Annotated in this window: 144 protein-coding genes and 3 pseudogenes (1 of these 147 only partly in view); 21 read left to right on the top strand and 126 right to left on the bottom strand. The window is 56.8% G+C overall.

Annotation, left to right across the window (positions count from 1 at the left end):
- Nucleotides 1–122: 122 nt before the first annotated feature.
- Both IDH41_RS01515 and IDH41_RS01510 read right to left on the bottom strand, forming a co-directional pair.
- On the bottom strand, nucleotides 123–383 hold the full coding sequence (locus tag IDH41_RS01515; RefSeq protein ID WP_190857617.1) for a hypothetical protein: 261 nt from the start codon (nucleotides 381–383) through the stop codon (nucleotides 123–125).
- A gap of 173 nt (nucleotides 384–556) precedes the next feature.
- Nucleotides 557–1,348: a phytanoyl-CoA dioxygenase family protein gene (locus IDH41_RS01510; RefSeq protein WP_190857615.1), complete on the bottom strand. Its 792-nt coding sequence runs from the start codon at nucleotides 1,346–1,348 to the stop codon at nucleotides 557–559.
- 125 nt (nucleotides 1,349–1,473) lie between these two features.
- Between IDH41_RS01510 and IDH41_RS01505 the strand changes: the two genes are divergently transcribed.
- A complete protein-coding gene (locus IDH41_RS01505; RefSeq protein ID WP_190857614.1) occupies nucleotides 1,474–2,349 on the top strand; it encodes a helix-turn-helix domain-containing protein in 876 nt (291 codons plus the stop codon).
- A gap of 65 nt (nucleotides 2,350–2,414) precedes the next feature.
- Here IDH41_RS01505 and IDH41_RS01500 read toward each other — a convergent pair whose 3' ends face one another.
- From IDH41_RS01500 to IDH41_RS01470, 7 genes are all read right to left on the bottom strand, one after another.
- Nucleotides 2,415–4,601, bottom strand: a complete 2,187-nt coding sequence (locus tag IDH41_RS01500; RefSeq protein WP_190857612.1) for a hypothetical protein — start codon at nucleotides 4,599–4,601, stop codon at nucleotides 2,415–2,417.
- 16 nt (nucleotides 4,602–4,617) lie between these two features.
- Entirely contained in the window at nucleotides 4,618–6,306 is a 1,689-nt protein-coding gene (locus IDH41_RS01495; protein ID WP_190857610.1) for an extracellular solute-binding protein, read from the bottom strand.
- Nucleotides 6,307–6,361: 55 nt separating this feature from the next.
- A complete protein-coding gene (locus tag IDH41_RS01490; RefSeq protein WP_317890665.1) occupies nucleotides 6,362–7,258 on the bottom strand; it encodes a carbohydrate ABC transporter permease in 897 nt (298 codons plus the stop codon).
- A 13-nt stretch (nucleotides 7,259–7,271) separates the two neighbouring features.
- Nucleotides 7,272–8,183 (bottom strand): ABC transporter permease, encoded by a 912-nt coding sequence (locus IDH41_RS01485; RefSeq protein WP_317890664.1) that lies wholly within the window; start codon nucleotides 8,181–8,183, stop codon nucleotides 7,272–7,274.
- A 172-nt stretch (nucleotides 8,184–8,355) separates the two neighbouring features.
- A complete protein-coding gene (locus IDH41_RS01480) occupies nucleotides 8,356–11,418 on the bottom strand; it encodes an alpha-mannosidase (protein WP_190857607.1) in 3,063 nt (1,020 codons plus the stop codon).
- Between the two features lie 125 nt (nucleotides 11,419–11,543).
- Nucleotides 11,544–12,704, bottom strand: a complete 1,161-nt coding sequence (locus IDH41_RS01475; protein ID WP_190857605.1) for a GntR family transcriptional regulator — start codon at nucleotides 12,702–12,704, stop codon at nucleotides 11,544–11,546.
- Between the two features lie 878 nt (nucleotides 12,705–13,582).
- A complete protein-coding gene (locus IDH41_RS01470) occupies nucleotides 13,583–15,832 on the bottom strand; it encodes an FAD-dependent oxidoreductase (RefSeq protein ID WP_190857603.1) in 2,250 nt (749 codons plus the stop codon).
- Nucleotides 15,833–15,996: 164 nt separating this feature from the next.
- On the opposite strand from IDH41_RS01470, the gene IDH41_RS01465 reads away from it, so the two are divergent.
- Nucleotides 15,997–16,800, top strand: a complete 804-nt coding sequence (locus IDH41_RS01465) for a helix-turn-helix domain-containing protein (RefSeq protein ID WP_190857601.1) — start codon at nucleotides 15,997–15,999, stop codon at nucleotides 16,798–16,800.
- 631 nt (nucleotides 16,801–17,431) lie between these two features.
- Here IDH41_RS01465 and IDH41_RS01460 read toward each other — a convergent pair.
- The 3 genes and pseudogenes from IDH41_RS01460 to IDH41_RS01450 all read right to left on the bottom strand — a co-directional run.
- Nucleotides 17,432–18,268 (bottom strand): annotated as a pseudogene (locus tag IDH41_RS01460) (formylglycine-generating enzyme family protein); the annotation flags it as partial.
- 185 nt (nucleotides 18,269–18,453) lie between these two features.
- Complete coding sequence (locus IDH41_RS01455; protein WP_190857597.1) at nucleotides 18,454–18,993, bottom strand: chromate transporter; 540 nt, start codon at nucleotides 18,991–18,993, stop codon at nucleotides 18,454–18,456.
- 13 nt (nucleotides 18,994–19,006) lie between these two features.
- Entirely contained in the window at nucleotides 19,007–19,624 is a 618-nt protein-coding gene (locus tag IDH41_RS01450; RefSeq protein ID WP_190857595.1) for a chromate transporter, read from the bottom strand.
- Nucleotides 19,625–19,973: 349 nt separating this feature from the next.
- Here IDH41_RS01450 and IDH41_RS01445 point away from each other — a divergent pair, with 349 nt between their 5' ends.
- Nucleotides 19,974–21,176, top strand: coding sequence for an ROK family protein (locus tag IDH41_RS01445; RefSeq protein ID WP_223829348.1), 1,203 nt, complete (start codon nucleotides 19,974–19,976; stop codon nucleotides 21,174–21,176).
- 250 nt (nucleotides 21,177–21,426) lie between these two features.
- Here the strand turns inward: IDH41_RS01445 and IDH41_RS01440 are convergent, their stop codons facing one another.
- The 14 genes from IDH41_RS01440 to IDH41_RS01375 all read right to left on the bottom strand — a co-directional run bounded on the left by IDH41_RS01440 (nucleotide 21,427) and on the right by IDH41_RS01375 (nucleotide 44,798).
- Nucleotides 21,427–21,747, bottom strand: coding sequence for a cupin domain-containing protein (locus IDH41_RS01440; RefSeq protein ID WP_190857593.1), 321 nt, complete (start codon nucleotides 21,745–21,747; stop codon nucleotides 21,427–21,429).
- 23 nt (nucleotides 21,748–21,770) lie between these two features.
- Nucleotides 21,771–23,705 (bottom strand): heparinase II/III family protein, encoded by a 1,935-nt coding sequence (locus tag IDH41_RS01435; RefSeq protein WP_190857591.1) that lies wholly within the window; start codon nucleotides 23,703–23,705, stop codon nucleotides 21,771–21,773.
- 96 nt (nucleotides 23,706–23,801) lie between these two features.
- Nucleotides 23,802–25,223 (bottom strand): ABC transporter substrate-binding protein, encoded by a 1,422-nt coding sequence (locus IDH41_RS01430; RefSeq protein WP_190857590.1) that lies wholly within the window; start codon nucleotides 25,221–25,223, stop codon nucleotides 23,802–23,804.
- A gap of 144 nt (nucleotides 25,224–25,367) precedes the next feature.
- Nucleotides 25,368–26,990 (bottom strand): response regulator transcription factor, encoded by a 1,623-nt coding sequence (locus tag IDH41_RS01425; RefSeq protein ID WP_190857588.1) that lies wholly within the window; start codon nucleotides 26,988–26,990, stop codon nucleotides 25,368–25,370.
- Nucleotides 26,991–26,997: 7 nt separating this feature from the next.
- The gene (locus tag IDH41_RS01420) at nucleotides 26,998–28,755 is read right to left on the bottom strand and encodes a sensor histidine kinase (protein ID WP_190857586.1); all 1,758 of its coding nucleotides are present in this window, start codon (nucleotides 28,753–28,755) and stop codon (nucleotides 26,998–27,000) included.
- A gap of 28 nt (nucleotides 28,756–28,783) precedes the next feature.
- Nucleotides 28,784–29,620: a carbohydrate ABC transporter permease gene (locus IDH41_RS01415; RefSeq protein WP_190857584.1), complete on the bottom strand. Its 837-nt coding sequence runs from the start codon at nucleotides 29,618–29,620 to the stop codon at nucleotides 28,784–28,786.
- 15 nt (nucleotides 29,621–29,635) lie between these two features.
- Nucleotides 29,636–30,526 carry a carbohydrate ABC transporter permease gene (locus IDH41_RS01410; protein WP_190857581.1) on the bottom strand — a complete coding sequence of 297 codons (891 nt, stop codon included), beginning with the start codon at nucleotides 30,524–30,526 and terminating at the stop codon, nucleotides 29,636–29,638.
- Nucleotides 30,527–30,681: 155 nt separating this feature from the next.
- Nucleotides 30,682–34,683, bottom strand: coding sequence for a DUF5722 domain-containing protein (locus tag IDH41_RS01405; protein ID WP_190857579.1), 4,002 nt, complete (start codon nucleotides 34,681–34,683; stop codon nucleotides 30,682–30,684).
- Nucleotides 34,684–34,705: 22 nt separating this feature from the next.
- Nucleotides 34,706–35,581 (bottom strand): carbohydrate ABC transporter permease, encoded by an 876-nt coding sequence (locus IDH41_RS01400; protein WP_223829347.1) that lies wholly within the window; start codon nucleotides 35,579–35,581, stop codon nucleotides 34,706–34,708.
- Nucleotides 35,582–35,595: 14 nt separating this feature from the next.
- Entirely contained in the window at nucleotides 35,596–37,518 is a 1,923-nt protein-coding gene (locus IDH41_RS01395) for an ABC transporter permease subunit (protein WP_190857577.1), read from the bottom strand.
- Between the two features lie 69 nt (nucleotides 37,519–37,587).
- Entirely contained in the window at nucleotides 37,588–39,249 is a 1,662-nt protein-coding gene (locus tag IDH41_RS01390) for an ABC transporter substrate-binding protein (protein ID WP_190857575.1), read from the bottom strand.
- Nucleotides 39,250–39,373: 124 nt separating this feature from the next.
- Nucleotides 39,374–41,764, bottom strand: a complete 2,391-nt coding sequence (locus IDH41_RS01385) for an alpha-L-rhamnosidase-related protein (protein ID WP_190857573.1) — start codon at nucleotides 41,762–41,764, stop codon at nucleotides 39,374–39,376.
- Between the two features lie 91 nt (nucleotides 41,765–41,855).
- Nucleotides 41,856–43,550: a hypothetical protein gene (locus IDH41_RS01380; RefSeq protein ID WP_190857570.1), complete on the bottom strand. Its 1,695-nt coding sequence runs from the start codon at nucleotides 43,548–43,550 to the stop codon at nucleotides 41,856–41,858.
- A gap of 141 nt (nucleotides 43,551–43,691) precedes the next feature.
- A complete protein-coding gene (locus IDH41_RS01375) occupies nucleotides 43,692–44,798 on the bottom strand; it encodes a GntR family transcriptional regulator (protein WP_190857568.1) in 1,107 nt (368 codons plus the stop codon).
- Between the two features lie 144 nt (nucleotides 44,799–44,942).
- Between IDH41_RS01375 and IDH41_RS01370 the strand changes: the two genes are divergently transcribed.
- Complete coding sequence (locus IDH41_RS01370) at nucleotides 44,943–45,860, top strand: AraC family transcriptional regulator (protein ID WP_190857567.1); 918 nt, start codon at nucleotides 44,943–44,945, stop codon at nucleotides 45,858–45,860.
- Here IDH41_RS01370 and IDH41_RS01365 read toward each other — a convergent pair.
- The 6 genes from IDH41_RS01365 to IDH41_RS01340 all read right to left on the bottom strand — a co-directional run bounded on the left by IDH41_RS01365 (nucleotide 45,817) and on the right by IDH41_RS01340 (nucleotide 57,085).
- Complete coding sequence (locus IDH41_RS01365; protein WP_190857565.1) at nucleotides 45,817–46,722, bottom strand: DUF4380 domain-containing protein; 906 nt, start codon at nucleotides 46,720–46,722, stop codon at nucleotides 45,817–45,819. The genes IDH41_RS01370 and IDH41_RS01365 overlap by 44 nt on opposite strands.
- Before the next feature lie 88 nt (nucleotides 46,723–46,810).
- Entirely contained in the window at nucleotides 46,811–49,909 is a 3,099-nt protein-coding gene (locus IDH41_RS01360) for a discoidin domain-containing protein (RefSeq protein ID WP_190857563.1), read from the bottom strand.
- A gap of 12 nt (nucleotides 49,910–49,921) precedes the next feature.
- Nucleotides 49,922–52,033, bottom strand: coding sequence for an alpha-galactosidase (locus IDH41_RS01355; protein WP_190857561.1), 2,112 nt, complete (start codon nucleotides 52,031–52,033; stop codon nucleotides 49,922–49,924).
- Nucleotides 52,034–52,057: 24 nt separating this feature from the next.
- Nucleotides 52,058–53,704, bottom strand: a complete 1,647-nt coding sequence (locus IDH41_RS01350) for an ABC transporter substrate-binding protein (protein WP_190857559.1) — start codon at nucleotides 53,702–53,704, stop codon at nucleotides 52,058–52,060.
- A gap of 158 nt (nucleotides 53,705–53,862) precedes the next feature.
- The gene (locus tag IDH41_RS01345) at nucleotides 53,863–55,593 is read right to left on the bottom strand and encodes a cache domain-containing sensor histidine kinase (protein WP_190857557.1); all 1,731 of its coding nucleotides are present in this window, start codon (nucleotides 55,591–55,593) and stop codon (nucleotides 53,863–53,865) included.
- Nucleotides 55,568–57,085 carry a response regulator gene (locus tag IDH41_RS01340; RefSeq protein WP_190857556.1) on the bottom strand — a complete coding sequence of 506 codons (1,518 nt, stop codon included), beginning with the start codon at nucleotides 57,083–57,085 and terminating at the stop codon, nucleotides 55,568–55,570. Before IDH41_RS01340 ends, IDH41_RS01345 begins: the two co-directional genes overlap by 26 nt.
- 188 nt (nucleotides 57,086–57,273) lie before the next feature.
- Between IDH41_RS01340 and IDH41_RS01335 the strand changes: the two genes are divergently transcribed.
- From IDH41_RS01335 to IDH41_RS01325, 3 genes are all read left to right on the top strand, one after another.
- Nucleotides 57,274–58,242, top strand: a complete 969-nt coding sequence (locus IDH41_RS01335; protein WP_190857554.1) for an ABC transporter permease — start codon at nucleotides 57,274–57,276, stop codon at nucleotides 58,240–58,242.
- A 26-nt stretch (nucleotides 58,243–58,268) separates the two neighbouring features.
- Nucleotides 58,269–59,162: a carbohydrate ABC transporter permease gene (locus IDH41_RS01330; protein ID WP_190857552.1), complete on the top strand. Its 894-nt coding sequence runs from the start codon at nucleotides 58,269–58,271 to the stop codon at nucleotides 59,160–59,162.
- Between the two features lie 177 nt (nucleotides 59,163–59,339).
- Nucleotides 59,340–60,227 carry an AraC family transcriptional regulator gene (locus IDH41_RS01325; protein ID WP_190857550.1) on the top strand — a complete coding sequence of 296 codons (888 nt, stop codon included), beginning with the start codon at nucleotides 59,340–59,342 and terminating at the stop codon, nucleotides 60,225–60,227.
- 347 nt (nucleotides 60,228–60,574) lie between these two features.
- On the opposite strand, the gene IDH41_RS01320 is transcribed toward IDH41_RS01325, so the two are convergent.
- Genes IDH41_RS01320 through IDH41_RS01290 form a run of 7 tightly spaced genes read right to left on the bottom strand, consistent with a single transcriptional unit; the run spans nucleotide 60,575 to nucleotide 69,197 of the window.
- A complete protein-coding gene (locus IDH41_RS01320; RefSeq protein ID WP_190857548.1) occupies nucleotides 60,575–61,096 on the bottom strand; it encodes a DinB family protein in 522 nt (173 codons plus the stop codon).
- Nucleotides 61,097–61,151: 55 nt separating this feature from the next.
- Nucleotides 61,152–62,492, bottom strand: coding sequence for a sulfatase-like hydrolase/transferase (locus IDH41_RS01315; RefSeq protein ID WP_190857547.1), 1,341 nt, complete (start codon nucleotides 62,490–62,492; stop codon nucleotides 61,152–61,154).
- Between the two features lie 26 nt (nucleotides 62,493–62,518).
- Complete coding sequence (locus tag IDH41_RS01310; protein WP_190857545.1) at nucleotides 62,519–63,949, bottom strand: sulfatase family protein; 1,431 nt, start codon at nucleotides 63,947–63,949, stop codon at nucleotides 62,519–62,521.
- A gap of 17 nt (nucleotides 63,950–63,966) precedes the next feature.
- On the bottom strand, nucleotides 63,967–64,860 hold the full coding sequence (locus IDH41_RS01305; RefSeq protein WP_190857543.1) for a carbohydrate ABC transporter permease: 894 nt from the start codon (nucleotides 64,858–64,860) through the stop codon (nucleotides 63,967–63,969).
- Nucleotides 64,861–64,891: 31 nt separating this feature from the next.
- The gene (locus IDH41_RS01300; RefSeq protein ID WP_190857541.1) at nucleotides 64,892–65,809 is read right to left on the bottom strand and encodes an ABC transporter permease; all 918 of its coding nucleotides are present in this window, start codon (nucleotides 65,807–65,809) and stop codon (nucleotides 64,892–64,894) included.
- A gap of 9 nt (nucleotides 65,810–65,818) precedes the next feature.
- Entirely contained in the window at nucleotides 65,819–67,399 is a 1,581-nt protein-coding gene (locus tag IDH41_RS01295) for a type 2 periplasmic-binding domain-containing protein (protein ID WP_190857540.1), read from the bottom strand.
- Between the two features lie 55 nt (nucleotides 67,400–67,454).
- Nucleotides 67,455–69,197: a DUF4185 domain-containing protein gene (locus tag IDH41_RS01290; protein WP_190857538.1), complete on the bottom strand. Its 1,743-nt coding sequence runs from the start codon at nucleotides 69,195–69,197 to the stop codon at nucleotides 67,455–67,457.
- A gap of 362 nt (nucleotides 69,198–69,559) precedes the next feature.
- Here IDH41_RS01290 and IDH41_RS01285 point away from each other — a divergent pair, with 362 nt between their 5' ends.
- Nucleotides 69,560–70,609 carry a LacI family DNA-binding transcriptional regulator gene (locus IDH41_RS01285; RefSeq protein ID WP_190857536.1) on the top strand — a complete coding sequence of 350 codons (1,050 nt, stop codon included), beginning with the start codon at nucleotides 69,560–69,562 and terminating at the stop codon, nucleotides 70,607–70,609.
- A gap of 2 nt (nucleotides 70,610–70,611) precedes the next feature.
- Here the strand turns inward: IDH41_RS01285 and IDH41_RS01280 are convergent, their stop codons facing one another.
- Nucleotides 70,612–71,124 carry a CBO0543 family protein gene (locus IDH41_RS01280; protein WP_190857534.1) on the bottom strand — a complete coding sequence of 171 codons (513 nt, stop codon included), beginning with the start codon at nucleotides 71,122–71,124 and terminating at the stop codon, nucleotides 70,612–70,614.
- Nucleotides 71,125–71,236: 112 nt separating this feature from the next.
- Nucleotides 71,237–71,524, bottom strand: coding sequence for a ChbG/HpnK family deacetylase (locus IDH41_RS01275; RefSeq protein ID WP_190857532.1), 288 nt, complete (start codon nucleotides 71,522–71,524; stop codon nucleotides 71,237–71,239).
- Nucleotides 71,525–72,065: 541 nt separating this feature from the next.
- Between IDH41_RS01275 and IDH41_RS01270 the strand changes: the two genes are divergently transcribed.
- Both IDH41_RS01270 and IDH41_RS01265 read left to right on the top strand, forming a co-directional pair.
- On the top strand, nucleotides 72,066–72,893 hold the full coding sequence (locus IDH41_RS01270) for a class I SAM-dependent methyltransferase (protein ID WP_190857530.1): 828 nt from the start codon (nucleotides 72,066–72,068) through the stop codon (nucleotides 72,891–72,893).
- Nucleotides 72,880–73,743, top strand: coding sequence for a serine/threonine protein kinase (locus tag IDH41_RS01265; protein WP_190857529.1), 864 nt, complete (start codon nucleotides 72,880–72,882; stop codon nucleotides 73,741–73,743). The genes IDH41_RS01270 and IDH41_RS01265 overlap by 14 nt, the downstream gene beginning before the upstream one ends.
- 163 nt (nucleotides 73,744–73,906) lie before the next feature.
- On the opposite strand, the gene IDH41_RS01260 is transcribed toward IDH41_RS01265, so the two are convergent.
- The 6 genes from IDH41_RS01260 to IDH41_RS01240 all read right to left on the bottom strand — a co-directional run bounded on the left by IDH41_RS01260 (nucleotide 73,907) and on the right by IDH41_RS01240 (nucleotide 76,522).
- A complete protein-coding gene (locus IDH41_RS01260; protein ID WP_190857527.1) occupies nucleotides 73,907–74,386 on the bottom strand; it encodes a hypothetical protein in 480 nt (159 codons plus the stop codon).
- Nucleotides 74,387–74,493: 107 nt separating this feature from the next.
- On the bottom strand, nucleotides 74,494–75,009 hold the full coding sequence (locus tag IDH41_RS01255; RefSeq protein ID WP_190857526.1) for a hypothetical protein: 516 nt from the start codon (nucleotides 75,007–75,009) through the stop codon (nucleotides 74,494–74,496).
- A 6-nt stretch (nucleotides 75,010–75,015) separates the two neighbouring features.
- Nucleotides 75,016–75,426, bottom strand: a complete 411-nt coding sequence (locus IDH41_RS01250; protein ID WP_190857524.1) for a MerR family transcriptional regulator — start codon at nucleotides 75,424–75,426, stop codon at nucleotides 75,016–75,018.
- Between the two features lie 158 nt (nucleotides 75,427–75,584).
- Complete coding sequence (locus tag IDH41_RS31710; RefSeq protein WP_263364551.1) at nucleotides 75,585–75,716, bottom strand: hypothetical protein; 132 nt, start codon at nucleotides 75,714–75,716, stop codon at nucleotides 75,585–75,587.
- On the bottom strand, nucleotides 75,716–76,195 hold the full coding sequence (locus IDH41_RS01245; protein ID WP_190857522.1) for an alpha/beta fold hydrolase: 480 nt from the start codon (nucleotides 76,193–76,195) through the stop codon (nucleotides 75,716–75,718). The genes IDH41_RS31710 and IDH41_RS01245 overlap by 1 nt, the downstream gene beginning before the upstream one ends.
- Before the next feature lie 147 nt (nucleotides 76,196–76,342).
- Complete coding sequence (locus IDH41_RS01240) at nucleotides 76,343–76,522, bottom strand: hypothetical protein (RefSeq protein ID WP_190857520.1); 180 nt, start codon at nucleotides 76,520–76,522, stop codon at nucleotides 76,343–76,345.
- A gap of 267 nt (nucleotides 76,523–76,789) precedes the next feature.
- Between IDH41_RS01240 and IDH41_RS01235 the strand changes: the two genes are divergently transcribed.
- Together IDH41_RS01235 and IDH41_RS01230 are read left to right on the top strand one after the other, a co-directional pair.
- Nucleotides 76,790–78,424: an SWIM zinc finger family protein gene (locus IDH41_RS01235; protein ID WP_190857518.1), complete on the top strand. Its 1,635-nt coding sequence runs from the start codon at nucleotides 76,790–76,792 to the stop codon at nucleotides 78,422–78,424.
- On the top strand, nucleotides 78,421–81,366 hold the full coding sequence (locus tag IDH41_RS01230) for a DEAD/DEAH box helicase (protein WP_190857516.1): 2,946 nt from the start codon (nucleotides 78,421–78,423) through the stop codon (nucleotides 81,364–81,366). The genes IDH41_RS01235 and IDH41_RS01230 overlap by 4 nt, the downstream gene beginning before the upstream one ends.
- A gap of 51 nt (nucleotides 81,367–81,417) precedes the next feature.
- Here IDH41_RS01230 and IDH41_RS01225 read toward each other — a convergent pair whose 3' ends face one another.
- Complete coding sequence (locus tag IDH41_RS01225) at nucleotides 81,418–82,239, bottom strand: AraC family transcriptional regulator (protein WP_190857514.1); 822 nt, start codon at nucleotides 82,237–82,239, stop codon at nucleotides 81,418–81,420.
- Between the two features lie 173 nt (nucleotides 82,240–82,412).
- On the opposite strand from IDH41_RS01225, the gene IDH41_RS01220 reads away from it, so the two are divergent.
- The gene (locus tag IDH41_RS01220; protein ID WP_190857512.1) at nucleotides 82,413–83,846 is read left to right on the top strand and encodes a sulfatase family protein; all 1,434 of its coding nucleotides are present in this window, start codon (nucleotides 82,413–82,415) and stop codon (nucleotides 83,844–83,846) included.
- A 126-nt stretch (nucleotides 83,847–83,972) separates the two neighbouring features.
- On the opposite strand, the gene IDH41_RS01215 is transcribed toward IDH41_RS01220, so the two are convergent.
- The 20 genes from IDH41_RS01215 to IDH41_RS01120 all read right to left on the bottom strand — a co-directional run bounded on the left by IDH41_RS01215 (nucleotide 83,973) and on the right by IDH41_RS01120 (nucleotide 111,252).
- Nucleotides 83,973–84,659, bottom strand: coding sequence for a response regulator transcription factor (locus tag IDH41_RS01215; RefSeq protein WP_190857510.1), 687 nt, complete (start codon nucleotides 84,657–84,659; stop codon nucleotides 83,973–83,975).
- The gene (locus IDH41_RS01210) at nucleotides 84,656–86,131 is read right to left on the bottom strand and encodes a sensor histidine kinase (RefSeq protein WP_190857508.1); all 1,476 of its coding nucleotides are present in this window, start codon (nucleotides 86,129–86,131) and stop codon (nucleotides 84,656–84,658) included. Before IDH41_RS01210 ends, IDH41_RS01215 begins: the two co-directional genes overlap by 4 nt.
- A gap of 21 nt (nucleotides 86,132–86,152) precedes the next feature.
- A complete protein-coding gene (locus IDH41_RS01205) occupies nucleotides 86,153–86,902 on the bottom strand; it encodes an ABC transporter permease (RefSeq protein ID WP_190857506.1) in 750 nt (249 codons plus the stop codon).
- Complete coding sequence (locus IDH41_RS01200; RefSeq protein ID WP_190857504.1) at nucleotides 86,895–87,638, bottom strand: ABC transporter ATP-binding protein; 744 nt, start codon at nucleotides 87,636–87,638, stop codon at nucleotides 86,895–86,897. Before IDH41_RS01200 ends, IDH41_RS01205 begins: the two co-directional genes overlap by 8 nt.
- A 66-nt stretch (nucleotides 87,639–87,704) precedes the next feature.
- Nucleotides 87,705–88,607 carry a hypothetical protein gene (locus IDH41_RS01195; RefSeq protein ID WP_190857502.1) on the bottom strand — a complete coding sequence of 301 codons (903 nt, stop codon included), beginning with the start codon at nucleotides 88,605–88,607 and terminating at the stop codon, nucleotides 87,705–87,707.
- Between the two features lie 739 nt (nucleotides 88,608–89,346).
- Nucleotides 89,347–89,877 carry an acyltransferase gene (locus IDH41_RS01190; RefSeq protein ID WP_223829344.1) on the bottom strand — a complete coding sequence of 177 codons (531 nt, stop codon included), beginning with the start codon at nucleotides 89,875–89,877 and terminating at the stop codon, nucleotides 89,347–89,349.
- A gap of 179 nt (nucleotides 89,878–90,056) precedes the next feature.
- The gene (gene gntK / locus IDH41_RS01185; RefSeq protein ID WP_190857498.1) at nucleotides 90,057–91,595 is read right to left on the bottom strand and encodes a gluconokinase; all 1,539 of its coding nucleotides are present in this window, start codon (nucleotides 91,593–91,595) and stop codon (nucleotides 90,057–90,059) included.
- Nucleotides 91,596–91,619: 24 nt separating this feature from the next.
- A complete protein-coding gene (gnd, locus tag IDH41_RS01180; protein ID WP_190857496.1) occupies nucleotides 91,620–92,522 on the bottom strand; it encodes a phosphogluconate dehydrogenase (NAD(+)-dependent, decarboxylating) in 903 nt (300 codons plus the stop codon).
- A gap of 34 nt (nucleotides 92,523–92,556) precedes the next feature.
- Nucleotides 92,557–93,918, bottom strand: coding sequence for a GntP family permease (locus tag IDH41_RS01175; RefSeq protein ID WP_190857494.1), 1,362 nt, complete (start codon nucleotides 93,916–93,918; stop codon nucleotides 92,557–92,559).
- A 68-nt stretch (nucleotides 93,919–93,986) separates the two neighbouring features.
- Nucleotides 93,987–95,600: a response regulator gene (locus IDH41_RS01170; RefSeq protein ID WP_190857492.1), complete on the bottom strand. Its 1,614-nt coding sequence runs from the start codon at nucleotides 95,598–95,600 to the stop codon at nucleotides 93,987–93,989.
- Entirely contained in the window at nucleotides 95,575–97,362 is a 1,788-nt protein-coding gene (locus tag IDH41_RS01165; RefSeq protein WP_190857489.1) for a histidine kinase, read from the bottom strand. The genes IDH41_RS01170 and IDH41_RS01165 overlap by 26 nt, the downstream gene beginning before the upstream one ends.
- A 14-nt stretch (nucleotides 97,363–97,376) precedes the next feature.
- Nucleotides 97,377–98,693, bottom strand: a complete 1,317-nt coding sequence (locus tag IDH41_RS01160) for an ABC transporter substrate-binding protein (RefSeq protein ID WP_190857487.1) — start codon at nucleotides 98,691–98,693, stop codon at nucleotides 97,377–97,379.
- A gap of 793 nt (nucleotides 98,694–99,486) precedes the next feature.
- Nucleotides 99,487–100,176, bottom strand: coding sequence for a metal-dependent hydrolase (locus IDH41_RS01155; RefSeq protein ID WP_190857485.1), 690 nt, complete (start codon nucleotides 100,174–100,176; stop codon nucleotides 99,487–99,489).
- 89 nt (nucleotides 100,177–100,265) lie between these two features.
- The gene (locus IDH41_RS01150) at nucleotides 100,266–101,006 is read right to left on the bottom strand and encodes a type 1 glutamine amidotransferase (RefSeq protein WP_190857483.1); all 741 of its coding nucleotides are present in this window, start codon (nucleotides 101,004–101,006) and stop codon (nucleotides 100,266–100,268) included.
- 98 nt (nucleotides 101,007–101,104) lie between these two features.
- Nucleotides 101,105–101,881: an IclR family transcriptional regulator gene (locus IDH41_RS01145; RefSeq protein WP_190857481.1), complete on the bottom strand. Its 777-nt coding sequence runs from the start codon at nucleotides 101,879–101,881 to the stop codon at nucleotides 101,105–101,107.
- A 60-nt stretch (nucleotides 101,882–101,941) separates the two neighbouring features.
- The gene (locus IDH41_RS31125; protein ID WP_223829343.1) at nucleotides 101,942–103,642 is read right to left on the bottom strand and encodes an eCIS core domain-containing protein; all 1,701 of its coding nucleotides are present in this window, start codon (nucleotides 103,640–103,642) and stop codon (nucleotides 101,942–101,944) included.
- Between the two features lie 576 nt (nucleotides 103,643–104,218).
- A complete protein-coding gene (locus IDH41_RS01135; RefSeq protein ID WP_190857479.1) occupies nucleotides 104,219–105,556 on the bottom strand; it encodes a multi antimicrobial extrusion protein MatE in 1,338 nt (445 codons plus the stop codon).
- Between the two features lie 288 nt (nucleotides 105,557–105,844).
- Nucleotides 105,845–107,038, bottom strand: a complete 1,194-nt coding sequence (locus tag IDH41_RS01130; RefSeq protein WP_190857477.1) for an MFS transporter — start codon at nucleotides 107,036–107,038, stop codon at nucleotides 105,845–105,847.
- 681 nt (nucleotides 107,039–107,719) lie between these two features.
- Complete coding sequence (locus tag IDH41_RS01125) at nucleotides 107,720–110,119, bottom strand: alpha-L-arabinofuranosidase C-terminal domain-containing protein (RefSeq protein ID WP_190857476.1); 2,400 nt, start codon at nucleotides 110,117–110,119, stop codon at nucleotides 107,720–107,722.
- A gap of 329 nt (nucleotides 110,120–110,448) precedes the next feature.
- Entirely contained in the window at nucleotides 110,449–111,252 is an 804-nt protein-coding gene (locus IDH41_RS01120; RefSeq protein WP_190857474.1) for a helix-turn-helix domain-containing protein, read from the bottom strand.
- Nucleotides 111,253–111,425: 173 nt separating this feature from the next.
- On the opposite strand from IDH41_RS01120, the gene IDH41_RS01115 reads away from it, so the two are divergent.
- Nucleotides 111,426–112,220, top strand: coding sequence for a Nif3-like dinuclear metal center hexameric protein (locus IDH41_RS01115; RefSeq protein ID WP_190857472.1), 795 nt, complete (start codon nucleotides 111,426–111,428; stop codon nucleotides 112,218–112,220).
- Between the two features lie 85 nt (nucleotides 112,221–112,305).
- Here the strand turns inward: IDH41_RS01115 and IDH41_RS01110 are convergent, their stop codons facing one another.
- Nucleotides 112,306–116,142 carry a carbohydrate-binding protein gene (locus IDH41_RS01110; protein ID WP_190857470.1) on the bottom strand — a complete coding sequence of 1,279 codons (3,837 nt, stop codon included), beginning with the start codon at nucleotides 116,140–116,142 and terminating at the stop codon, nucleotides 112,306–112,308.
- A gap of 215 nt (nucleotides 116,143–116,357) precedes the next feature.
- Here IDH41_RS01110 and IDH41_RS01105 point away from each other — a divergent pair, with 215 nt between their 5' ends.
- The gene (locus tag IDH41_RS01105) at nucleotides 116,358–117,197 is read left to right on the top strand and encodes a helix-turn-helix domain-containing protein (protein ID WP_190857468.1); all 840 of its coding nucleotides are present in this window, start codon (nucleotides 116,358–116,360) and stop codon (nucleotides 117,195–117,197) included.
- Between the two features lie 89 nt (nucleotides 117,198–117,286).
- Here IDH41_RS01105 and IDH41_RS01100 read toward each other — a convergent pair whose 3' ends face one another.
- From IDH41_RS01100 to IDH41_RS01070, 7 genes are read right to left on the bottom strand one after another with little or no spacing between them, the layout of a single operon-like run.
- Complete coding sequence (locus IDH41_RS01100) at nucleotides 117,287–120,598, bottom strand: family 16 glycoside hydrolase (protein WP_190857466.1); 3,312 nt, start codon at nucleotides 120,596–120,598, stop codon at nucleotides 117,287–117,289.
- Between the two features lie 50 nt (nucleotides 120,599–120,648).
- Nucleotides 120,649–121,983 (bottom strand): alpha-L-fucosidase, encoded by a 1,335-nt coding sequence (locus tag IDH41_RS01095; protein WP_190857464.1) that lies wholly within the window; start codon nucleotides 121,981–121,983, stop codon nucleotides 120,649–120,651.
- Nucleotides 121,980–123,137, bottom strand: coding sequence for an SGNH/GDSL hydrolase family protein (locus tag IDH41_RS01090; protein WP_190857462.1), 1,158 nt, complete (start codon nucleotides 123,135–123,137; stop codon nucleotides 121,980–121,982). Before IDH41_RS01090 ends, IDH41_RS01095 begins: the two co-directional genes overlap by 4 nt.
- Before the next feature lie 15 nt (nucleotides 123,138–123,152).
- Nucleotides 123,153–124,253 carry a beta-galactosidase BglB gene (bglB, locus tag IDH41_RS01085; RefSeq protein WP_223829342.1) on the bottom strand — a complete coding sequence of 367 codons (1,101 nt, stop codon included), beginning with the start codon at nucleotides 124,251–124,253 and terminating at the stop codon, nucleotides 123,153–123,155.
- Nucleotides 124,254–124,269: 16 nt separating this feature from the next.
- Nucleotides 124,270–125,154 (bottom strand): carbohydrate ABC transporter permease, encoded by an 885-nt coding sequence (locus tag IDH41_RS01080; protein ID WP_190857461.1) that lies wholly within the window; start codon nucleotides 125,152–125,154, stop codon nucleotides 124,270–124,272.
- Nucleotides 125,155–126,069, bottom strand: a complete 915-nt coding sequence (locus IDH41_RS01075) for a carbohydrate ABC transporter permease (protein ID WP_190857459.1) — start codon at nucleotides 126,067–126,069, stop codon at nucleotides 125,155–125,157.
- A 24-nt stretch (nucleotides 126,070–126,093) separates the two neighbouring features.
- Nucleotides 126,094–127,764 (bottom strand): ABC transporter substrate-binding protein, encoded by a 1,671-nt coding sequence (locus IDH41_RS01070; RefSeq protein WP_190857457.1) that lies wholly within the window; start codon nucleotides 127,762–127,764, stop codon nucleotides 126,094–126,096.
- 235 nt (nucleotides 127,765–127,999) lie between these two features.
- On the opposite strand from IDH41_RS01070, the gene IDH41_RS01065 reads away from it, so the two are divergent.
- Together IDH41_RS01065 and IDH41_RS01060 are read left to right on the top strand one after the other, a co-directional pair.
- Nucleotides 128,000–129,064, top strand: coding sequence for a response regulator transcription factor (locus IDH41_RS01065; RefSeq protein ID WP_190857455.1), 1,065 nt, complete (start codon nucleotides 128,000–128,002; stop codon nucleotides 129,062–129,064).
- A 7-nt stretch (nucleotides 129,065–129,071) separates the two neighbouring features.
- Nucleotides 129,072–130,901: a cache domain-containing sensor histidine kinase gene (locus tag IDH41_RS01060; RefSeq protein ID WP_190857453.1), complete on the top strand. Its 1,830-nt coding sequence runs from the start codon at nucleotides 129,072–129,074 to the stop codon at nucleotides 130,899–130,901.
- Nucleotides 130,902–130,943: 42 nt separating this feature from the next.
- Here IDH41_RS01060 and ilvB read toward each other — a convergent pair whose 3' ends face one another.
- The 7 genes from ilvB to IDH41_RS01025 all read right to left on the bottom strand — a co-directional run bounded on the left by ilvB (nucleotide 130,944) and on the right by IDH41_RS01025 (nucleotide 138,742).
- Nucleotides 130,944–132,665 (bottom strand): biosynthetic-type acetolactate synthase large subunit, encoded by a 1,722-nt coding sequence (gene ilvB, locus IDH41_RS01055; RefSeq protein ID WP_190857450.1) that lies wholly within the window; start codon nucleotides 132,663–132,665, stop codon nucleotides 130,944–130,946.
- A gap of 752 nt (nucleotides 132,666–133,417) precedes the next feature.
- Nucleotides 133,418–134,311 (bottom strand): response regulator, encoded by an 894-nt coding sequence (locus IDH41_RS01050; RefSeq protein ID WP_190857448.1) that lies wholly within the window; start codon nucleotides 134,309–134,311, stop codon nucleotides 133,418–133,420.
- Nucleotides 134,312–134,326: 15 nt separating this feature from the next.
- Entirely contained in the window at nucleotides 134,327–135,607 is a 1,281-nt protein-coding gene (locus IDH41_RS01045) for a sensor histidine kinase (RefSeq protein ID WP_223829341.1), read from the bottom strand.
- Between the two features lie 147 nt (nucleotides 135,608–135,754).
- Nucleotides 135,755–136,405: an amino acid ABC transporter permease gene (locus IDH41_RS01040; protein WP_190857446.1), complete on the bottom strand. Its 651-nt coding sequence runs from the start codon at nucleotides 136,403–136,405 to the stop codon at nucleotides 135,755–135,757.
- A 15-nt stretch (nucleotides 136,406–136,420) separates the two neighbouring features.
- On the bottom strand, nucleotides 136,421–137,074 hold the full coding sequence (locus IDH41_RS01035; protein WP_190857444.1) for an amino acid ABC transporter permease: 654 nt from the start codon (nucleotides 137,072–137,074) through the stop codon (nucleotides 136,421–136,423).
- Nucleotides 137,075–137,140: 66 nt separating this feature from the next.
- The gene (locus IDH41_RS01030; protein ID WP_190857442.1) at nucleotides 137,141–137,992 is read right to left on the bottom strand and encodes an ABC transporter substrate-binding protein; all 852 of its coding nucleotides are present in this window, start codon (nucleotides 137,990–137,992) and stop codon (nucleotides 137,141–137,143) included.
- A 21-nt stretch (nucleotides 137,993–138,013) separates the two neighbouring features.
- Nucleotides 138,014–138,742 (bottom strand): amino acid ABC transporter ATP-binding protein, encoded by a 729-nt coding sequence (locus IDH41_RS01025; RefSeq protein WP_190857439.1) that lies wholly within the window; start codon nucleotides 138,740–138,742, stop codon nucleotides 138,014–138,016.
- Nucleotides 138,743–138,982: 240 nt separating this feature from the next.
- On the opposite strand from IDH41_RS01025, the gene IDH41_RS01020 reads away from it, so the two are divergent.
- Entirely contained in the window at nucleotides 138,983–139,612 is a 630-nt protein-coding gene (locus IDH41_RS01020; RefSeq protein ID WP_190857437.1) for an SGNH/GDSL hydrolase family protein, read from the top strand.
- A 17-nt stretch (nucleotides 139,613–139,629) separates the two neighbouring features.
- Here IDH41_RS01020 and IDH41_RS01015 read toward each other — a convergent pair whose 3' ends face one another.
- From IDH41_RS01015 to IDH41_RS00965, 12 genes are all read right to left on the bottom strand, one after another.
- On the bottom strand, nucleotides 139,630–140,481 hold the full coding sequence (locus IDH41_RS01015; protein ID WP_190857435.1) for an NAD-dependent epimerase/dehydratase family protein: 852 nt from the start codon (nucleotides 140,479–140,481) through the stop codon (nucleotides 139,630–139,632).
- A 358-nt stretch (nucleotides 140,482–140,839) separates the two neighbouring features.
- Nucleotides 140,840–140,935: a competence inhibitor ComI gene (gene comI, locus IDH41_RS31120; protein WP_223829340.1), complete on the bottom strand. Its 96-nt coding sequence runs from the start codon at nucleotides 140,933–140,935 to the stop codon at nucleotides 140,840–140,842.
- Nucleotides 140,936–141,075: 140 nt separating this feature from the next.
- Nucleotides 141,076–141,711: a histidine phosphatase family protein gene (locus IDH41_RS01010; protein ID WP_190857433.1), complete on the bottom strand. Its 636-nt coding sequence runs from the start codon at nucleotides 141,709–141,711 to the stop codon at nucleotides 141,076–141,078.
- 210 nt (nucleotides 141,712–141,921) lie between these two features.
- Nucleotides 141,922–142,530 (bottom strand): response regulator transcription factor, encoded by a 609-nt coding sequence (locus IDH41_RS01005; RefSeq protein ID WP_190857431.1) that lies wholly within the window; start codon nucleotides 142,528–142,530, stop codon nucleotides 141,922–141,924.
- Between the two features lie 3 nt (nucleotides 142,531–142,533).
- Complete coding sequence (locus IDH41_RS01000; protein WP_190857429.1) at nucleotides 142,534–143,616, bottom strand: sensor histidine kinase; 1,083 nt, start codon at nucleotides 143,614–143,616, stop codon at nucleotides 142,534–142,536.
- A 15-nt stretch (nucleotides 143,617–143,631) separates the two neighbouring features.
- Complete coding sequence (locus IDH41_RS00995) at nucleotides 143,632–144,411, bottom strand: ABC transporter permease (RefSeq protein ID WP_223829339.1); 780 nt, start codon at nucleotides 144,409–144,411, stop codon at nucleotides 143,632–143,634.
- Nucleotides 144,315–145,046, bottom strand: coding sequence for an ABC transporter permease (locus tag IDH41_RS00990; RefSeq protein WP_190857427.1), 732 nt, complete (start codon nucleotides 145,044–145,046; stop codon nucleotides 144,315–144,317). Before IDH41_RS00990 ends, IDH41_RS00995 begins: the two co-directional genes overlap by 97 nt.
- Before the next feature lie 2 nt (nucleotides 145,047–145,048).
- Nucleotides 145,049–145,990, bottom strand: a complete 942-nt coding sequence (locus IDH41_RS00985) for an ABC transporter ATP-binding protein (protein WP_190857425.1) — start codon at nucleotides 145,988–145,990, stop codon at nucleotides 145,049–145,051.
- Nucleotides 145,991–146,192: 202 nt separating this feature from the next.
- Nucleotides 146,193–149,897, bottom strand: coding sequence for a glycoside hydrolase (locus IDH41_RS00980; protein ID WP_190857423.1), 3,705 nt, complete (start codon nucleotides 149,895–149,897; stop codon nucleotides 146,193–146,195).
- Between the two features lie 635 nt (nucleotides 149,898–150,532).
- Entirely contained in the window at nucleotides 150,533–154,645 is a 4,113-nt protein-coding gene (locus IDH41_RS00975) for an OmpL47-type beta-barrel domain-containing protein (protein WP_190857420.1), read from the bottom strand.
- 246 nt (nucleotides 154,646–154,891) lie between these two features.
- Nucleotides 154,892–156,979: an AbfB domain-containing protein gene (locus IDH41_RS00970; protein ID WP_223829338.1), complete on the bottom strand. Its 2,088-nt coding sequence runs from the start codon at nucleotides 156,977–156,979 to the stop codon at nucleotides 154,892–154,894.
- A gap of 180 nt (nucleotides 156,980–157,159) precedes the next feature.
- Complete coding sequence (locus tag IDH41_RS00965) at nucleotides 157,160–164,761, bottom strand: LamG-like jellyroll fold domain-containing protein (protein WP_190857416.1); 7,602 nt, start codon at nucleotides 164,759–164,761, stop codon at nucleotides 157,160–157,162.
- A gap of 293 nt (nucleotides 164,762–165,054) precedes the next feature.
- Here IDH41_RS00965 and IDH41_RS00960 point away from each other — a divergent pair, with 293 nt between their 5' ends.
- Nucleotides 165,055–165,201, top strand: a complete 147-nt coding sequence (locus IDH41_RS00960; RefSeq protein ID WP_190857666.1) for a hypothetical protein — start codon at nucleotides 165,055–165,057, stop codon at nucleotides 165,199–165,201.
- A 153-nt stretch (nucleotides 165,202–165,354) separates the two neighbouring features.
- On the opposite strand, the gene IDH41_RS00955 is transcribed toward IDH41_RS00960, so the two are convergent.
- The 19 genes and pseudogenes from IDH41_RS00955 to IDH41_RS00865 form a co-directional block, all read right to left on the bottom strand.
- Entirely contained in the window at nucleotides 165,355–167,622 is a 2,268-nt protein-coding gene (locus IDH41_RS00955) for a helix-turn-helix domain-containing protein (protein ID WP_190857414.1), read from the bottom strand.
- A 109-nt stretch (nucleotides 167,623–167,731) separates the two neighbouring features.
- Nucleotides 167,732–169,246: an extracellular solute-binding protein gene (locus tag IDH41_RS00950; RefSeq protein ID WP_190857411.1), complete on the bottom strand. Its 1,515-nt coding sequence runs from the start codon at nucleotides 169,244–169,246 to the stop codon at nucleotides 167,732–167,734.
- A gap of 37 nt (nucleotides 169,247–169,283) precedes the next feature.
- Nucleotides 169,284–170,165 carry a carbohydrate ABC transporter permease gene (locus IDH41_RS00945; RefSeq protein WP_190857409.1) on the bottom strand — a complete coding sequence of 294 codons (882 nt, stop codon included), beginning with the start codon at nucleotides 170,163–170,165 and terminating at the stop codon, nucleotides 169,284–169,286.
- 19 nt (nucleotides 170,166–170,184) lie between these two features.
- Complete coding sequence (locus tag IDH41_RS00940; protein WP_190857407.1) at nucleotides 170,185–171,138, bottom strand: ABC transporter permease; 954 nt, start codon at nucleotides 171,136–171,138, stop codon at nucleotides 170,185–170,187.
- A 248-nt stretch (nucleotides 171,139–171,386) separates the two neighbouring features.
- Nucleotides 171,387–173,153 carry a DUF5605 domain-containing protein gene (locus IDH41_RS00935; RefSeq protein ID WP_190857405.1) on the bottom strand — a complete coding sequence of 589 codons (1,767 nt, stop codon included), beginning with the start codon at nucleotides 173,151–173,153 and terminating at the stop codon, nucleotides 171,387–171,389.
- 38 nt (nucleotides 173,154–173,191) lie between these two features.
- Nucleotides 173,192–174,733, bottom strand: a complete 1,542-nt coding sequence (locus IDH41_RS00930) for an ABC transporter substrate-binding protein (RefSeq protein ID WP_190857403.1) — start codon at nucleotides 174,731–174,733, stop codon at nucleotides 173,192–173,194.
- An 84-nt stretch (nucleotides 174,734–174,817) separates the two neighbouring features.
- On the bottom strand, nucleotides 174,818–175,696 hold the full coding sequence (locus IDH41_RS00925) for a carbohydrate ABC transporter permease (protein ID WP_190857401.1): 879 nt from the start codon (nucleotides 175,694–175,696) through the stop codon (nucleotides 174,818–174,820).
- Between the two features lie 20 nt (nucleotides 175,697–175,716).
- Complete coding sequence (locus tag IDH41_RS00920; protein ID WP_223829337.1) at nucleotides 175,717–176,649, bottom strand: ABC transporter permease; 933 nt, start codon at nucleotides 176,647–176,649, stop codon at nucleotides 175,717–175,719.
- Between the two features lie 161 nt (nucleotides 176,650–176,810).
- Nucleotides 176,811–178,418: a helix-turn-helix domain-containing protein gene (locus IDH41_RS00915; protein ID WP_190857400.1), complete on the bottom strand. Its 1,608-nt coding sequence runs from the start codon at nucleotides 178,416–178,418 to the stop codon at nucleotides 176,811–176,813.
- 11 nt (nucleotides 178,419–178,429) lie between these two features.
- Complete coding sequence (locus IDH41_RS00910; protein WP_190857398.1) at nucleotides 178,430–180,169, bottom strand: sensor histidine kinase; 1,740 nt, start codon at nucleotides 180,167–180,169, stop codon at nucleotides 178,430–178,432.
- A 90-nt stretch (nucleotides 180,170–180,259) separates the two neighbouring features.
- Entirely contained in the window at nucleotides 180,260–182,530 is a 2,271-nt protein-coding gene (locus IDH41_RS00905; protein ID WP_190857396.1) for a glycoside hydrolase family 3 protein, read from the bottom strand.
- A gap of 13 nt (nucleotides 182,531–182,543) precedes the next feature.
- Nucleotides 182,544–185,429 (bottom strand): alpha-L-rhamnosidase, encoded by a 2,886-nt coding sequence (locus tag IDH41_RS00900; RefSeq protein ID WP_190857394.1) that lies wholly within the window; start codon nucleotides 185,427–185,429, stop codon nucleotides 182,544–182,546.
- A 363-nt stretch (nucleotides 185,430–185,792) separates the two neighbouring features.
- Nucleotides 185,793–186,066, bottom strand: a pseudogene (locus IDH41_RS00895) (hypothetical protein); the annotation flags it as partial.
- Between the two features lie 255 nt (nucleotides 186,067–186,321).
- Nucleotides 186,322–187,434, bottom strand: coding sequence for a Ger(x)C family spore germination protein (locus IDH41_RS00890; protein WP_190857393.1), 1,113 nt, complete (start codon nucleotides 187,432–187,434; stop codon nucleotides 186,322–186,324).
- Entirely contained in the window at nucleotides 187,431–188,531 is a 1,101-nt protein-coding gene (locus IDH41_RS00885) for a GerAB/ArcD/ProY family transporter (RefSeq protein ID WP_190857392.1), read from the bottom strand. The genes IDH41_RS00890 and IDH41_RS00885 overlap by 4 nt, the downstream gene beginning before the upstream one ends.
- The gene (locus IDH41_RS00880) at nucleotides 188,528–190,066 is read right to left on the bottom strand and encodes a spore germination protein (RefSeq protein ID WP_190857391.1); all 1,539 of its coding nucleotides are present in this window, start codon (nucleotides 190,064–190,066) and stop codon (nucleotides 188,528–188,530) included. The genes IDH41_RS00885 and IDH41_RS00880 overlap by 4 nt, the downstream gene beginning before the upstream one ends.
- A gap of 207 nt (nucleotides 190,067–190,273) precedes the next feature.
- Nucleotides 190,274–192,010 (bottom strand): ABC transporter ATP-binding protein, encoded by a 1,737-nt coding sequence (locus IDH41_RS00875; protein WP_223829358.1) that lies wholly within the window; start codon nucleotides 192,008–192,010, stop codon nucleotides 190,274–190,276.
- Nucleotides 192,011–192,053: 43 nt separating this feature from the next.
- The gene (locus IDH41_RS00870; protein ID WP_190857389.1) at nucleotides 192,054–193,817 is read right to left on the bottom strand and encodes an ABC transporter ATP-binding protein; all 1,764 of its coding nucleotides are present in this window, start codon (nucleotides 193,815–193,817) and stop codon (nucleotides 192,054–192,056) included.
- A gap of 85 nt (nucleotides 193,818–193,902) precedes the next feature.
- Nucleotides 193,903–194,385 carry a MarR family winged helix-turn-helix transcriptional regulator gene (locus IDH41_RS00865; protein WP_190857388.1) on the bottom strand — a complete coding sequence of 161 codons (483 nt, stop codon included), beginning with the start codon at nucleotides 194,383–194,385 and terminating at the stop codon, nucleotides 193,903–193,905.
- Between the two features lie 184 nt (nucleotides 194,386–194,569).
- Here IDH41_RS00865 and IDH41_RS00860 point away from each other — a divergent pair, with 184 nt between their 5' ends.
- Together IDH41_RS00860 and IDH41_RS00855 are read left to right on the top strand one after the other, a co-directional pair.
- Nucleotides 194,570–195,184, top strand: a complete 615-nt coding sequence (locus tag IDH41_RS00860; RefSeq protein WP_190857386.1) for a TetR/AcrR family transcriptional regulator — start codon at nucleotides 194,570–194,572, stop codon at nucleotides 195,182–195,184.
- 48 nt (nucleotides 195,185–195,232) lie between these two features.
- Nucleotides 195,233–197,605, top strand: coding sequence for an MMPL family transporter (locus IDH41_RS00855; protein WP_190857385.1), 2,373 nt, complete (start codon nucleotides 195,233–195,235; stop codon nucleotides 197,603–197,605).
- Between the two features lie 101 nt (nucleotides 197,606–197,706).
- Here the strand turns inward: IDH41_RS00855 and IDH41_RS00850 are convergent, their stop codons facing one another.
- The 12 genes and pseudogenes from IDH41_RS00850 to IDH41_RS31880 form a co-directional block, all read right to left on the bottom strand.
- Nucleotides 197,707–198,129, bottom strand: a complete 423-nt coding sequence (locus IDH41_RS00850; protein WP_190857383.1) for a hypothetical protein — start codon at nucleotides 198,127–198,129, stop codon at nucleotides 197,707–197,709.
- Nucleotides 198,113–198,421 (bottom strand): alpha-amylase family protein, encoded by a 309-nt coding sequence (locus tag IDH41_RS00845; protein WP_223829336.1) that lies wholly within the window; start codon nucleotides 198,419–198,421, stop codon nucleotides 198,113–198,115. The genes IDH41_RS00850 and IDH41_RS00845 overlap by 17 nt, the downstream gene beginning before the upstream one ends.
- 73 nt (nucleotides 198,422–198,494) lie before the next feature.
- Nucleotides 198,495–204,614: a glycoside hydrolase domain-containing protein gene (locus tag IDH41_RS00840; protein ID WP_190857382.1), complete on the bottom strand. Its 6,120-nt coding sequence runs from the start codon at nucleotides 204,612–204,614 to the stop codon at nucleotides 198,495–198,497.
- Between the two features lie 40 nt (nucleotides 204,615–204,654).
- Entirely contained in the window at nucleotides 204,655–206,949 is a 2,295-nt protein-coding gene (locus IDH41_RS00835; protein ID WP_190857380.1) for a helix-turn-helix domain-containing protein, read from the bottom strand.
- A gap of 76 nt (nucleotides 206,950–207,025) precedes the next feature.
- A pseudogene (locus IDH41_RS00830) lies at nucleotides 207,026–208,120 on the bottom strand (Gfo/Idh/MocA family protein); the annotation flags it as partial.
- Nucleotides 208,121–208,139: 19 nt separating this feature from the next.
- A complete protein-coding gene (locus IDH41_RS00825) occupies nucleotides 208,140–209,627 on the bottom strand; it encodes an ABC transporter substrate-binding protein (protein WP_223829357.1) in 1,488 nt (495 codons plus the stop codon).
- Nucleotides 209,628–209,854: 227 nt separating this feature from the next.
- Nucleotides 209,855–210,751 carry a carbohydrate ABC transporter permease gene (locus IDH41_RS00820; protein ID WP_190857377.1) on the bottom strand — a complete coding sequence of 299 codons (897 nt, stop codon included), beginning with the start codon at nucleotides 210,749–210,751 and terminating at the stop codon, nucleotides 209,855–209,857.
- An 18-nt stretch (nucleotides 210,752–210,769) separates the two neighbouring features.
- Nucleotides 210,770–211,681, bottom strand: coding sequence for an ABC transporter permease (locus IDH41_RS00815; protein WP_317890663.1), 912 nt, complete (start codon nucleotides 211,679–211,681; stop codon nucleotides 210,770–210,772).
- A 183-nt stretch (nucleotides 211,682–211,864) separates the two neighbouring features.
- Entirely contained in the window at nucleotides 211,865–212,734 is an 870-nt protein-coding gene (locus IDH41_RS00810; protein WP_190857375.1) for a sugar phosphate isomerase/epimerase family protein, read from the bottom strand.
- 28 nt (nucleotides 212,735–212,762) lie between these two features.
- Nucleotides 212,763–213,821 carry a Gfo/Idh/MocA family protein gene (locus tag IDH41_RS00805; protein WP_190857374.1) on the bottom strand — a complete coding sequence of 353 codons (1,059 nt, stop codon included), beginning with the start codon at nucleotides 213,819–213,821 and terminating at the stop codon, nucleotides 212,763–212,765.
- Between the two features lie 451 nt (nucleotides 213,822–214,272).
- Entirely contained in the window at nucleotides 214,273–215,364 is a 1,092-nt protein-coding gene (locus IDH41_RS00800; RefSeq protein ID WP_190857372.1) for a TolB-like translocation protein, read from the bottom strand.
- Between the two features lie 91 nt (nucleotides 215,365–215,455).
- A protein-coding gene (locus IDH41_RS31880) for a sensor histidine kinase (RefSeq protein ID WP_190857370.1) crosses the window boundary here: on the bottom strand, nucleotides 215,456–216,346 show its 3' portion. The gene runs 561 nt beyond the window's last position; the window shows 891 of its 1,452 coding nt (coding positions 562–1,452); the start codon falls outside the window, past its right edge; the stop codon is at nucleotides 215,456–215,458.

Below are 216,346 nucleotides of genomic sequence, written 5' to 3'. Positions count from 1 at the left end.
TCTCCTGTTTCTCCACGCCCATCTCCCCCCTATTTATTTCGACGTAATTATCCACAGTTTTTAGATTCGCATAATTTCCTAAACAACAAAAAAACCCTTGGTCCCAAGGGTTCGGGCGGTGCTTAATAATACGATTTCATGCTTATCTCGGGTATATGAAGAATGCCCAGCCGCTCATCCGTGTCTCTGACTCTATCGATTATTTTACATAAATTGATCATCGCATCGGAATCGCGCATGGCAGAAGCGATATGATAGAGGGTATTGAGACTCCCCATGGCATGCTCCCTATTAACCGCTCCGCTTTTCAGATTCAGCAGCACGCGCTCGATTTCGGTATTAATAAACCAGAGCGCTCTTTTTTTGAAAGTTGAATTTTTCATAGATTACCTCCGATGTCGATGAAATGTTACCTCTTCAGTATAGCCCGCCCAGTGTTCAAACTCTGTCGAAGCGCGCAGTCGAATCGATATATTTTCCGCCAAGATACGTCCCGGCCGTCGACGCGAATAAAACAAGGGAAGGCGCGAATCGGCGCCTTCCCTTGTTTGGACTTCTACACGACTTTGTCCGTCGTAATAATTTGATAATTCGGCTTCACGTTCCGGAAATCCGGATTTTCGCCGCTGACCATCAGCCCCATGCCCCAGTCGAAATGCACCTGCTCCGTCGGCAGGTCGGAAGCGTCGCGGTATTGGAACAGCACGTTCCGGCGCGTCCTCTCGCTGCGGTTCACGTCGGAGCCGTGTATCGTCAAGTAATTGAAGAACAGCACGTCCCCCGCTTCGGCCGGACAAGGCGTCCCCGAGGAGATCGGATGCTCCTTATGGTTCAAGTAATGGGCGCCGACATGCGGCATCGGCCCTTGCTTATGGGAGCCCGGCACGACGCACAGGCAGCCGTTCTCCGTATCCGCGTCGTCCAAATGAACGCTCGCCGCCAGCATCGAGTGGTCGCGGTGCGGGAAGTACGGATAATCCTGGTGCATCGGGAACGCGGCCCCGTTCGATGGCGGCTTCACGAGCATTTTGGAATGATGCAGCTGGACGTTCGGACCGATGATGCCTTGCAGCACGGACACCATGTTCGGATGGATGACCGCGCGCATGAACGCCGCATCGTGATAATGCACGTCATGGAACCCTTTGAGCACAAGCTTCTTCAATTGCTCGGGCGGGAGGAAGTCCCCCTGCCAGGCGTGGTTATGATCCGATTTGGACCGGGCCGCCCGCTGAATGATCCGCTCGACCGATTCCCTCATCCCGAGAACCTCGTCCCGGTTGAACACTCCTTTGACCAGCAAGTAGCCGTTGTCTTTGTAAAATTGCACGTCTTTTTCGGTAATCATGCCCATTCTCCTTATCGCTTTTGGATTGTAAATATAGTTTAATTATAGATAACGCATGACATGACCGTATTTGCATGGCGAAGACATCTTTTTGCAAAATTACGCCAGAGGAGCTAGCGACCACGATGTATCTATGGAATCAAAGCGAAGAGAGGCTTAACCGGTTTGCCGGCCTGCTCAAGGGAGAACGGCTTACGTTCCAAATTCATTATTGGGGAACGGTGCGGCATTTGACCGCGAACGTCGTGCACAAGCATTCTTTTTATGAAATTTGCTACGTGAACGGCGGAACGGCGACTTATGCCGAAGGCGACGCCGAATACCCGCTGCGGGAGGGCGTCCTCTTCTGCTCGCGGCCTGGCGTCTATCACCAGATCAAGGACGTCGACCGCCTGGACCTGCTGTTCGTCGCGTTCGAGCCGGACGAAACGCAATCCGACGCGAACGAGTTCGAGCTGTACGACCGCGCCTTGAAGCAAGGAGCCGTATGGCTGGAGAATCAAGCGATATCGCCTAGCGTCCAGCTGTGGAAATCGCTGCTGCTGCCGGAAGGGCCGCTCCGGCCGATGCCGGTATCTCTTCTCCCGCAGCTCGCCCACGCCCTGCTCGTCTCCTTCCAGGCGCCGCTCGGCGGCGCGCTGAAGCCCGAGCCGGTTCAGCAGGCTTCGAACAACGCGCTCCTCATTAACCGCGCCAAGCTGTATATTCGCGACAACCTGAGCGGCAACCTGACGCTGCCCGAAGTAGCGCATTACTTGAATTTGTCCGAGCGCCACCTGTCCCGGCTGTTCGCCGGAAGCATCCTTGAGTCCTTCTCCATGCTGGTGCGCAGCGAGAGGGTCCGGGCGGCGGAGCGGCTGCTCGCGAGAACGAACGATCCGATCAAGGAAATCGCGGAGCGGACCGGCTTCGCGTCGGTCCATTATTTCACCCGGACGTTCACCCGCGCCAAAGGCATCTCGCCCGCCGCGTTCCGCGAAGCAAGCCGGAGAAACGAATAAAGCCGCCTCCGCGGCCGCGCGAGGCGGCCGGAAGACGGCTCTATTTGATGAGGTTGCGGATGGAGCTACCAAACAACCGTTACGTCCACGCCCTTCGTCTCGCCGGCATAACGAAGCAGCGCCGTCCCCGATTCGGGGTCGTAGCGGCATTCCGCCGCCGCGCCGCCCGCCGTAACCGCGCGCGGCTCGCCCGCCGCGCGGATGCGGGTGCTTACGGTCATATCGCTCGGCGATTCCGATACGAAGCTGAGCGAACCTTCTTCGAAGCGTTCCTCCCGGATCCGGGAGGAGCTGACGAGGATATGCGGGTTCTCTCCGCCGCGCCGGCCGTCGTTCAAATCGTAGAGCAGGCTGTCTTCGCCGGGGCGGAGCGCAACCGAACGCCGGACGGGAAGGTCAGCCTCGAACAGATCGAGGAAAGCGCCTTCGAGAATAACCGGCTCCTCCGAGTCCGACTCGTCGAGCACATGCGTGATGAGATAAGGCCCGCGCTTTATTTGAAGCACGCGGCTTTCCTTGTAGTCCCCCGCTTCCCCGCGCATCGCGAGCGCCCGCCGGACGCCGTCCCGCACGCGCCGCGCGCCTTCTTCCGTTCTCGACAAGGCCGCCGGGTTCACCCGGTGGAAAATAACGGAGCCGTTGCCTACGTCATGCTCGCCTTCCTCCGGGTTCCGGCCGAGCCCCATCGATTCGAACAGATGCTCCTCGGGACGCTCGTAAGCGCGCCGGCCAGCGCCGCGGTTCCACCATTCGCGGACGCCGTGGAACGGATCGGAGCCGTTCCCGACGTAGATCAGCACGCCTCCTTCCCTCACCCACTGGCCGATCGCCTGATGGATACCCGGATGCTCCGGCTTCATGAATTCGTAGCTTAATAGCAGGACCCGATAATTTTCCAGGTAGCCGGGGAACGTGAGAATATTGTCGAGCTGCACCGGCCGCAGCGGGACGCCGCTCTTGACGAGCGGCAGCGCAAGGCCGTAGAACGCCGACCAATCGAGCAGCTCGCGCTGCTCCTCGCTGAGCGCATCCGATGTCTGGGTGCCGTCGTATTTGAAGGCCGTCCCCTCATCCTCGCCTTCCCGGATGACGTCGCCCCGCTGATACATGGCGGAGTTGGCCAGGCACAGCCCGACTCCGGACGTATAGGCGATGCCGCCGGCTTCCTCTTCGTGATTGTGCATGTCGCGCAGCACGCTCATGACGGTCAGCAGCTCCGTAGCGTAGCTTTCCGGAATCGTCTCCTTGCCCGTACCGTCCTCGTTCGGATAGCTTCCTTCGAAGACGCGCCTCGGCCACGGGCATACCTCGTATTGGCTGACGTCCGGATGCAGCAAGGAAGCGACGACCGTCGCCTTGTAGTTTTTCCGGTAATCGCTCCAGCTGTAGCGCGGGTTGTCTTCGATCGGATCGTGAAGAAACCACATTTCCTTGCCGGTGCCCCGCGTCAGCTCCTGCATGATGCCGTATTCCAAATAGGCCGTTTCGAACGTCCGCTCACGGCGCCGCCCCTCGTAGACGTTCGGCGTGCGCGCGGTACCGGTCCAGATTTGGGCGATATAGCCGTCGCAAGCCGGCATCGAGACGAGCAGCGCCTCGGGGCTGATGATTCTCCACTGCGTATAGTTGATCAGGCTGTGCGTCGGCACGTAGAAGCGGACCGTCCGGCCGTACGTCACGAGCGAATATTCCTTCATCTGGCTGCAAATCCGGTCCAGCGCCCGGTAATAGACGGCCGCCTTCAGCTTCGAGGCGCGGTACTGCGCGTCCGGCGAGGTGTGGGGAGGTATCCATTCCTCCCCGTAATAATTGACCCACTCCCGCTTGAACGCATCCGAGTAGCCCGCGGACGCCCAGAACTCCGGCTCCTCCATATGGATCGCCTCGACGCCGTAATCGATCGCCACCTTGATATGCGTCGCGAGATATTCGGCGAACGAGATCGTCGGCACCATGTACGGCACGTCCTTGCCATGGAGCAAATGCTTGCCGTCGCGGTCTTTCTGGGCTTCGTCCCAATGGTCGCGCCCGTCGAAGCGGCCGTACAAATAATCCTGGTATTGTCCCCATGACACGCCCGTCATCAGATGGATCGTATATCCGGCCTTCTTCCAGCCTTCGATCCGATTGGGCAGATCGTTCGAAATCCCGTAAACCATGACAAAATCGGTACGGAGATCGTACTTCGGCCCGTAGGGACGGGATTCCTGAAATCCCGTCCACTCCGCGCCCGCTTTCTTAAGTCGGTTCAATGAACTGAAACCTCCTTTAGTTCGGCATTTGCAGCGTTACGACTTCCTTGCCCTTCAAGTTCTCGTTCGTGTAGGCAATCGCTTCCTTGTAGCCGGTTTTCTCCATTTGTCCCCTGAGATCGTTAATGATTTTGAGCGCGGCTTCGTCGGATTTGGCGTAGATCGCTTCCTTCCAGACATCGCCGATCTTATCCATCGACGGCTTCAGCATTTCCCACTGCTCCGACTTCATCATGACGTCGCCCGGATTGTAGGCGGAGATGACGCTCGTTCCGTTCGGACGAAGAATGGTGCGGGCGTTCTCCATCGCGGCAAGACGCTCCTGGTCGGCCCAGATGTCGCCGCCGGCTACGGAATTGATGCGGTCCTGGCCGGACATCGATTCGAGACCGATGCTGATGCCTTCGTTTTTCTTCGCTTTGCCGGTCGTGTCGGCGGCGAACTTGTCGAACCATTCCTGCTTCGCGACGGGTTTGTCGTTCTCCATGTCCCAGTGCACGCCCTGCACGCCGTAACGGACGAGCATGAAGCCTTCGTCGGACGCCAGGTAGTCGAGCAGGCGGAGCGCGGCGTCTACGTTTTTCGATTTTTTCGGGATGACCGTTACGTTATTGCCTTGGATTGCCAGATCGACCGGGCGGTCAGGCTCTGCGCCTGCGCGATCCAGCGGGCCTACCGGCACGTATTCGGAACCTGGATGCGCTTTCACGTACTCCTTGGCCGAGTCGTAAATGGCCGGGAAATGCGCGGCGAGCACCGCAATGCGGCCCTGCTTGATTTTCTCGTTCGCGATCGGGTCCGTCTGCGTGAACGCCTCGGGATCGAGCAAGCCTTCCGAGATCAGCTTGCGGTAGTACAGCGTGTAATCCTCGTATTCTTTCGTGAAAAAGCTGTTCTCGTACGTGCCGTCGCCTTTGTCGACATAGCCCGCGCCGTAAAACATCGTGTTGCCGATGCCGACGGCCCAGCCGTTATGGAAGCCGCCGAGCGGAATGACCGGCTGGCCGTTCTCTTCCAGGCCCGCATCCTTGATTTTCTTCAGGAAATTGTACAGATCGTCCTTCGTTTTGACGGATTGCGGGTCGACGCCGACCTTTTCCGCGATGTCCTTCCGGACATAGAAGCCGTACAGCCAATCCATCGCGTCCTCCGGCGTTGCGGGATGGTTCTGGTACAGAAGGAACTGCTTGCCGCCGTAAGCGTCGAACGCTTTCTCGTACAGGGCGGGCGGCACGTTTTCTTTCTCGATCGCCTTGGCGAGATTCGGATACTTATCAAGCTTGTCGGACAGGTCGACGAGCTGGTCTTCCTTCGCCGCCTTGATGATGCCGTCCAATTCGCCGCCCCATGCCGGTCCGGTGTAAATGTCGGGCAGGTCCTGCGTTGCGAAGATCGCGTTTACTTTCTCGACTTCGCTTCCTTTCGTATATTCCCACTCGATCGTGACGCCCGTCTTTTCCTTGATGACCTGCTCGACCGCGGTCATGTCGACCTCCGAGCCGGACGAGCCGTTCCAGTTGTGGAGCACTTTAAGCGTTACTTCGTCAACGGGCTTCTCGCCGTCGTTTCCGCCGTTATCGGCTGAAGGTGCGTTGCTTGCTTCGGAACCGCCGCCATTGTTGCCGTTGCTGCAGGCGAACAGCGTACCGAGCAACAGAATGACGACCAGCAGCAGTGAGGCTTTTTTGAACTTTTTGTTCCTCATAAGAACCCTCCCACAAACTTTGATTTATTATGATAAAGTCCGGGCTAACGGACCATTATCCTTTCACGGAGCCGATCATGACGCCCTTGACGAAGTACCTTTGCAGAAACGGATAGATGCACAATATCGGGAATACGGTAATGACGAGCAGCGCCATCCGGAGCGATTCCGGCGTCGCGCCGGCCGCATTGGCATTGATGGTCTGGCCGCCCTGCTCCGCCGCCCGCTGCATCGAAGAAGAAAGCGCTTCCGCTTCGGTCAGCATTTCTTGCAGCAGCGTTTGCACGGGAATCAGCTCTTTGTCCGACACGTAATAAGCGCCGGAGAACCAATCGTTCCAATGCGTCACCCCGATGAAGAGGGCGATGGTCGCGAGCACCGGACCGGACAACGGCAGGATAATACGCAGGAAAATTTGGAAATCGCCGTAGCCGTCGATGCGCGCCGATTCCTCCAGCTCCTCCGGGATGCCCTGCAGGAACGTCCGGATGATGACGATATGCATGAAGTTGAACAAGAATGGAATGACGTACACCCAGAACGTATTGATGAGATGCAGCTTCTGCAGCGTGATGAAATACGGGATGAAGCCTGCGCTGAAGATCGTCGGCAAGAAGATGTAGAACGTAAAGAACGTTCGGCCGGGCAGCGTTTTTTTGGACAGCGCGTACGCCATCAAGGTACAGAGCAGCACGTGAAGGAACGTTCCGAGCAGCGTCCGGAACACCGTAATTTGATAGGCCTTCCAAATTCGCGCGTTCTCGAATACTTCCACGTAATTGTCGAGCGTGAACTTGCGCGGGAGGAAATACAGCGCGCCCATCATCGAATCCTTGCCGTCGTTAAGCGAGTAGACGAGGATGTAGATGAACGGGTAGATCATCGAGAAGCCGAACAAGGCGAGCAGCACGTAATTGAACGCGTTAAACGCGGAAAAACGTCGAGTCTCCACTTCCGATCACTCCTTAGAACAGGGATACGTCGCTGATTTTGCGGGCAATCCGGTTGACGGTCAAAATCAGGATGAACGCGATGACGCTTTGGAACAATCCGACAGCGGCGGCGTAGCTGAGCCGGCCTTCGTTGATGCCGGAGTTGATGACGTGCACGTCGAGAACGCTTCCGATCGCGGCGGTCGCCGGACCGTTCAGAAGCAGCAGCTGCTCGTAGCCCGCGCTCATCAGACTTCCCGTCGCCAGAATGAACAGGATGACCGCGATATTGCGGATGCCGGGCAGCGTGACGTGCCAGATTTGGCGGAACCGGCTGGCGCCGTCGATCTTCGCCGCTTCGTACAGCTGCTGGTCGATGCCCGCGATGGCCGCCATGTAAATGATGGAGTTCCATCCGATGTTCTTCCAAATATCCGAACCGACGATGATTTGATAGAACCAGCTTGTGTTGTTTAAAAATTGGATCGGCTCCACGCCGAAGGCGCCGAGCAATTCGTTGACGGGACCTCCGTACGGCGTCAGCAGCCGCTGCATGAGCGTGACGACGACGATCCAGGATACGAAGTACGGCAAATAAGAAAGCGTTTGCACCGTTTTCTTGAATTTGACGTTTCGAATCTCGTTCAGCAGAATGGCGAGAATGATCGGCAGCGAGAAGCCGATGAGCAGCTTCATCAAGCTGATGACGATCGTGTTGCGAATAATTTCGAAGGATTGGTAATAATCGAAAAACTGGCGGAAATATTTCAAGCCTGCCCAAGGGCTTCCCGTAAAGCCGCCCGAGAACATAAAGTCCCGGAACGCGACCTGGATGCCGTACAGCGGAACATAGGAGAAGAGAAAAAACCAGACGATGCCGGGCAGCATGAACAGGTAAAACAATTTGTGCTTCAGGACCCGCTTCCAAAGCGCGGATTGATTCACGAGCTTCACCTCCTAATAGGATGCGTGGCAAAATGGTATGAAGCATAACCTGATCGTTTGGCGATGCAGCCTCATGCTTCGAGAGCATGAGCCAATCGTTCGCGGCGGCCGAATCCCGCTTCGAAAAGCGCAAGCGTTGCGCCTTGCAAAGCAAGATTCGGCTCCGGAACCGCTATGAGGACCTTTTCTTCAAACGGATCGTTTTGATTTCAAACGGCGCGAAGGCAATCGTAATCGAGCCGTCTTCTTGATGCAGGCGCTCGGCGGGCTCCTCCATCAGATCGGTCAGCCAAGCCTCCGAGAACGCGATGCCCGCATGAAGCGCGGTCTGCGCGCGCGAGCCCGACGTTTCGTACAGCCGGACGACGATATCGTCCCCGTCCTCCGCCCGCTTCACCGTCTCCACCATGATGCCGGGATGGTCCGGCTGCAAGTACGACCGGGAATCGCGCGGTTCCGCGGAACCGCCGGCCGCGACGGCCGTCCGAAGCGGCACGTTCAGCTCGTACCCCCGCTTGTAAACCTCGGCCTTCACGTGATCCCCTATGTGCGGATACAGCGAGTACGTGAAGGCGTGCTTGGCGCGATCCGCCTCCGGATCGGGATACGAAGGGCTGCGCAGCAAGTTCAAATCCAGCACGTTCTCGAATACCCGGTGTCCGTATTTGCAATCGTTCAGCAGCGCCACGCCGTAATCCGGCTCGGACAAATCGACCCAGTGATGCGCGCAAATTTCGTCCTTGGCGTAATCCCACATCGTATTGCGGTGCGTCGGCCGCTTGATGTAGCCGAACTGGATTTCGCAGCTTGCGCTGTCCGAACGAACGTCGACGGGGAACGAGACGCGAAGCATCTTGCCCGATTCCTTCCAATCGACCTCCGTCTCGAAGTCGATCCGGCGGCTGCCCTCGGTGAGGACGACCTTCTGCGTCAGACTGGACTCGCCGAATCGGAAGGATAGCAGCAGCCCGGCCGTCGGCCCGTCGGCGAACGCTTCCGCGCCCGTGAGCTCTACCTTCATGCCGCCGGTCTCCCGGTAATCCTGCCGGAAATCCCAGGCATCGCCCGGGTCGTGGTAGACGAGCAGCTCGTTCGCCTTCCGGCCGGCAGGGACGACCTCCCTGCCCGCTTCCTTGTCCCAGATCGACGATATCGTGCCGTCCTCCCCGAACGTGACCGCGAGCAGATCGTTCTCCGCCACGCGGCCCGCGCCCGATGCCCGCGGCTCCGCAAACGGCTCCGCGACGCCGGCGGCTTCGGCGGAAGCGGCGATTTCGGCGTCGGATTGCTCCGTCGCGGACAACCGGGCCGCCGCGTACCCCATCGCGGGCACCCGGACGCGGCGCCAGCCGCCGTTCACCTTCAGCCACTCCTCGCGCTCCCAGCTCAAGGAGTTGAAGACCGCGATCCCCTCTTCGCCGTCTCCCGCCCCGATCCGGTCCGCGACCGCGCCGTAAGCCGATTCGATCAACGCCTCGACCCGCTCCAGCAGCAAGCCGTAACGCTCCAGCGACTCGTCGTACACCCGCTTGATCGATGATCCCGGCAAAATGTCGTGGAACTGGTAGAGCAGCACTTCCTTCCAAATCTCCTCCAGCTCCTCCGCCGGATAGGCGATTCCGCTTTCCAGCTCCGCGATCACCGCCGCGAACTCGAGCTCGCGCAGCGCCTTCTCCAGCTTCCGGTTGTACCGTTTGTTTCTTGCCTGGCTCGTTAACGTGCCCTGGTGCTTCTCCAAATACAGTTCGCCGCGCCAGGACTCGTATTTGTCCGTATGGTCGGCCAATCGCTCGAAGAACCGCGCCGAAGGCTCTTGCACGACCGGGCTTAATCCGAGCAGGTTTTTCTCCCGCGACAGCCGCTCCAGATGCTCCTCGCCCGGACCGCCGCCGCCGTCTCCGATGCCGAACAGCATCAGGCAGCGGTCCGATATGTTCTTGTCCAAATATTCCTGCTCCGCCTTGACGATCGAGCGGGGCGCGGCCGGACTGTTGTAGGTGTCCTCGGGCGGCATGTGCGTAAGCACCTGCGAGCCGTCGATGCCTTCCCACAGGAACGTATGATGGGGATGCTTGTTGTACATGCTCCAGGAAAGCTTCTGCGTCATCATGCAATCGACGCCCGCCTTCTTCAGAATTTGCGGCAGGCTCGCCGTATAGCCGAACACGTCCGGCATCCAAAGCGTCTTCATCTCTTGGCCGAATTCCTCCAGGAAATACCGCTTGCCGTACAAAACTTGCCTCACCAGCGATTCGCCGCCCGGCACGTTCGTGTCCGATTCGACCCACATCGCGCCCTGCGGCTCCCAGCGCCCCTCCTCGACGCGCTCCTTCACCCGAGCGTACAGCTTCGGGTAATGCTTCTTCATCCAGTCGTACAGCTGCGGCTGGCTGGCGCCGAATACGTAATCCGGATAACGCTCCATCATCCGCAGCGCCGTCGAGAACGTCCTCGCGCCTTTGCGGATCGTTTCCCGGATCGGCCACAGCCAGGCCAGATCGATGTGCGCGTGGCCGACGGCGCTGATCGTAAGCACCGGGTCGCCTCCGCGCTTCGCGAGCTGCTCGCCCAGAATCGATCGGGCGCGGGCGATCTTCTCGTCCGTCATTTCCGTCAGGAGCAGCGACACGTCGTACAGCGCCTGGAAAATGCGCGTCTTCCTGGCCGTGCCCTGCGGCAGCTTGATCGCCGTCTCGAGCAGCACCTCCGCGTCGTAGTACAATTGCCTGACCTGCTCGCGGCAAACGGCGATGCACGCTTCCTTCAGCGTCCCGCTCCGATACATGCCGAACAAGTCGTTGCAGCCGCCGTCGCCCCATAGGTCGATCGTCTCCTCTCCGGTCGACGACTCGCTGACATGGACGACCCGCTTGCCTGGCAGCCCGAGCGAAAGGTCGAATTCGGAGTTGACGTTCGTCAGCCCTTGCGTAGGCGTTCCTTCCTCGTCGACGAGGCAAAGCTCGCCGTTAATATCGATCAGCAGGACGATCTTGCTCCCCGCAGTCTGCTTAGGCACCTTGCCCGTAAACCGGAACCAGCCGCAATCCCACAAATTGCCCCAGCGGTCGCCCGGAGCGAGCTCGAGCATCCTTCCGGTCGTCCGATCCGCGTACGGCACCGGTTCCGGCGTAATCCAAGCCGTCACCTTCAATTCCGCCACCGGTTCATAAATATGCCCCTTCAAACGCTCCAACATCGATTTCAGCCGCTCTTCTCTCAACGTCTCATAGGGCATCGCATGATCTCCTTTTCCAGCTCGTTATACAAACAATATAATATATAAGTTGAATATATTCAATATATAATTAAAAAGATCTTTTCCCTGTTGGGGAAAAGATCTTTTTTCGAAGAAACCTCGGTTTAAGCTTGCGCGGCAAGGCGGCCCGTCGTCTGCCCGATAACCAGCTCCGGCTTGATCAGCGTTTTGCTGTACTTGTGCTCCCGTCCGTCGCCGCCCTCGATGATGCTTAGCAGCGAGCTTGCGGCCTGGTAACCCATATCGTGCTCATACTGCTTAATGTGCGTGAAAATGCTGAATTCCTCGACGATCGAGGTCGGATCGTCGAAGCTGATAATGGACAGATCCTCCGGCACGCTGAGGCCGGCCTGCCGCGCCATCTGGTAAATCTGGACGCCGAGCCGCCCGTTGAGCGTAATGTACGCCGTCGCCATGCGGTTGCGGATATAGCGGTATAACGGATGCTTCTCGGAATCCTTCAGGCTGCCGACGTAGAAGCCGGTAATCATGTGAGCCGGATTGATCAGGGCGCCCTTGTCCTTCAGCGCGTTCATGTACCCGTCGATCCGCTCCTGCACCGTCACCGTCTGCAGCGGCGAGTCGGAGCAAATCGCGATCTCCCGGTGCCCGAGCTCCCACAGGTACTCGACGGCGAGGCTCGTGCCGAGCTTGCCGTCCGAGGCGATGTAATGGGTTTCGACGCCCGGCAGGTAACGGTCGATCAGCACGAACGGATAGCCCGAGAACTTCATGCTGAGTATTTCCTCGTTGTACTTCTCCTCGTCCACCGGGAAGACGAGAATGCCGTCCGCCCCGACGTCCATTAGCGTCTTGATGGCCTCCTTCTCCTTCTCCAGCTCGCCGCCCGAGAGGAGAATCATGCTGCGGTACCCTTTCTCCCCGAGCGCCTTTTGTACGCCTTCGATGAGCCTGATCGCGAAGTAATCGCAGATGGAGGGCATAATGAGTCCGATCATGCGCGTCTGCAGGCCGCTGTCCCGGTACTCCTCGTCGACGACCGCGACCGGCCGCGCCGGCTCGGCGGCCGCTTTCGGGTCCTTCCCGCTTACGAAGCTGCCCTTGCCGGGCACGCGGGTGATCATGCCGTCGTTCGCAAGGCCGGCCATCGCGTTGACGACCGTAATCTTGCTGACGTTGAACCGTTTCATCAAATCCTTTTCCGTCGGGATGCGGTCGCCCGGCTTCAAGCCTTTCGTGTCGATCAGTTCCCGGATGTAATCTTGTATTTTCTGATAAAGCGGCGTTCGAACAGTTGAATTCATCACCTATCACCAAACTTCATATAGATATTTGTAATATATATTATATGTTTTAACGACATTACGCAATCCCCGCCGCTTTGTCGAATAACCGAAAATATTGCGGTGCCGCGAATATGCCGCTCGTATACATCCCCATTTACGGCCGATTTCAGCCAATATTCATAGAGATTAAGATCGAATAAAGTAGATAAATTTATATATATTTAATATATATTATCCAAAAGGAAATTTTGAACGGCTTATTTCGAATGAGCGGGGGATGTCCGAAAAGTGGATAACGTCCCGCAGGCATTCGGTATTCCGCCGGCTTCCGAGCCGAGCCATGGGACGATGTAACGAGCGGGCGATGCGGCTGACGGGATTCCCGGAATTCCAGAATAGAGGCAAAAAATGGCGTTATTCCGTCCGCTTCGTCCTTTTTTAGCGGAATAGAGGATAATTTTTCTCTTAACTCATTGTTATTTGATCGCAAACCCCCCATTCGGCATGAATAAGACCATTTCTTTCCCTTATTCCGTTAGTAGAGAGCGCAAGGGAACGAAATAAGGCCATTTTTTTCCCTTATTCTGTTAGTAAAGAGCGCATGGGAACGAAATTAGACTACTTCCCTTATCCCGCGGGCAGAGCTCGCAAGAGGATGATAAGACCACTTCTTTCCCTTATCCCGCGGGCGGAGCTCGCAAGAGGATGATAAGACCACTTCTTTCCCTTATCCCGCTGGCGGAGCTCGCAAGGGAACGTTATAAGACCATACTTTTCCTTTAACCCGCGGGCGGAGCGGGTAATGAAAGTCCACGAAGCAAAGCCGGGCTTCAATAATAAAAGAAAAGCGGCGCAGGAATACATTCCGCACCGCTTCACTCAATTGCCGACCTCCCTTATTCGTACACCCGGATCTCGATCACCTCGGCCCGCGGGCCGCCGTTCGTCGCTTCCACGACGCAGCGCAGCTTGGAGGCGACGACCGGGCCGGCGAACCGGTGAACCCGCTTGCGCTTATGATTGTCCCGCTGCCGGCAAAGCACCTGCCAGTCCCCGTCCGCGAAGGCTTCGAGCCGATAATCGCGCACCAGCTCGGGAATTGCCTCGAACGGCGTCCGGTGGTGATGCAGATTGATCAAATCCTCGTTCACGTCGTCATTGAAGACGAGATGAACCTCTCGGAACGACGCCGGCTTATTCCAAGCCAGCTCGACCCATGCCTCCCGCCCTTGCGCGAGCGGCTCCGACACCCAGGCATGCGGGCCGCCGTACGGCCGCAAATAGCCGTCGGTGACGTTCGCGGCCGCGAACGCGTCCGTCTCGGGATAAGCGCGGAAGCAGAACGGCCGCCGTACCAGCTTCCGCATGCCCCACTGCACGACCGGCTGCTCATGCTTATGGTCCTCCAGCGACTGAACCGCCCTGGGCGCCGCGCCGCGCTCGAACGCGAGCACGCCTGTGAGCGGCTCCCGCGATACGTACAGCCTCGCATGCTCATTCGCTTTAATGATGACGAAAGCGTTCCGGGCATCGCCGGAATTCCATGCCACCGGGATCGTTACCCACTGTTTCTCGCCTGCTGCCAGCTCCGCCGTTCCGCCCGCTTCGAACGTATGAGGAACGTAATTTTCCGCGCGGCCCGTGCTCCATACCTCCACCCGAAGGGTCGTCTTCTCCTTCGCGTCGACCAGCAGATCAAGCTGCCGAAGCTCGCCCGATACGGGGAGAAGAAGGCCCGCGTCCGCATCAAGCGGATACGACTCCGACGGCGACTCCACGGACAGCCTTCGCAGCGTGCTTGACGCGTTAACCTCGGCCAGCCTCGCGAGGTCGTCGGCATCCTCGTTTCGGACGCCGACGACCGACGCGTCCTGGCGCAGCAGCGTCTGCAGCAGCTCGCCGAGATGCTCCCGGTAGACGCCGCGCGGCGTCGTCTTGCGTTCGACCGCAAGCGCCGCTCCCGTTCCGGCCGCTTCCCCGATGACGGCGCAGGTCGCCATGACGCGAGTCGTCCCGAAGGCGACGTGCGTCGCGCTGATGTTGCGGCCGGCGAACAGCATGTTCGACACGTTGACGGAATAGAGGCTGCGGAACGGAATATGGTAGACGCCGTCCATATGGAGATGCTTGGAGCCGCTTTCCGTCGAATACATCCCCTGCGGCGGATGCAAGTCGATCGACCAGCCGCCGAACGCCACCCGGTCCTCGAACGGCCGCTGCGCGAGAATATCGTTCTGATTGAGCACGTAATCCCCGACGAACCTGCGGTATTCGCGCTTCCCCGGAATCGAGCCGACCCATTCGAGCGTCATATTGTCCGCTTCGAAATTGCCGGAGTTTTTAATATAATCCCAAATGCCGTAAATGACGGACCACAGCTCGTCGCGTATTCGCTCGTTCTCATGCACGGTGTCCAGCTCGCCGCCCCATTCGATCCACCAGTAATGGCAGCCGGAATCGCCGCTGCGGATGACCCGCTTCATCGGAATCGAGGTTTGCGTAATATCCTTGGCGAAGCTAGGAGCCACGTATTTGACCGGATGGCCGGCATCCTTGCTGTAGAACAAAATCGTGCTGCCGAGCGTTATGTCATCCGCTTCTTCGGGCGCCCATTCCTCGTTGTACTCGTGCCGGGCTTCGCGGCCGAGCCGGTATTTCGCTCCGGCCATGAAGCCGACGAGCCCGTCGCCCGTGCAGTCGAGGTACATCTCGCTCTCGAACCGGATCCGCCTCTCCGAGCCCATCATCCAGCCGGTAACCGACAGGATTTGGCGGTCCTCCTCCCCGCCCTCCGCCTCTACCTCGTGCACATCCGTATTAAGGAACAACTGAATGTTTTTTTCGGCAAGCACCGTCTCCAGCACCACATTGTCCCAAAAGTACGGGTTGCCCTCGGGATTCCGGAATTGGTTCTCGACGAACATTTCGCCCATAATGCCGGTCTCGCGGGCGTAGCGGTGCGTGCCGTGCGCCGTCGCGCCGCATACCCAGACGCGGACCTCGCTGCTCGAATTGCCGCCGAGCACGGGGCGGTTCTGCACGAGCGCGACCGTCCTGCCCAGCCGGGCCGCGGCCACCGCGGCGTTCACGCCCGCCAGCCCTCCGCCGACGACCGTTATGTCGGTTTGGATCGTTTCGTTCCTCATGAATCGAACACCTCTCCATCGTATCTAAAATTTCATTCGTTCCTTTCCCTCGTTGAACCGTTTACAATCTTGAATCAACCTTATTATAAAAAATAAAATTTACTTTTCCCATGCACGCAATTAATATAAACATATCCATAATTTCACGAAAACGGAGCGATCGTATGACAGCATTGGATCCCTCGCTGACGCCGCAGGCGCAATCGGTTATTTATTGGAAGCAAATAGACGCCTTTCAGCTCCCCGAAGACAAATACGACACCTGGGTGCTGTTCGCCGTGACGGAAGGGCGGTTCCGCTATGCCATCGCCGGGCAGACCGGGGAAGCCGGCTTCGGCGATCTCGTGCTATGTCCGCCGCGGACGACGTTCGCCCGGGAAGTGGTCGAGCCGCTAACCTTTCACTTCTACCGGTTCGACTGGATCGGGGGCGACGGAAAGAGCGGTCTCCCGGACGCCGTGCGCCTGACGATCCGCGATCACGCCAGACTCGTCTCCAATTACGTTTATTTGAACCGGCTGGGCTCGCGGCCGGACGGGGCCGCCCGGCACCCGCTGGCCGCTCATATTTTGCGCGACCTGTGGCAGTTGTGCTGCCTGGAAGAGACGCCCCTGGCGGCTGACGCTCGCACTCCTGCCAAGGAAGACGCCGACGCGATGGGCAAAGCGGCCCGAATCATCCGGCGCGAGGCTTGCGGGAAGCTCGTCATGAAGGAGCTGGCCGCGTCGCTCGGCTTGTCGCCGGTGCAGTTCACGCGCAAGTTCCAATCGGTATTCGGGCAATCCCCGATCGATTATTTGACGGAGCTGCGCATCCGGGAAGCGCAGACGCTGCTGCTCGAGACGAGGCTGACGCTCGATCAGATCGCGGAGCGATGCGGCTACGACAGCGGCTTTTATTTAAGCCGGATCTTCGCGAAGCGCATGCGGGTCAGCCCTGCCGCCTACCGCAAGGCGAACCGGATTTAAGCGCGCGACAGGGCTGCCGCTCGTGTTCGATAACCTAAAGAGACGGCCCTGCCGCTCTGACGCGATTCGCGCCGCATGTTCGCTCGCCCGATCGTTCGGATGTCGCGCGATGCCGCGCCGCACCTTTCCGATTCAAGTCGCATTGCTTGCTATAGCGGCATTTCCGGCGTCGATATGTAATCCCTCGATCTCTGCGAACGATTTTATTTCAAATATTGAAACGAAGTAATGAAAGCAAGAGACAAACTGGCATTTTAATTCAAACTTTGAAACTAAAACGGTTAATTTCAAGAGGTATTGATTGATAATTTCCTTATAATATCAAATACTGAAACTAAGTGGCGAAGGAATAGGGCAAATAACGAGTTAGTTTCAATTATTGATACAAGCATCGCCAACTCGAGCTGCCCCCGTCGAAGCAGGTAAGCGGGATTGTCCGCCGTGGGCCTGTTTAAGATTGAGATACGCGTTAGAAGTGAGTGTGAAGTTGCGGATGTGCCGTGTTACGAGTGAATGTGAATGCGGTGAACGCGGTGTAAGAGGGAAGGAACAATAGGTCGTAAATGTGCCATTGAAAACGAAAGCTGTCCCGAAGGTCGCTTCACGACCGATCGAGACAGCTTTCCATCGATTAATCCGCCGCGACCCGGAAGCCGCAGTTGCCCGTCGAGCTGTCGGGCGTGTTCGAGCTGCGGGCCGCGAGCCGGTAACGGTTGCAGTAGGAGCGATGGCACAAATACGAGCCGCCCCTCATGGACCTTCTGCCCGTCGGCTGTCCGAAGCGGGGGTTGTCCGCCGGCGTCTGCCGGTGGTAGCCCGGGCTGAACCAGTCCGCGCACCATTCCCAGACGTTGCCGGACATATTATACAGGCCGTACCCGTTCGGTTCGTAGGCGTCGACGGGCGCCGTCCCCACGTAACCGTCGCTCGCGTTGTTTTTGACCGGGAATTTGCCCTGCCAAATGTTGCACATATGCTTTCCGTCCGGCTTCAGCAGGTCGCCCCACGGATAAGTTTTGCGCGATAGTCCGCCCCTCGCCGCGTACTCCCATTCCGCTTCGGTCGGTAGCCTCGTGCCGGACCAGCGGCAGAATGCTTCGGCGTCCTGCCACGAGACATGGACGACCGGATGGTCGAGCCTGTCCTCGATGCCCGAATCCGGCCCTTCCGGCCGCGCCCAGTAAGCGCCTTCAACGACGAGCCACCATGGCACCTGCTGCGGAACGTTCTCCACCTTCTGCCGCGTCGCTTCGGACGCCAGCAGATGGAACACGTACGACCAGCCGAACCTCTCCGCCTCCGTCACGTAGCCCGTCGCGTCGACGAATTCGCGGAACTCCCGGTTCGTGACCGCATGCGGCGATATTCGGAACGGGGCGATCGTCACCATGCGCGCGGGCCCCTCCCCGTCGGCCGGAAATCCTTCCGGCGAATTCGTGCCCATTTCGAACTTGCCGCCGGGCAACGCGACTAACCGCTCCAGCACGCCTCCGGCCGGCGCCTTGGCGCCATCGACGGCTTGTACCTTTTCTTCCGCCGCAGCCTCAGCCGTTTGAACCTGCTCCCTGCCGGCCGCGCAGCAGCATTTATGTTCTTCCATCTTGTATCGTCTCCCCTCAAGCCGATTCAGCTATATTGTTCATCCCAACCTTCTCATCCATACAGCGCGATGCCGACCAGCCCCGAAATGGCGATCACCGTAACCGGGTGCTTGCGAAACACGAGGAACGCGACCAGCGAACCGGCAAAAATTAAAATTTGGCTCCAAGTGAACCAAGAAAACGACGAGAGCATGCCGTTATTGCCCGCAAACATGATCGCGGTATAAAAAATAAGGCCGGTTACGACCGAGCGCAAGCCGTAAAAGGAAGATTTCACGAGCGGATGCTCGCTGATCTTATAGAAAAGCATGCCCAGCCCGAGTATGAGAACGAGCGAAGGCAGTATCGTGCCAAACATCGCGACCAACGCGCCGATCAGCCCATGCTGCTCATAGCCGATAAAAATCGCGATATTCGTGGCGATCGGCCCCGGCGACATGCCCGCAACGGCGATGACGTCGCTGAATTGCTGCGCCTCCATCCACCCGTGCCGCTCCACGACCTGCTCCTGGATGACCGGAATCATCGCGTAGCCGCCGCCGAACGATACGAGCCCGATCATCAAAAACGTAACAAACAATTCGAATAGCATGGCCGCTCCCCGCCTATATCATATAATCGTATACTTGCTCGTCTTTGTGAAGCTTTCTTTTCGATTTCAAGCCCAGCTTCTTCCTCAGCCAGACGATCGCGATTCCCGCGCACGCGCCTCCGAAAATTAAAGCGACCGGATGGACATACTGATTAAAGAAGACGAGCGTCACGACCGTAACCGCGATTAACGCGACCGTCGCTTTATCCACGGCGGCCGTCTTCCAGGTTTTGTACGCGGCGAACACGATGAGCGCGACGATCGTGGCGCGGATGGAGAGGAAGGCCGCCTCGACCTTCGGGTTATCCTTCATTTCCAGAAAAAACAGCGACAGCGCGAGTACGATGCAGAAGGTCGGGAGCAGCACGCCGATCGTGGCCGCAACGGCCCCCGCGACGCCGGCGATGCGGTAACCGATAAAGGTTGCGGAGTTGATCGCGATCGCGCCCGGCACCGAGCCGGCCACCGCGAATACGTCCGCGACGTCTTCGGCCCGCAGCCATTTCCGCTTCTCGACGACCTCGCGCTCGATCACCGGAATCATCGCGTAGCCGCCGCCGAACGTAACCGGACCGATTTTCAAAAAGACGACGAACAGCGACCAAAGCATTTTCCACTTCTCCAGCCCCATCGTTCTCCCCCTCCCTGTTAAATGCCCATTGTTTTTCTCTCGTTCATCAACTTAACTAGTTTCATTATATCATCTTTATTTCAAAATGGAATAAAGTATTTCTAAACTTTTCACCCAATTCGACTCAAAACCGAAAAAAGGGCGATATTCCACCCAATATCACCTCTTTTGTTAAAGCATTAAATCCCATGGGAATGGTTAGTTTATTTCATTTTGGAATTAACAAGGAACCTTCCATTACCAAGACCGGAATCGGCAAGCGCTACAGGTAGCCATGCAAATAATCGTAAGCTATAATAAGGTACAGATTTTTAATTCCCATTCCTTTGGTCGGAAAACGAGGTGCGCGATGAGCCATCCATCCATGAACAAAATTCCATCTTCCAAAAAATTGATCTACACCCGAGTCGCCGAGCAAGGCGTCGTCTCGAAGGCGGAGCTGCTGGCGGCATTCTCTTTCACGAGCAGCTCGCTTACCCGGCTTCTGGACGATATGGTGGCCGAGCGGCTGCTCGTGACGTCGGGACTCGGACCGTCAAGCGGCGGCAGAAGGCCGATTTTGTACGAGATCAACCCGGGATACGGCTATTTTTTCGGTCTGGAAATATCAAGACGTTATTCGACGCTCGGTTTTTTCGATATGAAGATGAACCCGATGTCGCTCATCCGCTGGCGGATGGACGAGGCGATGACGCCCGAGCAGCTCATCGAATATGTATCCAACAACATCCGTTCGATCATTCACGACCATAAGATCGACAAGGGGCAGATCATCGGCATCGGCATCGGGGCCGTCGGCCCGCTGGACCGGCAGAAGGGAATCATTCTGCGTCCCTTGAACTTCCCGGCCGCGGGCTGGGAGGACGTGCCGATCTGCGCCATGCTCGAGGAGAAGACCGGCATTCCCGCCATGCTCGAGAACGGCGCGAACGCGGCGCTGCTCGGCGAGCATTGGGCGATGCGCGGCGAGAACTTGCAGCATATGCTGTACGTGCACGCCGGCGTCGGCCTCCGGTCCGCGATGATGTCGTACGGGCAGATCGTGCACGGCTCGATCGACATGGAGGGTTCCATCGGTCAAATGATCATTCAAACCGACGGGCCGAGGCTGGAGGAACGCGGCAATTACGGCGCGCTGGAGGCGTTCGTCTCCGTGCAGGCGCTGGAGAAGCAGGCGCGCGCCCATGCCAAGATGGGCCGGGCCGACCTGCTGCAGGACGGGCTCATCGCCCCGGACAAGCTCAACTACGACGCGCTGCTTCACGCCGTCGCCCAGCAGAACGGCTACGCGCGGGAGCTGCTCATGCAGTCCGCCGTCTACTTCGGGATCGGGCTGGCGAACATGATCAACATGTTCCATCCCGAGAAAATCGTGCTCGGCGGCGTGCTCGTCAGCTCGACCGAGCCCTTTTACCAGACCGCGATCGAAATTGCGCAAAAAAACACTTATTATTTTCCGGATTATCGGCCATCCTTCTCCAAAGGGGCGCTTAAGGAAGACGCCGTCGCCGCGGGCTCGGCCTTGATGGTGTGGAAAGGGATGGACATTTAGAACGGTTCCGTCCCGACGCTTCATGCGCATGGCAGCTCATCCGGTAAAGGCCCATTGAAAGGAAAGCCGGCGGATGCTCATCCGCCGGCTTTTTCTTTTTCATTATCGCTATTAACGCATGATAGACAAAAGTTGAATGCAGAGCGGCTATCGATCGCAAATGTCCTATACGGATCAATCGCTGCATACGTTGATCCTGAATAATGGCGGCATTCGCGGCATTGAAGTCAGTACGGATGCATGAGGTTGATCATTGCCTGCCCAGCAGATCCAGCCTCAACGGCGTGAAAGCATCCAGCAGCTTGCTGCTCCGAAGCGCCCGGCAGCCATGCTCAGCGTTGCTCGGGATATAGATCGTTTCGCCGGCCGCGATCACCTTCTTCTCTCCGTCGACCGTAAATTCCAGCTCGCCTTCCAGACAATACGAGAGCTGCTCGTGCGAATGGCGATGCAAATACCCTTCCGCTCCTTCCTCGAAATGCACTTCCATCATCATGATGCCCTGCCCCGGATTAAACAGCTTGCGTTTGACGCCGGGCTCCGCGTTTTCCCATACTCCGATACTGCCCATAAGACGACTCCTCCTTTGGTTTTTTAATCCGGCATGCGGAACGTCGTTTGATCGCCGTCTCGACGCAGCGTAACGGCGGGACGACCATCCTCGTCGGCCGCCGCGAACCAGTTCCGGTCCAGGCCGCTTGCCGGCGAACCGTCATCCGATTCGCCGCCCGCCGCAAGCCGAGGCTTCATGACGGTGGCGAACCAGCCGCCGTTGTCCAAGGTCAGGAGCGCTTGCACCACCTTGAGGGGCTCCATCGACATCGGCCGGACCGATTCCCAGCCGTCCTCGACGTCGACTTCCATCGATGGAGGGCCGAACAGCAGCATATCGCACCGGATCGCCGGATCGCCGCAAGCCGGACCGCTGCCGGTAAGCGAGTAGCGCACCGCCCCCGCATCGCCGGTCTGACCCTGCTTGGTCATATGCCAATGCAGCATGCGACTGTGCAAGCGATGCTGGAACGTATGCGCTCCCGTTCCGGTTAATTTGTCGATGACGACCCATTCTCCGCTTTCGAGAAGCCATACGGCTCGCCGGTGAATGACGCCGCGTATCGCGTACCCGTCATGCTCCGCGCACAGAAACGGCTTGGCCGGATCCCAGGCGATCAGCTTAACGGCCGCTTCCGGCGTTCCCCAACGCTGCGTTCGCAAGTATGGCGACTGATCCTGTCCGTCCACAAGCACCGTGTTATGAGCGGCCGTGCTCTTGAAATAACGCCGCCACGGCGTTTCCATGTACGTATATGTGCCGGGATCGACCAGCAGGGGCTGGCCGAACGCGCACCACTCGAACGATAAGGCATCGGCATGCCCATGCGGGCCTCCAAGCGCCGCGGCGTCGAAGATCATCCGCTGCTCGCCGTTGCCTATACCGTAATAGCCGGCAGAAGGGAATGCGAAGGCCGGCCCCGCATCTCCCTCCGTCCCGTTCCCGGCTTCGAGCTTGCCGGTCTCCACGGCTTCCCCTGCGGCCATCAGCCTCTCGATCGAATCCGGTCCGACCGTCCAATACTGCTCGTGCACTTGATCAGGCAGCAGCCAGTCGCGCTTATCGTAATAAAGGGCCGCCGCATTCAGGTCGGGCGGCTGGTTCGCATAGGAGTCGGCAAACGGTGCCATGCTGCCGTCCTGCCGCGTCATGCATCGAGAGAACCGCGCCATGCCGGCCAGGATGCGCTCGTATTCGTCCGAGAACGAAAGGCCTCGCTTGCGAAGCATGACCGCACAGTCGACGAACAGCTCCAGCGATACCATGTGGTAATGCGGAGTCAGCTCCGCATGCGCCCCGTCCGGCAGCACTTGCGCGCGAATGCACGACTCCAGCCGATCTACGGCGACACGGATCCATGCCTCGCTCTCCTTCCAGGAAGGAAAGGTCAGTCCCGCGCTAAGCAAGCCGATCATATGCATGATCGAATGGTTGATCTCGATGCTCGCCGGATATTTCGCCAGAAAATTGGCGTGCTCCTTGACCGATTCCAGAAACAACGACTCCGCTGCCCGGGACCAGCTTGCCGTTCCTCGAAAGAAATGATAAGCGTACACCCATTGCCTAAGCCGTAGTCCCGTCTCCAGGAGCCGCCATGGTCCCGGACGTTGAAAATACGTCAGCTCCTCTGCCGGAAGCCCCCACGGGCAAGATTGCGACGCAATCCATCCGGACACGTGCTCCCAGGCTTTGGCCGCGTACTTTTCGTCGCCGGTGCAGGCAAATGCAATCCCTAGGGAACGAAGATGCTTGAAACGGTTGACGCCCCATGTGAACTCCTTGTCTCCCGTCGGATTATGCAGCCAATCGATCGGATTTCCCATGTCGATCGCGAGGTCCTTCCAATGGAAGACGTTGCCGTCGCACCAGCTTTTGGCCTCCGCAACCGCCTCGTCGGCGTTCTTCGGGAACATTGCCCGGAACCGTTCGCCCCATTCTTCTCTCTGCTCGGGAACGAAATACAAAACATCGTTCACGCTTTCCTCTCCCCTTTCCTGTTGATTCGCGAGTCCGTCAGCTCTCGAATGCGAAGGAAGGCCGCCCCCGGCGGCCTTCCTTCGACTTGTGAGCGATTATTTCGCTGCAAGGGAGCCTTGAAGATTGCCCGCATTGAAAGAAGGATCCGCTTCGATATTCGTCAGTCCTTCCGCGCGCGCGGCCGCCAGCGCCTTGGCGTACTGGTCGTTCAGATCGCCTATGGCGGCGTCCAGATCCGGGCTTCCGGTCAAAATGTATTGAATAAATACGTCCGCCGCCTTCTTGCCCTCCAGCTTCGTCTCGGTAATCGAGATCGGAGTAGCCGGGTAGATACCGTCGTATTGGGTCGGCAGGAAGCCGTCGATGCCGGCCAATTCCGGCTTGCCGGCCGATTCGTTGACGAACGGCAGCACGGAGAGGCCAAGCCCCTTCTCCTGGTAATCGTTGCGAAGCTCCTGGCTGTAGACATACTTGATAAACTTCGCGGCGGCCTCCTTATTCGCGGAGTTGGCGCTAATGCCCAGATAACCGCCGGCGTTCACCCAGCTCGCGCCGTCGATCACGCCGTCCGAGGTCGGCACGAGCGCCGAAGCCCAACGGATGTCGGTAGGGAATTGGGACGTGTATACCGCCGGTTCGCTCGAATGGTTGATATACATGCCGATCTTGCCCTGCGCGAACTGCGCCCGCAGCGGATCGATGTCCAGCGACTCGGCACCCGGGATCATGCTGCCGTCCGTCTTGATTCGGCGAAGCGCTTCGACGACGTCGCGATACATGCCGAAATCGAATTCGCCGGTTTGATAATTGTAGCCCTCGTGGCTCGTCTCGGAATCAAGCGACCCCGACGCGTATGCCGGACGGGTGAAGCCGGAGCCGTTCTTGAAGTTGCTCGCGAAGCCGTAGATGCCCTCCGACTTTCCGATTTCCGTTATCTTCTTTGCCGCGTCAACCATCTCGTCCAGCGTCTTGGGCGGTTCGGAAAACCCCGCTTGTTCCATCAGATCGACGTTGTACAGCAGTCGCCAGTACTGGCCGGTGTTCGGCAGCGTATATACCTTGCCATTCAGCTTGTATACATTCTCTGCCAACAGGCCGTCGAATTGCGCCAGGAACTCGGCATCCAGCAGCTCGTCCAGCGACGCCAGATACCCCTTGTTCACGTAGGTCTGGAAGTCGTTGACCTTCAGCACGTCCGGAGCCTGGTTGCTCGCGAACGCCACGTCTACCGCCTGGTTGTAGTTATCCGCCATAACCTTCATTTCCACTTCGATGTTGTCCGTATTGGTTGCGTTGTATTCGTCAACCTTCTGCTGCATATAATCCATGTCGTGTCGGTCCATCGTCCAATAGGAAATTTTGAGCTTGTCCTGCGTCGCCCCGCTTTGTTCATCTCCGTTGCCGGCATTCGCCTCCGATTCGCCGCCGTTCGCCGATGAGCAAGCCGCCATCAGCAGCGCGAGGATAAGCAGCCCGCATAGCGTAAACGCATACTTATTGCCGAATGTTCTCTTCATTTGTCGTGCCTCCCCTTTGTTGGCAAGCATTCCGCCTTAAGCGCGTGGCGCGGCGCCGCTTGCTTGTCTCGATTGTAACACCGGCACGGCTCCGTCCAAGAAGGTCAAAAACACGATCCATGTAGGGGAAAATGACTCTGATAATCAATCCGCCGCCCCGCCGACGTACTTGCTTCGAAATTCCGTCGGCGTCATGCCGGTATGTTTCTTGAACAGCTCGCTGAAATACGGACGGTCCCGGTAGCCGAGCTCGAATGTAATGTCCTGCACCTGCATGCCCTCCAGCAGCAGCTTCTTGGCCGCTTCCATGCGGGCGTTCGTCACGTATTGCATGAACGTCATCCCGATCTCTTTTTTGAACAGATTCGAGAAGTAGCTGGGACTCAAATGGACGGCGGCCGCGCATTCCTGCACCGTCAAGTCGGAGCCCAGCCGGCCGCTCGCGTAATTGATCGCCTGGTGAATCAGTTGGCCGGCATCGCTTTTTTGACGCTTCAGCAGCCACTCGCAGCCGGTCAGGCCCAGCTCCTTCACGTCCCCGATCAGCTCGCCCGTGGACGAGTACCGTCCTCTCTTCATGGCGGCGAGCCGCTCGTCCAGCCATTGCCGCTGCTCGGGTCCGGCTTTCTCGGCGATCACGCGGTACATGGCGAATGCAAGCCCGTAGAACAGATTCGCCATTATTTCGGGATCGGGAGGAGCCGGATACTTGAGGCATTCGTCGAAGATGCCGTCCAAAAGACGCTCCACGCCTTCCCGGTTGCCCGACCTTAGACAATACAGCAGCTCCGTTTCCTTATCCGGGGAATAATGGGGCGTCATGCCGACCTGCCGCTCGATGTCGCGGTACGAGATGACGCTGCCGCCGCCGAAATAAAACTGGTAGCTTAATGCGGTCCTGGCTTGCCCGTAGGACATGGCGATATCCCCGATGGCTTCCGCCAAACCGCCGACCCCTATCGAAATATCCCGCTTGGCGAAGCGGCTCACATTGTCTCTGCAGGCTTCCGCCAGCGCAAGCGCGTCACTATGCTCGACAGCATTGATCAGAATGACGAACTGCTCCAGATGCTCGCGGAACACGATGCCCTTCGCCTGCCTATCGATCGTCTCCTCCATGATGTTCTGCACGGCGAAGCGGCTCAGTTCCACCTCGCTCACCGGCATCGGCGGGCTCCCTTCCTTCCATCCGTCGATCTGCGCCGCGATCGCGACAAAGCCGCGCGGCTCCATGTCGATGCCGAGAAACTCCCATTTGTCCGCCGCCCGCTCCGGCAGCTCCTCGTGACGGATCAGCAGCCGGAAATATTCCTGGCGCAAGTACGGCAAGCTTTCCCGCAGCTTCCGCTCGAGCGCCAGCCGGTCCAGCTGCTCTGCCCGTTCCGCTTCGATCCGGACTTTGGCGCGCAGCACGACGTCCTCGATCTGCTCCACCGTGAACGGCTTGAGCACGTAATCGAACGCGCCCAGCCGCACCGATTCCTGCGCGTAAGCGAAGTCCGAGTAGCCGCTGAAAAAAATGACCTTGCCCGGGGACTCTCCTCTATTCCGCAGCTCGCGCACCATGTCGATGCCGCTGCCGAACGGCATACGGATATCGGTCAGCACAATGTCGGGCCGCTTCTCGCGGATCAGGCGCAAACCTTCCCTGCCGTTCACGGCCGTTCCCGCGATCGCGATGCCGTGCTTCGCCCAGTCGATTTTCCTCAGAATGCCGTCGATCACCGTGATGACATCATCGATGACGCACATCGTAATCTCGCTCATTCGCCTTTCACCTCTCGCAAGGAATCATTAATTTGACGGATGTTCTTACACCCGGAACGCTCTCCAGCTTCATGGCCCCCCGATGACCGTAATACAACGCGAGTCTCGCGCGAACGTTGGACAGCGCATAACTGGACGAATGGCCGGCATCCGCGCCGCTCAGCAGCCGCTCCAGGCGCTCGGCGTCCATTCCGTTTCCGTTGTCGATGACGTTCAGCATCAGCATTCCGCCTTCCGCCGCGACTTCGATGACGATGCGGCCGGGTCTGTCCAGCTCCTGAAAGCCATGAAGAATCGAATTTTCGGCCAGCGGCTGCAGTACGATTTTCAATACCGGAACGTCCAGCAGCGACTCGTCGTCGCAGCGGATCTCGTACCGGAACAAATCCGGATAACACCTGGTCTGCAGCTTCAGGTACTGCTCCACATGGTCAAGCTCCTGACGGAGCGTCGTAATTTCCTTGCCGTTGTTCAGGCCGAGCCGGAACAGCAGCGACAGCGCCACGATCATCTCGCTGACGGTTTGCCGCTCATCCATTTCACTCTTCCAATAAATCGTATTTAACGTATTGTACAGGAAATGGGGATCGATCTGCGCCTGAAGCGCCTTGATCTCCGAATGCCTTTTCTCTTGCTCCGAGGTTTTGACCTCCTCGATCAGCTCCCCGATCTGCTCCATCATTCGGTTGAACTTGTGCCCCACCTGGCTGATTTCGTCTTCGAACGGGCTCTCGAAACGAACGTCCAGCCGATTCCGTTCCACCTTGAGCATCAGGTTGCGCAGTTTGAATAGCGGCTTCAGCAGCAGCTCCGACAGCATGCTGGACAAGATCAGGGCAAGCAGAATGCATGCGCCCATGATCGTCAGGATCGTCCAGCGCATTTGCGCAACGGGAGCGAGCAGCTGCTTCTTCGACTGGTAGCCGATGAGCACCCAATCGGGGTTCATGCCAAGCCCGGCGTAATTGACCAAGTACGACTCCCCCAGGTCGTCGGCATATTCGAAGTGACCGCGCTCAGAATCTCCGATGTCGTCGTCAAGACGGCTGTCCGTATCCGTCCGATTAGGGATGGACGAGAATACGCCGCGGCCGCCGCGATCGATCATGAGCTGCCGCAGGCTTCCTTCTTGCAGGTGGGCCCGGATCAGCTCAAGCAGATGATCCTCGCGAATGTTGACGACGACGTAGACGCCGGGCAGCTGCAAATCGAACAACGGTTTGATGACGAGCGAAACGACGGGCTTCCCCCTGGCAAACAGCTCATCCTTATGCCCGCGCACCCACAGCGTGTTCCAAGGCTCCCGCGTATCGGCGATCACCCTCGCAATGGCGGTATCGGCGAACGGCGTCCCGGTGCTTCGCCTGTTCTCCGTCGGATAAAACTCGCCGATCGGCGTATGGATAAGCACCGATTCGACGGACTGCTCGCCCAGCATCAGTTGAGCGAAGGGCGTCTGCAGCTGGGACAGACGATTGTAATAATCTTCCGCGTTCCTAGCCTGAACATCCCTCATCGCATGCTGGAACGGCTCGCCCATCATAAGCGTGGAGATGGAAACGACGATATTGCGCAGCCGCTCGTCGAACACTTGCGCCGTCTTGTTCAGCGTATCCTGGCTCGTCTTGGCCGCCTGCGATTTCATCGACTGCGAAAAAAACACGGAAACATAAGTTCCCGTGGCCGATATGCATACGACGGTGAGCAGCACGAACGATACCCACAGCCGTCGTTTGAGCGACATTTTTCTGAAAATCCGGTTCATGCTGCACATCGCCTCGCTAATGAAAAGTTTAGCCCTTGACCGACCCCACCGTAACCTGCATGAAGGAACGGTTGGCGAACAGGTACACGATCAGCAGAGGCAGAATCGAGATACACGCGCCGGCCAGCATTAACTGGTTCTCAACCGCGGCGCCCGCTCCGTACCTGAGGCTCGCGAGACCGACGGGCAGCGTCTGCATGTCGGGCCGCGACATCGAGAACACCAGCGGCAGGATATATTCGTTCCAAGCTCCGCGGAAGGTGAACAACGCCACGACGGCCAGCGCCGGCCGCAGCAGCGGCAAGATGATCCGCCAGAAGATGGAGTAAAAGTTGCAGCCGTCGATCAACGCCGCTTCGTCCAGATCCTTGGGAATGCCGCGGAAAAATCCGATGACCATAAAAAAGGCCGTCGCATGGGCGCTAATGAGAATGATTATGACACCCCAAAGCGACTTCTGCAAACCGATGTTCACCATCAGATCAAATTGAGGCCGCAGCACGACCGCGCCGATGGAGATGAACAGCGTGAACGATTGCATGAAGATGAACAGCTTCTTGCCCTTGAACGGGACGCGGTCGACCGCGTAAGCGGCCATGGCGGATACGAGCAGCGTGCCGACGGTCACGAAGACCGCCACGAACACGCTGTTGAACGTAAAACTGGCAAAATCGGCCTGCGTCCATGCTTGGACATAGTTGCGGAATTGCCAGGACTCCGGAAAGAACGTCGCTCCCGTCGTCAGCTCCAGATTCGACTTAAACGAGCCGAGGAACGCGACGACGATCGGAAACAGCATCAGCGCGGAAACCGCGAGCAGCAGCAGCCATGCCGGCAACCGGGCGAACAATCGGGATAAATTCATCACCATCACTTCTCCTTAATACAGATTGTTAAGCTTTCGCGACATCCAGAAGTACAGCCAGGTCACAAGTCCGACAATGACCGCCGTCGTAAAGCCGACCGCGCTTCCGTAACCGATGTTCTGCACGGAAGTTCCCGTCGTGGTCAGCGGGAAAAACAGCTTGTACAAATACAGGTACATGACCTCCGTCTTGCCGAAGGGGCCTCCCTCCGTTAATACCATAATGCTTTCGTAGCCTTTGAGCGACGTCGTGATGGCCAGCATCACGATCATCTGCAGCACCGGCCCCAGCATCGGGATCGTAATGTACCAGAGCCGCTGCGCCGGATTCACGCCGTCGAGCGATGCCGCTTCGTAGACTTCCTCCGGGATGCTCTGCAGACCCGCAATGAAGAGCAGCATGTAGTTGCCCACCGCTCCCCATACCGCGATGATCACGATCGTCAGCATCGCTTTGGAAGCGCCGAGCCAATCGACCGGGACCGATACGAGCTGCAGCTCCAACAAATATTGGTTAAGAATGCCGTTATAGGAATTGAAGATGAGATAAAACACGATCGACATGACCGAAGCGCTGAAGATGGTCGGAAGAAACACGACGGCCCGGAACAGATGCCTCCCCTTAAGCTTGCGGTTCAGGATGACGGCCAGAATCAGGGATAACGGCAGCGTGATGACAAGCTTGCCGCCAGCGTATACGAACGTGTTCGCAACCGATTGCCAGAACTCGGCATCGCGCGCCAACCTCGCGAAATTGCCGAACCCGATCAAGCGCGGCTCGCCGTAACCCTGATAATCGTAGAACATATAGCGAAGCGCCCATACAATGGGATAGATGCCGAGCGCCGCGGTTAGAAAGAAGCTTGGGAAGCTGAACAGATACGCCCCGAGCCGGTTTTTATGCATGCTGCATCTCCTTTCGATTCTTTGCTCCAACTTTATGTTTATTCTAAATAATGCGCCCGCTCGGGCGTGATAGGGCAATCGACGATGCAGGGGGGACGAAACGACTAAAAAAACAGTCGACCCGCTCCGGATCGACTGTTTTTATTCGGCATATCCTATTTCTCGTACCCGATATAATCGTATTGAATCTCCGGATTCCACGCGAGGCTGTTGCCGACCGCGCGGAAGCCGATTTCGATCGACGCGACCGAGCTTCGGCCCTGCCAATCCGCGATATCCGCTTCGATCCGGTTCCACCTGTCCGGGCTCATCGCGGCCGTTACCGTTCTCGACGTTCCGTCGCTTCCCGTCAGAATAAGGCGCGTTTCGTACGTGGCGTTCGGCACGCCGCCGTACGAGTTAATATGGTAGAAGAACGTCTTCGCATCCGACAGATCAAGCGGCGTCGACGGCGAAGTCTTCACCGATTTCCAGGCGGTCGCCTCCGCAATGGCCGATCTGGCGTTGAGCGCGTAGCTGCCGAGCGCCGGCTTCGCCGGGCCGTTCGGGAACGTCTCTACCGTGCGCAGCGTCTCGATGTTGGCTGCCCCGCTCCAGCCGAGCAGATTGTTCTCGAAATTGTACAGCAGCTTCTCACCCTCCGGAACGTTCTGCTCGCCGTTGTCTTTCACCGAGGCGATCGTCTTCCGGATGACGGTGTTGCGGTAATCGAACGTCAGCTCGACGCCGCCGCCGCCCGCGGGCGGGACATATTCGCCGACGGTCAGCAGGAACGTTCGGGACTGGCCCGTCTTGATCAGGTTCACGCGCAGCTCCTTCGAAGTCAGCGTCAACGCTTCCGAAGACACCTTGATGACCCCCGTCAAGTCTTTCTCGTCGTAGTTGGTCACCGTCACCTCGATTTGCGATCCGGACTGCAGCGGATCGGCGGTCAGCCTCGGCGCGACGTCGAGATTGACGACGCCGCCTTGCGTCGCTCCGCCCCTCGAGAACGATACTTCGTCGATCAAGAACGAGCCGCTCCAATTATCCGTCGTCGGCGAGCTCATCCACACCTTCACCCGGTCAATGGAAGAAAGTCCGGACCAGCCCTTCAAATCGACGGCCGCGTACGTCCATTCGCCAGGCTCGTGCAGCGCGACGATGCCTTCGGCGCTTTTCGCCCCGGAGTACGCCTTGATCTTCGCGTAATACGGCCGGTCGGCCGCGAAATCCCCCTTTACTTTCAGCGCCAGGTTAAGGATCGGCGTCCGGCGCGCGTCGACCGGTTCGGCAAGCTTCAAGTCCGCTCCGCGCCACATTTTCGCCAAAGCGCTGAAGCCGACTTGCAGCGATCCTTCGCCGCCGTATGCCTCCTGCTTATGAAGAGCGACGCCGCTGCTGTTGTCCGCAAGCGTCCACCCGTCCGTCCCGCCTTCGAAATTCGAGACGGGGATGACGCCGATCGCTTTCTTCGGCAGGCTGACCGGCACCGGCGCGGGCGCTTTGCGGTCGGCAAGCTTCGCCGGATCGAAGCCCGGGATCGCCTCCTCCCAAGAATCGATGCCGATGATCTCCTTGGCGAAGGCGGTCGCTTCAAGCGATTTCGCCGTATCGATATCCCGGAACACGCCGTAGGCTGCCTTCTTCTTGTCCGGCGTCGCCGTCTCGCCCGGCAGATTCGACCAGAGGCCCAGATTCAGCCCGCCTTCGAACGCGTGGTCGACGTGGCGGTGCAGAATGAACGAATCGACGCCGTCCAGAAACTTGACGATGTAATACGCATACGCGTAGGCCGCCGCTTGGATTTGCTGCGACGCCGGCGAATTGTCCAGGCTGTGAAAGCCTTGCTCGGACAAGATGATCCGCCGCATCTCCCCGTCTACCAGCATGTCCGGCTGGCGCAAATAATCGACGAGGACGGATAGGTTTTTGAACGTGATCCGCTTCGTATGGAAGTCGAACTCGGCCGTCTCGTCCTCCCAGAACTTCGGATCGAACAGGTTTTCCGGATACGGATGGAACGCCATGTTCCACGGAATGTCCCCGCCGGCCTTCAAGTGAGCCGTGAGCAGGTCGACGATGTTCTTATTGTCGTACTTCCAGAGCGAGTCGGAAGGCAAATTCTCGTCCCAGAAGTGATCGAGCGAAATATAGACGCGGCCGTGCTCGTAGTTGCTGCGCACGATCGTATCGGTCAGGCGCAGCGTGCGCGCGTAATCCTCGACGTACTCGTGGATAAGCTTCGGCCCCATGTTGTTCCATACTTTATTCTGGCCGACCTCGTTGCCGACGATGAAATTGACCGCGCGGCCGTACGCTTCGTCGCTTCGCGTATAACGCTCCGCGATGAAATTCGTGATCGCGCCGTAGTAGCCCACTCCCTCGGCCGTCTTCGTATTGACGGCGTACACCGTGCCGCCCGGCTCGGAATCCGGATGGATCAAGACGCTGTTCGGCGTCGACGGATCGAGATTGCGGTACATGATGAGGATGAGCGAGACGATCATGTCGTTGTCGGACAGGCTTTTGATCTGGCGATCGAGCGATTCGACCGTATTTTTCTTAAAATAATACGTCCGCCCCTCGAACTCGTACGGGATCGTGCCCGCCGGATCGGAATTCGTCAAATACAGCATCTGATCGTACGCGACGTTCAGCGCGGCGTGGCTGATCCCGAGCTCCTCCGCGTCGTCCGTATACTGCACCTGCAGCCCTTTCTTGCTCTTCGCTTCGGGGAACGGATACCGGTTCGCGGCAAGCGCGTCCGCGTTGACGATGTACCGCGGCGCGTCCACCCACAGCCGCTCGCCGCCCGATTCAAGCGCGACCGCGAATTTCGAATAGAGCCGGCTCCGCTCGCCGTCGCCGAGCCCGAACGAGAAGGCGAAGCTCTCCTGCACGGGAAGCGTGCCAATCGCCTTCCATTCCGAGTCGTCGCCCTGCGGGTCCGCGTAGGTCGGCAGCTCGTAGAGCTTCAGCACGCCGCCCGCATGGGCTTCGGCCGCGGAAGCGCCGACCGTTCCGCTTACCCCGGCGCTTCCCGCGCCATCGACGAGCGGCGATGCCATGCTGCCGACGTATTCGGGAGGCAGCTGGGGCAAGATTTTGAATTCGGCTTCGTCCACTTCGATCAACCCGCTTTCGCCTTCGTTTAACGCCGGCTCGATCCGGAACTGCCGCAGCGTGCCGCCCCAGCTCGCCTTATCGGACAAATTCATGTCGACGACGCTCATGCCTGCGTTCGGCTCGATCTCGAACGTCTTCGACTTCTCCTCGTCCCATTCCGGATCCTCGGCCGTCGTCCATTGCAGCTTCAAGCGCGAGGCGGGCGTTCCGTTGCTCATCGTGACCGATACCGCATTGCGCTCGCCGATCGGAAGCGCGAACGCGCCCGAGGTAAGCGCGTCGCCCGTACCCGCGACCTGCCACCGCAGCTTCCCGCCGCCGGCCTCGACCGAGCCTGACGCAGCGGAGAAGCCTTCGGCGTCCCCGTCCTTCGAGAACCGGAGATCGAGAACGTTCGTCGCGGCGATCAAGTCGATCTGGAACCGTCCGTCCCAGTAGTCGTAGCCCGGAGCTCCCGGGGCTACTCCTTCGAGATCGAAGTTCTGCATAAACGCGATTTCCATCTTCGTGACGCCGCTCCGCCCCGCCCATTGCGACAGGTCGAGGAACACGGTGCTCCACGAATCCGGATGGATGCGCGCGAGCGATTCCTTCACGCCGTCCGCGCCGTGCAAGCGGACCCGGAGCATATAATCGACGGGCTGCCAGCCCCAGCTATTGGCCGCGAAGGCCAAATACCGATAATCCGACAAGTCCAGCGGCTCCGCGAAATCGCGGTAAATCGTCCGCCACGCATGCACCTTGACGTTCTCGGGCTGCTGCTCGAGCGCTCCCGCCCCTTCGTATACGCTGTTCGGGCCGTTGAGCAGGCTCGTCACGTACGAGACGCTCTTCGTGTTCTCGCCGTTCGACCACGTCGCGACGTCGGCCGCGCTGTTGAAATCGTTGATGATTCTAGCCGGATAGACGGCCGTTCCGCTTGCTGCGTCGGGCGACGGGGACAAGCCCGGGTCGTAGGGGCCGGCCGCGGCCGCGGCGGCCAGGAGAAGCTGACAGACGAGAACGGCCGCCGTCAGCGCGGCCGTCCATTTGAACCGTATCGTTTTCAATCGCGAGTCCTCCTTCGAAAGGTTACATTTTCAAAGCGCCTTGCGTCATGCCTTGGATGTAATACTTCATGCCGAACGCGAAGATGAGGATGAGCGGGATGGAAGAAAGGCCGTAAGCCGCGAACTGGACGCCCAAATTTTTGATGCCGAATTGATTCTCGAACACCGTAAGGCCGACGCCGATCACTTGGAGATCGCTGTCTCGGATCGTAAGGAGCGGCCAAATATAATCGTTGTAAATGCCGACCGACTGCATAATGAACAATGTCGCGAGGATCGGAATCGAAAGCGGAACGACGATGCGCGCGAAAATCGTCAGCTCGCTCGCCCCGTCGATCCGCGCCGCTTCGAACAGCTCGGTCGGCACGCCGGCCATGAAGCTCCGGCAGAGGAACGTGCCGAAGATTTGCCCGCCCGCCGCATGGGCGATAATGATGACCCACGGCGTATTGGTCAGCCCGAGGCCGTTATACAGCACGTAGGACGGAATGAGCGTAAGCACGCCCGGGATCATCATCATCGCGAGCATCATCATGAACAGCGTTTCCTTGCCGGGAAAAACCTTCTTGGCGAATACGTAGCCCGAGACGGCCGACAAGGCGCAGACGAGTCCGCTGCCCGCCACCGCGTACAGCACCGTATTGACCATATAGCGCCAGATCGCCCCGAACGCCTCGCCGTAATTGCCCCATTGAGGGGGAGACGGCATCGACCAGAAATTGCCCAAAATTTGCGCGTTGCTCTTCAGGGAGCTGAATACCATGAAGAAGATCGGCACCAGCGTCAGGAATACAAGCAGCGTCAGAACGATATTGATGATGGCTTGCGGCACGACGCGGACGGAAGACCGCTTCTTCCGGGCCGGCGCCGCCGGTTTCGTTACTGGTACGGTTTGCAAACGGTCCGCCTCCTTCAGTCGTGCGTCGTTTTAAGGAATTTCATATTGATGACGGTAATGATCAGAATGATCAGGAACATCGCCACGCCCAGCGCGGAAGCGTACCCGAGGTCGTTGAAGATGGTCGCCGCGTAGTACATTTGGAGCGCCGGCACGTATGTCGAATCCATCGGTCCGCCGCCCGTCACGATCAGGATGCCGCCGAAGTCTTGAATAATGCCGATCAGCGACAGGATGATCAGCAGCTTGAACTGGCCCGCCAGCAGCGGCAGATGGATCGAGCGGATAATGCGCCACAGGCCCGCTCCGTCGATTCTCGCCGATTCGATCAACTCGTCCGGAATGGCCAGCAGGCCCGAGTAGAAGACGAGCAGCTGCAGGATGCCGATAAACGGAAAGCCGATGAAAATAATGGCCCAAAGCGCCGTATCCGGATCGCCGAGCCAGGCGTGGCCGGGCAGGCCGGCGAAGGCCAGCAGCTTGTTGAACAGTCCTACGTTCGGGTCGTACAGGTTTTGCCAGATCAACAGTCCGGCGACCGCCGGGATGACCATCGATGCGACGAACGCCGTCCGGTACCAGTACTGCGTTTTTTTGCTTCTCAGATGGTAGATGAGCTCCGCGACGATCAGCGGCGGAATGAGCGTTTTGGCAAGTCCGGTCACGATCAGCAAGCCGAGGTTGCCGATTCCCTTCGTCACGTACGGATCGCTCAGCATCCGCTCGAAATTGGCAAGCCCGACGAACGTCGTCCTGCCGCCCGGATTCCAATCGTAGAGCGAGTGGAACAGCCCCGACGAGGCAGGGTAATACAGGAAAACGAAGACGAGGGCGAACGTCGGCAGCAACGCCAGATAGATGTACTTCGCTCGCCATACGTCCCGTAAGACGCCGAGCTTCCGCCTTCTCTTCATCCATAAGAGCCCGAGGATGAGCAGCGCCAGCGCCAGGGCGGCGGCTATGGTCCACGCGACGGTCCTCACGACGGCGCCGCTCTCCGCGCTCGCGATCGCTTCGGATACGTCGTAGGCGTGCAGCGTCCCGCTGCCGGTGCCCGCGTACAGCGCCGTGGCGTCCTTGTTGAACGCGACCGCCCGGCCGGCGCCGTCGACCTCCGTCGTCCAGAGAAGCTTGCCTTCCCTGGCGAATACGTAAATGCCGCCGAGGTAATCGGATACGGCGACGTACGACCCGTCCCCCGAGACGTCCACGTCGGTGACGGCGTCCTTCACCGGGTAGCTGCCGGCTTCCCGGCCATCCGCGTCGAACAGGACGACCTCGTTCTTCGAGGTGCCGACCGCGACGGAGCCGTCTTCCGCGGCCGCGACCGCTTCCACCGTCCCGGTGACGCCCATCTTCCGAACGATACCCCCGTCTGCGTCGATCAAATAAACATATTGATCCGTCGCGCCCGCAGCGGTAAAGCTGCCGCTCGGCGCGACCCGAATCCGCTTCGGCGCGATGCCGATATCCGTTTCGCGTATCGTCTCGCCCGTCTCCGCATCGATGAACGCGACGTTCGTGGACCCTTGGACGATATAGGCCGCGACCGAGCCGTCATGCGAGGCGGACACGCCCTTCACCTGCCGCTTGACGTTAAGGTCCCACTGCAGCCTGCCTTGTTCGTCCGCCTTGTACAAATGGCGGTCGTCGGAGGCGGCCAGCAGCGACCCGTCCGACAGCATGGCGACGCCGGTGACGACGTTCCCGGCTTCAAGCGCGAACTGCAATTGTCCTTCGGCCGTGAAGGAATAGGCTTTGGCGCCGTAGCTGCCGACCGCGATTCGCGACCCGTCCTCGGAAACGGATAAGGAGGTAATATTGTCCGGTTCGTCCAGCGTCCATTGCGCGTTACCTAAAGCCGTTTCCATAGGCAAGAAGCCGGTGCATATGAACGCACACATCATAAAAACCGCGATCCTGCTGCGTAACGACATCTCCGCTCCCCCTTCGATTGTGCGAATAGATCCCGTGCGGGCGGCCCCGCACGGGCTTGCCGCCGCTCGTCAGCTGCGTTCGGGCGGCCTGCGCTCCGGATTGTCCAGATCGGACAGCTCCAGCTTCTTCTCCTTCAAGGAAGGCTCCAAATATTTGTCGACGACCGCTTGGTATTCCTTCAAATATTGCTCCGTCGTAATCTGATCGCCGAAGTAGCGCTGCACGAGACCGACCCAGTCCTGCACGGACGGCTGATAATCCCATACGCCCCGGGCAAGCGAATTCGCCGCGCTCGGGAAGCCTTCGGTATTGCCGATCGGGTCGAAGTTCGCGAACGCGCCGGCCATTTCGGCCGGGAGCTCGATGTCCTTCAGCGCCGGTGCGCCGGACAACGCCGCGTCGGTGCTGTTCTGGATGGCGGTAAGGTACACTTTGTAGCCTTCGGGGCTCGTGACGTACATCATGAAGTCCATGTCGAGCTCCGTCTGCTTCGCGTCCTTCGCCACGAAGCTGTAGAAGCCGATCGGAATGTGGATCGTCCGCGCGGGCGCCATCACTTCCGGCCCTTCCATCGACGGCATGTTGAAGAACCCGTATTCGAACGGCTTGATGCCGCCCGTCGCGCCCGTTTTCGTTTCATCGGCAAAATCCTTCGGCAGCTGCCAATAGGAGCCCGGCGTTCCCATCATCGTGGCGGCTTTGCCCGTCAGGAACAGGCTGTACGCCTGCTCGTCGTTGACGCCGAAAAATCCGTCCGGCGTATATTGGAACAGCTTTTTCAAATTTTCCATGAATGCCGACCATTTCGGGTTGCCGTCCACCTTGTACGGGCCTTCTTTATCCTTAATCGCCTTGTACACCCGAAGATCGTTCTTGGTCACTTGGCTGTTGGAGTCGTTGTACGCATTGTTCAAATCGTACGTCCACGCGTCGTCCACTTCCGGCAAGTACGTGTAATCCTCCTGCTGCGAGCGGATGACGTTGATGGAATCCCTCATGTACTGGTCCGCGTAGATGCGCACGAGCCATCCGGCCTGGCCGCTCCACATCGAGTTGGAGTTGCCGGCGAGCGCGAGCGGCGTGTAGCCGGCGGCTTCGATTTTGTCGAACGCCGCGATCAGCTCGTTGAACGTCTTCGGCGCCTCGTTCACGCCGACCTTCGCGAAAATTTCCTTGTTGTACACCCATACGATCTGCACCGATTCGAAATTGAGCATGTACAGGTGATCGTCGGCGCCGACGCCGGACAAGTTAATGCCCATCGCGTCGAGATCGAGGGAGTCCTTCCACTTCTTCCAGGTGTACGGGTTATCCTTCTCGAAGAACGGGTACATATCGACGAAGCTCTTATTCTCGTGAAGCGCCAGCACTTCGTTCGAGACGACGAGATCGACGTCCGGCGTGCCCGCCGCGAATTGGGCCGTCAGCCATTCCTTGTAGCCTTCCAGCGGCTTATGATCGACGACGACCTTCACCTTCGGGCGCTTCGCCATGTAGCTCTCCCCGATCGCGTTCCAGACGGAGGCCGAACCGTTCGGCAATGAGATCCGGATCGTTCCTTCCAGCTCCGCCTCGGCCGGATCCGGCTCCTCGCCCTTCTGCTCTTCGGCCGGAGGCTCCGACGGCTCGCCGGCCGGAGGCGCGTCGTTGCCCGAATTCGTACATGCGGCGATCAAGGAAGCCATTAACAGCAAGGCAAGCAATAAGGGCAGTACTCTCTTATTTTTCATGCGTTGACCTCTCCTTCTTTTCATAGGCTGCCACACCTTCAAAAAAGCGTTAAAGCGCATACATTTCGGAACATGGCCTCTGTCGCCTCACCTCCCGTTCGGACGGACGGCCCGCTTCGGACGGCTATATGATCGCCGGCGATGGCTTGCTGTAGCCGCTTACCGTGTCGGCCGTCACGATGCCCCGCACCGTCCGTTTTCCTTCCGACTCGCCCTCGACGATCTGAGTCAGGAACGAGGACGTCCACCTTAGTCCCTGCGGCAGCTCCGCCTCATAGGCGACCGCGCCGCCATCCTGCCGTTCCCATCGCGCGCGTATCGTTCCGTACGGCGTCGGCACCTCGCCCTCCGCCCATGCCAGCCTGCCGGAGGCGTACGGATTCAGCTCGACGGCACCGCTGCCGATCCGGCTTGCATCGACCCCGAGCAGGCGCTGCGTGAGCAGATAGGTCGGGGCGGCCCCCCACCCGTGACAGAAGCTCACCGGGATATAATCGACCAAATAGGTCGGCGTATTGCCTTGGTAAGGACTCGGCACCGTGCATCGAGGCGTCGACGGGTCGAACGTTTCCCACCAGGTCGTGGCGCCGCGCGCCAGCATCTCCCCCCAATAAGCCCGCATCGCGTCCAGCGCCTGCTCCGCATATCCGTACCGGTACAGCGTCTCCAGCACGATATGGTAGAAGAACGCCCCTTTGATCGGCGGACAGCGGTCCTGAAAATACGATTCCGCAAGAAAGCGCTCCGCCTCCTCGTCCGTCATGACGCCGGTCCAAATCGCCGTAAAATTCGTCTGCGCCGTTACGCTGTCCGACAGCCCGCCGTCCGTCTTGCAGTCGACGAACGCGCCGAGCTCCGGCAGCCAGAGCTGCGTCCGGATCGCTTCGCGAAGCCGCCCGGCCTTCGCCGCGCACCGCATCCCGAACGGTTCGTCGCCGGCGGCGGCGGACATAGCCGCAACGGTACGAAGCAGCTTGTAGTAGAAGCAGGAGACGGCCGTCACCCGGTCCCGCTTATCCAAATAATCAGCCCAGTCGATAAAGCACCACCAGCCGTTCCGGTCGGCGCCGGCGAACAACCCGTCCTCGTCCTCCTGCGCCTCGAACCAGTCCGTCAGCCGCCTGATGACCGGCCATGCCTCGCGCAGGAACGGCTCGTCGTTCGTATAGCTCCAGTAATCGCGGACGCCGAACAGCCAGTGCGCGCAAAAGTCCGGGAGCATGAAGTCGTTGCGTTCCGGGCCGGTGCCCGGGATCGAGCCGTCCGCGTTCTGAATTCTGGCCCCTTGCAGCAGGCATTTGCGAAGCAGCCTGGCGTCGCCGAACGTCTGGTAAATGACCTTGCCCATGACGATGGCGTCCACGACCCAAAGCGCTCCTTCGCGCAGAGGGCAATCCTCCAGATGCTCCTGGCTGTTCACGACCGTCGTATAACGGCCGGTATCCCAAATCCGTTCGAGGAGCGGATCCTCGCAGCGGAACGTCCCGCTCGCCGGGAACGGATAATGCACCGAGCGGACGCCAAGCCGCTCCACGGTAACCGGGGCAGGCGCCGCCTGCGCCGTCAGCTTCAGGAAGCGGAACGCCCGCCTGCCGAAGGGCGATAGCCGGTTGCGCCCCTTCTTAAGGAAGAACGTGTCGTACAGCGCCAGCTCCAGCGACTCGCCGTAATGAAGCTGCAGCACGCCGCCCTCCGGCGCCACGACCTCGAGCTCGGTATACCCGACCCTCTCCTTGGCGAAATCGTACGTTACGGCCGGAATCGATCCGGGCACCGCCGCGTCAAGCACCGTAGCACCCTCCTTCGGTTCTCCGCCCCCGCCTGCAAGCGCTTCCGGAAATAAAATCCGGCCCAGCATCGGTTCGGCGCCGACCACCGCCGCGGGCGTTATCCACTCTTCCCGAAGTCTGGGAATTTCCCTCGGAAGGAGGCGCGGCCACGGACCGGCGGGATCGCATGCGGCAGCCGCGACCAAGGCGCCCGGCCAATCCGAGTCGTCATAGTCCGCTAACTCCCAGCCGTCCTCCTGCTCGGCAAAGTACAATTCCCGAAAGCCGTTCCACTGATGCTGGCGGCTGACCTGCCTCACCCAGCGTTCGGACCTGCGGGCCTTCCAGCTCCGGTCCGTAGCTTCCGCGATCCGGGACGTCCCGTCCTCCGCCACCGTCTCGAGCTCGGCGATGAAACCGCCCGGCCCTTGCATCTGCTGCGTGACGATCTCCTGGCCGCCGAAGTTGAAAGCGAGGATGGCGATCGCATTCCGACCCGGGCGAAGCGCCGCGGACACGTCGTAGGAATCGTAATACTGCCAATCGTTATCGCCCGGGGACGGACCTCTGCCGAGCTCCGTCCCGTTGACGTACAGCTTGTAATGCTGGTTCGCGGATACGTGCAGCAGCGCGGCTTGCCGCTTCGCGTCATCGAGCTCGAAGGCTTTCCTTGCTTCAACGTAAATATTATGATCGGGCTCCCCGTGCTCCGCCCAAATCCACGACGCTTGCCACTGTCGTTCCAAGCCTTTCCCCCCTCGGTCGCATCAAAGCACCTGCATATTACGTATACGTTTAAATATAATTATATACTTTATATGATAATTTTCAACCTTTTTATTCCTTTGCCTCGTAAATAAAATAAAGCCTGCCTTCCGGCGCGGTGTCGCCGCTCGCGTAAAAGTCCATCGGATCCCCGTCCATGGCCGCGTTGTCCGCCCATTTAAAGCCCAGCCGGAGAGGGCCGTCCGCCAGTCCGAGCAGCTTGCGCGGCACGCGCAGCTGCAGCTCGCCGCCTTCCGCCCGGTACGGAACGTCGGCCACCGCTTCCCAGCTCCAGCCGCCAAGGCTTCGTTCGAGCACCGTCGCGTTCTCCCCTCTCACCGTCCGGTTCACGACGTATTGGTACCCGTCCCAATGCTCGCCGGTCCCGCTTCCTTCCGACTCCCGCGTCCGGATGAACAGCATCATCCAGCCCGGAACGTCGCTCGGCGTAAGCGGCCTTGCCGTGCGCGCGTAGAAGTATACGTAGTCCGCGTCCCGCGCGACCTTCATCGCGATCAGATCGTTTCGTCCCGAATCGTTCGTATAGCTCAGCCGGCCGTAGCCCGCATGATCCCGATGCGCCGTATCTCCGGCGAAATCGCGGTATTCCGGCGAGACGGCGTCCCACTTCCGGAAGGGACCCGCAAGGTCGATCGTCGTCTGCCCGCTTGGCCGCGGCTGCGGAGGAAGCCCCTTGAAGCGGCGGATCCAGGCGATCAGCTGCAAGTAATAGCTGTCTCCGTAACCTCCCTTCATCATCTCGATGTCGCGGCTGAACTCCAGCGTCGCCTGATCGACGAACCGGACCGGGCGGTCTGCGGCCGCGCCGGGGAGGCGCATCGCGATCCACTCGTTCCAGCCCGTCACGAACACGATCTTCGGGTCCTCCCGCAGCGCGAATGCCCATTGCTCCTCGATGTTGAAGCCCCGCAAGGACGCATCCGGCCCGGCATCCGGCTCGCCGGCGTGAAAGCTTCTGCCCCAGTTGTCCCCGTAGCCATAGAAGGGAGAGTCGCTCATCGCGATGCTCGGGTGCTGCGCCACCGACACGCTCACGATCTCCTTCTCGCCCCGTTCGTTGCGATAAACCCGCTGCGGCCGGCAAAATTCGATCCACGGGAATCCGTTCGTCTTCGCGTCCTCGAACGGCCATTGGCTTCTCCGGAACGTGAAGAACGCCCGATGCTCTTCGGCGCATTCGTCCGGATCGCCGATGATGAGCGGCTTGCCGTCCCATTCGAACCACAGCTCCCGGTACCGGCCCTCTCTATAGAGATCGTCGTAGATGCGCCCGACCGTCTCGCCGGATTTCGTGTTCGTGTAGAACGCGACGCGCGGCACGTCCCAGCCCTGCGCGCGGTATTCCTCCAATACGGCAAGCAGCGCTTCGTAAACCGTTCTATAGGTCGCGGCATTCGTCGTGTCGAACACGAGAAAATCGACGCCTGCGCTCGTCAGCAGCTGCACGTGCTTCCTGAGCACCCACGCATCGTCGCTTAAGTAATAGCCGTACAGCGGCTCCCCCCAGAAATGAAAGCTTTGCTCCGGACCCCAGAGCGGATGATCGGGATCGCGAACCGCTTCGGGCGCTTCCCGCAAAATTCGCGTATTGTCGAAGGGCCCTTCCGTCCCATGCTGCCCGAGCCACAGGAAATAAAACAAGCCGACATGCCGGTCCTGCCGGCCTGCCCGCGGCGTAATGCCGCCGGCCTCCGGCAGTCTTCTTCCGAACGCGTCGGTCGCCGCCGTGCAATTCTCGTGATTCATGAAACTCTCCCCTTTCCGTCAAAGTATTAAGTATACTTTTATAACAAAAAGATTACTTTTTTATCATACGGCATATTCGGCGAAATAAAAAGCAAAAAAATAAGACGCCTTTCGGCATCTTTTTTGGGCAAGGCTATTCGATTAAGCGTCAAATTCCGCCGTGCTGTCCCGCACGATCAGCTTCGGAACGATTTCGTCCTTGAGCAACGCCGCGCCGTCGTTCTGCTTCCATTTGAACAGCAGCATCTCGGCGGCTCTGCGGCCGACGGCCAGCGTATTTTGGTTAATCGTCGTAAGGCTCGGTTCCAGAAATGGGCTCGCGATAACGTCGTCGTATCCGATGACGCTGACGTCGCCCGGGACGGACATTCCCAAATCCTTGACCGCCTGCATGGCGCCGACGGCTTTGTAATCGCTCGTGACGAAGATGGCCGTCGGCGGGTTCGGCAGGGACAGCAGCTGCCTCGCGCCGGCATACCCCATCTCGGCAAGCTCCTCGTCCGCTTCGATGCAGCTGACGAGCTCCGGATCGAAGTCGAGGTTATACTGGGACAGCGCCAGCCTGTAGCCCTGCAGCCGCAGCGAGAACTCCTGGTTCATCTCCAGGAACGATTTGCCGGTCAGGACGATCCCGATTCGGCGATGGCCGAGCGAGAGCAGATGCTGCGTCGCGAGAAACCCCCCCGTTAAATTGTCGACGATGACGTAAGGGATTTGCAGATGCGGGTAGTAGAAGTGAACCGTCACGAGCCGCCGCTCCTCTTCCTTCCACGGGCGAAGCACTTCCGGGTTCATGCGCGCGCCGGGCAGGAGCACGAAGCCGGTTTTGCCGTCCTTCTCCGGAAGGACTCCCTTCTCGCCGATGTCCCACATGTGGAACGAAATGCCGTTCTCTTCGCATATTTCGTAAATGCCGGTTACCAAATCGCCATAAAATCGATGGTTGAACATGCTCAGCGGGATGGAGGCATGGGCCAAATAAATGCGCTCCAGCGCGAGCGACTTGTCGATCGGCTTGCCGTCCGGCTCGAGCCGGATGAACGTCCCCTTCCCGCGGACGCGGTAGACGTAGCCTTGGCCCGCGAGCTCGGTAAGCGCCCTTCTCGTCGTAATTTCGCTCGTATTGTAAATTCTGGCGAATTCGATTTGCGTTGGCAGCGGCTCGGTCAAGGAATAAGCGCCCGAGCTTATTTTTTGTTTCAAGTCTTCTACGATCGTTTGATACATCGGTGTTTTATCAGCTTTCATATGGCTCCCCCCGTTTCACCGTTAAGTATACTTTATCACTTCCTTCCTTTTCAAGTTCATACGTTTATCCGGCTAAATTTCGATTTGCTTTTCCGTCAAAATCTTTCTATCATTCAACTTAACGGGGAAGGAGGCGCGTCACAAGTGTCCGTTCTAAAAGGAGAAGCGTATTTCGAGGATGGGGACTTTCCGTTCCATATTCATCGCTGCCCCATTAAACAAGACGGGGTCGTCCCGGTGCACGCCCACGAATTCGTGGAATTCGTCTATGTGTTGAAAGGAGGCGCGATGCACGACATGCCGGAGCGGCGCAGCGTCCTGGCGACGGGCGACGTCTTCGTCATCGAGCCGCAGACTTATCACGGCTATGTCGGCGCGGGCCGGGAAGATTCCGTCGTCTATAATCTGTTGTTCGATAAGCGGCTGCTTCGGAAGGAGCTTGACGTCCTGCTGCAAATTCCGGCTTTTATCGACTATTTCTACCTGGCCCCTTTCCTGAGGAAGAACGCCGCCTTCGTCCCGTATCTGTCGCTGAACGTTCATCAGCAGCAGCTAATGGAAGCGCTTCTACGGAAAATGCACGACGAATGGGCCGGCAAACGGGCCGGCTACCGGCTCGTTATCAAGACGGCGCTGATCGAATGTCTCGTCCAATTGAGCCGCTTCCACGAAGACAACGGCAACAAGGCGGGCGTCCCGCTCCTGCAGGAGGAAGGCATGGATTCCATCCTGCACTTCATCGGGCAGCATTACGTTCGGCCGTTGACGCTCGCGCAGCTTAGCCAATCTTGCGGGATGAGCGTCTCGTCGTTCACGGCGAAATTCAAAAAAGCGACGGGCATGACCTTTATCGATTACAAGCATTCCCTCCAAATCCGTCACGCCTGCCGGCTGCTGCAGGATCCGCGCACGAAGGTCGTCCACGCGGCCTACGACTCGGGCTTCCAGGACATCAGCTTCTTCAACCGGGTGTTCCGCAAGCAAATGGGTATGACTCCCGGGCAGTTCCGCCGGTCGCTCACGCGGGATAATAAGGGCGCAGAAGCTCCCACCGAACCGTGAATGCGGCGCTCTCTCCCGGCTGCAGCGTATAAGCGGGGCTGTGGACCTCAAGCTCGTAATAAGGATATTCTTCGGCGTTGTACACTTCGACGACCGTATGATGCGGATAGGCTCGATCCGCCGCCACGTCGAACGTCTTCACAAGCGTATACCGCTCGCCGTCCGGACCCGTGTGCCGGGCGGCCGTCTGTCCGGCGTCCGTCATGAAGCCCAGCTTGAACAGCGTATTGTCGCCCAGCTTCAGCCGCCATCCTCCCGCTTCCCGCGCGGCGGGCGCGTTCTCCGCGCGCAGCATCGGCACCGGACGCTCCGCCTTGACCCCCTCGCCGTCCGGAACGTCCACGATGCCGTCCCGGTTCAGCATCGTCACCTGCCACAACCCTTTCGTAACCGCAGCCGTTCCATGGTTGACCAGCCTCTGCTCGATCTCCATTCGCGGATCATCGTCGGCGCACGTGATGGTCCTTATAATTTGCAGCCGGGTTTCGCGGCATACGGGACTCGTCAGCACGAGCCGAACCGCGTCGCCTTCGCGCTCCGTCCGCAGCTCATACTCCCCGTGGTCCAGATCGGCGTATGGACAGCCGCCCCAATCGGCCTGCGGGGCGAGCCAAGTTTTCTCGCCGCCGTACAGCAGAATCGGCCCCCGCTCGCGCAGCGCGCGCATCTCGTCCGCGTTCGCGGCCTCGTAGGCGGGACGATACCCGGCCAGACTCTCGTTCCGATAGAGCAAGTTCACTCCGTTCGCCCCGAACGCCGCGATGCGTCCGCCGATGCCGGGCACAGCCGACACTTCGTAATGCTTCGTGCGGACGGTAATGGATGGAAAGCCGATATGGCTCGTTTCGGTCACTTGCAGCATAATGGATCATCGCCTCCGTTTTTGTTCGTTTCGATGTCTTGCGGCGACAAAGCGGCCGATGCATCGCATCGACCGCAGCCGGTACCGCCTAATTCCCGCTGGCGCTTGTATAGACGGTGAAAATCAAATCGCGCCCGCCGTTGTTTTCCGTCGTCCACGTCTTGCCGCCGTCCAAGGACAGCCGTTCGTAGCCGTCCGCGTACGGATTGGCGTCGCTGTAAGCGAATCCGTAGTTGTTGTCCGTCGTTTCGGTCATGAGCGACTTCGGCGAACGGAGGATGAAGGCGTATTTCTTCGACGTATCGAGATTCGTCAGCCGCGGATAAATTGAATACGGGCTGACGCTGCCCGGTATGTTGTAAGGCGGCAGCGAGGCCGTGAAGATCGTCTCCTCCGGGTTGTCCTGTTCGTCCAGGACGACGATGTCGAAGAAGTACGCGTCGGCCGGCACGGCGTTCACGTAGCTCTCGTAAATATACAGGTCCAGCTTCGGCAGGCTGCCGTCGTTCAGCTTGAACGTCTGCATCCGCTGCACGCCCGCGCGGATGTCCGAATAGCTGCCGTAAGGCGAATGGCTGTTGTCCTGATCGATGACCGGCCCGCCGTTTCCTTCGACGTAATAGGCCTCGATCTCTTCGATGGACGGAATGATGTAGCTCGACTTCATGAACAGCCTGATTTTGGACGTCGTCACCGTATCGAAGTTAATGACTTTGTTGTCCCCGACCGTAAAGCCCTTCGTCAGATCCGCGTACTTCGCCCCGTCCCAATATTGAAGCGCGTAGTTCGCGATTTGGAAATAGTCGCCCTTGTGTTCCTTGATCGCGACCCGGTTCACCTGCGTCTCGGCGCCGAAATCGATCTCCGCCCACTGGTCGTTCAGCTGCCCTTCGGCGGCGCTCCATCTCGTGGACAGCAGGCCGTCCGTCAATTTGTCCGCCTCGTACCCCGCATCGCTCCAGGTAGAGGATACCGCCGCCTGCTTGCCGAGCGCGAGATTAACCGGCGCTTGGCCGCCGCCGCCCGGTCCGCCCTTGGACACTTGAATGATGGCCGTTCCGCCGCGCGGCAGCGTATAGGCGAATTGTCCCGACGCCTTGCCGAGCGACTTGCCGGTGTACAGCTCCTTCAGCGTATGCTTGGCGTGCGGATTGAGGCCAAGATCGGCGAAGTTGACCGTAAGCCGCTTCTCTTCCTTCATGTTCCAGTTCGACAATCCGACGAAGACGTCGCCGTTGTCCGCGGTCAAGTAAACGACGGCCGGCGAGCGCTCCCCTTGGTGATACACGTTCGGCAGATCGACCGGCTTCGCGGCCTTGCCTCCCTGGACGAGCGCGAGCAGCTTCTCGTTCTCGAGGACGTCCATCCGCTCCTCCGACAGGAACGGGAAGTTGTCGCCCGCCAGCCAGTGGCCGCCGCCCATCGCGACGGTCGTCGCCAGCAGCTTGCCCTCGCTTTGGCTGTATTTGTACCAGAAGCCTTGAGCGAAATTTTCCGGCATGATCATGTCGGGATCGTTGTATTCGTAGAGCGTGCCGTTCGTCCACCAGGAAGCCGCCGTGTTGAACGCCTGCCGTTCGATGCCGGAATAGCCGTCGACGCCGATCGTCGTGTCGCAAGCCGATCGTCTGCCGTGCGCGAACGCGGCCGGCAGCAGCGGCGCGATCGATTCGTTGATATAGATCGGACGGCCCGAGGCGAGCACCGCGTCGCGGATAATGCCCATCCCGATCCGGTAAGCCTGGACGCCGTTAACCGACGGATCGTACCGCTTCCCGTCGTACATGCCCATGTCGATGAAGTCCAGCTTCAAGTAGTCGAAGCCCCAATCGATATACTTCTGGATCGCGTTTTTCAGCGCTACCTTGGCCGCCGGATGCGTAATGTCCATCGCGTACGTGCCGAGGTACGTCCGGATCAGCTCCCCGTTCTCGTCCCGCAGCGAAATATCCCGGTGATTGTAGTCCGTGCCCGGAATCGGCAGGTCGAGCCAGGCGTCGTAGATCGTGAACGGCGTCTGGTAGCCGCCGACCTTGAGCCCTTTGTCATGCACGTAATCCGCGAACGCCTGCATGCCGTCGTCGAACGGCAGGTCCGAGACCGGTTGGAAGCCGCCGTCGAGATTGAAATATTCGTAGCCGAGCGGCTTCAGATGCTCCGCCATGTAGTCGACCAGCGGATACATCGCTTCGGCCGAGGCGTAGCCGTAGTGCGAGTAATACGTGTTGTAGCCCATCGGGACCGAGCCTTCCCATTCCATCCGCGGCTCGCCGATGTTGTATACCGAGCCGTACTCCTCGAGCCCGGCCTGGTAATCGCTGTAAAAGCCGAGGAAAAACCGGTCGGACGCGACCGACTTCCCGCTCTGCGTGCCGCCCCAGTTGTAGATGCTGAACGCGGACAGCGGCCCGTTCGGCTGCGCGGCTTCCCCGAGCTTCTGGGCGCTCTTCCAGTTTTTCACCGTCGCGGCGCCGGCCACGAAGCCCTGCTTCGCCGTATTGTCGAACATCGCCGCGACCCAGTGGCTGATGCCGTTGAACGGCTCCCACTTCAGCTGCTCGCCCTCGAACCGGTCGGCGCCGTTCTGGCTGTTGCCGAAATCGTCGACGGGAGCGACGCCGAAGTCGAAGTTGTTCGTGTAAGGCGTCGTGAAGATGCGCTTATCGGAGCCCGCCCCGATATCGAGGAAGGAGGAGGCGACCGGTTCGAGCTTCTCGACCGTGAGGCCGGTTCCGCTCTCGACGCGCATATCGGTCAGCACGTACGACTTATTCGGGTAGAAATAGAAATGCGAAACGATTGTCGAGCCGCTCGCCAAGGCGTTCGTGATCGTCAGCTTTACGCCGCCCGAGCCGTAGCCGTCCTTCGCGAGATTATTCCATTCGGCCGTGCGCGCCGCCGGATCGGTGGAGCGGAATGCCGCGCCCTCGCCGGATGTCTTGTAGCCGGAATGGAAGTTTCGCAGCACCTGCCGATCGCCCCAGCTTAAGCTGCCGAGACCGGTCGACAGATCGTAGGAGAAGGCGTAGCGTCCGTTCGAGGCCTTTACGACCCCGTTTTTCCTCTCGACTTGCACCTTATGCCCTTTGGCGGAAGATTCGGCGGAACTACCGTCAGGCAGCATAACAACCCCCATCGCGAGTATCAATAGAAAAGCCATCGCCCTTCTCAAAGCGGTTCTGCTCATGCTTCTCCTCCTCTAGCTTCTTAATCGGATCATGACGCTATCGAAATCGCCCCGCAACGGAAGCGGAATGCCCGCCTTCATCAAGGTGCTTCCGTGCAGCCGGAGCGTCTCGCCGGCGACTCCTTCCACCTCGTACAGCCGGCCTCCGTCAAGCCCTTGCAGCTTCAGGGATCGACCGCGGCCGAACTGCTGGGCGTGAAGGAAGGCGAAGACGACGCTTTCGCTGCGGTCCTCGCTTACGTACTGCACCGCGGCCAGCGGAGATTGGCGGATCGAGGCAAGCCGGTACTGCCGGCCGCCCTGCACGAGATGCCTGATTTCCTTATAGGCGGCGATATGACCGGCCGCTTCCTCGATCTCGGCGTCCGACCATTCCTTCAAGTTGCCGCCGATGCCGAGCGCCCCCGTCATCGCGCTGTGGAACCGGAACGAGAGGGGAAGCCGGCGGCCGTTCACCCCGGCGGGCGAGTCGGTCACCCAGCACATCATAATTTGCGGGCTGTATACGTAAGAGAAGCCTTCCTGGATGCGAAGCCGGTCGAAGGCGTCGGTATTGTCGCTTGGCCAGGCTTGATCGGCGAACCGCAGCATGCCGAAGTCGATGCGCGCCCCGCCGCCCGCGCAGGTCTCGAATTCGACATGCGGGAACTGCGCGCGCAGCTCCGCCCAAATCTCATATAGGCTTCGTACGTGACGGATCCATATTTCGCGCTGCCGCTCCGCCGGGAAGCCATCCAGTCCCGGCTCCGTAATCGTCCGGTTCATATCCCATTTAATGAACGCGATCGGATGCGAGCCGAGCAGCCGGTTCATGAAGTCGATGATGTATTGCTTCACCTCGGGCTTGGCCAAATTGAGCAGCAGCTGATTCCGCAGCTGCGTCCCTTCCCTGGTCGGGAACCGGTATACCCAGTCCGGGTGGCTCCGGAACAGGTCGCTGTCCGGATTGACCGATTCGGGTTCGACCCAGATGCCGAAATCCATGCCGAGGCCGTTCACCTCGCGGATCAGCGCATCCAGCCCATCCGGGAACTTGTCCGGGTTGACGTACCAATCGCCAAGCCCGGCGCGGTCGCTGTGACGCTGCCCGAACCAGCCGTCGTCGACGACGAACCGCTCGACGCCCATCCTGGCCGCCTTCTTCGCCAGCTCGATCTGTTCGTCCGCTCGCACGTCGAACGTCGTCGCTTCCCAGGAATTGTACAGCACCTTGCGCTTCGCGGAGGACGGAAGAACATGCTCGCGCTGATAGCGGTGCAAGGTTCGGCTCATGCAGCCGAAGCCCGAAGCGCTGTAGCCGCCGACGAAGATCGGCGTCCGGAACGTCTCGCCCGGCATAAGCAGCCACCGGCTGTCGAAATCGTGGATGCCGCCCGTGACGCGCACATGCTCGAAAATCCTCTTCTCGGCGACGATCTTCCAGTTCCCGCTCCAGCCGAGCGCGCCGTACCAGACGTCGCCTCCCGACTCGGTCGCTCCGCCGTCGTCGATCGCGAACCACGGATTCGCATGCGGGCCGGTGAAGCCGCGCCGCGACTCGATCGTCTTCTTCCCCTCGGAGAGCGACGTTTCCCGCAGCTGGTATTCGCCCGCCCAGCTGCCCGCCACGTGCGTCATCCGGGTCTGCGGCATATGCGGCATCGTCCAGGCCGCCGACTGGAACGATTCGAGCACGATGTCGTCCTCGCCCGTATTGGCGGCTTCGGCGTATCGTTCGATCAGGTCGAGCTCCGGAACGATCCGGTAAACCAAATTGACGCGCAGCGGGTAATAAGCGTCCTTGAATGTGACGATCAGGCTTTCCCGTCCTTCGATCGTATCGAGTCTGGCGCCCGCATAGACCATCCGCAGATCCCTCACCTGATCGGCGAACTGCGCCTTCAAGCTCGGCTCGCCGTAGAACGCGCCGCCCCAGAAGCTGAATTCCTCGCATTCGCGATCCAACTCGGCGTCGAAGGAGCTGTGGGAGCGGGAGACGAGAAGGCGGGCGCAATCAAGCGCCGCGACCTTCTCGCCCCAGTACAGATGCTGAAGAATCCCTTTCTCATTCACTCCGAACACGTAAGAGGTTCGTGCGGTTTCCAATTCGAATAGCTTCTTGTCTTCATGAACGATAATCGGCATTCCGGTCACCTCGTGCAATGGTCGTTAATTCCAAAGCTCTTTCCGTTTATTGTAGTTTTCCGTATAAATTTTCTCGAGCGCCGGCAGGCCGGCCGCTTCCAGTTCCTTCATCATCGTCTCGTACAGCTTGACCGCGTCCGCCTCCGAAGGCGCCATGATCATTCTCGGGAAGTATTTGGCCGTCGTCTCGCCGACCTTCGTCTGCATGATCGCCTCCGGCGTGCCGCCGCTCGGGCCGAGATTGTCATAGATGGCCGTATCGAACGACGAATCCGCCAGGTTTTGGATCGCCAGCGCGGATACCGGATCCGTCTCGTAGCGGCCGATCAAGTCGTAAGGCGTACCGTCGGAGCCCGGTCCGTTCTTGATCGTCCACGTCCACTTGCGGATGCCGGTTTCCGTCGAATAGCCGGCCCAGTCCTTCTTGAACCCTTCCAGCACCTCAGGCCTAGGCACGTGCTTGCCGTCTTTCATGTCCCAGTGAACGCCTTCCACGCCCCACATCATCAAATATTGGCCTTCCTCGCTCGCGAGGAAATCGAGGAATTTGATCGCGCGAACCGGATCGGCGTTTTGAGTCGTGATGCCGATGCCGTCCCAGCCGAGCGAGCTCTTCGGTCCGAAGGTCGTCTTGGCGGGATCGACGCCCGGCGCGATGACCTTATACGGGTAAAACTGGCTTTCGTCCTGCTTGGACGGATCCGCGGCTTCTTCCTTCAGCACCGTGTTCGGCTTGCCCAGGTTCCAGAAGGCGTCCGTCGCGGCGAATACGGTGCCCGATGCGAGCTTCTGCTCGTACTGCTGCGTCTTGATCGTCGCCCATTCCGGATCGATGAGACCTTGCGTGTACAGCGAGTTGACGAATTTGATCATTTCCAAATATTTCGGGTCTCTGACGTCGCTTTTCAGCTCGCCGTTCGTTTCGTAATACGGCATCATGCCGAACATGCCCTTGAACGTGCCGGACACCGCTCCCATGTTCTCGCCGTTGAAGGTCATGGCGATCGTCGGTTTGCCGTCGACGGTCGGAACCTTCTCTTTGTAATTTTTGAGCAGCGCGACGAACTCCTCCGCCGTGAACGGCTCGCCGTTCGTCGCTTTGTCGCCTGCGCCGAGCTCCTTCATGACGTCCATGCGCATCATGAAGCCGAATACCGGATACTGCTCGAGTCCGTACCAGTTGGCCAGGTAATAGTTTTTGCCGTCCGTGTGCCGCGTCTTGTTCAGCATGTCGCCGTACATTTCCTTAATGTTCGGGCCATACTGGTCGATCAGGTCGTTCAGCGGAATAAGCGCTCCGGCCGCGATGTATTTGTCGAGAATGTCGCCGCGCGAGATCGCCATCAAGTCCGGCAGGTCGTTGCTCGCCAGCATCAGGTTCAGCTTCTCCGCCGGATTGCCGGTCGGCTGCTGGATTTCCAGGGAAACGCCGGTCTTCTCCGTAATTTTCTTCGCGACCGGATTGTCGAACGAATCGCCGACGTTGCGGTCAAAAAAAGTAAAGTTGATCGGCTCGTTTCCTTCCGCGTCTTCTCCCCCGTCCGTCTCGGCCGGCGCGTTCGAAGCGCCCTCGTCCGCCGGCGCCTTCGCGCCGTTGCTGCTGCAGCCCGCCAGCAGCGCCGCCAATAACACTAGCAATAAAGTAAATCGAAATAGCCCCTTCTCTCTCATTGCCGATCTGTTCCTCCTTATTGGGTTGCAAGCGGTCCCAATCGACGCCGGAACGACCAGCGCGAAAGTTCGGATCCGCTTTGCTTAGCCTTATTTTAGTCAGCCGATCCGCCGCGATTCCATACAACATTGTTATTAAACGTAACGGAAAACGACTATCATAAATAAACGAACGTCTTCGGAATCCGGATGCGCACCGACGTGCCGATGCCGAGACGGCTGTATACGGTGACGCCGTATTGCTCGCCGTACGCGAGCTTAATCCGCTTGTCCACGTTATAAATGCCGTAGCCGCTCGATTGGCCGGACGCCTGTTGAAGCCGCTCGAGCGCGTCCCGCTTCATCCCCATGCCGTCGTCGACAACGGAGAAGAGCAAATCCTCCCCTTCCGAATGCAGCCTGATCGTAATCGAAATGCCGCAGTCGTCGTCCCAAATCGCGTGATTGATGCAATTTTCGATGAAGGGCTGGACGATCAGCTTCAGCGTCGTATAGTTCATCAGCGCTTCGTCAAGCTCGTAATGAACCCGGAACAGCCCTTGGAACCTCGTCTCCTGGATCGAGAGATAATGCTCGGTCAGCTTGATCTCCTGGCCGACGGTAATCGCCTTCTTGCCCTTGTTCAGCGAAATCCGGTAAAACCGGGCCAAATCGTCAGCCATTTTGTGTACCGGCCCGTTATGGCTCTTGACGGCCAGCGCCGAGATGGAGGCGAGCGTGTTATATAGAAAATGAGGCGTAATCTGAGCCTGCAGGCTGCTCATCTCCGCCTCGTTCTTCAGCACTTCCTTCCGGGCTACATCGGAAATCAGCTCCTCCATCCGCGAAGCCATCTTCTTCAGGGCGAACGAAAGCTGGCCGACCTCGTCGTGCCCCATCGGCGGGAAGGTCAGATCGAAGTTGCCCCGCTCCGCCTTGCGGATTTGCTGGAGCAAAATTTCGAACCGCTTCGTCATGAGCTGGCTCGTGCCGTATATGAGCATGATGGCCGCGAGCACACACGCCAGCGATATCGACAGCATTTTGCCGGATGCCTTCCGCGCCTCGGCCAGCAGCTCCTCATAGGGCAAAATAACGATCGTCCGCCAGCCGTTCCGAAGCGGCTTCTCGACGACGAGCGAGCTGTCGCCCTTCCCGGCCAGCAGCTCGGCCGTGCTGCGGACGGACGCGCTTCGCTGATCGGACGTGATGATGCGGCCTTCCCGGTCCGCCACGACGATCGTCTTGTTCCTGCCCTCCTTCTCGATGAGCGAGTAAATTTCCCGCTCCGATATATCCATGGTCAAGATGCCGTACGGGAAGTTAAGGCTCAAATAATTGAGCGACCGCGCGAGCGTGACGACTCTGCCCCGCTCATCCCCGTTGCCCGGATAAAAATGGGTAATATGGCCTTCCGCATGCAGCGACTGCCGGGCCAGCTCCTCCGGCAGCTCGTCCATGTGCTTGATGAACAGGCCGTCCGAATGAAGCGTTCGGTTATCGTTATAGATCGTAATCGCCTTCAAATTCGGATTCATCGCGAGAATTTTGTACAACGTCTGGTTGATGTAGTCGTACGCGTCCAGCTTCGCGATATCGTTGCTGCCGTAACGGCTCATCAAATAATTGCGAAGCCGCGTGTCCAAATAAATAAGCGTGGCGTTCTGGGCGTACATGTCGAGCTTGTTCTCGATGTTGTTGTTGATCTGGTCGATCGTGCCGTCGACGTTCTCGACCGCCTGACGGATGAGCTGGTCCTTGATCGTCTGGTAGGAATAAACGATAAAAAAGGCGATCGGCAAAATCGTAACGAGCGCGTAAACGATAAACAGCTTGCTGCGAAATCGGCTGTTCGTCATCCTGCGCCGGAGACGCCCCCCGAAGCTATAGAAATTTTTTACGGTACTCATTCGGCGTGACTCCTTGCGTTTTGTAGAAAAACGAGCAAAAATACGACGTGTTGTCGTACCCGACCTTCCGCGCCACGTCGTGAATTTTGAGCGTCCGGTCCGCGAGCAGCTCCACCGCCTTCGCCAGCCGGACTCTCGTCAAATATTCATGGATCGTGCACCCCTGCTTCTCCTTGAACAGCGCCCTCAAGTAATTCGGGGAAATATAAACTTTGGCCGCCAGCTGCTCGATCGTGAGCGGTTCGGAATACGCGTTGTCGATATGCTCCGCGACTTCCCGCACAAGCTGCAGATGCCGGTCCTGCCCGCGCTCTTCCAAATAATCCCCGAATTTGCCCGCAAGCCCGAGCAGGTACCCCTTGATGCCGAAGGCGGTGTCGAGCTGGAGCAACTCCCTGCTCCAATCGTGAAGCTCGCCCATCTCCTTCCTCGCCTGTTCCTCCAGCTTCGAACAGGCGGCGTCGATCCCTCTCAGCAGCTCCAGCGCGACCTCATGCACCTTCCGCCTGCCCGCCCGCATCCGGACGAGCATGTCGAAATAATGCTCAAGTCCGCTTGCGAACGCGGAACGGTCGTGCACGTTCAGCTCCTTCAGCAGCGCCGCGTCCTCGGTCGTGAAGACGTCGCCGGCCCCTTCGTGCGCTTGCCCGGATCGGATGATATGGCCATGCCCGACATAGAAGCTCTCCTCCGCCGCCCTTCCCGCTTCCCTCAGCATGCCGTGCGCCTCGTTCAGCGCGGCGGCCGTATCGGCGACGCCGATCGTCACGTTCCAGTCGCAGGCAAGCTTGATCGCGCCCGATAACGCCTGCCAGCAAGACCCGTAATCGGCGCCGGGCGTTTCCGGTACCGCGAGCACCCATTCCCGCTCGCCAAGCCTGAAGACGAAGCCGTCCATCGCGTTCGCGCTCAGCAAAGAACGGACCGTAGGCTGAATATCGGCCTCCCGGCTTCCGTCGCCGCGAATTAAAGCGGTTACAAACCTCTTCTCCGCAAAAGGCGGCTCGATCCGGATCAGCTCTTTCCACGATTGCTCCGCGCCTTCGCCGCCGGATTTGTACAGCTCCTCGATCCGTTTCTCGATCAGTACATGCCGGGAGATGCGCAGCAGGTTTTCCTTCTCGACCTCGTCCCTTACCTTCGCCATGACGGCGGCCAGCTCCGCGCGGTCGATCGGCTTGAGCAAATAACCGATCGCCCCAGCCTGAAGGGCGGTCTTCACGTAACCGAATTCATCGTGCCCGCTAAGGAATACGATCTTCATCCATGAGTAATTCGCCTGAACGAGCGAGGCGAGCTGCAGGCCGTCCATGATCGGCATGCGCACGTCGGTCAGCACGATGTCCGGCTTCAGAAGCTGGATCTGCTCCCACGCTTTGCGGCCGTTCTTGGCCGTTCCGGCTACCCGGACGCCCATGCCCGCCCAATCGATATGGTCCCTCAGCAGCTCCAATTCGATCATTTCGTCCTCAACCAAAAAAATCGTCAACATGTGCATCTCTCCTCTGATCGAATAGTAAGTCCCATTATAACACCGCCTCAGGCGGCGCAGTATTCACGTATTTTGAAAGTCTCCGGCATGAAAGTCGTTTTCCCGTACGTTTCATCACATTGTTTTATTGCCCCGCGAATTCGGCCGCTCTTATAATTTTTTACATTACCAAGGAACGAGGTGCTAGCATGGCAACGGCCGTCAATTCGTTAAGCAACAACAAATCGCGCACAAAAAAGGGGTTAAAGCTTCGGTTCATCGAGCAGCGCTATCTTCTCCTGCTGCTTGCGCCCGCGGTCGTCTGGGCGATCTTCTTCGCATACCTGCCGATGGCGGGGCTTTATATGGCGTTCGTCAATTATCAGCCATCGCTCGGCGATTTCTGGAGCAATCTGTTCCGCAGCGAATTCGTCGGCCTGGACTGGTTCGACTATTTTTTCAGCAACGGCGATTTTCTCGTCATCATGCGGAATACGCTGGCGTCGACTTTGCTGACGCTCGTCATTTCCTTTCCCGCGCCGATCGTCATCGCGATCGCTTTGAACGAAATCAAAGGGGCGCTGTTCAAACGAACGGTTCAAACCGTTTCCTATCTGCCCCATTTCATCTCGTGGGTCATCGCCGCCAACATTATCGTCACCGTTCTCTCTTCGGACGGCATCGTCAACAAGCTGCTGCAATGGCTGCAATTGACCGACGAGAGCATCCTGTTCCTGCAGGAAGGCCGCTATTTCTGGTGGATCGTGGCCATCGGCAACACGTGGAAGGAGATGGGCTACAGCGCGATCATGTATCTCGCGGCGATATCCGCCATCAACATGGAGCTGTACGAGGCGGCGCGCGTCGACGGCGCCGGACGGTTCAAGCAGATTTGGTACGTGACGCTGCCTCATTTGAAGCCTACCATCGTCATCCTGCTCATCCTCTCGCTCGGCGGCGTGCTGAACGCGGGCTTCGACCAGCATTACCTGCTCGGCAACGGGCTTAACCAAGGGTATTCCGACGTGCTGTCGACTTACTCCTTCCGGTACGGGCTGCAAAACTCGATGTTCTCGTATGCGTCCGCCGTCGGCTTGTTCAATTCGGTCGTCGCGTTCATCCTGGTCGTCATCGTCAATTTCTCGTCCAAGAAACTGAACAACCAGTCGTTATTCTAAAAAAAAGAAGAAGGAGCGGATAAACCATGACCAAAATAAGTTCATTGTCCGATAAGCTGTTCGACGCGTTTATCTATCTTTTTCTGAGCGTCATCTTCGTCGTGACGTTCTATCCCTTCTGGAACATCCTCGTCGTGTCGCTCAACGACGCGACCGATTCGGTGCGCGGAGGGCTGTACTTATGGCCGCGGGAGTTCACGCTCGAGAGCTATGCGTCGATCTTCCGGAACGACGAGCTGATTAACTCGGTGAAGGTGACCGTGCTGCGTACCGTCATCGGGACGCCGCTTTCCGTGCTCGCCATCAGCATGATGGCCTACTCGCTCAGCAAGCGCGAGCTGATCGCGTGGCGGGCGCTCACGCTGTTCTTCATCTTCACGATGTACTTCGGCGGCGGACTCATCCCGACGTACATGATCATCAAGTCGCTCGGTCTGATCGACTCGTTCTGGGTATTCATCTTCCCGGGCCTGATCGGGGTGTTTCTTATGATTCTGGTCCGCACGTACATCGAGCAGCTGCCGTCCGAGCTGGAGGAATCCGCGAAGATGGACGGGGCGAACGACCTGCAAATTTTCGCCCGGCTCATTCTGCCGCTCTGCGTTCCCGTGCTTGCGACCATCGCCCTCTTCATCGGCATCGGGCACTGGAACTCCTGGTACGATTCGTACATTTACACGTACAAGCCGGAGCTGAAGACACTGCAGGCCGTGCTGGTCAAAATTTTGAACCAGTTCCAGACCGGCGCCATGGTCTCGGAAGCCGAGGCGCTGGCGAACAGCTCGAAGCGGATCCCGGTATCCGGCGAGAGCATCCGGATGGCGGTTACGATGGTTGCGACCTTGCCGATCATCTTCGTTTATCCGTTTCTGCAGCGGTTTTTCGTCAAAGGCATCATGATGGGCGCCATCAAGAGCTGATCAAGCTCACGCCGATTTCAAAAGAAAAGGCCGTAGAATAACCCGGACGATGCGGCATCTCCCGGGTTATTCTTTTTTTAGTTCCACTGTAACGCCGATGCCTGGCGATTCCAATTGACGATATGCGGAGAATGATGGATGATATTCGTATCGAAACGAAGGACGAGGTGAGTTGCGATGAGCGTGAAGAAGCAAGACGGATTCCGGGAACAGCGCCTGCTCGTCCTGCCGGATTACATCCAGAAGGAGCTCGGGGAGCAATCGCTGACCAAGTCGCTATACGTGAGCGACATCGGCTTCTTCCCGCATGCCGAGTTCCATTACAGGGAAAGGCCCGAAGGCTGCGACGCCGCTATATTCATTTACTGCGTGGAGGGCGAAGGCTGGATCGAATGGGAAAGCGAGCGCACGATCAGGCTGGGCCCGCGCAGCCTGGCCGTCATTCCGGCGGGAACTCCCCACCGCTACTTCGCCTCCGAGTCGAATCCATGGAGTATTTACTGGTTTCATCTGAAGGGCGACGATGCGGGCGGTCTCATTGCCCTCTACGGCCTGTCCGATGAGCCGCTGGAGCTGCCGCTCGGCACTCTGACATCGTTCATCGACGGCGTCGAGCAGTCCTTTGCCATCCTCTCGGACAAGCCGTACGCCATGCCCGCCCATGTCCACGTCGCCCAGACGATGCGGCACCTGATCAGCGAGATCGGCTTCGGGATCGGGCGCTCGGCGCAGAACAGGAAGCGGGAGCAGCATCTCGAAGCGGCCATCCGGTACATGACCGAGCATCTGGCGACCGCGATTCGGCTTCCGGAGCTGGCGAGGCATACCGGCTTGTCCAAGCAGCACCTGATCCATCTGTTCAACCGGGAGACCGGCTTCTCCCCGATCGACTACTTCCTGCGGATGAAGATGCAGCGCGCCGCGCAAATGCTCGATTTGACGGACCTGTCGGTGAAAGAGATCGCAAGCTCGGTCGGCATTGCCGATCCCTACTACTTCTCCCGTCTGTTCAAAAAAGTGATGGGTCATTCGCCAACCGTGTACCGGAATATACCGAAGGGATAAAGGCTGCCGAAGAACGGCTGCCGACTCGCCGGCCTGCATGGCGCAGGACGACGGTCGGCAGCGTCAATGCAAGGCGAGTAACGGACCGAGATGCTCTTATTTCAATGAAATCGCGCCTTTTTCGGTTGTAACGGACCAAGGGACCGTTATTTACGCTTTCAAATATATATAGGGACTCCATTCGGCGCAATAAGGTCAATACGGTCCGTTACCGCTGGAAACGCCCCTCTTTCGGTCCATTAACGTCATCTGAGTCCGTTGGACGGGTGAGCGGGCGCGCACGCGGATCCACAGACAAAAAAAAAGCGCTGAACCCGGCAAACCGGCTCAGCGCCTATCCTAAGGGACTACATAGAAGGCAAATACCGTTCGCGGACGATGCGGAGATGATGGAGCGCATGCCCGATGATGAAGTAGGCAAGCGCGGCCGCGGTCGTCGGGGAATCGTTCACGAATCCGAAGCGCTGCAGTTCCTCCCCGGTCAATCCTCGCACGAGCGATACGGTGGAAGCTCGAACGGCGCGAAATTCGGCGATCAGCTCGGCAAGCGGCCGCGAGTCGAAGTCGGTCAGATCCACGAACACGTCCGCGTGCCGGGGCAGCGGCGTCGCATCGCCGCGCGCCGCGCAAAGCAGCCGGTAGCTCATAATTCGCTCCGTGTCCATAATATGGCCGAGCGCTTCTTTCAAGCTCCACTTTCCTACGCCGTACCGGAATAAGCTTTGCTCCTCGTCAAGCTTGCCGTACAGCTCGACGATTTCCCGTTCCTGCTCGAGGAGCAGCGCCGCCGGATCGCCCTCCGGCGCGGCGTCGATATAGATGCCGTTAGCGGGAACGAATTCGCCCTCGCTTGGTTTTCGCAAGTACATGGAATACACCCTTTCGCCTAGAGGATATGCATCCCTGCCATTATAGCATAGCGCTTCAATGCACCTGCGGCTCGTACGCCGCCTTGATCTCGTCCTTCAGCCGCAATTCGCGCTTCGTCGGCAAGTTATCCCGTTCATCGTCGACGATTCTTGCGTGCAGCAACAATTCGAACAGCTCGCCGCGCAGCCCGGACGCCGCCTTGTCGTGATATAGATTGTGCTGCTCCTGCGGATCCTCCGCCAGATCGTACAGCTCGCCGTCCTTGAATTTCGGATGGTACCACAGCTTGCGCGTCTGCGTCCGGATGCCCATCGTTCCGCCGAGACAGAACAGCGTCACGTAATCTCTAACCGCTTCGCCTGTTTGAATGGAAGGAACGAGCGAATGGCCCGGCAGCGACACGTCCGGCGAAATGTCCAGAAGATCGTAGAGCGTCGGGGCAAAATCAAGGCTCGACCCCATCGCCTCCACGACCTCCCCGGCTTTGTAGCCATCGGGGAACCGGAGCATGAACGGAATCCGGATCTCGGATTCATAGGCCGTGGCCGCCTTGTTGAACAAGCCGTGCACGCCGAGCATTTCGCCATGATCCGAAGTATATACGATCAAGGTGTGATCAAGCAGCCCTTGCTCCCGGAGCGTATCCATGATCGTGCCGAGACAGTCGTCGACCATCTTCAGCGCGCAATGATACCCGGCGACGCCTTTGCGCACCATGTCGTCCGACATTTCGCCGAATTTGTTCGTAAAGATGCCGGCGCGTCTGCGGTAGGCTTCGGATTTGTCCCGGAACTCGTCCGCCCGTCTGTTCTCCGGCAGCGGCACGTCCTCCGGCTTGCGGAAGTCGACGTACTTCTGCGGAAGAACGTACGGCTCATGCGGCGCATGGAAGCCGACGAACATCGCGAACGGCTCGGTGTCCTTCAGCCGCCTCAGCGCGTCGCAGGCGCGGCGCGTCGTCTGGATGTCGAAGAAATAGTCGTGAGGCTCCTCCGACTGTTCGAATTGGAAATGGTTCCAATCGGGGTCGCCGCCGAACGATTTGCCCGGGTTGATCGGAATATGGAAGCTGCCTGCATGAATCATATGCGTCTTGCCTACCGAGACGCTCCGGTACCCCTCGTCCCTCAGCGCCTGCATCCAGGTCTCCTCTCCGCCCGTGCTGAACTTGCGGTTCTCGCTGACGCCGAGCTTCCACGGCTGCCTGCCCGTCAGAAAAGTATGACGCGACGGCACGCACGGCGAGGCGGAGGTGAAGAAGTTATCGAACGCCACCGATTCGCTCCGCAGCTTCTCCATGTTCGGGTAATCGGCGCAAGGATGCCGGTTCGGTCCGATCGAATCGGCCCTCTGCTGGTCCGTCATAATAAACAATACGTTCATTGGTTTCTTCATGAGATTTCGCTCCAATCTTTAGGTCGTTATGAACGTTCTCCAATTCGGTTTAAATAGATCGTTCGCAAATCCTCGCGGCCCGCCTCTCGCAAATGGCGTGCCCATCCGTCCTTCTTAATATATTTGAACGGGCCGGTCTCGACGACGAGCAGCAGCGGGTCCGGCTTGCTGAACGGGTGCCCGACCTGCTCGTGATGCCATTGCTGAAGATAATGATCGAGACGCTCGATGACCTCGGGACGATCAGCGGCTATATTGCGGGTCAGATACGGATCGGTTGCCACGTGATACAGCTCCAGCGGCTCCAGCGGTACGACGCCCGGATGGTAGGTTCTCATCATAAGCCATTCGTCCGTCCGCACGGAACGTCCGACGCTGTATAAGCCATGATCCCATACGAGATACTCCCGGGGCATATACGCTCCGCCATCCGCGATCGCGCCTGCAAACGACCGTCCGTCCCAGCCTTTCGGTACGGGTACGCCGGCCAAATCGCAAATCGTCGCTTGTAAATCGACATTATATACGAGTTCCCTTCGCTCCACATTTTGCGCGCTCCCGGGCCACTTCACGATCATCGGTATGTGATGAACCGCTTCGTCGGCGCATACATGATCGCCGTATACACCGTGCTCGCCCATCGCCTCGCCGTGATCGCCCGAAATGACGATTGCCGTCTCATCCATGACGCCGAGCCGCTCTAGCGTATCGAAAACCCGTCCCAGCTGTTCGTCCATGAACCGAATCGCTCCATCGTAGGCGTCCGCGAACTTCTTGAAATCGTCGCGGTTTCGAATCCGGTCGGGCATCGTATCGACCGGACTGCGGCCGCGTCCGGGAAACAGCATGGCAGCGCTGAACGGAGCGTAGCTGTCCTGGTGCGTAACGATCGCTTCTTCGTCCGGCCACGCCGGAGCGGGCTCGTCCCGAAACAGCTCTTGATACCGCCGCGGCATCGTATAGTTGCGATGCGGGTCCCACAACTGAAGGTGCAGGAAGTAGTTATCTTCCTTACCGTGCATCTCCAGCCAGGGCAGCGCGGCTCCTATGACCTCGTCGGCATCCTCGTCTCCTTTCTTAAGCGTGTGCGTATGAACCTCGTTCCAGCCCGCCATGTACCAGAAGGCGTCGTGACGGTCGGCGAAGGAAGAGAAGGTCGTCATATGATAGCCATGCTCCCTTAACAGCCTAACGAACATCGGACGCTCCTCCGTATTGAATTGCCGGTAGTCGCATCCCGGACCCCAATGCGTCACGACGCCCGAATGAATGCCGAACAGCCCGCTGGCGAAGGAGGCGCGTGACGGAACGCACGGCGAACTCGCGCAGTAAGCCCTTGAGAAACGGACGCCTTGCCTGGCAATGCGGTCGATATTCGGCGTCGTCTGGCGGTGATAGCCGTGAATGCCGATATGCTTCGGCCTTAACGAGTCAATATCGATATAAACGATTCTCATGGTTGAAGCCCCTCCCATTAGCCTTTCAACGAGCCGATCATGACGCCTTTAATAAAGTGCCGCTGAACGAAAGGATAAATGAGCAGCACCGGAATGCTCGCGACGATAATGAGCGAATATTTGATGCTTTCCGCAAGCAGCAGCCTTTCGCCCAGGCCGAACGCGTCGCCTTCCATCAAGGCGTTCTGATTCGTAATCAAGATGTTTCTAAGAATGATTTGCAGCGGATACAAATGCTCGCTGTTCAAATAAATGAGCGCGTTGAAATACGCGTTCCAATGTCCGACGGCATAAAACAGCACCATAACCGCGATAATCGGCTTCGACAAAGGCAATATGATGCTGACCAGCAGCCTCGTGTTGGAGGAGCCGTCCATCAGGGCCGCCTCCTGCAGCTCCCACGGGATGCTCGTCTGGAAATAGGTTCGCATCACGATCAGGTTGTACGTCGCAATCGCGGTCGGAATCATCATCGACCAGATCGTGTCCACCATGCCGAGGCTCTGGACGAGCAAATACGTCGGGATTAAGCCGCCGGAAAAAAACATCGTGAACGCGATAATGAACATAAAAATGCTGCGTCCCGGCAAATCCTTCCGAGAGAGAGGATACGCCGCCAGCGTCGTCAGCGTAATGTTAATAAGCGTGCCGAGCACCGTATAAATAATCGTATTCTTATATCCGGTCCACACTTCCTTCGTCTCGAACACCTCCTTGTAGGCGTCCAGCGTAAAGCCCTTCGGCAGAAGCCACATTTCGCCGCCAATGACCTTGCTCGGATCGCTGAACGAGGCGCTGACCACGAATAGCAGCGGATATAAAATCATGATCAAAATGACCGTCGCAATCGCGTACACGATGATATCGAACCATTGGTCATCCTTTATCTTGGTTCGTCGTTCGAATTTCATGCTCCTCCTCCTTCCGACAGGTTCCTCCGGCTTACCATAGGCTGGTTTCCGTTTTTCTTCTCGCATAGGCGTTAATGACGATCAGCAGAATAAAATTGATTAGCGCATTGAACAACCCGATCGACGCGCTGTAGCTGAAGTCGCCCTTAAGTATGCCGTTCCGGTAGATGAAGGTGGAGATGACGTCGCTCGCTTCCATGTTCAGTTCGTTTTGCATCAGCAATATTTTCTCGAAGCCGACGTTCATGAAATGCCCGATATCCAGAATGAGCAAAATGATAATCGTCGGGAGGATGCCCGGGACCGAGACGTGCATCACCCTCTGCCACCTGCTCGCGCCGTCGATTTTGGCCGCTTCGTACAGCTGAGGATCGAGCCCGCTCAAAGCCGCAATATAAATGATCGATTGCCAGCCCATGTTCTGCCAGACGCCGGAGGAAATGAGCACCGTCTTGAACCAGTCGGCCCTCTCCATGAAGGCGATCGGCTCGATTCCAACCGCCGACAGCACATGGTTGACAAAGCCGGTTTCGGACGAAAGAAACAGATTCAGCATCCCGACGATCACGACGATCGAAATAAAATGCGGCATATACGTCACGTTCTGAAGCAGCTTGCGCATCCGCTTGTTCTGTATTTCGTGAATGAGGAGCGCCAGAAAAATCGGAATCGGGAACGCGACGAGCGTCTGAAATAAACTGATCGACAGCGTGTTCCAGAGCAGCCGTTCAAAGTAATAGGAGGAGAAAAACCGTTCAAAATGTTCGAATCCGACCCATGGGCTTCCGAGGAAGCCCAGGTTCGGCATGAATTCTCTGAAAGCAATCTGTACGCCGTACATCGGAACGTATTGGAAGATAATAAACCAGACGAGCGGAAGCAGCAGCATGAGATACAACTCGTAGCGCACGAGCATTCGCTTCATCAGCTTATTCGAGCGGTCCTGCATCTTCTCACCTCAATTTTTGTAGGTCGTGTCGTAAGCCTCTTGGTATATTTCTTCGATCTCGGCCAGACCCATTTTATTTAAGGTGGAAACATAATTGTCCCAATCGTCGAAGCTGCGCTCGCCGTTTACGAACTTCGCGCTTGATTCGTCGATGTACGTGTTGACGTCGGTAAGGAGCGTATCCACCTTTTTGGCCGTCGCGGCGTCGAACAACGGCGCGCCGAGAATGCGTTCCGGAATATACGGCTCCAATTTTTCCGCCGCCTCTTGAACTTGCGGAGGGTTGACCGCATTCGAGTTTTTGTCGTTGATCCAGTGCGTGATCGCCGTTCCGGGCCAAGGGGCGAACTGCGAGATCGCGAAGGCGCTCCCCTTCTCGTTTTTCAAAACTTCATCGGGATACGTCGGCACGCCGTCCGCGTAATTAAACGTTTGCCCTTCGACACCGTACCGGAGGAAGATCGAGCCTTCCTCGCCGCTGAAGTAATCGATCCATCGGATCGACTCGGCCGGATAGGGGTTGGCGGACGTAATCGCAAACGCGCCGTAAGATCTTGCGATCGGCTGAACCTGGGTATGCAGCCTGTCGCCGTTCGGGCCGGCAACCGGCTCGATGCCGATGAACTGGTCCGCAACCGCGGAGAACGTATCCGTCGCCTGTTTATAGAAGAATCCGACCTTCGCCTCGCTCGTTTTCGTCAAGTACTCGGTATCCTGCTGCGTAAAGAGCGTATTGTCGAGAAGCTTCTCCTTGTACAGCTCGTGCAGGTACTGGAGAATTTGTTTGTACCGGTCATCCGCCGGCCAATAGCGAACCTTGTCGTCCTGCACGTTGATTCGGTTGCCCATCTGATTTTCGAGTCCCCATGCGCCGTTGATGTTGCTGACGATCTGACCTAAATTTTCGCCGGACATCGGGATTTCGTCCTTTTGTCCGTTCCTGTTAGGATCTTGATCCCGGAAGGCGATCAAGACGTTCTTCAGCTCTTGCGTCGTCTTCGGTACCTCCAGCCCGAGCTCGTCGAGCCATTTCTTGTTGAGCCAAGGCTTTGCCGTGCGCGCGGAGAATAAGGTGACGAAGTCGGAAAGCATGTAGATATGGCCGTCGGGGGCCGTGAGCGACTGCTTGATTTCCGGGTATTGATCGAACAAAGCTTTAATGTTCGGCGCGTATTGGTCGATCAGCCCTTCGAGCGGGATAAACATGCCGCTCGTGCCGTATTTGACCGCGTCGAGACGGGTAAAGTTGGCGCTGATGAAGATGTCCGGCAGGTCCTTCGTATTCAGGATCAGGTTTCGTTTTTCGTTAAAGCCGGCGGTCGGCACGTTTTTGAAGCTCGCTTTTATGTTCGTCATTTTTTCGTATTCCCGGAATACGAGCATTTTGTCCCACGGAATATTGGAATTGGATTGGCGGTTGAATATGTCCAGCGTAATCGGCTTCTCGACGATCGGGAATCCGGTAGCGTGAAAATTATCGGTCGGCGCGCTTGCGGTCGGGTCTGCGACCGGATCCTTGCCGGAGCAGCCCGCAAATACGACGGACGCCAGCGATACGGATATCAATGCGAAAGTAACGTTCTTTTTCATGAAGAAGCCTCCCTTATACCATGTAAACGATTGCAAAATGTCAGGTGCGGTCCGATTATTGCTCCTTCAGCTGCTCCGCGAATTGGATTAACCGCCCGGCATCGTCCGGTTCGATCGCCTTGCCGAGCTGCGCCCGGACTTGGTGGATGTATGCGTTCAGAAGCTTGTTGCTTGCAAGGGCATTCCCTCTTGCCTGCTCGCCTTCAGCCGCGCTTAATTTGGCCTTCAAGGCCGTCGCGATGCCCTCTTGTTCCGCATAAGCTTCCGTCAGTTGACGGAGACCGGCAAAGTCGACGCCTTTGGTCAGCGTCAAGTCGTCCGCTCGGACCCAAGCTTCGTCCCCGCCTGCGGTCATGCCGGCATAAATTTCGACGATCGCGATGTCGTTGGTCGTGAACGCGACCGATTGCTCGGTATAGGAGGACAAGGCCCCGAAGCCCTTTTCGTTCAAAATCGCTCCTCCTCCCGTAAGCCGCGCGCCCAAATACCCGTTCGCGTTGTTGGCGGAAGAATGAAACCGCCCCTTCAGCGTATACGTCGTATTCGGTTCGAGGGCGACCTGCTGCTTGATCGCATGGGTTCCCGTCGTTCCGCTGAGCAGGACGTTATTCGCTCCCGCGTAGGACAAGCCGAGGCTTCTTTCCATAACGGCGCTTCCTGCCGCGTACCAAGGCGCCGCCGCTTCGTCCGCAAGCTGGTCCTCGAAGCCGGGATCGCTTAATAGGTTGCCTTCCAGACTGTCTTCCACAAGGTCGGCCTTCATGAAAAATACGTTGTACTCCGGCCGCCACCTCGACATCGTGAAGTACAGCTCGTCGCCGTCGTTATACCAAGGATGAATGAACGGTCCATACAAGCCGGCCCCTCGTTTAACAATTTTTTCCCCGGTCCACGGTCCCGTCGGTTCGTCCGCTTCGCGGATGACGAGCGCCTGGCGGGCCTTATTTTTGTATGCCATGAACCATTTGTCGAAATGGGAGTTGTAGGCGACGGACATTTCGCCGGCCGGGCCCATCGCTACCGGCTTCGCGGCCGCTTCGTCGTTAAGCGTCCAGCCGTTTCCGCTCCAATACTCGTATGAAGCTTTATCCAGCATATCGGCCTCCGGCACGCGGGTTAAAAAAATATTCCCCACTCTGCCGTTCTTGGTCGTATACATGTAGACGTAGCCGCCGTCCTTTACGAAAGCCGCTTGCTGAAACCGGCTGGACCCGGTTGCATCGTTCATCCACCTTGCATTCGCGTCCTTCGTCCACGTCAGCCCGTCGTCATCCGAATAAGCGATGCCCGCGTAGTTCGTCAGCCAGTTGCCGTCCGTTCCCCAGTGTTTGACCGACATGAAGTGAATGTAATGCCGGGTTCCGACCGTGATGCCGGCTGTCGGGATGACGGTAATCTCGTCGTTGTTGATCTTCTTGGACGGTATAATTTGTTTGGCTCGGCCCGGCGGGTTCTGGATCATCGTGTCGATGGCAAGGCCGTCGGCCGGCAAGGTATCGGTCGAGATTGCCAGCGTGTTGCTCCGCCAATCCGGCACCGCCGCGCTCCCGTCCGTATCGCCGAATGCGATCATGATCTTTCCGTTGCCCCCATCCCACATAATGCCAAGATCCGTCCCCCATACGTGATAATTCGAATGTGTCTGATTCGGGTTTGGAAAATCGTCTGCAGGCTGCGTCTTGCCGGTCACTCTGGAGACCGTCGTCACATTCTCGGGCGTCACCGCCCAGGCCGGGACGGCCGCCAGCCCGGTCAGTAGAAGAATAGAAAAGCTTGCAGCGAACAATTTTCTCATCATCGTTTGCTCATCCTCCAATAGGTCGCCTAAAGCATCGGCGAATTTATTATAGAAGCGCTTTCAAACGTGCGAGTCTTTCGGGCATTTTTTCCGACACCGCCTCCTTTATGCCGCCTTCGCGGTCGTTGGAATCTACATTCGACAGGGCTGACTTGATCGCTAGCCATAAAATCCGGCAAGATCCTCATCTCGTATTTACTTTACCGGTAAATTTACCGGTAAAGCGATTATAAAATATACCCTGGCCATTATGCAAGGGCAATTTTGCTCCGACATTGCGTTGCCTCTTCGATTTTTAATATAATGATGCTAATCTTTACAAGCGAAACCAATGAACCGACGCTTCGGGCAGGAGATAACGGATGAAAAAAAGAGTGAAACTGGAAGACATAGCCAAAGTTGTTGGCATATCCAAAATGGCGGCGTCGCTCGCGATGCGCGGCGAAGGCTCGATCAGCGAGGAGACCGTCCGCAAAGTGAAGGAAGTCGCGAGCGAGCTAGGTTACGTGCCGAATCATATGGCCAAGAGCCTCGCCAACGGTAAAACGAACACGCTTGCCTTGCTCGTCTCCGCTCCCTTTCATGACGATTACCAGAATCAAATTATCCACGGCGCCGTTCCATACGCCATGAGCCGGGGCTACACGATATTCGTCGGTCCGATGGCGAGTCCGAGCCTGGAGAGCTCCTATATCGAAAAGTACAAAAACAATATGGTGGACGGATTTCTGGCCTTTCATTCCTTGGTCAGCGCCAACTACCGCAAGCTGAAGGCGGAAGGCGTGCCGTTCGTTCTTTATACGAAATATTTTCGCGACCTGGACTGCGATTACGTCGTGTGCGACGACGAGCTTGGCGGCTATATGATGACCAAGCATTTGCTCGATTTGGGACACCGGCGCATCGGCTTCGTGTACGGCGCCAAATTGAAGCGTTCTTCCGAGGTGCTGGATCGGATCAAAGGTTATCGGAGAGCGTTGAACGAGAGGGGGCTGGACGACGGCGAACGTTCAATCGTTCCATTCCATCTCCATTACCACGTAAAACAGATGAACAGTGAGAACATTTTGAGCGACAACCGCGAATTCGTTGCCTGGTTGACCGCCGCCGACCGGCCGACGGCCCTGTTCGTCGCTAACGATATTACCGCTTCCTCCGTCTATATCGCCTTGAAGAAGCTTGGACTCCGCATACCGGAGGACGTATCGGTCGGCGGTTACGAAGGCGTATACCTAAGCTCGGTACTGGATCCGCCGTTAACGACGGTCGAGACCTCCATTCAGCAGATCGGGGAGAAGGCTTGCCAGATTCTTATCGACAAAATCGAGGGGAAAATTCAGGAATCGGCGCCCGTCCAGCTCCGCATCGAGCCGCGGCTGCTCGTCCGCGAATCAACCGCGCCGATTCGGTAAAGCTACTTCATCTTGTCGAAGGTAACGTCGAACATGACGATAAGCAGCCCCGTATAGGCCGCGGACAGCATCAAGCCGAAGAGCGGCTTGCGGTAATGGATTCGCAGCATAATGAACATGACGATGTTGAAGAGAAAGGACCAGAAGAGGTTCCAATCGTTGTGATACGTGATCGCGCCGGTCAATACCGATATGTATTCGAGCAGGATGAATATAGCGATGAACAGCAGGATATACCCGGCTTTCCCGAGCACTCCTTTGTCCTCCGGGTAGCGGGAAAGAAAAATCCACGTCGATAGCGGCATGCCGACCGTGATCAGGAGCAGGATCGGGATCATGGCGACGGGAAGCCCGTTCGGTTCCAGCTGCCAGAGCTGGAAATCGTAACAGATCAATTCATACAGTAAATTGCCTATAGCCGCGAACAGCATCGTCGGGTAATAGCGCTCCCAGTTGCGGTCGCCGAATTTGAAGGCGGCGAGTATCCAAAGACTGGAATAGATGATAGCGACCATACCGCCGTAGCCCCTCTCTTTTTTTACTTACTTTTATTCCCAAATGAGCGATAGGTAAACCTTTTGTTTAAAGCAAAAAAGCCATCCGTAACGGATGGCGCGCCGCATTGCTTTATTCCTTGACCGAACCGAGCGTAATGCCGGTAATGAAGAGCTCCCTCGGCAGGACAGGCCCCCATCGAACGAAATCCCATTCGGCATTGAAAGTCGCGTGAATCCCGAAGCATACGCCGGGCGCGTCCCGAAGCAGCTCCGCCGCTTCTTCCGCATAGGGCGCGCATGCCATAACCGATACGTTTTTCAATAGGCCGCTCCGGCATGCTTCGAGTATGCCGGCATTCGCGGAGCGGCTGCTTCCGAGGTCGTCTCCCCGGGTAACCAAATAGATGGTTGAGGCCATCGAAGTCCCTTCTCCCTTCCTGAATAAGATTGCTGCTTTCATGATAACGGAATTCCGCCGACGCTAAGATGGATAATTGTATGATGAGGTTTGACTTTTGTTCTGAGTTGGCGCCCTGCGGCGATTCGGATGCGAGAGGCGGCCCGAAGCCCGTTCTCAAAACGCTTTCGCAGGAAGAGTTGGCAGGCAGGGTCATAAACGTGAAAAAGGGAGTCGTCGTGCTTAGAACGTTGCTCGGGACGAAAATGTTCGTGCCCATCAATAAAATCGTAGCCGTCATTACGCGTTAACTTCTTTTAGAAAAACAAAAAGCGTCCTCTTTGGACGTTTTTTGCTTTTTTTGCCGTATGCCATAAAAAAACTCCCGCCGCCTAAAAGGGACGAGAGTGACTGGTGATTTTGGGTGTTTTTAAATAAAGGGGCCTATTTCCGGCTCCTTATGATCTTATTATAACTCTCCGTTCATTATAAGTCTACAATTTCAGGAAAATATCGGCTAAGATGGTGGATGCCGGCCGGCTAATCAATAGCGATTATGGAGGTGGAGCTTATTTTTCCCGATTTAACAAGACATCCCGAATGGCTGCCAGGGCAGTCGAAGCCTTGGTGCGACCAGCTCGCCGCACAGACCGGGCGTTATGCGTACACGTGGAACTGCGCGACGGAAGGCGTATCGGCGGAGGATTTGTTCGCGGCGCAACTGGCCGGACTGATCCGAGGCCGCGTGCTCGACGTCGGCTGCGGCCACGGCGAATTCACGAGCCGCTGGGCGGAGCAAGCCGATGAAGTCGTCGGCTACGACATGACCGAGGGCTTCCTGACGACGGCACGGCGTTCCCGCAAGCCGAATGTCCGTTATGTTCTTGGCCGAACGCATGAAGGGCTTCCGTTCGAAGACGGCTATTTCGACGTTGCCTATACAAGGAAGGGACCGACCAGCTGGTACTCCGAGGCAAGCCGGATTCTCCGTCCGGGCGGAGAGCTGCTGGCTCTTCATCCAGGAGACGGCAATGGCGAAGGCGGAGAGCTGAGCCGGCTCTTTCCCGGTTTGTTCGCCCCTTCCGCCCCCGGCACCCCCATTCTCGATAAGATTCGCGAGCGGCTTGCCGGCAGCGGATTACCCGATGTAGTTGTCCGCGTCCTCCGCGACACGGTATATCTCCCTTCGGCGGAAGACGTCGTCGCGATGGCAGGCTTCGGCCAGAACGAGCGCGTCCTCGCATACTTGAAGGAAACCAGCATGGACGGAATCCGTACCACTTTCGAACGAAACCGCGGCGAGCGGGGTCTCCAAATGACGAGCTTCCATTACCTTCTCCACGCGAAAGCGCCGGAGAGTCAAAGGAGGACGCCAAATGAAAAACGATAAATGCTTGCTGCTCCAGAACGAAGCGATCGACGGTCATCTATTGGACTATCTGTCCGAAGTCGGAGACGTCTTCGCCGTATTCGACAAGCAGGATTCGGGCTGCGTCTCTTACGGCATAGAATGCGGGGGACGCAACTTTTTCGTTAAGTTCGCCGCGCTGCCCCCGGCTGTCGGGTTTTTGAAGCAGGCCATCGCCTTCCACCATGAAGCGCGGCATCCCCGGATACCGAAGCTGCTGCACGCGTTTCGGACCGGAGGCGGCGGCCTCGCCCTCGTCTACGAATGGGTCGGCGGCGAGGTGTTGCATTCTCCGGATTTTCCGGGAAAGGAAGGCCGAAGCAGACCTGAATCGCCGCACTACCGCTTCAGGCGGCTGCCGAGCGGGAAAATCATCGCCGCGCTGAACGCCGTATACGAGACGCATGTCTATTTGGAGAGCTTGGGTTATGTCGCGGTGGATTTTTACGACGGCTGCATCCTTTACGATTTCGGCCGGGAAGCGCTGCATTTGTGCGACTTTGACCATTACGCGAGGGGGCCGTTTCTTCTGGAAGCGGATCGGCTGTTCGGGTCCTCCCGTTTCATGGCGCCGGAGGAGTTCATAAGGGGCAGCCGGATCGACCGGCGGACGAACGTCTTTACGATGGGAGCCGCGGCCTTCGTGTTCCTCGGGAACGACGGCAGCCGCGATCGCGGAGATTGGCGGGGGTCGGATGCGCTGTACCGGGTAGCCTCCAAAGCCGCTTCCCCCGAGCGGGATGATCGTTACGATAGCGTCGGCGAATTTTACCGGGAGTGGCTGAAGGCGGCGGACTTGGGCGAAGACGGAGAGCGACCGGCAAGCGATTGACTGCACGGGAACGGCGGCGGTACCTCGACAGATCAGATCTAAACATTAGATCTGATGCGCAAATTTGAGCTTGTTTAGGCAGATCAGGTCTAGAAATTAGACCTGATCGCCCCGCTGCCGGCAAAATCGCATCATTTGGAAGAGATTTCAGCGGCGCCCCGATTTACGATACATGAAGCGGATACGGCTTCGATTGAATTTTGAACGGCAAATCTTCACCGCCATGCTTGATGCGGAATTCGGCCGTCGCGACGAGCGTGTAGCTCCCTGCCTTCAGCTTGAGCTCGTTGTTTGGCGGGAGAACATGGCCTTCCCCGTCGTTCGAATAGGATTCGTCCGGCTCCAAAACCTTGCCGAAACCGATCATATGCACGTACTTCGAACCGTCCTGAAGAACGGGATTCCCCTCCTCGTCGAAGACGGCATAAGTGAACATGTCCGCGCCGTGCTCGATTTTCCATTCGGAGCGGGAACCGTTCGCCAGAGCTCCTTCGACGACGAACGTCTCTCCGGCTCGGGCGGCTTCCGGCATTTCCACCTTCACGCTGAACATGTCCGCCCGGGGCTCCGACGGCGTACTCGTCCCGCAGCCGGCAAGCGCGAGGATCATTGCCATAATCACGATTGAAACGGCATGCTTCAATACGGGTAACCTCCTTATGCAGGTATAACGATTTCATTAGATTGGACGCAAAATCGATGGTTTTGTTGCAATAAAAAGCGATATGGAGCCGCCTACGCTTATGTCAGTTACCCTTCAATTCGGTATTTCTTCTCCAGGTCCGAGAACGGGCCGGGAGCCAGCCTTATGAAGCGATGCTTACCGTCCTCGTCCCGGCGCTCGTCCCCGTCGCCGGGCGGCGGGAGATCCTTGAGCCTGCGGATGAGCTCATCATCGATCCGAACGTCGTCCATGTCCTCCTCATCCGCGACCTCTAGCGATACCGTCTGCTCAAGCCGATGCTGCGTTCCGTGCCGATCCTCTAATAACAAAACCGCACGAATCGTCTTCATCCCGCAATCGATCGCCTCCCGCGTAAAGATTTCGATAAAAAAGCCGTCGGCCTTTCCGGGTTCATAGACGACGATTTCGTCAGCCTCGTTCTCGTGGAAACCGTTCAAATTTCGACTCCGATATACCCCAGCGGGCAGCTCGAGAACGATCCTGACGTTCGTTGCCCCCATACTCGGCTGATAGCTTATCCATAGATGATTCATGCCCTCTTGCCGCTCGAGCTTCGACTTGGCCGGTTTGACGGTCAGCATGACGCTTCACTCTCCTTGTACGAGCCGCGTAACGGCTCGGATAATGTCCGATTTCAGCTTCGGCGCCGTCCGGGCGCTGATCGAAAGCACGACGTCCTCGCTGATCACGTATGTTTCATGGCTCAAAATCTGTTCGGCCTGAAGCAGCGGCAGCGTCTCCCCGATCCTTCTGACCTCCTCCATGGAAAGCCCCTGCAGCTTGCGCTGAATGCTTGCCAGCGTCTCGCCGCTTTTGGACAGGGCAAGGATTGCGCGGAAGCAGGCGACATGATGGTCCGTGTACACCCGCTTGTTGCCGGCGAGCTCAAGCGGAGGAATAACGCCGATCTGCGTATAGTACCTGACGGTTCGTAAATTCATTTGCGGATCGTCCTTCTGCAAAAGCTCCGCCACTTGCTTCGCCGTGTAATGGTTCATCCGAAGTCCTCCTTTTAAACCTGATCGCCACCGTAACACTTAAATGTTATAGTCACAGTTTACTGTAACAAATTAAAATTGTAAACAAAAAACGGAATGCATCCGGCTACTTGCCCGGATGCATTCCGTTTGTTTCCGCAGCCGCCCGGTCGGCGCGGCTACCCCTTCTTTCGTTCTTCGAGATACCGGTCCACCGCTTCCTTCGCCCGGTCGCGCCCGGGCAGCTTGGCGTTGATGCGAAGCAGCAGCGCGATGGCGATAACAAGCAGGATTACGATCAGAACGTCCATTAAGGCTTCCCCTTCCTATCATTCCGCTCTAAGAACCGGATCATATCGCCGTAAAAAATTTCCTTATCCGCGCCTTTTAAAGAGTGGCCGGAACGGGGATACTCCGCGATCGCAAGGTCCCGGCACATCCTCTTGTAGCGCGCGAGATCGTCGTCCGTAACGAGCGATCCTTCCCGCAAGCCCCGCGCGACGAACACCGGCATCGCCAGCGGGCTTTCCAGATCGATCCGCGCCGAATCTCTCTGAATGCCGGTTACGGCCACCGGCCTGATGTTCGCGGTGGCGCTCCTTCCCCTCCCCCGAAAAGAAAGCGCAATGCATCTGGCGGGCAGCGCGGCTTCCGCCAAATCGAAATATTCCTCCGCCGTTTCGGACAACCCGGGACAAATGACGAGCGGCGTCCGTTCCGGATCGGATTCGTCAATCGTATCGTAATAGTGAATCGCGATGCCGTTATGTTCGGCGTGAGAGATGCGCATCCGCCTCTTCCCCTTTCCCCTTATGCTATCCGTAAAATAAAAAAACGCGAAGATCCGTCCGGTCCCGCGCTTTCCTTTTAGTTTATTGACGATTATAGCGAAACTTCAATATTTTGACAATAGAATCCGGATACGGACAATCCCCGACTACGGCTGCTTTCGGACGACGCTTAGCTCATGCTCGTTCTGATGCCATTTTCGGAGCATGCTCTGATAGAAGTTGCTCTCCTGCACGCTGAGCCCCTGCCTGTTCTTCTTCATGATCAATCGGTTGATGCTGCGCTTCAAAATAATGCTCCGTCGTCCCAACATATCCATATAAGTCAAGTCAATCATCCTCCAGCTAATGTTCTGCAATCGGCTTATCTAAGTATATCGAATGAAAATCCGAATGAAAAATCCGATATGAGCAGAAAACGTTCGATAATTCGCTTTTTACGGACATGGGATGCTCCCTCCGCGCCTATTTCGAAAGCATGCGGCCGCATTCTCGCAATCTCTTCGTTCGCAACGCCATTAACGGCTAGGAAGTCGCGGAAATATGCTTTATAGTAGTAAGATAGAACATATGTCCGTATAGGGAGATTAATAGAGATGGAATACCCGTTTTACAAAATCGATCAGGTTCAATGGGCGATGCTCGTATCGGACGTAGCCGAGCAGTTCGATCGGGCCGCGATCGCGCGAGGAAACGAACTCTACACGCAGAGGCGCGTCGACCGGCTCGCGATGCCGGCGCCGCGGCAGCTTGAAGCGGTCGTCGAGGACGACGGCGAGCATCGCGTTCAATTCGATTTGGATTTTTTTGCGGTGAGCTCCTGCTCATGCGGCTCTGCCGCGGGCTGCGCCCATATGCTGGCGGCCCTGCTTGAATACGCCCGCGTGCAGCAGCGGTCCCCGCAGGCGCTAATCCATGCGGGAGAGGCGTCGCAAGCGAAGCCTGCGCCGAAGCGCGCGCCTCAGCGCGCTATCCGCACGGACGCCCCGCCGGCCAAGCACGGCCCCGCCCGATCCGAGCTGCAAATGCGGGCCGCTCGCGCGGGCGCGATGAGCGCGGCCGAATGGCACGAGCTGTTCGCGCTCTGCGTGTCTCCCTTGTCGGACCGCACCCGCAACCTCCAATACGCCCAAGACGCGCTAACCGCCATTGCCGGCATGCGACCGGAGCCGGCGCTTCCTCCCGCAAGGAAGCAGCTATACGAGCTGCATAGCTATCTCTTCCTGCTCGCGCAGCTCACCGCGCAAGCTCAGGGGACGTTTATCGGCTATAGCACGCGCAGCGCGGCCGAGGAAGTAGGGGAAGCGGTCGTCCGCTTTTTCCAGCAAGAGCTGCCGCTTGCAGACGAACCGGAGTGCAGGCCGCTCCTGATGGAGACGCTGGCGTATGTGCGGGAACGGATGCTGGCCGAACCGAAGAGCGGAAGCTATTTTTGGGGCGCCTACGATCGGCTATGGACGCACTGGCTCGTTCCTCATGCGAACGGCCAAGATTTGTACCGCGAAGAATTGGATCGGCTGCAAGAGGCAAGCGAGCGGCTGGGGGCAGCCTTATCCCGTTATCCGTGGCTGCTCGCGCGCGCGAAGCTGCACTTTCGGCTGGCGCAAGACCGGGAGGCGTTGTCGTGCATGGAAGAGCTTGCGAGCGGCTTCGCGATCCGCGAAGAGGATCTGCTTGCCTTGCTCGAGCGGCTGCTCGAGCTCGGGCAGCCGGAGCGGCTGTGCGAATGGCTGACCGCCGCCTCGCCCTTGCTGGACGCCCGAAATAAGGAGCTGATTCGCCGCTACTCGGGCTATTGGGACGCCGCCGTGCGGCAGCTGCCGGAGGCCGAGCCGGGCATGTGGGACGCGCTTGCCGGCCTTCTGCCCCATGCGGCGGAAATTTACGGCGAGAAGCTGCTTGCGTACGGCAAATGGCGGCATTGGATGGACTACCGGCTTAGTACGGGGAGCGAGCCGCTGGAACACGACGCGGCCGTGCTCGCCACGATCGAGAAGCAGGAACCGCGCCTTCTGCTGCCCTATTATCACCAAGCCGTCGAACGGGCGATTTTGCTCAAAAACAAAGAAGGCTACGCCGCTGCCGCCAAGCTGCTTGGACGGTTGGAGAAGCTCTACGCCGGCATGAACGATACGCTCGGATGGGACCGGTTCATGGCCTCGTTCGCGAAGCGCCACAGCCGGCTTCGGGCCTTGCAGGAGGAGCTGCGGAAGGGGGAATGGATCGAATGAACGCGCATATGGATGCCATCAAGGTCGAAATCAGCCTGACCTCGCATGGCGACGCTCTCCTCTACGGCTTCGGCCGGGACGGAGAACCGCTGGACGGATTGGCGCTCAAGCAGCGGCTGTTCGCCTGGCACGCGCCTTCCGTCTACGGGACCGAGCTCGAGCTGGAGCAGGCGCAGGGCATCGACCTTATCGTGCTTCCCGCCGAGCTGGTCATCCCCTTCTTTGCGGAAAACCGGCTGCTGGAGCATGTGCACTGGACGTGGGGCGAGCAAGCCGGGCTCGTCTTCCCGCTTGCCGGAGCGCTCGGCGCCTGCATCGAGGAGCGGTCTTACGTGCCGAGCTACCGCGCCCATCGAGAGGGCAAGCTGCGGTGGACATGGGACGAATCGGCCTTGGACGCGTCAGCCCGGGCGAGCCTGAAGCAAGCGGATGCCGCCTTCGCGGAAGGATTGAGCGCGGCGTTCTCCGCGGCCGTCTTCCACCGCCATTACGGCACGGAATCGGCGGCCGCCGATTTGAGGCGGGACTATCCGCTTCTATTTAGCGGCAATCCGGCGGCGATGGCGGGCATGGACGCGCAGGCGTGGCTGGTCGCCGCCGGCTGGAGAGCCGATACGGCGCCGTTCCGTCCCGTTCTCCAGCTGCTCGAGCCGGAGGAGGGAGCGACCGCTTGGCGTCTGCGGCTTGTTCTGCAGGACAAGCGGGATCCGGCGGCGCTCGTGCCGGTACGCCTTGGCGCGGACGGCGGCGTATCCGGCGCGTGGCCCGCGGCATGGTCCCCGTCGTTGGACGGCCGTGCCGAGGGGTGGCTGGGCCGGCTGCGCGCCTGCCTGCCAAGGGAGCGAATGTCCGGCCATCGTGAAGACGTGCTGAGCACGCCGCTATCCGGCGAAGAGGCGTGGCGGTTCTTGACGGAAGGCAGCGCCGGGCTGCTCGAAGCCGGGTGGCAGGTGCTGCTTCCGGCCTGGTGGGAGACGGCCAGCCGCGCGAAGCCCCGTCTTCGGGCCAAAGTCGCTTCCGGGGCCGGAAGCGGCACGGGCGATTCCTTGTTCGGCCTCGATTCGCTGGTCGATTTCGATTGGCGCGTGTCCATCGGCGAGACGGACTTGACGGAAGAGGAATTCGCCGGGCTCGTCGCCGGCAGCGAACGGCTCGTCCGCTTTCGCGGGCAATGGGTTGTGCTCGACCCCGCCCTGCTCGCCCAAATCCGCAAAGCGATGGCGGGCATCGACCGTTCGCAAGGCTTGTCGTTCCAAGACGTGCTTCAGCTTCATCTGCTCGGGAGCGGGAAGGACGATGAGGAGGAAGAGCCGGCAAGCCGGGCAGGCGGCCATAACGGACGCCTCCGGCTGGAGGTGGAGCTGAACGAGCATCTGGAACGGATCATCAGCCAGCTGGGCGGGCATACGGAATGGCCGAAGCTTGCCGCGCCGGACGGGCTCCGGGCCGAGCTTCGGTCGTATCAGAGGGACGGCTACGCTTGGCTGGCGTTCATGAGGCGCATCGGACTGGGCGCCTGCTTGGCCGACGATATGGGCCTTGGCAAAACGGTGCAGCTGATCGCCTACCTGCTGCACGTGCGGCAGCTGCCGGCCCGCCGCGCAGCGGGGTCGGCCTCTCTCATCATTTGCCCGACCTCGGTGCTCGGCAATTGGCAGAAGGAGCTGGCCCGGTTCGCGCCTTCGCTGCGGGTTATGCTCCATTACGGAGCTAGGCGGCTAGGCGGAGACGCGTTCCGCGCCGGGCTTGGCGAGACGGATGTCGTCCTGACCTCCTACGCCACCGCCGCTCTCGATCAAGAGCTGCTTGGGCGGCACGAATGGGCTTCCGTCAGCCTGGACGAGGCGCAGAACATTAAAAACGCCCAAACGAAACAGTCCGGCGCCGTCCGCAGTCTGCCGGCCAAGCACCGGATCGCGCTCACCGGCACGCCGATCGAGAACCGGCTGTCGGAGCTGTGGTCGATCTACGACTTTATGAACCCGAATTATTTGGGCAGCCTGACCGCGTTTACGAACCGGTTCGCCAACGCCATCGAGAAGGAGCGCGACGCGGAGAGGACCGCCGACTTGCAGAAGCTGGTCAAGCCGTTCATGCTTCGCCGCAAAAAAAAGGATCCTCATATTCGGCTGGATTTGCCGGAAAAGAACGAGATGAAAACGTATATCCATCTCACGGCCGAGCAAGGCGCGCTTTACAATCAGACGGTCAATCAGCTGATGGAGAGAATGCAATCGCTCGAAGGCATCGAGCGCAAAGGCGCGATCCTGTCCGCCCTGACGCGGCTTAAGCAGATTTGCGACCATCCGATCCTCGCGGCGAAGGAAGCCGCCGAAGAGATTGCCGCCGCCTCCGAAGCCGATCTGGATACGGATAGGCTCGTCTCCCGTTCGTCCAAGCTGGAACGGCTGCTCGCCATGGTGAAGGAGCTGCGCGACGAAGGGGATAAATGCCTCATTTTTACGCAATACGTCGGCATGGGGCTTATGATGCAGCGGGTGCTCGAGCGGGAGCTGCAAGAGCCGGTTCTGTACTTGAACGGCAGCACCTCCAAATCGGCCCGAGACCGCATGATCGAGCGGTTCCAGCGGACGGGGCTGCCGCCCGGCGAGGAGCCGGGCGCGTTCATCCTGTCGATCAAGGCGGGCGGCGTCGGCCTCAACCTGACGGCCGCGAACCATGTGTTCCACTTCGACCGCTGGTGGAATCCGGCCGTCGAGAACCAGGCGACGGACCGCGCCTACCGGATGGGTCAGACGCGCGACGTGCAGGTGCACAAATTCATTGCGCTCGGCACGCTCGAAGAGCGCATCGACGAAATGATCGACGGCAAGCAGCAGCTCAGCGACAACGTGATCTCGGGCTCCGAGGGCTGGATCACCGAGCTGTCGACGGAAGCGCTCCGGGATCTGTTCGCGCTGCGGCAGGATTGGAGCCATTAACGACTATCGTCCGCCGTCTTTATACGTGCGAGCCCGCTTCCGCGAACGCATCTACGATTGAGCCGACCGCTGCCTGAAGGCGGTCGGGCTCGTACCCGTCTTCAGCTTGAACAGATTCGAGAAGTAGTGCGGGTCCTCGTACCCGAGATGAAAGGCGATTTCGCTGACGGTCATGCTCGTGTCCTTCAGCATCATTTCCGCCTGGGCGATTTTTCGCGACAGCAGGTAATGGTAGATCGTCGTGCCGGTCTCCTTCTTGAACAGCCGGTTAAGCTGCTTGTAGGACATGGCCATCTGCCTGCTCAACAGCTCCGAATCGAACGGGCCGGCCAGATGGTCCAAATAATGCTTGACGCGCATCGTTTGCTCGGACAGCATCAAGTTCCGCCCCTTCAGCAGCCGCGTAAGCGCGATCAATATTTCCGTGCATACGAGCTGGATGCCGGTCTGCGCCTGCTCCGCGTTCGTCCGCCGGTTCCGCTTCACCAGGCGAAATCCTTTGCGGAACATATCTTCCAGCGGCGCGTTCGGAATGTGCGCCTTCTCCTTCAGCTGGTAGGCGGATAACAGCTCGTCGCTGTTGCCGTGGAGATTGTACCATAAATAAGTCCAGTAGCCCTCTTGATCGGGCATGGCCGTCACTTCATGGTAGCTCCCCTTGCGCAAAATGAATACGTCCCCTTCCCGCGGTAGATGCGTGGCCGAATCGACCCGGATTCTGCCTTGTCCGCGCAGCACGTAAGCGAGAACCGTAATATCGGAGCGGCCGCGGACGTTCCGGTAATTGGCGTGGCAGTAATTGATCCCGATCAGCGGGACGGAGACGCCGATGTCGAGATCGGAAGGAATCGAATATACTTCTCCATGCTTCATGTCCAAAACCGTCACCTCGCGATTGCAGCTAAGCTTTTGCCCCATTGTACCACATGTCCGTTAACCGCACCTTTTCTTCCCTATTTCCTATTAAACGCGGAGCGGTCCGGGCGTAGAATAGACGGTATCCGAACGAACGATCGGAAATTCCGTTATTCAGGAGGCTGTATGGGATGGAAAAGGATCAACGCGCCGCACGCCCGAATCTGGTTTACGTTTTTGCCGATCAGCTGCGGCTGTCCGCTTGCGGCTACACCGGGGACGGCAAAGCGATCACCCCGAACATCGACCGGCTGGCCGCCGAGAGCATGAGCTTCTCGAACGCCGTTTCCGGGCACCCCGTTTGCGCGCCGTACCGGGCTTCGCTCTTTACCGGCAAATATTCGACGAGTACGGGCATGGTCATCAACGAAATTACGATGAACCCGAACCATCGCGGCTTCGGGCATGTGCTGCACGAGCACGGATACGACACCGCTTACATCGGCAAATGGCATCTTTGGGCGAACGAGCTCGGCAACCATTACGACCCACGCAACTCTTACGTGCCGCCGGGCGAGCATCGGCTCGGCTTCGACGGCTACTGGGCGTCCTACAATTTCCACCACGAATATTACAATATGTACTATCATACCGACAGTCCCGACAAAATTCCGATGGAGGGCTACGAGCCCGACGGCCAGACGAACCTGGCTATCGAGCAAATGAAGCGCATGGCCGGCGACGACCGCCCGTTCGCGTTGTTCCTCTCCTTCGGCACGCCGCATGACCCGTGGGTTCCGGAGAATGTGCCCGCTGAATATTTGGCTAAATTCAAGGACGTCGACTTCTCGCTCCCTTCCAACTACAAGGACGAGAACGACCGTTACGCGGATAACTGGGCCAAGCTGTCGCCAAGAGAGCGCAAGCAAATCCCCGAATGGCTCCGCGTCTATTACGCGATGACGGCCAATTTGGACTGGAACGTCGGCCGGCTGATAGAGGCCGTTGACGAGCTGGGGCTTAAGGACGATACGATCTTCGTCTTCACCTCCGACCACGGGGAATTGTTCGGCGCGCACGGCCGAAAGGGGAAAAACATTTTTTACGAGGAAGCGATCCGCGTTCCTTTCCTCGTTCGCAAGCCCGGCCTGACCCCGATCGGCGCGGAGACCGACGTCTGCCTGAACACCTGCGACATTATGCCAACCCTGCTGACCATGCTCGGTCTGCCCGTCCCGAGCGAAGTCGAGGGGATGGATCTCAGCCCGTTCGCGCTCGGGGGCGGCGGGCCGGAACCGGAGGCGGCTTTCCTTCAGGGAACCGGCGCAACGGCGGATTGGGCCGACGGGCACGAATGGCGGGCCGTGAGAGACAAACGGTATACGTACGCCGTCTACCGCTCCGATCGGAAGGAGCTGCTCTTCGATCATGCGGCGGATCCGCTTCAGCAGCATAATTTGGCGGACGATTCCCGTTACGGCGATATTTTGGGGCGCTTCCGGGAGCTGCTCGAGTGCAAAATGAAGCAGGTCGGCGATACGTTCGAAAGCTGCACCTGGTACCGCGACAATTGGACGGAAGACCGCCGGATTTTAAGAACCGCGACGCTTACCGGAGCGAAATAAGCCCGATCGGTCACCGAACCCCCTTCCGTGCGAAGGGGGTTCGTCTTTTTGCACGCGCCGGCTTCTTTCCGTGCGCCAAAAAAAACGTCGACACCAAGCTGCCGCCTGGCCGTCCAACGTTTATTTCTACAAATTGAAGCGGTAGCCGACTCCCCAAATCGTTTCGATATATTGCGGCTTGGACGGGTCGCGCTCGATTTTTTCCCTCAGCTTGCTGATATATACGGTTACCGAGGCCAGCTCCCCGAACGAGTCCATCCCCCATATTTTTTCGTACAAATCGTCCTTCGTGAACACCCGGTTCGGATGCATCGCCAGGAAGAGCAGCAGATCGTACTCCTTGCTCGTCAGCGACAGGTCGGCACCGTTCAGCGTCACTTTGCGCGAAAGCTTATCGATGTGCAGCCCTCGAATCCGCAGCTCGTCCTTCGGCGCCGTCTGGCTCGTCAGCCGGTCGAAGCGGGCAAGATGCGCCTTGACCCGGGCAACCAGCTCCGCCAGGCTGAACGGCTTGATCACGTAATCGTCCGCGCCGAGACCGAGGCCGCGGATTTTGTCGATATCCTCCTTGCGCGCGGATACCATCAGGATCGGAATCGGCTTCGCCTTGCGCACCTGCTTGCATATTTCGAAGCCGTCCACCTTCGGCAGCATGAGGTCCAAAATAATCAGGTCGAAGTCTTCGTCCAGCGCCCTGCGCAGCCCGATATCCCCGCTCTCCGCGATTTCCGCGGCATAGCCGTTCGCCTCGAGGTAATCCTTCTCGACCTCCGCGATGACGGCTTCGTCTTCGATAATCAGTATCCTCTTCATTCGCTCTCTCCGCCTGCCTTCTCCGCCATGGGCAATGTAAACGATATCGTCGTGCCGAGTCCGGGCGCGCTGTCCGCCCATGTCCGCCCGCCGTGCGCCTCCACGATCTGCTTCACGATCGCAAGGCCGAGGCCGCTTCCGCCGGTGGCCGAATTGCGCGATTGGTCCGCCCGGTAGAACCGGTCGAATATATGGGGCAGCGCCTCCTTCTCGATGCCAGGTCCGTAATCGCGGATGCTGACCGTCGCTTCTTCGGCCCCTCGCAGCAGGCTCAGCTCGACGCGTTTGTCCTCCCCGGGCATATATTTGACGCTGTTGTTGACGATGTTCATCATGACGCGCTGCAGCTTCTCGAGATCGGCCATGACATAAAGCGGCCGCGGACCGTCATAAATAAACCGGAACGCCGCGTCCTTCATATGCGGATCGATTCCCAGCTCCCTTGCGCAGTCTTCCATATAGGCAGCGATGTCGATCCGTTCGAAATGAAACGGCAGCCGCTTCAAATCCAGCTTGGAGAACAGAAACAGCTCATCGATCAGCCGATCCATGTCGCCCGTCTTTTTGTCGATCATCTCCATATATTTGTCCCGCTTCTTCTCCGTATCGGCGATGCCGTCCCGGAGCCCCTCGATACAAGCCTTGATGCCGGTAATCGGGGTTTTCAAATCATGGGAAATGTTCGAGATGAGCTCCTTCCGGTTTTCCTCGTACTGCAGCTGGAGACGGATCGATTCGCGCAGCCTTTCCCGCATTTCTTCGAACGCTTCCCCGACTTTGCCGAATTCGTCCTTCCGTCCGAGCGCCAGCGCCTGGTCGAGATTGCCCTCCTTGATCTGCTCCGCCGCCGTCTTGAGCAAGCGGAGCGGCTTGATGATGCTCTTCGACACGAGGTATGTGAGCAAGCCGTTGGTCAGTCCGATAATAAGCAGGAGGGATAGGAACAATATCGGGAAAAGCTGCTGCATCCGGTCGATGAGCGGCGTCATATCCGACAGCAAATAGATCGTGCCGGCGCTCTGATCGCCAAACGCGAAGTCATGCTTTTCGACCGTGAACCGATCGTTGATCTTCGCGTTCCATCCCGGCTTGTAATTCGCGAGCTGTTCGTACAGCCCCGGCCCTTCAACGAGCGGGGACGCATACAGGATGCCGTCGTCCCTCGCAACGACCAGGCCCGCTTCGAGGCCGTTAAACGCTTCATCCGTTTCTAGAAGGTAAGATTCGTCGGCCAAAAGGTCCGGCTCGTAATTCGCCAAGTACTTGACGTTCGAGAACAACTGCTCCCGGTTGCCCATCGTCTCCCCGATCATCCTCATGTTGTCGTGGCCGAAATGATTGTCGGGCTTCAAATCGCCGTTCCAATCGCCGAAGAACAGCCCGATAACCGCGAGGGTCACCGCCATGAACAAAATGACCGGAATGAGCACCATGGCGATATAGGATAATATCAGTCTTTTGCGGATCGTCATTGCGCTGCTCCTTGCTTCAATCTAGAATGGCTTTCTCTCGAACATCATCAAGCTGCCCATATAAGCCATCATACTATAAGAAACAAGAATGAAAAACGTATTTAACCGCTTCCCGGCCGATGCGCCGTCTCCGACCCACAGCGTATGCCAATCGGTATGCGAGAAGACGGACCAGACCGCGGCCTCGGGCAGCACGTACGGCAGCAGCTTCGCGGCGGCGAAGACGAAGATCATCAGGCCGAGCGCGCCGGCGCTGCTCGTGAACCGCTGGGCGATCAGCACGGCGATCAAGCCGATCGCGAACATGGGCGCGAAAGCGACCGCATAGGCAAGCGCGCTGCCCGCCAGCCTGCCGAGCATGCCGGGCCCGTTCAACAAGAGGCCCGCCGCGACGGACGTCAGCCAGACGGCCGCGAGATGAACGGCAATGTAGGCGGCGAGCGCGAGCACCTTGGAGGCGAACAGCTTGGCGCGGGTAATCGGCCGCACCAGGGCGAGCTTAAGCGTGCGGGCCGCGGCTTCGCCGGTAAACAAATCGACGGCGGTCATCATCAGGAACAGCGGCAGGAACAGCGTCGTGAACAAGCCGAGCATCAGCATCGGCACGTCGCCGCCCAGCTCCAAGCCGAATCCGGCGCTCCGCTGCAGCAGCGCCATCGCCGCCGCGGCAGCCGCCGGAATAAGCAGCGTCAGCAGCAGGAATCCCTTCGTGCGCCGCTGAACCCACAGCTTCTCCATTTCGTTCAGCCAATTCGCTTTTAAACTATGCATAAGCATCCGCTTCCTTCTTCGATTGGATTTGCGCCATATAGTACTGCTCCAGCGTCGTCCCTTCCGGCAGAAGGTCCTGCAGGCGTTCCTGACGGATCAGCTCGCCGCCTTGCAATATGCCGAACCGGTTCACCAGCTTCTCCATGTCGCCGATCATATGGCTGGAGATGATAAAGGCGATGCCTTGCTCCCGCGCCAGCCGCTCGATCGTCCGCCTGATGTCGACCATGCCTTCGATATCGAGGCCGTTGGTCGGCTCGTCGAGGATGACGAGCTCGGGCCCCGGCAGCAAGGCCGCGGCGAGCGCCAGCCTCTGCTTCATGCCGAGGGAGAACCCGCCGGCTTTTTCTTTTTTGTACGGCGCGAGGCCGACCTCCTCGAGCGCTTGATCGATTCGGCCGGCGGCGATGCCCGGGTAGAACCTTGCCGCCAGCTTCAAATTATCGTAGGCGCTCATGAATTCGTACGCGTCCGCCGATTCGATCACGCAGCCGACGCGCGACATCGCCTCCTCGAACCTGGTCGCCGCTGGCTTGCCGAACAAATGGACGGTGCCGCGATCGGGCCGGATGAGGCCCGTGATCAGCTTGAGCAGCGTCGTCTTGCCCGCGCCGTTCGGTCCGAACAGGCCGTAGACGTCTCCCCTTGACAGCTCGAGGCTGACTCCCTTAATGCCGCGGCCGTTCCTGAACCGTTTGGCCGCGTCCTTCACTTCCAATACGCGTTCGCGTTCCAATCGCAGCAGCTCCTTTTCGTCGTTTGGTTGCGCGGCCGGGCGATCGCTCGCCCGGCCGCGGCTGTCTTAATGCGCCCAAGGAGGGCCGTTCTCTTCGTTCCGAATCGTCTCTACCTGCTTGCCGGTCAAATCGATCGCATCCGGCACGGTTTCGTTAAAGCCCGACAGGTCGACGTCGACCGTGATCACCACTTCGTGCGAAGCGCCGCTCTCATCCTTGCCGGTAATGACGATCTCGGCTTCTTGGCGCTCAAGGTAGTTGCTTGGATTAATGTCCGCGTCGAGCTCGATTTGTTCCACGCTGATTTGATCCGTCAATTTCGGCCAGTTCGCCGTCCAATTGGGATGCATCGGATTCTGCGCCGCTTCGCCGCCCCAATGCGCGCCATGCTCGCCGTTCGACATGTTCGAGACGAACAACGAGCCGACCGCATTCGCGACCGCCGGAATTTGGCTGCCGGACAGATGGAGCGAAGCGAGCTTGCCGCCGTCCGCCGTCGCTTCGACGGTCGCAAGGTCCTTCAGGCTGCCCATCAAGGCGTCGATGATCCTCTCCGCGTGCGCCGGCGGTCCGACATGCTGCCCGCCGTCCTTCTTCCAATGCTCGCCGCCCGTTTCGATCCGCTTATATACGCCGCTCTTGCCGTCGTCCAAAATGATTTGTCCATCCTGCCGGTACATGTTCATCGTATGTTCTTCGGAACCGTCGCCAACCGTTACCGCCGCGCTCATCGCGTCGCGGTCATGATTGATTTTTGCCGTCAGATCGGCGCTTAATACCGTGCGGCCGTTGTCGGTAACCGTAATCGTCCCCCCGGTTGTCATGCTCGCGGCCGAATGAACGTTTTTGACCGCCGATTTGTACGCTTCATACCCGGACGTGCTTGCCATGGCGGACAAGCCGCTTGCCGTCAGCATGACCGCCCCGATGCCAAACACCGCTCCCATCGTCACCCATTTTTTCTTCATTGTGTACCTCCGTCGTTTTTATTTAGAAAGCTTTCCATAACCAGAATAGCCTCCGTCTCTTAACGGCCTCTAAATGAATTCTAAAAAAAGTGCAAAAAAAAGATACCCGGGCCGGCCGGCCGAAGCAAGCCGCGTTATGGGGGCATGGGCGCGGCTCATTGGAGCTTGAGAGCTCGGGAGGAGCTTGGAGTAATCATAGGAGCTGATTGGGAACAGCTTGGATAAACTTCGGTGCGGATTGGAAGGAGTTTGGAGTAACTTAGGAGCGGATTGGGAACAGCTAGAATTAACTTCGGTGAGGATTGGGAAGTAACTTTAGAGCGGCTTAGGTGGGGCTTAGGTAGGGCTTGGTTGGGGCTTGGTTGGGGCTTGGTTGGGGCTTGGTTGGGGCTTGGTTGGGGCTTTGGAGTTACTGAGGCGGGGCTAGGGAGGAGAAGCAGTACGCGGCGAAGACGGTGCACCCGACTTCATTTCATTTTCTGAAACTAAATGGTCCCTGCAGCAACCGGATCGCGGATTAGTCGCAAATTATGAAACCAATCCGCATTAAGAGGCCGATGCAGCCCCGCATATCCCATTTAGTTTCAAAATCTGAAATAAAACGGCAGCAGTTTAAGCCTGACGCCGTTTTAGTTTCAAAATCAGCAGCTAACGGGGACGCGGCGCTTCCTCTCCAACTCCCTTTCGATCGCCGGCGCAAGCCAAACCGCTTATGCCGGAGGCGGTTGTACGCCCAACATTAGTCCCTGATCCATCCATCCTCGATTTCCAGCTCGCGGATGACCTTCGCGGGACTTCCGCCGACCAGCACGTTTTTGGGGACGTCCTTATTGACGGTGCTTTTGGCCGCGATGACGGAATTGTCCCCGATCGTAACGCCCGGCAAAATGGTGCAGTCCGCTCCGATCCACACGTTATTGCCAATTGTAATCCTTCTGCTCATCTCGCTCTTGTCGGCCGAGTCTATGCGATGATAATTGCTGTCGAAAATGCTCGTTCTCGGACCGATCTTGACGTTATCGCCGATGACGATTTCTTTGTTGGCCGCAATGCCGACGCCGGCATTGACGTATACGTTATCCCCGAACGTCAGGCTGGCTCCTCTCGTACTCGTAATTTGAACCGCCCACGGGTGTCCGACGATGGATAAATTTCTGCCGGTCCGGATGGAGCCGATGCGATTGACAAACACCTTCCCCCGCAGCTTCGTTGCCGAGTTTCCGAATTTATACAATCCGTTAAGTCTGTGTAAGATCGAGCTTAATTTCATGAAACACCCTCCCATAGAGTACGCTTAATGAATATTTTAGCAGAATTATCAATGAATTTTCATTAAAAATTATTCAATTCGAATAATCACCGAAGCATCGCAGAGGAGGAGATCCCGCCTGGCGTTTTCCTCGCAAAAAAAGACGACTCCGGCAAATCCGGAATCGTCCATGCGCGTTGTTACATCCATTTGTTCTGATAAGCGGCGATTGCCCGGTACTCCTCCGACAGAAGGCGGGAGACGCGGACGAAGATCCGGCTCAGCTCCTTGTACCGCTCGGCGTTGTCTTTGTTCGGCACATGCCGGTGGCTCGTCCCCATCATCTTCGATACGACATGCAGCGAGTCGACTTCTCCGACGCTGTACATGCCGAGAATCGCGGCGCCGAGGCAAGAGCTCTCGAAGCTTTCCGGCACCAGCACCTCCTGATCGAAGATGTCGGCCATCATCTGGCGCCACAGCTCGGATCTGGCGAAGCCTCCCGTCGCCTGAATCTTCTTCGGATGGCCGATCAGCTCCTCCAGCGCCATGAAGACGGTGAACAAATTGAAGATGACGCCTTCGAGAACGGCGCGGATCATATGCTGCTTCTTATGGTGCAAGCCCAGCCCGAAGAAGGAGCCCCTCGCATGGGCGTCCCACAGCGGCGCCCGCTCCCCGGCCAAATAAGGGTGGAACAGGAGGCCGTCCGCGCCCGGAGGCACAAGGGAAGCGATCTCGGTCAGCACCTCGTACGGATCCTTGCCAAGCAGGCGGGCCGTCTCTATCTCGGGTGCGCAGAGCTGGTCGCGAAGCCAGCGGAAGATCATTCCGCCGTTATTGACGGGACCGCCGACGACCCACATCTCCTCGGTCAGCGCATAGCAGAAGATGCGCCCTTTCGGATCGGTGACCGGCTTGTCCGTTACGGTGCGGATCGCTCCGCTCGTGCCGATCGTAACGGCGACCGTTCCCGGATCGATCGCGTTCACCCCCAGGTTGGACAGTACGCCGTCGCTCGCCCCGACGACGAACGGCGTGGAGGCGGGAAGATTCATCTCGGACGCCCATTTCGCGTCCATCCCCGACAGCCGGTAAGTAGTCGGGACGGGCTCCGACAGCCGGTCGCCGGTCACGCCGGTCACCCGCAGCGCTTCCTCGTCCCAAGCCAGCTCGCTCAGGTTGAACATGCCGGTAGCGGAAGCGATCGAATAATCGACGACGTACCGGTTGAACAACCGGTGGAACACGTACTCCTTGATCGAGATAATCTTATGCGCGCGGGCGAACAGCTCCGGCTCCTCATGCCTCAGCCAAGTGAGCTTGGACAGCGGGGACATCGGATGGAGCGGCGTGCCCGTACGCAAATAAATTTGGTGCCCGTTCATTTCGTTCTTGATCCGCTCGGTCCAGCCGGCGCTGCGGTTATCCGCCCAAGTCATGCACCTGGTAATAGGCTTGCCGTCGGCGTCGACGGCGATCACGCTATGCATGGCGGAGCTGAACGACACGCAGATCACGCCGGAAGGCCCGACGCCTCCGCCCAGGACGACCTGCTTGATCGTGCCGACGACGGCGCGGAATATTTCGTCCGGGTCCTGCTCGGCGACGTCCGGCTTCGGGGAGTAAAGCGGGTATTCGATAGTATGGCTGGCAATAAGCTTGCCGGATGCGTCGAATAGGACGGATTTCGTGCTTGTCGTGCCGATATCCGTGCCTATGACGTAAGAGGATGCCATGCGTTCATTCGCTCCTTTCTTCTTTCAATCTTCCGCGGCCACGACGGCATGGCCGCCGAATTCGTTGCGAAGCGCCGCGACGACCTTGCCGGAGAACGAATGCTCGTCCTGCGACCGGTATCTCGTCATGAGCGACAGCGCGATAACCGGAGCGGCCGCTCCGTAATCGAGGGCGGTCTCCACCGTCCACTTGCCTTCTCCGGAGGCGTGGACGACGTCCTTCAGCCGGCTTAAGCCGGGATCCTTGCTGAACGCCCTCTCCGTCAGGTCCATTAGCCATGACCGGATAACCGAGCCGTTGTTCCATACGCGGGCCACTTGTTCATAATCGAACTCGAACGGGCTTTTGTCAAGTATTTCAAATCCTTCCGCGATCGCCTGCATCATGCCGTACTCGATGCCGTTGTGGATCATTTTCAAAAAATGCCCGCTTCCCGCCGGTCCCGCATGGAGCAGCCCGTAGGCGACCGAAATGCCGCGAAGCAGCGGTTCGACCTCCCGATACGTCTGCGCGTCGCCGCCGACCATGGCGCATATGCCGCTGCGCGCGCCTTCGGTGCCGCCGCTCGTTCCGATATCCAGGAAGCGGATGCCGGCCGCCGCCAGCTCTTCCGCCCGCCGGATCGAATCCTTGTAATTGGAATTGCCGCCGTCCATGACGATGTCTCCCGGGCCGAGCAGCGGCTTAAGCTGCCGCAGCACTTGCTCGGTTACGTCTCCCGCCGGCACCATCATCCAAATTTTCCGCGGGGCGGACAGGCGGCGGACCAGCTCCTCCAAGGAGCGAACGCCGATCCCGCCGGACGCCGACAATGCCGCCGCGGCCTCGGCATTGACGTCGTACGCCGTCACTTCATGGCCGCTGTCCATCAAATTCAACGATAATTGCATGCCCATTTTTCCTAAACCGATTAATCCGATTTGCATAGCGTTGCCTCGCTTTCCATTACTCGTATTCCATTTAGACGACCGTGTTCAGCGCAAGAATGAGGCCGAGCGCCACGACGGAAATGATCGTCTCGAGCGCCGTCCACGTCAGGAGCGTTTCCTTCACGGACATGCCGAAATATTCCTTGATCAGCCAGAAGCCGGAGTCGTTCACGTGCGAGAGAATCAGCGACCCCGCGCCGGTGGCCAGCACAAGCAGCTCGACGTTCGTTCCCGGCATGGCCGCGGCGATCGGCGCGACGATGCCGGCGGCCGTCATCATCGATACGGTCGCGGAGCCGGTCGCTACGCGGATCATGGCCGCGATGCCCCAGCCGAGCAGAATCGGCGATACGTTCGAAGCGGTCGCAAGCTCGGCGATGTATTCGCCGATGCCGGAATCCAGCAGCACGCGGTTGAACGCGCCGCCGGCGCCGATGACGAGCAGGATCGTTGCCGTAGGCGCGAGGCAATCGTTCGTAAACTTAAGCACCTTCTCGCGGCTTAAGCCTCTGAAGTAGCCAAGGCTGAAGAACGAATACACGGTCGCGATCAGCAGCGCGACGACGGGGTCGCCGACGAATTTGGCGGCAAGATACAGGAAATCGTCCTTGACGAGTACGCCGTTCTCGAGGAAGAGGTCCGCGAACGTGGCGATCAGCATCAAGAACACGGGAACCAGAATCGTAATGAGCGTGTTCGCGAAGCCGGGCAGCGCTTTCGAATCGGCGCTTTCCGTCAGCTGCTCGCCCATTTCCTTCGGCACCTCTTTATGGATTCGCTTCCCGATCCAGTTGCCGTACAGCGGTCCGGCGACGATGGCCGTCGGGAGCCCGACGATCAACGAATAAAGAATCGTAAGCCCGATATCGGCGTTGAAGATGCCGACGGCCGCCATGGCCGCGGGATGCGGCGGCACGAGCCCGTGTACGACGGATAGGCCCGCAACGAGCGGAACGCCGATTTTGACGAGGGACAGCCCCGTCTGCCTTGCGATCGTGAAGACGAGCGGAATGAGCAGGACGAAGCCGACTTGGAAAAACACCGGTATGCCGACGATGAACGCCACGAACATCATCGCCCAGTGGACGTTGCGTTCGCCGAACAGCTTGATAAGCGTGCGGGCGATTCGCTCCGCGCCGCCGGACTCCGCCATCATTTTCCCCAGCATCGTGCCAAGCGCCAAAACGATGGCGAGGAAGCCCAGCGTATTTCCCATGCCCGTCTTGATGGAGTCGATGATGCCGGGCGTATCTTCCGTGGCCAGAAGCGGCATGCCGGCGGCAAGACCCGCTCCGATCGCCGTCACGATGAGGGCGACGAATGGATTAAGCTTGACGACCGTAATGAGCAGCAGCAGCACAAGGATCGCTGCAAGCACGATAAATAGCAACATAAATGATACCTCCTGTATAGTTGAGTTCGAATCCAGTCCTTGACGCGACCGCGCTCAGGCTGCGCCTCCTATTGCCCGTAACGGTCGCGGTATTCCTGCGGCGTCATGCCCAGCGCCTTCTTGAAGGCGTGAATGAAGGAATGCGGCCTCTGGTAGCCGAGCTTGTCCGCGATTTCGTAGATTTTGTCCTGGCTGTTCTTCAGCAGAAACTCCGCCTTCCCCATCTTGGCGCGCTGCACGTAATCGCTAATATTTTCGCCGGTTTCCAGCTTGTACACTTTCGAGACGTATACCGGATGCAGCATCACCCTGTCCGCGATCGATTGCAGCGAAATATCCCGCGTCACATTCTCTTCGATGAACGACCGGATGACCTCGATCAACGACGATCTCGTATCCCTGGACTCCCTCGCCGTGTCCTCCTGGATATGCCGAAGCGTCAGCAGCGACCATTCCCGAAGATGATTCAGCGACCGGAGTGGAACGCCATCGGTCATCCGCTCATAATGGATGCCGATAAGCTCCGCGAGCAGGCGGCCGTTCTTATGTGCGGTATAGGCGTAAGCCGATGCGATCGTAAAATACATCTCGAGCAAATGCTCCTGCGACGCCGTCTCGCCGCTTTCCATCGCTTCGAATACGCTTCGGAGCTTGTCCTCGGCGGCATCCCACCTGGCGGCCTCAAGCAGTTGGATCAAGGTCGGCGGCTCGTGCAGCCCATGCAAGGCGCCGACATGGCCGACGGTGCGGTCGTCTTCCTCCAGCCGCATGAACAGCTCGCTCTCGCTGCCGATGCGCCTGCGGAAGGCGGCAATCGCCCGGTTGTACGCGGGATGCACATCGCGCGGGAACGCCCCCCTTCGGCCGACCATAATCGAAATTCGGCTTTTCAGGTAATCGCATGCGGCGGACTGCAGCGCGGCGGCCGTCCGCTCGAACCAGACCGGGTCGTCCCCCTGCTTAGCCGTCATCAGGAAGACGAGGTAATCATGGACGTCCTTCGCGTGCCAAATCGCGTAACGCCCGCCGAACAGCTCCTCGGCCATGTTGCTGACGGCATATTCCTTCCACGACAAATCCTGTGCGTCATATTGCAGGAAATGCTCATCCAGCCTGACGATCATGAGGGTGAACGACGTCCAGGCCGCCCCTTCGCCCATGTCAAGCATGTTCATTTTCTCCCGGAGAGCCTGCTCGTTCCACTTCTTGCCCTGCAGCAGCTCCAGAAGGAGATTGGCCCGAATAAGCGGGAGATTCTCCTTGAGCGTATAGGTCAGCCGCCGGCTCGAGACGACTTCTTCCCATTCCCGCTCCAGCTTGCCCCGTACGCGTCTCACCGCCCCGAGCAAATCCTCTTCCTTGACCGGCTTCAGCAAATAATCCTCCGTCTGAAGCAGCATGGCCTGCTTGGCATAATTGAATTCCGAATAGCCGGAGAGCAGGATGCACTTCGTCGTGGGCCACGTCCGGCGAATCTCGGCGATCAGCTCAATTCCCGACATGCCCGGCATCTTAATGTCGGTGACGACGATGTCGATGGAGATTTGCTGAAGCAGCTCGAACGCTTCAAGGCCGGAGTACGCTTTATGCACCTGCTCGATGCCTTCGGATTTCCAATCGATCGTGGCGGCGAACCGGTCCACGACATGCGCTTCGTCATCCACGATCAGAAGCTGAGCCATCCGGCTCACCACCCTCCGTCAAATTTGGCCGATCCGGTCCGTCGCCGCCGCTGGCCCAAGTCAATGTGGCGATCAGCCCTCCGCCGGGCGCGTGCCGGAAGGAGAGGCCCGAGCCTTTCCCGAACTGATAACGCAGCCGCCGGTGCACGTTCCGCATTCCGGAGCCAAGCCCGTCCGTCGAGGCATCGCCCAGCCGCCTGATCAGCTCGATCAGCGCCGGCTCGGTGAGTCCGGCACCGTTATCGGTTACCGAAACGCGGTTGAACTTCCCGTCCTGCCGCCCGGAGATGACAAGCTTGCCGCCGCCGACGCGGCTCTCGATGCCATGAATAATGGCGTTCTCCACGAGCGGCTGAAGAATGAGCCGCGGAACCGGCTCGCCCAGCATCTCGTCCGGCACGTCGATATCGTATTCAAGCCTGCCCATGCGCAGATGGTGAATGTTCAAATAGTGGCGAACGAATTCCAGCTCCTCCCGCAGCGTCACCCGCTGCTGCTCGACCTTGGTCGTGTACCGGTAAAATTCCGCCAAATTCTCCGTCATGGAGATGACGGCTTCCCGGTCGTCGAGCATGGCCGAGTTGATAATGAAAAACAAGGAATTGTACAAGAAATGCGGGTTGATCTGGGACTGCAGCTGCTTCAAGGTAGCCTCCCTTGCGCGAAGCTTCTCCGTGTAGACGTCCTCGATCAACAGCTGGATCTGCCCGGCCATTTCGTTGTAATGGGCAATGAGCTCGTCGAATTCGTTGTTCGCTTTATAGTGGATCCTCCAGGAGAGATCGCCGCGGCTCATTCGCTGCACGCCGCGTATCATTTTGCGAAGAGGAATTTGGACGTTGCGGTACAGCAGGAAGGAAGCGACGACGCCCATCGCCAGCAGCAGGGCGATCGAGCCGTAGAACCAGTTGCGGGCCGTCGTGATCGGCGACACGATCCTCTCCACGGGGACGTAATCGACCAGATACCAGCCGAGCTGGCCGGATTTCACGTAATGTACCAAATAGTTCTGGCCCTCGATGCGCTGCGTCAGCTGGCCGGCCTTTTGCAGAGGCGACCCCGCGAGCCCGCCGACAACCCGCTCCGCCATCGCTTCGGACGTCGTGCTGCTCGGAATAAGCTCGTAATCGGGATGATACAGGAACGGATCGCCTTTATTTTCTTTTTTGTATGCGTCGAGCATGCCGCTAAGGTTTTGGACGGGAAAACGGATCTGAAACACCGCGTCCGCGTCTCCGAACGTTGCGGCGACCGCGGGCTCGCTTATTTCGCGGACGAACGTCGCGGCCGGGAAGCCGCGGGACGCGTCCAGGCCGAACGTCCATCCCGCCCGGATCGGCTGATCGCCGGCGAATTCGCCGGAACCGTTCAAATAGATGTTCGAGGAGAGCATCTTCCTCCCGGCGGGCAGCACGATGGTCAGATCGTTCGACCACGCGCTCGACACGCTTTGCAGGCTAAGCTTCTCCGTGACTTGGGCCTCCGCTTTAAGCAAGCCGGCCGCGGCTTCGCCCGCGCCGTTAATAAATTCGCGGATATGCGGGTCATAGCTGATAATGACCGGAAACATGGACAGGTTCTCCATGTTCGCGTCCATCTGATTCATCAGGAACGACAATTGGCTCAAATTCGACGAGCGCACCTGCTCCTCCACGACGCGGCTCGCGATGCGGTTGGAGTAGCCGTACAAAAGCAAAATCGGAATGAGCAGCAGCACGATCGTAATCAGTATTTTGCCGAAAATGGATAATCTGCGGCGCATGAAGGGCACCTCACTTACTCCGCTTCTTTGTCGAGGATCGCCTGCAAGGCGGCGTTCGCGGCATCGGCCGTCTTCTGAATATCCGTCTCCCCCGTCATGACCTTCTGCACGATTTCGCCGACCGGCTCGCGCGCCTCCGCGACGTTGACCGTCGTCGGCCGGTCGTGATCGACGCCGCCGGTCAGACTGCGCTTGAACACCTCGGCCAGCTGCGCCGGAAATCCGGCCGTTCCTTCGCGCGTATTCCATAGCGACGATCTTGGGCTGGGAATGCCTTGCCGCTGGCTCTGAAGCATGGTCGTCTTGCCCGTCGCCCATTCGATGAACGCCCAGGCGGCTTCCTTATCCGCCGATTTTGCATTGACGGCCAGCCCCCACGACGTTATATTGTACGGCCTGGAGCCTTTGGACCCCGCCGGGAAAGCGGCGTAGCCCACCTGATCCGCCGCCTCGGAGCGGGCCGGGTCGGACGTCATTTTGTAAATCGAGTTCGCATCGGTGTACAGCGCCGCCCGGCCTTCCGCGAAGAAAGAGCTCGCCTGCGGCCACGACATATGAATGGCGCCGGGCGGCCCGTAATCCCGGAGCAGGCTGCCGTACATCGTAAAGGCTTTAACCGCTTCCGGCGTATTGATCGTCGCGCGGCTGCCCGACGTAAAGTCCCCTCCCTCGGAATAAAGGAAGGAGGATACTTGCGTGACGAGCGGACTCCGCTGCCCGCGCGCCACGAAGCCGTAGACGCCCTTCTCGGGACGATGAAGCTTGCCCGCCGCATCCGCCAGCTCCTCGAGCGTCCGCGGAACCGGAATGCCCGCCTCCCGCAGCAAGTCTTTGCGGTAATACAAAATTCCCTGCTCCGTTATGATCGGAATGCCGGTCAGCACGCCGTCCACGGTCGACGAACGAAGCGACTGCGGCGTGAAATCGCTCAGGTCGTAATCCGCCTCGCGGCCGGCATATCCGTCCAGCGGCTGAAGCCAGCCGTTCCGGTAAAAGAGCTTGCCCTCCTGCAGCGGCCGGTACATGAACACGTCCGGCGTTTCCGAGCCCGACGTGAATTGAACCGTCAGCTTCTGCGTGAGCTGATCCTCGAAGAAGCTCTGCACGCGCACGCTCATGCCCGTCTCGGCTTCGAACCGCGGCAGAAGCGGCTTAATGACGTCGGCCCACGGATGCGAGCCCGTGACAAGCGTGATAGAATGCCCTTCGAAAGGCCTCGGAGCCTCTCCGCTCCCCGCCCCGCCGTCTGCGTCAAGCCCGCAGCCGGCCGCTGCGAGCGCGAACAGTATCGCCGCAACGGCAGGCAGTGGCGATCTCCCGAGCCGCTTCATGTCAGCACCCTCCCAAATGAATAGTTACAGCATCCTTAACGTTACTTGATCGTCGCGGCAGACGATATAACGAATAATCAAGATCGATAACTAATACTAAACATCGACTTTCCTATTATTAACGAAATATCCAGCTTCTATTTGTGCGGGATGACGGATAGAACGCCGCGACGGACAACAAAAAAAGCGAACCTGCCTGAAAAAAGGCAAGTTCGCTATTGCAGGGCTGCGTTATCGGATTAAATCGGCGATCGTCACGCTCTTAAGGCGGTCTTTCATAGCTTGCTCGTCATGACGAACGACTCGGTTCGGGTTTCGGTGGTACGACGCACATCGCCCGGTTGTATGGCCGGAGTCGCACAAACTTTCCGTACACTGACGAACAGAATGCGTTTTCCGAATAAAAAACGAAGGGACAGTCCCAATCGTCATCGCGAGATGACGGAAGGAGGCCCCTTCTTCATTCAGTCCCAAAAGGCTGCGCATCAGCAAGGCTAGTCGAGCGCAATGCCTGCGATTGTGCAGGTTTTGCACCATCGATTAGGCGGCCTGACGGAATGCCTGCGCAGGTGCAGGCTTTCCGGGGACACGTGGCCCAATCAAGCTTTCCAAACGAAAAAAGATGCATTTCCGCAGGTATTCACTTCGCAAGCACGCATGGAGCGGCAATAAGCCTGCACATTTGCAGTCTTCGGCACGTGGGACGCGAAGCCTGAGGGAAGATCATGCGGCGTGCGGCGAAGAACCGTCCGTCAGGCAAGCTTGCTTGGGACAGCCCGTTGCCCCATTATCGTCAAACCGTCAGCTTCTCGCCCGGCGCGAGCACCTGGCCCCTCAAGCCCTTGTCTTCGAGCCGGCGGACGAAAGTTTCGGCGTCCTGGGCTATAACCGGGAACGTGTCGTAGTGGACCGGCACGACAAGGCCCGCCTTGTACCATTCCGCCGCCTGCAGCGCGTCGTCCGGCCCCATCGTGTAATGATCGCCGATCGGAATGAAGGCCACGTCGATCGAGTAGCGCTCGCCGAACATTTTCATGTCGCCGAACAAAGCCGTATCGCCCGCATGCAGAATCGTCTTGCCCTCCGCTTGAAGGATGAAGCCGGCGGGCATGCCCGCATATATAATCTGGTTCCCGTCGTTCAGCACTACGCTGGAGGAATGAAACGCCTGAATCATTTTGGCCGTCGCGAATCCGAGGTCGACGGTGCCGCCGAGATTCAGTCCGATCGTCTTCGCGCCTTTCCCCGACATGATGGTCGCAAGCTCAACGATCGCGACGATCGGCGCGTCGTTGTTTCTGGCGATCGCATCGGCGTCCGAGATATGGTCGGCATGCGCGTGGGTCAATAGCACCGCGTCCGTCCGAATGTCCTCCGCCTTCGCGACGGCCTGCGGGTTCCCTTTGAGAAACGGATCGACGATGAGCGACTTTCCTTCCGAAACCAATTGAATGCATGAATGTCCATGATAAATGATCTCCATGTTTGGCACGCTCCTTGGATTAATTTTCCCACTCACATCCATCTTAAAGATCCCGCCCCGATTTGTCCATTCCTCGAGAGCAGCCTACTTCAAAGCGAAATTTCAATTGTACGATCTGCCGCGCAGCCGCCCTGCAAGCCCGCAGGCGATGAGCCGATTCGGGACAAAATGCCGCGCAGCATCTCCCAGGAAGCACCGCTCCGCCCGTACCCGCCGCGAATTTGCTCCGCCGATTGGATGTACGGGCCATCGGTCAATTCCCCTCGCCACTTCTCCAGCATCGTATCGATGCAGGCGGGCGACGTCTCCAAATGAAATTGGACCCCCATTACATGATCGCCATACGAGAACGCCTGAATGGCGCACGCCTCGGAGCAGGCCAGAAGCTTCGCTCCCTCCGGCAGACGAAACGTATCCCCGTGCCATTGAAAGGAATAAAAGGACTCCGGCAAATCGGCCAGCCATGGATGGTTCTCGGCGGTTCGCTTCACTTCATGCCAGCCGATCTCCTTCTGCCCGTTCCGGTACACCTCGCCGCCCAGCAGCTCGGCAACCATTTGCGCGCCCAAGCAAATCCCGAGAACCTTTGTTCCCCGTGCCATCGCTTGCCTGACGAATGCCTTCTCCTCGATCAGCCAAGGATGATCGGACTCCTGATAGACGCTCATCGGACCTCCGAGAATGATCAAGAGATCCGTATCCGGCAGCCAGTCCCCGTCAACCCCTTGCGACGGATCCCGGACCGTCCAGACATGCCCTTCGCCGGCGGCCCAAGCCGCGAATGCATGATCGTCGTCAAAATCAAAATGCCTGAACGCCAAAATGTTCATCGATAATCCCCCCATTGCCAAGTGCCCCCATTATAATCCCGATATTCCGGATAATGAAGATCGTTTTCCCGAATATCGGGAAACACCGGCAAAAAAAACTACGGCATCCGATCGCGGCGGCCTCGAAAGCCAAGCTCGCTCGATATCTTTTTGGCGTACTTCACTGCGAGAAGGCTGTGCCGGGCGATTTGCTCCTCGCCGAATCTGGCGGTCGGCCCCGCAACGTTGAGCGATCCGATCACGATGTTCTCGTAGGAAAAAATCGGAACGCCGATGCCGATCGTCCCTTCCGTCGCCTCCTCGACCGAAACGGCATAGCCTCTCTCCCGGATTGCGGCCATATCTTCCTCGACGAACGCCCGGGTCATCGGCTTTAGGGACGGGATCGCGTCCCACCTCACGTCCTTCAGAATGGCATCGCGCGTCTTCTGCGGCAGATGGGCCATAATCGCCCGATTCGATGCGCCGATGTAGAGCGGAAGCTTCAGGCCGATCGGCTCCGATATTTTAAGAATTTGCGGCGAATCGACGCAATCGACGTACACCCCTTCGTCGTTCTCGCGAGCGGCCAAATAAACGGTTTCCTTCGTACGTTCGCCGAGCTCATGCATGAAAGGCCGGGCTATCGACCTAAGCATCAGGCTGTCCCACATGAGAAACCCGTATTTCATGATCGATAGTCCGAGCTTGTATTTTCTGGTCTTTGCGTCCTGGGCAACGAAGCCATGCTCCATTAAGGAGGACAAAATACGGTGAACGCTCTGGACCGGCATATCCAATTCCTTGCTGATTTCGGTGACGCTCGCCTCCTTCTCGATCCCTTGCGGCAGAAGAAAATCCAGTATGACGATCGCTTTCGAAATGACACCCGTCATCTCTGTCCCTCCCGTTGCTTATCGAGAAAGCCGCGCATTCATCGCCGCGCGGCCCTCCGATTAAGACGAAGTTTGATTTTTCTTCTTTTTCGTTTTCTTTTTCTTGGCCGCCGCCGTCTCCTCCTCGTCCATGCGCCTCGGAGAAGTCGGGGTATCGCGCGCCGTCCAGGGCGCGTCGTAATCCTGTTCGCCGCTTGCCGTCTCGAGGCCCAGCCTCGTCGCCAGGACGTTCGTCTGCTCCTTGATCGCCTCGCGGTCCTGCCGCTGCTGCTCATGGCCTCCGCTGTTAAAATCCGGGACGTTGCTCGCCGCGAGAGGCGCGGACATCGTGCTCAGCGTGGACACCCCGCTCGCCAGCATGGAACCGTAGAAGAGAAAGTTGGGCGGCAAGCCTTGAACTTGAGACAGCTCCTCGTAAGCCTCGTTCTGGCTGTCCAGCCTGCCGCGATCGGCGTAGGAGTGGCCGGATCCGCCGCCCGGCAGCTTCGGCTGGTCCTTGCTTGTCGGATGCTGCTGGCCTGTCGTGCTGCCGTTGTCGTCGATCGGCGCCACGATCGCGCTGGTCGGCCCGCGGTAAGCGCTCATCGTGCGCAGCATCTGCTCGCCGTAATCGTTCAATTGCTGGCTGTAATGCGGCGGCGTATCGCCTCCCGGCTCTCTGTATCCGCCGATAAATGCGGTCGAGCCTTGGGACTGGGTAAATTCGTCCTGCTTCTTGGAAAATCCGCGGAAATCGGCGCCCTTGACCGTCCCCTTCTTGTAGGCTTTGCGCACTTTTTTCTTGTGATCCTTCGGCAGCGCGTCGCCGGCCAGCTCCTCCAGCTCCTCCGCCGTCGACTCAAGCTCCGTCGTGTAGCTGCCCAGCTTTGACAAATCTTTTTTTATTCGGCGCCGTTGTTCCCTCCCCTGCTCCCTCCTCGTTTCCTGGAGTTCCTTATGCGTCGGGGGATCGGCCTTTCGTTTGTTAATTTGCTGCGTCCCGCTGCCGTCGAACGACGCAACCTGGCTGCCGCTGTCGAATACGACCGCCGGCGCCAGCTGGAAGGCGCTCGGAATATATTCCGTTTCGCCGTCCTTCAGCTCGTACGGGTCATCTTCCCACTCGATCGTGCCGCCCCGGTTGACGAGCATCGCTTGAATGGGGGCGGCGCTCCTCTGAACGGAGCCAGCCGCAGTCCCCGAGCCGCCCGTTTGTCCGCCATCGCTCGCAGGCGTTTGCAGCGCCCGGCTTCCCATGCGGTCCGCTTCGCTCTCCAAGCCGGGATCGTCGTTCACGGGCAAGCTGTTCAGCTGTCCCGTAGGCTGTACCCGCCCCTGCTTCTGCTGGACGACATGCCATGCTTCATGGGGCAAATGCTTTTCCTGCCCGCTGCCGACGTAAATATCGGTGCCCTGCGCGTAGGCCGACGCTTGCACCTTGGCGGGCTTGTCCGAGCCGTAGTGGACCTTGACGTCGTCCAGCGACAAGCCCGAGAGCGACTCGATGCCTGACTTCAACCGATCCGGCATGCCGGTCTCGTTCTTCTTCTGAATCGGCTGCCGCTCCGCGGGCCCGTTAATTAACTGCCCCAGAGCCCGGTTGCCCGCGCCCCTCTGCAGCTGCATAATCGAGTCCGATCCGAGCGTATGCGGAGCGGAGACCGCCTGCGCCATTAAGATGCCATGACTTGCCGATGCCGCTCTTTCCCCCGCGCCTGCCTTCGGCGCCGGCCTGTCCGAATGCCCTTGCCGCTCATTCCGGGACTCCCTGTTCGAAGCCATCTCATTTCTCCCTCTTCCGATTAAGTTAGCTTCAGAATACCATATTGCGGTTTTGTGCGGCTACTGTGACAACTGCCTCCTTCTAATGGACCAAGCGGCTCTTATTTTAATGAACCGGCCGCTTTTTCATTATTAACGGACAGAGGTGACGCTATCGGCGCAAAATTTCTTCTTACGGTCCCCATTTAGGAGGATTAAGACCTCTCGGGTCCGTTACCTTTTCAAAATCCAACGATTGGACAAATAACGGCAATCGAGTCCGTTAGCGTTCGAACGATCTAATGATCGCCCCGACTGCGCCGGAGGTGAATTCGCTGTTCAAGCTGAAGCGCCCGGAATAGCCGTCCGCAGCCGTGCAGACAAGTGTAAACGGCTGACGCCGTCCTTTGGCGGCATAAGCTCGTTTCACGATGAAATATAAGCGATTTTATAAGTGCAAAACTTATAAATTCTTATATTCGAAAAAACCGCTCTCTAAAGAGAGCGGCCGTTTCGTCCAATCCATCTGCGCTTCAAAGCTTGCTTGGTATCGTCCGCGCCGTTCGCACAGCCGCGCCGGCGCGCGCAGCCCGTTCGTCATTGCCGTACCTGCCGGGAAGGCACCGGGTCGGCCGGCTTGACGAACCGGAGCGCCAATACGACGAAGAGCAGCTCCGCCGCCATGCCGATCGACTGCGCCCATGCCCCGATCGTCCCGTTCCACTGGGGAGCGAGCGCAACGAGTACCAGAAGCGTAACGAAGGTCAAGCTGAAATTCGCGATTTGCGAGCCGATGATGAGCTTCGTCTGCCCGCGCACGAACACGAGCCCGTTCATGACGTCAAGCCAAGGCATAACGAACGCGAACAGCACGAAGCCCTGCAGCACCCGAATGCTCTCCGCCCGCAGCCGTCCGTGCACGCCGATGACATGCTCGAGCAGCAGATCGCCTACGGGCGTGAAGGCGATGATCCCCATCAGCAGCACGGGGACAAAGCCGAGCATTAATGTGAACTTGCGGACGGCGGCCGGATCGATCCGGTAGAAATTGATGACGATCTGATGAAAATAACTGAAAAAGCTGCTGAGCAGCAGGACGAGGCTGGAGGCGATCGCGAAGGACGAGATGGACAAATACGCGTCCCACGTCTTGCCCAGCATCGCGTTGATGGCCGGCCCGATCCATAACGAAATGAATGAGGAAAGAAGCAGCGGCCGGTAGAAGGAGAACACATGCCGTTTGTTCTCCACCGCGTGGTCCTCCAGCTTGTCCGGCAGCTGCCGGGCCAGCACGCGCCCCTCCGAGAAGCTGACCGCGGCTTCGATCATCATGCCGAACAAGAAAATAATCGCGCCGACGACGCCGCTCGTAACTCCGGTATGGATAAAATAAAGCGACAGCGCATACATGCCGGCCAGCCGGATCGCCATACCGATCGTCAACCATTTCGTCCGCAGATTATAAATGATGATGCCTTGGTAAAAGCAGCGGATGCCGGAAAACAAGCTGACGAACATGAGCACCCGGTAGACGAGGAGGACGTCGCCGACGTTGTCCTCCCCGACGCCGAACACGCCTTGAAAAATAAACGTGCCGAGCGGCGTATAGCTGATGACAAGCCCCATCAGCATGATGCTGGCGAATACGAGCTGCGCCACGGTCAGCGTCGATCGGAACGATCGCTTGTCCCTTACGAGCGTGGAGCAGGTCTGCCGGAGCAGAACGGCCGGCCGTTCGGTTATCGCCAGCAGACTCATGGCAACCGCGTAGCTGGAAATAATTTTTTCGGGATCGGCGCTGCGGCTTAACGTGCTATTAATGATAACGTGCGATATCGTGACCAAGCTCGCCGAAACGCCAAGCGGCAGAAAAAAAGACCAAAGCTTCTTCATGCTCACCGCTTGCCGCTCCGGCCGGGGTAATGGCAGGCTCATTGCTTAAGCTCCTCAAATCCGTGACGGTCTTAACCTCATCTGTATTAGACTTCTCGTTTCATTATAGCCCCATTTCGCCGCCCGTGACTATGCCAAAAAAATCGGCCGGCGTTCCGCATGCGGAAAACCGGCCGATTTTATAGGCTCGCTAAGCCATCTCATCGATGGGCCTCGCAATGCGCGCCTCGCCATCCGCAATTCAACAAAAAATAATCGTCACACCATGACGGCGGAACGCTTGCGAACGACATCATCCCACAGACTGGACCGCTCCGTGTTCAGGCTCGTTCACGACGCCATGCCGTGCGACTTGCCCGATTGCGGATGGTCCGGCCGCGCAGGGCGCAGGGCGGCGTAGTTGAGGATCAGGCAGGCCGCGGCGAAGACGACCATGAAGACGAAGCCCAAATTGTACTGCCCCGTCGCGTCTTTGACGATGCCGAGCACGATCGGGGGAAAAAATCCGCCGATGCCGCCCGCCGCGCCGACGATACCCGTTACCGCTCCCGTATTGCCCGCAGACACTTCCGGCACCATTTTGAACACGGCGCCATTCCCGAGTCCGAGCAGCAAGGAAATAAACAGGCATAAAAACGTGAACGCGGCAAATTGCTCAAGCGTAATGGACAACACGAGCGCCGCAGCCAGTATCCCGACAAACACGAGCGTCAATATTTTTTTGCTGCCGTACCGGTCCGCCAAGTAGCCGCCCGCAGGCCGAATGAGCGTGGCGGCCAGCACGAACCCAGCCGTCCGCAGGCCCGCGTCGAAGGCGTCAAGCTGGAAAAGGTCTTTCAGGAGCGTCGGCAAATAGACGCTGAAGGCGACAAAGCCGCCGAAGGTCAGAAAATAAAAGATCGACAAATGCCAGGTTGCCTTATCCTTCAGCACGGACAAAGACTGCTTCAACGTTTTGGGCTCGGCCGGCTTCGGCAGCTCTTTCGTGAAGGCGTAAAACACGATCGCCATCGCCGCAATGCCAATCGCCAAGCCGAAAAACACCCATTCAACCCCGTAAGCCGCCGAAAGGGACGGAACGATGAAATTCGCGGCCGCTCCGCCCAAATTGCCGAGCCCCGCGATGCCGAGGATGAATCCCTGGCTTTGCGGCGGATACCAGCGGGATACGAACGTGAGCGAGATCGCAAAGGTGGTGCCGGCCATCCCGATGAAGAAGGCGCAAGCGAGCATCCATGCGTACGAATCCGCGAAGCCGGCGGCAACCATCGGCAGGATCAGGAACAGCATCGTCAGCGTGAACACCTTCCTGCCGCCATAGCGGTCGGTGAGAATGCCCATCGGAATCCGCATGACCGATCCGAGCAGCACGGGAGTTGCGACCAGCACGCTTTTCTCAAGCGTGCTCAGGCCGAACATTTCTTGCAATTGCCCGGCAATCGGAGGAAACACCGACCAGATCATGAAGGATGCGGTCATCGCAACCGTTGAATAAATAAGCGCTTTTGTATGATTCGCTGCCATCGGTCTTGTCTCCTTAAAACGATTGGAATGGAAATTTTGTTCGCATTGCCCAAAGGTTATCTATCAATTTTGTGTAATATATACTAACAACAATGTCGACATTAAATAATTTACCGCATTTCCCCGACAATAACAATGATAATTTGTCATTTAAATTGACATAAAATCGAACAAACTTCGATTTTAATCCGTTCACGTTAGTTAGATTTACGCGAAAATCGTCAACCTCCTCGTCGGAATACAAAAAAAGCGTCCCCAATTTCGGGAACGCTCCAAAGAATATGTTATATATGATGACACCGCCTAGCTTTTAAACCCACCTGCCGCACTTTTGATCATTCCGCTCACGCTGCTATCCATTTTCAAATCAAGCCGCCCACCCTCCTTCGACGCCGTTTAGGAATAAGAAGGCGATACTTGTTTAAAAATATGAAACTAAATTAACCTATTCCACCTACGCTCGCCAATTAATATCTAATATTGAAATTAATCGGTATGAAAAGTGCATATCCAATCGATACAAACTACTTTTGTTTCAATATTTGAAACTAAATCGCCTTATTGCTTCTTTCTTAATCCGATAATTTCAGTTTTAGAAATTAAACCCCGATTAGGAACCTTACCTTCGCTAAGTACAGCCCATGATCGTTGAAAAAACGGCACGATTGCTGACCTTGCGTTTTATCGCCCGGCTCCCGTCTCCTTCACCCTGAATATCGTAACCGAATGCTTCGGGAACTCGTATGCGATGCGATTATCCGACATGCGAAGCTCCCTCCGCTTCGGCGCGATTCGCTTCGGCGATTCGAAATCGTTCTCCTCGTCCAGCCCGTGGCCGGACAGCTCGAACACCTCGGCTGCCGCTAGCGAGGCGGGCGAGCCTGCAACGACGACGTCCGCGCATACGTTCTCGTCCTGCACGTTGACGACCTTGACGATGACGTCTCCCGTCGACCGGTCGGCGCTGGCCGTGTAATAGAGCGGCTCGATGACCGGCAGCCGGTCCTCCGTTTCGTTGATCAATTCGCCATTGACATACGTACGGATGCTTCTTCCCGAAACGGAGAGCGCCAGCTCGTACTCAGTGCCCGTCTCGACCGTCAGCAGGCTTTGGGTCAGGCACGAGCCTCGGCCGGACACTTTGGAGACGACCACTGAATCCTGGTTTTGCCAGCCGCCGAATTCCCACGTGAAATGGTTATGCTCGTCGCTCTGGCCGAAGTGGATGTAGAAGCCTCTCGGACCGCTGTGCTTCTTAGCCTTTAGATGCAGCGTGTAGCGCTCCCAGTCCGTGCGGCCCAGCCCGAGCGACCGCTTCGCCGAGCCCCGCTCCCGATCTTCGCGCGAATCCGTCAACGTTTCGTTCAAGCCTTCGAAATGAAGCGTCTCCCCGGTATCGTCGTTAACGAGACGGATATCCCAGTACTGCACGGTTCCAAGCTCCGTTCCGAGCGACAGCGCGCCGGCAATCGGGGCGGGGGGCCTCGCGGCAGGCTTCCGAAGGCCGCTCGCTTCGATCTTCAGCAAATGGTCGCCTTGGTGATGCATGAACAGCTGCTGCACGTAATAGTTCGCCGTTCCGAACGCTTCGCGGTTGTTAAACCAGATCATGTCGGGCTTCCAATTGATGTAATCGACGTTGCACAGCATCGGCGCGTAGCACGCGAGACCGACGGCGTGCGCGTTTTTCTCGAGTCCCGTCATGAAAGCCGCTTCCGCGAGCGCGTTGTAATACGTGTTGCCCCACGAGGCGTATTCGCCCAGGAACACCTTCGATTCATCGGCCTTGAAACGGTCGTACCGGTCGTAATTCGCCAGAAACCATTCCGGCGACTGGTAATAGTGTTCGTCCACGAGGTCGGAGCCGTTCTCCCTCGCCGACGCCCAGCCGCGTTCGTATTCCCCGCCCGCCGCGAACGGTCCGCTGGAATTGATAACCTTGATGTCGGGGTATTTCGCCTTGATCGCGCGATGGAAATAAGCGTAGCGCTCGAAGAACGGCTCGCCGACCTCCTCGTTTCCGATGCCGATGTATTCAAGGCCGAACGGCTCGGGATGGCCCAGCTTCGCGCGAATGCCTCCCCATTCGGTCGAGGCGTCCCCGCGGGCGAATTCGATCAAATCGAGCGCGTCGTCGATCCACGGCTGCAGCTCGTCAAGCGGAACGATCCGTTTATGGTGCGGATCGTAGCCGGCGGGCAGAATCGGAATCGGCTTGGCCCCGATATCTTCGCAGAACAGGAAATATTCGTAATAGCCGAGACCGAGCGTCTGGTTGTAGCGCCAATTGTTCCGCCTCGCCGGCCGCTCCTCGAGCGGGCCGATCGTATTTTTCCAGCGGTACATCGAATCCCGGTCGTCGGCGTCCAGCGATCCGTCGTGGACCAGGCAGCCGCCGGGAAACCGCATGAACTTCGGCTTCAAATCCGCGATCAGGGACGCGATGTCCTCGCGCAGCCCGTTCGACCGCCCGCGGAACGTGCGCACCGGGAAGAGGGACACCAGATCGAGGCACAGCCTGCCGCTCCCTTTGGTCACGATCGCGAGACGTCCGCCGTAATCCGTCGCGTCCGCCGTTATGACCGCCTCGTATTTGGCCCATTCGCTTGAGCCCACGTGCAGGACGGCTTGTCCGTACACCTGCCCGTCCGCTCCCTCGAGCGTGACGCGGACCGGCTCGCCTACGCTCCCGTCGCGCCTCGCATAGACGGAGAAGGCGTACGACTCGCCTTGCTTCACCGGGATGCCGGTATTAAACCCTCGGTTCATCAGGCCGACGCCGCCGCCCTCCGTCTCGATTTCAATGACCGCGTAATGCCGGTTGCGTGCATTGACGGGATCGGTCTCGCCGATCGTCAAGCTTGCCTTGCCCCCGCCCCGCTCGACTTTCTCCCAAGCCGTGAGCGCGTCGTAATCGGGATGATCGATCGGATCGAATTCGAAGGAACGGTTCTGCACCAGCTCCGCATACAGCCCTCCGTCCGCCGCATGGTTCAAATCCTCGAAAAAAATGCCGAACAGGTCGCCGAGCTCCGCTCCCCGCTCCCGCGCGTAAACCGTTATTGCCGCTTGCTCGCTCATCGTGGTTGATCCCCTTTCTGACTTGAACCGCTTAAATTCATTTGCCGTAGTTGGCAGCTTTGATTTCGATTGTACAAAATAGCCGCATGCGCCGAAATGACGAATGATCGCTTCTAACTGATCTATCGTCTTTTTTTGGCCTCACGCAATACAAGTGTAAACGGCTGACGCTACGCACGAACCGCTAGCTGCATCTAGCGCAGCTCGGTTCGGTGCCGTCCTTTGGCGGCATAAGCTCGTTTCACGATGAAATATAAGCGATTTTATAAGTGCAAAACTTATAAATTCTTATATTTAAAAAAGGAAGCAGACGAAAATCGTCTGCTTCCCTAGACCCGGTCAATGTCAAAATGGTGATTCGATCGATATTGCGAAGGCGTCATGTCCGCCTTCTTCTTAAATTGACGCATGAAATGCACATCATTCTCGTAGCCGCACAGATGGGCGATTTCCGCGATGCCGTAGGTCGTATTTTCGAGTAAATACATCGCGTACTGAATCCGGTTGTTGATCATGTCGTTATGCACGGAAATGCCGAACAGCTCCGTATAAATCCGCTGGAAATACGAACGGCTCAAATTGACCTTCGCGGCCAGCTCTTCGATGGAATAAAAAATTTGCGGCGTCTGGTAAATTTCGTTGCGCAGCTTGACGATCTCGCCGTAATATTTGCCGCTTTGCATGTTCGAGCCGACGCGATTGCGAATCGCGCTCAGCTTCAAAAGAAGGCACCGGATCGTCGAATCGATGATTTCGTCGCGGAACTTCCCCGTATCGATATGCTCCACGTGCAGCTCCTGGACTTTTCTGGATATATAGAACGGATCCGGCGCCGGGAGCAGCGTGTCGAGCGGAAGATGCAATTCCTCGAAAAAGCGGTCCAACCGCTCGCCGTCGAAATGAAACCAGTCGTGAATCATCGGCTTCTCGGCATCGCGGTAATCGTGCCGGCTGCCGCTGCCGTAAATAATATAATGGTTTTTATCGGCGAACTGCGTCGGCTTATCGTCGAACCTCAGCTCCATCCTGCTTCTGAACAAAATAAAGAGATAATCGCCGCTGCCGTTCGGGCGGTCGATCGTGAGCCCGTCGGAATGCTCGACGTTATAGCCGACTCGTTTGAGATAGATCATCCTCGTTCTCCCGCCCCGCGATAAGATAATGGATTCGCAGTATCATCGTACGCCATTTCGTTTATCGTGGCAATGACTGAAACTCCGGGAGCAGCTCCAAGGGGGAAGGAATCGGCCTTCCCTTCCTCGAACTTCTAGTAGGATGAAACCGCATCTGCAGAAAGGAAGCTTAAATGACGCTAACGATCAGAAACGTAATCGAAAGCCTTCGTTCGACCGTCCCGCCGATTGAAAATACGGTCGACGTGCTTGCGCCGGGAGACCCCGATGCCGAAGTGCGCGGCATCGCGACGACGTTCATGGCGACGCGGCAAGTTATCGACCGGGCGCTCGCCCTCGGCGTAAATTTGCTCATTTCCCACGAAGCCGCCTACTACAGCCACCGGCTGACGAAGCCGTTCCCGGACGGCGATCCGGTCTATCGCGGCAAGCAAGAGCGGCTTCGCGAATCCGGCCTCGCCGTCTACCGGCATCACGATTATTGCCATCGGCTGGAGCCCGACCCCATTATGACCGGCTTGCTTCGGGAGCTGGCGTGGGAAGCTTGCGTGGAGGAGATGCTGCCGGCGGCGGCCGTGCTCCGCATCCCCGAGACGAGCGCGTCGGAAGTTGCGGAATATGTGAAAGCCCGGCTGTCTATCCCTTATGTCCGGGTGGCCGGCGATCCGGATAAGGCTTGCAGCCGCATCGGCGTTCTCGTCGGCTACCGGGGCGGCGGCGACAATGCTATTCCGCTATACCGCGACAAAGGGCTGGACCTCGTCATCGCCGGCGAAGGCCCCGAATGGGAAACGCCCGAATACGTGCGGGACTCCGCGTATCAGGGCGATTCGAGAGCGCTGCTCGTCATCGGGCATGCGGAGAGCGAGGAGCCCGGCATGCGCGATTTGGCCGAGCGGCTCCGGGAATCGTACCCGGGCCTGCCCGTTCACTTCATCCCGTCGGAGCCGGTGTTCCGGGTCATGTAAGCCGGCATAGGGATGACGGAAACGGATCGTTTGAGAACGCGGACGGCCTCCCGGCCGATTGAATCGACCGGGAGGCCGCAAACTTTTATTGCGCGGGAATCGGCTTCACCGTAAAGTTATCGATCAAGCTTTCGCTATTAAAGCTTCTAACCCCTACATGGCCATGAGTAAAAGCGGTCGCGCTCCGATCCGTATAATCGATAAGAGGTTTTTCCATATCCCCGACATAGACACGAATCCTTGTGCCGCTCGCAACGACCTTCATATGCTGCCAGCTCCCGACCGTTCCGGTTAGCGAAGCGCCGGTCAAGTACTCGAAAGAATAGTTGAACTTGCCCAGATGGACGCCGTCCGCGGTCAGGTACGCGGCGTACCCTTGAAGGAAGTCGTCACGGTTCTGCCCGAGCTCCGTTCCGTCTGCAGCATTGTTGACGCGGAACAGAATGCCTGCGTTGCCTCCCTCCAGCGTATTCGCACCCAATTGGATATCCGTCTCGACGGTGTAATCGGACCAGCCGCTGTCGCCGATCATCGATTTCGGATATCCTTTCGCCCCGGACTTGTATGCCCCTTCGATCGGAACGTCCGGATCATTGTGGAATCGGAAGCTGTAGAAGTCGAACTCGCCGGTTACGATTTCCGCCTTGATCGTGTGCTTGCCTTCGGGAAGGGAAATCCCTTCTTTCGTTACCGTCATCCATTCGTGAAAACCGCCGGTATTCGGAACGTCGATGACCCCGGTAAGATCGGTAGTGTCGTCAAGCCATAGCCTGATCTTGCTGCCGTTCATCGCCGTCGCCACTCGCAAATCGAGCTTGTAGTCGCCGGCTTCGGCGACGTTCACGTCGTACTTCAGCCATTCGCCGGTCTGGTTCCACCCCGTCGTGAACCCTTCCGGAAGCAATCGGATATCGACGTCGTCGGTCCGGTAAAGGCCGCGTATGTTATCCGGCGTATTGTCATGGTACGCGATTCCTTCCCCTCCGTTCATGTAATCGACGGCCAGCACGGTCCCGGGAAGCGTCTTGGATTCGTTCAGCGCCTGGAATGACAGGCTCGCCAGCTCGAATTCGCCCTGGACGATTTCAACCTTGATCGTATGGTCGCCTTCGGGCAGCGTCAAGTCTCCAAGCTTGACGTTTCGCCAGTTATTCCATCCGCCGGTATTCGGAATATCGACGACGCCGGTCAGATCGGTCGCGTCGTCGAGCCACAGCCGGATTTTCCCGCCTTCCAGCGGGGTCGCGATCCGAACGCCGACGTCATAGGCAGCGGACTTGTCGGCGCTCACGTTATACTTCAGCCACTCGCCGGACTGATTCCAGCCGACGTTCCAGCCTCCCTTCGGATTGACGCGAATGTCGACCCCGTCATTGCGGTACTCGCCGCCGATATTCTCCGGCGTCAGGTCATGGTAGCCGGCGCCCTCGCCGCCCTCGCTATACTGCACGGCTTCGATCACGCCCGGAAGAGAATGGGGTACGTCGAAGGATACGAATTTAAGCCTCGCGAAATCAAACTCCCCTTTCACCGTTTCGAACCTAATCGTATGCTCCCCTTCCGGGAGATAAAAGCTCGGCGAAGGCGTGGTCAGCCACGTGTTCCAATTGCCCGTGCTCGGAATATTGACCGGACCTGTCAGATCCGTATCGTCGCCCAGCCATAGTCTTGCCTGATTATCCGTAAACGTGGTCGCTGCCGTTATTTCGACCCTGTACGTACCGGCCCGCTTCACGTCGACGTTGTATTTGAGCCATTCGCCGGCCTGGTTCCAGCCGACGTTGAGCCCGTTGAAATTGGCGTTCGTCCGGATATCGACGGAATCGCTCCGATAGGCGCCCCCGATGTTGTCGGGCGTTCTGTCGTGGTAGCCTACTCCTTCGCCTCCGGTATTGTAGAATGGCGCTTCAATGATGCCCGGGACCGCCTTCGGGAGGTCGAACGGAACGGCTTCCCCGGTATCTACCCGCCAGCCTTGCTCGTATTTCGTCCAGCCGAAATCGTCACCGTCGTCGAAGTCCTCGGACAAGGGCTGCACGGCGGCAGCGCGGCTGAACTTCAGCGACGCGAGCCCGAACTCTTTCCCGGCAGACGTCACTCTGAGCTTATGCAGCCCTTGCGGAAGCTTGATATTCCGGATTACCGCGTTGCTCCATGAATCCGCGCCGCCCGTCGAAGGGAGCCGCACCGCATCCGTCAGCTTGCCCGGTTTGTCAAGCTCGAGCTTGACGCGCGCGTCGGCCGCCGCCGCATACCTGATCACGACGTCATACGTCCCCGCTTCGGCTACGTTCACTTTGTATGCCAAGCTCCCCTTAAAGGAAGCGACTTGATCATCTCCTTCGGCCGATTCGGATAGCTTGACGCCGGACTTGCCGCTGCCGTCCGGATTATAATGGACCGCCTGAATCTCGCCGGGAATCGGCTTGATCGCTTCGCGCGCGCTGCTGCCGCCAACCTTGTCGCTGAAAGCGACATAGGAAAATTCCGCGCTCGCGTCCGTGGTCGCGTACCCGATCTTGCCTTTGCCGAGACGAGGGGCGGAACGGGTCTGCTTCAGCATGCCGTCAACATAAATGCGATAGTCGGAGCCCTCCTTCTCGACGCGGATCTGATGCCACTTCGTATAATCATAGCCGTCAGGGAGCGGCGTCGTCACCCGTTCCGTATACTTGCCGCCTACGCGGAACACCGTCTCCAGTCGATTCTGGTTGCGGTTAAGCGAGGCCATGCCGAAATTGTTCTCGTTGGCGTAGGAAAAGACCGCGCTAATGAGCGGATTCGCGCTGCCCCCCTGCTCGACCTGCCTCAGGTTGAACTCCGCCGTGAAGTCGTCGTCCGTCGATTGCCGGGACAAAAGCTTGCGCGTCCGGCTCGGCTCCCCCGCTGCCTCTTGATACAGCGAGCCGTCCCGGATCCCCCATTTCCCTCCGCCTACGGCCTTCCACTCGCCGCCCAATTCCTCTCTCCGGAACCGGTCACTGAAGTCGGGCATGTCCGGGTCCGGCTGTTCGGACGTCGTGGGCCCAAGCAGGAGCATTTTGTCCCCGTTCCAGACGATCCGATCCAGATTCAAATTCCGCCCCGGGTTCGCATGGCTATGGTAGACCATATAGTCGGAATCCAGGTCGGGACCGCGAACGATGGAATTATGGCCGAGCCCGACATGTTCGCCCTCCGCGTCGAGAAGAATCGGATTCTGGGACGCAGCCGGCGCGAAGCCCGCAACCGGACTCGCGCTGCTCGCGTAATCCACCCGATAGGCGTCGCTCCAGATGTGATTGCCCGTATACGTCATATAATAGTTGCCGTTGCGTTTAATGACCGTCGGTCCCTCGGTCCAGCCCTTCATCGCGGCTCCGGTATTCGATTTCTCACCGAACGTATACGGATCGGACATCGGACGAACGTCGATATTGCCGTTCCCTGTGCTGTAAAAGTACCATTGCCCGTCATCGTCAATGAATACATGCCCGTCGATGCCGTTCACCATGTTGCCCGTTTGGGCCGTGAAAGGACCTGTCGGACTTGCGCTCTTCAGCACGCGATGGCCTCGCTGCGTCGAGCCGGGATCGTCGCGGAGCAGCGCGGTGTACATATAGAAATCGCCGTTCCAATAGACGACTTCCGGTGCGTAGGCTCCCTTCGTAACCGGCTCCGTGGCGCATAAGCCGCGATATTCCCAATTCACCAGGTCTTCCGACGACCATACCTTCACGCCCGGCTTGTCGTCCACCGTACTGGTGTACATATAATAGACTCCGTTAAATTTCAAAATGTAGGGATCGCCTTCCCCGTAGAAATCCCCGTTATTCCACCTCCATGATTCCGGTACGATTTGCGGATTGCTGTAGGCGAAACCTGAAGCCGGAAAAGAAAGAACGAATACGACTGCAAGCAGTCCGGCCAACCATTTTTTCATTACATTATCAGCTCCTAACGATAGAGTGGCTTTGAAAGCGTTGCCATTCTTATGCGTTCATTATAGCGCGGCTCATTCAGCTGCTTAATAGAGAAAGCGGTTCGCCAAATGAGGAAAAGGGACATGCCTTGCTTCTTTCGTTCCATGTTTTGCCGCGGTCAATCGTGATAGAATAGTGGCAAACGAACCGCTTCGATCAGAAAGGTCCGATGAATATGTGGAATAAACTCGGCAAGCATGGGCCCATCTATCACCTGCCGCCGCTCGGAGAGCCGCCTCCCCTCAGCGTGCAGTTCCTGGGAATTAATTACTGCGATCCGGATTACCGCAACGTCCGCAAGCTTTCCAAAATTACCGTCATCGGCTATGTGCTTTCCGGACAAGGACGCGTACAAGCAGGCACAAAGGCGTACACGGCCCGGGAAGGAGACGTATTCATCCTGCCGGCCGGCTCCTATCATGAAGTCGCCTCGGATTCTCGTCACGACGAGCAATGGAGCTATATATGGCTGAACATAAGCGGGAACTGGATGCTCAAGATGCTGGAAGCCTACCAATTGCTGCCCCATACCGTCATTTCGCATAGAGAACTGGAGCCGTTATTCAAAGAAGCGATTGAAGGAGCCCAGGCGAAGCCGATCGAACAAATGAACAGCGAGCTGCCGATTATCGTGATGCAGATCAACGTCGCTCTGTTTGAAGCGCTGCGCAAGAAGGGAGAATCGTTAACGCCGACGGTTTACGCGATCAAGCAAGGTTTGGATAACGCGATCCTTCATCCGTTCGATTCGGTCCAACTCTCGGCGCAAATCGGCATTTCCCGAAAGCAAATGAACCGCCTGTTCAAGAAGGAAGTCGGGACGACCATCTATCATTACGTCCTCTCCAAAAAGATAGAATCCGCCAAACTGATGCTGTTGAACACCCAATTGTCGGTAAGCGATATCGGATTTAAGCTCGGGTACGTCGATCCGCATTATTTCTCCAACCTGTTCCATAGCAAAACCGGCGTAAGGCCAAGCGTCTTCCGAAGAGAATTCACCTCCAACCGCTAGCGGCGGCCCGTATAATAAAAAGCTTAACCGGGCGCGATTGCGGCCGGTTAAGCTTGTTCGGAGCGATCTGTATTTCGGATATCGGTTGCCTACTGCGTCGTAACCACCTCGGCATCGTCAAACGACGGCGCCGGGTCGGAAGCGGTCCGGAAGCCGATTTTTCCGCTGGCAAGCTCATTCGCGCCGTTGGTCCAATCCACCAGCAGAACGTCGTCGATGTAGCCCTTCACGTTGTTTCCGGCGACGACGACCTTGAGTGTATGCCACTCGTTAACGGACACGCTGCTTGCTGCGCCCGCGACCTTCGTCATCGTTCCGCCGACCTTCTTATACAGCTCGGCGTTGCCGGCGTAAATTCTGAAATGATAATAGTTATTCGCGTCGGCATACCGGAACACAAGCCCCGCGCTCGTGCCCGACTGAGGCACGTTAACGTTGCCCGCAAACGTATAATCCGTCCAATCGTCCCCCGCTGCGATAATGCCTTCCCCGGAAGACGTTTTCTTGATCGCATGGTTGGCGTTGTCCGTTACCACGCTCCAATTGCCGACAGCCATCGTCCAGCCGCTTAGATCGCCGTCTTCGAAATCTTCGCTGAACACCGTTACGGGAACGCCGCTCGTCGCGGCGGTTACCGCGCCGCTGGCTGCGGATAGATTGCCTGCGGCATCGAACGCCTTCACCGTATACGTATACGTCGTCGAAGGCGCCAAGCCCGAATCGCTGTACGCGGTTTCCGCGATGGAGGCGACTTCCGCGCCGTCGCGGAATATTTTGTAGCCGGTAACCTCTTCGTTATCCGCCGACGCGTTCCAGCTCAGTTGAATCTCGCTGCTGGATACCGCCGACGCCGTCAGGGCCGCCGGAGCGGTCGGCGCCTCCACGTCGGGGATCACGGGCTCGGTTATGACGACGCCGCCCTGCGTATATTGAACGAGGCCCGTCATATCCATCGCTTTGCCATGCTCGTCAAATACGTTCACTTGCGTTACGCCGGGCACGTTAACCGTCAGCTCTCCCCAGCCCGATCCGTAGACGGTGACCGTATTCGACTCGTACAGCACGTTCGCCCCGTCGTGCTCCGCCTCGACCGACTTGCCGGCTGCCGGGCTATAGGAAGTCAATCCGACCGTCAGGAACGCCTCCCCGCCGTTGCGCGACATCCCGTAAGCCGTGCGGCCGTCGCTCCGCTCCGCGAAGCGGTAGACGTCCTGCTGGCCCGGCCAGCTGACCGTCAGCTCATCCCCTTGCCAGGACGTGGACGGCATTGCCGCGCCCTGTTGATGAGGGAACAGCAGCGTTTTAAACGCTGGATCGGCGGACTGCGCCGGGATGACGACTTTTTTGCCCATGCCGAAATTTTCGTTCTGGTAGGAGCCCGTTTCCGGCGAATTTTCAATCTCGAAATCGTCTACTCTCGCCGTACCCGCGCTATCCCCAAGCGATCGAATGAGCAGCCTCGGCGTGGTTGCCGTCTCATTGACAAGCCCTAGCGTCATATCCGCGCCCGAGGCAACCTTCGACTCCACGTTGTTCGGAATTTGCATGAACCATTCGTACAGACGGGAGCTCGCGTCCTTCCGAATATCGTCCACGATGAGCACGTAAGGATGGGCTCCCCTCATCATCGCGGCCGTCCGGAACGCTTTCTCCACCGGGTTGTACGATGCGCGCCATGTACTGTTGACGCTGCTGCTCGGCCATAGCGACTTCGGCTCGAACGACCACGAATAGCCCTGGTTCTCGGCGTTGTTCAGCCTGCTTTTGAACGTGTATTTGTAATCGTAGGCATGCTTGGCATTGCCGGCAAAGACCGTGCCGAGCCCGCCGTCGAGCACGCCCTCGGTATTGCCGTACGCGCCGAAGAAGCCCTGCCCCTTGCCGTCGATGGCGATATTGTTATGGTTGTTCGATTCGAAAATATGATAGCCCCGGTCGATCGCCCATTTCTGCCCGAGCGCGGTCAACATAAAATCGGTGGCGTTGCTGTGGGTATGGCTCGGTCCGAAGCTGTCCGTATTCGTTTCGAAATGCATGACCGCCGCATTCTTCGACCATTCGTCGCGGGTAATGTACAGCCCCCTGTTGCCGTCCATGAAGGTGGCCGGAAGTCCGAGCGAGCCGGGGTCATAGGGCTTCAGCGTCACGATCGGCGGATTGGCCTCGTTATCGACTCCCCAATCGTCGGCGACGGGCGCCTTCTCGGTGTCGCCGCCGTTCCAATCCAGTCCGAACATCGCCGCCACCAAAAAATCGTTGCGGTATTTAATGCCCGTATAATCGTCCCTGACCCGGTTGCGCCATATAAAATCGATGACGGGATCGTTCGGATTCAGCCATTTCATCAGCACGTAATTCGGAAGCAATCCCCCGAGATCGTTCGTCGTATCCCCGAGCGTGGTGAATTTATAGCCGTACGGCTCGATCGAGTTCACGTACCAATGCTTCAGGTTCTGGAAGCTCGGCTTGCCGAACAGGCCGTCTCCCCGTTTGTCCATGGCGATGAGCGTCTGCGCGCCGAAGGCCATGCCGTAATTCAAATAGTGCATATCCTCCGTCGCGGCGCCCGTCTCGAACACGCCGTGCGTCAAATAGGCGTCCATCGCTTGGACGGCCTGGTTGTATACGTTCGCGTCGTATCCAGTCTCCCCTTCGATCGCCAGCGCGAGCAGCGCCCATTGGGAGCCGACCGGCCCGATGTTGTCCCGGTTGAGCCGGGGATCCGGATACGTGGATACGGGCAGCACCTTGCCGGTCGTGACCGACGAGATGAAGGCCCTTACCTCCGCGCGCTGGGCATCGGTCATCTCGTTATAAATAAAATCGTAGCAATAGCCCAAATTGAACAATTCCGCGCCAAAGGCCGATTTCAATGCCGGATTGTCGATCGTGCCGTTCAAGATTCTGACCGTCGACACGAGCGCCTTGGCGAGCTCGGCCCCTTTCGCCGAATCCTCCGTGACCATCGCGTAAAAGGCTTCATAATTGAGCACAAGCAGCAAGTAGCTTGCGTAGCTGGTCGGAAAATCGTCGAGCTCCCCGGCGTCGCCTTCGACCAGCGCGTCGTACAGCGGCTTCAGCTTGGCCGGATTCGTCACGTGATGATCGATCCAGGCGCGCATGCTTTGCATTGCCCTTCGCCCGACCGCCGAATCCGCGAGCCTCGTCCGCAAGGCCGGCAATTCGCTAGGCGTAATCAATATTCTCGGGTGGACGTAGGCCGGCACGGGCGGATTCCCGGCGACGGCGACGGCGGCATGGGCCGTGCCCGGGCGATGCGACGGCGAAACATGGAGCGCAAGTTGAACGGTAAGCAAAAAAGCCAGCATGATCGCGATTTTGCGGTACGCTTGATTAAACTTCAATTCAATCCCCTCGCTTTGCTCAAATTTGATTTCCACAGTCCGTTTCCTTCCGTTGCCGATCCTGCGAAGCGCCGCTCGCGTCCGGTTTAAACTCCTCCCGCCTCCTCTAGCACCGCCGGGAGCGCATGCGTAATCCGGATGACGATCGGGTTCGGCCATTTGCGATTGTCGTAGGGACGGTAGCAGAGCCTGGCATCGATATGCAGGCCGTTCTCGTCCTGATGCCAGCTCGTCCTCGTGTCCGCATCGGGCCTATGCTCCAGCGCTACGCCGGATTGTCCGACGATCTCCGCTTCCGTCCGTTCCGTCGCGCGCACGCTTCTTAGCGTAACCGTTCGCCGCTCGCCATACGGCCAAGGCTGTCCGGTCAGAAACGCGTACACGGTATCGGCGTCCTTCGCCTTCGTGAACCAAACGCCGCCCTCCCGGGGAACATGCCACGGGCGGACCTTGTAGACCGCCTCTTCGTTGAAGAAGAGGAATAGTCCCACCTCCTGCAGCAGCCGCTCCTGCTCGGACGGGACAGCGCCGCTCGGCCCCGGCGTAACGTTCAGCAGCATATTGCCCCCCTTGGCGCGGATTTCGATCAGCATCTCGATCAGCCTCGTACCCGATTTGTACGTCTCGTTGGTCGGCTTGTAGCTCCATCCGTCCCCCATCGTGAAGCAGCCTTCCCAAGCGCCCGCGATCGCCTCCCCCGGCATATTCTGCTCGGGCGTCTTCATTTCGCCCCGGGTGACGAGCGCTTCCGGCTGCAGCTCCCATACGAGCTCCTTCAGCCGCTCGGCTGGCCCGTCGAAGAACACGACGTCCTGCTTGCCGTAATTCGCGAGCAGCTCGCGGACCTGCCGCAAATTGTAGTCCATCAATTCCGGATTATGGGCCGGGAGCACGTCGGGCGTGGCGAAGTGAAGCGTCTTGCCCCTCTCGTGGCACCATAGAAAATCAAGCGGGGAAAAGTACAAGCCGGAAGCGATGCCCCGGCGGCGGAACGCTTCCGCGAACTCCCGCGCAACATCGCGGCCGAACGGGGTATTCATCACGTTAAAGGCGGTCGTTCCCGTATCGTACATGCAAAAGCCGCTATGGTGCTTCGCGGTAAAAACCATGTACTTCATGCCGGCCTGCTTCGCCAGCAACGCGTAATCGTCGGCGCGAAATCCGCGCGGGTTGAACCAGTCCGGCACCTCCCGGACGAACCGCTCCACGATGCTTCGATCCGCTCCGATCATCCAGTGGCTGATCACCGAGCCGATCATCACGTCGAGGCCCCAATGAATGAACATCCCGAACGCCTGATCCTTGAACCATTCCTCCCGTTCGGGGATATTGCCCAGCTTGCCGCCCGTCAGCTCCCGCGTCGGAATCGTCTCCGGATCGACGGTGACGTCCACTTCAACGAATTCAGCGTTGTCGTTCATCGTCCGTTCACCAGCAGCTTCAATATACGAACGGCATGTCCGGCGCTGCGTTCATCCTTCCCGGCGGCGATCCGAATATGGACCGTATGGGAGCCAGGCTCGAGACCGTCCGCGAGCAGCGCGATTTTCGGCCGGTAGAATCGTTCGCAGAACGAATCGAACAGCGGCACCGTCCGGTAAGGCCCCCTGTCGACGGCTGCTTCCAGATCGCCGGTATCCGGGCCGGCTAGCAGCGAAATCCCCGCTGCCGTACCGTCGAACCGGAGCAGGAACTCATCCCCCGGCCGCTCTCCCAAATAAATGTCCGCCGGCGGCGTCCAGCTGCACGTTCGCTCCGTCGTCCAGCCCCTCACGTCTTTCCAGCCGGATGCCCGATCAACCGCATGCTCCGGCGCCTTCATGCCGGCGTGCTCGTAACTGTACGGGTCCAGCGGCGCCGGAACGCCCGAAGAACCGATACCGTCTTGAAGGTCCAAGACGAGCAGCTCTTCCAACGCTTGCCTTAAATATCCGGCATAGAGGGAATGACCGAGGTCGTTCGGATGAACGTTATCGCCGCTCAGCTCCTCCCACCGCAGCCCGCCCGCTTGCAGCAGCCGGTAAATCCGCTCGCCGATATGGACGGACGGAATCCCGTAGTGCTCCGCCACCTCCTCGTGATGGGCCACGCTCGCCTGCGGCTCTCCGGTCGCGGCATAACGCTCCGCGCCCGGCCGGTTGGCCAAATAAACAAAACAGAGGTCGATTTCCGGATTGATCCGCTTCGCCTGCCGCACGATCCCTTCCATCGCTCTTAAGGATCTTGTCCTCCCGCCCGCGTCGTTGACCGCGAATTCGACGAACAGCAGATCGGCGGGTCCTTGGCCGAACGCATGCTCCTTCAGCCTGAACGCCCCGTACGCCGAATCGGTTCCGCCGATGGCGGCATTCACGAACGTGAAGGCAATATGCGGATACCGCCGCTCCAGAAACCTGCAGGCTAGCGCCCGGTAGCTTGCGGCGTTCGCGTCCGTTGCTCCCGCCCCGACCGTGACGGAGCCTCCGATGAAGGCAACGGTCGCCTCCTTGCCTTCGGCAAGCTTCCTCGCGCACCGGGCCAAGGCGCCCCGTACGATAAAATCGGTAAACCTCTCTTCCTCCTGGCGAATCGTCATCGCTTGCTCCCTCCCTTATTCCGCGGCCCGTTCGTCCTCGAGATGCTTCAGCCCTTCGACGAGGGCGAGTAAAGCCATCGACTGCCCGTAAGGCATCGGGCAGAGCGGTATATCCTTATACTGCTGCAGCGTATGGCCGACCGCCGTACCGTAGGAGACGCCGCGCACGACGCCCTCCCCGTCGATTTGACCGACGACGGCATGCAAAGCCTTGAGCCCGGACGCCCGGTACCGGCCATCCAGATAGCCTCGCCGAACCGCCTTCAGCATGCCGTAAGCGAAAGCGGCCGTGGCGGAGGTTTCGACGTACGACGAAGGATCGTCCAGCAGCGTATGCCACATTCCCTCCTCCGTCTGAAGCTCGGCCAGCTTGCGGACCTGTCTCTCCAGCGAGGAGAGCAGGAAGAGCTTGACGCCTTCCGGCAGCGGCGCCATATCCAAATAATCGACGAGACCGGCCGTATACCAGGCATTGCCCCGGGCCCATAACGCTCCGGCGAAATGATCGTTCCGCTCGAAGGACCACCCGTGGTAAAACAAGCCGGTGCGCGGATCGGTCAAATATTTCAGGTGGACCAGAAACTGCCGGATGCTCTCCTGCAGGCAGGAATCGTCCTTCAGCACGATCCCCGTCCTGGCCAGGAACAGCACGGCCATGTACATCGTGTCGTCCCACAGCTCCCCTTCGTTCAAATGGCCGGACACCGTATGCTGAAAGCCGGCTTCCTCCGTTCGCGGCATCGCTTCCATCAAATACCGCGCCCATTCCCGGCACAGCGCCAAGTAGTCCGGGCTTCCCGTCTCTTCCGCCAAATAGCTCAGCGTCAGCATCGGGCACGCCGTATTGACGTTTTTGTCCGGGAGCCCTTCGCTTATTCGGCTATCGAACCAGCCGATCAGGTCGGCAAGGATGTCTTGCCGGCCGGTTTCTTTGTAATAAAGATATAAGGCGAACAATCCGACGCCCTGCGGCCATTCCCACTTGTTCATATCGATAATGCTGATCGGGCAGTCTTCCTTCAGTCCGCCGGCTTCCGCGCCGAGCGTCCGCATGCTGCCGATGATCCGGTCGACCATCCCCTCGATTTCGTCCCGCCTCATCCTTATCGCTTCCATATTGACCACTCCCGTCTCATAGCTTCACGGCCCCCCCGGTCAGCCCCTGAACGAACTGTTTCATGCCGAAGGCGAACAGCAGGAACAACGGGACGCTCGCGATGACGTAGCCCGCCATGAGCGGGCCGTAGTCGCCCACATGCGTGCTTGACAAATAGGCGAGCCCCGTCGTAATCGGCCGTTTGTCGAAGGACTGGATCGTAACGAGCGGCCATATATAATCGTTCCATACGCCGAGAAATACGTTAAGCGCGGACAAGGACAGCACCGGCCGCAGCAGCGGCAGGGCGATGTGCCAGAAGATGCGCGCTTCGCCCGCGCCGTCGACTTTGGCGCTGTCGAACAGCTCCTGCGGCTGGCCGGCAACGAAGGTGCGCATGACGAACACCCAGAAGGGCTGCGCGCCCCCGACGGCGAACAGGATGACCGCCCAGTAGGAATTGAGCAGCCCCAGCTTCCAGGCGAGCACGAAGGAAGGGATCAGATTCATGACGCCGGGAAGCATCATCTTGGCGAAGACGATCCAATACAGCGGCTCCTTGCCCGGAAATTTCAGCTTGCCGAAGCCGTAGCCGGCCGCCGCGGTTATGAAAATGCTGATCAAGGCGCTTCCTCCGGCCATCACGACGCTGTTCTTGATCATCGGGCCGACTTCCGACCAGGCTCTTGCGTAGTTATCGAAATGGTAGGGGCTGCTGATCCGGAAAAATTCGTACATGATCTGTTCCGTATCCTTGACGGACATTTGCAGCATCAGCGCGAACGGATACAGCAGCAGCAAGCAGACGAGGATCATGAATGCGTGCTTCGCCAGCTCCCCCCATGCCCGCGGCCTCGCGGGCTTCCTTAATCGGACGGAAGCCGGAGTCCCCCACCTTACGTCTTGTTCGATCCGGTCCATTTATTCTTCGCTCCTTATATACTTGATGGAGATCGCGGAGATGGCGAGCGCGATAACGAACAAAATCAAACCGACGGCGGAGGCGTAGCCGTAGTCGGACGTTCCGCTGCCGAAAGCGCGCTGGTACATGTACAAGCCGGGAACCAGCGTCGCGAATCCCGGTCCCCCGTTCGTTACGACGAGCTGCAGACCGTAGCCGGTAACGGTTCCGGCCAGAACGGTGACGAGATTCAGCTTGAACTGCCCCTTTAGAAGGGGAAGCTCGATAAACAAAGCTTTTTTGACCGGGCCCGCCCCGTCGATCGCGGCGGCGTCCCATACGCTGCCGTCCACGTTCTGCAAGCCCGCCAGGTAGATCAGCGCCGCGATCGTGCCGATCCACGGAAATCCGATGAAGATGAGGCACCACTTGGCCAGCGCCGGATCGCCGAGCCATAGCTGCTGCAGCTGCTGCAAGCCGAGTACGTCAAGCAATTGATTCAGGAAGCCGTACTGCGGATTGTACATGAACTGCCACAGCAGCATGGTCACGATGCCCGGTATGATCATCGGAACGCATAGCAGAATCCGGTAAACGTATTGCATTTTACTGTTTTTGATCCGGAACAGCACGATGCACGCCGCGATGGTCGGAATCATGAGCACGATTTGGAAGAAAAGAAAAAACAGCATATTTTTCACCGATGTCCAAAAGACGCCGTCCCGGAATATTTCCGCGAAATTGTCCAGGCCGACGAATTTTTCCACCGTGCTTCCGTTCCACCGGTAGAAGGAATGGAAGATGCCGTCCAGCATCGGGTAATACTCGAAGAGGACGGTGAATAATACGGCGGGTAGCACGAACCCGTAGCCGGCCGCCCGGCCGATCCGGCCCGTTTTTTTCCGCTGCCCGCGAGCCGCTGATTGAACGGCCATGTCATCACCCCGATTTCGAAATCATTATTTTAACAGCGGTTCGGCGTACTGCTTATAGAGCTCCAGCTTGAGCTTCGCGACGTTAAGGCTATCCGTCGTCGATTGGACGACCGCGGCGGGCGCGTTGTCCGCTTTTTGCTTATCCAGCGATTGCTGCAAAATTTCGATCTGGTTCGGGACGCCGCCCTCCGCATCCAGGGCGTCGGACGCCTTCTTCCTGGCGTTCGTGGCGGCTTGCTGGTGCAATCGCTCCATCGTCCCCGCCGTATCCTCGTCCGTCGTCAAATACACCTGCAGAATCGCTTTGTTATCGTTCGCGAGGGCGAACAGCGGGCCGCTGAAAATATCGACCGTCGGAATTTTGTTGTTCGCCGTCGCGATGAACGGCTTCACTTTGTCCGGAGTCGATACGCCGGAGACGACCGGAACGAATACGCCGGCGTCCGACATCTTCTTCTGGGTTTCCTTGCCGGTCAAAAACTGGAACAGATCGATCACGACCTTCAATTTGTCCGGATCGTTCTCCAAATCCTTGTTCACCGACCAGCCGTAGCTTTGCTGGTCTCCCGCCACGGGCAGCATCTCCGAAGCAAACGGCGTCGTTTCTTTCGTTATGACCGGGAACGGAATAATGCCGAAGGCAAAGCCTTTGACGTTCTGCTCGAAGTAGGAGTAGTCCCAGTTGCCGGACATGTACATCGCGGTTTTTCCGAGCAGGAAAGCCTGCTTCGCCTGGTCTTCGTTGACCGCCGCCCAGCCGTCCTGCCAATATTGGGAGAAATCCTTGATGATGGCGAGCTCGGCGGCTTCCACGGGATTGTCGGCCTTGTACTTGCCGGTCAGCAGGGCGATCGCGTCCATATCGCCTTTCAGCTCGGGGATCCGGTACTTCTCCTCGAACAGGCCCGGAACGTGGCCCGGCTCCAGCTGGTTGCCCACGTACGTCGTAATCCATTGCATGAACCGGTTGCCGTCCGCGGCCAGCGCGTCGAAGCCCGCGGCCTCCAGCTTCCGGCATGCCTCGATCAGCTCGGCCCACGTCTCAGGCAGCTCGGCAATGCCGGCCTTGTCGAACATATCCTTGTTGTAATAGAACGGCTGCACCGGATTGGCCCCGGGCCCGCCGTCCACCGGAATGCTCGTAATCGCTCCGTACTTGTTGAACGACTTGAGCGTCGTAAAGCCCTTCTCGCCGCCGGCGAACGTATCCACCCATCTTGCGGCGGAATCGTTGTACGCGGAAAGCTGCTGCATCGGGCCGTCGAGCAGCGCCAGGTAATCCTGGTCGGCGTATTTTCTCATCGAATATTTATTGAGCTGCATCGCGTCCGGCGCTTCATGCGAGACGAACTGGGTATCGAGAAGCTTGTCGTACCCGTTATTGGCCAGCGGCTGGTACAGGTGCTCGATCTTCACGTTCGGGTGCAGCTTCATGTATTCGTCGAACGCGGCGTTGTATGCCGGCCCGTACTGCTCCTGAGGGCCTTGCCAGGACATGACCTTGATCTTGAACGACTTGTCGGCCGGAATCGATCCTTCTCCGGCTTGCCCGCCGGCGGCCGGCGACGATGGAGCGGGCTCCTCCGCATTGCCGCTGCAGCCGGACAGAGCGGCTGTCATCAACACGGCCGCGGCCAATGCCGTCCGCATGCCGCGGGATTTATGCTTTTGCACGATCTTCTTTGTATGCCTCAATCGGTTCATCCCCTTTGTTCGACCTCTCGAAACTGTTTCGTTTCCGTCAAGCCATCGATTCGGCGGCGCCGCCTTCACTTCCTCAATGTAATCGCATTCACAAAATCCCTCAAGATGAAAAAGTTCGGGCAACGTGGACTTTTCCACAAACGGTTCCCGAATGATTGCGTTTTCAAATCGACGGTGCTATTATGGTTTCAAAATTTCGAAACGCCGGTTCGAGGGGGGGACGCTAATGCTGAACGTATTGATCGTCGACGATAAACCCGCCGTGCTCGCCGGCTTGCGGGATATGATCCCCTGGCCGGAAATCGGCGCCCGCATCGTGGGGGAAGCGCGCAACGGCAAAGACGCGCTGGCCATCGCCATGGAGACGCGGCCCGATATCGTCATTACGGACATCCGGATGCCGTTCATGGACGGCTTGCAGCTGTGCGAGTCGCTTACCCGCGAAATGCCCCATACGGTCAAGATCATCCTCAGCGCCTACGAGGATTTCGGCTATGCCCGGTCCGCCATCGGCTTCGGCGTCAAAGACTATATTCTGAAACCGATCGACTATGAAAAAATCGAAGCGCTGACCGAAAAAATAAAGCAGATCGCCGACAAAAAAAACGCCGCGCGCACGATTCAGCTCCTCATGTTCGATCAAGGGCTGCAGGAGAAGCTGCAGCTTGCCGTCAAGAACGCCGACCATGGCGCATTGACCCGATTGTTCGACGACGAGCTGCCCGGCGACGACGCCGAGCACGCCGGCCTGCACTTGAACTTCTATCTCAAGCTGCTGGTCGATCTGTTCGACCATATCGACCGATCGGGCCTGAGCCGGACGCTGACCGGCACCTCGCAATCCGAAGCGGCCGACGCCTTAAGGCGGATGGAGAACGGGGCCGATCGAAAGAAATACGTGAAGAGCTTGTACAGCCGGACCGCCGAAGCGATTCGCGTCCGGAAAAACTCCCGCCCCGAGACGATCATCGAATTAATCAAGGCCTACATCGGGGAGAACTTTGCCGATCCCGATCTGACCGTGTATACGATAGCGGATAAATTGAACATTACGCCGGGCTATGTCGGGCTTATTTTCAACCAGCATGCGGGAGAGCACATCAGCGGCTACATCGCAGGGCTTCGAATGGACAAGGCGCGCCGCCTGCTGAAGGACCCGAGCCTCCCGATCCAGCAAGTCGCGCCTGCAGCCGGCTACGCGGACCCCCATTATTTTGCCAGAGCCTTCAAGAAGACGGAGGGGCTCACCCCTTCCCAGTACCGGAATCTGCATCTCAATCTTAAAGGGTGATCCGCGCATGACCAAATTCGTCAGCATCAGCACCAAAAATCTGCTACTGCTCGGTTCGTTGATCCTTGTGCTCGTCCTCGGCTCCGGAACGGTGCTGTATGCCGAATTCCACCGTATCTTCCACGAGCAAGTCACCAACGACTTCGAGCAGATCATGCATCAGAACACGTCGAACCTCAATCAGATCATCGACAGCATCAACCAGGCGACGCTGCTCCTGTATGCCGACAAAACGATCGTGGACGTGCTCGCGGGCGCCGAGACCGACTTTATTCAAAACTATAACGACAAGGAGCTCGTACTGGGCCAGCTGGCCAAATACATTTACATCCCGCTCCACAACAAATTGACCTCCTATCAGCTTACATTTTTCGTAAGCGGGAAGCTGCCTTTCTCGAAGACGCTGCCCGCCTCCGACACCCATTTCAACGGACTGTTCAGCGATGCCATGGTTCAGGCGGAGCCGTGGTTCCGCCAGACGCTTGAGCGGGACGGCGTCTTGTGCTGGTATCGGGACCCGGTCAGCCGCGACCACTTCTTCGTATCCCGCCTGGTCAAATACCCGATCCAAACGTTGGCCGGAAAATTGCAGCACGATCGATTGGGCGTCATCCTGATCAAGTTCGACATGAACCAGTTGATCCAAAAAATCGAGTCGTCCAAAATGCCCAAATCGCCCGAATTCGTCGTGCTGGACGAAAGCGGCAACGTGATGTACGGCAAGGACCCCGATGTCGGCGAAACGGTGAGCCGGCATTTCAAGGTGCGGGATCGCGTGACGGATTCCATCGTTTCGGAATCGTTCATGGTCGGCAAGCGCTCGTACACGCTGAGCGCGCACCGCCTCGCCAACGGCTGGAGCCTCATCGCCGCGATTCCGAACTCGGAAATATCGGCGCGCATGGCCGTCGTCAAAACAACGATCGTCAACGCGGCGCTCGCGGCCTTGGCGATCGGCATCGCCATGTCGCTCGCCATCTCGAGCAAAATATCGCGTCCCATTAAGCGGCTCGCCCATATTATGAGAAGCGTTCACAATCAGGAGGCCGTCGCGCAGGTGTCGCTCCCCCGTGCGGGCAACGATGAGGTCGGCATCCTGTACAACAGCTTCTCTCTCATGATGAGCCGGATGAACCGCCTGCTGCAGGACGTTTACGAAATGGGCGTCAAGGAGAAGGAAGCGGAGCTCAAGGCGCTGCAAGCCCAGATTAATCCCCATTTCCTGTACAATACCTTGGATTCCGTCAATTGGATGGCCATGCGAGGGGGAGCGCGGCCGATCGCGGACGTGATCTCCTCCTTGTCGAGCCTGCTCCGCTATTCGATCAAGGACGCGGATCGGCTAGTCCTCGTCGCCGAAGAAATCGAGCAGGTCAAGCAATATATTTGCATTCAGTCCATCTGCTACGAGCACGTCTTCGACGTCATTTACGAGCTCGATCCGGATGTCCTGGCGTGCCGCATGCCGCGCCTGATCTTGCAGCCGCTCGTCGAGAACGCCATCCAGCACGGGATCGAGAAGCTGGAGGGCAAGGGCGAGATCCGGATAACGGGATTTATGCGGGGCGAGACCGTTCAGCTCGCCGTAAGCAACTCCGGCGCAGGCGCCGACCCCGAAGAGCTGAACGATTACTTGAAAGGCCGCAATCTGTTCCAGGGCAAGCCCGAAGGCAACGGCATCCGGAACGTGGACCAGCGGCTCAGGCTGGTCTTCGGCGACAGGTACGGCCTCCGCTACGAGCCGAACGGCGACGGAGGCATCCGGGCCGTGCTGGCGATCCCCTTGAACGTCCCTGCGGCATCAACAGACATTCCCGCAAAAAAATATAAAGCTTAACCGGGCGCGATTGCGGCCGGTCAAGCTTGCTTGGATACTCCATCAATCGAAATTTCCCAATATCATCTCATCCAAAGCGAACCCGCCCAGAACCATCGGATAGACGTTCTCGTCCGAAGGGATGACGAACTCCGTCAGCACCGGTCCCGGCGTCCGAAGCGCCTCCTCCCAGATTGCGGCTGCCTCCGCTTTCGTCCGCGCGCGCAGTCCCTTGATCCCGTAAGCCTCCGCCAGCTTGACGAAATCGGGGCTTCCCTCGAGATCGATCTGGCTGTACCGCTTCTTGTAAATGAGCTCCTGCTGCTGTCTGACCATGCCGAGCACATGATTGTTCAGCACGACGATCTTGACCGGAATGCGGTGGATGGCGCAAACGGCCATCTCCTGGGCGCACATCTGCATGCCGCCGTCCCCGTTGATCGATACGACGAGCCGGTCCGGATGGCCGATCTGAGCCCCGATCGCCGCGGGGAAGCCGAATCCCATCGTCCCGAGCCCTCCGGAGGTCAGGAGCGAACGCGGATGCTTGAACTTATAAAATTGAGCGGCCCACATCTGGTGCTGTCCGACGTCCGTCGTAAGGATTGCGTTGCCCTGCGAAGTCTCGTGGATCATTTCCAGCACGTACTGGGGCTTCAGCTCCGTTTCCGAATCTTTGTAGCGAAGCGGATGCGACGACATGTACTGCCTAATTTCCCGCATCCAATCCTCCGTGCCCGTTGCGGTCGCCCGTTCGCAAGCATAAGCCAGAACGGTTTTGACGTCGCCCGCGATCCCGATGTCCGTCTTGACGTTCTTGCCGATCTCGGCCGGATCGATGTCGATATGGGCGATTCGCCGGGCGCGCGGGGCAAAGCCTTCGAGCTTCATCGTGAGCCGGTCGTCGAAGCGCGATCCGATCGAGATGACGAGATCGGCGTTCTGGATCGCCATGTTCGCGCCGTAGCCGCCGTGATGGCCGGCCATGCCGAGCCAGTACGGATGCCCGCTCGGAAACCCGCTTAATCCGAGCAAGGTCGTCGCGACCGGAATCCGGGTTTGATCGATGAATTCGACCAGCTCATCCGCCGCGTTCGAATGAACGACCCCGCCGCCGGCGATAACGATCGGCTTCTCGGCTTCGGCGATCGCGCGCATCAAGGCATCGATCCCCGCAGGATCCGGAATCGGATTCGCCTCGTAGCCGCGGATTTGGAGCCGCTTGGACGGCCGATACGTCATTCGGGCGTTGGAAACGTCCTTCGGGATGTCGATGAGCACCGGCCCCTTCCTTCCCGTGCCGGCGATATGGAACGCTTCATGGACGATCCGCGGGATGTCCTCGGCGTCGCGAACGGAATAGCTGTGCTTCGTAATCGGCATCGTCATGCCGACCATGTCGGCTTCCTGGAACGCGTCGGTTCCGATCAGCGCGGTCGGCACGTTCGCCGTAATGACGACGAGCGGGATCGAATCCATATGGGCCGTCGCGATCCCGGTAACGAGGTTCGTCGCGCCCGGTCCCGAAGTGGCGATGCATACGCCGACCTTGCCGGTCGATCTCGCGTAACCGTCCGCGGCGTGGACGGCCCCTTGCTCGTGCCGGGTAAGGATGTGCTTGAATGCCGGATTTCCGGCCATCGCGTCGTAGATGTACAAAGCGCTTCCTCCCGGATAGCCGAATACCGCCTCCACGCCTTCGTCAAGCAATGCCCGAAGCAAAGCCTCCGCGCCGGACATCGTGCCCGCCGAATACGAATGGTTTGAATATTCCGATTTTTCCATCTGAATGCCAGCCTCCCACCGAGAATAAAATACCCCTCTCCTCCCTGGCCGCAGCTTTAGCGCTGTCGAACCGATCGGGACGAAAGGGGTTATTTTCGCGGTACCACCCTGGTTTGCCGGCAATCTCGCGATTCCGGCCTCATGAGGTAAGCATGAACTTACCTGCGGCACGGTAACGGGCGCCACTCCGGTCGAGCCTACGCAGCAGGGTCCGCTTCCGCGGGTCCGGCCTTCGGTCGACGGCTCCGGGATGACCGCGCGCATCGCTTAAGGCAAAGGTTTCACCGTCTCCCCTTGCTCTCTTATGCATAAGCGTTCTGCCGCTATTTCCCGTCATCGCTTTGTTGTATCTGCAAACAACAAAACCCCTTCCTCCCTAGGCCGCAGCTGTTGCGCTGATTGGCCTGTAGGGACGAAAGGGGTTCGATTTCGCGGTACCACCCTGGTTTGCCGGCAATCTCGCGATTCCGGCCTCATGAGGTAAGGATGACCTTACCTGCGGCACGGTAACGGGTGCTGCTCCGGTCGAGCCTACGCAGCCGGGTCCGCTTCCGCGGGTCCAGCGTTCGGTCGACGGCTCCGAGATGACCGCATACATCGCTTACGGCAAAGGTTTCAGCGTTCCCCTCGCTCTCTGGGCATAAGCAGGCTTGTATGTCCTTCTCTTCGTTGCCTTTGATATTTTTAACATCGTAGCATACGGAAAGCGGGTTTTCAATCCTTTTTCCCGGCGGGATTCGCGTCGTCGAGGCTCAATCGAACATGCCTCTTCGTTTATCGAGCACCTCCAGGTAAAGCACCTGCAAAAACTTTTTAATGTTGGCCTTACCCCCGCCTGGCTGCGGCTGCCCGTCAATCTCCTTCATCTTTAGCCGAATATCGTGAAAATCGAAGTAAATCGGCGCGTAATGCTCGAACTTCGGGTTGCCGAAGTCCGCCGCTCCGAGACTCGCGAGGTTCGATGCGGCGTTCATGACCGCGCGGCGGATCCGCTGCTCCACGGCCTTCGCCTCCTTGCAGGGGTCGCGATGGCTGCGGGCGGCGGCTTCATACAGCTGCTTGAGAGGGGGGAGCGAATCCTCCCGGTTATGAAGAACGAGATGCTCCATTATTTTGATCATGTCGCCGCTTCCGGATTCGCCGACGATGCCCATATCCCTCAATATCGGCTGCACGATTTCCTTGACCGTCGCGCGTCTGTGCGCATTCCCGAGCCGATCGTTCACGCCGCCGAGCTTGGTCATCACATTCTTGATTTCATTCAAATACCGCCCGATATTCCAATGCTCCTTCACTTTGGTCAAGACGGCTTCGACCTCGATTCGATTAATCGGTTTGCGGATATAGAACTCGATGCCCGCCTGGTAGGCCCTGCCGATCATTTCTTTATGCTCGATTTGCGAGATCATGACGTATTTGCCGCCATAGCCTTGCTCCTTGAGATGGCGGATCGTCTCGATGCCGTCCTGATCCGGCATGAGCAGGTCGATCAGCAGCACATCCGGATTCGAGCCGAGAACGGCCTTCTCCCCTTCGCTTCCGTTCTCCGCCGTCATGACGACCTCCCCGAGCCAGCTTTTCTCGATAATGCTCTGCAGCATCCGAATGCTTGCCGCGTCATCGTCTACAATACCAAATGATAGCAACGGACATCACACCCTTTACTTCAAAGTACGAGTCGATAAAGCAACGACAAAAGCAGTCCCTTCCGAAGGAGCGCTTGCATGCAGGCTCAGGCTTCCGCCGAGCGACCGGACGATATCGCGTACATGCGACAGCCCGATTCCCGTTGCCGCGCATCCCTCGTCGTTAAATTTCGTCGTAAATCCCGGTTCAAAAATGACCTCCTTATTCGGCTCCGCAATTCCCTCTCCCGTGTCGGAAACAACCAGTACCGTATCCTCCTCCTCTTCGTAAACCTCGATGGTGACGGTTCCCGTCGCTTGAATCGCTTCCACCGCGTTCGATACCAAATTGTTAAGCACGGTGAGCAGCGGAATATAATGGGCCGTGGCATAATCGGCTTCGATCCGCCGCTCGTAACGAATGTCCTTCTTCAACATCCTGCTGTAGCTTGCATTCGATTGGATCACGAAATCGACGATTTCGTTGACCGTCATGTCGGTGGCCGTTTCCCGGTCGAACAGCTTCAGCAATCCGGACAAAATACGCTGGGAGTCCTTCTTCACCTCATGGATCTGCTGGGTTATTTCAAGCATCGACCGGCTGACGTCCTTGTCGCCGGCTTCGTTCAACCGGCTGTACAATTGATAGCCCTTCGCCGTAATGCGCTCGATCGCGTCCATCGATTTTTTCAAATAAAACACTTCGCCGTACAGCCCCGATCCGACGTTCAGCATTTGCTCCATCCGTTTTTTTTGCTCGTTATGAACGACCCGCATCTGATGGATGAGCATGCTGCTGTACAGGCCGACCACGAAGACGCTCCGCACCGCCGAGGCCGTCCCGACCCAGATCAGCTGTCCCTTATATAAATATGCGTAATCAAACAGAATACTACGGGCGAGCAGCTCGATCTCATTGGAGATAAAATCGATCAGCGCAATCAAGCAAACGAGATGCAGCGGCTGCCGCTCCGGCAAGCTGACTTGCAGCCGCTTCATGAAGGCGGCGAAGACGATATAATAAAGCGCCGCCGGTACATGCGTCTTCAGGCTGGCGAAGAGCGAGAACGCATCGGAAGAAGAGGCGAAAGCGTCAAGGCCAGTCCGGAAGACGAGCACCGTAAGCCCGGCCGCCAATCCCGTATAAATATAGGGCAGCTGCCTCATAAGCAGCAAGGACAACAGAAAAGCGCTGCTGCCGAGACCGATGCGAAACATCTCCCCGCTGAAGGGCGTTATCTTGAATTCGCCGGCGACCGCCGTAACCGCCGCAACCAATGCCATTTGCATCAAGGCGCTGCTCCCGAATTTTCGCAAAGGCCATCACCTCCCGTTACCCTATTGTAAACAAGGAGCCGGTTTTTTCCTAGACATATGTCAGGTTTACGGGAAAAGGCCGACTTCTCGCGAAGTCGGCCCGACGGTCATGCTACGGTCATTCCTGCCTGCGGCCGCTCCCCGCCGCTAAACGATTCTGGCCTCCAGCCTTCTGGCGACCAGCGATAAGGCGTAATTCACCGCGAAGTAAAGGACGGCGGCGAGCAGGAGAACCGGGATGACGTAATTCTGATTTTGCGCGCTGACGATTTTCGACTGGTTCATCAGCTCCGGCAGCGAAATGACGACGGCCAGCGACGTGTCCTTGAGGAGCGAAATAAACTGGCTGACGAGCGGCGGCACCATGCGGCGCAGCCCCTGCGGCAGCACGATATGCCAGAGCGTTTGCAGGTAGCCGAGCCCCGAGGAGCGCGCCGCCTCGATCTGCCCCTTGTCGATGGAATTCAGGCCGCTGCGGACGATTTCGGAAATCATGGCCCCTTCGAACAAAGTAAGCGCTACGATCGTGGCATTCATCGGACCGAGCTGAATGCCGATATCCGGCAGGGCGAACCGCGCGAAAAAAATAATAAGCAGCAGCGGCAAATTGCGCAGCACCTCGACGATGAGGCCGAGCGCCGGCGACAGGACGGGCAACTTCATGTAGCGGACGGCGCCGACGACCGAGCCGAGAATGAAGCTGAGCACGATGGAGATGAACGCGACCTTGAGCGTCATGTAGAAGCCGTCCAAAATAAAAAGCAAATTGTCGGACGAAAAAGCGTTGGCGAAATCCATTGGCCCTCCTCCCCTCTACCCTTGTTTGGCCAGTCTGCGTTCCAGGCGAAGCGCCGCGTAGCTCAAAGGAAGAGTCAGCGCCAGGTAAAACACCGCAATGAAAATGTACGTATCGAAGGTGGCATACGTTTTGCTCGCAACCCTGTCGCCGAAATACATAAGATCCAGTCCGGCAATGACGCTGAGCACCGACGAGTTTTTGACCAGATTGATGAACTGGTTGCTAAGCGGCGGAATGACGATTTTGATCGCTTGCGGAAGGACGACGTACCTCATCGTTTGCACGTACGTGAGCCCGGATGAAAGCGCCGCTTCCGACTGGCCCTTCGATACGGACAGGATGCCCGCCCGGATGGCCTCCGCGATGAAAGCCGCGGTATATACCGTAAGGCCGATCGTTCCGGATACGAATCCGTTCAGCGTAATCCCGATCGTGGGCAGGCTGAGGTAAAACAAATAAACGACCAGCAGAAGCGGAATGTTGCGTATAAATTCGACGTAGACGGTCCCGAGCCATTGCAGCGGCTTGACGGACGAGATCCGGAATACCGCAAGAACCGTCCCGAGCGCAAAGCTGCCGAGCAGGGCAAGAACGCTGGCGTAGATCGTGTTCAGGAACCCTTCCAAATATACGTCAAAGTACTCGGTCAAGATCGAGAAATCCGGCATGGCTGATCCCCCCTCGCGAATTTGGCTCACGGACGGACGCGGGCGCCCGCGTCCGTAGCCCGTGCGTTACTCGGTCGGCTTCTCCCCGATCCAGCGCTCATATATGGCGTCATATTCGCCGCTCTCCTTAAGCTCCGCCAGCGCGGCGTTCACGGCATCCACAAGCGCCGTCTCGCCTTTCTTGATCGCGATGCCGTACGGCTCGTCGGTGAACGGCTCGCCGACGACCTCATAACCGGGATCCTGCGCCATCATGCCGTACAAAATCGCATTGTCCGTCGTCAGCACATCCCCTTGGCCCGCCTTGAGCGCGCTGAAGGCGTCCTGGTAATTATCGAATTCCAGCACGGTGGCGTCCGGCGCCGCTTCGATAATATTGTCTACGGAGGTGGAGCCCTTGACGGCCAGCACCTTCGTTCCTTTCGCAATATCTTCGATGCTTCGAATCGCGCTGCCTTTCTTGACGAGCAGCGACTGTCCGGCCTTGAAATACACCTCGGAGAAATCGACCTGCTCTCTCCGTTCCTCGGTAATGGTCATCGTCGCCACGATCAAGTCGATCTCCCCGTTGTCCAGCATCGGAATCCGGGTCTTCGAGGTCACTTCCTTCAGCTCGATCTTCGTCTCGTCGCCCACGATCGCTTTCGCCAGCGCCTTCGCGATATCGACGTCGAAGCCTTCGACTTCGTCGTTCGCGGGATTTTTCAGCCCGAACAGCTTCGTATCGAATTTAACCCCGACGACCAGTTTCCCCTTGCTTTGGATCGCGTCAAGCTGCGAGGCGCCGGCTTCCGCGTTCCCGCCCGCCGACCCCTGTTCGTCGCCCGCCTTCTCGCCTCCGCACCCTGCCAGCGTCAACAGCAATACCGACATCGCCACCGCCACTAACGTAAAGGACAGCTTTTTGTTCGTCTTCATCCTGCCTCTCCCCCTCGTTTCCTAATGATTCAACACGCGGTTCAAAAACAAGCGCGCCCGTTCCTCGCGCGGGCTGGTGAAAAATTCGCCGGGCGCCGCTTCCTCGACGATGCGCCCCTGATCCATGAACACGACGCGGTCGGCAACCTCCCGCGCAAATCCCATCTCGTGCGTGACGACGACCATCGTCATCCCCTCCTTCGCGAGCGCCTTCATTACGTCGAGCACCTCGCCGACCATCTCGGGATCGAGGGCGGACGTCGGCTCGTCGAACAGCATCACCTGCGGCTTCATCGCCAGGCCCCTGGCGATGGCCACGCGCTGCTGCTGTCCGCCCGACAGCTGAGACGGATATTGCCCGGCCTTGTCCGCGATCCCGACCTTCTCCAAATAGGACATCGCCGTTTGTTCGGCCTCCTGCCTCGTCAAGCCAAGCACTTTCATCGGCGCTAACGTAATATTGTCGATCACCTTGCGATGCGGGTACAAATTGAAATGCTGAAACACCATGCCGATATCCCGCCTCAGCTTGTTGATATCCGTCTTCTTGTCGTTGACCTGGTGGCCGCTGACGACCAGCTCGCCGCTCGTGACGGTTTCCAGACGGTTGATGCAGCGAAGCAGCGTGCTCTTGCCGGAACCGGACGGTCCCACGACGACGACGACCTCCCCCCGCTCGATTTGGAGATTGATCGCCTTCAGCACATGGAAATCGCCGAAATGCTTTTCAACCTGCCGAAATGAAATCATAGGCCCCTCCTCTCCCGCTTCATGCGACATTGTTGACAGCTGCAAGTAACATAAACTTACGCACATACTACAGACAAACTACGCAATCTTAGCGAATCCTACGCAAAATCCGAATCGCATGGCCAAAAAAACAAGGCTCCCGCGAAGACGCAGCTTCGGGAAGCCTTATGTAACAAAAGTGAAACTAGCCGCATCGGCTCCGCCGCCTATAATGAGAAGCAGAAGGAGGTCGTTCACATTATGGATAGAAGAAGATACGCAATCTGGGAAGGAAAAACATGGGGAACGCTGGGGGACAGCATTACGGCGGCTGGCGGGTACCAGCCGCTTGTCGGCGAAGCGCTCGGCTTCGCGCGGATATATAATCTCGGCCGGAGCGGCTGCCCGATGGCGGCCGGGACCGATCGCGACGACGGCGCGACAGTGAACGTCGGGGCGGCGATGGAGGAGCGGCCCGATTGCGTGACGATTTTTGCCGGCGTCAATGACTTCCGCCTCGGCATCCCGATCGGCGGCGTCGGCGGCAAGGACGTTCGGACCTTCGCGGGCGCTTATGCGGCGCTGATCGAGCGGCTCCTTGCCGCCAATCCGTCGTGCCGGATCAACCTGTGGACGCCTCTGCAGCGGGACAAGGACGGTTACGATATCCATTACGTCAACGATGCCGGTCACCGCCTGATCGATTATGCGGAGACCGTATTGCAAATCGGACGGCTGTACGCCCTCCCGGTGCTCGACCTCTATGCCGAGAGCGGAATAAATAGGCTGACCTTGCCGGTCTACACGACCGACGGCGTGCATCCGAACGAAGCCGGGCACCTGCGGATCGCCGGCATGGCCATCCCTTTTCTGGAACGGATCGGACAATAAGCGCCCGGGGCTTCGGCTTATTCCAACCCGCGGCGGAACCCGATTCTCCACGAGTCATACCGCGGCTGCCAGCCAAGCCGCTTCGCCTTGCCGTTCAGCGCCCCGCGCTCCCAGCCTTCGCCGCCGGCTCTCCTCGCGGGGGCCGGGGCGTTCACGGCACCGGCAAACGCCGGGAGCCACTCGATTCCCGCAGCCGGCTCGTTGTCCGTAATATTGTAGCAGCCGGGCGGCCAGTTCAACGCCTGTACGGCGGCGAGTGCGGCGTCCTGGACATGAATAAACGAACTGACGCCGTCCGTCGCCGGCAGCTGCCCCTCCCTCGCCTGCTCGGCCATCAAGCCGTCCGGCGCATACCAGGTTCCCGGCCCGTAGAACAGGCCGTAACGAAGGATGACGTGCTCAGGCATCTCGGCCACGGCGCTTTCGAGCGCATGCACGCTGTCGACGGTTAATTTCCTCGGCATAGCCGCATCCAGATGAAGCGGCTGATCTTCCTGCGCAGGCCCTTCGCCCGGCGCGTAAGCCCACGAGATGCTCTGCGCGACCATCCGGCGCGCACCGGCTTCAAGCGACGCGTCGACGAGGTTACGCGTCCCTTCGACGCGAAGCCTCGCATGCTCCGCGAAGTCTCTCGCGCCGAGCGACGTGAGCTGATGGATGACGGCATCGGGGCGGATGCCGCGAATAACCCGGAACGCCGCTTCGCGGTCGAACATGTCCAGCACGACGGGCTGCGCGCCCAGTCGGCTAAGCTCCACGGCATAGTTCCCCGTTCGGGTTGTGCCCGTCACCTCATGTCCTTGCTCGACCAGCATCGGAACGAGCGCCCTTCCGACCACGCCGCTTGCGCCCGCAACGAGAATTTTCATGTTTCTTCCTCCGTTCTGTGTTAGCTTACTTCATAAAGCAGCCGAGTGCGGCTAAGATTAAGGCCAAAACATGCTGTTCTTGTCGATTTCATAGACTTGCTTACGAATATTTATCTAAAAATCCATGACAGTCATTGTATCTGGATTCATCCTTCGTTTGAACCGCATCGGGAGAGTAGAAAGTTTTCAATTTCCTTTATACGCTTCTCAGGTTCACTTCTTTTTCCAATTGTGTTATCATACTTTTAAAGAAGCCGAGTGCGGCTAACACTCGGCTCAACAATTGGCTTGGATGGTTTATTCCCTTCTAAGTCACGGAATAAAAACCCACCTCTGGCGCAAACCTTTGGGTGGGTTTTTATTTTCTCTTGTTGTTTGAGTTAATGTATGTTAAAAGTGCAAGGATAAACGACCCAAACAGAAATATGATCGTCAGTGCATCCTTAACTTCCATGGCTTCACCTCCTTTCGAAGGGAAACCATGCCCACCCAAGATTCAATTGTCTTACCTATTGTATCATCATCTATCACATAGATGAAGAACATTTGTTCGGTTTATTGATCTTGGACTCGTCTGCCTATATCTGCTTCCTTTTAGCTTTCAACTATGCCTTCCTTATAATGGCTCATATCACCATGTAAAATAATCGTATGATTATTTTTATTGATCTCAATTTTACATAAACAGGTTGGGTAAATATATGGCGGGTTCCAGATATTTTTTAATTCACGCTGTTCAAAATAAGCCATGATCAGTTTTATTACCACAGTATGCGTAACAATGAAAATTGTCTTTCCTATATGCTCGCCTACAATATGATGCAACTTGTTTATAACTCGTTCATTTACTTGTTGGAAAGTTTCGCAATTCTCCACATAAAAAGCTTCAGGATCGTTCCAAAAGTTATGATATTGATGTGCATGCTTACTTTTTGCCTCGTCCTGCGTGATCCCTTCCCATATCCCAAGGTCTATTTCTCTAAACGCTTTACAAATATTAATAGGCAGAGGTCTATTACCTTTAAGTAATTCTGCGGTTTTAATAGCCCTTTGACTTGAACTTGAGTAAATCAGATCCATTTTATGATCTTTAAGTGATTCTCCCAGCCACATCGCTTGCTTAATGCCAAGTTCTGTTAAAGGAGAATCATTATGTCCTTGAAAACGCTTCTGAACATTCCATTCGGTTTGCCCGTGTCTTGTTAAATAAATTGTGGTCGTCTCACTCATAAAAATCCCCCTCAAATTATAATAATCCCATCAGGTCATCATGACGCTATTCCTGATTACATCGCAACACTTTTGCTCAATTTAATGGAGACCAAGAAGACCCAGGACAAGCCGGTAATTAAAGTGGCGCGTTGAATTAGACCGCCAATCGGAGAATCGTTCTCCCAAGCTGTTCCAAAGGCAAAGAAAAGGATCAGGGTTGTCAGACCCTCACTGCTGTTTTCCCTGCCAATAATAAATCGCCAGTTGTGTGCGGTCGCGAAGCTCCAGCTTGTCAAGAATTACCGTCAGCATGTTGCGTACCCTTCCTGTACTCAAGTACAACTGTTCACTGATTTCTTGGTTGGACAAGCCTCGCGCCACCAGTTCGACAATTTCGGTTTCCCGTTCAGTCAATTCCTGCAGATCCTCTCTGTTTGGTTCCATGATCGCTTTTAACACACTGGGACTCAAGACGGTTGAACCGGTTGACATTGCCCGAATTTGATCAGCCATATTTTCAATGGTGGACGATTTGAGCAGATAACCTACCGCGCCTGCATGTAAAGCCAGTCTGATGCTTCTCTCGTCCTGGAAAGTTGTAAGCATCATAATTTGAATATCGGGAAACTGCTGCTTAATTTTTATTGTGCTTTCAATGCCATCCATGACCGGCATCTGGATATCCATTAAAATGACGTCGGGCTGCCGTCCGCACATCTTAATCGCCTCCCGTCCGTTGTAAGCAACGCCGAGCACCTCGAAATCCGTCTCTTTCCCAAGCAACAGCTGCAGGCTTTGACAAACGAGCGGGTCATCATCAACGATTAGCAGCTTCACCACTTATTCCTCCTCTCTCAGCGGAAGCACACATACGAGCAAAAATCCGTTGTCTCCGCTGACGGACAAGCTCCCCCCCAATGAACGTGCCCGCATTTTCAGACTTCTCAGCCCGCTTCCGGGTTGCTGGCTCTGTCGAACTGTCCCGTTATCCTGCACCAGCAGGCGGATAATTGATCCCGCGGCCTCGACCTTTACTTCAGCCTTTGTTGCATCGCTGTGGCGGGCAATATTGGTTAAAGCTTCCTTCAAGCATGCTTCCAACAGCCCCCAATGATAAGCTGCAACGCGCAGCAAGTCGCCCGATTTTCGAAAGGAGATGCTCACTTGCTGAAAATAGAGTGCCACATACTCCAAATTTTCAACACCTATTGGGGCGATAGGGGTTGCGTTATGCACGGTCTCTCTCAGGTTTAGTGTACTACGCTTGAGTCGCCGTTTGACCTCTTGCAGCAGCTTGTGGGCCTCGTCAGGCTCTTCAACGTATTCATGCGCTTGCAGCGCCAACGCGGCTCCGGTCAAGTCGTGGCCTAAATGATCGTGAAGCTGCCGTGCCATCCGGTAACGCTCCATCAGCTCTGCTTGCTGTGCAACCGATTGTTGGGCTGCAAGCAGGTCAATTTTTACCCGTTCCAGCTCATATCTTGCTTTGCGCTGCTCATCAGCCTCCTCCTTGTATTGCTGTTGATTGAGTGAGTAAGCATAAGAAAAAAAACCAACAAACAAGGCCAGGACAAAATAACAGAACAGCCATGCGGAAGGGAACGGCGCAACAAATAATCCGATGAAAAATAATAAGGCGAAGAGCCACTTGCCGCGTTGCGCCAATTCAAAAATCGGCAGGGCCAGTCCGTAGTAGCTAACTGCATGATAAGGAAAGTAGAGGAAGCAGACGAAGGCATCCAACGCCACGGACCAGGCCGGCAAGTTGAACCGCCAACGCAAGCTTGTCAAGAGAATTAGAAACAGGAGCAGGATGAAATCGTACGCCGCGAATTCGCCGCTAATCCAATAATACGTAAGAAAGCCAAGATTGAGTAAACGCCAGCCGTTGACAAACCGTGCCGGTTCCATGTACGATTTCATCCAATCCCTCCCGGTTTATTGCATCTTGCGGGTGCTTCCCAGTACAAGAAATACAAGGGTGTACAGCCACAACACACCATTAATCAACATAAAATTAGAGGTTTGTCGCCCGTATACGACCCAATTCAAACCTTCAGCAAACCAAAATGTCGGGAGAATGACAGCGATTCGCTTCATCAGGTCCGGAAACATTTCGAGAGGCATCATGATGCCTCCCATTAATACCATAAGGAAGATAAGAGACATATAGACGAGAAACGCGATATCCTTATTACGAAAAATCGAAATCCAGGCTAACGCGATAGCCAGCGCCGTAAAACTGAAAGATAGATATAGAGTGAAAAGAGCGAATGGCTGATACAACTCCTGTCCCCTTAGCAATCCGCCAACAATGACAATGGCACATTGCAAAATTAGAATAACGAAATAGGCAAATAAATTTTGACTTAAATAATGAAAATAACGGATTGGGGCAACGGATAATCGTTTGATGACTCCTCTGGCCCGGTCTTCAATAATAATTTGGGTTAATCGGATTGCAACAAAAAGGATGATAATACCGAAATATTGGTAGCCGTAGGGTAGCGCCGGCCAAGCTTCCCCAGCCGGAAAAAAAATGCACGCGATCGGGGCAAGGGTCAAAAAAATAAGGTTAGTGAGGGACCCAAAGCTTCTTTTTAAAGTAAAATAAAATATCGTCACTTTAACCGCTTCCTTCCCACAACGATCATGACGAGGAACAGGGTGACAATCGCCGCCAATACAATATTTGCTTGAAGCCAAGCTTCTGCCCAATTCCCGTTGCCTCCTGCCCTCACGGCGCCGATCGACAGAGTGAGGGGGTTTCCGTAAGATCCCAGAAAATCGAACACCGCATTTTGCGGCATGGGAAAGAACAGTCCGGCCAGCATGACAAAGCCAACGCCATATATTTCGCTTAACCGTCCCGCCAGCTTGAACTTTTTCACAACACAGGTGAATATGACACATACAATGCTTGATAATACGGACATCAACGTTATAAGATAAATGGTCCAAGCCCAGTTGTTCCATACCATGCCGAGGACATATTGGCTGTAGATCATTAGGACAATGCCAAGCAACACCGAGAAGATAGAGCCAAATATCATGATCGACAAAGCATACATGGTTCGATTAAAAGGCGCAACAAACATGCGCTCTCGATTAAGCGTAAACAAATCATAATTCAAATAGTGCATAACCGACGAACCGCCAAAAAGCTGGAATGTAAGCACCATCGTCAGCGCAGTTTCATTAAAATAAGGATTTCCTTCCTCATTCGTCATGCCTGACAGGATTAAGGAAAATATTGTAAGCATTACAATGGGAACGATAAGTAGTAATAGCAAACCGATATAATTGCGGACAAGCCGCAGCATCGTAAATTTCGTCGTTGAGAGAACTCTCATCGTTATTCCCCCTTATCTCTTAATTGTTTGCCCGTCAATGTGAGAAAAACATCCTCCAGATTGGGCTTGTCGGCTTGAATGCCGAGCACGCTGGAATATTCCTTGACGACAGACAAAATACGGTCGAGATTCCCGGTACCGGCTGCGGATATAACCGTAATTTGACTTCCAGAGGCGATAACTTGTCGTACGCCTGTAATTTTCTCTAATTTGTCGAGCGGGATGATGTCGGGATCAGAGACATCGAATTTGACCTTTTCTTCATGTTGAATCGTTTGAATGAGCTGCTGCACGGTGCCTTCTTTAATGACTTGACCCTGGTCGATTATAATGACGCGGGAAGCGACTTCTTGGACCTCTTCCATATAATGCGTCGTATATAAAAGGGTTGTGCCCTGGTCGCGAAGTTTTTTGACCGACTCCAAAATATGATTTCTTGACTGGGGATCTATTCCGACGGTTGGTTCGTCCATAATAAGAAATTTGGGACGATGAGTCAGCGCACAAGCGATGTTGAGACGGCGCTTCATACCGCCGGAAAATTTGTGCGGTATCTTGTCCGCCTGATCGGTAAGGCCGACAAACTCCAGTGCTTCTGCCACTCTCCGTTTCTTTTCTTCTCCGCGCAAGCCATATACGCCGGCAAAAAAATGGAGGCACTCTTTGGCGGTTAGCTCTTCGAATATGGCAACCTCTTGTGTAACGAGGCCCAGCTTTTCCTTATTGGCGTTAGAAAATGGATTTTGCGACTGGCCGAATAGCGAGATCTTGCCTTTGTCGGCAGGTAGCATACCTGTCAACGTTTGAATTAACGTCGTTTTGCCTGCTCCGTTGGGGCCGAGCAAGCCGACAATTTCCCCTTCATAGATATCCAGATCAATATAATCAAGCGCTACGTAGGAGCCGTATCTTTTCAGGACGCCTTGCATGGAGGCGATTGTCATCTTCATCATCCTTTCGGTTATGAGTCATCCTCAGTATGTCATATCGGTTTTTGGGCAAATAGTTACATTTGTCACTAAATCAGCGGGGTGCAAATATGAGGGCTGAAGGACTGAACCACTACAACGTAAAAAAGGCAATCCCTCCATAAGGGACTGCCCCTGTATTGCCTGCTACCTTCTTTAACGTTCCCCCTGAAAAGCGTTACGACGCCGCTACGCCTTCGCTCTCCTTCTCGATCTTGATCCAGCTCATCATCGGCTTGGAGCCGCCCGCCTTGACGGCCTTCACGACGAGCTCTCCGTTCGTCACCTCGATCGCTTCGAACGCTTTCGCTTCCCGGTTCGAACCGATGACGTATTCGGACAGCTTCGTTTCCCCATTTATCGTCAGCTGCATGACCCGGTCGGCCGCGTTCCACGGATCGAAGAAGCCGACCGTCACTTTATACGTGCCGTTAGGCAGTTGGAACCGGTAGGCAAGCCCTTTGCCGTTCTCGGACCCGTCGTACTGACGGATCGTTTCATAGGCGTCGGTCGGCGAGGTGTGCGCCCAGGTCAGCCCGTTATCGGCTTCGTACCCCCATTTCACGCCCGTTACGGGATCGCTGCCGTATTCCTGGTCCTCCTGCGACTGCAGCGCGCCGAGTCCTTCTCCGTCCTCCAATTGGCCGGGTGTCCCGTCGCCGGCGTCGACGTAATAAACGACGCTGCCGGCACTCCGGTTCGGAGTGGCTTCCGCCGGAGCCGACGCCGCCTCCTCCGTGCCGCGAATCGCGACGACACTAAACGTATAGGCGACGCCGTTCGCAAGCCCCGTCACGATCGCAGATCCCGGAGCCGCCTCAAGCTCGACGGGCGCGGACCCGCTGCCGTCTGCTTCCGCATACCGGATAATGTAGCCATCCGCTCCGTCAACTTCCCGGTAGTGCAGGGCGACAAGCCCGTCGCCCTCCTTCGCCTCGTAAATCTCGGGCTTCGCGGTCAGATGGCCCGCGTCGCGGGTTACGCCCAAATAATCGAACCCGGCGCCGGACCAGCTGTGGAGACCGATGCGTCCGCTCTTGTAGACCGTGTCCGTCACCGCAAAGATCCGCTCGCCGTCAAGGTAGCCCTCGATCTGTTTGCCGTTCAGGCGGACCTCCAGCTTATAATATTCGCCCGGCTTGGCGGTGAACGGTACCGGGGGCTGCAGATGCTGTCCGTCTCTTCTGAGGAACAGCAGCCCGTTCTCGTATCCGAACAGATAGCCCTTCGAATAGCTTCCGCCGCGGAAAGCGATTCCCCAATCCGCGTCCGCCGACGCATGCTTGGCGACCGCCGTTACGGTTCCGTCGACCAGCTGCACGTCCCGGACGCCTAGCGCGCCTTGCCCGCTTGCGGAGCCGTGCTTCAGCAAGCCGTCTTCCATCGTCCACTGGCTCAAATCCTGGTTGTACTTTGACAAATCCCCCGAATTAAAATCGTCCTCGAACCGAACCTCTCCGGCTCCCGGCGTCACTTCCGCCTCCGCGTAGCCGGTTCCTTTGCCGCCTTGGCCGACCGTCGCAACGCGAACGACGACGGGCGAGCCGTTCGTCAGGCCGTTCAGCTCGATGTCGTTGACGGCGATTTGCTCGGCATCGTTATTCGGCGATCCGGAAACCGCTTGGACAAAATAGCCGACTGCGCCTTCTACCGGAGCAAACGTGATGAGCGCTTTCCGGTCTCCGGGAACGACGATCAGCTTGCTCGGGGCCGGAATGTCCGGCGTCATCCGGAATTCGGCGGAAGGAGGACTTACGTTTTTGCCGTCGACGGCTTCTAAGACGCCGTAATAGATTGTGCCGTTCGCGAGACCTTCGACCCGAATCGTGCCGTTCGGCGGTGCGGCGGCCGATCGCTTGTCGTATTTTCCGGGCTGCGTGCCATAGCGGACGCGATAGGCGGGTACGCCGATTCCGGTGTCATAGGCGATCGCAAAGCCGCCATCGATGGCTTCGGCCTTCACCCCGGCAGGCGCGAGCAGCGCCGGCGTGCCGTAAGCGCGATGGGATTGCGGGCCGTAGCCGTTGCCGTTCCGGGCCCGTACGGTGACGAAATAGCGCTCGCCGTTCTTCAAGCCATGCAGGACGAAAGCGTCTTCGGACATCCCCGTCAATTTCCGAACCTTCGCGTCGTGCTTAGTTCCGTATCGCACTTCATATTCATAAGCGCCCTTCGGAGCCTTGAATTCGACCTGCAGCCCTTTGTTCACAGCCTTGACGGCTGTGATCTCCGGAGCGTCCGGCTTCTTGTTCGCTTTCACGACATCTCCGCTAAGCGTTACGACGGAACGGGCGGGAATGACCGTTTCGATCGTGCCGTCCTTTCGAACCGGAATATCCGCCTCTCTGGCCAAATCCTTGTCTGAGGAGGTGACATAGGGCTTCATGACGAAGACGGCTTCCTGCTTGTCGAGCCCGCCGAGCGAGAGCTTCACGCGTTTGTCCTCCGCTCCGTCGTTGACGAAGACGGCCGTGACGGTGTCCTCCCCTGCGTGACGGTAGGCGGAACCGAACAGCCCGCTTCGCGCCTGTTCGTCAAGCCCCGTCAGGGCGATGCGCTCGGCGCCGGGACGAATGAATTTGCTGTAGTTGCCGAGCGCCCACAGCATTTTGGAAGGGAGGATCGTTTGTTCGTCGCCCGGGTTGTTGTAATCGGTATAGATCAGGCCATCCTTGTAATCCTCCTTGGAGACGGCCGTCCACCACTGCCAGGCCGACGCGTTCGCCCGCGTCAAGTCGAAATGGATCGTTCGGGCGATATGGAGGGCGGGATCGATGCCGAGGTCGCGGCCCGGTCCGTAGGAACCGAGGATGCAATACTCGCTCATCCAGTATTTCGCTTGCGGGTCGTATTTCATCAAATTGGCATGCAGCAAATCCCTCAGCTCGCCGAGACGGTCATCGCCGGGATTGCTGTAATCGGACCAATAGGAATGCGAGGCGATTTTGTTGCCGACCGCTTCCTTGAGCGCCGGATCGCCCAGCAGATCCTTAATATATTCGCGGTATTTGCCAAGCCCGAGGCTGTTCGACCCGCCCGTGTAACGATCCTGGTTCGCGAACGTCTTATAGACGTCATCGTCGAGCAGCGCCGTAATTTCGACGCCGTCCGGCGCGCTGATTTGCGTCTCGAGCCCTCTCTCTTGCAGCTGCCGGTACAGCTCGAGAACGACGCGCTTCATATCGTCGTTGTTGTAGCGGTTGCCCTCCTGGCCGGCCTTGTTCCAATCCCAGGTCGGTTCGTTGATCGGACTGATATAATCGAACCGGAGCCCTTCCTGTTGAAAATGCTCCAAGACGTCGGCCAAGTAATCGGCGAATTCGTCCTCGTAGCCGTCCTTCAAGTTCGTGGAGCCTACCGTCTGATCCGGCTGGGCGTGCCCGTTCTTCGTCATCCATACCGGCGGGCTGTTGACGAACCCGATCAACGTATCGACGCCCCGCTCCTTCGCGGCGTTCAGAAACCATTGCTGCCCGGCTTGCTTGCTCCAATCGTAAGCGCCGTCCTCCGCCTGCTTGAACGCTTCCGCGCGCCGCCAAGGATTCGTAATGATCGCCCGGTCCGTCTCCGCGGAGCCGGCTCCGATGTTGAAGCGCCACGCGGACAAGCCGATCCCCTTATCTCTGGAGAACAGAAGATCCGCGACGCGCGTTTTGTTCTCCTCCGTCCAGTTGCTGCCGATCGGATCCATCGACCACGCGTCGGACGCGCCGAAGTTATCGATCGTCTGATACGTGCGCGAGGCGTCGATGGTTAGAAGCGCGTCAAACGAGTCCTTCTTGCCCGCATCCGCGGCGAACGCGAAATTGCCCGCCGGGGCGGCGCAGCATGCAACGCTAAGCAATGCCGCGGCCGTGCTTTTTTTGAACAGAGACCTTTTCAATCGAGACTACCTCCTAGAGTTGGGATGGTACTTTCCGTTAATCGAATACGGCAAGGCCTGTTTCTTGAAACCGGTTTCATGAAACCGGTTTCCAAATGCTTCAAATAAAGAGGAATCCCCGTGGTGCAGCGGGCATCCGCATCTTCGATTTTACAACGCGCCCTTCCGATTATCATCCGACTTCCTACCTAAAAACACGGGGCCGCGAGCAGCGGCTTTTGTCTCTTTATGAGAAATCGCGCGAAGATGATAGCATTCGCCGCAAACAAAAGAAAGGATAGGCTTGCGGCAGGCTAGCCTAATTTCAGCATACCGCCCCGCCAAGCGACAATGGGCTAGCCTATCCTGGATCTGGTACAGTAACTTTTGAGCATCGCGTCCCCTTTTTCGGCCTATCCTGTATTTTTCGCAGTAACTTTACGTGTTGGAGGCCCCATATCGGAATATGGGGCCTTTTTCATTGGATGAAATCCACTATAGAAGCTAAAAGAGCGAAAATATCGCTTTTATATTGGATGAAATCCAACATAAGCTTGCAGCGGGCTAGCCTTATTTCAGCATAAGCTTGCTGCGGGCTAGCCTAAATCCGGTATAAGCTCGCAGCCTCGAAGCCTGCCGAAGGCGATCCTTATCGTTTACCCCCGATCATGCGGCACGGTAACCTCTGCGGTAACGGCTGTCTGATTGCCCGCCCGGTCGGTGGCCGTATACGTAATCGTATAGGTCCGCGATTTCTCCGCGCGCAGGTAGAAGGTATCGGCGGCTGTGCCGATCTCGGCCTGAATATCGCCTTTGCAGCCATCCGGCCGATCGCATGTTACGGACGTTAATACGACCGACGCCACGCCCGATCCGGCATCGCTCGACGTCAGCTTGGCCCTTACCTTCACCATTTTATGATTCGGCGGCCATATCGACTTCTTATCCAAGCGGACGGACAGCTTGGGCGACGTCTTATCGACGTTCACCGTGACCGAGTGCGGCTGCTCCGCATTGCCCGCAGCGTCCACGCTCCAATATGTGATCGTATGCGATCCTTCGGCGGTCAGCGCCACCTCGTTCCCGGTTTGCCGCTCGCCGCCGTTAACGGTGTAATAGGTAGCCGCTACGCCGGAATCCGAATCGGCGGCATGGAGGGTAACGCGCGTATCCCGGTTCGCCCAGCCTTCCGGCGCGTCGTCCGTCGTAACCGGCGGCGTCCGGTCCGCCGCTTTCACTTCGCCGTGCAATCGCAATTCCGCCATGTTGCCGAACCATGCATTCGGATTGTAGATCCGGATATAACGGTACGGCACCTTGCCGCTGACGGCAATGCTTTGCCACTCCGCCGTAGCCGCGGCCGCCTCCGAGATCGTCGTCCACGCCGCAAGATCGTTGGAGCCTTGAACGACGGCGCCTCGAATTCTGGCATAGTAATTGTCTTGTCTGGCGAGCAGCTCAATACTCGACAACACGGCACGGGCTTCCTTGAAGTCGAACGCAATGTAGCTACCCGCCCCGCCGCCGTTCAAGCGGAAATCGGAATTCGTGCCGGGCTTGTTGTCGAATAGATAGCCCGTCTGCTTGAGCGTTTCCGCCGCGGGCCTTCCCGAGGTCGAATCCAGCAGATCGGCGATGCCGGTCACGTCGCGTATCCATTCCGATTCGTCGCTCAGATACAGCTTGGAACCGTCGGTCGCGGTATAAACCGTCTCTCCCTTCGTTCCGTCCATCTCCTCGTAGTCGATGACGAATTTTACCGGACCTGTCCGGGACTTATCGTCCAGAATGGCCTCGGCGGTCCAATTGACGTTGTCCTCCGTACGAACCGTCGCAGCCTTGCCCTGGATGACGACCTTGACGTTGCGAATCGCTTCCTTGGCTCCGATCGTGATTCTGACCGTGTCGCCGAGCACGATTCTGCCGCTCACGCTTTGGTCGGAGCCGATCGAGACGGACGCCAGCTTGTTGTTCGTCTCATGACGCTTGCCATGGATTCTAAGCTCGGCAAGCTCAAGCATATTTTGAATTTCGCCGCGAAGCACGTCGGGCTGCGGGTCGATCAACTGAATTTTAAGATACCGGAACCGGGCATCCTTGTAAGCTTCGTCCACTTCAAGCGTTGCGACGCCGTCGGTGAACGCCGTTTGCCCCGGCGTGATCCGCGTCCAATTCTCTCCGTCGTTGGAGCCATACACCGTCGAGCCCGCCATCCGGTCCACGAAATTCATCCGGCCTTCGAAAGCGAACGAATCGGCCGAAACATTGTAGTCGAGCCCGAAATCCAGGATGTGGAACAAATTCGGGTACGGCGCCAGCGAATAGACCGGGAACGTGTTGTCGTTGCCGTCCGTGAGAAGCGAAATCGCGCTGCCGAAGGTGGACGTCACGATCTTGCCGTAGTCCATGCTTCCGTCGGAAGGTAACGTAGGCGTCAACAATTGAAGGCTTTCGGCCGCGCTCCTTAGAGTCTGCAATTGCCGGTAGAACGCTTCGTCTGTCGCGGTCGCGAGCTGGCTCAACGTCTCGTCATACGCGGCTTGAAATTGGTTCAACGACGCAGTCGCATATTCGGCGTCCGGCGCATAGATCGCAGACGCCGCTTCTACGGCGGAAGCCCGGTCGCCGGCGACCGTTACGGCGACGTTCTTGACCGCGGCCGTCGTACCGTCGAACGCTTCGACCAGGAAGGAATACGTTCCGGCTTCCGCGGGCCGCCAGGAGAAGGAGCCGGTGTCCGCATCGAACGAAGCGCCTTGCGGACTATTCGCCATCGAATAGGCGAGGACATCCGATTGACCGGCATCCTCCGCCGAGAAATCGAGGTTTACCGGCGCGCCGATGAAAGCGACGAGCTGCAAATCCGAATTCCCGTCCTTGAAGGCCGGAGGCGTCAGCTGCTCACCCGCTTTGACGTTAAGGTGATCGATGTCGACCGTCGCGCCCTCTCCGATCACGTACATGTAGAGGAGGCTGTAATCGCCGTCAAGCTGGCCGTAGGTCACCCGGCCGATCCCCATGTCATAGGTCATATATTTCCACTGACCGTTCGTGTCCGGCAGCGTCAACGAATGGTACGGCGCCGTACCGTATTCCTTGCTCAGCTCGAGCTTGGCCGTTCCGTCGGTCCGAAACTTGATGCCGATCAGGCGGGAATTCGCGCGATTCGCATACGACACGTTGTGCAGAACGAACTTGCTTCCCTGCTCCGTCGCGGTCGTCCGCACGAAAGCGCCGCCGCCCTCTTGAACGGTCGCCGTATGAGGGTCGAAAGCGGTGTACCGGTCCTCCGCTTCCACCAGCGCGTCGCTTGTCTGTTCCGCTGGGAGGTACTTTGCCCCTTCGGCCTCCGCTTCCTTCGGGATATAGAGCCAGAAGTCCCCGCCGCCGTCGGGACTTTCCCACGCTTGCCGAAGCGATCCTTGATAGTAGTAATTGGAAGGTATCCGCTTCGCGAACGCTTCGTGGAAATAAGGGGCCTTCTCCGCCAAATTAACCCCTTTCGCGTAGGTGTAGTAATAGTACATGTCCCAAAATTGGGCCGTATTCATCCTGCCCCGATACGAGTCCGAAAACTTATGGTAAATTCCCTTCACCGAGCCGTCCGGGAAAATCGAGAACGGCGTCGGCACCCACGGCGTGTCGTAGCCGAGCATGTACTGCCAGAAAAAGTCCGCGGCCGCCAGCACGCGGTCATCCAGAAACTCGTAATACCCTACCGCGTCGTCCTCCTCGGATACGGTTCCATCCGCCGGATCGACCTTGGTCCCCTGCGCCAGAAACATTCGCGAGAGAATGGCCGCGTTCGTCAAATCGCCGGCCCCGTGCGCCTGATCCCGGCCCATCTCCACATGCTGGACGACCGGCTCGTCCAGCTTCTCCCCGGTCGCCGCGTTCGTGTCGACCAGCCGGAACAATTGCTTGATCGAGCCGTTGAAGCCCTGATTGCCCGCCGTCTTGTTCACGGTCGCCCATTCGACCGCTTCGTCGTATCGCTCCCGGTTATCGGTGAAGATGTAACCCGCCATCGCCCCCAGCAGCGGATAATTGTGCTGGTTCATGAAATGGTCGTTATCGTGCTGGAACGTCTCGATGACCGGCTGGATCAGGTTGGTCGTAAAATCGGCCGTATCCTTCCCGGTCCACGCCAGCTCCTCCGTCGGCGAGCCGGAATACCTTAACAGCTCCGCCGCCGTGACCATCCGGTTGAGCGGAATGCCCGTATGGATATGCGCGTCGGTAAAATATTTGTATTTCGCCGGATCCATTTGCGACCAGATGCGAATAATGCGCATGGCGTTCGCCCGGTAGACCTCTTCGCCCGTAATATAATACATCAGCGCTTGCGTATACGCTTTCAATCCGTCAGCGATAAATCGCGAGTTAAAGCCTTGGCTGTCAAAGGCGACGACGTCCGGCTTCGTCGGATCGGCGGCGCTCTGATTGCTGGATGCGACCGTCTTCGAGGCGGTCGCGGATACGGTCATCGCCTTAAAGTAGGAATACCAAGGCTCCCGCTGCGCCAATACTTGCGTTCGCATATTTTCCAGTATCGGCTTGGTCAATCCGACGCCCGGATGCGTAAAGCCGTTGGTAACGGTTTCATGAATCTCCGCGGTATAGCCGCTTCCCGTCGTTCCTTCAGCGTCCGGGCCCGCTGCCGCAGCCGGTGCGGCGGGCGCAGCCGATGCGGCCAGACTTACGGTTACGACGACCGCCAGCATGCGCCTCCATAACTCCCCGAATGGAAATGCCTTTTTGCGTTTCATCAGTTACCTCCTTGAGATGGATTCACTTCGATAAACAGGGATTCTCCTGCCTCTCGCTTTAAATTATTGATGATCCGCCTGCCAAATGGTATGAAGTTTTTTAAGCGAAAGGTGCGGCATTCTTTAGATTCGCGACCATCCTTCATCCGAGCGGGCCTTGCCGGAACGCCCATAAAACAAGGCTGCCCGCCGGTTCATGACCGTGCCGGACAGCCCCGTCTCTTATTTCGTTACCATTACGCCGCTTTACGGAGCGGTTTCGGCAAAGGTCGCATCGGCTTCGAACGTCGCGCCGGACCCGCTCTGCGCATACAGCAAATAATTGGAGTGGCGCAAATATTTGGCCGTATCCGTCCATGTTTGGTAGGACGATTGCCGGGCATCCGCCAATCCCGCTACGCGGCGGAAGGTCGCCTCATTCGCGAAGGCGGCCGTGCTATCGTTCGAATCAAACCAAACCTCCCCGTTCGATCGGACGCGCAGGTAGCGCCCGGGAAAGTTGACGGACTCGAACGAAACGCCGCTCGGATCGGCCAGTCCGGCAACCATCTTGAACTGCGCGTCCTGGGCCGGAGTAACGCCCGCATCCAGCCGTGCCCGATAGTTATAGTGCCGCACGAAACGGTCCGGAAAATTATATGATTGCAAGCGAACGTTGACGGATACCGGTTCGAGCCTCCATTGCTGATTATTGCCATTTACAAATCGCCATTGCTGGATAAGCGCCCCGTCTGCGGCAGAGATCCCGTCCACATCCGCCGGCTTATTGCTATGCACCGGGGTGATGCGGTGATAGCCGTCGCCCACGGGGATAAAAGCAAATTTCTGATTGTCTCCTCCCGTACTGTTCCACAGCTGAAATTTGGCGCCATGATTAAGAGAGCCGCTTGCTATATCCAAATTCAGTCCGCTCTGCGCATTCTTGATGCTGTATTGACCTCCGCCAAGATGAGTCACCGTCCACTGCTGATCGCCTCCCCCGCCGGAAGTCCATTGCTGTACGCTTGAACCGCTGGTCGTTCCGGCCGCATCCATCGCCTTGCCGGTATGGCGAACGATAAAACGATAAGTGCCGCCCGGAATATTCCCGCCGGGGAGAGCAGCCGTTCCGCCGCTGCCGGACGGCCGGGTATAGAGAAGCGTGCCGTATCCGGGCTGATCGAATGCAGAACCATGATTCGTATTTGAATTCGGACCGCCTTCCGGCCTCATTAGCTGCGCGCGTGCGGCCATATTGGGCACCGGCAGCCCCCTGCGGTTTGCGTAATGGTTGTAAATCATTTCCCAGACCGGGCGCATTTCATTACGGCCAGCGCTGGATATTGCCGTTTGGGTCTGAACGGCGCCGTTCGTGCCGGAGCCCCATTCGTAAGTCGCGAACGGTACGTTATCGTCTCCGTTGTTGTATTTGGCAACGTATTCGGCGGCGCGCAGAAACCGGTTATCCGCCCACCCATACAAGTCGTCGCCTTGATTCCAGGCCATTTCATTAATTACAGCCATTAATCCGATGCCGAGCATAGTGTGCGGCTGGTCGCGCCCGGACTCCTGCCACTGCGCAAGCCCGCCCGGATGCAGGAAAGGAATCGCGTTATAGATGGAACCGTTGCCGGCGCCGTGTTTAAAATATTCGATTCCGATATCGTAAATATCCCGGCGGTCGCAGAAAATCCCGATTGCGACGGTCGCGGCCATATTGGCCAGATCCCAGTTCGCCCAATAATTTTGGATGTACGCGTCGTTGTGATCGTCGCCGAATTCATTGCCGATCAGGAAGCGTTCGTTAAGAGGCTTATAGAATACATTGAGCAGCATGTCTTGCATATCAGTCAAATTGAATCCGGGATAGTCCCGCATAATCTCCGCCGCGTTGGCCATTTGATAGCCGTATAGACCGGAAGCCAAATAGCGGTCCGCATTGCCGGAAATCGTCGTAAGCGTGGATGACCAGGCGTTCAGAATATTGCGCGCCGTGTCGCCGTTAGCCGTGTTGCCGGTGATCTTCCACAGCAAAGCATTCTGGTAAGCGCGTGCGACATCGATGAACAGCAAGGCGACATTGTCGCCGGTGCCGCCGCGAATAATCGTATCCGTAGCGCGCGGGGTCCAGTTGGATGAGGAAAGCGCGCTGCCCGCCAATTGATTATAACCGTCCAAATACGGCCGCGTGCCCGCGTCGACCATCTGCTCCATGCGGTCGAAATCCGCCTGCGTGTGCAGCAAGCCGGGATGCGCGAATGGACCCGTAGACGCCCCCGCTTCCTTTTCATGAACAAACCCGAACATACTCGCCAGAAGGCTGAATACAATCAAATACTTAATAAGCTTCTTCATACGTGCCAAATCCTCCTTTTGAAAAAATAGCCATACCATCGCATGCACCTTAGCCTTGGAACAATCGTCGTCTGAAGGTCCCTCAACGGGAGTCCCGCGAAAAGAGAAAGCCCCCAATCTCGAAACCGCAATTCGAATGGGGGCTTTCGACTCTATTTCTATACCGCTTGTCCTCGCTCGTCAATCTTCCTGCTGCTTCACGGTAATGGTGATCGCCATGCTGCTCGTCTCGCCCGCCGCATTAAGCAATACGGCGCGGTACTCATATAAGCCCGGAGCTTTGCCGGTGACGTTGGTTACCGCTTTTTGCGCGTTCGGCGTCGCTTCGCTCAGTGTCTTCGTGTCGATCAGGACGCCGTTTTCGTACAGACGGTATTCGGAACCGTTCATGCCCCACCACATGTTCATTGCAACGTCGTAGCTTCCGTCGCCGTCCCAGTTGTTATGGGACAATACCGGTTTGCCCGGCGCCGCGTCGGTAACGGTAACGACTAGCGGGGAGCAGGACGTCGTCCCGAAGCTGTTCGTCAGCTCGCATGTGTACGTGTACGTGCCGTTTGTTTTGCCCGTAATGTCGGTCTTCGCGGTTTGCGCTTTCGGCGAATTATCCGTCAGCGACTGTTCGAACACCTTCACGCCGTTCTCATACAGCTTGAACACGGTGCCGTTGTTCCCCCACCACAGGTTCATCGTGACGGTATAGCTGCCGTCCTTCAGTCCCGTGTCGTGGCCGTTGTCGTCCGAGAGCACCGGTTTCCCCGGTGCCCCGCCGGCAAGCGGCATGACGTCGTGCAGCCACTGCGCCCAGCGGACCAACGCGGCCGTCTGACCTGCGGTGAACGCTTTGCCGCTCTGCCCGTTCACGTCCTTGATGTACGATTGCAGCAGTTTGCGCGCTTCCGCGCCTTTCCTTTCGGCCGCTTTCGCTTCGGCCGTCTCCAGCAGCTTCCGCAGCGAGGCAACGGCTTCCCCGGCGCCCGCTGCGCCGGTCTCGGCCGCGAACGTGCCGGTCAAGGCGGAGAGGCTGTCGAACGTCGCAAATGCGCTGAACGAATGTTCGGCAGAGCCGCGATGACCCGCGGCATCTGCCGCTTCCGCCGATACGATGTGAACGACCGGCTCAAGCGTATAAGCCTTGACATCCGCAAGCGGTGCATCGCAAGGCGAGTAGGTCACGCCGGATACGGTATCAACCGCATTGCAAGTGATGCTGACCGTCTGATCAATCGTGTACGAAGCTTCGCCGGATATCGTCACTTGCGGCGCAGTCAGATCGACCTTGACATCCACCGATTTCGGATACACCGATCCGGTTACCGTTACAGGACGATACAGCATTTGGTTCGTCCCTTCCCGGCCCAGGGCAACAGGCTCGTCGTAGACGCTCCAGCTGCTTCCGCCGTCCAGGCTGTACTGCACATTTCCGCGGGCCGACAACGTTACCGTTACGGGCACCGTATACCAGCCGTTCATGCCGTTCGGCGCGGATGGCTCGAGCGCTGCCGCGATCTTGATCTCCACGCTTTCCAGCGCTTGAAGAAGAGCTTCGGCTGCCGTATCGATCTCCGCTTGGGTTGCGTCGGCATTGCCATTCGCCGCCTGCGCCGCCGATACCGCCGCCTGAAGCGCCTCCGCGCTTTCCGGCGTCACATCCTCGGCGTTAACGGCCGCCGCTTCTTCCAGCAGGACGGGAATGAACGTACGGTCAATCCAATTTGCCGCCGTATTGTTCGCAACCGCTTTGATCTCGTCCGCGCTTAAGACGGAATGGTAGATGCGGAATTCATCGATCATGCCGTTATACAGTGGATCGGCGAATTGGCTCTTGCCGATGTAATGGACTCCCGGTTTAAAATCGCCCGGCTTGATCGTGACGCCGTTATTCGTCGCCTTCAGCTCGCCGCCCACATACAGCTTGGCCGAGCCGCCGCCCAGCGTCACCGCCACATGCACCCATTGATTGGCTGCCAGCTGCGACGTTTGCACCGTCTGTTCGCCGCCGCCATTCTTGATCGCGAAGCGGAGCGTATTGTTGCCCGATCTCGGCGACAGGAACAGGTATTGGTTCGTATTGTTGCCGAAGTCGAAAATTCGCTGCCACTGGCTGCCGCCCCTCCAGTATACCCAGGTAGATAAGGTCATTTCGTTGTAACCGGCCAGAGCATGCGCCTGCGGCAGCTTGACGTAGCTGTCCGTACCGTTCAGATTGATTGCTTTGCCGACCTTGCCTTCGGCATAATCCGGCACTCCTTCAACGGTTCCGTGAGACGACCCGAATGAATTTTCAGCATTTTCTTCAAACGCATACAAAGACAGAGGGACTTGAACAAGCCGGCCTTTCGCCTGGTCAAGCTCAGCCAGAAGCTGCGCCCTGTCGGCATCCGGTTTTACGATCTCCGCTTCGATCCGCCCTACTTCCTTCATGTACACGTAGTGGCTGCCTCTCGTGTAGTCTTCCGCGGGTAGAATATTGAGCTTTACGTTGAAGTCGATCGTCCGGCTGACCTGAAACCTGCCGTTGCCGACCGTGAACGTGACCGGATGGCTGCCGTAATCCGCCAGGTCCGGCATCCAGCTGAAGACGCCGGTCTGCGCCTCAAATGACGCGCCTTGCGGCAATTCGCCGACGCTGTAGACCAGCGGCTCGCCGGTTGGATCCGAAGCGGGAACCGAATAGGTGAACGCCTGTTCGGCCGTCAGTTCGACATTCGCAACGGGCTCGAATACCGGCTGTCCTTTGACCATGATATGAATCGTTTTGGCAGAAGACAGCTGACCCGCCGTCGCGGTAAAGGTTACGGCATGCACGCCGCCCTGTTCTTTGCCCGGCGTCCAGACGAACGTTTGCGTCGCCGCATCGAAGGATGCTCCTTCGGGCAGACCGTTTGCCCCATATCCGACATCCGTCACCGCATTGACGGCTTGAACCTTTAATGTGAGCGTGTTTTCCGCAATGACGGTCTTGTCGGCAAGCGATTCAAGAACCGGCATGCCCGGAATATATTGCAGATCCGATAATGCGGCCGCCAAATTGTTATCCGTGATGTCAATCTCTTCCTGGGCCGCTTCCGGGTTATCTCGCACCGCGGTTGCTGCAGATACCTGCTGCCCGAGCGCCAGCAAGCTTTCTTCTGTATAGATGCCGCCCTCTTGCGCGGCCGCCGCTTCTTTCAGCAAGAAGGTCAGAAGCGTCTTGTCAATGCCTCTTCCCAGGAGCTCGATTTCTTCAAAATTCACGAAACCGTTATGGTCGTCATAGATGCGGATATAACGGTACGGCGTCTTGTCCGGGTTGATGCCGGAGTGCCATTTGTATGCCGATGTCGACGGAATCTTGTACAGGTCAACCCAGTTTACGCCGTCGTTAGAGCCTTTGAATACGGTTCCGTTGACCCGGCTCACATGCGTCCTTCTAGGCAGGTAGCGGAAGGTGTCGATCGCCTTTTCGCTGCCTGCTCCAAAATCGACGTCCACCCAGCTTACGGCCGATCGGTTGTGGGCAATCGTACCCGGATCCCCGTCGAACAAATACCAGCCGTTCTGCGTCTCGGATATGTTGTCGTTATTCCAGAACTTCTCCGACGCCCTGACCATCGCGGGTTCCATCTCCGCTTTCGCCAGCAAGGTCCGGAACGAAACGAGCAGGCCCGACGCTTCATAGACGGCGTTAATCAGCGCTTCCTCGTCCGCTTCGGGACTCGTCATTTCCGCTTTGATACGGTCCAAATCCTTGCGGAACAAATAATAGCTGGCCTTCGTATAGTCGTCCGCAGGCAAGCTCTCCATACGCGAGATGACAGCTTCGAACGAATCCGCGTAAACGGAAACCAAGGACGAGAACGGCTGCGAAGATCCGTCTCCGTGAATCGGCAAAACCTTATAATGCAGGCTGCCGTATCTCAGCTCGGTTTCCTGGTAGGAAGTCGCTCTCGTCCCTGCCAGAACGAGCTTCCAGGGGGAGCCTTCTTCCGGCTCCAACGTGCCCGGTTTCAATACCGGATCGGTTGCGCTTGCCTCCTCGTCCGTCGTGCGATACACATTGAACCAGGATGCCTGTTTCGGTTTATTCCAGTACAGCGTTACTTGATCTTCCGCTTTTTCAACGTATGGAGCAATGCTGCCGCGCTGTGTTTCCGTTACCGTTACCTCGCTGAACTGAGCCTGTTCGGACGCTGCAACGCCGGTATAATACGCGTACGGAAGTACGGTAAACAATTTCTCCACAAACTTCCATTCCGCTCCATCCTTGGATACAAAGGCATAAACGTACTGCGAATCATGATCGCGAACCAGCTTCATATAGGGATACTCTGCCGCCGTGTACCCTTGAAGGTTCGCACCAAACGGGCTTCTTCTCGTGTCCGAGAAATCGTGGCGGGAATCCCTCGTACGGTTCTGAAGGACAAGATTGCCCTCCCGATCGGCTCCGAAATAAATATAACGGGTGTTCGGTTGAAGCGAATCGCGCATCATGATGCCGCCGGCCGCTCCGCTAGGTTCGCCGAGCTTCGCGCTAATGGAGCTGCTGTCCGCAACGACCTGGCTGACATAATGCAACGAATCGTTAATCTCTCTCTTGTAGAGGATCAGATCGTCGCCTTCTCCCAATCCTTGGCCGTTGGCGTCCCGGATCGCGATGGCGGAGCCGGAAACCGTAGCGCTGCCTGCCGTCGTGCCGATCCGGTCGTCGCGCCAACCCGCATCCGCAAGCGCGGATACCGGCGCCGTCAAATCGACCTTGGCGAAGTGGGAATCCCAGCCCTCTCCGTTCTCGTTAACGGCAGCTACTTTATAGTAGTACGCCTGGCCGTTCTGAACGGTCGTGTCTTTGTAGTAATTGCCGGCGACTCCTTCGGCGATCGTCTCGTAAGGACCGGCTTCCGCCGCCGATCGTTTGATCGTGTACGACTTTCCGCCGGAAGTCGTCTTCCAAGAGATGCCCGCATAGCCGTTGCCCGCAAGCGCGTTCACAAAGTCCACATGGAACGGCTTCGGAGCGGGATCCGTATTGGACGTCAATTTCAATACCATCGCCGTTTTCGCCGGAATGGTTACCTTCCCGCCGGCAACGGGAATTTGCTGACCGGATACGAGATCCGTCACCGTGCTTCCGCTGTAGTCTGCCGGCATTTCAATATCAAATGACCGGGTATTCCCGTATACGTCGCGGGTTGAATTGACGGCAAACAAATACTTGCCGTATCTTGCCGTCAGCAGATCCGGATATCCGGCATAAGGCGTATCCGCCTCGAAATTATCGCGCGACACTTTGCCGACGCCGGGCTGGTAAGTGATCGGCAGCATTTCGCCCGCAAGCGCTTGAGGCGCCCCGGAACCGTTCGACGCCTGGTCCTGCATGAAGATCGCGTCCACATTATGCATCCGAATCCAGTAGTCCTCGTATTGGAATCGGCTGTTTGTCGCGATTTCGGTAATGAAGGTATGCGTTCCGTTTATCACGCGAAGCCTGCCGATGCCGCTGTAGCCTTTATTCAGCTCGTTCAGATTGGCGATCATGCGAAGATCGCCGTCCCGGATCGAGAAGAACATGTTGTCTACGTCCGCGAAGGCGAACTGCCCGTAATCCTCCGGATTTACGCCGAGTCCTTGAAGCTCTTCCGCCTTGTAGAATGCAAAGTCCGTCTGCGGAAGAACGACTCCGGCCGCCACGCCGCCGAATCGGTCATAGCCGGCGCGCGTTTCCGTCACGTATTTATACGTATCCGCCAATAAATAATCGACTTTATTCTTGGCTTGCGTCGTGCCGAAGAAATTGAAATATTGATTATCCGCCAGCTGCTGCTGGATATATCCGACGGCCTCTTTGGCATATTGCCAGTAAATATCCCATTCCGCTCCGCTGTATTTTTCTTCGTTCCGCACCATCGCCATTTCCAGCGACGCATACAGCATGCCTTTGCCTTCCACGCCGTCGTTTCTCGTATTATAGGCAGCGAAGCCAACCATGCTCGTATTCCGCTCGTCCGTCACCATTTCCGCTCTCATTACCCGGTTACCGTCCGCGTCCGTACCCGAAATGCGGGTGTAGCCTCTGGCATGCAGGTTTTTTAACGCCAATTTCAATATTTCGTCGGTCAACGCTTCATCACTGCCGTTAAACAACGTTTTGAAATAATATTCCGGCATATAGTTGGTCGCTTCCCCATAGTTGGCGACATACCCGTTTTCCCTTGTCAAACCGGCTTCCGTCATGCCCGTGTAATGCTTGCCGTACGGCAGCCGCCTGACGACATTCCCGTCCGCATCCAGCTTGCTCTTCGCCAGTCCCTTGGCGACGATTTGCAAATAATCGTCCGTAAATCTCGCGCTGCCGTCATGATAGAACAAGGAATGATACAAATCCAGCGCCTCGCCGTTCGGCCCGACCAGCACCTCTTCCCCGAGGAACGGCGCGCCTCCGAGCGTCTCAAGCAAGATTCGCCGGCTGCGTTCTTTGCCTTCATAGAAGGAAGAGCCGATCACTCGCAATCCTTCATGCGCTTCCCAGGCGCCTTCGTACGTATACAAAACCTGGTTATAAATATAGGACAGTCTGGAACGGGCAAAGTCGAAGTTCGCTTTCAGCGTTCTTTCCCACGCTTCGCGGCGCGTTAACTCCCCGCCGTTCCAGTCCACCCCCGCAAGGGAGAACTCTCCGCTCGCCGTCCCGGTTGCCAAGGGCTGGTCCAGGAAAGCTTCGAAGGCGGCTGCGCCATAGACGGCGTCGTCTTTAATCAGCTTCTCGACAATGTACAAGGCTTCGCCCAGCGCGCCATAGTAGCCGCCCCAGTCGCCCTGGTGGCCGCCCCGCGTCACTAGCCGGGTATTGCCGTAATAATCCTTGACATGGTTGTCGATGACTTTGAATATGCGCTCCAGCGCCGCTTTCTTCAGCTCCGGCGTGTTCGCCGGCGACCAGTCGTAGTTCAGCGCGTTTGCATAAAAACGCAGGTCGTCGACGTATTTCACGATCGACAGCTTGGCGCTCGGGCTCGCATCCACCGCGTTCGAGAAACGGTTGAATAGACCGATTTGGCTTTTCGTATACCCGTCCACCATCGCTTGCTTTTCCGCGTCCGTCAGACCGGGCGCCAGCGCGTCTTCGGGAACGACTTTTGCGCCCTGCGTTTCGCCGGCTACGTCGATCCAGGCATCCGTATGCGTGTAGGCGTTGTAGTACGCCCTGGACTTGCCGCTCATGACGCCCCATACATCGAGCGTCTTGATCGTGATCTCGACCGTTTCCTTGCCGTAAGTAGACTCCAGCGGAAGCATCGTCGTCCCGTAGTAGAAGCGCCCCGGCAGCGGATTATCGTACCCTCTGTTAATCGGCTGATAGTCGCCGAAGCGGAGGAAGCCGACTTGCTCGCCGTTAATGTTGACTACGGACGTATAGCCCGCGTCGCTCCCCCAGAACTTGACGGTGAAATAGTTCTGCCGGACGGGATCGACCTTCATCGTAAACGTCAAATCCCCGCCCTGCTTCTCCGCGGGCACCCGCGGATTCGATACCCGCGCCGGTTCGCCCAGCGCCCCGACGACGGCGCTCGTATCGGCGCCAGCAAAGTTGTGAGCGCTTTCCGATTCCGCGTTGCCGAATATCAGCTTGTCCAAATGACCGTTCGCGGACGTCTCCTCCGCCGCCGCGTGAGCCGGCGTTCCCCCTGCCGGGTAGACCGTCTGCAGCAGCAGCGCGGCGATCAAGGAAAAGACCAGCACCCTCCCGGCTCGTCCAGACGTTTTTCTTGTGCGTTTGAATGCTTCTTTGATGCGGCTTTGCATTTGTCCGTCGTCCTCCCTTAATACGAAATCCAATTCCCGTTAAAGCGTTTACATTTCGTTGTGCGATAACCCTTCTTCCTTCGCGTTACTTCGTCGCCGGCCGTCGATCCGCCCCTTTCGCCCATCATCGCTCCCTGCAGGGAATCCATGGTATAGATTAGCATGACGCGCCGCTGGCAGCTATTGTAATAATCCGTTATTTCTAGCAACTTTCGATCGGGATCTTGCTTGCCTCCCCGCAGCCGCGCATACATTTCTTCCGTATGGCTAATGCTACCGGCGAGGTGATGGCTTTGGATAACAAACGGGATGAACCTACCGTCGCGCCGGGCATGAATACGCACGATCAGATTGAAGAGAAAGCGACGGAAAAAGAAATTAAAGAAGGAGACTCCACTTCGGTGACGCGTCTTTTTCTTGATCGCACGCCGGAGGACTAAACGTCCTCCGTTTTCTTTTATTTGGAGGTTCAACAAGAACAGATCGAATGATCGTCGTCATATTCGTCCCTTCCGAAAAAGAACGGCACCTTACCGCCGATTGCCCGGTAAGATGCCGTTCGTTCTATCCTTCCTATCCCCGTTCAAACGTTCCTACGCCTCTTCGCGGAATTGCCCCGGGGTCATGCCTACCGTCTTGCGGAAGGAGCGGATGAAGTTGGCGGAGTTGTTATACTGCAGACGCTCGGCGATTTCCACGATTTTCAGATCGGACTCCTTCAGCCATTTCTTGGCCATGTCGATCCGGTACTGCGTTAAATATTCGCCGAAATTAATGCCGGTCTCCTGTCGGAACACGCGGCTTACATAGTGAGGATGATAGTTGATGCGCGAAGAACACTCCTCCAAGGTGAGCGCCGAATCGAACTCCCTACGGATCATATCGACGACCGCTTCGGATATATGCTTGAATTGGGAATCCCGCCGGGTACCCAGTTTCCGTATGTATGGATCGACGAAGATCGACCAGAACCAATGCTCGATCTCCCGCACGTTCCGAAGCTTGAACAAAGACTGGATCAAGGCGGCTTCATCCTCCTCGATGCGATCCATCGGAATGGTCAATTCCTGCCCGAACTTGAGGAGGCCGATCAGAAGCCGCAGCAAGGACAGCTGATAATCCCGATGCCGGGCGCCCGGCTGGAACAGCGCTCCGATAAATTGCTTCAGAGCCAGCTCCGATTGCTCCGCGTTCCCGGCCCGGATCGCATCCAGCAGAGCTTGCTCGCCGGCGGCCGGATACCGGTTCGGATTGCTCTTCTGCGGCTGAACGTCCTCGATAAACAAAATCGACTGCTGACCCAGACCTACCCTGTACTTCAGCGAGGCCTGCGCTTCATAGAGCGCTTGCTGGGTTTCGGCGAACGAGCTGAACGGACGGCTGATGCCGATGCTCACCTTCATCTCCAAGTATTGATCAATCGCCTTCTGGATCTCGTCGGACAGGTTGAAAATTTGCTCCTTGAAGTCCGCTCCCGCTTTCGAAGAGCCGATCACGGTTACTTGGCAATCCGCGTGGACGATCGGGAGCAGCCTTTGCTCGGCCGGGACCAGCTCGCCTACGATATTGCTGACGGCGAACATAAGCAAATCCCGATTCGCCTCTTCGTACCGGGTATCCTTCAGCGTGTCGATCTGAATGGCGATTACGCACATGGATGGCCACGGCTCCTCCAAGCCGTACAAGCTCAATTTCTCCTCGAATTTCGCGGGCTGGATCGTGCCGCCGAACAATTTTTGCATAAAAAATTCCTTGAGCTGGATCTGCTGCCCTTTGAGCTCGTTCATGATCAGGGACTGGTTGCGGATCAAATAATCGACGCGTTCCCCGATTACTTGCAGCTCGCCGCTGCGCTTCCCTTCATCGCCCGGGGAAGGAAGGCTCGCGAGAGCGGAATAGATGGATCGGATCGGGCTGTACATCTTCTTGGACCCGAACCAGGCAACAAGCAGCGTGACCAGCAGGATGGCCATGCAGACGAGCAAAGTAAGCCAGCCGATGATTTTGTTCTGTTCGTTCACCTGCTCGTTGGACGTGACGGATACGTAGCTCCAGCCGTTATAGGCGGATTTCCGATAGGTGACCGTCACGACCTCTCCGTCCCGCTTGGTTGCATATTGCCCGATAGGCTCCTTCGTTTCGAGAAAGGGCTGCAGGTAGAGCTGCTCCGACATGCTGCTTCCAAGCCGGGTGCGGTCGCGGTCAACGATGACGTTGGCGTTCCGATCCAAAATAAAAGCGCTGCCGAGCTTGCCGTTCAGAAACGCGTCAAGCTCCTTCATGACGTCGGTCGACAGCACGACGCAGATGATCCCTGTCGGATTAACGGCGTTAATCGGATACTTCTTCACAAAGTAAACGGACGGGAGGGCATTCGGAAGCGCTTCCGACCCGCTCGTCCAGAAGGAGCCTTCCGGCATTCGGGAGAAGGTTTCAAGCAGCGGCCTGAACGCCGGGACGCTGTATTCGTTGACCCCGCCGCTCGAAACGATCCAGTTTTTGTTCAGGCTGAACAGAAAGACGTCCCTGATGCCCAGCTCATAGGTTTGAATGCGGGAAATGCCGTCGTACAGCTCGTGCACCAGCTGGAAATCGCGGCTGGATATATCTTTGTCGAAGGCGCCGGTAACGACGGGAGACTGCAGCAGCTGCGTAGCCGAATTATCGATCGTCCTTAGCGTTTGTTCGGCACGCATTTGCATTTGCTGCAAAAGCAGCTTATTGCTCTCGTCTACTTTCTCTTGCACGGTTCGGGAAGCGTTGTAATAAGCGAAGGTGCCGAGCAGAATGACCGGTACGGTGCCGATCAAGAAGGACAATACCATCAGCTTCAGTAAATAGGACGAGGACCGGAATCTCATAATGCCTCCAATGGGTAGTTTCCCAGCTAGTCCTTCAAGTGTACTAGAAAACGCCTGATTAAGCCATGACGCGGACCCCGGCGCTTCATCCCGTTTACGGATGCCGGTCTTATTCCCCGGCCAGCTTGGCGTATTCGGCATTCATTTCCTCAACGACTTTGCTTCCCCCGCTTTGCAGCCATTGCTCGACCGCCTCGTTCCATTCGGCCTCATCGACCGAGCCCATAATGAATTTCACGGTGGCGTCCGTGATGATCTTGGAGAGCTCCTTGCCCTTCTCGATCTCCGTATTGGAAATGAACGGCGCGGCCGGGTTAGGCACGGCAAAGGTTGCATTGTCCTGGAACAGCTTCGTGCTGAGCTGCTCCAGCTCGGTTCCGTAGTTCACGACCTGATTCTGCAAAATCATGAACTGGTTGCCGTCCGTAATTTCGGCCCTGATCTTCGGATCCGCGTTCGGAAAGTAACTGCCGTTCTCAAGCGTGTACTGCTTTCCCTCGATGCCATATTTCATCAGATTTTGAATTTCTTTCTCGGAAACCTTGTCGAAGTAAGCGAGAATTTGCTCAAGCTCGGCTTCCGTCTTCACGCTCGTCTTCGGGATCATGTACATGCCCAGATAGCCTGAGCCGGCACGGGTCCGATCGCCCTTCGGACCCGCGATGCGATTGATCAAGTTGATTTCGGCGTTCGGATCGACCTTCTTGATGTTGTCCTCGATGCCCTTGCCGTCCAGCATATTGTCGATCCAGAGCCCCGCCTGGCCTTTATACATAACGGACCGGCCATCCTGGACGATCGCGAAATCCTGGTTGATGATTTTTTCATCGTACAGTTTCTTGTACAACTTCAACGTATCCAGGTAGGCTGGCGTCATATGGGCCGGAACGAGCTTGCCGTCCTTCAGCTCCCATTCGTTGGGGCCTCCCATATAGACAAGAATGTCTTTGAAGCCGGCTATGTTATTCCCCTGCATGCCTACGGCAAGCCCGATCGTATCCTGCTTGCCGTTCTTGTCCGGATCTCCCGTTGCAAAGGCTTTCAGGACCGCATACAGCTCGTCGACGCTCTTCGGCGCCTGCAGGCCCAGATTCGCCAGCCAGTCCTGGCGGATCATCAGTCCGAAGCGGGCGAGATCACGCTCCCGGTACACGCCGTAAATTTTGCCGTCGATCGAGATGTTATTCAATACGAGCTCCGACATCTTGCCAAGATTCGGATAGTTTTTCAAATACGGTCCGACCTCCCAGAACATGCCGGAACGGGCCGCATTGACGATGAAGGAGGCTTTCGGTTCCAGCGCAACGAACGTTTTCGGCAGCTCGCCGGATGCGACGGTCGCGCTCAGCTTATCCGTGTAGGTCGAAGAAGGTACCCACGAAACGGCAAGCTTCGTGCCCGTCTTCTCCTCCAGCGCTTTCAGAACGGAGCTGTCGGCGGGCATTTGCTCCGGATTGTAGCTCGGCAGCATCATGCTCAATTGAAGCGCTGCCGGCGTGCCCCCCGATTCGCTGCCGCTTGGGGGAGCCGCTTCGTCGTTTCCTCCGCAGGCGGTGACGGCCAGCGCGATCGCGGCTAGCAAAGCTCCGGCTTTCATACGTCTTTTCCGATTCATTCTGTTCATTGTTACTTCCTCCCTTTTTCCATTTCTCTATTATATCTCATCCCTTAACCGAGCCTAGCAGTACCCCTTTGGCAAAATGCTTCTGCAAAAACGGGTATACGAGCAGAATCGGAAGGGTAGATACCACGATGACCGCCATCTTGACCGCTTGATCCGGCGGAGCGACGTAATCCGACTCCATCGCGGTGGAGTCCCCGACGCCGCCCGAAGCCAAGATGACAATCTGCCTCAGCAGCACTTGAATCGGCCATTTGGTATGATCGTTGATGTACAGAACCGCGTTGAAGAACGTATTCCAGTGGCCTACCGCGTAAAATAACGAGAACGTCGCAATGGCGGGCATCGATAGCGGCAGCACGATTCGCAGAAAGATGCCCAGGTCGTTGCAACCGTCGATCTTGGCGGATTCCTCCAAGCCGTCCGGCAGCTGCTGAAAAAAGTTCCTGATAATGATCAAGTTGAAGGCGCTAATCGCGCCCGGGATCAGCAGCGACCAATAGGTATCGATCATGCCCAGCTGCTTCACGACCAGGAACGTCGGAATCATCCCGCCGCTGAACAGCATCGTGAACACGATCAGCATCAAGATCGGCTTGCGGAAGTCCATGTCTTTGCGGGCTAGCGGATACGCCATCAAGCAGGTAAAGAAAAGGTTGATCAGCGTGCCCGCGACCGTGATGTATACGGTTACAAGCAAGCTTCTGACAAGCGTCCGGGTGGAGAAAATATACTTGTACGCGTCCAGCGAGAATTCGGTCGGGAACAGAATAAACCCGCGCATCAGCAATTCCTTCTGCGTGGCGAACGAGCCGGCGATGACATAAATGAACGGGATGACGGTAATCAAAGCGAACGCGAGCAATAGCGCGACGTTCACGCTATCGAAAATTCGGCTCCCCCAGCTTGGTTTGATCGGCATGGCGACTCCCCTCCTTTGTCTAATAGATGCCTTCTTCGCCGAATTTTTTGGCCAGATTGTTGGCAACGACGACCAGAATCAACCCGACGATCGACTTGAACAAGCCAACCGCCGTACTGAAGCTGTACTGGCCTTGGCTGATCCCGACGGAATAGACGTAGGTGTCGAATACTTCCCCGACCTCGCGGTTCATGGCGTTCAGCATCAGGAAAATTTGCTCGAAGCCCGTATCGAGAAAATGGCCAAGGCGAAGGATGAGCAGGATAATGATCGTGCTGCGAATGGCCGGAAGCGTAATATGCCACAGCTGGCGGAGCCGGTTCGCCCCGTCCATGCGCGCCGCTTCGTACAGCTGAGGGTCTACGCCGGACAGCGCCGCAAGGAAAATGATCGTTCCCCAGCCCGTTTCCTTCCACATGACCTCTGCCGTAACGATCGTCCGGAACCACTCGTTGCTTACGAGAAAATTGATTTTTTCCCCGCCGAAACGAGCCAGCAGCTCATTCATAATGCCGCCTTCCGTCGTCAGGAACATATAGGCGATGCCGACGACGACGACCCAGGACATAAAGTGGGGAATGTACACGAGCGTTTGAACGACGCGCTTCGTCAATTCCTGTCTCAGCTCGTTCAGCATAAGCGCCACGATGATCGGCAGCGGAAAGAAAAACAGGATGTTGTACGCAGCCAGAATGAGCGTATTCCGAAACAGAACGACAAAATTCGGATCGCCGAACAGACGCTCGAAATGCTTGAGCCCGACGAATGGGCTGTCCCAGAAGCCCAGAAACGGCTGAAAGTCTTTGAAGGCGATGAAGATGCCGTACATCGGCCAATATTTAAATACGAGAAAATACAATAGACCGGGGAGAACCATCAAATAGAGCCACCGGTTCCGCGCAAGTCTGCCCGCCCATGCCGACGGCCTTGAGGCCGAAGACACGGCGGCTTGCGCCGCGATACTTTTTGGCATGCCGCTACCTTCCTTTCGTTTCCTTGTCACATGTGGCGGAGGATTGGATCAACAGCATCATCATACGAGGGTACCGCCGTTGCCGTCGATAGTCCCTGCTTGATCAGATTGCCTTAAGGACGCCATTCCCGCGGCATGAACCGGGAACTGTCATTCGTTGCGATCGTTGTCATTCGTTGCGATCGCGCGTTGCGGCCATGAAAAAAAGGCCTACCGCATGGTAGACCCATTATGACTCAACATCGTAATCATCCTATCGTATCAACCTTCGTAAGTCTCACCGCCATGAACGGTTTGCCCGGAAGCTCGATTCGGAAAGTTCCCTCAAAGGTACCCGGAAGCTTCTCGATCGTCATGTTCCACGAATCGATGACTTCGACCCGGAACCGGATTCCCGGCTTGCGGTTGAAGTTCCGGAAGCGAGGCTGGTTGAAGCCGAAATAATACAAGTAATATTCATCCTTGACTCCCGCGCACGGCACGTCCCAGTCGGAAGGCAGCGGATTGAGCACGCCCCCGGGGCTCTCTTCCGTGATTCCGCGGAGAAAAGCGATCCGCTCCGGACTCGTTCCCGTCAATTTGCCGCCTTTGGACCACCACAGAATTTGTTCCGCATTAAGATAGGTTTCGCCGTGACCCACGTATCCCCCGCGAACCGCGCCTTCCCAAAAACGGCGGGTCATCTCTTCCCCGCTGATGTTGCCCCAGCCTTGATCGATATCGCCCTCATAGGCGCACTCGTCGATCACGATGGGCTTGTTCCATTTCTCGCGCCATTCGTTCGTTGCCTCCGAGGTTTTGTAGACGTCGATGCGCTGGATGCTGCAATGCGTGACCCATGGTTTGCCGTAATCGAAAAAGCTTAAACAATTATGGTTCGAAATGAGGTGGCCGGCCGGGTCGTTATCGGTGACGATTGCCGCAAACCGCTCCCAGTCCTCCTCGCCCTTCGACCACATCAGATCATACTCGTTTGCCAGCGACCACCACACGTTTCGGTATGCGGAAAGCCGTGCGGTAATATAGCGAAGGTAACGATCATCCGCAGCCGCGGGCATTTCCGAATAGCCCCATCGGTCGTAAGGATGAAACAGGATGAGATCCGCCTCGATGCCCAGCTCGCCCAACTCGGCGATCCGTTTCTCGAGATGCCGGAAGAATGCCGGATTCGGCCGGGTGTAATCCCAGCCTTCCGCCAATGAGCCTTCGAACGGATAATAGACCGGTTCGTTCTCGTTGAACAGGTACGATTTTGGAAACACGCACATTCTCAGTTTGTTGAACGGGGAAGCTTTCAACGTTTCGAGCGTCTGCTCCTCCAGCTCGTCCCCTTGGTGCGTCCAGGCGTAACAGGTCGTCCCTACGGGAATGTAGGAGGTTCCGTCCGCATAGGCAAAATGGAACGTATCCTTTACGCGCAGCGGGCCATGGTTGCCCGGGGAAGGCTCTACGCTCCGGAAGGCGCCTTCAATCCCGTCGAGCGACCGCGCATTGCTGGTCGTCCGAAACGTCCAGTCTCCTTGAACGTCCGGCATGAAGCGGATGCGGAATACCCCGTCGCCGTCATAGAAACCCGCCATGCGGACGGTCTTGTCTCCGGATCGGAATTCGGCGGCTAGGGCAACATCCGTCATTGGATTGCCGTGGCTCGGACCGCTAAGCTCGATTTCGTAAACGCCCCATTGTTCGGCCTCGGCAGGCGCCCGAACGAAAGCGGAACCGGCCGGGACGCCGGCAGATTCGTATTCGGCGGACGGAATGATGTCCGGTTCCGGCTCTAGGGATGCCGGATCATGCGGCACATCTGCCAGCTCGGACAACGTTTCGGCAATCCAATCCGGCTGAGACAGCTCTTCTTGACGGATTCGGTAGTATTGCTCGAGGGACAGACTCTTGAAGAGCGACGCGATATGAGGCGCAGCCGTTTGCAAAGCCGGTATCCGGCGTACGATAATGCCTCGGGCCGCATCGTTCTTGTATAGGATGCCGATGCGGGTCTTCTCGGTATAGGTCATGTTCGCTTCTCTCCCTGCTACGCTTTTTTTGCCATCGGTTATTGCACGTTGTTGTCTTTCGCCCACTGATCGAGCTGCTTCTGCTTCTCGGCAAGGATCTTGTCGAGGCCGGCAGCCTTCAGCTTGCTAATGAATTCTTCCAGCTTGGCGGGATCGATCGTGCCCGACTCCAGACCGGCCTTGTATTGGTTGTTGACGTTTGCGACCGCGGCGACTTCGGTCTTCACGGGAGAAGAATCGAACGAGAAGCCGAGCGCTTTGGAGAAAGTCGAGGACTTGTTGAACGCCTTCATCTGTTCCCAAATATCGGGCGCATTGCCTTCCCATACTTTAGCCAGCGCGTTGTTGCCGACTTGCCATTGGTTGAAAACGTAGTTGCTTCCGCCTTCCGGCGCTTTGATCAGTCCGTTGCCGGCATCCACGTAATGCTTGCCTTCGATGCCGTTGGCGATCAGGTTAACAATGTCCCGGTCGGTATAGAGCAGGTTCAACAACTGGGCTGCGCGATCCGGATCCTGCGTATTTTTCGGGATCGACATCATGAAACCCGTACCGGAGTCGGAAGTGGAAATCGGGTCCACGAATCGTGCAGCGACCATTTCATATCCGTTAACGTTTTTCTCCTGGGCTTCGAAGCCCGGTTTCAAGTTGGACAGGTAGCTGAAGCCTTTGCCTGCTTTCACCAGACTGTTATTGCTTTCCTGCGTCGTTGCGGCATCCGGCATGATGTAGCCGGCCTCGTACCATTTGCGGGCAAGCTGCAGAGCGTCTTTATACATTTGCTGCTCGTAGAGGTTCACGACTTTCAGATCCTGGTTTTCGATGATCAGGATTCCAGGCGTATCGCCCAGCGTATCGATGTAACCGCGCACGATTTCAGCCGCAATCCCATTCGTTTGGGAACGCTGAACCAGCGGATACATCCCCGGCTCGTTCTCTTTGATTTTCTGGAAGATCGGATCAAGATCCGCATACGTCTTCACATTATCGAACGTCAGGCCGTACTTGTCCATCAGATCTTTTCTGGCTACGAATCCGTGGTCGGCCGCCGTATCGCGCACGCTCGGCACGCCGTAGCTCTTGCCGCCGACTTTCGTTGCATGGAAGATCGCCAGCTCCATCGTCTCTTTAATCGTCGGGGCGTGTTCCTCCACAAGCTCGTCGATCGGCAGCAGCTGCCCCTTGGCTACCTGCGAGCTGAAGTTCAAGAAAGAAGAAGTGACAAGCAGGTCGAGCGGCTCGTTGCCGGCGAGCAGCAGATTAACCTGCTGTGCCCACGCGCCGATGTCGATGGGCATCAATTTGACCGTCGCGTTAATTTTTTCTTTGGTGATTTTGCTGATTTCATCTTGAACGAGAGCGACTTCATTCATATTTCCGAGGCCGATGAACGCTACCGTCAGCTCCATTTCTTTCCCGTTGGCAGAGGAAGGGGCTGCTGCGCCGTCGTTTGAGGCAGCCGGATCGGAGGATCCGGTATTGCCGCCCGAATCGCTCGAGCTCGAGCAAGCGGAAATCAGCAGCGACAGAATCAGTAGAACGGATAGCAGGAGCGTTACGGTTTGCGGCTTTCTTGTCATGTATTTTCCCCCTAGATTAAGTTGGCACTGCTCGGCAATCTATACCAACCGGGCGCAAAGGCCCGGAATTGGCTTATCCTGGTATTAACCCTTGACCGCCCCGATGGTGAGGCCTTTGACGAAATAGTTCTGGAAGAACGGATAAATGAGGATCAGCGGCAGGATGCCGATGACGGCCATGGCCATCCGGACGGAATTCATCGGCGGGTTGACCGCCATCTGCTGGTTGCCCAGATTGTTCTGCTGGAGGAACTGGATGTTGACCAGCATCCGGTTGAGCAGATTCTGGATGCTGAACAGTCTCGGCTCCGTGATATAGATCAAGCCGTTGAACCAGTCGTTCCAGTAGTTGATCGTCAGCATGAGGCCGATCGTCGCCAGAATCGGCAGCGACAGCGGAAGCACGATCCGGTAGAAAATTTTGAACTCCGAAGCTCCGTCGATATAAGCCGACTCGATAATCTGAACCGGAATCGAATTGGCGAAAAAAGTCCGGATCAGCAGGATGAAGAAGCCGTTGGTGAGCAGTCCCGGAATGATCAAGGACATCAGCGTGTTCTTCATTTGGAAAACTTCGGTATAAATCAGGTACGTCGGCACCAGGCCTCCGTTGAACAGAAGCGTGAAGAACACCAGGAAACTTAGCATGCCGCGCAGCGGCAAGTCCCGCCGGGACAACGGATACGCGAGCAGGGCGCTGATCAGCAGGCCGACGAAAGTGCCGACGACCGTGATCAGAACGGTGATCCCGTAGGAGTTGAACATCGCCGCCTTCTGCATCCAAAGGTAGGAATAAGCTTCCAGGCTGAACTCGCTCGGCCAGAACGAATAGCCGTTGCTGACGATCGCGCTTTCCTCCGTGATCGAGGACATGATGAGCAGAACGAAAGGAAACAGGCACAGGGCGACAAGAATGATGAATATGGCATGGACGACGGGCTGGTTCATATCGTTTGTTTTCATAGCCGTTTTCCCCTTTCCGCTTAGAACAAGGCGTTTTCTTTGTTGCGCCGGCTGACGATGAAGTTGGACAGCAGGACCAGGATGAATCCGACCAAGGATTGGTACAAACCGGCGGCGGAAGACATTCCGATATCGCCGAGCGTCATCAGGCCGCGGTAAACGTAAGTGTCGATAACGTCCGTAACCGGCTGAAGCGGACCGGAGTTGAGCGGCACCTGGTAGAACAAGCCGAAATCCGAGTAGAAAATGCGGCCGATCGCCAGCAGCGTCATGATCGTAATGGTAGGCGCTATGAGCGGTACCGTAATGGCCCGGATCTGCTGCCATTTGGTCGCTCCGTCGATCGTGGCCGCTTCGTAATACTCGTGATCGATGCCGATGATCGCCGCCAGGAAGATGACGCAAAGGTAACCGGCAGACTTCCAGAGCTGAACGATGGTCAGGATGTAAGGCCAGTATTTCGGTTCGAAGTACCAGGATATCGGCTCTATTCCGAGCAGCGGAAGCAGATTCAGGTTCAGGTATCCGCTCTCTGCGCTCAGCATCGAGAGAACCAGATAGCCTACGATAACCATGGAAATCAGAAACGGCAGAAGGATGACGCTTTGATAGAAACGGGCCGATAGCTTGTTTCTCACCTCATTGAGCAAAATCGCAATCGCGATGGCCGTGACCGTATTCAGAATAATGAACGATCCGTTATAAAGGATCGTGTTCCGGGTGATGATGTACGCATCCGCCGTCTTGAACAGATACTCGAAGTTTTTGAACCCCACCCAATCGCTGCCGAGTATCCCCTTGGCATAGTTAATATCCTTGAAGGCGATGACGACGCCGAACATCGGCAGGTAATTGTTGATAACGAGGTAGACGATCCCCGGAACCATCATCAAAAACAATGCCCGGTAACGCCTGAGCTTCTTGAAAAACGGAGTCCATCCTGTTTGTGCCATCCGCTGTCCCCTTCTTTCTTGCGTGTCGTTGTATTCCCATTCTAAGGGACGGCGGGACGGGCCGCTTACCAATAAAACGACTTCCCGCTTTCGAAATTCCGACCTTCTCCGGGTCCAAAAAGCATAAAAGCCGACTCCGCTTGCACGGAATCGGCTTAAGCCTAATTTTGCAGCGTCCGTTTGCGATAATCTACGGGGTTTACTCCGGTCGCTTTCTTGAAGATCGTCGAGAAGTACGATAAATTCGAGTACCCGGAAGCGACCGCTATGTCGCTGACCGATTGGCAGGTATTGGCGAGCAGCTCCTTCGCGTATTCGATCCTGCTCTGCTGAAGGAAGTCCGATAACGACATGCCCGTCTCTTTCTTGAAGATTCGGGACAAGTAGTCCGGATTTAGAAATACGTGTCTGGCGATGTCTTCCCGGGATAAGTCCTGCCGTCCGATCTGTTCCGCGATAAAACGCTTCACCTTGTCCACGACGGATAAATTTTGTTCAATGGCGTGGATGCGGTTCATCGCGACTTCGATGACATCCTTTACCCACTCCTGCAGGGACGCCAGCGAGCGAAGCACGGATTCCGGCTTATCCGTCAACAGGCTCTGGGCGAATACGTGATTCGCCTGCAGGCCTTTGGACTGAAGGACGAAAAAGATCGTCTGAAGGAAGTCCTGGTAGAAAGCATGTAGGGCTTGCGCATCGATGGAGCCCTCGAACTCGTTCCACGACGCCAAATACTTCGATACCTGTTCCGACAGCTTGTCTCTGGCGCCCTGCTTCATCCATTCCGCCCATCCGGCGAGAGGAGCCGGATCCAGTCTTGACTCTTTTTTCTTCGCCTCGCCCAGGATGAACGTCCGGTTGATCTGGGTCACGTTATTCTCGTCGAGCCGTTGAAGGGAGCGCAGCATGCCGGCCAATTCGTAAAGCGGCACGCGATCGCCGACGTAACAGCTGATATCGCAGAACAAATATTGATTGCAATTGAGGATGAACGCATCGCAATGTTCGCGCGTTTCCGCTTCGTCCACGGGCGCCTCCAAAGGAATCACGGTCAGAAAAGAGCTGTCCGCTGCCGGAATGACCGCCGCTCCGGGCGCCGATTCCATCATTTCCTCAAGCACGTTGCGAAGGGCATATTCCATAATTCGCCGATCCCGTTCGGAAAGCTCTTTGCGCCAGCGCTGAACGCGGGTGTAGACGGGCAGGAATCGGATGCTTTCGGGATAAGCAAGTCCGGCTTTCCGCATGTGGCCGAAGAGCGCCTCCGGGTTTGACGGGATTTTCCGCTGAACCAGGTCCTGCCAGAAAAGCTCCGCCACGACCGGCTGATGCGATTCCCAGAGCAGCTTGTAATGATGATAGGTTTTCTCGAAGAAACGCAGCTCCCTTTCTTTGGCCATCTTGTCGAACGCCCTGCCGATCACCGATTCAAGCTCCGAATAATCGACGGGCTTCAGCAAGTAATCGAAGCTGTCGAGTTGAATGGCCTGCTTCGCGAACTGAAAATCCGAATGGCACGTCAGGAAAATCGTCTTCGTTTCGGGATGATGCTCCTTGACCCAAGCGGCCAGTTCCAATCCCGACCCTTGAGGCATTTCGATATCGCAAACCATCAGATGCACGGACCGGGAACGGAAAACCTCCTGTGCCTGCTTCAAACTATGCGCCGTATACACGGAGCCTACATGCAGGCGATCCCAATGAACGCCCGCCTGCAATCCTCTCACCGCGTGAACTTCATCGTCCACAAGCAGCGCATCATACATGAATCATCACCTCAAGGTTCTGTTTTCTTTATGGGAACGGAGATCCGCACAACGGCTCCCGATTCGTTTTCGTTATAGAAATCAATATCCGCCCGGTCTTCGTACAGCAAGCGAAGCCTGCGCCTCGCGTTCCAAATTCCGATTTGCTCCCCGTGCTCGTTGACCGGTTCCCCTTCGGACGCAAGCCGCTGAAGCACCTCCTCCGGAAATCCGGGACCCGTATCCTTAATATGAATGACGAGGCGCGAATCTCCCTCGGTCTCTTCTTTGCAGACTTCGACCGCTATCAGAATCCGCTCATCCATGTTGACCGCGTATTTGATCGTGTTCTCCACCATCGTTTGAACGATTAGAGGCGGAACCTCCGTATCCAGCAGATCGTCGGGCCGCTCGACCTGGTATTGGAAGGTATCGGGGAATCGAAGCTGCTGGATCCTCAAATAGTTTGCCGTATGGGCAAGTTCGTCCCGGAGCGCTACGAAATAGGAATTGCTGCGGAACATGAACCGGAAGTAGGACACCAGACATTTGGTCATTTCCTGGATCAGGGCAAAATCCCTGACCGTCGCCAGATTATAAATGATATTGAGCGAATTTAAAAAAAAGTGCGGATTAATCTGAAGCTGCAAATGACGCAGCTCCGCCCGCTGATGGTTCAACTTTTCCTCGTACACGTTAATTTTAAGATCGTGAATCTCGGCGATCATGCGGTTGAACGTTTCGTTGACAATTTCGAACTCGGTCGAGGTCGGCGTCTGCTCCAGCCTGGAATCCCAATTGCCGTCCCGAAGCTTCCGCATGGCGACGACAATCCGCTTAACCGGATTCAGGAATACGCTTCTCATCATGAAGATGAAGAGAACCAGAAACAGGAGGGCGCTCATCGAAATGACGGATGAGATCCGCTGCAAATAAGGAAGATTCTGAAGGATCGTGCTGTCGGGCACGGCCGCCACCAGATTGAATTTGCCCTGCGTGGAAGGCTCGCCCATCACGATATACCGATCCTTTCCTACCCCTGTGACGGCATAGGACTCTTCGGGGAAGGCCAAGTCGATTGCCTTGTCCCGAATCAGCTCCGCGTGGCTGATCGGCTCGTCGTCGTCCGTCGTAATGAGCGCGACGCCGGATTCGCCCAGGTCGATCAGATTGAGCGGCACCATCAGCTTATCGCTGCTCATCCACGCCCCCATATACACATTGCCGGACTTCCGCAGATGGAACAGGTAATAATCGCTCTCGCCTTCCCAGAGATGCCACCGTCCGTACTCGATGGTCCGGGCGTTTCGTTCGATCATTTCCAGCATTTCCTTTCGCTCCGCCTCGCGCGATTCGAACGTAACCTTGGCGGAATGCATCGCGATCAGGTCGCGGTTGGGCTCGGAATAGACGAAAAAAGAGTCCAGAATCGGGTAGTAGCCGAGATCGTCCCGCATCATATTAAAAAGGCTGATTTTGGCAATGTTATAACGGTCTTCGTCTCTCTCTCTGGGAAATTCGAGATCAAGCACGTTCAAATCGCTCTCCAGCGTATTCGCCAGGTACTTGTCCACTTCTTCGAGATTGCGGTCGATCTGGTCCTTGTATAGACTGAGCATATTTTTGTTGGATTGCGCCACCTGGTTTCGAACGACGTCGACGGAATAGTAATTATTGACGATAAGAACGGTAATCAGAGGAATGAAAATAACGAGAACGGCGGCAAAAAATTTGAAGCGGAGCGAGTTGACTGCCGGTTTGATTCTGCGCAATGCCGCCGTTCCTCCTTTGCTTTCGGTTAACTGTCCTAGTATTATATCTCTTCTCTTTCATTTGCGGTATACACCAAAGTTAGGGAGCGTTTACGCTTTTCCTTCCCTTTTCGCGTACTTCGCCGTACGGGCATCCTTAATTACGCCGCTCCAATTCAGGCCGTAAGCGAAGTCGTAGGCGCGTCCGGCCGAATCGGCGTATACCTCCATGTCATGAGGCACATCCTCGTACTGCTCTTCCACGGTCTTCATATTCGCCGGCATTTGGAAAGGAAGCAGCCCCTGCGGTTCGAACGCTCCCGAGAGGATGTCTAGAACCGCTTGATCCTGCACGCCGAAATGGGCGACGATGGCATCGGCTTCCCGTTCGAATTCCGCGACGACCGCGGGATTGGATAGCAGAATGGAAACGATTACCGGCTTGCCGGCCATCCGCTTCCTGGTTTCGATCACGGCCTCGAGGTCGCCGGCGTTCGAGACGGTGACGGTTTTGCCTTTGTATGCGCGGTTGAGCACGTCCCGGGGATCTCCGGCCAGGCTGGTTTCGCGCGCATGCACGGCGGTGTATGGCTCGTATTGAAGGCTGATCGGCACGTAACCGTTGCCCCCCGCCTCCGCGTCCGCTTTGCTGTAGCCCTTCGTCGACCGCGGACTTTCGATGCACACCAGCGCGAAATCCGCTTCCTCAGGCTGATCCGTGAACTCGAAATACTTACGAACCAGGTCGATGTTTACGGGATATTCCTCCGATGACGGAACGGGCATTCCCATCCAATCCGTGTCGGCCGGAAGCCTCCGCTTTGGAATATAAACGGTTTTATTCGGGGCGAGAGGCAATACCGCCTCGTTCTTCAACAAGACGATGGACCGGAGCTGGGCTTGATAGCCTGCCTCCATGAAGGAGGGGCAGCCGACGATGGCGACTGTGTTCTCGACACGCAAATAAGGATTCTCAAACAGCCCCAGCCGGAACATGTTTTTGAGCAGCCGGACGGCCGATTGCTCGAACCGCCGGCGCATGAACGCTTCCCCATGCTCCCGGACGCCGATGTTGTACGCCTCGATGACGGGTCCCGCGTCGTTGTTTCCGCCGAATTGGTCGACGCCCGCCATCAGCAGCTTGTAGTGTCGTTCGGCGACCGTATAGCCATCTTCCACGCCCCAGCAGCGTCCGCCAGGGAACAGACGGGTAATGTCTTCTCCTTCGTCGGCGGTAATGCCCCAATCGGTGCAAACGACGCCGTCATAGCCGTATTTCTCTCTGAGCAAATCATGTATGAGATAAGAATTGTAGGCGTTCCCGACATGCTTGCCATTCTTGGAATCCTGCCCTGCGGAAATGGTGTAGTACGGCATCACGGCCGATGCCTGCCCCGTTTTGCCCGAGAGACGAAACGCCCCTTCCGTGAAAGGAACGAGATGCTCGTCGAAGTTGGCACCCGGGTAGACCGCGAATTTACCGTAGCCGAAATGCGCGTCCCGGCCCCCTTCGCCCGAGCCGCCGCCCGGCCAGTGCTTCACCATCGCGTTGACGCTGTCGTATCCCCAGCCGTCCGCGATTTCCGCTTTGCCTTCCGACGTCTGGAAGCCGTCGACATAAGCTCTGGCCATATCGGCCGCAAGCCGCAGATCCTCGCCGAAGGTCATGCCGAAACGGAACCATCTCGGATCGGTTGCGATATCGATTTGAGGCGACAGCGCGGTGGCAAGACCAAGCGCGCGGTACTCTTGCGACGCGATTGCGCCGAATTGTCCGGCGACCTCCGGATCGAACGTGGCGGCGAGTCCCATGCTCTCCGGCCACATGGAAATCGCGCCTCCGGCGCCCGCGTTGAATTCTTTGGACGTATCCGAACCGTGCCGGGGATCCGAGCTATTATTGGCCGGAATGCCGAGGCCGATGCTTTCGGCGTAGGCTTGCACGTTATTATTCCAGATCGCCGCCGTCTCGGGACTCCGTACCCGGGTCACCAGAATATGCCGGATGTGATCGCCTTCGATAAAAGCGCGCTGTTGGTCGGACAGGTCCCCCGGCTCCGCCCCGCTTTCCGCGAACGGCTTGCCGCCGCCGTATGTTGCCGGGAACCAGCCCATATCGCCCGGTATCGCCTGATGGCTGCTGTAGAGCATGAGGCCGGCAATCTGTTCGATCGTCATTTTGGAGGCCAGATCCTTCGCTCGCGCTTCGGGCGGCAGCCTCCAGTCCTCGTAAGGATCCAAATTTCCATCCTGGTTGAGGTCCTTGAAGGCCAGCCCGTCCCGCTGCAGGATGCGGACGCCCGAAGAATCGGAATAGCCCAGTACGGGTCCTTCCGCATTGCGCACATATTGGATTCCCGTGTTTTTCTTCGTCTCATTCATCGTCATTCCGCCTTTACTCGCGAATTCGGGAGAGCTCCCTGGCGATAGCCTCGTACTGCTCTATAGAAATAGCGGGGCCCATGGGGCTGTTGGCTGCCGCTTCGAGCGGCAGGCCCGCAAAGTGATTCAAACGGCCGGTAAATCCAGGCGCATGACGGTCCAAAACTCGTTTGGCCGTATCCCATTGGACGATCTCGCTTAGCCGCATGTCGGGCGAATAAGTCCGGTAAGAGGAATCCGACCTTGCGAATGCGAACGCGTATCGGCCCGATCCGGTTTCCACGCGGACTCCTTCCGCCTCCTGCGTGATCGACCATATTCCTTCGTCCTTCACGCTTGCTCTCACCTCGTCCGCATCCGCTCCCCGCAGCAGGATCGACGCGGCTGCGTTCGCCGGAACGACGGCCTCGACTTCGATTCGTCCGCCGCGAAACGCCCATCCGGCTTCCACCTTACCGTACATCGATTCATACGTCGCCCGGGCATGGCTCAGCCGACCGCCTGCGAAGTCGGGCTCGATCCGGATCTTCTTGTAGCCCGGGTATTCCGCATCGGGCGACAGCCCGGCAATTTTGCGATACATCCATTCGCCCACCGCCCCATAGGCGTAGTGGTTGAAGGAATTCATGTCGTCGCTCCAGAACGAGCCGTCCGGCTTAATCCCGTCCCAATGCTCCCAAATCGTGGTCGCGCCCTTGGAAACGGAATAGAGCCAGGAAGGATACGTTTTCTGGAGAAGAAGCTTGACCGCCGTTTCGTGGTAGCCGTTATCCGACAGCGCGAAGCAAAGATAGGGCGTACCTACGAAACCGGTCGTCAGGTGATAGTCGTTCTCCACGATCATTTCGTTCAGGTCGCGCGCGATTCTTGCGCGGTGCCTCGGCTCGGCCAAACCGAAGAAGAGAGCCAGCACATGGGCGGTTTGCGTTCGGGCGGCGACTCTCCCGTTCGGTGTAATGAATTCGTCGCGGTACGCCGCGGCGATCCGCTCCGCCAACGCCCCGTAATAAGCGGCGTCCTCCTCGAAGCCAAGCACGCCCGCGGCATCCCGGACGATTCGCGCGGAAAGCGCGTAATAGGCCGCCGTTACCATGTGATTCGGAGTGGCGCCCATATAGTTGCCTTCCTTGGCGTCCAAAGCCAACCAGTCTCCGAAATGAAAGCCCGTGTCCCAGATATGCTCGGCGTCGCCTTGGGAGCGGATGAAATCCACCCAGCCCTTCATGCTGTCGTATTGCTCGGCAAGAATTCGCTTATCGCCCAGACTCGTATACAAAGCCCATGGAATGACCGTCGCCGCATCGCCCCATGCGGCTGACGAATACCCTCGAAGGATGTTCGGCACGACGAACGGAACCTGGCCGTCAGCCAATTGGTCCGCCTTCAAATCGCGCAGCCACTTGGTGAAGAACGGACCGCCGTTGTAATTGAACAATGCCGTCCCCGCGAATACTTGCGCGTCTCCCGTCCACCCGAGCCTCTCGTCGCGCTGCGGGCAGTCCGTCGGCACGTCGAGGAAATTGCCCCGCTGGCCCCACACGATGTTCCGCTGCAGTTGATTCACCATTTCATCCGAGCATTCGAACGCTCCCGTCCGTTCCATATCGGAATGAATCACTTCGCCGGCAAAGGCTTCGGGCGGCAACCCTCTCTCCTGATCCGGGTAGCCTTCCACTTTGACATATCGGAATCCTTGGAACGTAAAATGCGGCGCGTAGGTTTCGGTTCCTTCGCCTTTGGCGATATAAGTGACCGACTGTTTGGCCGTGCGGATGTTGCCCATGTAGAAGTTGCCTTCTTTGTCCAATACTTCGGCATGGGTCAGCTTGATTACCGTTCCTTCCGGCGCCGTAACGCGAAAACGGATTCGGCCCACCATGTTCTGGCCCATATCCAGCAAGGTATCGCCGTTTGGCGTAACGATGACAGCCTGCGGCTTCAGCGTTTGCGTCACGCGGGTCGAAACATTCTCTTGCGCGACCAGATGCGCGAGCGGCAGCTCCAGCCGCTCGGCAACGCCCCACGACGAATCGTCGAAGCCCGGCTCGCTCCACCCGTTCCGCTCCATACGGGCGTCGTACGTTTCCCCGTCATAAATCTCGGAGAACCGTATCGCTCCCGTCGAGGCACCCCAAGTCGGATCGGATCCCATTATCTCTTCGGTTCCGTCTGCATATCTGACATGCAGCTGCACAAGAACGGCGCGGCGAACGCCGTAATGATCGGACTTGTTCTCCCAGCCCAGACGTCCTTTATACCAGCCGTTCGCCACCATGACGCCGATCGCGTTGTCGCCCTTCCGAAGCTGCGCCGATACGTCATAGGTCTGGTAGGCATGGCGGCGGCGATAGCTGGTCCATCCGGGCGCCAGCTCGTCGTCTCCGACCTTCTTCCCGTTCAAGTAAAGCTCGTACACGCCTGCGGCGGTTGCATAAATGCGCGCCGAAGCGATTTCCGCGCCCGTAAGCGTGAACGGCTTGCGAAGAAGGAATGCCGGCTCCGCCTGCGGATCGATAAATTCGGAAGAAGGCGTAATCCATTGCGCCTTCCATTCCTTCGAGTCGTAGAAAGCCGTTTCCCACCACGACGGCTCGCTCCATTCGGACTCGCGCCCGAAATTGTCCCATGCCTTCACCCGGTACGAATAACGGGTGCAAGAGGAAAGCCCGGGCCCGTCGTACGGAACCAGAACGCTCGCGTCCGACTCGCGCCGCCCGGAATCCCACAGCGGCGCATCGAAATTTCCTTCCCCGCTTGCGGTCTGGATTCGATAGGCCGTTTGCGCGGTCCCCTGGCGGCCGGATGCAAGACGCCAGCTTATGCGCGGACGAGCGACATTGGTCCCGAGCAGCCCGCGGCGGTATTCCGCGGTTAGATGCGTAACCTTCAGATCTGCCATATGAACATTCTCCCTTTCATTCGCCGTCATGAGTCTGATCGCCCAATTTTATTTTACCGAATTCCATCCTTCGTCCGCTTTCGAAATAGCGACTTTATGTTTTTGATTTTCCGACCAAGAGGGCCTCCCCAGGTCTAAACGCATAATCCGCCCGTAACCGAAAACGGCAGCCATCATTGGCTGCCGTTTTCGTAATTTCTAGCGATTCCGATTGCTCTTTTCCCATGCTGCCGGCAGCCTCATCCATGCGCGTCCATTCCCGATGCCAGACCCGGCCTTGCGCTATCGGCATGCGGCCGGATCTGCGATCGAGCCGACGTTCGTTTCATGATTCGTGTACTTCGGTCACCTGGCCGTATATGCCGTTGTGCCGAAGATGTTCCTCAGTTCGGAGGTATAGGTGTACGTACCGTTCGCTTTGCCCGCAATATCCGTTCTCACGGTCTGCGCCTCCGGCGAGTTGTCCATCAGCGTCTGTGTACCGATTAGCACGCCGTTTCTCGTACAGCTTGAACTCGGTGCCGTTGTTCCCCCACCACAGGTTCGTCGTGACGGTATAGCTTCCATCCTTAAGTCCCGTGTCATAGCCGTTGTTGTCGGACAGAACCGGTTTCCCGGGCGCTCCGCCGGCTAGAGGCGTTACATCGTGCAGCCACTGTGCCCAGCGGACCAGTACCGCAGCCTGTTCGGACGTGAACACTTTGCCGCTTTGGTTGTTCGCTTCCCCGATATACGCTTGCAGCAGTGTACGGGCTTCCGCGCCTTTGCGCTCCTCGGCTTTCGATTTGGCGTCAGCCAATTTCTGCTTCAGCGAAATTGCTGCGCTTTCCGAATCCGGAGAGCCGGTCTCGGCCAAAACATACCAGCATCCGTCCGGCGATCGTTTTCGTCTTTACCTTACCGGTCCCGATCCGGTTATGGTTACGTCGACGGTAACGTCGATTTCCGCCCCGGAAAGCGCTTCGCCCCAATGTTCCTCGACTCTTTTATAGCTTTTGTATTCATAAGCCCGTGCGTAGAGCCCTAAACCGATCGGATCGATTTTAGCCTTTTGTATTTTTTTAATAAGCTTTATCATTTTCTGTTCTGCTTGCTTGGCTATAATCTCCTCCAAATCTTTTTTGTTTTTTTCTACATGGTATGAAAATACGCGTTCCGTCAGCGTGATGGGCATATCGACCTTGATTTCGAACCGAAACCGGTCATCGCGGAAGGAGGTCTTAATTTTTGTGTCGGCCTCCGAGACGGTAAAACTTAACAGGCCCGTCACGAGGGGGCTTTCTGCCGATACGCCGGGAATGTTAAAGCTCAAGTGAGCGATGTCCGATTTTTTTTTCAGGATGTTTAAAAAGATCGTTTCATCCTTATTCAGTGAAGCGGCATAGACTCCCTTATGATCAAGCAGCGTCGTTCCTTCCAGATAAACATCTTTTTTGTACTTAATTTCCGAGACGACCGGTGTAATGCCTTTTTCGAACATTTGATGATGCAGATCCTGCAAATCCGCTTTAACCGTTTCGGAATAGCTGCTTTTCGACTCGATCATTCCGTTCAAGAATAGGGGAAGGATCGGCTTATCCTCGGAATGGAGGGAAATGAATTCGGAGACGGGCCCGTCGACGGCGATTACGGTCGGCGTTAACGAATTTTTGGCATCGCGATAGAAGACGTCTAACAATTGGAACCAACCGTCATGCTGGAGAACGCGCCTGCCGACCAGTATTTGTTGAATCTGTCGGCCAATGAAAACGCCCATGGAATAGCGGTCGAATTCCCCTCTGGCCTGACGCAGCGATTGCGCTTTAACCGCTATTTCATTGCTTTTTTTCTTTATCTTCTCGCCGAACACGGGTTCAATCACATAGACGATCAAATCTTCTTTTTCGTCCAGGTCAAGGCCCAGCGTAAGGGGGAAGGCGACATTTTCCATATCCACGCGGTCGTAACAGCCCGTCATGAAGGCGACCGCCAAAACGATGAAAGCAACGAGCAGCCTCCGGCTCATCTCTTTATCCTCCCTAGAACACGCTCATGCAACCACAAATAGATCAATAAGCAGACGGGAAACGCGTATTCGAAGCCGATACCGATCTGCATAAGAAGATCTTCCAGCTGATTTTTCTGCTGTTCGGTCGGCATGAAAAAATACGTTCCGGCAACGGCGCCGAACAATAGGATTCGCAAATGACCGCGATGGTCCTGTTTGCCAAGCGCCCAGCTTGTACAAAATACGCTAAAGTAAATGGTGGTTATCCACGATAACGAAAACATGAACAAGTAAAAGGAGATAAACAGAACTTCGATCCGATCGACGAACCTGAACTTGATCACTTTCAAAATGGTGACCACAGGATCATTGTATTGCATGATTTGATCCGGACTGAAATAGACGAAGCAAATAATCGTAGTAAACAAATATACGAGCATTGACAACGTGCTTGAGACGGTAATCCCGATAAAAGCTTGTTGCTTGTTCTGCAAAAACGGATACAAAATAAACAGGGAAGCGAACCCGATAAACGACAAGGATGCTTCCGGCAAAGCTGCAATGACGGGATACCATCCTTCTTTGAAAAAGGGCCGCAGATGGAGCCAATAAGCATCCCTGAACGATTCCATGTAAATAACCAGCATCCAGCCGGACAAGAGAATAACCACTTCCGCATATCGGCCGATGACTCGAAGGCCTTTGCTCGCAATGGCATAAGCAGGGATAAGGAATAAAAGCATGATGATCTCTCCGGGGGTTCGCGGCAGCAGCCATTGTTTCGTATACAAAATGGTGCTGACGATCACTACGTAGGCGTAATAAAGAAAATAGAGAGCAGCGGCTAAGGCAACCGCTTTGCCCACCCATTTGCCCAAATATCGGGACAACAGATCGGGCAAGGTGCCGTCCGGATATTTTTTCATAATTTGAATAATAATCCAGCTTGCCGCTATCGTTATGGCCCACATGAGAATGATGGCCATCCAGCCGTCCGTGCTTGCCTTTAGGGCTAATCTTTGGGGCAGCGACAACGCGCCAACGCTGACTTGTATCCCGAGGTTTATGCATATAAATTGCAGCAGGGTAATTTCGTTAAACTCATATTTTTTCATTTTCCGTCACCCTTCGGTCGGCTGGAACCTTGTCTCTTGCTTTGAATCGCTCTTGCGCTAATCGGGCGTGTCTTCATATTCCACAAGGGAAGCCGGACAAACGCATCCTTCCAATCGCTTAGACGGAACGGCGCGATCGGACTGCCATACGGCGTTCCGAGCGATTCGAGCGAAATGATATGTCCGATCAGAATCATCATTCCGACAACAATGCCGACGATGCCGAACATGGAGGCAGCTATCATCATCAAGAAACGAATGATCCGGACACTGGCGACCATATCGTAGTTGGGCAGAATAAAGGAAGCGATGGCCGTAAAAGCGACGACAATCACCATAATATTGTTAATCACACCGGCCTGCACAATCGCTTCCCCTACCACGATGCCCCCGACAATGCCGATCGTTTGACCGATCGGAGCAGGAAGACGAACCCCCGCTTCCCGCATCATTTCGAGCGTAATCTCCATAATGATCGCTTCCACGAAAGGCGGAAACGGCACCCGTCCTCGGAAATCCCCGATTGTAAGAAACAGCTTGATCGGAATGAGCTCGTAGTTGAAGGAAATGAGCGCAATGTATAACCCGGGCAATAAGATCGCGATGAAAAACGCCAAAAACCGTAATAACCGAATAAAAGAAGAAATCAGCCAGCGCGTGCTGTAATCGTCGATGCTTTGAAAAAATGCCGTAAATCCCGCCGGCGCAACCAGCACGCTGGGCGAACGGTCGACGATGACGACGATTCTTCCCTGCAAAAGCTGCGAAGCGGCGGCATCCGGCCGTTCCGTCAAAATAAATTGCGGAAAAGGCGAATACGGATTGTCTTCGATCAACTCGGCCAGTTCACCCGTGTTGATAATGACATCGACGTCCAGTTGGCTTATGCGGTCTTCCAGCTCCTTCAGCACTTCCGGATGCGCGACATCCCCCGGATACAGGAGAGAAATCTTCGTTGCTCCCCTTCGCCCCGCTTTGAGCTCCTTTATTTTCAGTTCGCGATTCGAAATATACCGTCGGATCATGGCGATATTCTGAGCGCCCGTTTCCACGAACCCTTGATGGGCTCCCCGTAAGGAAGATTCGGTTTGCGGCTCTCCAATCGCTCGCTGCGGCCACCCGCGCGTATCCAAGGCATAGGCTTCCAATCGACCGTCCACAAACAGGATGCTCTCGCCTGAAAAAATAGAAGCTTCAATATCCGACCATGTATTCAGCGATTGGATTGGACCTACCGATAACGCGAACCCTTCGTCCTGATTATCGTGTCCTATTTCGAACTGGAGAGGGCGAAGCACGCTGGTGTTGATCGCGTTTTTATCCGAAAGTCCTTTAAAATAAGCAAGCGCGGCTAATTCCCCGGTTTTTTTGATCGTAAATTCGCGGATAATCAGGTCGGGAGCTTCCGGGAACAGGTTATGTAATTGCTCTATGTTTTGCGGCAAACGCGTGCTTATGCTATCTTGATCGGCTTGACGCCCTTCTTCCCGGGCCGAGGAGTACTTCCTTCTACTGAATTTGTCTAGAAATCGCATGACATCACCCTTGCATAAGTTAACCATTGATTCTCTCTTTTATTCTTCTTGCTAAAGCGATGCAAGTGTAAACGGAACAAAATCGAGCAGGCCAATGCGCAAGCTCATAGGCCTCTCACATGACAGAAACGGCGGTGTCGGGAGTAACATCCCGAGCACCGCCGTTTCAGCTTTTCCATCGAGCACTATCCAGTCCATGCGTCTTCGTTACATCGCCGCTTCCGCGGTCTCGAACTGGCTGTTGTACAATTCGGCATAGAACCCGCCGGCCGCAAGCAGCTCCCGGTGGTTGCCGCTTTCGATAATATCGCCGTCCTTCATGACGAGGATCATGTCCGCGTTTTTGATCGTGGACAGCCGGTGTGCGATAACGAACGAGGTACGCCCAGCCATCAGCCGGTCCATCGCTTCCTGAATGAGAAGCTCCGTTCTCGTATCGACGGAGCTCGTCGCCTCGTCGAGGATGAGCAGCGGCGCGTTCGCAATGAGCGCTCTCGCGATCGTGATGAGCTGCTTCTGCCCTGCGGATAGGTTCACTTGCTCGTTCAGCACCGTGTCGTAGCCATGCGTCAGCGTTCGGATAAAATGATCGATGCCGACCGCCTTGCACACTTCCTTCACTTCCGCATCGGTCACGCCTTGCTTATTGAACACGATATTTTCTTTGATCGTCCCTTCGAACAGCCACGTGTCCTGCAGCACCATGCAGAACTGCTCATGCACGTTTTCTCTTGGAAGCTCATGGATCGGAACGCCGTCGATGGCGATCTCTCCGCCGTTCAGCTCATAGAATCGCATCAACAAATTGACGATTGTCGTCTTCCCCGCCCCCGTCGGTCCGACGATGGCGATCTTCTGACCGGGCCGCGCCTTGGCCGAGAAGTCGTGAATGATCAGCTTATCGGGATCATACCCGAAGGCAACGTTCCGAAACTCGACTTGGCCCTTAACCTCCTTGAGCGCCTTCGTCTTACGGCTCTCGTCCTCAAGCTCCTTCTCATCCAGAAACTCGAATACGCGCTCGGAGGCGGCCGCCGTCGCTTGCAGCGTCGTCGCTGCCTGCGCGATTTGTCCCAGTGGCTGCGTGAACAGACGGACGTAAATCATGAAGGCGACGATGACGCCGAACGTAATGCGGCCGTTCATCGCAAGCGCTCCGCCGACGATACAGACCGCCACGTAGCTGAAGTTGCCGACGAACATCATGAGCGGCATCGTCATGCCGGATAGAAATTGCGACTTCCATGAGCTCTCGTACAATTTATCGTTAATTTCATTGAACTTTTCCTTCGCCATCCGCTCCGCGTTATACACCTTGACGACATCGTAGCCTGAGTAAATTTCCTCGACATGGCCGTTCATCGCCCCCAGGTTCGCCTGTTGATGGACGAAATGCGTTTGCGATTTTTTGATCATCGTCGTCATGAACGCAAAGCCGAGGAACGTCGACAAAATCGCCGTAATCGTCATCCATACGTTCGTATAGAACATCATGAACAAGGAGCCGACCAGCATCGTAACGGAAGTCACGAGCATCCCGACGCTCTGGTTCATCGTTTGCCCGATCGTATCGATGTCGTTCGTGACGCGGCTCAGCACGTCGCCGTTGCTGGTGGAATCGAAATATTTGAGCGGAAGCTTATTGATCTTCTGCGATATGCGCTCGCGCAAGCTCTTCGATACCTTCTGCGTGACCGTAGCCATCATGTAGCCTTGGAAGAACGAGAAGACGACGCTTAATCCGTACAAGACGGCAAGCAAAATCCCGATGCGGCCAATCGCATCCATATCAATTTCGCCAAATAAGCCCGCGGTAATGTGATCCGTCATTTTTTCCAGCTGACTCGGTCCGTAAATCGTAAAGATCGTACCGACGACGGACAGCAGCAGAGCAACGATAATAAGAGGAAGATAAGGCCTGCAATACGCGACCAGCTTGCCCATCGTGCCTTTGAAGTTGATGCTTTGCTTGGTTGCGGTCTGTTGATTAGCCAATTTCGAGCTCCTCCTTCGATAATTGCGAGTTCGCGATTTGACGATATACTTCGCAGGTTTGCAGAAGCTCATGATGCTTGCCTCTGCCTACGATCCTGCCTTCGTCGAGGACGAGGATGAGATCGGCCTCCTTGATCGTTCCGATGCGTTGTCCCACGATCAGATTGGTAGCGCCGGTTGTCTCCTGCTTCAGCATCGAGCGCAGCTGACGGTCCGTCTTGTAATCGAGCGCCGAGAAGGAATCGTCGAAAATGTAAATGTCGGGCTTGCGGTACACCGCCCTGGCGATGGATAACCGCTGCTTCTGCCCGCCGGACAAGTTCGTACCGCCTTGCGAGATGCTGCCTTCATACCCGTCCTCGAGCTTCTCGACGAACTCCTTGCCTTTGGCGATCGCTACCGCTTTCTTCACGTCGTCCGCCGACCCCGCCGCCCGTCCGTTATCGCCGTAGGCGACGTTGGACGTCACGGTACCGGTGAACAACACCGCTTTCTGAGGAACGTAGCCGAGCTTGTTATGCAAATCCCGCAGAGCGTAATCCTTCACGTTCATGCCGTCGACGAGCACCTCGCCCTCCGTCGCGTCGTAAAATCTCGGAATCAAGTTGAGCAGCGTGCTCTTGCCGCTGCCCGTCGAACCGATGAACGCGACCGTCTCGCCTCTGTGCGCGACGAAGCTGATGTCCTCAAGCACATATTCATCGGAATCGGCATATTTGAAGCTGACGTTCCGGAATTCGATCTCTCCCGTCCCCGCGCCCGCCGAAGGCTTGAGACCGCCGTCCTTGATGCCAGGTTCCGTATTTAACACTTCCATGACGCGCTTCGCGGATACCGAAGCCCGCGGCAGCATGAAGAAAACCATCGACAGCATCATGAAAGCCATGACGATCTGCATCGCGTACGACGAGAAGATGACCATGTCGCTGAACAAGCCGAGCCTTGACGGCATTTCCGCCCCATTGATCAGATGCGCGCCGATCCAATAGATCGCCAGGCTCAATCCGCTCATGATCAGACTCATGACCGGCATCATTAAGGCCATTAGCCGGCTCGTGAACAGATTCGCGCCGGTTAGCTCCCGGTTCGCGCGCTCGAACTTCGCTTCCTGGCTCTTGGCGGCGTTATAGGCGCGGATGACCCGCAGACCGGTCAAGCCCTCCCTCGTAACCCGGTTCAATTGATCCGTCAATCCTTGAATCGCTCTGAACTTCGGCATGGCGAACACGATGACGATCGCGATCATGAGCAGAAGGAGCGCGACCGAAACGCCGGACGAAAGCGTCCACTGCCAGCTCTTGCTGGAAATTTTCACGATCGCCCAGACCGCCAGAATGGGCGCTTTGATCATAACCTGCAGCCCCATCGCCATAATCGTCTGCACTTGCGTAATGTCGTTCGTGGAGCGCGTAATGAGGCTCGCCGTCGAGAAGCGGTTCATCTCGGCCATCGAGAACGATTCGACCTTGTCGAAGAGCAGGCTCCTCAGTCTCTTGGCCAGCGATGCGGCGCTCTGCGCGACGAGATAGACGACGATGAAGGAGGCCAGCAAGCTCCCGATCGCGCACAGCATCATATATGCGCCCGGCTCCCACACCTGGCTCAAGGAATTGCCTTCCGTCTGCACCAGCTGCGTAATTTCGGCCAAATAATCGGGCAGCTTCAAATCGAGCCACACCTGGAGCACGATAAACGCGGTGCTGACGATAATAAACCAAACATTTTTCGTACTGAAATACTTCAAAATCTTAAGCATTTACCGAACGCCCCTTCTTCCTGTTGTTAGCTATAGAACTGTAAGCTTACTAACAATATTACCGTAATGAAAGCCGTCCCATCAACTACGACGACCGCTGCTCCAAATTGCTTTTGATTTTATCCAGAACGCCGAAGAACGTATCCAGCTCCTCCCGTGACAATCCACTCTTCAATTCACGCTCCAATTCCACGTACTTCCCGATAATGGCTTCATAATATTCGACGGCTGTCGGCGTAAAAACGATCCGCTTCAATCTCGCATCATAAGGAACCGATTGCCTCGTGATGAGGTTGTTCTTCTCCATCAGCTGCAAAATTTTGCTCGCGGTCGAGCGCCGGATCGAAAACTGGTGCTCGAAGTCCCGCTGGAAAATATCCTTGTCCTTGTTATCGATAAAAAACTTCAACGCCCATCCGTGCATGCCGGTCAATTGATCCCCGAATTTTTGACTAATGAAGCCGTCTACCTGCCGCTTCAACAAGTTCCTGACCGTTCTGAGCTCCAGCGCAACCGACCTGTCCTTATCCATTTGGCCCTCCTTATCCTTCAGTTGCAATGATGCCATTCTAGCTCGTTCCTCCTTTTATTGCAACAAGCGCAAGCGATCGTTCGGATGAGGTTCCCGCCACAAAACCGTAACAACTTGCCCATTGTGCATGATTGCCCATTGGGCAATAATATAAATAGGTATCGATTATTGAAAAGCTGCCATTCAACCGGAAAGAGGTGAACGCTTAAGCGAAACCATGATGAACAAACAAAGCTTGCGCCATATGAAACGGGAAGCAACCGCGAATGCCCTTGCCGACGCGGCGTTCGCTCTCGCGCTGGAGAAAGGGCTGGACGGCTTCGTCGTCGAGGATGTCGTGCAGCGGGCCGGCTACTCCAGAAGAACGTTCGCGAACCACTATTCCTGCAAGGAAGAAGCCGTGGCGATGGCCGCGGTCATCTTTCACGGCGCCGACGAAGTCGAGGCTTGGATCGGCAGCCTGAACGAGGACATGACGCTGCTTGACAGCTTGTACCAGCTGATGAAGCTCCAGCTGACAAGAGAGCATATCTGGAAGCTGCGACAGCTCGTATCGCTTTCGAAGGAGCACAAGGCGCTTGAACCGTATATCCTTAGCGCGCTCCGCAGTTTGCAAATAACGGCGCAGGACACGTTAAGCGAGCTGTCGCGCGGACGTTATCCGAACGGTTACACGCACCTTCTCATCGGCGCCGTGTACGGGGCCGTGCTGCCGCTGCTCGACGGCAGCCTGAACGTGCTGCTTCCGGGCGAATCGTCCGCCGAAGCGACGGAGGCCATTACGTTCGATCACTATTTGGACACGATGTTCGATTATTTGCGCAAAGGTTTTTAATTCATCCCGTCAGCTTATTATCCATATACAAAGGAGAAGCATGAGCATATGTCAACTTTCTTGTACAAATTGGGCAAATCCGCCTATTCCAGGCCGTGGTATTTCATTGTCGGCTGGATTGCGATCCTCGGCATTGTGCTTGCCATGCTCGGGGTTAACGGCATTCATGTCACCTCCGAGATGAAAATCGAAGGCACGGAATCGCAGAAGGTGCTCGATCAGCTGGCGGCAGAGCTGCCCGAGGCTTCCGGCGGACAAGCCAGCATCGTGTTTACCGCGCCTGAAGGCGAACGGCTGGACACGGCGGAGCGGCTCGGAGCCATTGGCGAAGCCGTCAATAAGGTATACAACCTCGACTATGTCATCAATCCGATCGAATTGGCGGCGCAAGCCGGCGCCTCGATGACCGACGCCGCCGCGCAAGGCGGCCAGGCAGCGCAAGACGGCCAAGCGGCGCAAGGCGACGCGGCCGGCAGCGCTCAAGGAGCAGCGGGCGAATTGCCGCCTTACGGCCCGATGACGGTGAACGGCGTACCGGTGCCGGGCGTCTTGATCGCGTCGGACGGCAGCGTCGCCCTGTTCCAGTTCCAATTCACCGTTCAGCAAATGTCGCTGCCCGAATCGGTGCCCGGCCTCGTCATCGATGCCGTGACGCCAGTGGAGACGGCCGGCATTGCCGCATTGCCGAGCGACTCGCTTTCTTCCAAGCCCGCGATCGGGTCTACGGAAGCGATCGGCATCGCCGTCGCCGCGCTCGTTCTCTTTATGACGCTGGGCTCGGTCGTTGCCGCGGGCTTGCCGCTGCTGACCGCGCTATTGGGCGTCGGCATAAGCGTTGGCGGAGCCTTCGCCTTCTCGAACGTGTTCCATATGACTGATTTGACGCCCGTTCTGGCCTTGATGGTCGGTCTCGCCGTCGGGATCGACTACTCGCTGTTCATCGTGAACCGTCAGCGCCGCATCATTCTCGAGCAGCGCCTCAGTGCCAGGGAAGCGGCGAGCAGAGCGGTCGGCACGGCCGGCAGCGCCGTATTTTTCGCGGGATTGACCGTTATTATCGCGCTGTGCGGCATGCTCGTCATCGGCATCGGGTTCTTGTCCGCCATGGCGCTCGTCGCGGCGGCAGCCGTGTTCGTCAACGTGTTGGTCGCACTGACGCTGCTGCCTGCCCTGCTCGGCCTGGTCGGCGAGAGAATCTGCTCGGCCAAAGCGCGCGCGAAGAGCGCCGGCCGGAGCGACGCCAATCCGCATGGCTTCGCTCACCGCTGGGTAACGGGAATCGTGAAGGGCCGCTGGGCCGTCCTCGCTGCCGTCATCGTCATCCTGGGCGCGGCCGCGATACCGGTCGCCAAGATGGAGATGGGCATTCCGTCGGGGGCTACCGCCAACCTGGATACGACGCAAAGACAGAGCTACGACGCGATTTCGAACGGCTTCGGAGAAGGCTTCAACGGTCCGCTGCTTCTGGTCGCCGAGCCGCAAGGCGAGTCGGATGCGATAACGATGGAGACGCTCGGCGGACTCGTTCAGGAGCTTGGGCAGCATGACAACGTTTCGGTCGTCTCGCCGATGGGCGTCAACCAAACCGGCGACATGGCCATCATCAGCCTCATTCCGAAGACGGGCCCGACTGACAAAGAAACGAAAGATTTGGTTCAGGAGCTTCGCGCCGCGGACTCCGGCATGGCGCAATCGCATGACGTGAAGATCGGCGTGACCGGATTTACCGCGATCAACATCGACATGTCCTCGAAGCTCGCAGAGGTATTCCCGCTTTACGTCGGAGTTATCGTCATTCTCTCGCTTCTTATTTTGCTGCTCGTGTTCCGTTCGATCATCGTGCCGATCAAAGCGACGATCGGCTTCCTGCTCAGCGTGCTCGCCACGTTCGGGATTACGACGGCCGTGTTCCAGTGGGGATGGCTGAATGCCGCCTTCGGCTTCGACACGGGCGGCCCGCTGCTCAGCTTCATGCCGATTATGGTTACCGGCATTCTTTACGGGCTCGCGATGGACTATCAAGTGTTCCTGGTCAGCTCCATGCGCGAATCTTACGTCCATGGGCTTCACGGCAAGGAGAGCGTCGTTCACGGCTACGATCAGGCCAGCCGCGTCGTCGTAGCCGCGGCCGTCATCATGGTTTCCGTATTCGCCGGGTTTATATTCGCCCATGACATCATGATCAAGCAGATCGGCTTCGCGCTGGCGATCGGCATCCTCATTGACGCCTTCTTCGTCCGCATGGCGCTTGTCCCTGCGGTCATGGCAGTCTTCGGCGACAAAGCCTGGTGGCTGCCGAAGTGGATGGATCGGCTGCTGCCCAACCTCGACGTCGAAGGCGATAAGCTGCTTGCCGAGCTGAAGGTTCAGGAAGCCGCAGCAGGCACGAAGGCTAAGGCGGTCCCTCGTCAGGCTCATTGATTGCCTTGAACGGCGTGGAATGAAGAAGGAGCCGGCCCACAGGTCCATCCATGGACCTGCAGGCCGGCTCCTTTTTTTCTACAACAACCGCGTGTCGCCATTTAAATATCGATGACCACCATCTGATGACATACGAGCTTAGGAAGCTTGTATCGCAGCGTACCGTCCCGCTGCTCGAATATAAGCGGCGTGTTTTGCGGAGCTAGGTATACGTTATTCACCGTATTCGACAACCGCAGCTCTACCTCGACATCGTAAACGGGGACAAGATCTTCGATGATCTCCGTGCTTTTGCCTCGTCTCACCGGAACGCCATATAGCAAATGGTTGATGTAGCGATTATTCGCCGCTTGACGCTGCAAGGTGACGATGCCTTGCGCCGGAAGATTCGTGCGAAGCGTCTTATTCGGCAGCAGCCGGTTCAAAGCGTACAGCACGGTTTCTCTCAAAACCAAGCTGCCCTTCGAAGCATATTCCTCGAAAACGTTCCAGGCGATATAGACGCCGTTATCGCTCTCGACCATCCCGGGTCCGCCGTACTCCCCGGATGAAGGCGTAGGTTTTGACGCCGATTTCGTGTGCCGCTTCGATGATCGCCCCAAGCAGATCGAACGTGAGTCCCGGGTGTATTTCGTTCGCCTCGGACGGGTGATAAGCCCAGCCGTGATGGCATTTGGAGAATATTGTTATCGAATTTACATGGCCAAGCTTCAGCATGTCTTGAAATTGTTCTTTAGAAAAATTCCTTCCGATTCCGTTGATGTGTTCGGAAGTGTGAAAATCCAAGTGGACCTGTCTGAATCGCATCGTTTCCATGATTCTGTTCCTCTCAAAATTGGATGGTAGGAAGGACAGATCGATCGTGAGATCCTCTGTCCTTTCCGATCGATTATCGTTTGTATATCGCGTAGATCATCATGGCGGTCTCGGCTCTTGTCGCGTATCCAAACGGGTCGATCCTTTTGCCGTCGCCTTGTACGATACCATTCTTTACTAGCGTTGCGATACTTTGCGCCGCATATGAAGCAATGTCGGCCTGATCGGTGAACTTCACCAAATCATCCGCATGACCGGCGTTCATATTCTTCTTGGCGACCGTCATTGCCCTGTCGATCATCGTCATCATTTCCTGTCTGGCAATCGAAGAGTTCGGATTAAACCGGTTGTCGCCGATTCCTGTGACGATGCCCAGCTTCTTCGCAATGCCGACGGCATCCGCATAGTACGCCGTCGATGAGACATCGGAGAATGAGTCGCCCGACTTGGCATTTAAACCTAATGCCCGGACCAATAGCAGCACGAAGTCCGCTCTTTTGATTGTCTCCGCTGGAGCGAAAGAATCGGTAGAAACACCGGTAATGATACCTTTGGAGGCCAATACTTCGATCTCCTTCTTGGCCCAAACAAATTTTGACAAATCGCCGAACGTCTTCTTCGCGAAAGCGACGGCATATTGGCTGAAATGGGTTGTCCTGAAGGTTACTGAACCCGTATTTGAATCATATTTGCCTGTCGGGACAGGCATCGGCTGACCCGAACTGTCCACATACCAGACGACTATATGCTCATTGTCGGCTAACTCCTCGGCCGAAGGCGTATACGGGATCGTGATCGTAACCGGAGCTTCGGGATTGTTCCATGCAGCTGCGGTACCATTAATATGAAGCATCAGCTCGATCACCGGACGATCCTTGATCTGCTCCCGCAACTCCAGTCCCAATCGGGCTGCATCCACCTTGGCGATGGATAAGCTCACAGATTGTTTGTCCGTCACATCGGTTGCGGGCAGCATGCTGGCAGGAGCTGCGATCGATCCGAATGCAGTCGATACTTTTAAAATTTTGGTTGAATCCCCGGAAGAAAGAGCATCGGCGGGCAGATTCAATTCATACGTCTTCGCTCCTTCAATGACAGGTACGATAAGTTCAACCGTCTTAACGCCCGTCTTGGGATCAATCGCCGCCTTGGCCATCGCTTGGGAGATCGTATCGGTTGAAACCGTTGCCGCTGCAACACCTGTAGCCGGGTTCAATATAGGCGGGTCTAATTCAACTGCGACAATCGTTCCCGATTCGTTTGAAGTTTCTACCGTATCGTCATCGTCGTCCCCTGTGGAGCCGGACGGGCTGCCGGTATTCGCATCTGATTCTACTTCAATTCCCGGTTGAACCTCGGACGTGAAGAAGATTTCCAATTCGTTCAGCGCATAGGCTTCCGAGCCCCAGTAAGAGGCCGCCGTAATGGCAATCCTTACCCCGAGCTTATCTTCCTGGATCGGAAGGTAGACGTCTTTTTGCTCTTTCTCTGTCGCGGTGAACGTCGTATAAGAGAAGTATTTCGGCTTGTCAAAGACCGGTTCCCACGTCACGCCGTCCGGCGTCGTTTCGATATTATATCTGTGAATGCCCCAAGCCGCCGCATTTTGCGTGAAGAACCTTAGCGTATCGAAGGTCTGAGGGTCATCCCAATGCAACGAGATATAATAGGTGATCGGCTGACCGTCCGCGGTGAAGAATCGACGCTGTTCAATCCCGTCGACGAACCCCCAAGGCTGGGATGTCGCGTCGTCGATATAACCGTCGAAATCGTAACGGATCGGGGTGATAAAGAAAGAACTCCGATCGCCGTCATTGATCTTCGAAGGCGTTCTTTCGGCTGCCTGATGCTCGCCCATCCCGTAGTTCCAACCGGTTCTCGATTGGACGTAGTCGGGAGTGATGGCATTATCGGCGGAAACATCGGCGGTTAATGCCATATTATTGGACAAGCGAGTGATCAGGAACACGTAATCCCGCGTCGTTCCCTTGTCATCAACGGTTATCGTAATCCTGTTCTTGCCAATTCTCGGATAAACCGTTATTTTCCCGTCTTTCTTGAGCTTCTTGCCATTCACGATAATCTTGGCTTTCATGTTCATGGCGGCAGGCGTTAACGTCACTTGTTCCGCATCGTTCGGCAGCTCGATCGAATAGTCGGTAACATAAGGCGCGAATTCCCGATTCAACGCTCCGCCCGTTACGCTTAATCCGGAAAGCTGGGTGTTCTTCCCCGGGTCCGTGTTGCTGAAGACTCGAAACGCATCGAGAACGAGGAAGCTTTTCAGCGTACCGTCTTTGTTCCGATTGGCCCCATTTTCTCGGTTCACGATTTTGATCGTATGGGGACCGTCCGATAAGCTATAGTTCGTATAAATCGGATAAAACCGATAAAGTACATCCTCATGGGCATCTACCGTGCTCTGCAGTTCGCCGTCGATATAAACGTCGAATTTGCCCATGCTTCTATTTTTCTCCACGTAGACGTTAATGCCGTAACCGTAAAAGCTCAGTTCGGCGGAGTCTCCATCCACCTTGGTCGTGCTAACGTCATTTTCGTAGGAACCGTCGGCTTTCGTCGTATTAACAGCCCCGCTATAGGTTTGGTTGGGAGCATTCACCGTCGCCCAGCCCGTCCCCTCGTATGTGATTCTGCTGTCGCTGTTGTTGATTAACTCGCTGCCGCTCACCACTTCCCGATAGGGTTTGGTTTGCTGCGGGATGCTTCCGACAGATTGGCCTGCGGCGGCTCTGATCAAATAGTCGTGCAGCGCCTTGATATAATCCACATCCAGCGTATATTGGGTTCTCGACGTTACTGCCGTATTCAGGATCTCGTCCGCCAGATCCGGATTTCTGGATTTCAGCATGGTCAACAGCTCGTATTCCTCGATCCCGTCCCGTTGGGCTTCATAGCGCAGCGAGCTTTTAACCGTCTTATGCTTGGCATCGGGATAGACCGCAAAGGTATCGCCATAATACTCCCCGTCCCACCATGCATTCCACGCCCAATTGAGATAACCTGTCAGGTCATTACGGTTGAAGTCCCAGAACACCAGTCTGCTTGTCAGAGTCGGCTGGTTGGTCAACCTGTTGAGCTCGGTATCGTGGCCCAGGCTGTATCCCCATTTCTCTTTACCTTCATGTTCATCCTGGTTTGCCCATGAATCGAACGAATCTTTAGCCAAATAATAATCTTTCATCTCGGGAATATAGGTGTCTACAAGCTCAGGATAATAATAGGCAAGCCCCGCATCGCCGATCTTGAATTCCGGCGCAACGTTTTTGGAGAGCTTCGATACATAAGACCACCATGGCAATGAACCCGGTCTTGCTTCGCTAGGCTCGTCGAATAGATGCAAGTACCATTTATATTGATTCAACCAGCCCTTTTCCTGGAGATGAGAATAGATCGCCGTCAAATAGTTGGTCACAAACTTGTCGGTTACCGGAAACGCGCCGGGGTCGATCGAGCCGTCCGCATGGATTAAATCTTTGTCGTACTTATTCCAATGCTCGTTATCCCCGACGACCATATTAATCTTATCGACCAGATGATCGAGGGAAAAACGAGTGAAGCCCTGGTCGATGAAGATCTGCATATACCGATCGAACTCTGCCCAATCTTCTTCAGCGATGACCGGCACAGAATCCCCAGTAAAATGATTCAACGTCATTCCATGGTCGGATAAGAACGTCATCGGCTTCACCATATGCATGTTATTCCGGTAATCCGCCAGGTTACGGGCAAAGTTCTCGATGATCGCCCACCAATCTTCGCTATATTTAACCGCGCCGTAGTACTGGTTAATGAAGTCGGTTTTCTCGCGGGTATGACCGTAAATGGCTGTCCAGTTATAGACTGTCAGATCCTGTTCCGAGACATCCGGGAGGGTGATCTCTACAACTTCCGCGCTGATCTGAAACACATAGTCTCCCAGAGAAGTCTGGAGCGTAAAATTGCCGGTATACATGCCGCTTGCGGCTCCGCTTGGCATATATACCGTAAAAAACAAAGGTTGAGTCGTATTCGCGTTTACATCGATCGACTGTTCATTGGAGATCGGGTCCGGAAGCTGGTCCACGAACGAACCCGGATACAGGTTTGTCGTCTCGGTGTTGGCGATATAGTTAAATTCACTCGGAAGAGCGTTCTCAGGTACGCGGTACTCAGGAAAACCATATTTGAATTGCGAACTGCTTATAATGTTGTCTCCGCTAGCCAGATCACTGAACTCCAGTCCGTAGATACTGAAATCGGATGAGCTCCGGATCGCGATCTGAGCGCTTTCATATTCGTTCTTCGCCATGACGAAAGCAAAGCTGTCTGTATCCGCGCCGCTCGGTATCGTATCGGCTTGATAGATCGGCTGTAGAGCGTTGACGGTCCAGGTATCCGTTACGGCCGAATCCGTCACATGGATGCTGATCGTCTGATCCGTATACGACAAGGGAGACAGGCTGTTCGTTGCTCGCACGAGCACGTTAACTTCCTGAGCCTCTTCCGGCGTGGTCCACTGAATGACACCGGTGTTCTCATTAATCGTCATACCTGCCGGAGCGTCAGTCAGCGAGTATAGGACGGACGCGCCATTGGCCGTTGCTTTCGTTTGGAAGCTGACGGAGGTGTTTTTCAGGAACGTCTTGTCAGCCGCGCTCGTAAAGACCGGTTTATTAAATTCAGGGTTATTGTATAGCTCTAGCTCGTTCAACCAATAGCTGCGTCCGGGTGCTTGCCCCCAGTTGGCGTCGGGCGCAGTAAGGATAACTAACCTCATACCCAATACATCCCTTTGTTCGGGCAGCATCACTCGTATCGTTTCCGTAAAGTTCGTCGGATTGGGAGAATCGTGGAAATTATAAATCGAATAAGTCCAATTTAATTTCTGGGTTTCATTGAACAGTTTCGTCCACGTGTTATTGTCTTTCGTCACCTCGATATTATAGTTGAGAATGCTCTTCTGATTGCCGAAGTCCGCCGTGAACACAATCTCGTTGAACTGTTGCGGCTCTGCCCAGTTAAGCGTAATGTAGTGCGGAGAGTCCCCGGAAGGTTCGCCGCCCATGTCCGTATTGATTTTGGAAACGAACAACGTGGATTTATCCCCGTCAATCAGTTTATCCGGAGAATTGTTGATGTATGACGTTCCGGCAGGATACCAGTAAGGCTCGCCGGCTTGCTTTTGATAGTAATCGATAGGCATCGAATAATCCGCGGTGAGCTTATCTGCCGAATCGATCGAACTTGCCAAGGCCGCGATATTTGCCATTTCCGTAATAGTAATCGGAATATTCTGATAACTGTATGCGCCGGTTACTGAATCCACAGCCTGAACCGTCACGATATGAGTGCCGACATCTTGAGCAGAAGGATTGTTTATCGCCAGTTCGCCGCTAACCGAATCGATCGCAGCCCAGGCTGGCGCGTCCCCCGCAATAGAATACGTAACTTCGGAATTTCCATAGGTGACCGCCGTTACGGAGAAGGTTGTCTTTCTGCCAGTCGGGACCGTCCGATCGTTAATCGAATCAAAAGCCGGAGGCACGTGATGCTCATCGTGTTGATACAGTTCCAATTCGTATAACGCGTAATCTCCGTTTGCTGCCTCCGTATATGCGCTGTATATAGCAATTCTTGCTCCAATGATATTCTGCTGCGGATCCAAGTCGACCTTTATCCGTTCCATGACGGGTGAACCGTCTTCATCCATGAAATAGTCCCATTCGAGCGTTTGATTGGTATCAAACGCCGGCTTCCAATTCGTACCGTCCTTCGTCGTTTCGATGTTGTACTCTTTGATGCCTCGTGCTTTGGCGTACTTTGTGGAAAAGACTGCCGTATTGAAGGACTGTGCTCGATCCCAGCCTAACGTGATATACCGCGGTCCACTTGAAAAATCGACGTTTTTCTTGGAAATCAAGTAGGTTGATCCATCGCCGTCGATGATTTTGCTTGGCTCGTTTTCCGTTGCGTTGACGCCGAAAGGATACCAGTTTGAGCTCCACTGGGCTTCCCAATAGTAGAACGTCGGGGTCTCGGAAAGCTTGTCGTCGGCGTCTACGAAAGTGGCGAGTCTTGCGATATTTTCCGGGGATGCGGAAGGTATATCGCCATTGGCTGCATAACCGACGTTCATACTGCCGAAAATCATCATTATCGCACATAAATAAACGATTGTTTTATTAACGTTCAACACTCTAAACCCTCCCAATATTAATGGATCGGCTCGGCACTCAAGTATTAAGACGTCGAAAGTTGGATGCGCTAACGCCGTTAATCCGTTTAAAAGCTCTGCAGAATGTGCTGGATAAGCTGTATCCGATCTGGGCAGCGATCTCATTGATCGGCATGTCGGTGCGCATGAGCAGATCCTTGGCGCACTTCATCCGAGCGCTCTCGACATATTCGAAATAATTGATTCCGATCTGATCTTTGAAGAACTGGGACAAATAGGAATCGGACATATTAAATCGATCGGCCAGCTCTGTAAGCGAAAAGTCTTGACGCCTGAAGTTTGAATCGATGTACGCTACAATTTGTTCGATAAGTCCGGATCTTTGATTGTCTTTGCGCATGTGTATCGCTTTACCGATTAAAGCATACGCTTCTCTCAATTCCTTCAGCAGGCTGTCCAGCTCCATGTCCCCAGCTTTATGGCGACTGAACCGAAGTGCGAACATCCCGTCTGTGACCTCGAGATCGGCATCCTGGGTGATCTTGACCAAGGTGCCCCACATCTCGTAATGAAGAAATTTGATCATGTCCGAAGAGAGATTCATCTCTTGATTGATTCGATAAATGTGTTCAAGCAAGGCGTCCGCTTCATCCATTGCTCCCAATTTCGTTAAATGAATCAATCGCAGCTCCGAATCAGGGGGATAATAATAAAACGACTTTTCCTGCGGCAACCGATCAAACCACACCATCTTCGTTCCAATTTCCCTTTGCCCCCATGCAAGCGCTCTTCGCGCTTCCACATAGGAACGGGACACTTCGGACAGCGCAGGGTATATGCCTCCAATCGCAAAGACGGGAGAAATGCCATGTTTAAAATGCAGATGCTCTTGCAGAATGACGAGCAGCGACTCCAATTGCTTCCTGCTCTCCCCGGCGTCGCGATCATGCAGCGGAACGATGATATTTATCGTGTCCTGCTCTGCATCATGCCAGACGCAGTCGGCGTATGCAGGCAGGTCAAGGACGTCTTTCACCATTACTTTGCGAATTTCGAGCTCTTGGAGAATATCGGGCGTAAGTTCCCCGTCATAACTCTGCAGCCGGATGACGACGACGGCATAATTCGCTCCGCTCAGTTCGGCACCCGAGTGACGCCTCAAGGCAAGAAGCTCGGATTCCGTAGAATAGTCGCCTTTCAACAAACGCTGGAGAAACGAGTTGCGAATGAGCGGCAGCTGTTCTTGAATCGATTGCTGAAGCCGCTGTCGGTCGTCCTCGAGGCGCGAATAGTTCCTCTCGATCAATGCATAAGGCTTTAATGCTCCGTAAGCTTCAGATTCGGAGCGTTCCATGATCCGCAGCAGCAGCTTGCGAATCGGTTTGCTTTGACGATAAGCGAAGAAGCAATAGAGTACCAGTACGGACAGCAGCAAGACGGATAATCCGACGAGAATCGAACGGATTTTGTTAACTTTCTGATATACGATATCGGGAGATTGAGCTACGGCAAAATACCAGTCCTTCGATTCCAGTTTCGTATAGGTGGTCAACATACCGCCTGTTTCACGCGATGGCTCGATCTCGCCTTGCATACCGGTAAAAGCATGCTGAATCCGACTGCTATCGACGCTGTTCGCTACGGAAGCAATCATTTGTCCCTCGGCATCCATAATGTAAGCGGTTCCTCCGGAAGTAAAGTCGAAGCCCTCGAGCAGCTTCACCATTTCCCGGCTGTCGATCAGTACGAGAATCGATGCGCTTGGCGAGCTGGCGCTGTCAAGCGATTGGACGTAGCTGACGACCGGGACCGTTCTGTTACGGTATATCGAATCCATTGCCGGAAGCACCTCATTGCTATGTTTGGCGCCCAGAATAAGAAGCTCCATATCGGCGGGGTCCATATCCTTGTAACGAAATACTTGGTTGAAAAATTGTTCGGTCTTGTACACATTCTGATGGCCGAGTACAACCCCGCTGTTCTGATAGAGTACGAAATATTCGAGAATGAAATTGTTGGACGTGCTGTAATCGTATAAGTGTTCCGCCGTATACCACGTTTTAAACGTATTGGCGTCTTCGAACGGATCGGTCATGAACTGGAAGGATGCGATGTTCGGATCGGACGCGATTTGCCGTACCATGGAATCTATTTCGGACATCCGCCGATCCAGAATGCTCTTCGCTTGTTCAAGCATCAGCATATTGCTTCGCACCACTTCGTCCTTGACAATCGCCACCGTCCGGTTGTATACGATCAAACTGACGATGATCGGAATAACAAGCAAGACGATGTAGGATGCGGAGAAAGCCGCGATAATCCTCCGTTTACGCTTTTTGACATCCGCCGTCATGTCCCGTCCCCCTGTATTCTAATTCGAACTCTCCGGTGAACAAAAACCGAAGCGGCCTTCCTTCATTGTATTAAGCCTAATTCTTGACAGCCTTCGCGACTTCCTTCTCGAATTCTCTCAAATCGACTACCACTTTCCGGGATCTCGATTTCTCCGCGGCAAATGCCATCAGATGGCTCTGAACCGAAGTCACGGCCGATGTGGGGCTTACGTGCCGGCCATGATTGCGTACGGATTGGATGAAAGCCTTGATCAAACGGCCGTCTCCCCCGCCATGCCCGTTCAAGCCTCCGAGATCGCGCAGCGTGATGACCTCGCGCCGGCCAGTGCCGAATGCCAGTACTTCAATTTCGTTCTTCTCCAACGAGGCTCGAATTTCTCCCTGCGTTCCCATCAGCTTTATCGTGCGCGAGCATTCTTCGGTGAATGCGCTCATCGTAAAGACTGCCGTCACTTCGTTCTCGAATTCCATGCTGATTACCTGATGGTCTACGACGTCGTTATCGCAGTGATATACGCAGCGGCCGTAGGGTCCCGTTAGCAGCGCCTGATAGCGCGCTTCATAACTCGGGTCGTTACTCGCCGCAGCTCCCATCCAGCCCGCATCCTCCTTCAGGTAATAATTAGGCGCATAGTAGACGCACGTATCGGATACGGGGCATCCGTCCAGACAGCGCAGCGGTGCCCCTTCCGGGGCTTGGTCCGCCTTGAAATGCGACAAGCTTCCGTAAGAACCGAGACTGACGCAGTCGCCTCCGGCTAACCAGAGCAGAATGTCGAGGTCATGGCACGCTTTGGCCAAAATCATAGGGCTTGACTGTTGAGTATTCCGCCAATTGCCTCGGACAAAGCTATGGGCTTGATGCCAGTAGGCGACGTTCTCATTATGCTGAATCGACATAAGCCTACCGATCTTGCCTTCATCCAGCAGCCGTTTCAGCGTCTGAAAAAACGGGGTGTAGCGAAGCACGTGGCAGATCGTGAACACACGATCCATGTTGGCGGCCATTTGCCCCATTAACACGCACTCGAGCGGGTCGGGCGACATCGGTTTCTCCAGCATGACGTGATATCCCGCCGCCAGCGCCTTAATCGTCGGTTCATAGTGCATTTTGTCCTGCGTACAGATGAATACCGCATCGGAAAGCTTAGGCCCTGCGAATAGTTCGTCCCTCTTGCCAGGCGTACAGTTATTTTTGGTTAACGTAGACTTCCTGATAGATCTGAAGATAACGATCCAGATTCATGTCGCTCAGCGTCTTCAAATAACTGTCCCAATCTTCGTCGATATCCGCATCGCCGGTAATGAACCGAGCCAGCATTTCTTTCTTGTAATCATCGATCGTCTTCTGCAATCCGGCAAGCTCGCTCGATTGTTCCTCGTTGAAGATGAGCGGCGGAACGATCATGCTGACATCGGGCTTGTATGGCTCGTATTTCGTTTTCGTTTCGTTGTAAAGAATGACTTCCAGATCCTCCGCACCATTGTTCTTCTGGCTAAGCCGGAGCTCGTTGGACAGGTTGATCGGACCGAGCTCCTGCCAGTAATCATTTTGGGTCGGTTCATTTTTATGCGGAATCCCGACCCATTTCGCCGGATTCCCGTCGATTCCGACATCGCCAGGCTCCGCTTTCTTCCAATACTCCCCTTCCGTTCCTCTCGCAAGTCTCATCGTCACATCCCAATTGTATAGCATATCGGCCAGTCGGAAGGAGGCTTCCGGATATTTATTCGCTTTCGTGATCACGAATTGTCCCGTAAGATACTCGACCGGATTGTATGCGGCGTACTGAATGCCTGCAGGCCCTTTCAGAGGGGAAACCGTTTTATATCCAAGCCAGCGCTTGTCGTTGGTATCATCAAGCGTTATGAATTCTCCCTGCCAGCCGCCAAGCGCAGCGCCGAGCAATACATGGTCCGGATTGTTGCCGATTGCGTTCATCTGATTGCCGTCTTGCGTGAACGACTCTGGCGCAAGCAGACCTTCGTTGTACAATCGATGCAAATATTTCAGCCCTTCTTTCCATTCCGGCTGATTGTATGCGGCTGTAACTTCCCCATCCTTGACGAATAAGCCGGGAGCGGCAGGGTCTTTGCTGTTGTAAATGAATGAATTCATCAAGAAATCGTCCAGATCCGCGTTCCAGCCGCCGACCTTGGTCATCAGCGGGATTTCGTCGGCCTTGTTGTTGCCGTTCGGATCCTGTTCCTGGAACGCTTTGAGCACGTTATAAAACTCTTCGGTTGTCGTCGGCATCGGAAGACCTAACTTATCAAGCCACGGCTCGTAGATCCACATCTTCTGCGACATTGTGCAGTGGAAGCACTGGTTGACCTTCGGAAGCGAGTAAATGTTGCCGTCCAGCGATGAAATCGATTCTTTGAACAACGGCATCGTCTCGATCAGCTTTTTCGTCTCCACGCCGTATTTCTCGATCAAGTCGTTTAACGGAAGGAATGCGCCTTGAGCACCGTAAGCGACTTCCTGTGTTTTATTGACGCCCATACCAAGCAGAATGTCCGGATAATCGCCGCTGGCCAGCGTAAGATTCAGTTTCTCAGACAGGTTTTTTTGCGGTACAATCGTCCACTCCAAATGGATGTTCGTCTTCTCTTCCAATTCTTTCGTGAATTCATTCGTGGCGTAATCTTCGACTCCCATTTGTTCGGCCGCCATGACTTTCAACGTAATTTTATCCTTCACAATCGGAAACTGGCCAGCGGGAGTGACCGAATCAGCATTTTCCCCCGAAGTAGAAGCCGGTTCCGAAGCCTCTGTATTCGACTCATTGTTCTTGCTTGTACAACCCGTTAATATTACGGTAATCAGCAATAGGATCGCAATCAATCCTGTCATCATTTTTCTCATTGCCATTCCCCCCAATGATGGTTGCCATAATGTAGTTATCCTTTGAGCGAACCGATCATGATTCCTTTCACAAAGTGCTTCTGCACGAACGGATAAACGATCAGTACCGGTGCGGAAGCTACGACGATCAGCGAATATTTGAGCAGTTCCCGCAAACCGTTTCTCTTGTCGACTTCCCCGACATTGGACAACATGGATAGATCGACTTCGTTCTGAATCAGAATATCGCGCAAAATAAGCTGCAGCGGAAACATATCTTTGTCGTTCAAATAAATGACGGCCGCAAAATACTGATTCCAGAAGCCGACCGCGCAGAACAGTGCGACTACTGCAATGATTGGACCTGAAAGCGGTATCACGATGCGGGTTAAATATTTGGAATCACTGCAGCCATCGATTTGAGCCGCCTCGAGCAGTTCGCCGGGAATGCTCGTCTTGAAGTACGTCCGCATCATAATCGCGTTCCAGATCGACAGCGCCGCAGGAATGATAAGCGCCCATCTCGTACCGAGCATGGACAAGTCCTTCACCAACATATAGCTGGGAATGAGGCCGCCGCTGAACATCGTAGCGAATACGAGAAGCAGCATAAAAAATCGTTTGCCGTCCAAATTAGGTCTGGACAGCGGATACGCTGCCAAAATGGTCATCACCACGTTCAAAGCCGTACCAAGGACAGCATAGAACAGCGAGTTGCTGAAACCGATCCAAATGTAGCGGTATTCGAAAACGGCTTTGTAACCATCTAAAGTCGGATTAACCGGAAGCAGCCACACTCTTCCTTGCATAATCGCTTCGGTAGAACTAAAGGACGCACTGATGACGTAAATTAGCGGATACAGAACCGATAAAGCGAACAGGGTCAGTATAGCGTAGTTGACTGTCAGGAACGTTTTATCGCTTAACGATTGCGGGATGTTATTCCCTAGCATGACCCCTCCTCCATTTCGTCACCAAAGACTTTCCTGGTTGATTTTCTTGGCAAACCTGTTTACTCCGATCAGCAGTACAAGACCGATCAGGGATTTGAACAAACCGATCGCCGTCGAATAGGAGTAGTTAGGCATGACCGATACGAGACCTACCTTGTACACATAAGTATCGATGACCTCCGACGTCTGATAGTTAAGCGGATTCTGCATTAGCAGCACCTTCTCGAATCCCGTGCTGAGTATGCCTCCCATCCCGAGTATGAAGATGATTACCGCTACCGGCATAATGCCCGGTAAGTCGATATGCCACATTCTTCTCGGAATAGAGCCTCCATCCATGATCGCCGCTTCATGCTGTGCCGGATCGATTCCGGACAGGGCGGCCAAATAAATGATGCAGGCGAATCCGACATTTTGCCAGACGTCCGATAACACGTACAACGTTTTGAACAGCTCCGGCTTCCCCATGAAATTGATCGCTTCGTACCCGAGCACTTCCAATATCCGATTAACGACGCCAAGCCGCGGATTAAGCAATTGCGACATTAAGCCGACGATCACGACAACCGATATGAAGTGCGGAGCGTACGTCACCATCTGAACCGTCCGTTTGAAGAACCGATTGGAGGCGTAGTTAAGACCGAGAGCCAGTATGATAGGAAACGGAAACCCGACAAGCAATGAATACAGACTGAGCAGCAGCGTATTTCGCATGACGCGCCAGAACTCGTACGATTGGACGAATTGTTCGAAATGCTTCAACCCGACCCAATCGCTGCCCCATATCCCTTGTACCGCATTGAAATCCTTAAAGGCGATTTGCGCCCCGTACATCGGATAGTAGTTAAAAACGAGTACATATGCGAGCGGGGGCAGAAACAGTAAATACAACTGCCAGTTGCGACGAATCCTTTTAAATGCTACTTCCACATGCACCCCACCTTCGGTAATGCGTAACGTTTAAGTTGCCTTGCCCGGGCAAATTGACTATATCACCTGGCCGTCTCCAATGTAAATTGGCATGAATTTAGCGATATGCATTACTTTATAAGACGGATTATAGCCATTTCGGGGCTAGTAAGTTTGCAACTATTCGGGTTTTTGCAATTTTTTCTACCATCTAAATCGATTCAGAAACTGTACTGCCCTGGAAATGTCCGTTTCGGGGCGATCTCCGACTTCCCTCTCGATCGTGAGGTAGCCGGAATAGCCGACATCTGCAAGCGCCTCCAAATATCGCTCCCAATTCACGCTGCCTTCTCCGAGGGGAACTTCCTTAATCGCGCTCCAAAGCTCGTTATAGGCGTCGCCATCCAGCTGCTCGCATTCCAACGATTTGTAGAGCAGCCGCGGATCGATCTTGCGGATCTGGATACCGTCCTTCACGTGCGTGTGAACGATATAATCACGCAGCGTGTAGACGCCTTGTACCGGATCGTCGCCGGTAACCATCACCAGATTGGCCGGATCGAAGTTGACTGACACGCCCTTAGAACCGAGTCCATCGAGGAATCGTTTCAAGTGGGCGCACGTTTCAGGCCCCGTCTCAATAGCGAAAAAGGCGTTCATGCGATGAGCGTAATCAGCGAGTTCTTCGCAGGCAAGCTGCAAGGTCTCGTACAGTTCGCCATTCGGATCAGTTGGAACGACGCCGATATGCGTGGTGACGACATTCGTTCCGAGTTCCAACGCCAGATCAAGAATCCTTTTCGATTTTTCGATTTTTTGCGGATTGGCAAGCTTGTCTTGAAACCCGTGTCCGCCCAAATCGCCTACAATCGCGGAAATTTCCAAACCGAGCGAATCGATGTAAGATTTCCATTCTTTACGCTGAGCTGCCGACAGAACGGCCGGATCCAACTCACCGTGAACGGCATACAGCTGTACGCCTTCCGCGCCAACCTCTTTCGCCTTCAAGAGTCCCTGCCTGACGCCGACTCGGAAACTGTCTACGATGACGCCGATTTTGTTCGTCATTTTCATCCTATTGCCCATTCCTTTCCACAATGGTTTAAAAACGGATTTCTTCGCCCTTTGCAGCCGATTCATAAATACCGCATAATATCTTCATCATTTCCACGCCGTCCTCGACCGGGCTGATCGGTTGCTTGTCCATCCTTATGCAATCGATGAAATGATTGATTTCGTGCTGGAAGGCGGCGTGAATATCGATGCCGGCACTATCGATTTGCGGATGCGCGTTCAGAATCGTATCGTGCATTTCGGTAACGATAACGATCTCGGGGTCGATTTCGAAACCGCCTTTTTCGCCATACAATTTGATGATTCCTTCATCTTTTTTGGCATGGAGCGTGAAGCTGACATCCACTTGAAGAGATGCGCCGTTCTCGAACCGGATTAACGCGTTAGCCATATCTTCTACGGTATTCTTCGATGCGTCATAGTCAGCCGATTTATAAGACGACAGATTTGTTACATTCGCGCGATTTCCCAGCTTGCGGTACGCATTGCCGCTTACCGACCGCACCTTTGGTTTGCCCATCATATACCAGCATAGATCAATGACATGAACGCCTAGGTCGATCAACGGACCTCCGCCGGAACGTTCAATGTCGGAGAACCACCCGCCGGGATTTCCGAGTCGCCTGATGCTGGAAGCCTTCGCATAATAGAGTTCACCGAATTCTCCGTTATCCGCAAATGTACGAAGCATCTGTACATTTGGGTCGAAACGCCTCACGTAACCGACCTGCAGCATCTTTCCCGACTTTCGAACCGCTTCCTGCACTTGCAGCGCCTCGCTTACCGTTCTGCACAGCGGTTTCTCGACTAGAACGTGCTTGCCCGCTGCTACAGCGGCAACGCTGATCTCGGCATGGGTATTGTTCCACGTACAGATGCTGACAGCATCGACTTCATCGTCTGCCAGAACATCCCTGTAGCTCGTATAAATTTTACCTGCATTGAATTTCTCTGCCGCTTGAGTTGCCCGATCCTTGTTCACATCGCAAATCGCATAGATCTTCGTATCGGGATTGTTCTCGTAAGATTGCAAATGCATCTGCGAAATACCGCCCGTACCGATCACGGCAATCCTGGTCGGATTCATTCGTCCCACTCTCCTAGTCGTCAATAATTACCCGGGTATCTCGACTGTATACTCCTTCGCGATGTATGTAAATTCGCATGATTTTACCCGTTTGCAATTATTCAGAAATCGGGATCCGATTTATTCTCGCATATGCAAAAGTTCTGAGAACGCTGAAGCAGATTCTACTTTTGGAGGTTAGTCTTGAAGCCGGAGAAGAAAATGAATCGCGGAAGTGCTGCTTGAAAAACTTATTGGGACGGTATTCGCCCCTTGGAACATAAAAAAGCGCTACAAGTCTCATTAGCCCGATGAATGAGTAAAAAAGGGGGGGGCTACGAGCATCCAGCGCTATGGGGAAATGATCGTATGGGCAAGTGATGCATATCTTCAGGAGCACATCGATAGACGTATGCGCTCCGTCGACATTCATCATGCAAAGATCGTAAAGAATAAATGGGAATTGCGATTGCTATTCTTCCTTCTGCAGCGAATAATTCAGGTGAACGATGCTCGCGGTCGATTCCTCCCCGTTCCATTCCGTATACGCAAGCGCATCTGCGGATGGACTCCAGGCGGTTGCGGCATGGGCGATGTTCACGGCGATCCGGGTAGATTCGCCGGCTAACAGATCGTACACATACAGGGCATTGACGGCGCCGCTGCTCGAATCATCCTTGAGCGTGTAAGCGATGAGCCGCTGATCCGGAGACCAGGACACGCCGCCAAGCTCCGTCCCTTCCGCGATCGCGGCCGTCACCTTCCCCGCTGTGTCGCAAAGTTTCAAGCCGATCCGGGACCCGTTATGCTGCATCACCAGCATTTGCTTCCCGTCGGGCGAAGGGAACACGCCCGAAACATTGTCGAGGCCCAAATCGTCCGACTCCGTCTTGGCCAGGTCGAGCGATCGCAAGGACGGATCGGCGTTGGTGTTATAGTAGAGGATGCCGTTCATCTGCGAGACAATAAACAAGCCTTCCTCGCTTATGCGATCCAGAGCCGTTATTTCACCCGTAACCTTTGCCGTATAGGCGGTCCCGCTGTAGGCCGCTCCGATGATCGTCTCGTCGTCCGCCCATTTGGCGCTGACCGCTCCGGCGATCGGCTCTCCGGAGAGGTCGAACGTCGCCTTCGTATCCAGGTTCATCACATGGAAGGACGGGTCGCCGAGCGTATACTCCTGGTAAATCAGATGCTTCTTGTCGGGCGACAGGCTCGCGCCGCCGACATTCGCCTTCTCCCTCTCCACTAACAACTCGTATTGTTTGGTATCGAGATGATACCAATACAGGCTTCTGGGATAGGAATCCGACAGCTCCGCCAGACTCAGCTTGTTTAGCGACTCGTTTTCTTTGGACACCAGCACGGTCTCTTCATCCAGCCAGTCATGGATTTCCATGTTCTCGTACGGATCGACGGTCTCTACCGTTATGGCGGGTTCCCCGCCCTGCGAGCGCGGGTCGTCGACGACCGTGATCTTCCCCTCTTGTCCGCCCGACTGACACGCCGTCAGGACGGAAAACGATGCGATGAGCATCGCGATGGTTTTTTTGGCATTTTTCATAGCTTTCGCCTCCTTGAACCCACTGTAACAAAAAGATGTTCCGAAAAAACAACCGAATGTTTCAAGGATGTAAACAAATGCGGCGGGAACGTTAATAAGCCGGAAACGTCAGGATGAACGAGGTGCCTTCCGAACCGGTGCGGTCAAGCGTGAGCGTGCCGCCCTGCGAATCGGCATACTGCTTGGCCAGCGACAGCCCCAGGCCGGCGCCGCCGTTTTCCCGCGAACGGTTTTTGTCCACCGTATAGAACGGTTCGAAAATCTTGTCCTTCACCTCATCCGGGATGCCGATGCCGGTATCGGCGATTTCAATAATGACCTTCCCGTCGCGCAGCTCGTTTCGTACATGGATGCGGCCGTTTGCTTTATTGTACTTAATGGCGTTGTCAAGCAGATTGACGAGCAGAATGGTCATGCTGTCTTTGTCGGCTTCCACGTAAGCTTCCGTCAAATCCGTATCCAGCCGGATGCCGAACTTCTCCATCTTGCCCTTCAGGCTGTGCAGCACCGCGTGAATCGCCTCACGGACGTCGATTTTTTCCTTGCTGAATTCGAATTCGTATTTGTCCAGGGCGGACAGCTGCAGCACCTTCTCCACCATTTCGTACAGCCTCTGCGTTTCGCTCTGCACGGCTGCCTTGGCGTTGACGAGCAGCTGCTCGTCATCGGGATACATGTCGAGCAAATCCATGTAAGCTTTGATCGAGGTGAGCGGCGTTTTGAATTCGTGGGTGACGCTGCCGATGAACTGCTTCTGCTGCCGATCGAGCAGCGACAGCTTATGGACCGCCAGAGACAGCTTCTCCCGTTCCGCCTCGTTATCCCGCAGCGTCTTCTTAATCTGCGAGCTCATCGCCCGGATTCCCTCGCTAAGCTCGCCGATTTCATCCCTTCGCGGGAGCGTCTCGGCGTCGAACCGGCCGTCCCGAATGCCGTCGATCGCAAGGTTCAGCCGGATGATCGAGGCGGCGAACGAATTGAA

This window comes from Paenibacillus arenilitoris (assembly GCF_014705655.1).
GTDB lineage: Bacteria > Bacillota > Bacilli > Paenibacillales > Paenibacillaceae > Pristimantibacillus > Pristimantibacillus arenilitoris.
The sequence above is the reverse complement of the archived record's forward strand: the minus strand, read 5'-3'. Positions and strand labels throughout refer to the sequence as shown.

Bases quoted from the DNA above. Each gene is read 5' to 3' on its own strand.
- IDH41_RS01145 (WP_190857481.1), bottom strand. From the start codon at position 101,881: ATGACGGGTGTCATTTCGAAAGCGATCGTCATACTGGATTTTCTTCTG.
- IDH41_RS31710 (WP_263364551.1), bottom strand. From the start codon at position 75,716: ATGGACGTTCTGATCGTAATCCTGCTTGTTATCGCCATCGCGCTGCTG.
- IDH41_RS01350 (WP_190857559.1), bottom strand. From the start codon at position 53,704: ATGAGAGAGAAGGGGCTATTTCGATTTACTTTATTGCTAGTGTTATTG.
- IDH41_RS01315 (WP_190857547.1), bottom strand. From the start codon at position 62,492: ATGAAGAAACCAATGAACGTATTGTTTATTATGACGGACCAGCAGAGG.
- IDH41_RS00935 (WP_190857405.1), bottom strand. From the start codon at position 173,153: ATGACCTATACCGAGAAGACCCGCATCGGCATCCTATACAAGAACGAT.
- IDH41_RS00990 (WP_190857427.1), bottom strand. From the start codon at position 145,046: ATGAGAGTTCTCTCAACGACGAAATTTACGATGCTGCGGCTTGTCCGC.
- IDH41_RS01000 (WP_190857429.1), bottom strand. From the start codon at position 143,616: ATGAAATCGTACATGGAACCGGCACGGTTTGTCAACGGCTGGCGTTTA.
- IDH41_RS01115 (WP_190857472.1), top strand. From the start codon at position 111,426: ATGACGCTAACGATCAGAAACGTAATCGAAAGCCTTCGTTCGACCGTC.
- IDH41_RS01125 (WP_190857476.1), bottom strand. From the start codon at position 110,119: ATGAGCGAGCAAGCGGCAATAACGGTTTACGCGCGGGAGCGGGGAGCG.
- IDH41_RS01255 (WP_190857526.1), bottom strand. From the start codon at position 75,009: ATGCTGACCGTCAAACCGGCCAAGTCGAAGCTCGAGCGGCAAGAGGGC.
- IDH41_RS00850 (WP_190857383.1), bottom strand. From the start codon at position 198,129: ATGGTCGAGAGCGATAACGGCGTCTATATCGCCTGGAACGTTTTCGAG.
- IDH41_RS01170 (WP_190857492.1), bottom strand. From the start codon at position 95,600: ATGGCTCAGCTTCTGATCGTGGATGACGAAGCGCATGTCGTGGACCGG.
- IDH41_RS01080 (WP_190857461.1), bottom strand. From the start codon at position 125,154: ATGGACCGGATCGAACAAGACGTAAGGTGGGGGACTCCGGCTTCCGTC.
- IDH41_RS01430 (WP_190857590.1), bottom strand. From the start codon at position 25,223: ATGAAGAGAACATTCGGCAATAAGTATGCGTTTACGCTATGCGGGCTG.
- IDH41_RS01495 (WP_190857610.1), bottom strand. From the start codon at position 6,306: ATGAGGAACAAAAAGTTCAAAAAAGCCTCACTGCTGCTGGTCGTCATT.
- IDH41_RS31125 (WP_223829343.1), bottom strand. From the start codon at position 103,642: ATGGCTTCGAACAGGGAGTCCCGGAATGAGCGGCAAGGGCATTCGGAC.
- IDH41_RS01345 (WP_190857557.1), bottom strand. From the start codon at position 55,593: ATGAGTACCGTAAAAAATTTCTATAGCTTCGGGGGGCGTCTCCGGCGC.
- IDH41_RS00880 (WP_190857391.1), bottom strand. From the start codon at position 190,066: ATGCGATTTCTAGACAAATTCAGTAGAAGGAAGTACTCCTCGGCCCGG.
- IDH41_RS00905 (WP_190857396.1), bottom strand. From the start codon at position 182,530: ATGAATGAGACGAAGAAAAACACGGGAATCCAATATGTGCGCAATGCG.
- IDH41_RS01325 (WP_190857550.1), top strand. From the start codon at position 59,340: ATGAGCGTGAAGAAGCAAGACGGATTCCGGGAACAGCGCCTGCTCGTC.
- IDH41_RS01450 (WP_190857595.1), bottom strand. From the start codon at position 19,624: ATGGGGCTGGAGAAGTGGAAAATGCTTTGGTCGCTGTTCGTCGTCTTT.
- IDH41_RS01510 (WP_190857615.1), bottom strand. From the start codon at position 1,348: ATGATTACCGAAAAAGACGTGCAATTTTACAAAGACAACGGCTACTTG.
- IDH41_RS01285 (WP_190857536.1), top strand. From the start codon at position 69,560: ATGAAAAAAAGAGTGAAACTGGAAGACATAGCCAAAGTTGTTGGCATA.
- IDH41_RS01330 (WP_190857552.1), top strand. From the start codon at position 58,269: ATGACCAAAATAAGTTCATTGTCCGATAAGCTGTTCGACGCGTTTATC.
- IDH41_RS00945 (WP_190857409.1), bottom strand. From the start codon at position 170,165: ATGCCGATCAAACCAAGCTGGGGGAGCCGAATTTTCGATAGCGTGAAC.
- IDH41_RS01310 (WP_190857545.1), bottom strand. From the start codon at position 63,949: ATGAGAATCGTTTATATCGATATTGACTCGTTAAGGCCGAAGCATATC.
- IDH41_RS01360 (WP_190857563.1), bottom strand. From the start codon at position 49,909: ATGAGCAGAACCGCTTTGAGAAGGGCGATGGCTTTTCTATTGATACTC.
- IDH41_RS01300 (WP_190857541.1), bottom strand. From the start codon at position 65,809: ATGCAGGACCGCTCGAATAAGCTGATGAAGCGAATGCTCGTGCGCTAC.
- IDH41_RS01135 (WP_190857479.1), bottom strand. From the start codon at position 105,556: ATGAGCCTGCCATTACCCCGGCCGGAGCGGCAAGCGGTGAGCATGAAG.
- IDH41_RS01210 (WP_190857508.1), bottom strand. From the start codon at position 86,131: ATGACGATCCGCAAAAGACTGATATTATCCTATATCGCCATGGTGCTC.
- IDH41_RS00860 (WP_190857386.1), top strand. From the start codon at position 194,570: ATGAACAAACAAAGCTTGCGCCATATGAAACGGGAAGCAACCGCGAAT.
- IDH41_RS01245 (WP_190857522.1), bottom strand. From the start codon at position 76,195: ATGCGCATCTCTCACGCCGAACATAACGGCATCGCGATTCACTATTAC.
- IDH41_RS01195 (WP_190857502.1), bottom strand. From the start codon at position 88,607: ATGAAGAAAAAATGGGTGACGATGGGAGCGGTGTTTGGCATCGGGGCG.
- IDH41_RS00930 (WP_190857403.1), bottom strand. From the start codon at position 174,733: ATGACAAGAAAGCCGCAAACCGTAACGCTCCTGCTATCCGTTCTACTG.
- IDH41_RS00805 (WP_190857374.1), bottom strand. From the start codon at position 213,821: ATGAATCCGACCAGGATTGCCGTGATCGGTACGGGCGGTATTTCGCAG.
- IDH41_RS00855 (WP_190857385.1), top strand. From the start codon at position 195,233: ATGTCAACTTTCTTGTACAAATTGGGCAAATCCGCCTATTCCAGGCCG.
- gnd (WP_190857496.1), bottom strand. From the start codon at position 92,522: ATGCAAATCGGATTAATCGGTTTAGGAAAAATGGGCATGCAATTATCG.
- IDH41_RS01160 (WP_190857487.1), bottom strand. From the start codon at position 98,693: ATGAAGCGGCTCGGGAGATCGCCACTGCCTGCCGTTGCGGCGATACTG.
- IDH41_RS01425 (WP_190857588.1), bottom strand. From the start codon at position 26,990: ATGAGCGAGATTACGATGTGCGTCATCGATGATGTCATCACGGTGATC.
- IDH41_RS01410 (WP_190857581.1), bottom strand. From the start codon at position 30,526: ATGCATAAAAACCGGCTCGGGGCGTATCTGTTCAGCTTCCCAAGCTTC.
- IDH41_RS01110 (WP_190857470.1), bottom strand. From the start codon at position 116,142: ATGAAAAAATGGTTGGCCGGACTGCTTGCAGTCGTATTCGTTCTTTCT.
- IDH41_RS00810 (WP_190857375.1), bottom strand. From the start codon at position 212,734: ATGAAAATGACGAACAAAATCGGCGTCATCGTAGACAGTTTCCGAGTC.
- IDH41_RS01455 (WP_190857597.1), bottom strand. From the start codon at position 18,993: ATGCTATTCGAATTGTTTGTTACGTTTTTGATGATCGGGCTCGTATCG.
- IDH41_RS01010 (WP_190857433.1), bottom strand. From the start codon at position 141,711: ATGAGTGAGACGACCACAATTTATTTAACAAGACACGGGCAAACCGAA.
- ilvB (WP_190857450.1), bottom strand. From the start codon at position 132,665: ATGGAAAAATCGGAATATTCAAACCATTCGTATTCGGCGGGCACGATG.
- IDH41_RS00865 (WP_190857388.1), bottom strand. From the start codon at position 194,385: ATGGCATCATTGCAACTGAAGGATAAGGAGGGCCAAATGGATAAGGAC.
- IDH41_RS01175 (WP_190857494.1), bottom strand. From the start codon at position 93,918: ATGTTGCTATTTATCGTGCTTGCAGCGATCCTTGTGCTGCTGCTGCTC.
- IDH41_RS01190 (WP_223829344.1), bottom strand. From the start codon at position 89,877: ATGAAATTAAGCTCGATCTTACACAGACTTAACGGATTGTATAAATTC.
- IDH41_RS01420 (WP_190857586.1), bottom strand. From the start codon at position 28,755: ATGAACCGGATTTTCAGAAAAATGTCGCTCAAACGACGGCTGTGGGTA.
- IDH41_RS01335 (WP_190857554.1), top strand. From the start codon at position 57,274: ATGGCAACGGCCGTCAATTCGTTAAGCAACAACAAATCGCGCACAAAA.
- IDH41_RS01320 (WP_190857548.1), bottom strand. From the start codon at position 61,096: ATGTACTTGCGAAAACCAAGCGAGGGCGAATTCGTTCCCGCTAACGGC.
- IDH41_RS01375 (WP_190857568.1), bottom strand. From the start codon at position 44,798: ATGAAAGCTGATAAAACACCGATGTATCAAACGATCGTAGAAGACTTG.
- IDH41_RS00800 (WP_190857372.1), bottom strand. From the start codon at position 215,364: ATGAAAAATGCCAAAAAAACCATCGCGATGCTCATCGCATCGTTTTCC.
- IDH41_RS01030 (WP_190857442.1), bottom strand. From the start codon at position 137,992: ATGAAGACGAACAAAAAGCTGTCCTTTACGTTAGTGGCGGTGGCGATG.
- IDH41_RS01390 (WP_190857575.1), bottom strand. From the start codon at position 39,249: ATGAAAAATAAGAGAGTACTGCCCTTATTGCTTGCCTTGCTGTTAATG.
- IDH41_RS01150 (WP_190857483.1), bottom strand. From the start codon at position 101,006: ATGAACATTTTGGCGTTCAGGCATTTTGATTTTGACGACGATCATGCA.
- IDH41_RS01035 (WP_190857444.1), bottom strand. From the start codon at position 137,074: ATGCCGGATTTCTCGATCTTGACCGAGTACTTTGACGTATATTTGGAA.
- IDH41_RS01120 (WP_190857474.1), bottom strand. From the start codon at position 111,252: ATGATCTATCTCAAACGAGTCGGCTATAACGTCGAGCATTCCGACGGG.
- IDH41_RS01305 (WP_190857543.1), bottom strand. From the start codon at position 64,860: ATGAAATTCGAACGACGAACCAAGATAAAGGATGACCAATGGTTCGAT.
- IDH41_RS01515 (WP_190857617.1), bottom strand. From the start codon at position 383: ATGAAAAATTCAACTTTCAAAAAAAGAGCGCTCTGGTTTATTAATACC.
- IDH41_RS01220 (WP_190857512.1), top strand. From the start codon at position 82,413: ATGGAAAAGGATCAACGCGCCGCACGCCCGAATCTGGTTTACGTTTTT.
- IDH41_RS00900 (WP_190857394.1), bottom strand. From the start codon at position 185,429: ATGGCAGATCTGAAGGTTACGCATCTAACCGCGGAATACCGCCGCGGG.
- IDH41_RS00915 (WP_190857400.1), bottom strand. From the start codon at position 178,418: ATGTATGATGCGCTGCTTGTGGACGATGAAGTTCACGCGGTGAGAGGA.
- IDH41_RS00820 (WP_190857377.1), bottom strand. From the start codon at position 210,751: ATGCTAGGGAATAACATCCCGCAATCGTTAAGCGATAAAACGTTCCTG.
- IDH41_RS00955 (WP_190857414.1), bottom strand. From the start codon at position 167,622: ATGAGATTCCGGTCCTCGTCCTATTTACTGAAGCTGATGGTATTGTCC.
- IDH41_RS00950 (WP_190857411.1), bottom strand. From the start codon at position 169,246: ATGAACAGAATGAATCGGAAAAGACGTATGAAAGCCGGAGCTTTGCTA.
- IDH41_RS00845 (WP_223829336.1), bottom strand. From the start codon at position 198,421: ATGGAAACGATGCGATTCAGACAGGTCCACTTGGATTTTCACACTTCC.
- comI (WP_223829340.1), bottom strand. From the start codon at position 140,935: ATGGAAGTTAAGGATGCACTGACGATCATATTTCTGTTTGGGTCGTTT.
- IDH41_RS00965 (WP_190857416.1), bottom strand. From the start codon at position 164,761: ATGCAAAGCCGCATCAAAGAAGCATTCAAACGCACAAGAAAAACGTCT.
- IDH41_RS01040 (WP_190857446.1), bottom strand. From the start codon at position 136,405: ATGGATTTCGCCAACGCTTTTTCGTCCGACAATTTGCTTTTTATTTTG.
- IDH41_RS01445 (WP_223829348.1), top strand. From the start codon at position 19,974: ATGAGCCATCCATCCATGAACAAAATTCCATCTTCCAAAAAATTGATC.
- IDH41_RS01165 (WP_190857489.1), bottom strand. From the start codon at position 97,362: ATGCGCCGCAGATTATCCATTTTCGGCAAAATACTGATTACGATCGTG.
- IDH41_RS01155 (WP_190857485.1), bottom strand. From the start codon at position 100,176: ATGGAGATCATTTATCATGGACATTCATGCATTCAATTGGTTTCGGAA.
- IDH41_RS01275 (WP_190857532.1), bottom strand. From the start codon at position 71,524: ATGGCCTCAACCATCTATTTGGTTACCCGGGGAGACGACCTCGGAAGC.
- IDH41_RS01235 (WP_190857518.1), top strand. From the start codon at position 76,790: ATGGAATACCCGTTTTACAAAATCGATCAGGTTCAATGGGCGATGCTC.
- IDH41_RS01505 (WP_190857614.1), top strand. From the start codon at position 1,474: ATGTATCTATGGAATCAAAGCGAAGAGAGGCTTAACCGGTTTGCCGGC.
- IDH41_RS00885 (WP_190857392.1), bottom strand. From the start codon at position 188,531: ATGAAAAAATATGAGTTTAACGAAATTACCCTGCTGCAATTTATATGC.
- IDH41_RS01395 (WP_190857577.1), bottom strand. From the start codon at position 37,518: ATGTCGTTACGCAGCAGGATCGCGGTTTTTATGATGTGTGCGTTCATA.
- IDH41_RS01355 (WP_190857561.1), bottom strand. From the start codon at position 52,033: ATGCCGATTATCGTTCATGAAGACAAGAAGCTATTCGAATTGGAAACC.
- IDH41_RS00940 (WP_190857407.1), bottom strand. From the start codon at position 171,138: ATGCCAAAAAGTATCGCGGCGCAAGCCGCCGTGTCTTCGGCCTCAAGG.
- IDH41_RS00890 (WP_190857393.1), bottom strand. From the start codon at position 187,434: ATGAGCCGGAGGCTGCTCGTTGCTTTCATCGTTTTGGCGGTCGCCTTC.
- IDH41_RS00835 (WP_190857380.1), bottom strand. From the start codon at position 206,949: ATGACGGCGGATGTCAAAAAGCGTAAACGGAGGATTATCGCGGCTTTC.
- IDH41_RS00975 (WP_190857420.1), bottom strand. From the start codon at position 154,645: ATGAAACGCAAAAAGGCATTTCCATTCGGGGAGTTATGGAGGCGCATG.
- IDH41_RS01065 (WP_190857455.1), top strand. From the start codon at position 128,000: ATGCTGAACGTATTGATCGTCGACGATAAACCCGCCGTGCTCGCCGGC.
- IDH41_RS01465 (WP_190857601.1), top strand. From the start codon at position 15,997: ATGACAGCATTGGATCCCTCGCTGACGCCGCAGGCGCAATCGGTTATT.
- gntK (WP_190857498.1), bottom strand. From the start codon at position 91,595: ATGGCATCCTCTTACGTCATAGGCACGGATATCGGCACGACAAGCACG.
- IDH41_RS01480 (WP_190857607.1), bottom strand. From the start codon at position 11,418: ATGCCCTATGAGACGTTGAGAGAAGAGCGGCTGAAATCGATGTTGGAG.
- IDH41_RS01290 (WP_190857538.1), bottom strand. From the start codon at position 69,197: ATGATGAGAAAATTGTTCGCTGCAAGCTTTTCTATTCTTCTACTGACC.
- IDH41_RS00875 (WP_223829358.1), bottom strand. From the start codon at position 192,010: ATGGGCAAGCTGGTCGCGTATTGCAGGCCTTATCTTCCTCTTATTATC.
- IDH41_RS00985 (WP_190857425.1), bottom strand. From the start codon at position 145,990: ATGACAATCGCCTCCATGCAAGGCGTCCTGAAAAGATACGGCTCCTAC.
- IDH41_RS00970 (WP_223829338.1), bottom strand. From the start codon at position 156,979: ATGAAGAAGCTTATTAAGTATTTGATTGTATTCAGCCTTCTGGCGAGT.
- IDH41_RS01020 (WP_190857437.1), top strand. From the start codon at position 138,983: ATGGATAGAAGAAGATACGCAATCTGGGAAGGAAAAACATGGGGAACG.
- bglB (WP_223829342.1), bottom strand. From the start codon at position 124,253: ATGGAAGCGATAAGGATGAGGCGGGACGAAATCGAGGGGATGGTCGAC.
- IDH41_RS00920 (WP_223829337.1), bottom strand. From the start codon at position 176,649: ATGGCACAAACAGGATGGACTCCGTTTTTCAAGAAGCTCAGGCGTTAC.
- IDH41_RS01265 (WP_190857529.1), top strand. From the start codon at position 72,880: ATGAAAAACGATAAATGCTTGCTGCTCCAGAACGAAGCGATCGACGGT.
- IDH41_RS01295 (WP_190857540.1), bottom strand. From the start codon at position 67,399: ATGAAAAAGAACGTTACTTTCGCATTGATATCCGTATCGCTGGCGTCC.
- IDH41_RS01025 (WP_190857439.1), bottom strand. From the start codon at position 138,742: ATGATTTCATTTCGGCAGGTTGAAAAGCATTTCGGCGATTTCCATGTG.
- IDH41_RS01215 (WP_190857510.1), bottom strand. From the start codon at position 84,659: ATGAAGAGGATACTGATTATCGAAGACGAAGCCGTCATCGCGGAGGTC.
- IDH41_RS00870 (WP_190857389.1), bottom strand. From the start codon at position 193,817: ATGCTTAAGATTTTGAAGTATTTCAGTACGAAAAATGTTTGGTTTATT.
- IDH41_RS00825 (WP_223829357.1), bottom strand. From the start codon at position 209,627: ATGGCGGCCGAACAAATGGGAGTCGAAGATTACGCCACGAATGAATTC.
- IDH41_RS01105 (WP_190857468.1), top strand. From the start codon at position 116,358: ATGTGGAATAAACTCGGCAAGCATGGGCCCATCTATCACCTGCCGCCG.
- IDH41_RS01250 (WP_190857524.1), bottom strand. From the start codon at position 75,426: ATGAACCATTACACGGCGAAGCAAGTGGCGGAGCTTTTGCAGAAGGAC.
- IDH41_RS01380 (WP_190857570.1), bottom strand. From the start codon at position 43,550: ATGAATCACGAGAATTGCACGGCGGCGACCGACGCGTTCGGAAGAAGA.
- IDH41_RS01060 (WP_190857453.1), top strand. From the start codon at position 129,072: ATGACCAAATTCGTCAGCATCAGCACCAAAAATCTGCTACTGCTCGGT.
- IDH41_RS01475 (WP_190857605.1), bottom strand. From the start codon at position 12,704: ATGAATTCAACTGTTCGAACGCCGCTTTATCAGAAAATACAAGATTAC.
- IDH41_RS01340 (WP_190857556.1), bottom strand. From the start codon at position 57,085: ATGTTGACGATTTTTTTGGTTGAGGACGAAATGATCGAATTGGAGCTG.
- IDH41_RS01440 (WP_190857593.1), bottom strand. From the start codon at position 21,747: ATGGGCAGTATCGGAGTATGGGAAAACGCGGAGCCCGGCGTCAAACGC.
- IDH41_RS01075 (WP_190857459.1), bottom strand. From the start codon at position 126,069: ATGGCCGTTCAATCAGCGGCTCGCGGGCAGCGGAAAAAAACGGGCCGG.
- IDH41_RS01365 (WP_190857565.1), bottom strand. From the start codon at position 46,722: ATGCTGCAAGTGACCGAAACGAGCCATATCGGCTTTCCATCCATTACC.
- IDH41_RS01015 (WP_190857435.1), bottom strand. From the start codon at position 140,481: ATGAAAATTCTCGTTGCGGGCGCAAGCGGCGTGGTCGGAAGGGCGCTC.
- IDH41_RS00925 (WP_190857401.1), bottom strand. From the start codon at position 175,696: ATGAAAACAAACGATATGAACCAGCCCGTCGTCCATGCCATATTCATC.
- IDH41_RS01130 (WP_190857477.1), bottom strand. From the start codon at position 107,038: ATGGCAGCGAATCATACAAAAGCGCTTATTTATTCAACGGTTGCGATG.
- IDH41_RS01095 (WP_190857464.1), bottom strand. From the start codon at position 121,983: ATGAACGACAACGCTGAATTCGTTGAAGTGGACGTCACCGTCGATCCG.
- IDH41_RS01230 (WP_190857516.1), top strand. From the start codon at position 78,421: ATGAACGCGCATATGGATGCCATCAAGGTCGAAATCAGCCTGACCTCG.
- IDH41_RS01280 (WP_190857534.1), bottom strand. From the start codon at position 71,124: ATGGTCGCTATCATCTATTCCAGTCTTTGGATACTCGCCGCCTTCAAA.
- IDH41_RS01470 (WP_190857603.1), bottom strand. From the start codon at position 15,832: ATGAGGAACGAAACGATCCAAACCGACATAACGGTCGTCGGCGGAGGG.
- IDH41_RS01225 (WP_190857514.1), bottom strand. From the start codon at position 82,239: ATGAAGCATGGAGAAGTATATTCGATTCCTTCCGATCTCGACATCGGC.
- IDH41_RS01090 (WP_190857462.1), bottom strand. From the start codon at position 123,137: ATGACGATTCGCCAGGAGGAAGAGAGGTTTACCGATTTTATCGTACGG.
- IDH41_RS01415 (WP_190857584.1), bottom strand. From the start codon at position 29,620: ATGAATTTATCCCGATTGTTCGCCCGGTTGCCGGCATGGCTGCTGCTG.
- IDH41_RS01205 (WP_190857506.1), bottom strand. From the start codon at position 86,902: ATGCATAGTTTAAAAGCGAATTGGCTGAACGAAATGGAGAAGCTGTGG.